The sequence below is a fragment of the Saccharopolyspora griseoalba genome (assembly GCF_042665275.1).
In the GTDB taxonomy this organism is placed as follows: domain Bacteria; phylum Actinomycetota; class Actinomycetes; order Mycobacteriales; family Pseudonocardiaceae; genus Saccharopolyspora; species Saccharopolyspora griseoalba.
Genome location: NZ_JBHTCJ010000004.1, coordinates 200,120 through 427,619, shown reverse-complemented (window position 1 = coordinate 427,619; position 227,500 = coordinate 200,120). Strand labels below are relative to the sequence as shown.

Here is a 227,500-nt window from a genome sequence, read left to right as displayed (position 1 = left end):
CGGTTCTGCTCGGTCAGCGGGCCGGTTCTCGGCCGCGCTCATGGTCAGTCGTCCTTCTTCCAGTAGACCTCGGCCGCTCGTCGGCAGTCCTCCTGGTAGTCCGCGATCGGGCCGTCCTGCGCTTCACCGCTGCGCAGCAGCGCGGCGAGTTCGTTGAGCGTCAAGGGATCCACCCCTCCCCCCGTGCGACGCATCCTTTCAGGTGAAGACCTGTCGCGCGTGTCCGTTTTTCAACTACAGATTGTCGATGATAGCGGGCACGAATGTCCACCGCCCGGACGATCGATCTTGGAAACACGAAGGCCGCGCGTCATCAGACACGCGGCCTTTGGGGGTGGTGGGGTACGGCTGGTCAGCTCTCCGCGGCGCGCTCGAAGGCGGCGCGCGGGTTCTGGATCTGCCCCATCGAGATGACCTCGCGCTTGAACAGGAAGGCGAGCGTCCAGTCGATGATGATCCGCAGCTTCCGGTTGAAGGTGGGCATCCGGCTCACGTGGTAGCTGCGGTGCATGAACCAGGCGATGAAGCCCTTGGCCTTGAAGCCGTAGACGTCGGCGACGCCCTTGTACAGCCCCATGCCGGCCACCGAGCCGGCGTAGGCGTGCCGGTACTCCTTGGTGGGCTTGTCGCGCAGCGAGGACAGGATGTTCTTCGCCAGCTGGTCGGCCTGCCGAACGGCGTGCTGCGCGGACGGCGCGCAGGTGGCGTTCGGGTCCTCCTCCGCCTTGGACAGGTCCGGCACCGCCGAGCAGTCGCCCGCGGTCCACACGCCCGGCAGGCCCTCGGCCTGCAGGTGGGCGCTGGCCTTGACGCGGCCCCGCTCGTCCAGCGGCAGGTCGCTGTTCTTGAGCACGGGGTTGGCCTTCACGCCCGCGTTCCACACCAGGGTGTCGGTGTCGAACTCGGTGCCGTCGGAGAGCACGGCGTGCCCGCCCTCGACCGACTTGAGGAAGGTGTTCAGGTACACCTTGATGCCGCGCTCCTCGAGCGCCTTGACCACGTAGACGCCCATGTTCTCGCTGACCTCGGGCATCACCCGGCCGGCGGCTTCGATGAGCGACCAGGACATGTCGTCCGGGGAGAGGTTCTCGTACTCCTTGCTCGCGTAGCGAGCCATGTCCTCCAGCTCGGCCAGGGCCTCGACACCCGCGAACCCGCCGCCGACGAAGGTGAAGTTGAGCAGCCGCTTGCGCAGCTCCTCGTCGTCGGTGTTGGCCGCGGCGTCCATCTTGGCCAGCACGTGGTTGCGCAGGTAGGTGGCCTCGCCCACGGTCTTGAGCCCGATGCCCTCCTCGGCGAGGCCGGGGATCGGCAGCAGCCGGGAGACGGAGCCCAGCGCCACGACGAGCACGTCGTAGCCCAGCTCCTGGGCACCGGTCTGCGGGTTTTCGACCGTGACCAGCTTCTCGTTGTGCTTGATCTCGGTGACAGACGCGGTGATCACATGGCACCGCTTCAACACTCGTCGCAGTGGCGCTACCACGTGGCGGGGTTCGACCGAACCCGCGGCCGCTTCCGGCAGGAAGGGCTGGTAGGTCATGTGCGGCTGAGGATCGACGACCGTCACGGAGGCTTCCCGGCGCCCCAGCTTCTTCTGCAGCTGAAGTGCCGTGTACATGCCGACGTAACCGCCGCCGAGGATGAGAATCCGCGTGGGATCGGATTTACCAGCCATGACTCTCATGGTCGCACCACGTACCGTGAGCGCGCTGCGCCGACCCCCCTAATTGTGATGCCAGTCGCCAGTGGCGTCGATCACGATCAACGCGTGGTGCACGACCATACGCGCTGCGTACGCATCCGGACCGGATGCGCGTGTCCGGTGACGCCGCAACGACATCACCGTTGGTGTCCTGAGGCTGGTTCGGGTCAGCCTACCGAATGATCACGACATCGCGCCAAGCGCGCGTGGAGATCTCTACCTACCTGCCTGCGCCCCCGGAACGACGTCGGCGAGGGGAAACCTCGCGGGAACACCTCGCGAGATCACCGGCAGGCGACCGCGTCGAACCGCGTGCCGGGCCCCGAACCCGAGCTACCAGATACCGGGGACCAGCCGGTATCGCGTGGTGCGCGCGTACTCGCGATAGCCGTCCAGCTCCTGCGCGAGCAGCGCCTCCTCGTCGCGGATCCGCACCACCAGCGCGACCACGACGGGAACGAGGAACACCAGCCCCCACAGGGAACCGAGCGCGAGCGGCGAGCCGACCACGGCGAGCAGCGCGGTCGAGTACATCGGGTGCCGGACGACCCCGTACATCCCGGTGGAGACGACCTGCTGGCCCGGCTCGACCGCGATGTTGCCCGCCGCGAACCGGTTCTGGAGCACCACCAGCACGGTGAGCACCATTCCGGCGGCCACCAGGACGTCCCCGAGCAGCGCCACCGCAGCGGGCACCGCGGACCAGCCGAACCGGTGATCGAGAACGCTGAGCACCAGCATCACCGGGAAGCACGAGAACAGCACCGCCACGGCGATCCGCTGCGCGGGCCTGCTCTCCCGGCCCGCCCGCTTGCGGCGCTCCAGGGCGGCCGGATCCGCGCGAGCCAGGTGGAAGCTGGGAATCGCGGCCGAGAGCGCGAAGACGGCCAAGAAGACCCACGCCTGCCAGTAGTCGAAGGTCCAGGCGGGCAAGAACACCAGCGCCCCGAGCACCACGAACCCGACGAGGGAGCGGACCACGTCTTTGATCACCGTCGAGGTCTACCACTCCAGGCCACCGATGGACACAGCAACTGACGCGGTCGTCCCGACCTGACCGCCCGCACCGCGCGGGTGACCTAGCCGCGGAGGGTCGATGCGCCGGCGTCGCCGCGGCGATCTCGGAAGCACCTCGCTCGCGTCCGCGATCTTGTCGGTCCCGCGTGCCAGGATTGGCGGCGAAAGCGGTCCGCTGCGAGGAGGCCCCCACCATGTACGGCTACATCGGCTCGCTGAAGGCGAAGCCCGGCCACCGCGACGAGGTCGTGTCCCTGCTGCTGCGCGGCGCCGAGGGACTGCGCGCGCACGGCTGCGAGTCGTACGTGGTGGCCACGTCGAACTCCGACGACGACACGATCTGGGTCACCGAGGTCTGGCAGAGCGAGCAGCACCACGCCGCGTCCCTCGAGCTCCCGGAGACCCGGAAGACCATCGCCGAAGCCATGCCCCTGCTCACCGGCGAGTTCACCAAGCAGGAGACCTCGGTCGCCGGCGGCCTGGGCGTCTAGCGGTTTGGGGGGGTAACCGCACGCCTCGGGGCGTGCGGTTACCCCCAAACCGCTTCACGCGTCCGCCAGGTCCTTCGCGCGGTCGAAGACCTCGCGGAGCATCTGCGGGGTCAGGCGCCCGGTGAAGGTGTTCTGCTGGCTGACGTGGTAGCAGCCGAGGAGGTGGAGCGGGCTCCCGCCGTCGGCGGCTTCGAGCTCGGCGTGGGCGAGGTGGCCGAACTTCGGGCGGGGGCGCGGAACCCGCCAGGTGTCCGCCAGCGCCGGGAGCAGGGCCTGCCAGCCGAAGGCGCCCAGGACCACGACCGCGCGCAGCGTCGGGCGGAGCAGTTCGAGCTCCCGGACCAGCCAGGGGCGGCAGGTGTCGCGCTCGGCCGGGGTGGGCTTGTTGGCCGGTGGGGCGCAGTGCACCGGGGCGGTGATGCGGGTGCGGTGCAGGCGCAGGCCGTCGTGGAGGCCGGTCGCCTCCGGCTGGTTGGCCAGACCGGTCTCGTGCAGCGCCCGGTAGAGCACGTCGCCGGAGCGGTCGCCGGTGAACATGCGGCCGGTGCGGTTGGCGCCGTGCGCGGCCGGGGCGAGGCCGACGACCAGGATCTCGGCGTCCATCGGGCCGAATCCGGGGATCGGCCTGCCCCAGTAGTCCTGGTCGCGGAAGGCGGCGCGCTTGGTGCGGGCGACCTCCTCGCGCCAGGCCACCAGTCGCGGGCAGGCCGTGCAGCGGGTGACCAGCGAGTCGACCTCGGAGGCGCCCGGTGCGGCCGCTGCGGGGTCGGTGATCGGGTCGGTGATCAGTTCGGAGCCGGTGTCCACACCGCAAAACTGGCAGAAAAGCCTTCCGGGGGCACGTAATCTTGCGGCATGGCAGCCAGCGAGGAAACCGACGAGGCAACCCGGCAGACCACCCCCGCGGAGCCGGTCGACGATCTGGTCAGCACGCATCACGCGATCACCGCGGACGGCGCGGAGCTGTCCTACACCGCCACCACCGGGCGGGTCGTGCTGCGCGACGAGGTCTACGCCGACGGCAAGTTCGAGGGGCACAAACCGAAGGCCGAGGTGTTCCTGACCTCCTACGTCGTGGACGCCGCGCCGGGCAGCAACCGGCCGGTGACCTTCGCGTTCAACGGCGGGCCGGGTTCGGCCAGCGTGTGGCTGCACCTCGGGCTGCTCGGCCCGCGGCGGGTCGTCTCCGGCGACGCGGGAGACCTCGCACCGCCGCCCTACGGGCTGGAGGACAACGCCGAAACCCTGCTCAAGCACAGCGATCTGGTGTTCATCGATCCGGTGTCCACCGGGTACTCGCGGGCCGTCGAGGGCGGCAAGCCCGACGAGTTCCACGGCTTCCAGGGCGACATCGAATCCATCGCCGAGGTCATCCGGTTGTGGGTCACCCGCAACGGCCGGTGGATGGCGCCGAAGTACCTGGCCGGCGAGTCCTACGGGACCCTGCGGGCCGCCGCACTTGCCGAGCACCTGCAGTCCCGGCACGGGCTCTACCCGAACGGGCTCATGCTGATCTCCTCGGTGCTGGACATGGGAACCATCCGGTTCACCGAGGGCAACGACCTGCCCTACCCGCTGTACCTGCCGACCTACGCGGCCATCGCGCACCACCACGGCAAGCACGGCGACCGGCCGCTGCGCGAGGTGCTCGACGAGGCCGAGAAGTTCGCCGCCGAGGACTACCCGTGGGCGCTGGCGCGCGGCGCGCGGCTCAGCGCCGAGGAGCGGGCCGACGTCGTGCGGCGGCTGGCCGAGCTCTCCGGGCTCTCCGGGGACTACGTGGACCGGGTCAACCTGCGCATCGAGCACATCCGGTTCTTCACCGAGCTGCTGCGCGACCAGCGTCGGACCGTCGGCCGGATGGACGGGCGGTTCACCGGCTGGGAACCGGACGCGGCGGTGGAGCGCTTCACCGACGACCCGAGCATCTCGGGCATCCGCGGGGCCTACTCCGCGGCGATCAACCACTACCTGCGCGAGGAGCTGGACTACCGCAGCGACCTGCCCTACGAGACGCTGACCGGCCGCGTGCAGCCGTGGTCGTTCGAGGACTTCGAGGGCGCCGCGGTGTCCGTGGTGGACAAGCTGGGCTCGGCGGTGCAGGCGAACCCGCACCTGAAGCTGCACGTCGGCTGCGGGTACACCGACGGCGCGACGCCGTACTTCGCGGCCGAGCACGTGCTGGCGCGGCTGCCGATCCCGGAGGAGCTGCGGGAGAACATCGACGTCCGCTACTACGAGGCCGGGCACATGATGTACGTCCACGAGCCGTCCCGCCTGCAGCAGTCCGCGGACCTGGCGAACTTCGTCACCAGGAGCTGAGCGCGGGGCTCCCCGCCTCTTTTCATCAGAAGTCCCCTGCGAGCGCGGCTCGCAGGGGACTTCTGATGAAAAAGGATTCCTCAGGTCACCACGTGGGGGCGTTCCTCGGCGAAGTGGCAGGCCGAGGGGTGGCCGTTGAGCCGGACCTCCAGCGGGGGCTCCTGCTCGGCGCAGATGTCCTGCGCCTTCCAGCAGCGGGTGCGGAAGCGGCAGCCCGACGGCGGGTTCGCCGGGCTCGGGACATCACCGGTCAGGCGGATGACCTCGCGCTTGCCCCGCAGCTTCGGGTCCGGCACCGGGACCGCCGACAGCAGCGCCTGGGTGTACGGGTGCTGCGGGTGCTCGTAGATCTGCTCGTCGGTGCCGACCTCGACCATCTTGCCCAGGTACATCACCGCCACCCGGTCGGACAGGTGGCGCACCACGCCCAGGTCGTGCGCGATGAAGATGTAGGACAGGTCGAACTCCTGCTGCAGGTCGCCCAGCAGGTTCATCACCTGCGCCTGGATCGACACGTCCAGCGCGGAGACCGGCTCGTCGCACACGATCACCTTCGGCTTGAGCGCCAGCGCGCGGGCGATGCCGATGCGCTGCCGCTGACCGCCGGAGAACTGGTGCGGGTAGCGGTTGATGTGCTCGGGGTTGAGCCCGACCACGTCCAGCAGCTCCTGCACCCGGCGGCGCCGGTCGCCCTTCGGAGCCACGTCGGGGTGGATCTCGAAGGGCTCGCCGACGATGTCGCCGACGGTGCGCCGCGGGTTCAGCGAGGTGTAGGGGTCCTGCAGCACGATCTGCACGTCCCGGCGCAGCTTGCGCAGCTCCGCGCCGCGCAGCTTGAAGATGTCGCGGCCCTCGAACAGCGCCGATCCGCTGGTGGGGTTCTCCAGGCGCATCAGCACCTGGGCCAGCGTCGACTTGCCGCAACCGGACTCGCCCACCACGCCGAGGGTTTCGCCCTTGCCGAGCTCGAAGGACACCCCGTCGACCGCGCGCACGTGACCGACGGTGCGGCGCGGCAGCCCGGCCCGCACCGGGAAGTGCTTGACCAGGTCCTGCACCTGGAGGATCGGCTCAGCCATGATTGATCAACTCCTCCGCGAAGTGGCAGGCGCTGACGCGGCCCCGGCCCAGGTCGTGGTACTCGGGGAACTCCTGCCCGCACTTCTCCACCGCGCGCGGGCAGCGCGGGTGGAACGGGCAGCCCGACGGCACCGCCATCAGGTTCGGCGGCAGGCCCTTGATCGTCTCCAGCTCCTGCCCCTTGAGGTCCAGCCGCGGGATCGACCGCATCAGGCCCTCGGTGTAGGGGTGCCCGGGCTGCTCGTACAGCGAGCCCGCGTCCGCGGACTCCACGATCCGCCCCGCGTACATCACCACGATCCGGTCCGCGACCTCGGCGACCACGCCCAGGTCGTGGGTGATCAGGATGAGCCCCATGCCGCGCTCCCGGCGCAGCTCGTCGAGCAGGTCCATGATCTGGGCCTGCACGGTGACGTCGAGCGCGGTGGTCGGCTCGTCGGCGATGAGCAGCGTCGGGTCCAGCGCCAGCGACATCGCGATCATCGCGCGCTGCCGCATGCCGCCGGAGAACTGGTGGGGGAACTCGCTGACCCGCTGCTTGGCGTTGGGGATCTTGACCTGGTCCAGCAGCTCCACGGCCCCGGCCATGGCCTCCTTGCGGGACATCCCGCGGCGCAGCCGCAGCTGCTCGGCGATCTGGAAGCCGACGGTGTAGACCGGGTTGAGCGCCGAGAGGGCGTCCTGGAAGATCATCGCCATCGACTCGCCGCGCAGTTCGCGCCGCCGCGCCTCGGTGGCCTGCAGGACGTCCTCGCCCTGGAACCGGATGGAACCGCCGGAGATCACCCCGGGCGGCATGTCCAGGATGCCCATCACGGTCTGCGCCGTGACGGACTTGCCCGAGCCCGACTCGCCCAGCACGGCCAGCGTTTCACCGGCGTCGACGTGGTAGTTCACGCCGTTGAGGACCTTCGCGACGCCGTCCCGGGTGCGGAACTCGACGTGCAGGTCCTCGACCTCGAGCAGACGTCGTGCCGAGGCCTCGTCATCAGTTGTGGACAAGACGTTCTCCTACTTCTGCTTCGGGTCGAGCGCGTCGCGGACCGCATCGCCGAGCATCACGAACGCCAGCACCGTGACCACCAGGAACCCGGCCGGGAACAGCAGCAGGTGCGGCGCGATGGTGATGTAGTCGCGCGAGTCGGCGATCATCACGCCCCAGGACACGATGGGATCGCGAAGTCCGATGCCCAGGAACGACAGCGTGGCCTCGGCGCCGATGAAGCCGCCGAGCGCGATGGTCGCGTACACCAGCACCGGGGCGAGGCAGTTCGGCAGCATGTGCCGCACGATGATCCGCGCCGGGCTCGCGCCCAGGGCGCGGGCGGCCTTGACGTAGTCCTGCTGCTTGGCGGTGATCGCCGCGGAGCGCATGATGCGCATGCAGATCGGCCAGGACAGGATCGAGATCGACATGATGACCAGCGCCATGATCTTGGTCCCGTTGGGCACGCCGGTCGCCGGGTTCAGCGTGGTCAAGATGACGATCGCACCCAGCACGAACGGCAGGCCGAGGAAGATCTCGCCGAACCGCGACAGCAGGTTGTCCAGCCACCCGCCGAAGTAGCCCGCGATCAGACCGACCACCGATCCCAGCAGCACCGTCGCGAGGGTCGCGAGCACGCCGACCACGATCGAGGCGCGGGCGCCGTAGATCGTGCGGGCGTAGATGTCGCGCCCCTGGGTGTCGAAGCCGAACCAGCCCTCCGCCGAGGGCTCTTCGCGCATCCGGGACAGGTCCTTGTGGGTGGGATCGATCGAGGTGAACAGCTGCGGGAAGATCGCCATCACGACGAGCACCAGGATGATCGCGGCGGCGATCCAGAACATCGGCCGCCTGCTCAGGTCGCGCCAGGCGTCCCCCCACAGGCCGCGAGGCTTCTCGGCCTTGGCCTGCGCTGGGCTCCCGCCCGCGGGCGCGGGTGCTTCCTGCAGGTCCGGGCCCGCGCCGGACGTCAGGCTGGCGGAGCTTCGGTCAGTCATATCGGATCCTCGGGTCGAGAACCGCGTAGAGAACGTCCACGAGCAGGTTCATCAGCAGGTACACGAGCACCAGCAGGGTCACGATGCCGGTGACCGTGGTGCCCTCCTTGGTCAGGATGGCGTCGTAGACCAGACCACCGATGCCGCGGATGTTGAAGATGCCCTCGGTGACGATGGCACCGCCCATCAGCGCACCGAGGTCGGTGCCCAGGAAGGTGATCACCGGGATCAGCGAGTTGCGCAGCAGGTGCACGCCGACGACCCGCCTCGGCTCCAGGCCCTTGGCCACGGCCGTGCGGACGTAGTCGGCCCGCTTGTTCTCCATCAGGCTGGTCCGGGTCAGCCGGGCCACGTAGGCCATCGACAGGCTGCCCAGCACGAAGCCCGGCACGATCAGCTCGCCCCAGGTGGCCTGCGAGCTGACGCTCGGGCGGATGATCCCCCACTCGGTGCCGAGCCAGACCTGCAGCACGAAACCGGTGACGAACACCGGCAGCGAGATCAGGAACAACGTGGACATCAGCACGAGGTTGTCGGCGAAGCCCTTGTTGCGCAGACCGGTCAGGATTCCCGCGCCGATGCCGATGAGGGCTTCGATGATCAGCGCGACGACCGCCAGACGGATGGTGATCGGGTAGGCGCTGGCCATCAGGTCGCTGACCAGCTGACCGGAGTAGGTCTCCCCGAAGTTGCCCGTCAGCAGCTGTCCCAGGTACTTGAAGTACTGGACGATGACGGGGTCGTCGAGGTTGTACTGCTCGGTCATCTCGGCGATGTAGGCCGGCGGGCAGGGCCGTTCGCCGCAGCGCCCGGCGAACGGATCACCGGGCAACGCCCAGATCAGGGCGTAGATGATGAACGTGGTCCCGATGAACACCGGGATCAGCTGCAGCAGCCGCCGCAGCACGTAGCGTCCCACGTTGTACCTCCTCCAGGACGCAAGCCGGGTCCGGCTCGGATCTTCGAGCCGGACCCGGACTCACGACATCAGGACTTGAGCTTGACGGTCTCCAGGTTGAGCTGGCGGTCGAACGTCACCGTGGCCCCATCCAGCCGGTCGGACCAGCCGACGGCGGCCTTCTGGTTCCACAGCGGGATGGACGGCATGTCCTTGGCCAGGATCTTCTCGGCCTCGAAGTAGAACTTGTTGCCCTCCTGCACGGACGGCGCGCGATCGGCCTTGTCCATGGCGGCGTCGAACTCCGGGCTGCTGTAGCGCATGTAGTTCGACGAAGCGCCGGTGCGGTAGATCTTGCCCAGGAAGGTCTCGGCCGCCGGGTAGTCACCGAGCCAGCCGAAGCGGAACGGGCCGTCGTGGGCGTTCTCGTCGTGCATCTTCAGGAATTCCGAGAAGGTCGGAACCGGGTTGAAGTTGCAGGCGACGCCGAGGTTGTTCGTGATCTGGCCGCAGATGGCCGAGATCCACTCCTTGTGACCGCCGTCCGCGTTCGAGGTGATCGTGATCGGCCCCTTGAAGCCGGACTCGGACAGCAGCTGCTTGGCCTTCTCCGGGTTGAACTCGCACCACTCGCCGCAGGCGCCGGCCTCGTAGCCCGGGACCGCGTCCGCGGGCACCCAGCCGGTCGCCGGGTCGTAGGTCCCGTTGAAGACCCGGTCGGTGATCTGCTTGCGGTCGATCGCCAGCGAGATGGCGTGCCGCACCTTCGGGTCCTGGTACTTCGCTTCGTAGAGCGGCAGCTGCAGGGCGTTGTTGCTCAGGATCGGCTTGACCGCACCGCGGTTGTTGAGGTCGGTCTTCCACTTCTCGTCGACCAGCGCGGACGGCGGCATCTGGTCGATGAAGTCGAGGTTGCCCGAAACCAGGTCCTGGTAGGCGGTCTCGAGCTCGTTGTAGACGCGGAACTCGACGCCCTTGATCTGGGGCTTGTTCTTGCCCGCGTACTTGTCGTAGCTGGACAGCTTGATCAGCTGGTTCGGCTGCCGCTCGTCGAACTTGAACGGGCCGTTGCCGATCGGGCGCTCCTCGAACGCCGCCTTGTCCTTGAAGAACGCCTCGGGCATCGGCGAGAACGCGGTGTAGCCCAGCATCGTCGGGAAGGTGGCGAACGGCGCCTTGAGGGTGACCTCGATCGTGCGGTCGTCGGGCGCCTTGAGCCCGGCCATCGTCTCGGCCGTGGGCTTCGGGGCCTGCTGCGGGCCGTTCTCGCCGTCGGGGTCGGCAGGGCTGACCTCGTCGTAGCCCTGGATGTGCTCGAAGAAGGACGCGGTCGACTGGCCGTTGGGCGCGTAGGCCGCGTAGTTCCACGCACGCACGAAGCTCTGCGAGGTGACCGGGGTTCCGTCGTGGAACGTCCAGCCGTCCTTGAGCTTGATCGTGTAGTGCTGGTTGTCGGTCGTCTCGATCGACTCCGCGACCTCGTTGTACGGCTCACTGGTGTTCTCGTCGTAGCCGACCAGACCGGTGAACATCGCGTCGAGGACGTTGCCGCCGCCGGTCTCGGTGGTGTTCGCCGGAACGAGCGGGTTCTCCGGCTCGGTGGAGTTGACCGTGATGAAGCCGTCCTCGGACGCGCCGCCACCACCGCCGCCGCAGGCGGTGGCGAACACGCCCACCGCGAGCGGGGCCGCGATCCAGGCGGCCAAGCGTCGTTTCCGCATTTTTGCCCTCCCGTTTTCACACGCATGCCCCCGACTGGGAATGCCAGTCCGGAGGCATAACGCACGACGGTGGTTCATTCACCGTCTCGTCAGACGTGCGTAAACATAAGTGAGAACCGCCCCTCGGCAATGCACTGTCACAAAAGCGTCACCTTCTGATTCGATCAAGGAGGGGCGTTCTTTGCAAACGGAACGGGCCGCCCGGACTGTGGGAACTAGCTGATAGACAGCGCAATACCGTCAAGGATGTCGTGCTCACTGACCGTCATCGAGGTCACCTTCGCCCGTTCGGCGAATTCATCCGCCAGAACCTTGACAACCTGAGCGCCCCCGCCGATCACGTCCACTCGCCCCGGGTGCATCGAACCGATCGCGGCGCGCTCGTCGTGCGACATCGCCAAGAGGCGATCGGCAATTTGTTCGACTCTATTCTGGGAAATCTGGGAAAGGTGAATGGCGTGGGGATCGTATTCCGGCAAATCCTGGGCGATCGCCGACAGCGTGGTGACCGTCCCGGCGACGCCCACCCACGTCCGCACCCCGGAGCAGTCCACCCGGGAGAAGGCCTCGTCCAGGACCTGCCGGGCCACCTTCTCCGCTTCGGCGATCTGCTCGGCGGTCGGCGGGTCGTCGCGCAGGCAGCGCTCGGTCAGCCGCACGCATCCGACGTCGGCCGAGTGCGCGGCGGTGATGTCGGCCTGCGCGCCGTCCCAGGTGCCGACCACGACCTCGGTCGAGCCGCCGCCGACGTCGGTGACCGCGAAGGGGCCGTCCTCCGGGTCCAGGTCGCCGACCGCACCGGTGAACGACAGCCGCGCCTCCTCGTCCCCGGTGATGATCTCGGCCTCCACGCCGAGGGTCTCGCGGACCATGCCGAAGAAGTCCTCGCGGTTCTCCGCGTCCCGGGTGGCCGAGGTGGCCACCATGCGCACCCGCTCCACCCCGCGGCGCCGGGCGATCATCGCGTAGTCGACCAGCGCCGCCCTGGTGCGCTCCAGCGCCTCCGGCGCGAGCCGGCCCGCGGCGTCCACGCCCTGGCCGAGCCGGACGATCCGCATCTCGCGGTGCACGTCGCGCAAGTCCTTCCTGCCGTCGTCGTGCACCGTCACATCCGCGACCAGCAGGCGGATCGAGTTCGTCCCGCAGTCGATCGCCGCAACGCGTGACATCCGCGCCCTCCTCGTTCGAGCCAACCGAGCACCGGTCCGGCACCCCGCGGGACCAACGCTAGCGGGCGCTGCCGGACGAGCTCAGCAGGCGCAGCCGAGCCGGGCCGATCACCGCCGCGGCGGGACCGCGCAGCGGCCGTCGTCGGTGAACACCGGCAGCCCCGGGCGCGCCTCGGCCGGATCGGTCGTGCCCGGGGACAGCTCCGCGCCCGGTTCCGGTGGGAGCAGGGCGAACTCGCCGGCTTCCAGCGGGGCGACCTCGCACTCCTCCGGCGGCTCGGGCGGAGCGCCGGGCACGGCGGGTTCGGGCGGTGCCGGCGCGGACGGCCGGGGGTCCGAGGTCCGCGGCGGTTCCGGTGGCCGCGCCGGACGCGGCTCGACCGGCGCGGGCGTCGTGGGCTCGGCGGGGTCGTGCGTGGCGGGCGGTTCCTGGGGAACCGCGGGCGACGCCGGTGCGGGCTCTGGTGCTGGAGCGGGTGTCTGCGCGGGCGCGGGCGCGGGTGCGGACCCGGGCGCGGGTGCGGGCGCGGGTGCGGGCTCCGGTGCCAGCGGGCGCGGCTCCACCGGGGGCAGCGGTTCGGGAGCCCGTGGCGGCGGGTCGGCCGGCAGCGCGAAGGGCTGCGGGTCGGGGATCCGCAGCGGCGGCGGCTCGGGCATCGGCGCCGCCTCCGGCAGCCGGGCGCCGGCCAGCACGTCGTCGACCTCCGGGGCGAGCTCGGCCTGCGTCGGGGTCGCGCCGCGCGCGTAGGCCTCGGCCCACACCAGCACCGTCCGCACGTAGCTCGCCGAGCGGTTGTAGGAGAACACCGCCCCGGCCAGGTTCTCCCGATCGTCCAGCCCGCTGCGGCCCGCGCACAGGTAGCGGGCCGCGGCCGCGGTGGAGTCGTGCACGTTGTGCGGATCGCGCCGCCCGTCGTCGTTGCCGTCGGCCGCGTGCTTGCGCCAGGTCGACGGGATGAACTGCATCGGCCCCACAGCCCGGTCCCACACCGGGTCCCCGTCCAGCCCCCCGGCGTCGGTGTCCGGGAGCGCCGCGACGTCCGGACCGCCGTCCAGCCGGGGCCCCAGGATCGCGCGGGTGGTGTTGCCGTCGACGTCGATCGCGCCGCCGCGCGCGTGCCCGGACTCGATGCGGCCGATGGAGGCCAGCACCGACCAGTGCACCCGGCAGCCGGGATCGTCCTCCGCGGTGCGGCGCGCGGCGCCGAGGTAGGAGGCCAGCACCGGTCCCGGGATGCCCAGGTCCCCGTCGGGGAGCTCCTGCGGCGGCGGGGCCGGCGGATCGCCGAGATCCTCGATCACCCGGGGGCTCAGCCGCGGTGCCTGCGGGAGCGCGCCGCTGGCCCCGAGCTCGCGCGGCTCGGGGGCCGCCGGAGCCACTTGCGGAGCGGGCACCGACGAGCCGCCCAGCAGCAGAGCCGGCAGCACCAGCACCGGTGCCACGGCGGCCACCGCGCCCCGGCTGCGGGACCGCCCGACCGCGGCCCGCCTCCGCATGTCGCGCTTCCTGCGGGTCTTCACTCACCACCCCCGCTCCAGCTGCACCGCACCGGAGTTCTGGATACCGCACGCGCGCGGCGCGTGCCGGGTGATCAGTCCCGTGCTCACCCGCCCGAAGGGGACCGGATTCGGGCGCAACCCCTCTACGCGAGCGCCTCGGTTGCCTAGGCTCCGGGACATGAAGCTCACCGACGAGCAGCACGCGTTCGCCACCCACCAGGTCACCAACCAGCCGCCGCCGCTGGTCGACTTCGATCCGCTGTCCTGCGACCCCGCGCTGGGCTCGGCGCTCACCCGCTACGCCGTCGGCGACCTCACCCCGCTCGCGCTGGAAGCCGGTTCGGCCGAGGCCCGCGAGCACGGCAGGCTCGCCAACGACAACCCGCCCGAGCTGCGCACGCACGACCGCTACGGAAACCGGGTCGACGAGGTCGACTTCCACCCGTCCTGGCACTGGCTGATGTCCCGCGCGATCTCGCACGGACTGCACGCGGCGCCGTGGACCCGCGGTCCGGGCGCGCACCTGCGCCGGGCCGCCGGGTTCTACCTGTGGTCGCAGGTCGAAGCCGGGCACGGCTGCCCGATCTCGATGACCTACGCCTCGGTGCCCGCGCTGCGCTGGTCGCCGGACCTCGCCGCCGAGTTCGAGCCGAAGCTGGCCGCCACCGGGTACGACTTCGGGCTGCGCGCGCCGCAGGACAAGCAGTCCCTGCTGGCCGGGATGTCGATGACCGAGAAGCAGGGCGGCTCGGACGTGCGGGCCAACTCCACCACCGCCGAGCGGCTGGCCGACGGCACCTACCGGCTCGTCGGGCACAAGTGGTTCACCTCGGCGCCGATGAACGACGTGTTCCTCACCCTCGCGCAGACCCGGAGCGGGCTGAGCTGCTTCCTCGTCCCGCGGGTGCTGCCCGACGGCAGCCGCAACGGGATCCGGCTGCAGCGGCTCAAGGACAAGCTGGGCAACAAGTCCAACGCCTCCTCCGAGATCGAGTACGCCGGAGCGATCGGGCACCTCGTCGGCGAGGAGGGGCGCGGGGTCCGCTGCATCATCGAGATGGTGTCGATGACCAGGCTGGACTGCGTGCTGGGCGCGGCGGCCAACATGCGCGGGGCGCTGTCCGAGGCCGCCCACCACGTGCAGCACCGCTCGGCGTTCGGCTCCCGGCTGGCCGACCTGCCGCTGATGCAGCAGGTGCTCGCCGACCTCGCGCTGGAGTCGGAGGCCGCGACCACGCTGGCGATGCGCCTGGCCGCCGCGGTCGAGCAGCGGGAGGACGACCTCCTGCGGCTGGCGCTGCCCGCCACCAAGTACTACGTGTGCAAGCGCGCGCCGGTCGTGGTGGCCGAGGCGCTGGAGTGCCTGGGCGGCAACGGCTACGTCGAGGAGTCCGGGATGCCCCGGCTCTACCGGGAAGCCCCGCTGATGTCGATCTGGGAGGGGTCGGGCAACGTCACCGCGCTGGACCTGCTGCGCGCGCTGCAGAAGCAACCCGGCACCCGCGACGCGCTCCTGGCCGAGCTGGACGCGGCGGCGGGCTGCGACCGGGCCTACGACGCGGCGCTCGCGCGGCTGCGCGCCGAGCTGGCCGCTCCGGCGCAGGAGCGGGCGCGGGGGCTGGCCGAGCTGCTGGTGCTGACCCTGCAGGCGTCGCTGCTGCTGCGGCACTCCCCGGCGCCGGTGGCGGAGGCCTTCATCGCCACCCGGCTGGACACCCCGGGGCGCACCTTCGGCTCGACCCCCGTCCCCGGGGCGAAGACCCTCCTGGACCGCAACGCCCCGGCTCTCTGACCCCTTTTCCATCAGAAGTCCCCGCGTCCTCGGTGAAGGACGCGGGGACTTCTGATGAGAAAAGGGGAGGGATCAGGTGGGGAAGGAGCCCAGGAGGTAGCGGTGCTCCGGCCAGCGCTCGGCGATCAGGGCGATCGCCTCGTCGCCGAAGGGGTTGACGCCCGGGCCCTTGGCCAGGGAGTGCGCGATGTGCACGTGCAGGCACTTCACCCGGTCCGGCATGCCGCCCGCGGTGACCTGGGTGCCCAGGGGTTCCAGCGCGTCGCGCTCGGCGAGGTAGGACTCGTGGGCGCGCTGGTACCGCGCGGCGAGCTCCGCGTCGGCCTCCAGTCGGTCGGCCATCTCCTTCATCAGGCCCTCGGCTTCGAAGGTCGACGCGTGCGCCGTGAGGTCCGGGGCGGTGAGGTAGTACAACGTCGGGAACGGGGTGCCGTCCTCCAGGCGCGGCCAGGTCTGCACGACCGTCGGTTCCCCCGCGTTGTCGCGAGCCGCGATCGCGCGCAGACCGCGGGGCGGGCGCCCCAGCTGCCGCCGGACGGCCTCCCGGTCGGCCTCGCCGACCTGCGCCGAATCCACCGTCAAGATCCCTTCCCCACCACTGAGTGCCACAACCTCGCGTACCACGGGACGCCGTCGTCGTCCGGTTCCTTCGGGGGTGGCGGTGCCGGCTTCTCCGGCACCTCCACGATGTAGGGCGTCTCGCCGGGCTTGACGTAGCCCAACCGCGCCCTGGCCTCCGCCTCGATCTGCTTGGGATCGGAGAGCTCCTCGCGGCGCTGCTCCAGCTCGCGGACCTGCGCCTCCAGCACCTTCTGCTGGTGCTGCTGAGCGGCCAGCTCGTCGCGCTGGCTGAGGTAGGTGCGCAGCGGCACCGCGACGCTGACCGCCATCACGCACACCAGCAGCGCCAGCACCGCCGCGCGCCGGGTGGACGAGAGCTTGAACGCGCCGCCGGTGCTCGACCGGGGCCTGGTGGGCCGCCGCGGCGGCGCCTTCTTCGCGGGCCCGGTGCGGCCGGGCGCATCCCGGCGGGCGCGCACCGACCGGCGCGGCGGCGGGGTGTCCCGCTCGCCGCGCCCACGCGGTTGCGATGCGCGCCCGGCCGGCATGGCTCAGCTCTCCGGGTTGAACCGCGGGAAGGCCAGCTCGCCGGCGTAGCGGGCCGCGTCGCCGAGGCCCTCCTCGATGCGCAGCAGCTGGTTGTACTTGGCCACGCGCTCGCTCCGGGCCGGGGCGCCGGTCTTGATCTGCCCGCAGCCGGTGGCCACCGCCAGGTCGGCGATGGTGGTGTCCTCGGTCTCGCCGGAGCGGTGGCTCATCATCGACTTGTAGCCGCTGGAGGTGGCCAGCTGCACCGCGTCCAAGGTCTCCGAGAGGGTGCCGATCTGGTTGACCTTGACGAGCAGCGCGTTGCCCGCGCCCTTGTGGATGCCGTCCTCCAGGCGCTCCGGGTTGGTGACGAACAGGTCGTCGCCGACCAGCTGCACCTTGCCGCCGATCTCCTGGGTCAGCTTGACCCAGCCGTCCCAGTCGTCCTCGCCCAGCGGGTCCTCGATCGACACCAGCGGGTAGGCCGAGACCAGCTCGCGGTAGTACTCCGCCATCTGGTCCGCGGTGCGCTTGGTGCCCTCGAAGGTGTAGGTACCGGCGTCGGCGAACTCGGTGGCCGCGACGTCCAGGGCCAGCGCGATGTCGCGGCCCGGCTTGTAGCCGGCCTTCTCGATCGCGGTGGTGATCAGGTCCAGGGCCTCGCGGTTGTTGGCCAGGTCCGGGGCGAAGCCGCCCTCGTCGCCCAGGCCGGTGGCCAGGCCCTTGCCCTTGAGCACCGACTTCAACGCGTGGTAGGTCTCCGCACCCCAGCGCAGCGCGTCGGTGAAGGTGTCCGCACCGATCGGCGCGATCATGAACTCCTGGATGTCCACCCCGGTGTCGGCGTGCGCGCCGCCGTTGAGGATGTTCATCATCGGCACCGGCAGCACGTGCGCGTTCGGCCCGCCGACGTAGCGGAACAGCTCCAGCTCCGAGGTCTCCGCGGCGGCCTTGGCCACCGCCAGGGACACGCCCAGCAGCGCGTTGGCGCCCAGCCGGGACTTGCCCGGGGTGCCGTCCAGGTCGACCAGCTTCTGGTCCACGACCCGCTGCTCGGTCGCGTCCAGGCCGGTCAGCTCGGGCCCGATCTCGTCGAGCACGGCCGACACGGCCTTCTCCACGCCCTTGCCGCCGTAGCGGGAGGCGTCGCCGTCGCGCAGTTCGACGGCTTCGTGCTCGCCGGTCGAGGCGCCCGAGGGGACCGCAGCACGCGCCAGCGTGCCGTCCTCCAGCGCCACTTCGACCTCGACGGTGGGGTTACCGCGCGAATCGAGGATCTCGCGGGCACCAACCTGCTCGATGATCGCCACGTGTGCTCCTAACCAGCCCGTGTTCCGTAGGACGCGCCCGGCCCGCGCGGCGTTCCGTAGCGCCGCGAACCAGCCGCCGATCCCGACAACCGACCACGAGCCTAACCGGGCCGCTCCGGGCCGCGCCGCAGACTCGCGATGCCGGTGATCTGTGCCGCTTGACCGATACCGGTGCCCGCGCGGGGGTGGACAGGACGGGCCCGGAGAGGGCACGGGGAGCTGCGCCAAGACCATCCGGTCGGACGTCTCGGAACAGCGTTCCGGGACGTAGCGTTGTCCGGACCATGACGACCGAAGGCACTGTCGAAGCGTTCCGCCGGGCGGAGCAGCTGGTCTCGCAGCGCCGTCCGCTGGAAGCTCTCCGCGTCCTGGAACCCGTCATCTCCGAAGTCGAAGACAAGCCGAGCGTGCAGCTCCTGCTGGGGCGCGCGTACTTCTTCTCCGCCCAGCTGCGGCGCGCCGAGGAGGCCTTCCGCCGCATCCTCGAGTTCGACCCGTCCGACCACTACGCCAGGCTCATCCTGGGCCGGACCCTGCAGCGCCAGGGCCGCTACAACGAAGCTCGCGCCCAGATCCGCCTGGCCACGACCATGCAGCCGCACGACCCCGCCTACCAAGAAGCCCTCAGCGAGATCAACGCCCACATCGCCACCAAGGGCGCCTGACCCACCACGACCCGAACCACCTCCCGATCCGGGCCCCGCACGGCCTCTCGATCCGGGTGCGGAGAAGCATTCTCTTCGGGTGGTGATGCCGAGGGCTCTGCGCGCCGGGTGGAGGCCGGTCACTGGCGGCGGTTGCCCGCCGCCGTGTAGGTCTCGGCCAGGCCGAAGACCTTCTGCGCGTACTCGACCGAGTTGTTGTAGGACATGACGCCCTGCCACCAGCCGGACCCGGTGGACAGGTCGCGCCCGCCCGCGCAGAGGTAGCGCGCGGCCGAGATCGCGGCGTCGTCGAGGTTCTGCGGATCGCCGATGCCGTCGCCGTTGCCGTCGGTCGCCCACTTCTCCCAGGTCGAGGGGATGAACTGCATCGGGCCGACCGCCCGGTCGTGCACCGGATCGCCGTCGAGCGCGCCGCCGTCGGTGTCGGTGATCTCCCGGACCTCCGGCCCGCCGTCCAGCTTGACCCCGATGATCGGCCGCGAGGAGCGCGCGTCCTCGCCCAGCGAGCGGTCGCCGTAGCGGCCGTGGTTGGACTCGATCCGCCCGATGCCGGCCAGCGTGGACCAGGAGATCCGGCAGTCGGGCGAGTGCTGGCGCATCGCCAGGTCGGCGTTGGCGTAGGAGACCAGGGCGCGGGCGGGCACGTCCACGGCCAGCGAGACCTCGTTGGCCCACTGCCGGATCAGGTCGACGCCCGGCGCGGGCTGCTGCGGCGGTCCGACCGGCGGAACCTCCACCGGCGGTGCGGCGACGCCCGGCCGCACCTGCGCGGGCTCGACCTCGGGGATCTCCGGCGGAGCGGCCACCTCGGCCTCGGGCGGCGCGCCGAGGACCGCGATCAGGCCGACTCCGCCGACCAGCGCCGCGAGCAGCGAGACGGCGACCACGAGCCGCCCGAGGGCCGCGAGCACCGTTGGCGAGATCCGAGTCACGCGGGACAGGCTACTTGTCGGTAGCGTCCCGTCACCAGCTATTCGCCGGCTGCTTCGGCCAACTCGCGGCTGTCGCGCCCGTAGCGGTCGGCGTGGTCCAGGACCTGCTGGCCGTAGCTGCGGCTGCGGTTGTACTCCCACAGGGCGGCCCAGAACCGGTCCGGGTCGCGCAGGTCGGCGCCCGAGTCGCAGAGGTAGCGCGCGGCGGTCAGCGCCGCGTCGTCGATGTCCTGCGGGTCGGCGGCCCCGTCGCCGTCGGCGTCGGCCTGGTAGCGGCGCCAGGTCGAGGGGATGAACTGCAGCGGTCCGACCGCGCGGTCCCAGCGTCGGTCGCCGTCGAGCTCCCCGCCGTCGGTGTCGTCGATGCGCTTGACCCCGTCGGAGCCGTCCAGCGGCATGCCGATGATCCGGGGCTCCGGGCGGCCGGTGTCGTCGAGCCGGGCGCCGCCGTGCCTGCCGTGGCTGGACTCCACGGCGCCGATCCCGGCCAGCACCGTCCAGGTCAGCCCGCAGCTCGCCGTGGTGGCGGCCATCTGCTCCTGGGCGTAGCCGTAGGCCTCCAGCGCGGCGTGCGGGATGTTCAGGCCGTCGGACAGCGCCCCGGCCCAGCCCGCCAGCTGCTCCTGCGGGCGCTCCCGCTCGGACAGGGGCGGGCCGCCGCTGAAGAGCTCCACCGCGGGCGGTGCCGCGCCCGGGTCCGGCGGCGCGACCGCGGGCGGGGCTTCGGGCGGGCTGGACACCGGTAACGAGCAGGAGGTCAGCAGCAGCGCGATCGCCGGCAACCAGACCCGGCCGGACCTAGGCATCGGCGAGCAGCTCCCGCCAGTCCTCGGCGGTGAGCTCGGCGGGATCGCGGCCGGTCTCGCGCGCTCGCCGCTCCGCCGCGCGCATCCGCTCGGCGAAGTCCAGCGCCGTGCTGCGGAGCTCGTCCTCCGGATCGACGCCGTCGAGCTTGGCGCGCGCCGCCAGGGCGAACAGCGCGGCACCGGTCGCCGCACCGCTGGGCATCGCGTCGACCGGGACGCCGGCGCGAGCGGCGCGCTGGGTGAGCTTGGCGGCCAGCGCCACCGCGGGCTGCCCGAGCGCGACACCGTCCACGGCCGACTCGCGCTGCTTCTCCCGCTGCTTGAGCTCCTCCCAGCGCACGTGCTGGGTCTCCGAGTCGAGCACGGTCTCGGAGTCGGCGAACACGTGCGGGTGCCGGGACACCAGCTTGCTGACCAGCTCGGCGGCGACCTCGTCGATGCCGAACGGATCCCCGGGGTCCTCGGCGGCCACGCGGGCGTGGAAGAGCACCTGCAGCAGCACGTCGCCGAGCTCCTCGCGCAACGCGGTGCGGTCGCGCTGCGCGATCGCGTCGAGCAGCTCGTAGGCCTCCTCGACCAGGTACTGCCGCAGCGAGTCGTGGTCCTGCTCGGCGTCCCACGGGCAGCCGCCCGGAGAGCGCAGCCGGTCCATCACGGTGACCGCGTCGAGCAGCTCGACCCCGGTCGGCGCGGGAGCACCGACGACCTGCGCCCCCGCGGAGCGCAGTGCCTCGGCCTCGGCGTCCAGGGAGCCGGCGACGAGCACGACCGGTTCGACGGCGGCCTTGTCGACCACGTCCACGGGCTGCTCCGGAACGCCCAGCGCCTGCCGCGCGGCCGGCGCGAGACCGGGCGAGGCGTACACCGCGGCCGCGCCCCGGACCAGCGGCAGCGCCGCCGCGGGCAGGACCTCCCCCAGCCGGTCGTCGACCAGGACGACCGCAGTTCCTTCCGCCACCCTGAACTCGCTCATGAGCCGATTGTCCCAGGCGCGGGATGGCCGGGCGGCCGGCGGCGGTTCGACCGGGAACCGCGTGCCCTCCCGGTCAGCTCTCGCTCGACGGGGCGGTGAGCCGGAACCCGGTGGTCTCGCCCTCGCTGGGCGCCGCGGTCAGGCCGATCGGGTCCCACGCGCCGTAGCGCGGGCTGAGCCGGACGCCCACCCGGTCCGCGGTGAGCCCGAGCAGCTGGCTGCCCAGGCCGTGGAGCGTGGCGTCGTCGGCGGCGCCCGCCCGCGGCGAGGGCTCGGCGACGCGCTCCTGGATCCGCACGATCAGCCACTGCCCCGCGTTGCGCTCGGGCTCGAAGGCCAGCACCGTGCCGGGTTCCGCGCCGAACAGCGGCGTCGCCGCGGCGAGCTTGGGGCTGTCCGCGGCGCGCAACCGCTGACCCGTTCCCGCCGGGGTGCCCGCCGCGGTGTCGCGCTCGATCAGCTCGGTCGCGGCCGCGCCTCCCCTGGCCATCTCCTCGGCCTTGCGCTGCGCGGAGGAGCGCGAGGTGGCCTGGGTGTAGTCGAAGGTCACCGACAGCCCGTCGAAGTAGCGGCGGCCGAGCTCGGTCACCAGCGCTTCGCCGCGCGCGAACTCGCGCACGTTCCCCGGGGTGAAGACCTCGCCCTCGGTCGCGCGCGGCCCGCCCCAGCGGTCGATCATGGCGTCGACTTGCCGCTCGTCGACGCTCAGGTGCTCGCGCTCGGCGACCTCGGCGATCAGCTCCTGGCGCACCAGCTGACCGGCCAGGGCCCGGCCGAGGTCGTCGAGCCCGTCGCGCTCCTCCAGCTGCGAGCGCAGCCGCGGTTCCTTGTCCAGCACCTCGGTGAACCAGGACTTGACCTGGGAGACGGGGATCTTGGTGTCGCCGACGATGGCGGCGGCGCCCACCTGGCTGGGACCGGTGCCGCAACCGACCAGCAACAACCCGGCCGCGGCGATCGATGCGAGCAGGCGCCCGTGGCGCGACAGCGTCGTCCTCACAGCGCGAACCCTCTCACGAAGTCACGCGCAGATGAAGACTCGACACCGTGCGGAGTCGCCTTCCCGCCAGCGGCCGCGCCGAAGCGGCGGCACCGCCGCGCAGGACGACTTCGCCCGCGCCCTACCGGTTGTCGTCCTGGTCCTCGCTGGGCCCGACCTCCAGCTGGAAGTCCTCGCCGTGCCGCTCGGTCCCGGCGATCACCGCCTGCTCCAGCACCTGCGCGCCCTTCTCGCCACGCTGCATCAGCGGATCGCTGCGCAGGTCCTTGAGCAGCGCGACGCACAGCAGCACCATCACGACCGCGAACGGCGCAGAGGCCAGGAAGGTCAGGTTCTGGATGCCGCTGAGCGCGTCCTCGCCGCCGAGCAGCAGCATGATCGCCGCGACCGCACCGGTGGCCGCACCCCAGAAGACCACGATCCAGCGCTTGGGCTCGATCGAGCCGCGCTGCGACAGCGTGCCCATCACCACCGAGGCCGCGTCCGCGCCGGAGACGAAGAAGATCGCCACCAGCACCATCACCAGCACCGTGGTGATCGTCGTCAGCGGCAGCGCGCCGAGCATGTCGAAGGTCTGCGCCTCCTCGCCACCGCTGGCGTAGACGTCGGTGCCGGTGTCCTGCAGCTTGATCGCGCTGCCGCCGAGGATGGCGAACCAGATCACGCTGACCACGCTGGGCACCAGGATCACCCCGGCGACGAACTGGCGGATGGTGCGGCCGCGGCTGATCCGCGCGATGAACATGCCCACGAAGGGCGTCCAGGAGATCCACCAGGCCCAGTAGAAGATCGTCCAGCTGGACAGCCAGTCGATCATCGGCCCGCCACCGGTGGCCCCGGAGCGCGAGGCCATCTCGCCGAAGTCGCTGATGTAGGCGCCCAGCGCGGTCGGCAGCAGGTCCAGCGCGAACACCGTCGGCCCGACCACGAACACGAACACCGCCAGCAGGGCGGCCAGCACCATGTTGATGTTGGACAGCCACTGGATGCCGCGCGCGATGCCGGAAACCGCCGAGACGACGAAGCAGATGGTGAGCACCACGATGATGCCCACCAGCAGCGAGTTCCCGATCGCGCCGATCCAGCCCGCCGACTGCATGCCGCTGCGGATCTGCAGCGTGCCCAGCCCCAGCGAGGCCGCCGAGCCGAACAGCGTCGCGAACAGCGCCAGGACGTCGATGACCTTGCCCAGCGGCCCGTCCGCGCTGCGCTTGCCGATCAGCGGCGTGAACACCGCGCTGATCAGCTGCTTGCGGCCGCGGCGGAAGCTGCAGTAGGCGATGGCCAGGCCCACCACCGCGTAGATCGCCCAGGGGTGCAGCGTCCAGTGGAACAGCGTGGTCGCCATCGCGACCCGGACGGCCTCGTCGGTCATCGGCTGGACCGTGCCCGGCGGCGGACCCACGAAGTGCGCCAGCGGCTCGGACACGCCGAAGAACATCAGGCCGATGCCCATGCCCGCGCTGAACATCATCGCGATCCAGGACACGGTGCGGAACTCCGGGTCCTCGTCGTCCTGCCCCAGCGGGATCGCGCCGTAGCGGCTGGCCGCCAGCCACAGCGCGAAGACCACGAAACCCGTTGCGGCCAGCACGAATCCCCAGCCGACGTTGGTGACCAGCCAGGACAACCCGCCGGAGGCCACCGCGTCCAGCGTGCCGGTGGACAGCACGCCCCAGCCGACGAAGACCACGGTGATCACCGCGGTCACCCCGAACACGACGCGATCGGTGCGCGCCTTGTGCCGCGCGGCGTGCGACTCCTGCGCGACCCCGTCCTTCTCCGCCATGACCCGCAGCTCCCTCGGTTAGGGGTCGAACCGGATCAACGGTCACGCCATCGCCGCACCTGAGCAACAACGCTCCCCCACCCGGGGGAACGTCGGACGCCCTCTTCCATCAAGAGTCCAACCCCTGGGACCACTTCACTTCGCGCGCAGGGGACTTCTGATGAGAAGGCGCCGCGTCCCCGCGCGGTCCCTAGGCCGACACCGGGGTCTTGGTCAGCGTTTCGAGGAACTCCGCGCACCAGGCCAGCAGCGCCTCGTCGCGGAGCTTCGGCGCGCCGATGCGGCCACCGGCCGCGCCCTCGGTGGGGTGCGGAACGGTCACGGTGCGCAGGGCCGGCTTGTAGACCGCCTTCGGGAACAGGCGCTTGAGGCGGACCTGCTTGGAGTCGGCCAGGTCCAACGGGGAGAACCGCAGGCTGGTGCCCTGCAGGGTCACCTCGCGCACGCCCTGCTCGCGGCACTGCTGGCGGAACCGGGCGACCTCGAGCAGCCGCTCCACCGGCTCCGGCAGCGGCCCGTAGCGGTCGGTGAGCTCGGCGCGGACGCCCTCCAGCGCCTCCTCGTCGACCGCCGCGGCGAGCTTGCGGTAGGCCTCCAGGCGCAGCCGCTCGCCGGGCACGTACTCGTGCGGGATGTGCGCGTCCACCGGCAGGTCCACCCGCACGTCGGTGAGCTCCTCCTCGCCCTCGGCGGGCTCGTCGCCCGCCGAGCGCCGGAAGGCCTCGACGGCCTCGCCGACCAGCCGCACGTAGAGGTCGAAGCCCACGCCGGCGATGTGCCCGGACTGCTCGGCGCCCAGGATGTTGCCCGCGCCGCGGATCTCCAGGTCCTTCATCGCCACCGCCATGCCCGCGCCCAGCTCGGAGTTCTGCGCGATGGTGGCCAGCCGGTCGTGCGCGGTGTCGGTCAGCGCCTTCTCCGGCGGGTACAGGAAGTAGGCGTAGCCGCGCTCGCGGGCGCGGCCGACGCGGCCGCGCAGCTGGTGCAGCTGGGCCAGGCCGAGCATGTCCGAGCGGTCCACGATCAGCGTGTTGGCGTTGGAGATGTCCAACCCGGTCTCCACGATCGTGGTGCACACCAGCACGTCGTGCTCGCGCTCCCAGAAGCCCTGGATGATCTTCTCCAGGCGGTCCTCGTTCATCTGCCCGTGCGCGGTGACGATCCGCGCCTCCGGGACGAGCTCGCGCAGCTGGCGCGCGGTCTTCTCGATGTCGTTGACCCGGTTGTGCACGAAGAAGACCTGGCCGTCGCGCAGCAGCTCGCGGCGGATCGCCGCGGCGACCTGCTTGCCGTCGTAGGCGCCGACGTAGGTCAGCACCGGGTGCCGCTCCTCGGGCGGCGTCAGGATCGTCGACATCTCGCGGATGCCGGCCATGCTCATCTCCAGCGTCCGCGGGATCGGCGTGGCCGACATGGTCAGCACGTCGACGTGCGTGCGCAGGGCCTTGATGTGCTCCTTGTGCTCGACGCCGAAGCGCTGCTCCTCGTCCACGATCACCAGGCCGAGGTCCTTGTAGCGGACCCCGGTCTGCAGCAGCCGGTGCGTGCCGATGACGATGTCGACCTCGCCGTCGGCCAGTCCCTTGACGGTCTGCTCGGCCTCCATCGGGTCGGTGAACCGGGACAGGCCCTTGACGGTCACCGGGAACGAGCGCATCCGGTCGGCGAAGGTGTTGAGGTGCTGCTGGGCCAGCAGCGTGGTCGGCACCAGCACGGTCACCTGCTTGCCGTCCTGCACCGCCTTGAACGCCGCGCGCACCGCGATCTCGGTCTTGCCGTAGCCGACGTCGCCGCAGATCACCCGGTCCATCGGCACCGAGCGCTGCATGTCGGTCTTGACCTCGTCGATGGCGGCGAGCTGGTCACCGGTCTCGGTGTAGGGGAAGGCGTCCTCCAGCTCCCGCTGCCAGGGGCTGTCGGCCCCGAAGCCGTGCCCGGGCGAGGACTGCCGCGCGGCGTAGAGCTGCACCAGCTCGGCGGCGATCTCCTTGACCGCCTTGCGCGCCTTGGCCTTGGTGTTCTTCCAGTCCGAGCCGCCCAGCTTGTTCAGCGCCGGGGTCTCGCCGCCGACGTAGCGGCTGACCTCGTCGAGCTGGTCGGTGGGCACGAACAGCCGGTCGCCGGGCTGGCCGCGCTTGCTGGAGGCGTACTCCAGCACCAGGTACTCGCGGGTCGCGCCGCCCACCGAGCGCTGCACCATCTCGACGTACTTGCCGATGCCGTGCTGCTCGTGCACCACGTGGTCACCGGCCTTGAGCGCCAGCGGATCGACCGCGTTGCGCCGCCGCGAGGGCATCTTGCGCATGTCCCTGGTGGAGGTGCCGCCGCGACCGCCGGTGAGGTCGGCCTCGGTGAGCACGACCAGGGAGATCTCCGGCGCGGCGAAGCCGTCCTCGAGCCCGCCGCGCACGACGGTCACCACGCCCGGCGCCGGCTCGCCGGTCAAGCCCTCCTCGGCGTGCGAGGCGGGCAGCTCGGAGTCGCGCAGCTGCTGCACCGCGCGCTGGGCGGTCCCGGAACCGGGCACCACCAGCACCGCGGCCCCGCCCGCCGCGGTGTGCGCGCGCAGGTCGGCGTAGGCGCGGTCGATCTCGCCGCGGTACGCCTCGACCTGCTTGAGGCTCAGCCGGACGACCTCGTCGTCCTCGCCCTCCTCGCTGGTCAGCTGGGTCAGCGACCACCAGGGGAGGCCGATCTCGCGGGTGCGCTCGGCGACCTCGCCGAGACCGCGGTAGGCCGCCGCGCCCAGGTCGATCGGGGCCTTGCCGCCGTCGCCGGCGACCATCCAGGAGGCCTCCAGGAACTCCTGGCCGGTGCGCACCAGGTCGGCGGCGCGGGCGTGCACCTTCTCCGGGTCGGCGAGCACCACGTGGGTGCCCTCCGGCAGCAGGTCGGACAGCAGCTGCATCTCGCCGTCGCACAGCGCCGGGATGAGCGCCTCCATGCCCTCCACCGGCGCGCCCCCGGCGATCTTGCCGAGCATCTCGGCGAGATCGCCGTCGGCCTGGTGCTGCTCGGCGAGCTTGGTGGCGCGCTCTGCCACCTGCTCGGTGATCAGCAGCTCGCGGCAGGCCGGGGCGAACAGGTCGGTGTCGTCGGCCTCCGGCAGCGAGCGCTGGTCGGCCACCGAGAACGGGCGGATCTCGGTGACCTCGTCGCCCCAGAACTCCAGGCGCAGCGGGTGCTCGGCGGTCGGCGGGAAGACGTCCAGGATGCCGCCGCGGACCGCGAACTCGCCGCGCTTCTCGACCATGTCGACGCGGTCGTAGGCCAGCCCGGCCAGGCGCTCGACCAGTTCGGTGAAGTCGTGCTCGTCGCCGACCTCCAACCGCACCGGGACCTGCTCGCCCAGGCCGGGCGCGATCGGCTGGATCAGGCTGCGCACCGTGGTGACCAGCACCCGGATCGGGCCGTGCTGGTGGTCCTCGGGGTGCGCGAGCCTGCGCAGCACCGCCAGCCTGCGGCCGACGGTGTCGGCGCGCGGCGAGAGCCGCTCGTGCGGCAGGGTCTCCCAGGACGGGAACACCTCCACGCCCTCGGCGCCGAGCAGGTCGGAGGTGGCCGCGGCGACCTCCTCGGCCTCGCGGCCGGTGGCGGTCACCAGCAGCACGGGGCGCTGCGCGCCGCCTGCCAGGGCGGCGGCCGCCAGCGGACGCGCGGCGGCCGGGCCCTCCAGCACCAGGCGCGGCCTGCCCGCGGACTCGACGACCCGGCGCAGGGCCGGATCGCGCAGCACGTTGTCGAGCAGTCCGCGCAGGGGACCTGCCTGGCTCATGGAGCAACCTCGCAGCGGAAGAGCGAATGCGGACGCACCCCTGCCCGGGACCACCGCGGCTGGGCGCCCCGTGCGCAGCAGCCGGCCGCGCACGACGGGCACCGGGGTTCGGCCTTCCAGACTACGACTTCGCGATGCGCCGAACACGGCGGCCCGAGCAGGCGCGGGTGTGCGCTCGCGCACGTCGGGTCCGTCCCGGCGACGGGGCGCGTGCTCGGCCCTTTTTCATCGGAGGTCCAGGGCCGCGGCTCTGGACCTCCGATGAAAAAGGGACCGAGCTCCGCAGGTCACTTCGTGGCGAGCTTGGGCTTGTGCTCCAGGTGGGACAGCCCGTTCCAGGCCAGGTTGACCAGGTGGGCGGCCACGTCCTCCTTCTTCGGCTTGCGCGCCTCCAGCCACCACTGGCCGGTCAGCGCGACCATGCCCACCAGCGCCTGGCTGTAGAGCGGGGCGAGCTTCGAGTCGTACCCGCGGGCGCTGAACTGCATGCCGAGGATGTGCTCGACCTGCTTGGCGATGTCGTTGAGCAGGCTGGAGAAGGTGCCGCTGTTGCTGGCCACCGGGGAGTCCCGGACCAGCACGCGGAAGCCGTCGGTGTTGTTGTCCACGTAGTCCAGCAGCGCGCGAGCGGCCTGCTCGAGCAGGTCCCGGGGGTGCCCGGTGCCCAGCGCGGCGACCACCGCGTCCAGCAGGTTGCGCATCTCGCGGTCGACCACGACCGCGTAGACGCCCTCCTTGCCCCCGAAGTGCTCGTAGACGACCGGCTTGGACACGTCCGCGCGGTGCGCGATCTCCTCGATGGAGGTTCCGTCGAAGCCCTTCTCCGCGAACAGCGCGCGGGCCACGTCCAGCAGCTGCAGCCGTCGTTCGGTGCCGGTCATCCGCACTCGGGCGGTTCTGCCGGATGGCCGGGGCTCCCCCGCTTCTGGCGCGTTCTTCGCGCGTCGCCGTGCTCCCACTCGAACCACCCTAAGACGACCGGGCCCGCGCCAGGAGCGCGGACCCGGTGAACCATCGATTTCGTCTTGACAACGTCGACCCCGGCCGACGTCCGCGTCGCGGATCCGGCGGGGCCGACGCCCGGGCCGCCGCGCGCACGACGGCCCGCAGCGGCGAAGCCGCTAGCCCACCCGGGCAACCGGCACCGCCGCTCGGGTTCCGCCACCGGCCCGCCGAGCAGGCGGCGGTCGGAGATCAGCCCTTGTAATCGGTCACCGCGATCCGGGCGAGGCGCTTCTCGTTGGGCCAGCGCACCTTCCAGGCCCAGCCCAGCTTCTCGAAGGCCCAGATGACCCGGGCGGAGATGTCCAGCTGGCCGCGCAGGACGCCGTGGCGGGCGCAGGTCGGGTCGGCGTGGTGCGAGTTGTGCCAGGACTCGCCGAAGGACAGGATCGCCAGCGGCCAGAAGTTGGCCGCCTTGTCCCGGCTCTTGAACGGGCGCTCACCGATCATGTGGCAGATCGAGTTCACCGACCAGGTCACGTGGTGCAGCAGCGAGGCGCGGACCAGACCGGCCCAGAAGAACGCGGTCAGCGCGCCCCACCAGGACCAGCTGATCAGACCGCCGAGCACGCCCGGCAGCACCAGGCTCAGCGCGGTCCACAGCGGGAACAGGTCGTTGACCTTGACCAGCGCCTTGTCCTTGAGCAGGTCGGGGGCGAAGCGGTCCAGGTTGGTCAGGTCGCGCTCGAACAGCCAGCCCATGTGCGCGTGCCAGAAGCCCTTGGCCAGGGCCGCCGGCGAGCTGCCGAAGCGCCACGGCGAGTGCGGGTCGCCCTCGCGGTCGGAGTAGGCGTGGTGCCTGCGGTGGTCGGCCACCCAGAGGATCGCCGGCCCCTGCACGGCCATCATCCCGGAGATCGCCAGCGCGATCCGGACAGCTTTGTTGGCCTTGAAGGAGCCGTGCGTGAAGTAGCGGTGGAATCCGACCGTCACACCCAGCCCGGAGACCACGTAGAACGCGAGGGCCAGACCGATGTCCAGCCAGCCCAGTCCCCACCCCCAGGCGGCGGGCACCGCCAGCAGCAGCGCGGCGAAGGGGACCAGGACGAACACGTACACCGACAGCTGGCCCAGCAACGGGCGCTGTCCCGCGGTCAGCGGTTTCGGCCCGGTCTTCTCGGAGGATGTGCTGAGAGCTTCGGCCTCGGCCACCGGCTCGGTTGCTGCGGTCATGCTCAATACCTCGAATGGCGTTGAGGAGGTGGGAAAAACTGCGGTCCTCGACCAGCGATCACGGCCCCGCAACACCTCCACCCTACGGGACCGTAACCTACGCTAGCGTAAGTAGAACGATGCGGAATCGTCACCCCCCATCGGGGGAAAACCGGCGTGTCGCTCCTTTTCGGGCGTGTCCCACCGGGGCGAGGCTCACCTGATCGGCCGACAGGGGGTTGTGCAACCGGGCTCGTTCGCGTTCCGTCCCACCCGTGTGCCCGACGGAACCACGCCCTCCGCTTCCCCGGAACCGCCGATGCGGTGCTTGAGCCGCCCGCGCGGCCACCGAGATCCGAGATCTGTGACGATGTCGGGCGGGCGGGTCCGCGCGCTCGGCCCTAGCGGTAAGCTCTGGCCGCGGTGCCGGGCCGCGCTGACCGGGGCCGCGGGCGAGCGACGTCCGATCCGCCGTGGTGTAAAGGCAGCACCTCGGATTTTGGTTCCGATGGTCCAGGTTCGAATCCTGGCGGCGGAGCGAGCAGCCCTCTCCGGCCCGGAGCGGTACGCGGCGACGCGGCCCGACCCGGGCTGCCCGGGGGCCTAGGTGAACAGGGGGTGTGCGCCGCTGCGCGACGACGCTGCCGCCATGCGCGAAGAACCGGCGACCACGCTGAGCGAGGTGTCCGACGCGTGGTTGGTCGGACGCGCGCGCGAACTCAACGCAGCCGGACAGCACGGTGAGCCGGCCAGCCAGCGCACCACCGTCCGCGAGGCGGACAGCCTGCTCATGGAGGCGCAGCGGCGGGGCGAGCCGCGGATAGTCGCCCAGCTCCTGCGGCACTGCGCTTCGATGCGGCTGGCCTGCGCCGAGCTGGCCGACGAGGCCGATCCCCTGCTCGAGGAGCTGCTGCACCACACCAAGCGGCACGGGCTGGAGGTCCTCCAGGCCGATGCCCACGCGCTGCGCGGCAAGCGGGCGCTGCTGATCGGCAGCGAGGACAGCGCGCTCACCGAGGTCGCCCAGGGCCTGGCCATGCTCGACGACGAGCTCGCCCCGGACCGCGCCCTGGGCAGGCGCTCGTGGGAGCGGCTGCTGGCCACCTCGCTGATCGACCTGGGCCTGGTGCTGACCCAGCTGGGCGTCTACGAGATGGCCGACGAGGTGATGGCCCGCGCGCACCAGCGGATCCGGGAGAGCGGCGGCCCGCACGAGATCGCGGTGCACCTGATCAACCGCTGCCGGATGCAGCTGGCCTGGGGCCTGCGCCTGGAGCGGGTGGGGCTCGCCGAGGACGCCGCCAACCAGTTCTCCACCGCCGCGGCGATCGCCGTCGCCGTGGAGGCGCCGTGGCGGGAGTCGCTGTTCCCCCGGGTGTCCAACCGCAGCGCCACCGAGCAGATGCCGGTGCTCGGCGCCGCGCACGCGCTGGACGCACCGGGTTCCGAGCACATCCCCAGGCTGGAGCAGCTGCGGCACGTGGATCGCTCGATGCACCCGCGCGAGCAGATCCTGATCGCCATCGCGCTGTCCCGCTGCCTGGTGCGCGCGGACCACCGCGACGAGGCCACCCGGGTGCTCTCCGAGACGCTCAACAACCTGGCCCAGGACACCTCCGAGCAGACCCTGCGCATCTCGCTGGCCAGGGAGTTCGCCAACCTCGCCGAACCGCAGGGCCGGCCGAGGGACTCGCTGCGCACCTACGCGCTGGAGCTGGAGAAGGAGCTCTGGGCGATGCGCGAGACGCGGGTGTCCACGCTGGCCACCCGGCTGGAGAACTCGCGGCTGAACCACAAGCACGACGCGATCACCCGGCAGGCGCACGAGGACCCGCTGACCGGGCTGTCCAACCGCCGCGCGCTCGACGGTCGGCTGGAGACGCTGCTGCACTCGGCGGGCGATCAACCGCTGGCGGTGGCGCTGGTGGACCTGGACGGGTTCAAGGGCGTCAACGACCGCTGCTCGCACGCCGAGGGCGACGACGTGCTGCGCACCGTGGCCCGCACGCTGCGGGACACGCTGCGCACCGACGACTTCCTCGCCCGCTACGGCGGCGACGAGTTCGTGGTGCTGCTGCCCGGCGCGGGCCTGGACTCCGCGGAGGCGGCGCTGACCCGGGCGGTCTCGGCGGTCGACGCGCTGCCGGGTGAGCTATCCCGCGGTGTGACGTTGTCCATCGGCGTGGTGGCGCTGCGCCGCCAGGAGTCCGCGGCCCAGGCGCTGGCGCGGGCGGACGCGGCGATGTACCAGGCCAAGCGCAACGGCGGGAACCGAGTGTCCGCACTCTCCGGAGTTGCCGACACCGAAGAGCATCACCCGACCGAGATCGATCAAGCCGTGTGGATCCCGCCGGACGCCCGGTGGTGACCGTCTCGCGCACCGTGCCCGGAGGGGTTCACCGACGCGGGCAAACTTCGCATTCAGATCACATCACCCCAGCTGGTGGGCGGTTCGCGGCGTCGTGCGCCAGCCGTTCGGCGGTACCATCACGTGCGCCGGGGAAGGCGGCAGGGGCGCGCTCATCGGAGGGCATCATGCCGGTTACCCTTCACCCGCTTGGACGCAACGAGCACGTCGGCCAACGGCGGCCGACCCTCGGATCGGCACCGGCCGAGGAGCCTCTAGAGATCAAGGGAGAGCGCTGATGCTCCAGGGCGAGAACGCCCAGCCCTCCTCCCAACGCGCTGCGGCACACCCCGAACGGGTCAGCACGGTCGTGCTGGCCGCCGGGGAGGGCACCAGGATGCGATCGGCGACACCGAAGGTGCTGCACCCGCTGGCCGGCCGCCCGCTCGTCGAGCACGCGGTGCGCGCCGCCGCGGGCGTCGACCCCGAGCAGCTGGTCGTCGTGCTCGGGCACGGGCGCGAAGCCGTCGGCGAGCACCTGAGCTCGGTCGCCGCCGCGCTGGGCCGCGAGGTCGGCACCGCCGTGCAGGAGGAGCAGCTGGGCACCGGGCACGCCGTGTCCTGCGGGCTGTCCGCCCTGCCCGCCGAGCTGACCGGGACCGTGCTGGTCAGCTACGGCGACGTGCCGCTGCTGGACGCCGAGACGCTGCGCGGCCTGCTCGCCGAGCACACCGGCTCGGGCAACGCGGTGACCGTGCTGTCCGCGGTGGTCGACGACCCCACCGGCTACGGCCGGATGCTGCGCGGCGCAGCGGGCGAGGTCACCGGCATCGTCGAGCAGAAGGACGCCACCGCCGCGCAGGCCGAGATCACCGAGATCAACTCCGGGGTCTACGCCTTCGACGCGGCGGTGCTCACCGACGCGCTGCAGCGGCTGTCCACCGACAACGCGCAGGGCGAGCTCTACCTCACCGACGTCTTGTCCATCGCGCGCGGCGACGGCCGCCCGGTGGGCGCCCTGGTCTGCGCCGACCCGTGGCTGGTCGAGGGCGTCAACGACCGCGTGCAGCTCGCCCGGCTCGGCGCCGAGCTCAACCGCCGGCTGGTGCTGGGCTGGATGCGCGAGGGCGTCACGGTCACCGACCCCGCCTCGGTCTGGCTGGACTGCGATGTGACCCTGGCCCGCGACGTGGTGCTCGAACCCGGCGTGCAGCTGCGCGCGGGCACCTCCGTCGGCGAGGGCGCCGTGATCGGACCGGACAGCACCCTGACCTCCTGCGCGGTGCGCGCGGGCGCGAAGGTGGTCCGCACCCACGGGGAGGGCGCCGAGGTGGGCGAGGGCGCGAGCGCGGGCCCGTTCGCGTACCTGCGGCCGGGCACCTCGCTGGCCGCGAACGGCAAGATCGGCACCTTCGTGGAGACCAAGAACGCGACGATCGGCGAAGGCACCAAGGTCCCGCACCTGAGCTACGTGGGCGACGCGACGATCGGCGAGCAGTCGAACATCGGCGCGGCCACGGTCTTCGTCAACTACGACGGTGTGGCCAAGCACCACACGAAGATCGGATCACACTCCAGGACGGGCGCGGACAACATGTTCGTCGCCCCGGTGGAGATCGGCGACGGCGCCTACACCGCCGCCGGTTCGGTGATCACCCATGATGTCCCGCCGGGGGCGATGGCAGTCGCCCGCGGCAGGCAACGCAACATCGAGGGCTGGGTGGCCAAGCGCCGCCCGGGAACCGCCGCAGACCAGGCCGCCCAGCAGGCCGTGGCCGAGAAACCGACCGATGACGTGCAGACGTCGAACGGGGAGGGACGATGACCGTGAGTGCCATGTCTGCCACGCCGAAGAAGAGCCTCAAGCTCTTCTCCGGTAGCAGTCACCCGGAACTTGCCGAGGAGGTGGCCAAGCAGCTCGACGTGACGGTCACGCCCCAGGCCGCCTACCAGTTCGCCAACGGCGAGATCTTCGTGCGCTACGACGAGTCGGTTCGCGGCTGCGACGCGTTCGTCATCCAGTCGCACTGCGCGCCGCTGAACGACGCCATCATGGAGCAGCTGATCATGGTGGACGCGCTCAAGCGCGCCAGCGCCAAGCGCATCACCGTGGTCATCCCGTTCTACGGCTACGCGCGCCAGGACAAGAAGCACAAGGGCCGCGAGCCGATCTCGGCGAGGCTGATGGCGGACCTGTTCAAGACCGCGGGCGCCGACCGGATCATGGTCGTGGACCTGCACACCGACCAGATCCAGGGCTTCTTCGACGGTCCGGTGGACCACCTGATGGCGCAGAAGGTCCTGGCGAACTACATCGCCGAGAACTACTCCGACGAGCGCATCACCGTGGTCTCGCCGGACTCCGGCCGCGTCCGCGTCGCCGAGAAGTGGGCCGACGACCTCGGCGGCACGCCGCTGGCGTTCATCCACAAGACCCGCGACCCCAGCAAGCCCAACCAGGTGGTCGCCAACCGCGTCGTCGGTGACGTCGAGGGCCGGCTGTGCGTGCTGGTCGACGACATGATCGACACCGGCGGCACGATCACCAAGGCCACCGAGCAGCTGCTCGAGGCCGGCGCCAAGGACGTCATCATCGCCTCCACCCACGCCGTGCTCTCCGGCCCGGCCGTGGAGCGGCTGTCCAACTGCGGCGCCAAGGAGGTCGTGCTGACCAACACGCTGCCGATCCCGGAGGAGCGCCGCTTCCCGAACCTGACGGAGCTCTCCATCGCTCCGCTGGTCGCCGAAGCGATCCACCAGGTCTTCGAGGACGGCTCGGTGACCAGCCTCTTCGACGGCCGCGCGTAACGAGAAGACCATCTCCGCTCAACCTGCGAAGCGTGCGAGCAGCGGAACCCCAGCGGCTCTCCGGACTGCGGGTGCCACTCCTGATGCATGACCGATGCGCGGCGGAGTGGCCGCCCTCGCCGGAGAGCCGCTGAGAACCCGCGGCGGTGCACGTTGCGAGGGTGGGCCGACGGCTGACGCCGTTCAAGGACGAGAACGGCCCTGGTCCGGAGGACCAGGGCCGTTTCTTCGCACCTCAGAGGGTCGTCACGACCTCTTCGTAGGCCAGTCGGGGGAGGCGGTCGAACCAGGCGTTCTCGCCGGGCTTGCCGATGTTGGCCGCCACCAGGACCTTCCGGTCGCCCTCGGGGAAGAACTCGGCGTCGATGCCCGCGGCGTCGAAGCCGGTCATCGGGCCGACGGCCAGGCCCGCGGAGCGGACGCCGAGGAAGAAGTAGCCGATCTGCAGCGTGGCGTTGAGCTTCGCGTTGGACTCGCGGAAGCCGGGGTCGGCGAAGATGTCCTTGGCGTCGGGCTTGATCGGGAAGACCTTCGGCATGTTCTGGTGGAACTCGGTGTCGGCGGCCAGCAGCGCGACCAGCGGGGCCTGCTCGGTCTTGGCCCGGTTGCCCTCCATCAGGTGCGGCAGCAGCCGGGCCCTGGCCTCCTGCGAGCGCAGCAGCACGATCCGCAGCGGCTGCTGGTTCATCGAGGTCGGACCCCACTTGACCAGCTCGTGGACGGCGCGGATCTGCTCGTCGGTGACCGGTTCGTCGCTGAAGGTGTTGGCGGTGCGGGCCTCGCGGAACAGCAGCGCCTGCGCCTCGGCGTCGAGCACCAGCTCGGACTGGGTAGCCGTCATCGTGAATCTCCTGCGGTCGGGGAAGTGCGCGCCGGCGGTGCCGACGCTCCGCCCCAACGATATTGAACGTTCAATGATTCCGACCCCGGGGTGTTGCCGGATTCACGCGCGCGCGAGCCGCCGGGCGGGAGATCTTCACCCGAAGGCCTCCCGCCCGACACCCCACCCCACCAGATGCCGTGCGCGGACGGAGACTTAAACTGTTCGGGTTGCCTCGGCGAGGTCGGGACGTTCGCCCGGCGTGATCGGCGCGGTGGCATGGTGACGACCAACCGGTCCCGGTTCGGCGCACCTATGTCGCGCATGCTCTGCGGTGCCGCTTCTTCTCGGCACCACGCCGCTCACGCCAGTTGCGCGCCCCCACCGCCACAGGCGACCCATCACGTTCCGCCCGACGTCTCAAGGAGTGCACCACCGTGTCCGAGGTACGTATCGCCGTCGAACAGCGCACCGAGTTCGGCAAGGGAGCGGCCCGCCGCACCCGTCGCGCCGGCAAGATCCCCGCGGTCCTCTACGGCCACGGCTCCGACCCGAAGCACCTGTCGCTGCCCACGATCGAGTTCGCCCGCGCGGTCCGCGAGAACGGCCAGAACGCGGTGCTGACCCTCGACGTCGAAGGCGGCAAGAGCGAGCTCGCGCTGACCAAGACGATCACCGCGCACCCGATCAAGAACTACATCGAGCACGTCGACCTGCTGCTGGTCAAGCGCGGCGAGAAGGTCACCGTCTCGGTGCCGGTCCACCTCACCGGTGAGGCCGCCTCCGGCGGCCTGGTCAGCCAGGAGCTCACCGAGGTCGAGGTCGAGGCCGAGGCCCTGCACATCCCGGAGCAGATCGAGCTGTCCATCGACGGCGCCGAGATCGGCACCCAGCTGCACGTCTCCGACATCCCGCTGCCCAAGGGCGTGACCCTGCAGGGCGACCCGGAGGCCATGGTCGTCACCGTCTCCGAGGCCTCGGCCTCGATGGAGGAGCCCGAGGAAGAGGCCGAGGAGGCCGCCGAGGGCGAGGCCTCCGAAGAGGCCTGATCCTCCCCACGTCGGGCGCTTCGCGCGCTGCCCCGCCCGCGGGCGGGGCAGCGCGCAGCGTGCCCTCGAGCAGCAGGAGACTTCGTGAGCACCGAGGACGCGGTTTCGCTGATCGTCGGCCTGGGCAACCCCGGCCCGCGCTACGCGGGCAACCGGCACAACGTCGGCTTCCTGGTGGTCGATGAGCTCGCCGACCGCGTCGGCGGGAAGTTCAAGTCGCACAAGTCCGGTGCCGACGTCGTCGAGGGCCGCCTGTCCGGGGCCCGATCCGTGCTGATCAAGCCCCGCTCCTACATGAACCTCTCCGGCGGGCCGGTCGCCGGTGCGGTCAAGTTCTACAAGACCGCGCCGGAGTCGCTCGTCGTGATCCACGACGAGCTGGACCTGCCCTACGGCACCATCCGGCTCAAGCGCGGCGGCGGCGAGAACGGCCACAACGGCCTGCGGTCGATCACCAAATCCCTCGGCACCCGCGACTACCTGCGGGTCCGCTTCGGCGTCGGCCGCCCGCCCGGGCGGATGGATCCCGCCGACTACGTGCTCAAGGACTTCTCCGGAACCGAGCGCAAGGAGCTGGCGTTCTTCGTCGACCAGTGCGCCGACGCGGTGGAAGCCCTGGTCACCAAGGGACTGGAGCAGGCCCAGAACGAGGTCCACTAGGAGCAGCGGTTCGAGGACTGCTGCGCGCAGCGGGTCCTGAGCGGCTCCGCAGCACTCCGAACAGCTCCTAGCGCGGGATCAGCTCCGCGGTCGCGGCCCGCCGCAGCTTGCCGGACGGGGTCTTGGGCAGCGAGCCCGGCTCCAGCACCACCACTTCCGCCGGCCGCGCGCCGACCGCGTCCACGATCCGCGCCGCGACGTCCTTGCGCAGCTTCTTCACCGCGCCCGCGTCGCCGGCCAGCCGGGATTCCAGCACCACCGCGAAGCGCTCGCGCCTGCTGCCCGCTTCGAGGCGGACCGCGGCGGCGTTGCCGGCGCGGACGCCCTCGACCTCGCACGCGGCCTTCTCGATGTCCACCGGGTATATGTTCCGGCCGCCCATGATGATCACGTCCTTGCGGCGCCCGCAGATCACCACCTGGCCGTCCGCCAGGTAGCCGTCGTCGCCGGTGTCCAGCCAGCCCTCGGCGTCCTGGGTCGCCAGCGGCCCGTCGACGGTCAAGTAGCCCGGGGTGACCGCCTCGCCGCGGATGCGCAGCCTGCCGACCCGGCGCTCGCCCAGCGGCGCGCCGGACTCGTCGGTCACCTCGACCTCCAGACCGGGCAGCGGCCCGCCCAGCAGCGCGAAGCGGCGGGCGTCGGAGCCCTCGGCGGGCCGGGCCTCGCGGTGCTGCTCCAGCGCCGCGGCGTCCACCGAGTCGGTCTCCAGCCCGCGGCCGAGCGGCGCGAAGGACACCGCGAGCGTCGCCTCGGCCATGCCGAAGGCGCAGACCACGCAGCTCGGGTCCATCCCGAAGCGAGCGCCCGCCCCGGTGAACGCCGCGACCGCGTCCGGGTCGATCGGCTCGGCGCCGTTGAGCGTGAAGCGCAGGCTGGACAGGTCGAAGGCGCCGTCCTCGGCGTTGGCCATCCGGCGGCCCACGATCGCGTAGGCGAAGTTCGGTGCGGCGGTCACCGTGGCCCGGTACTTGCTGATCAGCTCGGGCCACAGCAGCGGGCGCGCGAGGAAGTCGCCCGGGGTGACCTTGACGGTCGACATGCCGATGGCCATCGGCACGGTCAGGCAGCCGACCATCCCCATGTCGTGGAACAGCGGCAACCAGGAGACCGCCACGTCCCGCTCCGGGTCCAGCTCGGCCGCGGTGACCATGGCGCGCAGGTTGGCGTGCAGGTTGCGGTGGGTGATCCGAACGGCCTTCGGATCGGCGGTGGAACCGCTGGTGAGCTGCAGCAGCGCGGTGGCGTCCTCGTCGACCTCGACCGGTTCCGCGGGCGGCCCGTCGTGCGCGGCGAGCCCGACGAGATCGCGGTAGGCGATGCCGTTCTCCTCCAGCACCCCGGCCAGCTGCTCGAACGGCGGGCCGAGCAGCACCAGCCGGGCACCGATCATGCACAGCACCCGCAGCGTGTCGGTCGCCCAGTGCCCGAGGTCGGTGCGCGGGGTCGGCTGGTGCAGCATCGTGACGCTGCCACCGCCGAGCCACACCGCCTGCACCGCGGGCGCGATCAGCCCGGGGTCGGCGGCCAGGATCGCCACGGCGCTGCCGGGCGCGAGCTCGTCGCCGAGCCCGCCGGCCATCCGCAGGGCCTGCGCGTGCACCTCGCCCCAGCTGCGGAACCGCGGTTCATCGGGTTCCCCGGTGGTCAAACCGCTCGCCCGCGGCCCGGTGTTCCGCCGGGCAGAAGCGACCAAAGTCTCGCCGAACCGACTCATGTGACGCAGCCTACGACCGCGGATCTCCGCAGGCACGCCTTGAACCCGCCCGGATGGCGGTTTCGCCGGAAACCGCGCTGCGGAGCGGAACCCCTCCGCGCGCCGCTGCGCGGGCTCAGCCGAGCTGGTCGGCCAGCTCCATCCACTGCATCTCCAGGTCCTCCTTCTCCGAGCGGAGGGACTGGAGCTGCGAGTTGAGCTCGGCGAGCCGATCGGGGTCGGTGGCCGCCTCGGCGAGCTTCTCGTGCAGCGCGGCCTCCTGGTCGGCGAGCTTGTCCAGCCTGCGCTCGTAGCGGGCCAGCTCCTTGCGGGCCGCGTGCTCCTCGGCACCGGAGAGCTTGCGCGCGCCGGAGGACGCCGCCCGCTTGGCGTCGTCGGCCTGCGCGCCCGCGCTCGCCTCGGCGGCCAGCAGCGATCGCCGCCGCTGCAGGTACTCGTCGATGCCGCCGGGCAGGTGGGTCAGCCCGCCGTCGCCGAACAGCGCGTAGACCTGGTCGCAGACCCGCTCGGTGAGGTAGCGGTCGTGCGAGACCACGATCAGCGTGCCCGGCCAGCTGTCGAGCAGGTCCTCCAGCTGCTGGAGGGTGTCGATGTCCAGGTCGTTGGTCGGCTCGTCGAGGATGAGCACGTTCGGCTCGGCCATCAGCAGCCGCGCCAGCTGCAGTCGGCGGCGCTCGCCGCCGGAGAGGTCCCCGACCGGGGTCCACTGCCGCCCCTTGCCGAAGCCGAAGCGCTCCCCCAGCTGCGAGGCGCTGAGCTCGTACTTGCCCAGCTGGACGGTCTTGGCGACGTGCTCGATGGCCTCCAGCACCCGCCACTCGCCGGGCAGGTCGTGCAGCTCCTGGGTCAGGTGCGCCATCCGCACGGTCTTGCCCTCGACGCGCTTGCCCGCGTCCGGCTCGCGCTCCCCGGCGAGCAGCTTGAGCAGCGTCGTCTTGCCGGAGCCGTTGACCCCGACCAGGCCGATGCGGTCGCCGGGGCCGATCCGCCAGGTGGTCTCGGACAGCAGCGTGCGGTCGCCGACCCGCAGGTCGACGTCCTCCAGTTCGAGCACGGTCCTGCCCAGCCTGCGCTTGGCGAAGGCGAGCAGCTCGACGCTGTCCCGCGGCTCCGGCACGTCCGAGATCAGCGCCTCGGCGGCCTCCACGCGGTAGCGGGGCTTGGAGGTGCGGGCCTTCGCGCCGCGCTGCAGCCAGGCGAGCTCCTTGCGGGCGAGGTTCTGCCGCTTCTCCTCGGTGGCCTGCGCGATGCGGGCGCGCTCGGCCCGCGCGAAGATCCAGTCGGCGTACCCGCCCTCGTACTGCTCGACCCGGCCGTCGGTGACCTCCCAGGTCCGGTTGCACACCGTGTCCAGGAACCAGCGGTCGTGGGTCACGATCACCAGCGCGCACTTGCGCTCCAGCAGGTGATCGGCCAGCCAGCGGACGCCCTCGACGTCGAGGTGGTTGGTCGGCTCGTCGAGCACCAGCAGGTCCAGGTCGCGCACCAGCGCCGCGGCCAGCGCGACGCGCCGCCGCTCGCCGCCGGAGAAGTTCTCTACCGGGGTGTCCAGGCCCAGCCGGGTCATGCCCAGGCCGGTGAGCACCGAGCGCACCCGCGGATCGGCCGCCCACTCGTGCTCGGCGGTGAAGCCGTGCGGGTCGAGCACCGCGTTGCGCACCGTGGAACCCCGGGCCAGCTCGGTGCGCTGGGTCACCACGGCCATCCGCAGGTCGCGCGCGTGGCTGACCCGCCCGGTGTCGGGCTCCTCGTTGCCGGAGAGGACCTCCAGCAGGGTCGTCTTGCCGCCGCCGTTGAGCCCGACCACCCCGATCCGCTCACCGGCGGAAACGCCGAGCGACGCGCCGTCCAGCAGCGGTCGAACGCCGTAGCTCTTGTGCACCGTTTCCAGGTTGACCAGGTTCACCATCGGGTGTTCGTCTTCTCCATCAACGCGTTTCGGGGGCCGTTGGACGCGGCGCGGGATCTCAGGCGTGGACCTGCGGCGGGGTCGGCCGGTGCGCGGGCTCCTCGGAGACGATCTTGGCTCCGGGGACCGGGCCGTGCGCGACCCGGACGGTGCGGCACACGCCCGCTCCGGAGAGCTCGGCGGCCACCCGCACCGCGGAGTCCGCATCGGTGCACAGGAAGGCGCAGGTGGGTCCGGATCCGGAGACGATGCCCGCCAGCGCGCCCGCCTGCACGCCCGCGCGCAGGGTGCGCCGCAGGACCGGCTTGAGCGACACCGCAGCCGCCTGCAGGTCGTTGCCCAGCAGCAGCGCGAGCTGCCTCGGATCGCCGGAGGCCAGCGCCTCCAGCAGCGGTTCCACCTCGCCGACCCGGTTGGGCGCGTTCTCGTCGCGCAGGCGGTCCAGCTCCCCGTAGACCTCGGGCGTGCTCAGGCCGTCCTTGGCCAGGCCGATCACCCAGTGGAAGGTGTGCCGGGCCAGCACCGGGACGAGCCGCTCACCGCGGCCGGTGCCCAGCGCGGTGCCGCCCTGCAGCGAGAACGGGACGTCGCTGCCGAGCTGCCCGGCGATCTCGCCGAGCTCGTCGCGGCCGATCTCGAGCTTCCACAGCTGGTTGAGCGCCAGCAGCGTCGCGGCCGCGTCGGCGCTGCCGCCCGCCATGCCGCCGGCCACCGGGATGCCCTTGTTGATCGACACCCGCACCCCCGGCTCCTCCGGGTCCTTGCCCGCCCGCTCGGCGAGCAGCCGCACGGCCTTCCAGGCCAGGTTCTCGGGGCCGGCGGGCACCAGGTCGGCGCCCTCGCCCTGCACCTCGATCGCCGACTCCTCGGCGGTCACCACCGTGACGTCGTCGGTGAGCGACAGCGCCTGGAAGACGGTGACCAGCTCGTGGTAGCCGTCCGGACGAGCGTCACCGACCGACAGGTGGAGGTTCACCTTCGCCGGAACGCGAACGGTGATCGGAGTTGGAACCACGGAGAGCACGGTTCCAGCCTACGTGCCCGGCAAGGCGCGCCGTCCACTTACCTGTGCTCCCACCCGGACGTGGCGGCCGAGCGGCTCCCCCTCCCACATCAGAAGTCCCCACGCCTGGGCGTGGGGACTTCTGGTGAAGGAGCGATCAGGCGGCCGGGGTGACGGCCACGCCGCCCCACTTCTGCTGGATGAAGTCCTGCACCTCCGGCGAGCGCAGCAGCTCGGCGAGCTTCTGCACGCGCGGGTCCTCGGCCAGCTGCGGAGTGGTGACCAGCCCGTTGGCGTAGGGGTTGCCCTCGGACTCCTCCACCAGCAGCGGGTCGGTCATCTTGGCCTTGACCGCGTAGTTGCCGTTGACCACCGCGGCGGCGGCGTCGTCGACCGAGCGCGGCAGCTGGTCCGGCGAGAGGTCCTTGAGCTCCAGCTTCTTCGGGTTCTCCGCGATCGCCTCGGACAGCCGGGTGCCCACGCCCGCCTCGGGCTTGAGCTTGATCAACCCGCCCTGCTCCAGCAGCTTCAGACCGCGGAACTGGTTCGCCGGGTCGTTGGGCAGCGTCACGGTCGCCCCGTCGGGGATCTCCTGCGCCGACTCGTGCTGCTTGGAGTACAGCGCCAGCGGCTCCAGGTGCACCGACTGCACCCAGGCGAAGTCGCCGCCGCGCTCGCCGCGGTACTCCTCGAGGTAGGGCTTGTGCTGGAAGTAGTTCGCGTCCAGCTCGCCGTGCGCGAGGGCCTCGTTGGGGCGGATGTAGTCGTCGAACTTCTCGATCTCGATGTCGAGCCCGGCCTTCTCCGCCAGGTTCTCGTCGACGTGCTCCAGGATCTCGCCGTGCGGGGTCGGGCTGACGCCGATCCGCAGCGGCGCGTTGGGGTCCTCGGCGGCGGTCGGGCCGGAGCCGCAGGCGGCCAGCAGCACACCGGCCGAGGCGACCAGCGCGGCAAAGCGCAAACGCATCTCGAAACTTCCTTTCCGGCGCCCGGTTTCGGGCGCGTTGTGGCAACCGCGCGGGTCCTTCTGGGACGCGCGCGCTTCGATCCGGGAGGAGGAGAACTCAGCCGGCCGCTGTGCGCCGGCGATCCACCAGCTTGGCGGCCAGGTCCGTGGCCAGCTGCATCGCGTAGGCCAGCGCGCCGAGCACCACGACCGAGCCGTACAGGATCCGGCTGTCGTTGCTCTGGTAGCCGTCCTGGATCGCGGTGGTGCCCAGGCCCCCGCCGCCGATGGCACCGGCCATCGCGGCGTAGCCGATCAGCGCCACCGCGGTGACGCCGACCGCGCCGACCAGTGCCGCGCGGGCCTCGCCCAGCAGCACCGTCCACACGATCCGCAGCCTGCTCGATCCGGTCGTGATCGCCGCTTCCACCACGGTGAAGCTGACCTCGCGCAACGCGTTCTGGGTCAGCCTGGCGAAGAAGGGCACGGCTCCGATGGTCAGCGGCACGATCACCGCGGTGCTGCCGATCGAGGTCCCGACCAGCAACCGGGTGAACGAGGCCAGCACCACCAGCAGCACCACGAAGGGCACCGAGCGCACCACGTCCACGATCACGCCGAGCACCCGGTACAGCGCCGGTCGCGGGTTCAGCCCGACCGGCGAGGACAGGTGCAGCAGCACGCCGAGCGGCAACCCGCCGGCCACCGCCAGCAGGGTCGACACCAGCACCATGTACAGCGTTTGGAGCGTTGCCTCGCCCAGTAGTTCTCCGACCTCCGACCAGGGGGTCACATCAGTCACGCAGCAGCAACTCCGTCAACGCACACCGGGGCGCGCCGGACATGCGCGTCCCGCTCGATCATCCAATTCAGCGCCGCCTCGGAGCGCTCCCCGGTCAGGCCGATGCGGAACTTGGCGACCGGGGTGTCGCCGAGGCGGGTCAAACCGCCGCCCAGGATCGCCAGGTCGACGCCGAAGCGGTTGCCCGCTTCCGGCAGCAGCGCCCCGACGGCGGCGAAACCGACCAGCACGACCTCGGCGACCACGTCGTGGCCGCCGCCCGCGGCCGGCCGCAGCGGCTCGGCCTGGTCGGTCGCGGGCAGCAGGGTCGACGAGACCTGGCTGCCCGGCTCGGCCACCAGGTCGAGCACCTTGCCGTGCTCGGCCACGCGGCCGTCCTCCAGCACCGCGACGTCGTCGGCGATCTTGCGGACCACCGCCATGTCGTGGGTGACCACCAGGACGGTGACGCCCAGCTCGGACCGCGCGCGGTCCAGGACGGTCAGCACCGAATCGGTGGTGCCCGGGTCCAGCGCGGAGGTCGGCTCGTCGGCCAGCAGCACCGAGGGCTTGGCGGCCAGCGCGCGGGCCACCGCGATGCGCTGGCGCTGCCCGCCGGAGAGCTGGTCGGGGTAGACCGACGCCTTGTCGGTCAGGCCCACCAGGTCCAGCAGCTCGCCGACGCGAGCGCGCCGGTGCGGGCCGCTGATCCCGGCCGCCTCCAGCGGCAGCGCCACGTTGCCCGCGGCGGTGCGCTGGCGGAGCAGCGAATCGCCCTGCGGCACCACGCCGATCTGCTGGCGGGCGGCGCGCAGCGCCCTGCCCTCCAGGGCGACCAGGTCGGTGCCGTCCACCCGGATGGCACCGCTGTCCGGCTTCTCCAGCAGCGCGATGCAGCGCGCCAGAGTCGACTTGCCCGCCCCGCTCGGACCCACCACGCCGCACACGGAGCCGGGGTTGACCTCCATCGAGACGCCGTCGAGGGCGCGCACGGTGGAACCGTTGTGCTGGAAGGACTTGGTCAGGTTCTCAACAGAGATCACGATCTGCTCCACATCAGCTCGCGACGACCGCGCCCGCGTCGCGCGGGCAGCAGGTCAGGGTGAACTTCGAAGGCGTTGACGAGGGGGAGGTTCCGGGTCACATCGCCCGGCGACAGGCCGTGGTGGTGCGCCGCCCGTGGTCGATGACCCGGCGCTGCGTGAGCAGCTCCCGGACGTGGGCGGGCTGCGTGCGCGGTACTCGCGTCCGCTGCGGCACGGCCTGGGAAGGCAGCACGAGCAGTGCGGAGGACGCCCGGGCCCGGTGGTCGCCGGCGGGCAGAGTCGCTAACAGCGCGTTTGAATCCACGATCGCTCCATCGCTCCTGGCGTTAGCACCTGCCCATCGGGTGGTTGCTGCGGCGTCAACAAGCCAGGTCTCTCAGCCGCTCGGGATGGATTTCTCGAATAGTAGACCCCACTGGCGCACCCCTGCGCAAGTTGATAGCGGTCACTATCCGAAGTTTGTTTGTCTTGTCACACACCCAGCGGAGCGGGAATTCCCGGACACAGCGGGGTGTTGGAGCTAACCCTCAGTAGCAAGTTCACTCGAGTTGGCAAGCCACCGGACGGGTGATCAGCGCTGCTTGGCCTCGGCGATGCGGGCGAAGTCCGCGATGGTGAGCTGCTCACCGCGAGCGGTCGGCTCGACACCGGCCGCCCGCAGGTAGTCCTCGGCCAGCGCCGCCGAACCGGCCCAACCGGCCAGCGCGCCGCGCAGCACCTTGCGCCGCTGCGCGAACGCCGCGTCCACGACCCGGAAGACCTCCTCGCGCGGTGCGCTCGAAGGCGGATCCACGCGGTGGAAGGCCACCAACCCGGAGTCCACGTTGGGCACCGGCCAGAACACCTTGCGCGGCACCGGTCCCGCGCGCCGCACGTCGGCGAACCAGCCCGCCTTGGCGCTCGGCACGCCGTAGGTCCGGCTGCCCGGCTCGGCCGACATCCGATCGGCCACTTCGGACTGCACCATCACCAGGCCGTGCCGCAGGCTCGGCAGCTCGGCGAGCAGGTGCAGCACGACCGGCACCGCGACGTTGTAGGGCAGGTTGGCCACCAGGGCCGTCGGCGGCTCGGGGAAGTCCGCGGCGCGCACCCGGAGCGCGTCCGCCTCCAGGACGGTCAGCCGAGCGGCCGAGTTCGGCGCGAACTCGGCGGCGGTGGCGGGCAGCTTGGCCGCCAGCACCGGATCGACCTCCACGGCGATGACCGAGCCGGCCTCCGGCAGCAGGGCCAGCGTCAGCGAGCCGAGCCCCGGGCCGACCTCCAGCACCACGTCGTCCGCGGTGACCTCGGCGGTCGACACGATGCGGCGCACGGTGTTGGGGTCGTGCACGAAGTTCTGGCCGAGCTTCTTCGTCGGCCGGACGTCGAGCTCGGCGGCCAACCGGCGCACATCGCCCGGTCCAAGCAGCTGGTCATCCACGGCTCAAACCCTAGACCGCCCACCACCGGCGTTCTCACCAGGGCGAACAACGAAGGACTCCCATCACCGGACGGAGCGGTCCCCGCCCGCGCGCGAACGGTCCCCGCACGCCGAGCGCGCGGGGACCGTTCGTACGAGGAGGACCGGGAGATCCGGATCAGGTCGGCAGGCCGAGCTTGGAGGCGCAGGCCGGCCAGGCCCCGTAGGAGCCGCCGCGGGCGTCGCGCACCTTCTCCGCGACCGCGATCTGCTGCTCCCGGCTGGCCTGGTGCGGGTACTCGGCGTACTGGTCGCCGCCGTAGGCGTCCCAGGTCTGCTTGTCGAACTGCAGTCCGCCGTAGTAGCCGTTGCCGCTGTTGATCGACCAGTTGCCGGTCGACTCGCACTGGACCAGCTTGTCCCAGACGCCGCTGTTCGGCGGCTCCTTGCCGCCGACGCGGACGACCTTCTCGCGCGCCTGCTTGGTGATCTTCTCGTCGACCACGTCCCGGGAGTCTTCCTCGCCGTTGACCGTGGTGATCCGGGTGAACTGGATCTTCTCGCCGGCCTCGCCCGGGTCGACGACCTTCTCCTCACCCTTGAGCATGTTCTCGTCGACGATCTCCTTGACCGGCGGCTCCACCGGGATGGTGAGGCTGACGACCTTGCTGGAGATCCGGTCGACGTCGATCTGCGCGCCGTCGACGATCTTGGCGTCCCCGCCCGGGGTGATCTTGTCCTGCGGGCCGAGGTCGAGCTTGAGCTCCTTGACGAGCTCGCCGATGTTCGCGGCGTGCGTGGTGAGCTGCTTGGGCTCACCGGCGCCGTCGGTGACGGTGACGTCCTTGAGCGTCCGGACCTTGAGCTCCATGCCGTCTTCCGGCACGGCCGTGGAGCGGTCCGCGGAGATCCACGCGCCCTCGGTGTTGACGTTCAGCGCGCTCAGCGCCTGGCCGACCGTCCCGGAGCGCACCCACTCCTCGCGGACCTCGCCGTCGATGTTGAGCTTCAGCAGCCGGCCGCGGTCGAGCGTGATCTTGTCGCCGTGGCCGACCTCGGCCTGCGGCGACGGGCTCAGCGCGTCGTGCGGACCGACGTTGATGCCCTCGTCCTTGAGCACCTCGCCGACGGTGTCGTCGTAGGTGCTGACGGTCTTCTCCTTGCCGTCCACCTCGACGGTGACCGACTTGTCCATCGCGGCTGCCGCGGCCCCGGAGCCGGTGAGGCTCAGCAGGACGCCCGCGACGGCACCCTTGAGGAAGCGGCGCTTCCAGGCGGTGATGGCCTCGGTCTGGGTCCGCTGGGGCTGCAGCCCGGGCTCCGCCTCGGGCTCGAGCTCGGTGAAGTCCAGCGGGGGGAGGACCACCGTCTCGGCGTTGAGGAGAGCGATGACCTCGTTTACATCGACCTCGGCGGTCGCCAGCATGTCCTCGGCGTCCGGGCCGAGCGCCTCGTAGACGTCGGCCGCGGTGATGTCGAGGGCCCCTGGCGGGAAGCTGGGGTGCTCCTCGGCGTCCCAGGTCTGAGCCTGGCCGTCCGGGGCGTCGAGCAGCCCGACCATGGTGTGCTGCTGGGTCGGCTGCACCGGGGTGAACCAGTCCGTCGACGCGTCGAAGGAATCGGCCCAGTAGCCGTTGTCTTGCTGCGGAGCAAGACCCGAATGACTGGGCTCGCCTCGTCCGTTCACAGGGTCGCTACCTCCCGAAGGCGGAAGTCGCGCTCACGTGCTCCGACCGGAGGCGCGTCGGGCGAGTTCATCGCTCGCTCAACCCCTCTCCGTGCCGCTCGCGCGCGCACAACCTTCGTGCTTCGTGTCTGTATCCGACTCCCGTAAGCCAAGCGCCGTCCTAACCATCGGCGAGCCTCTTTCCGCTCGCTTCCGGTTTCCCCGACGTACACCGGCGAGACTTCCGGGGCGTCCCCCATGACTGGTTGTCATCGGTTACGGCGCCGAGACTCTACCGTGATCCCCATAGGCGGCCAAGCACCGAATTCCAGCGTGTGACCTGGGTTACATCACGTTGCCACACAACCCTGCACGGTCAGTGATCAATACCCGAAAATGCTAGTCCGTTTGGGGGGCAGTTCCGGGCTTCGTTAGCAGCGCCCCCCAGGCGCTTCAGTGACATATCGCACGGGCCGGAGCAGGCGTAACGCGCGCTCAACGGCGATTCGCGCAGGCTGGGCCGGCCACTCAGCGATCCGGCCCGAGCACGCAGCGCGCTCGGGCCGGATCCCCTCCCCTCGCACGGGGGAACCTCGGCACCCCCGTCACGACCGATCAGCTCATCGCGGCAGACCCAGCTCGCGCGCGCAGGCCGGCCAGGCGCCGTAGTCGCCGCGCGCGTCGCGCAGCCGCTCGGCGATGGCGATCTGCTGCGCGCGCGACGCGTGGTGCGGGTAGCTGCTGTACCGGTCACCGCCGTAGGCGTCCCACGTGCTGCGGCTGAACTGCAGTCCGCCGTAGTAGCCGTTGCCGGTGTTGGCGGCCCAGTTGCCGCTCGACTCGCACTCGGCGAGTCGTTCCCACACGGCCGATCGGTCGGTTGCCGCGGCGTTCGGGGCCACCGCGACCGAGGCAGCGGCACTGAGCACGACGGCCGCCGCCAGCGTCCACCTGGTACTTCTCTGAATCCGCAATTCCTCGCCTAACTCCGCAGGTCCGGAGTCGAGGACCTCCGCCGGTTCGGGCCGGTGGAGTTCGGGGTGCCCCCGCTCCGGCTTCCACAATGGACGCTAGGAGCCCTCGCGGAGCGCGCAAGCGGGCGCTGATCGACTGCCTTTACCAGTGTTCGGGCAGTGAGGAGAAGCGGGGTTCGTTCACACCTGGTCGAGCGCGAAGACTCGCTCGGCCGTGGCATTGACCGACACGGCGAGTTCCTCGACCGTCATGCCACGGAGTTCGGCAAGCCCACGAAGGGTGTAATTGGCGCAATATGGCTGGTTCGGCCGTCCCCGGAACGGGTGCGGCGTCAGGAACGGCGCGTCGGTCTCCACCAGGTACTGGCCCTCCGGGACCAGTTCGGCGGCCGCCCGCAGACCCTCGGCGTTCCGGAAGGTCACGGTACCGGCGAAGGAGAGCACGTAGCCCTCCGCCACGCAGGCCTTCGCGAATTCGGCGTCCCCGGAGAAGCAGTGGAAGATCACCTTCTCCGGCGCGCCCTCCTCGTCGAGGATGCGCAGGATGTCCTCGTGCGCCTCGCGGTCGTGGATCATCAGCGGCTTGCCGGTGCGCTTGGCCAGCTCGATGTGCCAGCGGAACGCCTCCTGCTGCGGCTCCGGCGGCGAGTAGTCCCAGTAGTAGTCCAAGCCGGTCTCGCCGACGGCCACCACGCGCGGGTGCGCGGCGAGCTCGGTGAGGACCTCCCGATCGGCGGCGGAGAAGTCCTTGGTTCGGGTCGGGTGCAGGGCGACCGCGGCGAACACCCGGTCGTCCCAGGTCGCGGCCTCGACGGCCCAGCGGGCCGCGGCGATGTCGTCGGCCACGGTGACCACCCGCGCCACGCCCGCGGAGGCCGCGCGGTCGACCAACGCGCGCACGTCCTCGGCGGTCTTCGCGCCGCAGGCGTCCAGGTGCGTGTGCGCGTCGACGAACGGAGCCGGCGTCGGCTCCGGCACCGGCGGCAGCTCGCGCTTCTTGTCGCCCTTGCTCATCGCACTGCTCCCCTGGACATGACCGAGCCGGCCGGGCGGTCCCGGCCGGCTCGGCGCGCTGGACGGTCAGGACTGCTGGATCGGCGCCCATTCCGGGCCGGTCTCGCCGAGCGAGGCGTCGAGCTTGGCGAACAGCGGCTTGGGCTTGTTCAGCGGGCGACCGACCTCGATCTCGGTCGACTCCCACTTGGCCTGCTCGTCGGCGTACTCGCCCATCAGCACCGGGTAGGACCGCTCGGGCGCGTCGAGGTCGTCGACCTCGCGGATCTCCGGCTGCGCGGCCCACACCCCGTCGCCGCCGAGCAGCTCGTGCACCTTCTGCGCCGAGTGCGGCAGGAACGGGGTCAGCAGCGTGTTCGCGTCGGAGACCACCTGCAGCGCGGTGTGCAGCACCGCGTCGCGCCGGTCCGGGTCCTCCTTGAGCTTCCACGGCTCCTGGTCGGACAGGTACTTGTTGGCCGCCGAGACGACCCGCATGGCCTCCTGGGTCGCCTGCTTGAACCGGGAGCGCTGCAGGTGGTCGCCGACGGTGTCGAACGCGCCGCGGGCCATCGCCTTGAGCTCCTCGTCGGCCGGGGCGGGCGAGGTGGGGGCGGGAACCGCGCCGTTGTTCTTGGCCGCCATCGAGATCGAGCGGTTGACCAGGTTGCCCCACTCGTTGGCGAGCTCGAAGTTGGTCCGGCGGACGAACTCGTCCCAGGTGAAGTCCGCGTCCTGGTTCTCCGGACCCGCCACCGAGATGAAGTAGCGCAGGGTGTCCGGGCCGAACTCCTCCAGGAAGTCGCGCACGTAGATCACGGTGCCGCGGGAGGTGGAGAACTTCGACCCGCTCATGGTCAGGAACTCGCTGGAGACGATCTGCTCCGGCAGGTTCAGCTCGCCGTACGGGCCGGGGGTGCCGCCCTTGTCGCCCTGGCCGTTGTGGCCCATCAGCAGCGTCGGCCAGATCTGGGCGTGGAAGGTGATGTTGTCCTTGCCCATGAAGTAGTAGCCGTGCGCGGCCGGGTCGGTCCAGAACTCCTTCCAGGCGTCCGGCTGCCCGATGCGGCGGGCCCACTCGACGCTGGCCGAGAAGTAGCCGATCACCGCGTCGAACCAGACGTAGAAGCGCTTCATCGGCTGGTCGCGCCAGCCGTCCAGCGGGATCGGCACGCCCCAGTCGAGGTCGCGGCTGATCGCGCGCGGGCGCATGTCCTCGACCAGGTTCTGCGCGAACTTGAGCACGTTCGGCCGCCACCCGGTGCGGGTGGACAGCCACTTGCCAAGCGACTCGGTGAACGCGGGCAGGTCCAGGAACAGGTGCTCGGTCTCGACGAACTCCGGGGTCTCGCCGTTGATCCGGGAGACCGGGTTGCGCAGCTCGGCCGGGTCGAGCTGGTTGCCGCAGTTGTCGCACTGGTCGCCGCGCGCGCCGTCGTAACCGCAGATCGGGCAGGTTCCCTCGATGTAGCGGTCGGGCAGCGTGCGGCCGGTGGACGGGCTGATCGCGCCGGTGGTGGTCTTCGGCAGCACGTAGCCGTTGCGGTGCATCGCCAGGAACAGGTCCTGGACCACCTGGTAGTGGTTGCCGGTGGTGGTGCGGGTGAACAGGTCGTAGGACAGGCCGAGGCCCTGCAGGTCCTCGGTGATCACCCGGTTGTACTTGTCGGCGAGCTCGCGGGTGGACAACCCCTCGTTCTCGGCCTGGACCGAGATCGGCGTGCCGTGCTCGTCGGTACCGGACACCATGAGCACCCGGTTGCCGGCCATTCGCTGGTAGCGCGAGAAGACGTCCGAGGGCACACCGAAGCCGGAGACATGGCCGATGTGCCGCGGACCGTTGGCATAGGGCCAGGCCACAGCGGTCAGCACAGAGGCGCTCATGCCTGTCAGCGTAATGCGTCCGCCCACCGGCCCTGCGCGGCGGTGCGCCGAGCGCGGCCCGCGCGCGAGCCGCTCCGAACCGCATCCCGATCACGCCCGTTTCGCCCGAACGGCTTTCGGCGCGACCGCGCGGGTCAGGCGCGGGAGTTGAGCACGGCGTCGTAGAGCTCCTTCTTGCGGACGCCCGCGAGCTCGGCGACCTCGGCGACCGCGTCCTTGAGGCGGACGCCCTCGGCGGCCCGCTGCTCGACCTGCTCCACCAGGGACTCCGGATCGGCGCTCGCGGGCGGCTCGGCACCGGCCAGCACGATGGTGATCTCCCCGCGCACGCCCTCGGCCGCCCACTCGGCCAGCTCGCCGAGGGTGCCGCGCTCGACCTCCTCGTAGGTCTTGGTCAGCTCCCGGCACACAGCGGCGCGCCGCTGCGGGCCCAGCACCTCGGCGGCGTCCGCCAGCGCGTCGGCCAGCCGGTGCGGGGCCTCGAAGAGCACGCTGGTGCGCTCCTCGGCGACCAGCCGGGCGAAGAAGCGCTTGCGCTCGCCGCTCTTGCGCGGCGGGAACCCCTCGAAGCAGAACCGGTCCGAGGGCAGCCCGGACAGCGCCAGCGCGGTGGTCACCGCGGACGGACCCGGCAGGCAGGTCACCGGCAGCCCCTCGCCGATGCACGCCGAGACCAGCCGGTAGCCGGGATCGGACACGCTGGGCATGCCTGCATCGGTGACCAGCAGCACGGTGCGCCCCTCGCGCAGCGCGTCGAGCAGCATCGGGGCGCGCGCGGACTCCACGGCCTCGTAGTAGCTGACCACCTTGCCGGTGATCGCCACGTCCAGCGCGCTCGCCAGGGACTTCACCCGGCGGGTGTCCTCGGCGGCCACCAGCTCGGCCGAGCCGAGGGCGTCGACGAGCCGTTGCGAGGCGTCGCGGGCGTCGCCGAGCGGGGTCGCGGCGAGCAGCAGGGTGCCGGAGTCCATGGCCACGAGCCTAGGCCGCCGGTGGCGGCGGGCGGTGCCCGGTCGGCGGGGGCACCAGCCTTACGATCGGTGTCGTGAGCGCCCCAGTCCGCAACACCGGCGGTTCCGACGAGCTCGTCCAGGTCGGACGCCGCCCAGCGGCCCGGCCACCGGGCGCGACGGATCGGCTGCCCCTGCTGGACGTCTCGATGCCCACCGACCGGATGCGCGGTTGGCTGGTCACCGGGGTGATCGCGCTGGTCGCCGCGCTGGTGCGGTTCTGGAACCTGGGGCAGGCCACCGACGACGGCACCCCGGTGTTCGACGAGAAGCACTACGTCCCGCAGGCCTGGCAGATGCTGCGCAACGGCGGCTACGAGGACAACCCCGGCTACGAGCTGGTGGCGCACCCGCCGGTGGGCAAGCAGATGATCGCCCTCGGCGAGTGGCTGCTGGGCTACAACCCGTGGGGCTGGCGCGTGGTGGCCGCGCTGTGCGGCGCGCTGATGGTGCTGCTGATCGTGCGCATCGCCCGCCGGATGACCCGGTCGACGATGCTCGGCGCGATCGCGGGGATCCTGCTGATCTGCGACGGCCTCAGCCACGTGCAGTCCCGCGTCGGGATGCTGGACATCTTCCAGGCGTTCTTCCTGCTGGCGGCGTTCTCCTGCTTGCTGGTCGACCGCGACCAGGTGCGCGAGCGGATGTGGCACGTGGTCGCCGAGGGCAGGCTCGATCCAGCGGGCTGGGGGCCGCGGCTGGGCTTCCGCTGGTGGCGCTTCGGCGCGGGCCTGCTGATCGGCCTGGCCTGCGCGACGAAGTGGAACGGCATCTACTTCATCATGGCCTTCGGCCTGCTCAGCGTGTTCTGGGACGCGCTGGCCCGGCGCTCGGCCGGGGTGCGGCGGCCGTGGCGCGCCGCGCTGCTGCGCGACACCGCCCCGGCGCTGGGCTCGCTGCTGCTGCTCCCGCTGGTGGTGTACTTCGCGACCTGGACCGGCTGGTTCGCCAGCGAGACGGCCACCGACCGGCACGCGGCGCTGGTCGCCGACGACGTCGGGATGGCCTGGCTGCCGGACGTGTGGCGCTCGCTGCTCTACTACCAGTTCAACGTGCTGGACTTCCACACCAACCTGGTCACGCCGGAGACCCCGCACCCCTGGGAGTCCAAGCCCTGGGCCTGGCCTATGGGCCTGCGCCCGATGCTCTACTACTACGAGTCCGGCGCGGGCGGCTGCGGCCGGGACAGCTGCGTGCGGGCCACGATGCTGCTGGGCACTCCGGCGATGTGGTGGCTGGCCCTGCCGGTGGCCGGCTGGTCGGTGTGGCGCGCGGTCGGCCGCACCGACTGGCGCTACGCCGCGGTGCTGGTGGGCTACTGCGCCGGTTTCCTGCCGTGGTTCATCGAGCTGGACCGGCAGATGTACTTCTTCTACATGACGCCGATCGTGCCGTTCCTGATCCTGGGCATCACGCTGGTGCTCGGCCAGGTGCTGGGCAAGGCCAGCGACCACTTCGAGCGCAGGCGCACCGGGTTGCTGGCGGTGTCGCTGTACCTCGGTCTGGTGGTGGCCAACTTCGCCTGGTTGTGGCCGATCCTCAACGGCGACCCGATCACCTACGAGCACTGGCAGTCCGAGCTCTGGCTCCCCTCCTGGCGCTAGGAACCGCTCTGCTCAGCGCAGGAGGGGGCGGAGCCTCGGCGGCTCCGCCCCCCTAGAGCGGCTGCGGGTCAGGCGAGGGCGGCCAGGGTCTTGCGCAGCGCGGCGACGGCGTCGACGAGCTCGTCCGGACGCGCCGACAGCGGCGGGCGGGCGCGCAGCGAGTCCGGCCCGGACGGCAGGAACAGCGTGCGGTGGCTGTCCCGGGCGATCGCCAGGGCGCGGTCGCGGTCGGCGGGCTCGTGGAAGCTGATCGCGCACATCAGGCCCCGGCCGCGGGGCGAGTGCACCCGCTGCGGGAACTCCGCGGCCAGCTCGCGCAGCTCGGCCAGCAGCAGCTCGCCCATCGCGCGGCTGTGCTCGAAGAGCCCCTCCTCCTCGATCACCTCCAGGATCCGGGTCGCGCGGACCATGTCGGTCAGCGATCCGCCCCAGGTGGAGCTGATCCGGCTGGGCTCGCGGAAGGCGTTGTCGGCGATCTCCAGCACCCGGCGGCCGCCCATCACGCCGCAGACCTGCATCCGCTTGCCGAAGGCGACCAGGTCGGGTTCCAGCCCGAGCGCCTGGTGCGCCCAGGCCTGCCCGGTCAGCGCGCCGGTCTGCACCTCGTCGGCGACGGTGAGCACGTCGTGCTCGCGGCAGAGGTCCTGCACCGCCCGCAGGAACCGGGGCCGCAGGTGCCGGTCGCCGCCCTCGCCCTGGATCGGCTCGTAGACGAAGCAGGCGATCTCGGTTCCGTAGCGGCGCAGCGCGGCGCGGGCGGCGTCCAGCGCGACCTGCTCCTCCGGCAGCAGCTCGGCGACGTCCCAGCGCTCGCCGGGCTCGACGGCCGGGCTGGGGATGCGCGGCCAGTCGAACATCGGGTAGTCGCGGACCTTGTTCGGGTCGGTGTTGGTCAGCGATGTGGTGTAGCCGCTGCGCCCGTGGAAGGCCCGCTCCAGGTGCAGCACCCGGCTGCCGCGCACGGCGACGCCGCGGCGGGCGTTGAGCTTGGTCTTCCAGTCGAAGGCGACCTTGAGCGCGTTCTCCACCGCGAGCGTCCCGCCGTCGATGAAGAACAGCAGCGGCAGCTCGTCGACGCCCACCACGCGGCGGAAGGTGGTGGCGAAGCGGGCCTGCTCGACGGTGGCGAAGTCCGGGTTGGAGGGTTTGACCCGGCCGACGCGCACCAGAGCGGCCTCGAAGTCGGGCGTCCGCAGGCCGGGGTGGCCGTGGCCGAGCGGCGCCGAGCTGAAGTACATCGTCAGGTCGAGGTAGCGCGTGCCGTCGCGCGCGTCGCGCAGTCGGCAGCCGTCGCCCGCGTCGAGATCGGCCACGATGTCCATCAGGTCACCCGTGACCTGCGACTTCAACGTGCTGACGGGGTCGGCGGCGCGCTGGTCGGGTACGGCGGTCGGCTGCTGAACGGTCTCCTGCTGAGCGGTCATGTTTCGGCCTCCCGGCTGCGATGTGCGCGTGCGTCACGCACAACAAGAATTACAGCAGATTCGGCTCCATAAGCAATATGCTTCTTGTGATCGACCGGCCAGCAACAAAATCTTTTTGGCTGGGGCCGGCGGGTGCGGCGTCTTCCGGCGCGGGAGCTCCGGGCGCGCGGTCAGTCGAGGCGGCCGACGCCGCCGAAGAGGTGGACCGGGCGCGGGGTGCGGATGCCGTCGTCCGGCCGCCACAGCGAGCAGGTCACCACGCCCGGCTCCAGCAGCGTCGTGCCCTTGAAGAACTCCTCGATCTCCGCGGCCGTGCGCGGCCGGATCGGGGTGCCGCCGCGCTCGGTGATCTCGCGCATCGCCTCGCGCATCGGCTCCCCGTGGATCTCCGCGGTGGAGTGGGTCAGCACCAGGTAGCTGCCCGGGGCCAGCCCCGCGAGCAGGTCGGCCACGGCCGCGTGCGCCTCGGCGTCGTCCACGACGTGGTTGACCACGCCGAGCAGCATCAGCCCGACCGGCTGGTCGAAGTCCAGCGTGCGCTCGGCCTCGGGCAGGATCTCGTCCGGCCGGCGCAGGTCGGCGTCGAGGTAGTCGGTCCGCCCCTCGGGCGTGCTGGTCAGCAGCGCGCGGGCGTGCGCGAGCACGATCGGGTCGTTGTCGACGTAGACCACGCGGCTCTCCGGCGCGAGCCGCTGCGCGACCTCGTGGGTGTTGTTCGCCGTGGGCAGCCCCGTGCCGACGTCCAGGAACTGCCGCACGCCCCGGTCGACGAGGTGCCGGACCGCGCGCACCAGGAACGCCCGCTCGGCGCGGGCGCCCTCCGGGATGTCCGGGATCTGCGCGGCCGCGGCGTCGCCGGCCTCCCGATCGACCGCGTAGTTGTCCGCGCCGCCCAGCCAGTAGTTCCAGATCCGCGCCGACTGCGGCGTGCTGATGTCGAAGTCGGGCACGTGAACCACTCCTCGCTGGACCGGGCGCTCGGCGATCACACCGTACCGTCGATCTCGGCCGGGAGGGCCCGCGTCGAGGGAGGCCCTCGCGGGCCGGGGTTCACTGCACCGACCAGCCCCCGTCGGTCGGCGCGACCACGCCGTTGAGGTTGACCGCGTCGTCGCTGAGCAGGAAGCAGATCGCGGCCGCCTGCATCTCGGCGGTGGCCACCGGCGGCATCGTGCCCATGAAGGGCCCGGTGCGCCCCATCCCGAACTCGGAGATCTCGGACGGGAGCTGGATCCCGGTGGCCACCCCGCCGGGCGCCACCGCGTTGACCCGAATTCCCCTGTCCCCGTACATGAACGCGGAACTGCGGGTGATCCCCACGATCGCGTGCTTCGCCGCGGTGTAGGCGACCCCGGCGGCGTTGCCGCGCAGCGCGGCCTCGGAGGCGACGTTGACGATCGACCCGCGCCCCGCGGCCAGCATCGCGGGCACGATCGCGCGGGTCAGCCGCATCACCCCGTCGACGTCGATCCGGAAGACCCGCTCCCAGACCTCGTCGGAGATCTCGTGCACCGGGCTGAAGTCGTCCATCACGCCGGCGATGTTGGCCAGCCCGTCGACCCGCTCGCCGGCCCGCTCGGCGACGCGCGCCACGTCGTCGGCGCTGGAGATGTCCCCGACCACCGGTTCGATCCCCGGGACCTCCTCGGCCAGCTCGCCCAGCGCCCCCTCGACGAGGTCGGTGGCGATCACCCGCCCGCCCTCGCGCGCGATCCGCGAAGCGGTGGCCCGCCCGATCCCGGACGCAGCCCCGGTCACCACCACCGACCGCCCGGAGAACCGCCCCTCCGCGATCCGCTCCACCCACTCGCCCACAACGCCCTCCTCAGAAATCTAAGTCGCTTGACTTAACGGTACCGCAGGGCGTTGGAGGCGTCGCAGTTTGGCCGGAAACCGCACCCCCTCTGGGGGTGCGGTTTCCGGCCAAACTGCTAGTGCTCATCGGAGAGGTGTTGGGCTCGGTCGGCCAGTTCGACCTTGCGGACCTTGCCGGTGGTGGTCATCGGGAACTCCTCGACGATCTCGACCAGCGGGACCTTGTAGGTGGCCATCTGCTCGGCCGCCCAGGTGCGCAGCGCCGCGGAGTCAAGGGCGTCGTCGGTCGCGCGGACGAAGGCGACCGGCTGCTGGCCCTTCTCCGGGTGCGAAGCGGCCACCACGGCCACCGAGTGCACCGCGGGATGCCTGCTGAGCAGGATCTCCACCTCCGCAGGGAAGACGCTCATCCCCTTGACCTTGATCAGGTCCTTGTTCCGGCCGAGGTAGTGCAGGTAGCCGTGCTCGTCGATGCGGCCCAGGTCCCCGGTGCGCAACCACCCGTCGCGGAGCTGGCGCGCGGTCGCCTCGGGCTGCTTCCAGTACCCGGTCATGACCGACGGGCTGCGCACGACGATCTCGCCCTCCTCGCCCAGCGGCAGCGGTTCGCCGGTTTCGAAGGACACCACGGCGATGTCGGTCCCCGGCACCGGCAGCCCGCAGAAGACCGGCTCGGCCCGGAGGTCCATGTCGTCCTCGGCCAGCGCGTACGGCGTCGCGTCGAAGGTGTGCGTCTCGGTCATGCCGTAGGCGCCCTCGCGCAGCAGCGAACCGGGACCCACCGCCGCCGACCAGCGGTGGCGGACCTCGGTGTCGAGCTTGCGCACGAACGAGACCGCCATCGGGTCGGTCAGCGAGCTCAGGTCGTGCTCGGCGAAGCGCGGGTGGTCCAGCAGCTCCAGGTAGTTCTCCACGGTGCCGACCGTGGTCGTGGCCCGGTGGCGGTCGATCGCTTCGAGGACCTCGGTCGCGTCCCACCTGGGCAGCAGCACCGAGGTGCCGCCCAGCACCAGCGGTCCGAGCACGCCCAGGTTCTCGCCCGCGATCCAGAAGATCGGGATGTAGCACAGCGCCACGAACCCGCCGTCGGAGCGCTGCTGGGTGGCACCGGCGGTCGAGGCCGCGGTGTAGAGCATGTGGCGCTGGGTGTGCTCGCAGCCCTTCGGCAAGCCCGTCGTGCCGCCGGTGTAGTTCAGCGCGGCCAGCGCGTCGAGGTCGCGCTCCAGCACCGCGGTCGGCGGGTGCGCCGCCGCGTCGGCCCACGGCGACGCAGCCCCGGCCTCGGGCGGGATCTCCGGTGCCGCCAGGTCGTCGCCGCGCAGCGGGTCGGCGGTCACCAGGACTTCCCGCACGGGGGTCTCGTCGCGCACCTGCGCCAGCACCGGGAGCAGCGAATCGGCGGTGATCACCACCTCGGCGCCGCTGTCGCGCAGCTCGTGCGCGAGCTCCGGGCCGCGGAACATCGGGTTGACCGGAACGTGCACCGCCCCGATCCGCAGGGCCGCCGCCATGGCGACGACGAACTGCGGGCAGTTCGGCAGGTGCACGGCGACCCGGTCGCCCGCGCGCACGCCCGCCGAGGAGAGCCACCCGCCGACCCGCTTGATCAGCTCGTCCAGCTCGCGGTAGGTGATCGTTCGCTGCCGGAAGACGATCGCGGGGTGCTCCGGCCGGTGCGCGGCCCAGTGCTCCACGTGCTCCGGGATGGTGATCTCGCCCAGCGGGTGGACGACCTCGTGCGGGGTCCCGGCCGGCCTCGCGCGGGTTTGGCGTGCTCGGAGGTCCTGGAGGTAACGGGTGAGATCCACGCCCACTTCCTTTCGCCGTGCGCGTCACCAGGTGTCGATGAAACCGCGGTGGGTGGTTCGGTCGCCGTTCGTCGTGGCGGTCGTGGTGATCCAGCTCCGGGTGTCGGCCGGGTCGATGACGTCGTCCAGCTCGAAGACGGCAGCGGCGTTGACCGCCTTGCCCTTGTCGTAGGCCTCGGCCAGCAGTTCGTCGAAGCGGGCCCGCCGCTGGTCCGGATCGGCGATCGCCTCCAGCTCGCGGCGGTAGCCGAGGCGCACCGCGCCTTCCAGGCCCATGGCGCCGATTTCGCCCGTCGGCCAGGCCGCCGTCGCCACCGGCGCGCGGAAGTGGCCGCCTGCCATCGCCTGCGCGCCCAGCCCGTAGCCCTTGCGCAGCACCACGCAGAACACCGGCACGCCCAGGTTCGCCCCGGTGACGAACAGGCGGCTGAAATGCCGCACGCCCGCGTCCTTCTCGGCCTCCGGGCCGACCATGAACCCCGGCGTGTCGCACAGCGAGAGCACCGGGAGCCCGTGCGCGTCGCACAGCTGCAGGAAGCGGGCCGTCTTGTCGGCCGCCTCGCTGTCGATCGCGCCGCCGAGGTGCTTCGGGTTGTTCGCGACCAGCCCCATCGGCCTGCCCTCCACCCGGACCAGCGCGGTGATGACCCCGACGCCGAAGTCGCGCCGCAGTTCGAGCACCGACCCGGTGTCGGCCAGTCCGCGCACCACCTCGCGCACGTCGTAGGCGCGCACCCGGTTCTCCGGGATCGCGTGGCGCAGCACCCGCTGATCGGCGCAGTCCCAGTCGTCGCGGTCGCCCTGGAAGTAGGAGAGGTAGGCCTGCGCGACGCGCACCGCCTCGGCCTCGTCGTCCACCAGCACGTCGATGACCCCGTTGGGCGCCTGCGTCGTGACCGGCCCGACCTCCTCCGGGCGGAACGAGCCGAGGCCACCGCCCTCGATCATCGCCGGTCCGGCCATCCCGATGGTCGAGTCGCGGGTGGCGATGATGACGTCGCAGCAGCCGAGCAGCGCGGCGTTCCCGGCGAAGCAGCGCCCCGCGGCGATGCCGATCGTGGGAACCTTCCCGCTGAGCCGCCCCATCGCCGCGAACGTCGTGACGTCCAATCCGGACGCCGAGGTGGTGTCGGTGTCGCCCGGACGACCGCCGCCGCCCTCGGCGAACAGCACGACCGGCATCCGCTGCCGCTCGGCCAGCTCCAGCATCCGGTCGGTCTTGCGGTGGTTGAGCAGCCCCTGGGTCCCGGCGAGCACCGTGTAGTCGTAGGACATCACGACGCACCGGCCGCGCCGGGCCCCGAACAGCTCGCCGTTGACCTCGCCGATGCCGGTGACCATGCCGTCGGCCGGCGTGTTCGCGACCAGGTCCTCCAGCGAGCGGCGCCGCCGCTGCGCGGCGATGGCCAGCGCACCGTACTCGGTGAACGTGCCCGCGTCGCAGAGGTCCTCGACGTTCTCCCGCGCGGTGCGGTGGCCGACCCCGCGGCGCCGCTCGACGGCCTGCGGCCGGGCCGCGTCCAGGCCGATCTCGTGCCGCTCGCGCACCGCGGCCAGGTCCGGCCGGATCTCCTCGAGGTTCACCGGAACCTCCTGCGGCGCGGCCGTTTCCGTCCCGCCGTCGGCCGACAGCCGGATCAGCTCCTCGTCCTCGGCGACGGTTTCCCCTTCCGCGACCCGGATCTCGGACACCGATCCGCTCACCGGCGCGGTCAGCACGTGCTCCATCTTCATCGCCTCGAGCACCACCAGCTGCTGCCCGGCGGCCACCTCGTCGCCCGCGGCGACCTCGACCGAGACCGCGGTTCCGGCGAAGGGCGCGCGCAGCGAGTCCTCGCACCCCGCGGAGCCCTCGTCCGGGACCAGCTCACCGGCGCGGTCCTCGACGAAGGTGGTGGTGAACTTGCCCGCGCGGAACTCCGGGTGGTTGAGCACCGCCCGCAGGAAGGGCAGGTTCGTGTCGACCCCGGCGATCGCGAACTCGCCGAGCGCGGCCTCCGCCTGGGCCGCGGCCGAGGCGAACTCGCCGCGCGGCCGGTGCGCGATCACCTTGGCGAGCAGCGAGTCGAACCGGCCGTCCGCGGCGAAACCGGTGCGACCGTGGGTGTCCACCCGGACGCCCGGCCCGGACGGCGGTTCGAACGTCGTCGCGGTGCCGGTCGCGGGCCTGGCCGAGCCGTCGGCCCCGATCGACTCGGCGTTGACCCTGGCCTGGACGGCGAACCCGCGGGGCTCGGGGACGTCCTGCTGGGACAGCCCGAGCTCGGGCAGCGACGCGCCCCGCGCGACCTCGATCTGCGCGGCGACCAGGTCGATCCCGGTGACCTCCTCGGTGACCGTGTGCTCCACCTGCAGGCGCGGGTTGGCCTCGATGAAGTGGAACGCGCCGGATTCCTCCACCAGGAACTCGAAGGTGCCCAGGCTCGCGTAGTCCGTCGCGCGCGCCAGCGTCAGCGCCGACTCGATCAGGTCCTGCCGAACCTGCCGCGGCACCCCCGGGCTGGGCGCGATCTCGATCAGCTTCTGGTGGCGCCGCTGGATGGTGCACTCGCGGTCCCACAGGTGGATCAGGTCGCCCCGCCCGTCGCCCAGCACTTGCACCTCGACGTGCCGGACGCTGCGGAACAGCTGCTCGACGTAGACCGATCCGTCGCCGAACGCGCGCTCGGCCTCCGACCGGCAGCGCTCGAAGGCCTCCGGCAGCTCCGATTCCTCGAACACCGCGCGGATGCCCCGCCCGCCCCCGCCGGACACCGCCTTGACCACGACGCCGCTGCCCGCTGGCAGGTCGGCGAAGAACGCGCGCGCCTCCTCGACCGTGGTCGCCCGCGAGGTCGCGCGCGGCACCGGAACGCCGTGCCGGCGAGCCAGTTCGCGCGAGCGCACCTTGTCCCCGAACAGCTCCAGCAGCTCCGGCGACGGCCCCGCGAAGACCAGGCCCTCCTTCCCGCAGAGCTCGGCGAATCCGGGGTTCTCGCTGAGGAATCCGTAGCCGGGATGCACCAGCGAGCACCCGGCGCGCCGCCCGATGGCGGCGATCCGCTCGGCGTCCAGGTAGGCCGCGGCGCCCTGCCCGTCCAGCGCGTGCGCCGCGTCCGCGCGCCGCACGTGCGGGGCGTCCCGGTCCTCCGGTGCGTACACGGCGACGGTGCCCAGGCCCAGCCCGGCCGCCGCGCGCTGGATCCGGACCGCGATCTCGCCCCGGTTGGCGATCAGCACGCTGGACATCGGGCCACCTCCTGGTCAGCGCTGACGAGAGCTCCCGCGTGACCGGCGCAACACCACCGCCCACGGCCGGGACATTAGGTTGACGCTGACGTCAATGTCAACGCCGTGCGAGAATGCCCCGCATGGCAGGTGCGACCAAGGGGTGGGCGACCAGGGAGAAGCTGGACCGCAGCGACAGCGCGACCCGGGCCGGGCTGCTGGAAGCGGCGCGCGACGAGTTCGCGCAGCGGGGGTACGCGCGCACCACGATCGCCGGCATCACCGAGCGCGCCGAGGTCGGCCGCGCGACGTTCTACGTCTACTTCGCGTCCAAGGAGGACGTCTTCGCCGTGCTCGCCGCCGAGGTCCGCGACCGCTTCGTGCGCAGCCAGGACCTCTCCGGAGTGGACGCCGACGACCCGCGCGCGGTGGCCGCGGCCACGACCGCCGCCTGCCTGGACGCCTACGCCGAGAACCTCGCGCTGATCACGGTTCTCGAGCACCAGGCGATCACCGACCCGCACATGTACGCGCTGTGGGAGGAGATCCACGACCGTCCCCGCGAGCGCAGCGCCCGCTACGTGGAGCGCCTGGTGCGGCGCGGCCTGGCCAACCCCGCGGCATCGCCCGAGGCCGTGGCCACCGCCGCGGGCGGCATGATCGCCAGCTTCGCGCCCCGCGTGGTCAACGATCCCCGCGCCCGCGACCGAGCGGTCGCCGATCTCACCGAGATGTTCCTGCGCCTGCTGGGCGCCGGCTGACGAGAGGTGCCGGGCGGAACCGACGAGCGGTTCCGCCCGGCACCGGGCGATCGCGGCTTCCTACCGGAAGAGCTCGGCGATCGAGCCGGGCAGCTGCGCCTCGGTGTCGCCGGTCTCGCCTTCCGGAGCCCAGTCGCGCAACGTGGTCAGCACCGCGCGCACCTGCTGCTCGGTCGTCTCGAGATCCGTGGTGGCGATCTCACCGCTGACGCGGTCGAGGAACGCCGCCTTGTCCAGCGCGCGGGCCTGCCCGCCGCGCTGGGACAGCTCGTGCTGCAGTTCCGGCGGGAGCCCCTGCGTCAGGTCGTCGACCTGCCCTCCGCTGACGCTCTCGGCCAGCGTGGTCAGCGCGGCCCGCGACACGCGCGAGGCCTCGTCGGCGGACAGGCCGGTCTTGGACTGCACCTGTTCGACGAACGAACGCATCGTCGAGCTCTCCCAAACCGCTTCCATCGCAGTTCGTCTCCTTCCGCGCCCTCGAGCGCACCGCGCTTCGGCGGTGGAGCTGCGGACGCCGGTGGCGGTAGCGCCGCGGAGCTCGGCCGCGGTGCGGTCAGCTCTTCTTGTCGTCGCCGGTGAAGGCGTCCTTGACCTTGTCGACGGCCTGCTTGAGCTTGCCGCTCGTCTGCTCGGCCTTGCCCTCGGCCTGCCACTGCTCGTTGCCGGTGGCTTCACCGACCTTCTCCTTGGCCTTGCCCTTGAACTCCTCGGCCTTGTTCTCGGGCTTGTCGGTCACGGCCATCCCCTCCTAGGCGTCGAAGACCGGGCTCGGGCTCCGGCGTGCTTTTCCGGGCCCGTTCGCCGCGTACCCGCCGGACCGCCCACCTATGCACCAAACCCCCGATCCAACCCCGACCTCCACCCCCGAACCCCGAATCACCTCCCAATCCGCACCCCGAATCACCTCCCAATCCGCACCCCGAATCACCTCCCAATCCGGGTGCGGAATCACCTCCCAATCGGGGGGTCGAATTCGAGGGTTTTTGCAGGATTGCCCGAACGGGTGAAGCGGGGCTGCGCCGCCTAGCCGGAGGGTGGGGGCTCTGTTGGCGAGAGGGCCCCTCGCGGTTTTTCGCGCGAGGGGCCCTTCTCGGTGGTGGTGGGGGGTCAGCTGGTGGGGACGAGTTCGGCGAGCAGCTCGCGGACCCTGCGGTCGATGTCGTCGCGGATCTCGCGGACCGCTTCGACGCCCTTGCCCGCGGGATCGGTGAGCTCCCAGTCGAGGTAGCGCTTGCCGGGGAAGACCGGGCAGGCGTCGCCGCAGCCCATGGTGATCACCACGTCGGAGGCCTCGACGGCCTCGGTGCTCAGCTTCTTCGGGGCTTCCCGGGAGAGGTCCAGGCCGAGTTCGGCCATCGCCTCGACCACGGCGGGGTTGATCATCTCCGCGGGCGCCGAACCGGCCGAGTGGACGGCGACCGCGCCGCGGGCGTGGTGCTGCAGCAGCGCCGCGGCCATCTGGGAGCGGCCCGCGTTGTGCACGCAGACGAACAGGACTTCGGGGGTGGGCACGTTGATTCCTCCAGCTACCGACTGCTCGGGAACGCGGCGGTGCCGCCGCTTCAGGTGCGGGACTCGGCCGACGCCGCCGACGGGGCGAACCAGCGGCGGGCGGCCAGGGACACGTAGACCAGGGCGACCAGCACCGGCACCTCGATCAGGGGGCCGACGACGCCGGCCAGGGCCTGGCCGCTGGTGACGCCGAAGGTGGCGATCGCGACCGCGATGGCGAGCTCGAAGTTGTTGCCCGCGGCGGTGAACGCCAGCGTCGCCGAGCGCTCGTAGTTCAGCCCGATGGCCTTGCCCAGCGCGAACGAACCGGCCCACATGAGCGCGAAGTAGGCCAGCAGCGGCAGCGCGATGCGCGCGACGTCCAGCGGGTTCGAGGTGATCGCCTCGCCCTGCAGGGCGAACAGGATCACGATGGTGAACAGCAGGCCGTACAGCGCGACCGGGCCGATGCGGGGCAGGAAGCGCGACTCGTACCACTCGCGCCCCTTGGCCCGCTCGCCCAACCTGCGGGTCAGGTAACCGGCCAGCAGCGGGATGCCGAGGAAGATCAGCACGTTCTTGGCGATCTCCCACGCGGAGACCTCCAGCCCCGTGACCGGCAGACCTAGCCACCCGGGCAGCACCGACAGGTAGAACCAGCCGAGCGCGGCGAAGGCGATCACCTGGAACACCGAGTTCAGCGCCACCAGAACCGCGGCCGCCTCGCGATCCCCGCAGGCCAGGTCGTTCCAGATGATGACCATCGCGATGCAGCGCGCCAGGCCGACGATGATCAGCCCGGTGCGGTACTCCGGGAGGTCGGGCAGGAAGACCCACGCCAGCGCGAACATCAGCGCCGGGCCCAGCACCCAGTTCAGCAGGATCGAGGAGGCCATCAGCCGCTTGTCGCCGGTGACGGTGTCCAGCCGGTCGTAGCGGACCTTGGCCAGCACCGGGTACATCATCACCAGCAGGCCCACCGCGATCGGCAGCGAGATCCCGTCGACCTGCACCGAGTCCAATGCCGGCCCCAGGCCCGGGATCCAGCGCCCGGCCAGCAGGCCGAGCAGCATCGCCGCGCCGATCCACACCGGCAGCAGGCGGTCCAAGGTGGACAGCTTCGCCCCGACGGCGTCGGTCCGCGGAGCTTCCGCCAGCTCGCTCATGCGCTCACCACCGCGCCCTCGGCCGGCGCCAGGGCGTCGGAGACCACGCCCAGGGTCTCGGGCTTCACGCGGTAGTAGATCCAGGTCCCGCGCCGCTCGCCCTCGATCACCCCGGCCTCGCGCAGCACCTTGAGGTGGTGCGAGATGGTGGGCCCGGACAGCTCGAAGGCCCCGGTCAGGTCGCACACGCACGCCTCCCCGCCGGCGTGCGAGGCGATCAACGACAGCAGGCGCAGCCGCACGGGCTCACCGATCGCCTTGAACACCCGGGCCAGCTCGCCCGCCCGCTCGGCGCTCAGCGGCTCGCGCATCACGGGCGAGCAGCACAGGTCCGCTTCCCGATCCCCTTGATTCGACATTCTTCTATATTGACATCCGTCGAAAACAGGAGCAAGCTGCAGGGGTCGACTGATTCGACAACCATCTAAACAGGGGGTGTGCGATGTCACGCGCGCAATTGGCCCTGCGGGTCGGCGACCTGGAGAGCTCCATCGCGTTCTACTCGAAGCTCCTCGGCGTCGAGCCGGCCAAGCTGCGGCCCGGTTACGCCAACTTCGCCGTCGCCGAGCCACCGCTCAAGCTCGTGCTCATCGAGGGCGAGGCCGGTCAGGACACCGCGATCGACCACCTCGGGGTCGAGGTCGAGAGCACCGAGCAGGTCGACGCGGCCACCGAGCGGCTCGCGGCGCTGGGCCTGTTCACCGAGACCGAGCAGGACACCACCTGCTGCTACGCCCGCCAGGACAAGGTCTGGGTGCACGGTCCCGGCCGGGAGGCCTGGGAGGTCTACGTCGTCAAGGCCGACTCCGCGATCTTCGGCGCGGAGGCCGAGGACGCGCCGTGCTGCACCACCGCAGCAGCGGAGACGTGATCCAGAACGACGAAAACCCGCCGACGGCTCGTCGGCGGGTTTTCGAGCCAGCGACCGCGTTGCGGTCCCGCGGCGGCGCGGGACCCGCCCAGCGGACAGGGCGATCGGCCGGCTCTCGACCGGTTGTTCCGAAGCGCGGGACCTACGGATCGTCCGCTCGCAGTCGGTCGCCGCGAGTCCAGGAGCGCGGCGGAGATGCCATCAATTCCTCGATCGCGATGGGTTTGCTCAGGTAGTAGCCCTGGACGCGGTCGCAGCCGATGCTTCCGAGGAAGTCGAGTTGTTGAGCGGTTTCGACACCTTCTGCCACGACCTCGAGCCCGATCCCGTGGGCCATGGTGACGACGCTGGTGACGATGATCCGGAGTTCGTCGGACGCACCCAGGTCGGTGATGAACGAACGGTCGATCTTAAGAGTGTCCAGGGGGAGCCGTCGCAGCTGAGCCAGCGAGGAATATCCGGTGCCGAAGTCGTCGATTGCGAGTGACACGTCCAGCTCGCGCAAGGCGTGGAGCACCCGCGCTGCCGCCGTCGGGTCCTGCATGATCGCTTCCTCGGTGATCTCGAGGCACAGCGCCCGGCCGGGCAGGCCCGAATCCGCGAGGGCGCGCTGCACGAGAGCGCGCAGGCCGGGATCGTCGAGCTGGCGCGGCGAGAGGTTCGCGTTGAGCCCCAGGTCGAGCTGGTGCCGCTCGCGTTCGGCGGCGACTTGGCGGGTCGCCGTGCGCAACATGTGCGCGCTGACGGAATTGATCAGGTCGCTTTCCTCCGCCACCGGGATGAATTCGCCGGGTGGGATCGACCCGTGGGCCGGGTGCCGCCACCTCAGCAATCCCTCCACCGCCACCGTGCTGCCGGTGCCCAGATCGACGACGGGCTGGTAGGCCACCCAGAGCTGTTCCTGGTGCACGGCGCGGCGGAGGTCCTGCTCCAGATCCATGTGCCGCTGCACGCGTTTGCGGAGGTCCACGTCGAAGTACGCCGAGCATCCACCACCTCGCGCCTTCGCCTGGTACATGGCCACATCGGCGTCGCGCAGGAGGTCCTGGCCGGTTCGATCATCTCCGGGTTCGGAGACGACCATCCCGATGCTGCCGTTGACGTGGAGCTGCCTGCCGTCCACTCGGATCGGTTCGGCCAGGGCGGCGAGCAGGATCTTGCTTCGTTCGCCGAGGCTGTCGTCATCGATGTCGTCGTGGGCGAGGACCACGAACTCGTCCCCGCCGAGTCGGCCGACCAGGTCATCGGGGGGTGTTGCGCGCACCAGCTGCTGCCCGGCATTGCGCAACACCTCGTCGCCGACCGCGTGCCCGAGGGAGTCGTTGATGATCTTGAAGTTGTCCAGATCCAGGAACAGCACGGCCGTCGACTGCTGGCCCTGCCGGGCGTGCTCGAGGTGCCGGAGCACCAGCGTGCGGTTGGCCAGACCGGTGAGCGGGTCATGAGTAGCCTCGTGCTCCAAGCGGTTCTGGGCGGTCCGGGCCTCGGTGATGTCGGCGAACGACATGACGACCTTGTAGGGAGCACCTGCGGCGGTGTGCAACGCGCGAGTGGTGACCGCCAGCCACACGCTGCGGCCGTCGGCACCCTCAAAGCGGACCACCTCGGCGTTCACCAGATTTCCCGGCCACGGGGGCCGGAGAGTCTCCTCGCTCAGCGCCATCCCTTCTTGGTCGAACAGGCGCCAGGACATGGGTGTAGAACCGACGAGCTCGGACTCGGTCACACCGAGGATGTGGTGGGCAGCGGGGTTGGCCGACTCGATCACGCCCGACGAACTGAGCACGAGGACCCCCTCGCCGAGCGCATCGACCACAGTCGCGAAATCCTGCTCAGCTCGGTGGCGCTCGTCCTTCTCGTGACGAGCCAGCTCCTCCTGCATCTGCGCTGTGCGACGGGTTTCGCTCAGGATCCGCGCGCGCATCGCCTCCACTGCGCGCGCGACTGTCCTCAATTCAGGTGGACCTGCTGCTTGCACGGGGCGATCGAGATCGCCCTCCGACACGTGGTTGACCTGAAACACGAGGGTGCGCAACGGGCGTGTGAGGGAGTTGCGGAGCAGGAGGATCGCCGCTGCCCAGAAGAGGAGACCTACTACGACGAGGCTCCCGTTGAGCCAGATCGCGACGTTGCGGGCCGCATCGGCTTGAGCCGTTTTCGCGGCCGCGATCCCGTCGACTCGCGTGCGCAGCTCGATCAACGCGCTCCGCAGCGCGTTGGCCCGCTGCTCTTCGGACTGCCTCGCCGCGGCCGACAGGGTCGTCGGGCCGGGTTCGCCGCTGCGTGCGATCAGCGGCTCGACGGACTCGCGCCTCCAGGCTGCCGCGATTGCAGCGACCTGGTGCTCCAGCTCCTGCACAACCGGGTCGCTAGCCAGATGACGACGAATGGTTTCCCGGAGTTTGACGGCGTTGTTCTGTTCAGCCTCGTACGCCTCGAGGAAGAAGGGGTCATCGGTCAACAGGAACGCGCGCACGCGGTTCTCCTGTTCGGAATAGGACGTGCTCAAATGAGCGATAGCGTTCTGCGCCGGCACGACCTTGGTGACCAGGTCCGTCGTCGAGTCCACAGCTCGATTTCGCAGAGCGAACATCGCTCCGGCGATCATCGCGGTCACCACGATCAGGACCCCGACGAGCAGGTATATGCGTCCCAGCAGGGGGAATCGCCCTCGCCATCGCACAGCCATCCGACGAGTATGCGAGTTACCACTGCGGGCGACACTTCTGCGCAGGAGGTCGCATCGAGGCGGCTCGGCCGGCTGACGACTCCGCCGCTGGACGGGCGCAGCGCTTTGTCGCGGATCCCGCGGCTCCGTGCCGTCTCCACGGCTGATGCAGGTCGCATCACCACATCATCGCCGGTTGCAAGCTGAAAACGGCCCGCCCCGTGGAGGAGCAAGGCCGCTGACCTGCATAAACAGTTGGTGCGCGATACTGGGATCGAACCAGTGACCTCTACCGTGTCAAGGTAGCGCTCTCCCGCTGAGCTAATCGCGCTTCGCGGCGTCCCGCGTTGCTGCGATCAGTTTAGCGAACGGGCTCGCGGCCACCGGCAAGGGGCCTACGGCGCGCAGTCGCTCCCGGGAACCGGGGCGAGGAACTCCGCGGCGGCCCAGCTCCCCGGGTCGAGCTCCCGGAAGCCCTCGACCACGTTGGGCGTGGCCTCGACCTCCTCGCGGTGGCCGAGACCGCCGATGCGGGTGGCGCTCTCGCTCGGGCCGGAGCGGACGTTGAGGACGTCCGCGGTGACCTCGAACGAGCAGTCCGGGGCGGCGGATCCGCTGCCCTCCTGGTCGTTGCCGATCAGGTAGACCGCCCCGATGAGGCCGGCACCCGCGAGCAGCATCGGTCTGGGAAGTGGAACGGGAAGCACGGCGAACCTCCAGGTCAGGCACGTCGTACCCAGCTATAGCCGGAGCAGTTCGCCGGTGAGAAGCCGCGCCACCCGCTCGGGCCGCTGCTTCAGCTCCCCGTGGGTCGCCCGCCCGAGGGTCGTGCGCGTGCAGTAGTCGCCGAAATCCGCATCGCGTTTCTCCCCGCGCACGGAAATGCCGCGGGCGGATCGCGCGTTGGCCCCCGGCGGAGCCGCACCGGAGCGGGTCCGCCCGGGGTGGTCTAAATCGCACCGCCCGGGGCGGGCGCGGGGCCGGGTGCGTCATCTAATCTCCCGGGACGTCCTTCGACACCGCCCCCGGGTCGCCAACCCGGCCGGGCACCCCGCTACCGTCGTCGACTCCGTCTTGCGGCAGCGCTCGCCGCCGAACTCCTCTCACGCAGAAAATCGCGCCGCGCGGCGTCGTCCCGTGCTGCCCGGCGGCGCCCGAGCACGTCCAGGTGGTGCAAGTGCCGAAGTTCCCAGCTCTCACGCGTCCGGCGTGGCTGTCGCCGAAGGTCGCGCGCACCGAGATCCTCGCCGGGCTCGTAGTCGCGTTCGCACTGGTGCCCTCGGCGATCTCGTTCGCGATCATCGCCGGGCTCGACCCCGCCGTCGGGCTGTTCGCCTCGTTCACGATGGCGGTGGTGACCTCGATCGTCGGCGGGCGCCCCGCGATGATCTCCGGCGCGACCGGGGCGGTCGCGCTGGTCGTCGCGCCGCTGGCCAGGGAGCACGGATTCGGCTACCTGGTCGCCGCGATCATCCTCGGCGGGCTGATCCAGATCGCGCTGGGCGCGCTCGGCGTGGCGCGGCTGATGCGGTTCATCCCGCACAGCGTGATGGTCGGCTTCGTCAACGGGCTGGCCATCATCATCTTCCTCAGCCAGGTCCCCGACCTGGTCGGCGTGCCCTGGCAGGTCTACCCGCTGTTCGCCGCCGGGCTGCTGATCATGGTGCTGTTCCCCAGGATCAGCAAGGTCGTCCCGGCGCCGCTGGTGGCGATCGTGGCGCTGACCGCGTTCACCATCGCCGCGGGCATCTCGGTGCCCACCGTGGGCGACCGGGGCGCGCTGCCGTCCTCGCTGCCCACGCCGGGACTCCCGGAGGTGCCGCTGAGCCCGGCGTCGCTGGTGCTCGTCGCCCCGTACGCGCTGGCCTTCGCCGTGGTCGGGCTGATGGAGTCGCTGATGACGGCCAAGCTGGTCGACGACATCACCGCCACCCCCTCGAACAAGACCCGCGAGTCGGTCGGCCAGGGCGTGGCCAACGTGGTGACCGGCGTGTTCGGCGGCATGGGCGGCTGCGCGATGATCGGTCAGACGATGATCAACGTGCGGGTCTCGGGCGCGCGCTCGCGGCTGTCGACCTTCCTGTCCGGCGTGTTCCTGATGCTGATGTGCATCGCGCTGGGGCCGTGGTTCTCCCGGATCCCGATGGCCGCGCTGGTCGCGGTGATGGTGCTGGTCGCCTTCTGGACCTTCGACTGGAACAGCGTCCGGCCGGAGACGCTCAAGCGGCTGCCCGCCGGGGAGCTCGTCGTGATGGCGCTGACCGTGACCGTGGTGGTGGCCACCGACAACCTGGCCATCGGGGTGCCGGTCGGCATCATCGCGGCGAGCCTGATCTTCGCCCGCAGGGTGGCGAAGTCGGTCGGGGTCACCTCGGTGACCGACCCGGACGGCGAGCACGTGGTCTACGCGGTCACCGGATCGCTGTTCTTCGCCTCCAGCAACGAGCTGGTCGACCGCTTCGACTACGCCGGCGACCCCGGCCACGTCTACATCGACCTCACCGACGCGCACATCTGGGACGCCTCGACGGTGGCCGCGCTGGACTCCGTCAAGTCCAAGTACGCCTCGCTGGGCAAGGCCGTCGAGATCATCGGCCTCAACCAGGACAGCGAGGAGCTGCACCGCAGGTTGACCGGGGCCCTCAGCGAAGCCCACTGAGCCGGGGGCGCGGAACTGCGCGCCAACGCAGAAGCGCCGCTCCCCGCGCGTTCGCGGGGGCGGCGCTTCGCGGTGGGCCGGAAGGTCAGCGCTCGGCCATCTTCTTCTGCAGGTTCTCGTCCAGGCTGGCGAGGAACTCCTCGGTGGTCTGGAAGCCCTGCTCGCCGCCGACCAGCAGCGCCAGGTCCTTGGTCATCTTGCCGCTCTCGACGGTCTCGATGACGACCTTCTCCAGGTCATCGGCGAACCCGATGACCTCGGGGGTGGAGTCCATCCGGCCGCGCGCGGCCAGGCCGCGGGTCCAGGCGAAGATCGACGCGATCGGGTTGGTCGAGGTCGGCTTGCCCTGCTGGTGCTGGCGGTAGTGCCGGGTGACCGTGCCGTGCGCGGCCTCGGCCTCGACCGTGCCGTTGGCGGTCATGAGCACCGAGGTCATCAGACCCAGCGAGCCGAAGCCCTGCGCGACCGTGTCGGACTGCACGTCACCGTCGTAGTTCTTGCAGGCCCACACGTAGCCGCCCTCCCACTTCAGGGCGGTGGCGACCATGTCGTCGATCAGCCGGTGCTCGTAGGTCAGGCCCTTGGCCTCGAACTGGGCCTTGTACTCGTTCTCGTAGATCTCCTCGAACACGTCCTTGAACATGCCGTCGTAGGACTTCAGGATCGTGTTCTTGGTGGACATGTAGACCGGGAAGCCGCGGTCCAGGCCGTACCGGAACGAGGCGTGCGCGAACTCCTCGATGGACTTGCGGTAGTTGTACATGGCCATGGCCACGCCGCCGTCCTCGCCGAACTTCGCCACCTCCATCTCGATCGGCTGGGAGCCGTCTTCCGGGGTGTAGGTGATGGTCACGGTGCCCGGGCCGGGGACCTTGAAGTCGCTGGCCTTGTACTGGTCACCGTGGGCGTGCCTGCCGATGATGATCGGCTTCGTCCAGGTCGGGACGTACCGCGGGATGTTCGAGATGACGATCGGCTCGCGGAAGATGACGCCGCCGAGGATGTTGCGGATGGTCCCGTTCGGGCTCCGCCACATCTTCTTCAGGCCGAACTCGTCGACGCGGGCCTCGTCCGGGGTGATGGTGGCGCACTTGACGCCCACCCCGTGCTTGGCGATGGCGTTGGCCGCGTCCACGGTCACCTGGTCGTCGGTGGCGTCCCGGTGCTCGATGCCCAGGTCGTAGTAGTCGAGGTCGATGTCCAGGTAGGGGTGGATCAGCTTGTCCTTGATGAAGGACCAGATGATCCGGGTCATCTCGTCGCCGTCGAGCTCGGCGACCGTGCCCTGGACCTTGATCTTGCTCATGTGGCGGGGTGCTCCTCTCGCGAGAATGCAAGCGGTACAAGCGTACTGCTATCGGATTCGATTGTGCCTTGCCCCCGTCGCCCACCACCAGAGCGACCGGGGCGCGATACGCCACTATCGACGAATGCGCCGCCCCGCCGTGATCTTCTTCTAAGGTCGAACAGCAGAACGATGATCTCGTCGAGCGACCGCTGCGACGGGCGACCCAGGAGTGAGATGGCAACCGGACCGACGCACGCGATGAGCGGGTTGGCCGCTTGGGCCGCGGTGACCGCCCTGGCCGACACGCACGCGATAGGCCAATTATCCCCGAAGACCTGGGTGGTGGGGGCCACCCTGGCGTCCGGGGCCGCGCTACTGCCCGACATCGACCACCCGAAGTCGACCGTCGCGGCCACCTTCGGCGCCATCTCGCGGGGCGCATCGGCGGCCCTCTCCGGGTTCAGCGGCGTCGTGTACCGGCTGACGCGCACCAAGAAGGACAGCGACCGGGAGGGAACGCACCGCGGCTTCACCCACACCGTGGTCTTCGCGCTGCTGGCCGGGCTCGTGACCACCGCCATCGTGCAGAGCAGCCAGGGCGGGGCCCTCGGCGTGCTGATGTTCTTCTTCGCCGGGCTGGCCGTTCGCGGGATCGCGCACACCTGGAGCGCGAAGTCCGACGCGCTGCTGATCGCGGCGACGTCGTTGCTGCTCACCGTGGCCTGCTGGGCCTGGACCGGGGACCAGCCGACCCAGGCGGCCGCCTTCGGCGTGGCGGTGATGATCGGCTGCGTGGCGCACTTCATCGGCGACGCGATCACCGAGCAGGGCTGCCCGATGCTGTGGCCGGTGCCACTCGGGGGCAAGACCTGGTACCCGGTGGCCCCGCCGAAGAAGCTGCGCATGACCACCGGGGGCACGGTCGAGATGGCGATCATCGGGCCGGGCCTGACGCTGGCCGCGGTGTGCCTGAGCTCGGTGGTGCTGTACCGCATCGGCGCCGCTCCCTGGCTGGCCGGGCTGGACCTGCCTCCCGCTGTGATGTCATGGGTGGAGAACGGCCCGTGAGCGCTCCGCCTACCGGACTAGGGTTTAGACCATTCGCAGCCAAAACAAGACAAACGGAATAAGCCTCCGGTCTACCCGATAAGGTGCAGTTGCGACACCAACGCGGTGTGGCGCGAAGCCCCGGAGGGAAGATGCGAGCTCGAATGCGGATCGCGGCCGCGGCCCTGGCCCTGCCCCTTGCGGCGGGGCTCGCCGCGTGCGGCGAACTCCAAGACGCCCAGCAGGGACTCCAGGACGCCAACCAGCGGATCCAGGACGGGCAGCGCAACCTGGACAACGCCCAGGCCTGCGTGGAAGCCCTCAGCGCGGCGAACTTCATGCCGAACTTCGCCGACCCGCAGCGGGCCCAGCAGGACGCCCAGGTCAAGGTCCGGGAGCTGCAGCAGCTGGCCGAGCGCACCCGGGACGAGGCCCTCAAGCAGGACCTGCTGGACGTGCAGCGTTCGGTGCAGCAGGTGGCCGACGGCAAGATCGACATCGAGGCCAGCGACGACTGGGTCTCCGGGCAGCTCGACAAGTACCAGGCGGTCACCACCACCTGCTCGGAGCAGGCCGGCTGAGACTGCGTGCTGTGTCGTGCGTCACCTAACCTTGGGTCGGAGGTGATGCGCGATGCGAGCAGCCGTGGGTGATCGCCTGCACGTGCACAGCAGGCACATCAACGAGGCGGAGAAGTACGGCGAGATCGTGGAGGTCCTCGGTTCCGATGGCGAACCGCCCTACAAGGTCCGCTACAACGACGGCCACGAAGGACTCGTCTTCCCCGGCAGCGACTGCGTGATCGAACCACCGGCGCCGCGGCAGGGGGACTGATCCCGGAGGCCGGCCGCCCGCGGCCGGCCTCCGGAACTCCTCACCAGCTCCCGGTGAGGATCGATTCCACCTCGGCCCGGAACAGCGGCTCCGGGTCCACTCCCATCCCGGCGAACTGGCCGGTGACCTCCAGGCTGATCATGCCGTGCAGCCGCGACCAGGCGCGGACCGCCTTCTCCAGCACCGGGGCGGGATGCCCGACCCCGCCCCTCCGCTCGCGCCAGGCGAGCAGCTGCCCGCCGAGCGCGCCGGAGCCGCCGCCGGCCGGCGGGCCGGCCTCGGCCAGGACCTCCAGGATCGGCCGGAAGGCGCGGTCGGCGAGCTCGACGGTCTCCTCCGAAGCGCGGAAGCCCGGGACCGGCGTGCCGAAGAGCAGCAGGAAGCGCTGCGGCGCGTCCAGCGCCCAGCCCCGGAAGCCCACCGCCAGCTCGCGGAACCCCTCCTCCGGCGCGCCCGGGCGGTGCTCGTCGGCGAGCCGCTCCAGGGCTTCGGCCAGATCGCGGTAGCCGTCGGCGACCAGCTCGGTCAGCAGCGCGTCGCGGTTGGCGAAGTAGCGGTAGAGCGCGGGGCCGGTGATGCCCATCCGCTTCGCGATCGCGTTCACCGAGATCCCGGCCGCCCCGGACTCGGCCAGCTGCTCCATCGCGACCTGCTTGGCCTCGTTGCGGGTCTGCTCCCGGAAGCGTTCGCGCGGGCTGCGCGGCTCTGCTGACATCGTCCCTCCTTGACGGCACCACGGTAACAGCCTCATATTGACGTTAGAAGTTCTAACTCCTGTTACTGCTTATCATGGAGGTCGTCATGCCGCTCAACGGCACCGAAGTCGTGCTCACCGGGCTCGACGAGGTCCAGCTCCGGCAGGCCGCACCACCCGCGCCCGGGCCGCACGGCGTGCTGGTCCGCACCGAGGCGACCGGCGTGGCCTTCGCCGAGGTGCAGATGCGGCGCGGGCGCTACCCGGCGCAGCCCGCCTTCCCCTTCGTCCCGGGATACGACCTGGTCGGCGAGGTCGTCGCGGTCGGGTCCGCGACCTCCTGGCGGGTCGGGCAGCGAGTGGCGGCGATGCCGCGCACCGGGGCGTGGGCCGAGTACGTCGAGATCCGGGACCGCGACCTGGTCGAGCTCCCCGCCGGGATCGATCCCGCGGAGGCGGTTTCGCTGGTGGTCAACGGGGTCACGGCGCGGCAGCTGCTGCGCGCCTCCGGCGCCGGGAGGGGACGAACCGCGCTGGTGCACGGCGCCGGCGGCGGGATCGGCACGCTGCTGACGCAGCTGGCCGCGGCCGAGGGGATCCGGGTGATCGGAACGGCTTCCGCGCGCAGGCACGCCGCCCTCGCGCACGTGGGAGCCGAGTTGATCGACCACCGCACCGAGGACGTCGCGGCGCGCGTCGCCGAGCTCGCCCCCGACGGGGTGGACGCAGTCTTCGACCCGCTGGGACCGGCGAGCCTGCCCACCTCGTGGCGGCTGCTGGCACCGGGAGGCGTGCTGCTCAGCTACGGCAGCTCGGCCACCCTGCACGACGCCGGCCCGTGGTGGCGGCCGTACGCGAGCATCGTCGGCCTGCTGGCGCGGTGGGAGCTGGCGCGGCTGCTCGGTCGGACCGGGCGGCGCCGCGCGCGGATGTACTACGTGCGGGCCGACGCGCGGTTCCGGGAGGATCTGACCGAGCTCTTCGCGATGGTCCGCGGCGGACGGCTGCGCCCGCTGATCGCCGACCGGCTCGGCCTGCAGGACGCCGAGCGGGCGCTGGACCTGCACCTCTCCGGCGAGCGGACCGGTCGCATCGTGCTGCTGCCCGGTTCCGATCGCGCCGGAGGGCCGAAATGTTAGCTGGTTTGCACCAGCCCGGGCTCCCGGTGCGCGTGCCGCGTCCTTAAGGTGTGTCGCGATGGGGTATCGCGGCTAGGAGGCGGTGAAGTGTTGCAAGACGACCGGGACGCGGGGGCACCGGCCGATCTTTCCGCCGTTTTCGGCGTGGGTTCCGGGCTGCCGGTGGAACTGCCGCCCGGCGAGGTCCTGACCGAGCAGACCGCGCTCGCCGAGGAACCGGCTCCGCTCTGCTGGATCAGCCACGACCCTCCGGAGCCGCGGCTGGTCGCGGCGCTGCGCGGCGGACACCGGCGCAGCGGGCTGTGGCCGCTGCTGCTGTGCGACAGCGACGAGACCTACGGCGAGCGCTGCACCGTCGGCGTGGTGCCGCCCGAACCGCTGGACCACATCGACCGCTGGCGGATCTACGACGTCATGCAGCGGATCTGGGACGGCCTGGTGCAGGCCGACGACGAGCTCGGCCCGGCCTACGACCTGGAAGTGCTCGCCCCCTTCGACTACACCTGCCCGGGGCCGACGCACGCGGGCGCGCTGCTGGCCGACCCGGACGTGCTGGCCAACCAGCAGCTCCCGAAGTTCGTCGACGAGGACACCCGGCTGTCGCTGGTCCCGGTGCAGCGCGGAGCCGACGTGCTCACCGTGCTGGGCTGGTCCGGCGCGGCCAACCACGTCTCCCGCACCGCGGGGCTCTCGGCGATGGTGCGCAGCTGGGAGGAGCGCTTCGGCGCGCGGATCCTGCGACTGGGCCCGGACCGCCTCGACCTCAGCGTCGCGGCGCCCCCGCAGAACCTCGACCACGCCAAGGCCGTGGCCGCGGAGCACTGGACCTTCTGCCCGGACCGGATCCTGCAGGAGACCGGTTCGATCTCCGCCTACGCGCAGGAGATCCGCGGGCGGCGAACCTGGTCCTTCTGGTGGGACTGACCGAACCACCGCTGCGCGCGCGGAGTCCCGGCGGGGCTTCGCGCGCGCGATCAGCCGAACAGGCCCCGGATGGTCATCGCCACGAAGATGATGACCACGCCGAACCCGCCGTAGAGCAGGATGTCCACCGCCCGGCTGCGGATGTTGAGCAGCCCGGTGCGTTCCTGCGGCACGACGGCGCGCAGCACCGCGGCCACCAGCAGCGCCAGGCCGAGCACGACCGTTCCCCGGCGCCAGTGCTGCAGCGCCACCAGCAGGAAGCCGATCATCCCGATCCCCAGGACCAGGCCGAACGGCACGTGGATGGACAGGCGGGACCTGTCCGGCAACCGCTCCATCACGCTCCTGCTCTCCACCGCGCTTCAGTCCGATTCGCGCTCGGCGGCCTCGACGACGTTGCTCAGCAGCATCGCCCTGGTCATCGGCCCGACGCCACCGGGGTTCGGCGAGATGAAGCCCGCGACCTCGCCCACGTCCGGGTGCACGTCACCGGAAAGCCCGTCGTCGGTGCGGGTCACGCCGACGTCCAGCACCGCGGCGCCCGGCTTGACCATTTCCGGGGTGATCAGACCCGGCTTGCCCGCGGCGGCGATCACCACGTCCGCGCGGGAGACCTCGGCGGCCAGGTCCCGGGTACCGGTGTGGCACAGGGTCACCGTGGCGTTCTCGCTGCGGCGGGTCAGCAGCAGACCCATCGGGCGACCCACGGTGATGCCGCGGCCGACGACCGCGACGTGCGCGCCGTCGAGCTCCACGCCGTGCCGGCGCAGCAGCGCGATGATGCCGTTGGGCGTGCACGGCAGCGGACCGTCCTCGCCGAGCACCAGCTTGCCGAGGCTGGCCGGGTGCAGGCCGTCGGCGTCCTTGGCCGGGTCGATGCGCTCCAGCAGCGCGCCGGAGTCCAGGTGGTCCGGCAGCGGCAGCTGCACGATGTAGCCGGTGCAGGCCGGGTCGGCGTTGAGCTCGTCGAGCACCGCCTCCAGCTCGCCCTGGGTGCTGGAGGCCGGCAGGTCCCGGCGGATCGAGTTGATGCCGACCTTGGCGCAGTCGTTGTGCTTGGCGCGCACGTACGAGTGCGAGCCGGGATCGTCGCCGACCAGCACCGTGGCCAGGCCCGGAGCCCTGCCCCGCTCGGCGAGCTCAGCGACCCGCGGCCGCAGCTCCTCGAAGATCGCGTCCTTGGTCGCCCTGCCGTCGAGAATCTTCGCGCTCACAGTCGTTCATCGTGGCAGATCGCCCGCGACGTCGGCGGGGCGGTCCGACGAGCCCACCGCCGCGACCGGCGACGGCGCACCCCGCGTCCGGTGCAGGTGCCAGGCCACCAGCAGGGCGGCCGCCACCGCCAGCCCGGCCAGCACCGCAGCACCGGCGGCGGGCCCGGAGAGGTCCAGCATCGCCCCCACCAGCGGGGAGGACGCCGAGCCGCCGAGCGTCATCGCGGTGCCCGCCCAGCCGAACGCCTCGCCCCTCCGGTGCGCCGGGGTGAGCTCGGCCAGCCTGCTGTTGGAGGCGGCGAAGGTCGGCGCGATGGCGAACCCGCCCGCGAGCAGGATCACCCCGACCAGCAGCGGCGAGCCCGGATCGGACACCGGCGGCAGCACCGGGACCAGCGCGCACATGCCCAGCGCCACCAGCGCCGATCGCCGCCCCAGGCGCGGCTTGCCGGTCAACCCGCCCGCCACCAGGCCGCCGGCCAGCGATCCCACCGCCCACACCGCGGCCAGCAGCCCGGCCAGCTCGGGCTGCCCCCGCTCGCGCGCCCAGCCGACCAGCAGCACGTCGGCGGCGATCAGCGCGCCCGCGATCAGGCAGCAGAAGCCCAGCAGCGAGACGAACCCGGGCAACCGCCACAACCGGGGCCCGCGGCCGGTGACCTCGCCACCGCCCATGCCCCCGCGCAGCCCCGCGCGCCACAGCGCGGCGGCGAAGGCGGTGGTGCCCAGCAGCGCCCACCCGGCGCAGCCCAGCATCGCGACCTTCGGGCCCCAGGCGGCGACGACGAACGCGGCCAGCACCGGGCCGGTGACGAACAGCAGCTCCTGCAGCGTGGCCTCCACCGCGTAGGCCGCCTCGCGGGCCTCGCCGTCGGCCAGCCGCGGCCACATGGCCCGACCCACCTGGCCCAGCGGCGGGCTCATCAACCCCGTGCCCAGCGCGACCGGCACGATCAGCCACCACCGCGCGGGGTCGACCCAGTGCGCGACCGCGGCCATGGCGGTGAAGCCCAGCGCGGCGCCCGCCCCGGTGAGCACCAGGACCTTCGGCGCCGAGCGGCGGTCGATCTGCCGTCCGCGCACCGGACTGGCGATCGCCTGCCCGACCGTCTTGGCCGCCGCAGCGGCGCCACCGGCCGCGTAGGAACCGGTCCAGCCCGCGACCAGGAACGTCAGCACGATGATCTGCGCGGGCTGGTAGAGCCGGGCCGCGAGGCAGGCGGTCAGCACGCTCGGGACGTGCGGGACCGAGGCCAGGAGTCGGTAGGGGCGGAGCACCGGATCACTGTGTCGTTCCACACCGCCGTACCGCCATCGATTTTCGAGGTCGATGACTGATCCAATACACCTGGTGGTGTGATGTTCATACGCCCCGCGAGCGGGCAAGCTCTGGGGCGATAACACCGATCGTGTCCGGACGATCTTGAAAAGCTTGATCAACGAGGCCGGAAGTGCAAACCAGCGCACATGGCCGGACCCGCGTCGAGTAGCGTTTCGACGGGGTGGAGTCGGGTTGCCTCGTCGAGAGGGGGAGGATGTCACCCATGTCGCGTCCGACAGCGATCAGTCCGGAAGAGCAGGAGCAGATCGCCCGCAAGATCGGGGTTCTGCTGTTACAGGGTGCTCCCGAGGACTGGCAGGAGATCACGGTCGAGTACCGCGCCACCGGTGAGTACACCGACCTGCTGGGTGAGATGTCCGCCCAGGACGGCAGTTCGCGCCGGCTCGAACCGCCGGACGAGCTGCGGGAGATCTTCGAGCGCCTGCGCGAGGGCATGTACCGGCCCGACGTGGGCACCTGGCTGAGCGCCCTCTACGTGGTCGAGCGCCCGTCCAGCTACCGCATCGACATCAACTTCGACACCGAACCGCAGTGGCAGCGCTCGCTGCCCCGCGCGGCCTACGTCGACGAGCTGCGCCGCTACCCGCGCGCCGAGGAGAACATCCCGGACTGGATGCGGGAGCGCATCGAGGGCGCCGAGCCCGAGGCCGAGGTCCCGGACTCGCCCGCGGGCGTCTCCGCCGAGCCGGCGGCCGAGCCCGCCGCGGAGCAGGCCGACGGCTTCCGCTTCGCCAACGTCTTCGACGGCGTCGACGACGAGGGCAGGCCGGTGGTCGCCGAGCGCAGGCCGGTCCCGGGCGACGAGGTCTCCGCGCTGCGGCAGTACCTGGAGAGCGCTCCGGTCGTGCTGTCCGCGCGGGAGAACGAGGAAGACCTGCTGGCCTCGGACCGGGACCGCTCGGTGCCGAGCAGCTGGCACACCGACGGCACCTGGGTGTGGGCCGGTGCCGTGGCGTACTACCTGGCGCAGTACGGGCTGCCGCCGGAGACCGCGCTGGTCGACCACGCGCGCAGCCGCGGCTTCCAGCTCGGCGAGGTCGACGACGCGACCCGCGACGCCGTCGTGCGCGAGCTCACCGAGCAGCCCGCCGACGAGGGGCAGGCCGAGGAGCCGCAGCAGGACGACCTGGCGGAGTCCTCCGTCGAGGAGGCCGAGATCGACGAGCAGCTCGCGGACGTGCCCGCTGAAGTTCCCGCGGCCACCGGTTCGCGGCACGTCCTCGACTCCAGCGACGAGGTGCCGGACACCCAGGCGGTGCTGGCCGAGCTGCACGACAGGCTGACCGGCTACCGGGTGGACAGCTCCGAGTACCGGATCGGCAGCACGGCCGAAGGCGCCCGCTGCCTGGTGCAGGACGGCGAGGACTGGGCGGTCGTCGGCGACGGCGAGGACGTGCGCTTCGCGCGCGTCGACCACGCCGCGTCGTTCCTGCTCGGCCGCCTGCTGCTGGACCTCCCGGTGGCCGAGGGCACCGCGGCGTCGGCCGCTCCGGCCGACCCGGTCGTCGAGAGCACCACCGCTCCCGAGCCCGCGGTGGAGGTTCCCGAACCCGCCGCGGAGATCGAGGACGCCGAGCCGACCGCCGCGCAGGACGAGCCCGTCGTTCAGGAGATCGCCGAGCCGCAGAGCCCCGCGGAGCCGGAGCTGCCGCAGCGCGGCGCCCCGCAGGAGCCCGCCGCGGAGCTGCCGCAGCGCTCGGAGCCCGCCTCCGACCTGCCGAAGCGGACTCCGCAGGAGCCCATGCCGAAGCCGTCCTCGTCCGGTCCCTCGACCGGCGGGAACCCGCTGTTCACCGCGAACCAGGAACCGGGTGCCCCGGTGCCCGAGCCGCCGGCGGCCGAGGCCCCGCAGCAGCCGCCGATGGACCGGCCGCTGCCCCCGCAGGCCCCGCCGTCGCCGCCCGCCGGTCAGCCCGCGCAGCCGCCGAACGGCGCCGCGCCGGGTGCCGGTGAGCTGCCCAAGCGCCAGCCGCGCCGGGACAGCGGTGCTCCGGTGCCGCCTCCGGGCGCTCCCGGCGCGCAGGGCGGCCAGCCGCAAGGCGGTCCGGCCCAGGGCGGTCAGGCCCAGGGCGGTCAGGCCCAGCAGGGCGGTCCGGCGCGACCCGCGCCGAACGCCCCTGGCGCGACCGGTCCGAACCGCCAGGGCCCGCCACCCGCGCCGCCGCGTCCGCCGCAGGGCGGCCAGCCGCCCGCGGGCCAGCCGCAGCAGCCGCCGCAGACCCAGGGCCAGCCGGCTCAGCAGGGGCAGCAGATCCAGCCGCTCAACGGCGAGCCCCCGCTGACGCTGTACCGGGACCGGCGGATCGTGATGCTGCAGCCGGGCACCGAGCTGGACCGCTTCGGCGAGCCGAACGGCAACGTGCTCTACACGGCCCGCACGCCGTACACGCACCGGTCGCTGCCGCCGCAGTGGTCGAACCGCGCGTACGTGGCCTACCGGGTGCAGCGCCCGATCCAGGCGCTGCGCGGCACCGCGGTCCCGTGGTTCGAGCAGCCCGGCGGTGGCACGGCTTTCGTGCTCCCCGGCGCGGTTTCGGACCTCCTGGCCGACGGCACGCTGGCGGAGATGCCCGCCAACGAGCGCCCGCCCATGGAGTGATCAGCACGTTCTCGATCGAGAGGGGCCCTGCGAGCTTCGGCCGCAGGGCCCTTCTCGTCCGCGGGGCAGGAACTGCTCGAGCGAGCATCAGGGCTGCGGCGGGCACGCGGCGACGCCGTGGGCGCATCTGGAGCGGAGCCGCTCGGGTCCGCGCCCGCTCAGTCGACGTGCAAGCCGTGCGCCGCGGCGAACGCGAGGGCCTGCGCGGCGTCCACCGTGGCGCCGCGGAGATCGGCCTGCACCAGCGCGTCGGCGTCCAGGCGCGCGTCCCGCAGATCGGTTCCGGTCAGCCGGGCGCCCAGCAGGCGCGCCCCGGTGAAGTCGCACTCGCGCAGGTCGCAATCGCGCAGATCGCACTCGGTGAGGTTGGCCTCGCGGAACCGGGTGCCGCGCAGGTCCACCTCGCGCAGGCTGACCCGTCCCATCCCGACCAGGGTGAGGTCGGTGTCGACGATCCGCACCGAGCGCATCCGGACGTCGACGAAACCGGACCCGAGCAGGGTGCATCCCTCGAAGCGGCTCTTGCCGAACACCGTCCGCTCGAAGGTGCAGGACCGGAACGCGGTGGCGAAGTGCTGCGAACCGTTGAGGTCGGTCCCGGTGAAGGTGCAGTCGGTGAACGAGCAGTGCCGGGTGCTCAACCCGGACAGGTCGGCATCGGTGAAATCGCACCGCTCGAAGGCGCGTCCCGCCCACTCCTGATCGGGCAGGACTGCATCCTGGAAGTCCTCGTCGACCGCGCTCGTCATGCTCGACACCCTGGCACGCCCCACCGACCGCCCCCGGAGGCGACATGCAGATCCACCGGATCATGCCGATCATCCAGTCCGAGGACATCACCGCCACCCGCGACCACTACGTCGAGCTGCTCGGGTTCGAGGTGGTCATGGACATGGACTGGATCGTCACGCTGGTCGCCCCCGGGGACCCGAAGCGCCAGATCAGCGTCATGTCCCAGGACGCCACCGCCCCGATGTGCCCGGACATCTCCATCGAGGTCGACGACGTCGACGCCGCGCACGCCACCGCGGTGGAGCAGGGCCGGGTGATCGTGCACCCGCTGACCGACGAGCCCTGGGGCGTGCGCCGCTTCTTCTGCCTGGATCCCAGCGGCACGGTGCTCAACATCCTGGCCCACGCGGCGTAGCTCGCCCGAAAACCGCTCGCCCGCACCGGTCCACCCCGGCATCCTGCCGGGATGGACCCGATCGCGCTCGCCCACGCCGATCTCGACTTCAACGCGCCGCTGTCCACCGCCAGAGCTGCGGAGCTGGTCGCGTCCCTGGAACCTGCTCCCGGCGCCGAAGCCGTCGATCTCGGCTGCGGGTGGGGAGAGCTGCTGCTGCAGCTGCTCGCCGCGTACCCGCGGGTGCGCGGCGTCGGGGTGGACCTCGACGCCGCGGAGCTGGACCGCGGCAGGCGCAACGCCGAGGCGCGCGGCCTCGCCGACCGGGTCCGGTTCGTCATGGCGGACGCTGCAAGGTGGTCCGGTGCCGCGGAAGCGGTGATCGCGGTCGGCAGCAGCCACGCCTGGGACGGCGCGGATCGGGCGCTGAGCGCGCTGCGCGGTCTGCTGCGCCCGGGCGGGCGGGTGCTGTTCGGCGAGGGGTTCCGGGAGGGACCGCTGCCGCAGCACTTCGACGTGCCGCTGTCGCTGGCCGAGCTCGTGGAGCTGGCCGAGCGCCGGGGGTTCCGGGTGCTGAAGCTGAGCACCGCCAACAGCGACGAGTGGGACGACTTCGAGTCGCGCTGGTGCGGCGCGCTGGAGAAGTGGCTGCTGGCCAACCCGGACGCGCCGGAGCGGTGCGAGGTGCGGGAGCTGGTCGACGAGCACCGCTCGACGTGGCTCCGCGAGGTGCGCGGCGCGCTCGGGTTCGCCTACCTCGTGCTCGCGCGGGAGTCCGGGAGTTCGGCGTGAAGCCCCGGAGGAGGGGGCTTTCAGGCCGAGCTCCTCACGGCACCACCACGACCGGGCGCACCGCCTCGACGACGAGCGTCGCGGGGACGGTGCCCAGCAGGCCGCCCCGGCGACGCGACCGGCCCACCACGATGAGGTCGGCGCGGTACTGCTCGGCGACCTGCTCGAGGCCCACCGCGGGATCGCCCCGGTGGTGGACGAAGTCCCAGTCGATGTCGACCCACGCCAGGTGCGAGACGACCTCGCCGCGGAGTTCCTCGACCAGGCTCTCGGCGGCCTCGCTGGCCACCGCGACCCCCATCGGCGACCAGTAGGCGACCCCGCCCACCGCTTCCACGTAGACCAGCACCAGGCGGGCGCGCTCCCGCCGGGCGAGGCCGGCCGCCCAGGCCGCGGCGTTGAAGCTCGCGGGGCTGCCGTCCATCCCGACGACGATGCCGCCCAGGCCGTCCTTGCCGATCTCGAATCCGCGCTCGGTGCTGCTGTCGTCGTCGACCACGCGGCGATGGTAGTCGGCCGGGCATCGCGGCACTGACGCGCGCGTCGCAGTCGAGACCGAAGTGGTCCGCACCGGCGGAGGTTCCGCTGAGCGCGTCGCCGAGTTAAGTTGCCCGGGTGAACGCCGCACAGCCCCGCTCCGAAGCCGAACGCCGCGCGCTGGATGCCGTCGACATCGACGGGATCGTCTCCGACCTGCGCGAACTCGTCGCCATCCCCAGCGTCGGAGGCACCACGGCCGAGCACGACGCGCAGCAGTGGACCGCCGACCGGCTGGCCTCCCTCGGCCACCGGCTGGATCACTGGCGCTTCGACGTCGACGAGCTGTCCCGGGTCGAGGGCTTCCCCGGACAGGAGGCCGATCGCGACGAGGGCTACGGCCTCGTCGGAACCAGCGGCGAGGGCGATCCCGCGCTGGTGTTCTGCGGGCACACCGACGTGGTCCCGCCCGGCGACCTGGACCGGTGGCCCGACCGCGACCCGTACGCGCTGCGGGTGGCCGACGGGATCGCCGCCGGGCGCGGCACCTGCGACATGAAGGGAGGCGTGGTCGCCTTCCTCGGTGCGCTGCAGGCGCTGCGCACCGCCGGGATCGAGCTGGCCCGCCCGGTGGCCGTGCACGCGGTCATCGGCGAGGAGGACGGCGGAGTCGGCGCGTTCGCCACCCTGCAGCGCGGGCACCGCGGCGAGGCCTGCGTGATCGGCGAGCCGAGCCTCGACACGATCGTGGCGGCCAACGGCGGTTCGCTGACCTTCCGGCTGGAGATCCCCGGCCAGGGAACCCACGGCTCGACCCGCTACCGCGGGGTGAGCGCCCTGGACAAGCTCGCCGAGCTGCTGCCGGTGCTGCGCGAGCTGGAGAGCCGCCGCAACGCCGATCCGGACCCCCTGGTCAAGCACCTGGAGATCCCGTTCCCGCTGTCGGTGGGCATGGCCCGCGTCGGCGACTGGGCGAGCACGGTGCCGGACCTCGCGATCGCCGAGGGCCGCTACGGCGTGCGGCTGGGCGAGCCCGTCGAGGACGCCAAGGCGGAGTTCGCGGCGGCAGTCGCCGACGCCTGCTCGGCAGACCCGTGGTTGGCCGAGCACCCGGTGCGGGTCAGCTGGCCGGGAGGCATGTTCGCCTCCGGCCGCTTCCAGGAGGGGCACCCGCTGCTGTCCCAGACCCGCGACGCGGTGGTGGACGCCGGTGGCGCGGAGCCCGAGGCCGTGGGTGCTCCCTACGGCACCGACCTGCGGCAGTACGCGAGCGCGGGGATCCCAACGCTGCAGTACGGCCCTGGCGACGTCCAGTACGCGCACGCCCACGACGAGCACGTGGCCATCGCGGACCTGGAGCAGTGCGCGCGCACCTACGCCTTGCTGGCCATCCGCCGCTGCGGAGTTCGCTGACCCCCTCAGTGGAAGTCGCGGGACTCGGACGGCACCCGGATGTCCAGCTTCTGGAGCCGGTCGGCGCGCAGGTTGACCACCTCCCCCGCGCGTTCCACCACGCCGCGCACCAGCAGCGCGGCGCTGGTGCGGCCGATCTTGCGGTAGCGGGACCACAGCCCCGGGGAGCAGACGACGTTGACCATGCCGGTCTCGTCCTCGAGGTTGAGGAACGTGATGCCGCCCGCGGTTCCCGGCCGCTGCCGATGCGTCACCGCCCCACCGACCAGCACCCGGGTGCCGTGCTCCACTTCGGACAGCCGGTCGGCCGGGAGCGCCCCCAGCTCGTCGAGCCTGCCGCGCACGAACTGAACCGGGAAGCTGTCCGGGGAAACCCCGGTCGCCCACACATCGGCCGCGGCCAGCTCCACGCCGTCCATGCCCGGCAGCTCCGGCGCCGGGGCCGATGCGGTGGTACCGGGCAAGCGGTCCGGCCGGTCGGCGGCCGCGGCCGCCGCGTTCCACAACGCCGCCCGCCTGGTCAGCCCGAAGCAGTCGAAGGCGCCTCCGGTGGCCAGGGCTTCCATCTGCGGGGCGGTCAGCTGCGCGCGCCGCGCCGCGTCGGCCATGTCGGCGAACGGCCCGTCCGCCGCGCGCGCGTCCACCAGCCGCTCGGCGACCTCCTCGCCGAGGTTGCGCACCGAGGACAACCCGAGCCGCACCGCTCGCCCGCCGGTGCTCTCCGGGTCCGGTTCCAGGTCGGCGTGCACCCGGCTGGCGTTGATGTCGGGGCTGCGCACCCGCACCCCGTGCCTGCGGGCATCGGTTACCAGCGACTGCGGTGAGTAGAAGCCCATCGGCTGGGCCTTGAGCAGCGCCGCGCAGAAGGCGGCCGGGTAGTGGCGCTTGAACCAGGCGCTGGCGAACACCAGCAGCGCGAAGCTCAGCGCGTGGCTCTCCGGGAATCCGTAGTTGGCGAAGGCCAGCATCCGGTGGTAGATCCGCTCGCCCAGCTCCTCGCCGATGCCGTTGGCCGCCATGCCCTCGAACAGCCGCCCCCGGAGCCGCTCCATCCGCTCCGCGGAGCGCTTGGCGCCCATCGCGCGGCGCAGCTCGTCGGCCTCGGCCGGGCTGAACCCGGCGACGTCCACGGCGAGCTGCATCAGCTGCTCCTGGAACAGCGGCACGCCGTACGTCTTCGCCAGAGCGCCGGCCATCAGCGGATGTTCGTAGTCCCAGTCCTCCTCGCCGTTGCGGCGGCGGATGTAGGGGTGCACCGAACCGCCCTGGATCGGGCCTGGCCGGATCAGCGCGACCTCGACCACGAGGTCGTAGAACTCGCGCGGCTTCAGCCGCGGCAGGGTGGCCAGCTGCGCGCGGCTCTCCACCTGGAAGACCCCGACCGCGTCGGCGCGCCGCAGCATCTCGTAGACCTCGGGATCGGTGAGGTCCAGCTCGCCGAGGTCGACCTCGCGGCCGTGGTGCTCGGCGACCATGTCCATCGCGTAGTGCAGCGCGGAGAGCATGCCCAGGCCCAGCAGGTCGAACTTGACCAGACCCACCGCGGCGCAGTCGTCCTTGTCCCACTGCAGCACGGTGCGGCCGGGCATCCGCGCCCACTCCACCGGGCACACCTCGCTGACCGGCTGGTGGCAGATCACCATCCCGCCGGAGTGGATCCCGAGGTGCCGCGGGAAACCCATCAGCTCGTCCGCCAGCTCCCGCACCGGGTCGGGGATCTCGGAGTCCTCGGGCAGCGGACCCCAGTGCTCGATCTCCTTGCTCCAGGCGTCCTGCTGCCCCGGCGAGTAGCCCAGCGCCCTGGCCACGTCGCGCACCGCCGAGCGGGGCCGGTAGCTGATCACGTTGGCCACCTGGGCGGCGTGCGTGCGGCCGTACTTGGCGTAGACGTACTGGATGACCTCCTCGCGCCGGTCGGACTCGATGTCCATGTCGATGTCCGGCGGGCCGTCCCGCTCCGGGGCGAGGAACCGCTCGAACAGCAGCCGGTAGCGCACCGGGTCGGCGTTGGTGATCCGCAGCGCGAAGCACACCGCCGAGTTGGCCGCCGAACCGCGGCCCTGGCACAGGATCCCCTCCCGGCGGCAGAAGTCCACGATGTCGTGCACCACCAGGAAGTAACCGGGGAATTCCAGCTTCTCGATGATCGCCAGCTCGCGCTCGATCTGCCGGTAGGGCTCCGGGTTCTGCAGCGGTGGGCCGTAGCGCTCCAGCGCGCCCAGGTAGGTCAGCTCGCGCAGGTGGGCGGCCTCGGTGTAGCCCGGCGGCACGTCGAACGGCGGGAGCTGCGGGGCGACCAAGCTCAGGTCGAAGGCGCAGGACTTGCCCACCTCGGCGGCGCGCTGCACCGCACCCGGGTAGCGCTCGAAGATCCGCTCCATCTCGGCGCCGGAGCGCAGGTGGCTGCCCGCCCACGCGGGCAACCAGCCGTCCATCTCGTCCAGGCTGCGCCGGGCCCGGATCGCGGCCTGCACGCTCGCCAGCCGCGCCCGGTCCGGCCGTGCCAGGTGCGCCCCGGTGGTGGCCACCACGGGCAGACCCGCGCGATCGGCGAGCTCGGCCAGCGCGTCGTTGCGCGCCGAATCGGTCGGCAGGCCGTGGTCGGTCAGCTCGACCGCGACGTGCTCGCTGCCGAAGAGCCCGACCAGCCGGTCGAGCTCGGCCGCTGCCGCTTCCGCCCCGCCGGCCTCCAGCGCGGCGCGGACCGCGCCCTTGCGGCAGCCGGTGAGCACCTGCCAGTGCCCGTCGGCGGCCTCGGCGAGCTCCTCCAGCCGGTAGACCGGGCGACCCTTCTCCTCCCCGCGCAGCTGGGCGGTGCTGATCGAGCGGCACAGCGAGGCGTAGCCGGCCGGATCGCGGGCGAGCACCAGCAGGTGCGTGCCCTCCGGGTCGGCGACGCCGTTCTGCGAACCGGGCAGCCCCAGGCTCAGCTCGGCGCCGAAGACCGTGCGCACGTCGTGCTCCTTGGCCGCCTCGGCGAAGCGCACCACGCCGTGCAGCCCGTCGTGGTCGGTCAGCGCGACCGCCTCCAGGCCGAGCCGCGCGGCCTCGGCGACCAGCTCCTCGGGGTGGCAGGCGCCGTCGAGGAAGCTGAAGTTGGAGTGGGCGTGCAGCTCGACGTAGGGCACCGTCCCCGGCGGGGACGAACCGGTGCCCCGCGCTCGGTACCGGGCGCGCCGGCGCGTCCACGCGGGACTGTCGTCACCGGTGCCCGGGAACCGCTCGTCGCGCGGCCCGCGCGCGTTCTCCGGCAGCGGCTTGCCGGAGAGGACCCTCTCCAGCTCGGACCAGCTCTGGGGCGGGTTGAACCAACTCATGGAACCAGTGAACTCCCGTTCGAAACACCTTCGCCAGCAATTGAACTCGACTCCACTCGAACGTGTGTTCGCCGAATGGGCAGGTCGCCGGGACCGGCCGGACCCGGCCACCCGCACCGCCGGGCGCGGAGCTCCGCCCGCTCAGCGGTAGACGCCCTGGACCCACCAGTCGCCGCGCTCGTGGATCAGCAGCAGCGCGACTTCGCCCTCCTCGGAGCCGGTTTCGGCCTCCAGGACCACCTGCAACCGGGCCAGCGCGCGCGGGCGAGCCCGCGACTCCGGGGCGGTCCGACCGGCCCCGCGGGCCAGCAGGTCGATCCACCAGCGCTCGGCGACCGGCCAGGGCCCGGCCCAGCCGACCACCGCGCGGGATCGGCCGCCGGAGACCTCGACCCGGCTCGGAGCGCCGGAGAGCGCCCCGCGCTCGGTCAGCCGCACCGGATCGCCCTCCGCATCGCGCACCCCGGCCGGCCACGGCTCGTCGGGAACCACGGTGGGCGAGGGCGCCGGGACCCGCCCCGGCCACGGGGCGTCGTCGGGCAGCGCGGGGCTGCGCTCGTCCCCCCAGGGCACCAGGCGAACCCGGTCGCGCAGGTCCCGCCCACCACCGAGCACCCCGGTCAGCACCGCCTCCGGGCCGAGCATGCCCTGCACCCGGGCGAAGGCCCGCGCCGCCCGGGAAGCCGCCTCGCCGGTGGCCGAGTCGAGCAGGTCCAGCTGCAGCCCGCCGGAACCGACGACCTCCGCGGGCAGCAGGCTCAGCTCGCCGAGCCCGGCGGTGGGGCGCTGCCGATCCCCCCTGCCGCCCAGCCAGCCGTCGAGCTGCCAGCGCACCCGGTCCGCGGTGGCGGCGGGGGTGAGCGGCTCGGCGCAGCGCCAGACGCGGTGCAGCTCCTCGCCGTTGGCGGTGCGCGCCGAGATGCCCAGCCGGGTGCAGGCCAGCCCGCGGGAGTCGAGCTTGGCGTGCAGCTCGTCGGCGAGCGCCTTGGCCGCGAACGCGGCGCGGTCCACCCGGTCCACCGGCGGGTCGAGCTCCTCGGTGACCGCCAGCTCCGGAGGCGGCTGCCGCCGCTCGACCGGCCGCTCCTCCAACCCCCGGGCGGCGCGGTGCGCCAGCAGCGCGCCGCTGCCGAACCGGGTGCTCACCTCCGAGGCCCCCAGCGCGGCGAACTCGCCGAGCGCGCGAATGCCCAAGCGACGCAGCAGATCCACCAGCTCCGCCTGCGCGGAGCGCTTCGGCCCGAGCAGGTCGCCGAGCTGCTCGACCTCCTCGACCGGCAGCGGGGCCAGGAACTCCGCGCTCGCCCCCGGCGGGACGTGCCGGGCGCGGCGGGCGGCCAGGATCGCCGCGAACAGCCCGTCGGCGACGCCGATCCGGCACTCCACCCCGGTCTGCGCGTCGACCTGGTCGAGCAGCCGCTCGGCCGCGAGCTCCTCGCCGCCGAAGTAGCGGGCGGGCCCCCTCGCGGGGACCGCGATCAAACCGGGACGCACAACCTCCACGCCGGGCACGAGCTCCTCGACCGCGCCCACGACCGGCTCGAAGAGCCGGGCGTCGCGGGACGGATCGTGGTCGAACACGACGAGCTCCGGACAGCGGCCCTGCGCCTCGCGGCGGCGCATGCCGCGCCGGACCCCGCTCTCCCTGGCGGTCGCCGAGCAGGCCACCACCCGGTTGGCGAGGAAGACCGCCGCCGGCACCAGGGGCCCCAGCTCGGCCGCCCGGGCGGCGGCGACCACCGGCCAGTCCGGGCACCACAGGACGAGACGACGCGCGGGCACCGCCATCACCCCGCCACCGGGCGCAGGTGCGCCCGCCCCGCCGGGCGGGCCTCGGCGACCGAACCGTCGCGCGCGGGCAGCAGCAGACCGCAGGTGCGCGGCCGGGACGCCGCGCCGCGCCCGCTCGCGTGCACCGCGACGGAGCGTTCCCGCAGGTGACCGTGGCCCTGCCCGAGCCCGCTCCAGGTGGCACCGGTGCAGCGCAGCTGCACCTCCGCGCCCGGCCAGCGGCCGAGCGGCAGCAGCACCGAGCCGCGGTTGCGCGCCCGCGCGGAGAGCCTGCGCGCGTCGGAGTCGGGCAGCCGCCCGGTCCCACCGACCGCGACGAGGTCCACGCCGTCGAGCAGCGCGGCGATCACCCCGGCGGGATCCGAGCCGGGGCGCGGCACCACCGCGAGCCGTTCCAGCTCGACCCCGGCCTCGGCAGCCGCGACCAGGTTGATCCCGGGGAGCCCGACCACGGCTCCCCAGGAGCCGCTCGCCGTCGCCTCGGCCAGCAGCGCGAACAGCAGGGAGACCGAACCGCGCACCGCCACCGTGCTGCCACGGCGCAACCCGGGCCATGGCAGCACGGTGGCCAGTTCCGCCCGCGTGGGCAGCACCCGGCCCGCTCCCGGGACACCACCCGCCTCGACCTCCGGAACGCCCGCGGACACCCCGTCAACCGCGGACATGTCCGGCGCCGAAGACACCATCGCGGACATCGCCACCCTCCCCACGTACGCGAGAACCGCGGTGGGTGCCCGACCCCGGCGCGGGCACCCACCTGCACAGTCCGCCGCGGGGAAGGCAGCGGTGGAGCCGAACGCTGCGCCTGCACCCGGAACACAGCGCCCGCCTCCATCGGAGCGGCCGACCCCGACACCGGCCGTTTCCGATCAATCGAACCTCAGTTCGAACAGGTCCAAGTAAACCCCCACCCCCAGGGGGCCGTCAAGACGCATGACCGAAATGGGTGAACATTCGTTCGAACACGTGCGGTGAGCTGCCCTTTTTCATCAAAAGTCCCCTGCGAGCCCGGAGCTCGCAGGGGACTTTTGATGAGAGGAGAGCCCGCTCAGTGCGCGAAGTGGCGGGTGCCGGTCAGGTAGACCGGGATGCCCGCGGCCTCGGCGGCGGCGATGACCTGCTCGTCGCGGACCGAGCCGCCCGGCTGCACGACCGCGCGCACGCCCGCGTCCAGCAGCACCTGCAGGCCGTCCGGGAACGGGAAGAACGCGTCCGAGGCCGCCACCGAGCCCCCGGCCCGGTCCCCGGCGCGGGAGACCGCCAGGCGGGCCGCGTCGACCCGGTTCACCTGGCCCATGCCCACGCCGACCGTGGCCTGCTGATCGGCCAGCAGGATCGCGTTGGACTTCACCGCGCGGCAGGTGCGCCAGGCGAACTTCAGGTCCGCCAGGGTCTGCTCGTCGGCGGCAGCGCCGGTGGCCAGCGTCCAGTTGGCCGGGTCGTCGCCCTCGGCGTCGATCTCGTCGGAGCCCTGCACCAGCACGCCGCCGGAGATCGCGCGCATCTCCACGCGGCCGGACTTCGGCGGCTGGGCGGTGAGCAGCCGGATGTTCTTCTTCTTGTTCAGCACGTCGACCGCGCCCTCGGCGTAGCCGGGGGCCACCACGACCTCGGTGAAGATCTCCGCGACCTGCTCGGCCATCGCGACGGTGACCTCGCGGTTGGTGGCGATCACGCCGCCGAAGGCGCTGACCGGGTCGCACTCGTGCGCCTTGCGGTGCGCCTCGGCGAGGTCGCCGGCCACGGCGATGCCGCACGGGTTGGCGTGCTTGATGATCGCCACGCACGGCTCGTCGTGGTCGTGCGCCGCGCGCCAGGCGGCGTCGGCGTCGACGTAGTTGTTGTAGGACATCTCCTTGCCGTGCAGCTGCGCGGCGGCGGCCAGACCGGTGGCCTCTCCGCCGGAGACGTACAGCGCGGCCGGCTGGTGCGGGTTCTCGCCGTAGCGCAGCGCCGAGCGGCGCTCCCAGGTCTCCCCGATCCAGCCGGGGAAGGCCGACTCGTCGCCGACCGGGACCTTGCTCATCCAGGACGCCACCGCCACGTCGTAGGACGCGGTGTGCCGGAACGCGGCGGCGGCCAGCTCGACGCGGTCGGCCAGCGTGAAGCCGCCCGCCCGGACCTCCTCCAGGGCCCACTCGTAGCGGCTGGGGTCGACCACGACGGCGACGTTGGCGTGGTTCTTCGCCGAGGCGCGCACCATCGCCGGGCCGCCGATGTCGATCTGCTCGATGACCTCGTCCTGCCCGGCGCCGGAGGCGACCGTCTGCACGAACGGGTAGAGGTTGACCACCAGCAGGTCGAACGGCGCGATCTCCAGCTCCCCGAGCTGCTGGGCGTGGGCGTCCTTGCGCAGGTCGGCCAGCAGACCGGCGTGCACCCGCGGGTGCAGGGTCTTGACCCGGCCGTCGAGCGCCTCCGGGAAGCCGGTGACCTCCTCGACCGGGGTGACCGGGACTCCGGCGTCCGCGATCGCGCGGGCCGTGCCGCCGGTGGAGACGATCTCCACCCCCGCGGCGTGCAGCCCGGTGGCCAGCTCCAGCAGGCCCGACTTGTCCGAGACGCCGATCAGCGCGCGGCGAACCGGGCGCCGCTCCTGCGAGTTCGCGGTCACGGGATACTCACCTTCCGTCCCTGCACGGTCCAACCGTGCAACGCCAGCTGTTCCAGGGTGCCGACCAGCAAACGCCGCTCGACCTCCTTGATCCGCTCGTGGAGGCTCGCTTCGTCGTCGGTGGGCAGCACCTCGACGGCCTCCTGGGCCAGGATCGGCCCGGTGTCCACGCCGGCATCCACCACGAACAGCGTGCAGCCGGTGACGCGGACCCCATAGTCCAGCGCGTCCCGCACCCCGTGCATGCCGGGGAACGCGGGGAGCAGCGCGGGATGGCTGTTGAGGTAGCGCCCGTCGAAGCGGGCCAGGAAGTCGGTGCCGACGAGCTTCATGAACCCGGCGGAGACCACCAGGTCCGGCTCGTGCTCGGCGCAGGCCTCGGTCAGCGCCCGGTCCCACTCCTCGCGGCTGGCGTGGTCGGACACCTTGCGCACGAAGGTCGGGATCCCGGCGCGCTCGGCGCGGGCCAGCCCTTCGATGCCGTCGCGGTCGGCGCCCACCGCCACCACCTGGACCGGGTAGCCGGGGGCGTCGGTGGCGTCGAGCAGGGACTGCAGCAGGGTTCCGGAACCGGACACCAGGACGACCACGCGCGCGGGATCCGCGGTGGTGTGGCGGGCGGACCGCGCGGCGGTGCTCGGCTGCTCGGGCGTACTCGGGTTCAGCGTTCGCTCCTGACATGCCTCGGCACGATCTCCCCCGCAGCGTAAGGCCCGGTGGCGCGACGTGGACCGTCAGGGGCCCGGCGAGTGGCGCAGCACTCACCGCCGATCGGGGTCGGCGGACTGCTCCGCGGAGTCGGCCTCGAACTCCCCGGCCAGCTCAGCGTCCTCCGGCTGGTCGGATTCGCCTCGGGCGACCGGGATCTCGGCGATCAGGTCGGCGAGGTCGGTGTACTCGAAGTCGTCGAACTCGTCCTCGCCGTCCGCGCCGTCCGCGGCGCGTTCGCCGTCCACGGCGTCGCCGTCGTCCGCGCGGTCGTCGACGTCGTCGAACTCCTCGGAGTCCTCCTCGGCGAAGTCGAACTCGTCCTCGCCGCCGAGCCAGATCAGCCCGGCGGCCGGGATCGCCAGCCAGCACAGCGTCGCGACGGCCAGCCCCAGCGGGTGGAACGACACCGCGCGGTCGCCCAGCTGCCCTCCCGCGAGCAGCGCGAGCAGCAGGACCGCGAGGGCGGCCACCGCAGCGGCCACCCCGGCCACCAGGAACCGACGGGAGATCGTGCCGGGCACCCGCCGCACCGCCAGCCCGAGGAACAGGCCGGCCAGCAGCGGGAGCAGCAGCGCGGAGGCCCACCAGACCGCGGGCCCGTCGGCGGGCAGCACGGCCAGCAGCGGCAGGTCCGGGATCTGCCCTCGGGTCTCCCGCAGCGGCTGGATCGCCAGGTCGCCCAGCGAGAAGCCGGTGCCCGCCGCGAAGGACCAGCAGGCCAGGATCGCGTGCGGCAGGTACAGCAGCGACAGCACGGTGGCTCCGATGGAGTCGCCCGCGTGCCCCATCCGCGCCATCGACTCGGCCATCCCGCCCGCCGACAGCACGATCGCGATCAGCAGCACGGCGCTCCCGAGGGCGATCAGCGAGGCCGCGGCCAGCAGTCCGAAGCGCAGCCCGGTCCACACGTCGGCACCGATGCGCTCCCACACCAGGTAGATCAGGCCGCAGCGGTTGGCCACCCCGACGGTGGCGGCGAACGCGGCGGTCAGGCCGCAGCCCAGGAAGGCCTCGACCGGCACCACGCTGAACGGCAGGGGCAGCAGCATCGCGAAGCCCGCGCCGACGAAGCCGTGCGCCAGGCCCATGGCGCCGATCACCGGCCATGCCTGGTCCGGGCGGCGGAGCCGGCAGCGGCGGGCCACCAGCGCGGAGGCGAGCGCGATCAGCAGCACCTCGGCGATCGTGGGCAGCAGCGGCGGCACGCTCAGCGGCGCCCCGGCGATCAGCAGCGGCACCTGGTGCAGCGCGAGCCAACCGGGCAGCGCGGCGGCCAGCAGTGCCAGCGGTCCGGGGGACCCGTCGCTGGCGATGCCCGCGGTCAGGGCCAGCAGAGCGGCGGTGAGCAGGTAGCCGAGCAGCAGCACGCCGCCGACGGCCAGGGTCAGCAGCAGCCTGCGCACGCCGGAACGGCGGTCGTCCGGTTTCCCGACGATGGCTTGGGAGATCGGCTCGAACAGCGGCACGGAGCCGAATGTCGCACCAACACCGTCCCGATCAGCTCACCACACGCCAGCCCGTCCCCCCAACGGGTGGCTTTCCGCGAGGCCGCTAGAAGCCCTGCGGGCCGGCTCCGGGATGCGGCATCTGCCGGGTGCCCTGGGGCCCGCCGCTGCTGTCGGGCTGGTCGGGCTTGCCCGCGGCCTGCGGCCCCGACTGCGGCCCCGACTGCGGTGCCGACTGCGGCGATTCGGGCTGCGGTCCGCCCGGGACCGGAACGCCGTCCGAGGACGGCGGGCGCGCACCCGGCTGCTGGGCCTGCGCCCACGGCGGGTTCGGCGGGCCGGGCTGGCCCGGATGCGCGGGCGGGCCCTGGGCCGGTTGCCCCTGCGGGTTCCAGGCCCCGCCGGGACCGAAGCGCGGTCCACCGGGTCCTCCGGGACCGCGGGGAGCACCGGGCTGCGGCGGCTGCTGCGGCTGGCGCCGAGCTCCCGCGGCCGAGCCGCCGAGGCGGAGGAGGCCGCCGTCGGCCAGCAGCACCGCCAGCACCGCGGCGAGCTGCGCGACCGCCAGCAGCACGAGCACCGCGCCCATGCCGCCCGCGGTGCCGCGGATCAGCTGCTGCAGCATCGCCAGCGCCGCGTAGGCCGCCAGCGGCGCGGCGGCGAACAGGCCGTTGGGCGTGCGCGGGACGAACCGCAGCCCGGCCAGCGCGGCCGCCGCGATCAGCGCGAAGCCCGCGTTGCTGCCCAGCACGACCACCGCGGTCTCGTCGAAGAACCCCAGCAGGTAGCCGACCGCACCGGCCCCGGCCGCCACCAGGGTCAGGATCTCTCTCAGCTCTAAGGAGGGGCGAGCCGAATCCCTCTGCGGTTGCTGCGGATGAGGCGCGGACATCGTTGGATCGGACTCCTCGAGGCCACTCGATCGGGGGGGAGCAAGACCGACGGTACCGAACGATCAGCGCGCGGCGGGCGGCGAACCCGCCGGAAACCGCTTCGGGGCCGGACCCCCGGTGGGAGTCCGGCCCCGAGAAGCGCGTCGGAAGAGCTCAGCCCTTGACGATCTCGCGCATGAGGTTGGCGGTCTCGCTCGGCGTCTTGCCGACCTTGACGCCCGCGGCCTCCAGGGCTTCCTTCTTCGCCGAGGCGGTGCCCGACGAACCGGAGACGATGGCGCCCGCGTGACCCATGGTCTTGCCCTCCGGCGCGGTGAAGCCCGCGACGTAGCCGACCACCGGCTTGGAGATGTTGGCCTTGACGTAGTCGGCCGCGCGCTCCTCGGCGTCGCCGCCGATCTCGCCGATCATCACGATGGCCTCGGTCTCCGGGTCGTCCTCGAAGGCCTGCAGCGCATCGATGTGCGTGGTGCCGATGATCGGGTCACCACCGATGCCGACGCAGGTGGAGAAGCCGATGTCGCGCAGCTCGTACATCATCTGGTAGGTCAGCGTGCCCGACTTGGACACCAGGCCGATCTTGCCCGAGCCGGTGATGTCGGCCGGGATGATGCCCGCGTTGGACTTGCCGGGCGAGATGATGCCCGGGCAGTTCGGCCCGATGATCCGGGTCTTGTTGCCGGTGGCGTTGGCGTGCGCCCAGAAGTAGGCGGAGTCGTGCACCGGGATGCCCTCGGTGATGACCACGGCCAGCCCGATCTCGGCGTCGATGGCCTCGATCACGGCGTCCTTGGCGAACTTCGGCGGCACGAAGACGACCGACACGTCGGCGCCGGTCTCCTTCATGGCCTCCTGGACGCTGCCGTAGACCGCGAGCTCCTTGCCCTCGATCTCGACGGTCTGCCCCGCCTTGCGGGCGTTGACGCCGCCGACGACGTTGGTGCCGGAGCGCAGCATGCGGGCGGTGTGCTTGGTGCCCTCAGAGCCGGTGATGCCCTGAACGATCACCTTGCTGTTCTCGTTGAGGAAGATAGCCATGATCGCCTCACGCCCCCGCAGCCAGCTCGGCGGCCTTGTCGGCCGCGCCGTCCATCGTGTCCACCATGGTGACGACCGGGTGGTTGGCCTCGGCCAGGATGCGGCGCCCCTCCTCTACGTTGTTGCCGTCGAGGCGGACGATCAGCGGCTTGGTGGCCTCGTCACCGAGGATCTCCAGCGCCTGCACGATGCCGTTGGCCACGGCGTCGCAGGCGGTGATGCCGCCGAAGACGTTGACGAACACCGACTTCACGTCCTGGTCGCCCAGGATGACGTCCAGACCGGCGGCCATGACCTCGGCGGAGGCGCCGCCGCCGATGTCGAGGAAGTTCGCCGGCTTCACGCCGCCGTGGTCCTCCCCGGCGTAGGCCACGACGTCCAGAGTGGACATGACCAGACCGGCACCGTTGCCGATGATGCCGACCTCGCCGTCCAGCTTGACGTAGTTGAGGCCCTTGGCCTTGGCCTTGGCCTCCAGCGGGTTCTCCGCTTCCTTGTCGACCAGCTCGGCCTGCTTGTCCTGGCGGAAGGCCGCGTTCTCGTCGAGGGTGACCTTGCCGTCCAGCGCGATGACCTTGCCCTGCGGGTCCTTGACCAGCGGGTTGATCTCGACGAGGGTGGCGTCCTCGGCGACGAAGGTCTCCCAGAGCTGGACGATCACCTCGGCGACCTGGTCGGCGACCTCGGCCGGGAACTTGGCGGCGGCGACGATCTCCTTCGCCTTGGCCAGGTCCACGCCCTCGATCGGGTCGATCGCGATCTTGGCCAGGGCCTCCGGCTTGGTCGCCGCGACCTCCTCGATCTCCATGCCGCCCTCGACCGAGGCCATCGCGAGGAAGTTGCGATTGGTGCGGTCGAGCAGGAAGGAGAAGTAGTACTCCTCGGCGATGTCGGAGGCGGAGGTGACCAGCACCTTGTTGGTGATGTGGCCCTTGATGTCCAGCCCGAGGATGGCCTCGGCCTTGGTCTGGGCCTCATCTGCGTTCTCGGCCAGCTTCACGCCGCCGGCCTTGCCACGGCCCCCGGTCTTGACCTGGGCCTTGATCACTACGGGCCCGCCCAGTTCTTCGGCGGCTGCCTTGGCCCCTTGCGGATCGGTTGCCACGGAGCCGGGCAGCGTCGGCACTCCGTGGGAGGCGAAGAGCTCCTTCGCCTGGTACTCGTACAGGTCCACTCGACTCTCCTGCGACGTCGGTGTCGGACGCGGGTGACGATATCGACCTGCGATGACGCGTGGGGCGGTGCACCTGGTGAACTGCCTCACCTGAGGTAAGCGTCAACCCTGGTCGGCCCGTCCAACACGGGGTTTCACCCCGCTCGGCAGGAGCGATAACGGCGTTCGCGTGACGAACGGAACAGCCGCGCCGTAACGGCGCACCCGGGAATTCTCGATCAGGAGACCGGCCGCCGCACTCACCGAAACGTGTGACGCAGCCGTGCTCAGGACGTCGGCTTCGGCGCGCGGGACGCCGCCGCCGCGGTGCCGAGGAGCACCAGCAGGCAGCCGATGCCGAACCACAGCCCGAGCCCGGGGGCGGACTCCGGCAGCCGGTCGGAGGTCAGCGGGTACTGCACGACGCGCACCGCGACGACCACCGCCGCCCCGCACAGCAGCGCCGCCGCGCGCTGCGGGCGGCACATCGGCGCGAGCACGGTGGCGCCGACCACCGCGGCCATCGCCAGCACCAGGCCCCACGAGGTGGTGCCGAAGGCGGTGAACACGCCCGGCGCCGTGTAGTCCGGCGCGGTCAGCACCGGGAGGCTGAACGCGCCCGCGCCGAGCACCAGGGCAAGCAGCGACGGGCCGAGCACCGAGCGGCGCATGGCCATCTCGGTGAGGTCGACGTCGTCGCGCTCCACCGCGCCGGCGATCGCCGCCAGCACCGCGGCGACGGCCGCGGGCAGCACTGCCAGCCCGGACGCCCAGGCGCCGATCCCGACCTGCGCACCGGCCGCCTGCACCGCGGTGAACACGGCGTCCAGCGAACCGGCCGCGGCCAGCGGCAGCACCACCCAGACCACGGGCAGCACGGGGCGCAGCCGCAGCGCCGCCGAGGGCACCAGCAGCCCGGCGCCGACGACCAGCAGCACCGAGCCCGCGGGCCAGAGCATCCGGGCCGGGTAGGTCGAGGGGTCGCGCAGGCCGAAGGGCATCGACACGTGCGGGGCGATCGCGGCCAGCACCGCGATGGCCCCGGCCACCAGCGCGAACACCCCGGCCAGGGTGAGCAGCCGGGTCAGCGCGGGGAGCCGCAGGTCCTGCGGGTCGGCCTCGGCCGCGGCCCGGCCCGCGGGCACGCCCAGCGCCGCGAGCGCGACCGCGGCGACGAGCATGAGCACCGGGCCCCACTCGAAGCGCAGGTCGTCGAGCACGAGCACGGACACCAGCGGCGGCACGGCCACCGCGGCCAGCCCGGAGGCGACGCCGAACAGCCCACCGCGGGCGATCTCCGGGTCGGCCGACCCGGCCAGCAGTCCCGCACCGCCCGCGGCCGCGATGGCCAGCAGCGCGCTGCCGACCAGCACCGGCAGCGGGCCGTCCAGCGCGGGTTCGGCCACCAGGAAGGGGTCCTCGGAGCGGAAGGGGGCCATCAGCACGCCGATCGCGCCGAGCGCCCCGACGCACAGGACCATGGCCAGCACGCCCTGGCGCTGCGTGCCCGCGCCGCTCTCGTGACCGCTGCGGCGCAGCGCGAACAGACCCGCGAGCAGCACCGCGAGGTGCCCGGTCATCAGCAGCCAGAAGCCCAGCGCGGGGGTGAAGTGCGCGAGCTCGTGCAGCTCCAGCACCTCGGGGCGCGCCGCACCGCCCGGGTCGACGGCGAACTGCAGGTCCGTGCCGACCCGCCCGGGCACCAGCACGGCCGCGCCCACCAGCACCGCGGCACCGGCGGCGGGCTCGCCGCGGCGGATCAGCGCCACCGCGAGCGCGGGCGGGAGCAGGGCGAGCACGAGCAGCAGCGGCCAGGACGGGTAGGCCGCGGGCGCCCCGGGAGCGACCAGACCGGGCAGCGGCCCGAGTCCGGTGAGCAGGGCACCGAGGAAGGCGAGCGCGAGTGCGACGCGGAGTCGCATCGGCGCGGGCTGTGGGTCCGTGGCCGGAGTCGGCGAGTCGGACGGGAGGTCTGGCCGCGCAGTCACCGCGCCGACGCTAGCAACCGCGCGCCGCCGGGCGGACACCACCCGCGCGCGCAGGGGACCCTCCCGACACGCCGGATAACCGCCCGGATGGAGCATTTTCAACGGGCCATCAAGCCGCTCTTGCGGTGTGACTCGCAACACAGATCAGCACTCCGGGGTCTCCTGATCGGTTCCGCGCGGACCGCCCGCTGGGCCGAACGGATTGCCTGGTCACGATCACGAACCCGCAGGTGGCTCCGCTCCGCGACGGTCACCGCGGGTGGCCGCGAGCACTGGGCCGAACGTGCGCGCGCGAGCGCTCCGGACACACCCCGTATTGGTGAAGTGACTGATCGAGATTTGCTCTCGGTGGATCAGCTTCGCTACTGTCCCCCGGTCCGTTGTCACGGTCTGATCACGAAGGCAACCTCGCCGGTTCCCCGACCGGCGCCCCGGAAAACCCCGCTCCGGAAACGTGGTCGGACTCCCCGAGACGGAAGGGCAAGCATTGGCTCACCACCGCTCCCCCGGCGGCGAACGCACCACTCCGGGGCATGTGGAGGCGTCCCCCGACGACCCCTCCAGCAGTAGTCCGGGCAACCGAGCCCAGTCCACCGCGGCGCGGTGGCGCGGCCGCGTGGTCGTCGCCGCGGTCGCCGCGGGCGCATTCGCCGCCGCCGGCCAGTCGCTCGCGGCGGGCGAGGGAAGCGCCTCCCCCGACGAGGACTTCAGCGCCGGAGACGCGGCGGGCTCGCTGAACACCGCGATGGCCGCCGACGAGCAGCAGCAACAGCCGACCCACCAGGGCGTCGGCGGCAGCGCCCCGGCTCCCGCGATGCTCCCGGTCGCCAAGTCGACCGACGTCAGCGACGAGATCGAGAAGATCACCAAGAGCGAGCAGATCAGCGCCGCTCGCGAAGCCGCCCGCAAGGCCGCCGAGGCCGAGGCGATGCGCCCCAAGTACCACCTCCCGGCGCTGGGCAACTTCACCTCCGGGTTCGGTGGCCGCTGGGGCACCACGCACTACGGCATCGACATCGCCAACTCCAAGGGCGCCCCGATCTACTCCGCCGCCGACGGCGTGGTGATCGAGGCGGGCCCGGCCAGCGGCTTCGGCATGTGGGTGCGCGTGCAGCACGACGACGGCTACATCTCCGTCTACGGCCACGTGAACTCGATCCTGGTCAGCGAGGGCGAGCGGGTGAAGGCGGGCGAGGAGATCGCCACGATGGGCAACCGCGGCTTCTCCACCGGCCCGCACCTGCACTTCGAGATCTGGAACTCCAACGGCAAGAAGATCAACCCGTTGCCGTGGATGCGCGAGCACGACATCGATCCGACGAGCTGATCGTCCGAATCGACGAGAGAGCCCCGGAACCTCAAGGCTCCGGGGCTCTCTCGCGCGCGGGCCCGCGACGCCGCGGGATCAGAGCTTGGTCATCGGGACGCTGCCGATGAGCATGAGCTTGACCGTGCCCGCGGCTCCGAAGTCGATGGTCGCCGTTGCCCGCGGGCCCTCGCCCTCGGCCGAGACCACGGTGCCCAGGCCGTACTTGTCGTGGGTGACCTTGTCACCCGCCTCCAGCTTGAGCGCGACGGTGTCCTTCCAGCCCTTGGCCGGCGTCGAGCGCATCCCGCGCTCGGAGACCCGCGCCTGCGCCGAGTCGCCCCCGGTGCGGTCGAAGCCGCCACCCCGGCTGCCCCAGGTGCTGCGGACCTGCGGCGCGGCGCGGTCGGCGGGCTCGACCCGGCGCCAGTCCAGCAGCTCCTCCGGGATCTCGGTGAGGAACCGCGACGCCGGGTTGGTCATCGGCTGGCCCCACGCCGAGCGCATCATCGCGCGCGAGAGGTACAGCCGCTGCTGCGCGCGGGTGATGCACACGTAGGCCAGCCGCCGCTCCTCGGCGAGCTCGGTGGGGTCGCCCAGCGCGCGGTTGTGCGGGAAGACGCCGTCCTCCCAACCGCCGCTGAACACCACGGGGAACTCCAGCCCCTTGGCGCTGTGCAGGGTCATCAGGGTCACCACGCCGTCGCCGGACTCGGGCAGCGAGTCGGCGTCGGCCACCAGGGACACCCGCTCCAGGAAGGCCGACAGCGAGTCGTCGGCGGGCAGGTCGTCGTCGTCCTCCTCGGTGGGCGCGGCGCTGGCGACCACGGCCGCTGCCGAGGGCGAGACCTCCTCGTCGGCAGGCACCTCGGCACCAGCCCTGGCCTCGGTGAACTCGCGGGCGACGGTGATCAGCTCGGTGAGGTTCTCCAACCGGGTGGCGTCCTGCGGATCGTCGCTGGCCTCCAGCTCACCGCGGTAGCCGGTGCGCTCCAGCACCGCGTCCAGGGTCTCGGCCACGTCGTTCTCCGCGGCGATGCCGCGCAGCTCGTCGAGCAGCTCGACGAAGCCGGAGATCGCGTTGCGCGCGCGGGTGTTGAGCATCGGGACCTCGCCCACGGCCGCCCTGCGCAGCGCGGAGCCGAAGGAGATCCGCTCCTGCTCGGCGTGCGCCGCCACCACGGCCTCGGCGCGGTCGCCGATGCCGCGCTTGGGCACGTTGAGGATCCGCCGCAGGCTGACGGTGTCGTCCGGGTTGTCCAGCACCCGCAGGTAGGCAAGCGCGTCGCGCACCTCGCGCCGCTCGTAGAAGCGGACCCCGCCGACGACCCGGTAGGGCAGGCCGAGGCGGATGAACACCTCCTCGAACACGCGCGACTGGTTGTTGGTCCGGTAGAACACCGCGATGTCGTTGAACGTGGCCTCGCCGCGGTCCACCAGCGAGTCGATCTCGCTGGCCACGAACGCGGCCTCGTCGTGCTCGTTGTCGGCGACGTAGCCGACGACGCGCTCGCCCTCGCCGGATTCGCTCCACAGCCGCTTGTCCCGGCGGTTCGGGTTCTGCCGGATCACCGCGTTGGCCGCCGAGAGGATGGTCTGGGTGGAGCGGTAGTTCTGCTCCAGCAGGATCGAGCGGGCCTGCGGGTAGTCCCGCTCGAACTCCTCGATGTTGCGGATCGTGGCCCCGCGGAAGGCGTAGATCGACTGGTCGGCGTCGCCCACCACGCAGAGCTCGGCGGGCGGCACGCCGCTCTCGGTCGTCCCGGTGCCGACCAGCTCGCGCACCAGCACGTACTGCGCGTGGTTGGTGTCCTGGTACTCGTCGACGAGCACGTGCCGGAAGCGGCGGCGGTAGTGCTCCGCCACCGCCGGGTGGTCCTGCAGCAGCTCGACCGTGCGCATGATCAGGTCGTCGAAGTCCATCGCGTTGGAGTCGACGAGCCTGCGCCGGTAGGCGGCGTAGACCTGGGCGACCTTGCGCTCCATGTCGTTGCCGGCCTGCTCCGCGGCCTCCTCGGGCCCGATGAGCTCGTTCTTCAGGTTCGAGATGTGGATGCCCAGCTGCTTGGCCGGGTAGCGCTTGGAGTCCAGGTCCTGCTCGCGGGCGATCATGGTGATCAACCGCTTGGAGTCGTCGGCGTCGTAGATCGAGAAGTTCGACGACAGCCCCAGCGTCTTGGCCTCGCGGCGCAGCACCCGCACGCACATCGAGTGGAAGGTGGAGACCCACATCGCGTTCGCCCGGCGGCCGACCAGGTCGACCACGCGCTCCCTCATCTCGGCCGCGGCCTTGTTGGTGAAGGTGATGGCCATGATCTGGCCGGGGTGGGCCCCGGTGGCCAGCAGGTGGGCGATGCGGCTGGTCAGCACCCTGGTCTTGCCCGATCCCGCACCCGCGACGACCAGCAGCGGCGACCCGCTGTGCGTCACCGCCTCGCGCTGCTGCGGGTTGAGACCGGCCAGCAGGGCCTCCGGATCCGGGCCGGAGCGCGCGGGCGCGTCGGCGTTCGGCTGGTCGCCGTGGAATTCGAGATCGAGTGGGGCGCTCATCGTCCATCCACGTTACCGCCGCCCCCGGACAGTCCCCGAATCGCTCGTTCCCGACCACGTGGTGAGACGCACGGCCCAGGTGGTGGTCCGCCCTCCGGTGCTGTGGCAGACTGGTGTCGTGCTAGCGCAGACCTACGAGTTTTACTACGGGCTCCGGACTCCGGCGCCCGTGGCTGCGTGAGCTCTCAACCACTACGACGCCCCGGAGTCCGCGGACTCGGGGCGTTTCGCGTTCCGGGCCCGCGGAGGGGCCGAAGCCGGAGGAACCCTTCCGATGAACGCCACTGTGGACGGTGACCAACCGCAGCCCGAGCAGCCCTCGACTGAGCAGGCCGCCGCGGAGGCCATCAGCGACTTCCGCGACGAGATCGACTACCTGGACGCCGAGATCCTGCGGCTGATCAAGCGCCGCGCCGAGGTCTCCCGCCAGGTGGGACAGGAGCGCATGGCCGCAGGCGGCCCGCGCATCGTCTACAACCGCGAGATGGACGTCCTGGCCCGCTACCGCGAACTCGGCCCGGAGGGCCGGGAGCTCGCCATGATCCTCCTCCGCCTCGGCCGCGGCCGCCTCGGGCACTAGGCAGTTCGACCCACCCGCGCGTCCGCGGACGCGCGGGTGGGTCGGCGAGGTCAGACCGCGTGGTCCTCGGTGAGGGCTCGGGTCCTGGTCTCCGGCGAGCGCCACACCGCGATGAAGGTGACCACCGCGCACAGCCCCACGTAGATCGAGATCGGCACCGAGGAGCCGAACGCGGCCAGCAGGCCGGTCGCGATGATCGGCGCCAGCGAACCGGCCACGATCGAGGCGAGCTGGTAGCCGATCGAGGCGCCCGAGTAGCGGACCCGGGTGCCGAACAGCTCGGAGAAGTACGCCGCCTGCGGGCCGTACATCGCCCCGTGCAGGATCAGGCCGATGGTGATGGCCACGATCATGACGCCGAAGGACTTCGTGTCCAGCATCGCGAAGAACGCGAACGCCCACAGCCCGGTTCCGACCGTGCCGATCAGGTACACCGGCCGCCGCCCGATGCGGTCGGACAGCGCTCCCCACACCGGGATGCTCGCGAAGTGCACCACCGAGGCGATCAGCGCGGCGTTGAGCGCCATCCCGCGCGGCAGGCCCAGGAACGTGGTCACGTAGGTGAGCACGAACGAGGTCAGCACGTAGTAGACGACGTTCTCGGCGAACCGGGCGCCCATCGCGGTGAGCACCTCGCTGCGGTAGTGGCGCAGCACCTCCAGGATCGGCGGCTTCTGCTCGGCGCCCTCCTCGACGGCCTTGCGCTGGGCGTCCTCGAAGACCGGGGATTCGCTGACGGCCAGCCGCACCCACAGACCGATCAGCACCAGCACGCCGGAGAGCAGGAAGGCGATCCGCCATCCCCAGGCCAGGAAGGCCTCGTCGGACTGCACGGCGGCCAGCAGCGCCAGCACCGCGGTGCCGAACACGTTGCCCAGCGGCACCCCGGCCTGCGGCCAGGACGCCCAGAAGCCGCGGCGCGCGCCGTCGGTGTGCTCGGAGACGATGAGCACCGCACCGCCCCACTCGCCGCCGATGGCGAAGCCCTGGACGACCCGCAGCAGGGTCAGCAGCAGCGGTGCCACCAGGCCCACGGACTGGTAGGTGGGCAGCAGGCCGATCAGGAAGGTCGCCCCGCCCATCAGCAGCAGGCTCAGCACCAGCAGCTTCTTGCGGCCGATCCGGTCGCCGAAGTGGCCGAACACCAGCCCGCCGAGCGGGCGGGCGACGAAGCCGACCGCGTAGGTGACGAACGCCAGCAAGGTGCCCACCAGCGGGTCCTGCGCCGGGAAGTACAGCTTGTTGAACACCAGCGCGGCGGCGGATCCGTAGAGGAAGAAGTCGTACCACTCGACCGTGGTGCCGACGAGGCCCGCCAGCACCACCCGGGCTTTCGACGTGGGACTCGAGACCGACTCGGTGGCCATGCGCAACGTCCTCCTTGACGAAACGTGATGCGGACAAACCTGGGTCAGCCGGCGGTCCAGCCCCCGTCCATGGACAGCGAGGCGCCGGTGATCGAAGCCGTGCCCGGCCCGCACAGCCAGGTGGCCAGCTCGGCCACCTCGGCCGGTTCGACCAGGCGCTTGACCGGGGTGCGCGCGAGCAGCACGTCCTCGATCACCTGCACCTCGGGGACCCGGTGCAGCCGCGCCTGCTCGGCGACCTGCCGCTCGACCAGCGGGGTGCGGGCGAAGCCGGGGCAGATGCAGTTGGAGGTCACCCCGTGCGCGGCGCCCTCGACCGCCACGGTCTTGGAGAACCCCTCCAGGGCGTGCTTGGCGGTGACGTAGCCGCTCTTGTACGGCGAAGCGCGCAGGCCGTGGACCGAGGAGATGTTGATGACCCGCCCCCAGCCCGCCCGGTACATCCCGGGAAGCGCGGATCGGACGATGCGGAACGGCGCCTCGACCATCACCCGCAGGATCTCGGCGAAGGTCTCCGGCGGGAAGTCCTGGACCGGCGCGACGTGCTGGAACCCGGCGTTGTTGACCACCACGTCGGCGCCCGCGCCGAGCTCGCCCGCGGCGTCCAGATCGCCCAGGTCGACCACCTCGTGGTGCGCGCCGAGCCCGGCGGCGACCTCGGCGACCCGCTCGGAGCGGTCGGCCGCGACGACCTCGGCCCCGGTGGCCACCAGGCGTTCCACGACCGCGGCACCGATCCCGCTGGCCGCGCCGGTGACCACGGCCCGCTTGCCCGACAGGTCCGGTGCGGTTCCGCTCATAGCCCGAGAACCTAGGCGTGACCGCGATCTCGATCCAGCCCCGGCGAACAACCGTTTCGTACCAACACCGCTCCGATCCGGACAGGAAGGCTGGACTCAGGGTTTTCCCCCATTCCGGACAGCGGAAGCAGGGGGCAGACTGGGTGCATGGGCATTATCGGCTTGGTGGCTCTTCTGGTGACGCTGGCGGCGGTCGTGGTCGCGGGCGGGCACGCCGCGTACCTCGCGATGCTGAACTCGGCGGCGAGCAAGCGAGCGGGCGGACGACCGGCGGCCGCGTTCGCCAAGAAGCGGCTCCCGATCGCCGGCGTCGGTCTCGGCGTCTCCCTGCTCGCCCTGCTCATCAGCACCGGCGACAGCGCGGGTGCCGACGTGTTCGCCATCCTGCTCGGCGCCGGTGGTGGCGTGGGCTCGCTCAAGGCCCTGCAGTCGACCCAGCAGACCTTCCGCAAGGGCGAGTACTGACCGGAGGGCCGGGCTGCTCCGAACGGAGCAACCCGGTCGCGGCGTTGGGCGCAGCACGATCTAGGCTGTGACCATGGTCACTTTCGCGGGTTCGGGCGCGGCGATGCCGCGCCCGAACCCGCGCAGCGGACTGGCTTCACCCGAAAAGCGGATCAAGACCGCCCGCGCCGCCTCCGATTACCTCCACGCGAACTTCGCCGCGCCGACCGGTGACCGGTCTCGTTCTCCAGGCGCGACGACCACGGGGGGTTGTCGGAGAACCGTCCGCCGGTGCGGCGCGAGCGCGATCGACGAGCAGTGAACTCTCCGCGAGTCGCAGAAAGTCGAGACCTCCGATGCACAGCGGCAGAACCCTCGGCTGGAGCGGCCGGCTCGACTGGCCGCCGCCGAGCCCCGCACCGGTCGCCCAGCGGGCCACCGGCAGGCACCGCCTCGCCGCGAGCACGGCTGCCTGGACACCGGTTCCGCAGCAGCGCAGCGCCCCGCCGGTCGAACCACCGCAGCCGGCGCCGCCGGTCGAACCACCGGAGCCGGCCCCACCGGTCGATCCGCTGATCGACACCGCGGAGGTGGGCGGTCTGCACAAGTTCGACCTCGGCATGGTCCCGGCCTCGGTCACCCCGCCGCGGACCTGGCAGCGCGCCGCGTGGTTCGCCATCGGCTCCTCGGTGGCCGCGCTCGGCGGGCTGCTGTTCGTCAGCGCCATGTTCGCGGGCAGCTCCAGCCGCCTCGAAGGGCTGGAGCTGCCGAGCGCGCCGCGCGGTGACGAGCACCCGCCGCTGCCGGACCCGTACTTCCTCACCGGTGATCCGACCCGCCCGCAGGCCTCCGCGGAGTCCGCCGCGCCGAGCTCGGCAGGACCGGCTCCGCAGATGGTGCTGCCCGAACCGACCACCACCGCCGCCCCGGAGGGCATCAGCGGCGCGCCGGGCACCGACGCGCCCCGGCCGAGCGAGACCGCTCCGCCGAACCGGCCGGCGCCGCCGAACGGCACGACCTCCCCGCCGACGCACGAGCCCCCCGCGCTGCTGCGGCTGACCGACACCGAGGCGATGAAGCGGGCCGGGGAGCGCTACTACTCGGCGATCGCCTCCGGCGACCTGCCCGGCGCCTACGCGATGACCGGCGGCGACCTGCGCGCCGAGGGCTACCGGTCCTTCGCCGAGCGCTACTCGTTCGCCTCGAAGGTCGAGGTGCTGCAGGTCTTCGTCTCGTCCGGCGGCACCGTCCACGAGCTGCGGCTGACCCTGCCGGACGGCTCGCAGCGCGTCGAGCGGCACGCGCTGCGCTACGACACCGCCGGGGAGCGCACCGAGATCATCTCCGACCAGCGGACGTCCTAGGAGCTGCTCGTGGACCGCTGCGCTCGGCGGTGCCCGCAGCAGACCCCGAGCGGCTCCGCCGCATGCCCGAGCAGCGCCCAGCGGCAAGCCGCCGCCGACCAGCACGAGGTGCCCGCGCCGTGGAACCCACCACGCTCACCGACCAGCCCGATCCGCTGCCCCCGGTCCCGCCCGAGCTCCGCGCGCCCGCGGGCGCGCGGCTCGGCGTCCTGCTCGGCGTCCTGCTCGTGATCAGCGCCGCGCTGGCCGGCGCGGTGGTGCTGGCCCGCACCCACGACCAGCCGCGCCCGGTCCCCGCGGCCGAGCCCATCGCCGGGACCCTCGCGCTGCGCCCGGACCTGGTGCGCGACGCGCGCTGGCCGTTCCGGGAAAACGGCGGGTTCGCCCACCCGGACGCCGGGGACGTGGACGTCAGCGGGCCGCCGCTGGACTACGAGCGCATCGCCAACCCCTCCGCGGGCAGCCCGGGCACCGCGCTGAGCCTGGTCGAGGAGTTCTACCGGCGCGCGGCATCGGATCCGGCCGGGGCCACCGAGCTGCTGGCCCCCGAACTGCTGGACGGGCACCGCGAGCGGCTCAGCGCCACGTGGTCGACCGCGGAAGCCGTGCGGCTCCTCCGCGCCGGGGTCGAGCCCGATGGCGCGGTGCGCACCGAGGTCGAGGTCACCTACCCCCGCGGCGAGCGGGTCCGGATGCAGCAGGTGCTGCGGGTGGCCACCGGCGCCGTGCCGCAGATCGTCGGTGCCGAGCTGCGCTCCGCCCGGCACCTGCCCGCAGGCTGAACCGTTCGCACAACGATGCGACAACGACCCGTATCCCCTGGGCTCCCGCCCGGCCCCGGGAGGGCATCGGTACCGTTGGCGACGACCTGCTGACCGGCCGGTCACCAAGCGTGCCGCACCGGATGGATCGCGTGACCACCACCAGCGCAAACGCGGGGGTCGCCAGGCGGCCGGAGGCGCGGGCGGCAGCTGGTCGAAACGACCGGATCCGATCTTTTCGAGTTCGGACCTACGCCGCGAGGCCGTGGGCTAGGCTGCCTTATCGCGGTTCGGGCGCAACCCGCACCGCGTGGTGAACGTGTACATGTCGGGGGGCCGATGCCGGTCCGCCAAATCCGCCGGATGTTCGGCGGGCCGCGATACCGCGGTACCGCTGGGCACCGATAGCAGTACGGGGAGACGTCGGTGAGCGACGAAGGTCGCCTGGTCGCCGGACGCTACCGGGTGCAGCGACGCATCGGCAGTGGCGCGATGGGCGTGGTGTGGGAGTGTGTCGACGAGCGCCTGCACCGCACGGTCGCGGTCAAGCAGCTGCTCCTGCAGCCAGGTCTGGATCCGGGAGAAGCCGAGGAAGCACGGCAGCGGGCGATGCGGGAAGGCAGGATCGCCGCCCGCCTCCAGCACTCCAACGCCATCTCGGTCTACGACGTGGCGGAGGACGAGGGCCAACCGGTGCTGGTCATGGAGTACCTGCCGTCCACGAGCCTGGGCTCGATGATGTCCGAGCACGGCCCGCTGCCGCCCCGCGAGGTGGCGCGCATCGGTGCCCAGGTCGCCGCGGCGCTGGGGGCCGCGCACGCCGCCGGCGTGGTGCACCGGGACATCAAGCCCGGCAACATCCTGCTCGGCGACAACGGTGACGTGAAGATCACCGACTTCGGCATCTCCAGGGCGCAGGGCGACGTGCAGGTCACCAAGACCGGCATGCTCGCGGGCACCCCGGCGTACCTGTCGCCGGACGTGGCGATGGGCCAGGAGCCGACGCCCGCCTCCGACGTGTTCTCCCTCGGCGCCACGCTGTACGCGGCGATCGAGGGCCGCCCGCCGTTCGGGCTCAACGAGAACACCCTCGCGCTGCTGCACGCGGTCGCGGCGGGCAAGGTCGATCCGCCGCAGCAGGCCGGTCCGATGGCCCAGCCGCTGATGGCGATGATGTCCGCCCGCGTCGAGGACCGCCCGGACATGGCGCAGGTCCGCGAGATGCTGCAGGCCGTGGCCGACGGCGGTTCGGTGAACTCGATCCCGACCATGGCCGCCCCGATCCCGCCCGCGCTGGCCCCCGAGCCGGGCCCGGACGACGCGACCGGCGTGATGGGCGCGCAGCAGGGCACCGCGGTCGCCTACTACGAGGACGACCCGTACAGCGAGCAGCCGTACGAGGACGCCACCTCCTACATGGGCGGCGACCCGCGCGCCGACTCCGCGCTCTACGAGGAGCCGCGGCGCAGCAAGCGCCCGCTGGTGATCACCGCGATCGCGCTGGTCGCGCTCGCCGTGATCGCGGTGCTGGTGGCTTCGGCCTTCATGGGCAACGAGGAGGAGCCGCCCGCGCGGCCGGCCCCGTCCCCGCAGATGCCGGTCCCGCCTCCGCCGGAGACCTCCAGCTCGGAGGTGCCGACCACCACGGAGGAAGAGGAGACCACCACCGAGGAGACGACCACCGAGGAGACCACCTCGGAGGTGCCGACGACGACCTCGGAGGAATCCGAGCCGACGACCAGCAGCGTCGAGTCGGAGCCGACGAGCACCGTGAGCGGCTCCGCGTCCAGCGGCACCGCCAGCACCGAGTGACCCGAATTCCCGTGCGACGGCCGGGGTGTCCAGCGCGCGCTGGGCGCCCCGGCCGTCCGCGTTCGCGGGCCCGGGGTGCGGGTGCGGAACCCCCGCCCAGTAACGTGACCCCGTTGGGTGATACCGGCTGTGGGGTCCCGGTCGGTCCTCGCCGCGAAGTGAACAGGCAGTCCGCAAACAGGCGAGCCCTGGCGGGGCGAGCCAGTACCAGGAGACACCGGTGAGCGCCGAAGGTCGTTTGATCGCGGGCCGGTACCGCTTGCAGCAAAAGATCGGCAGCGGCGCCATGGGCGTGGTGTGGCAGGCCATCGACGAGCGCCTGCACCGCACCGTCGCCGTCAAGCAGCTACTGCTCCAGCCCGGTTACACCCCGGAGGAGACCGAGGAGGCCCGGCAGCGCTCGATGCGCGAGGGCCGCATCGCCGCGCGGCTGCAGCACCAGCACGCGATCGCGGTCTTCGACGTGGCCGAGGACGAGGGCCAGCCGGTGCTCATCATGGAGTACCTGCCTTCCACCAGCCTGGCCTCGGTCATCGACGAGCACGGGGTGCAGCCCGCGCTGCGGGTGGCGCACATCGGCGTCCAGGTGGCCGGCGCGCTGGCCGCGGCGCACATGGCCGGCATCGTGCACCGCGACCTCAAGCCCGGCAACATCCTGCTCGGCGAGCAGGACCTGGCCAAGATCACCGACTTCGGCATCTCGCGGGCGATCGGCGACGTGGCCGTCACCAAGAGCGGCATCCTCGCCGGCACCCCCGCCTACCTGGCCCCGGAGGTCGCCCTCGGCCGCGACCCGGCACCGGCCTCGGACGTGTTCTCCCTGGGCTCGACGCTGTACGCGGCGATCGAGGGCGGTCCGCCGTTCGGCACCGACGAGAACGCGATCAGCCTGCTGCACCGGGTGGCGCGCGGCCAGTTCGACCCACCGCGCCAGGCCGGACCGATGACGCCGGCGCTGATGCAGATGCTGCGGCCGGACCCGGTGGATCGGCCGACCATGGCGCAGACCCGCGACCTGCTGCAGGCGGTCGTGGACGGCCGCCAGGTGCCGAACTTCGCGCCCGGCGGCGGCTGGACCCGCCCGGCCCCGCAGGCCGCGCCCGCCCCACCTGCTCCCCCGCCGCCCTCGGGCGGGGGCACGCTGCACGCGCCGCAGGGCGGCATGGGGACCAATCCGTCCCCGCCGACCCGCGTGGGCGCGGCGGCGCCGGCCGCCGCACCGGAGCGCCGCAGGAGCAAGACGGTCGCGCTGTGGTTCGTGGCGATCGCGGTCGCGGCGCTGGTCGGGATCATGGCGGTCAACGCGTTCGGCGCCTCCGGGCAGGACCGGAGCGCACCGCGGCCGTCGACCCCCGCTCCCGCGCCGCCGCCGGCCCCCTCGCCGACGACCACCTCGGCCGCGCCGACGACCAGCGCCGCGGCGACCAGTTCCGCGGAGCCCACCACCTCGAGCAGCGAGCCGACGACCACCAGCAAGGAGAAGCCGACCAAGAAGGACCTGCTCGCCACGGTCGAGAAGTACTACGAGCTGGTGCCCGACGACCTGGACGAGGCCTGGAAGCTGCTCGGCCCGAAGCTGCGCGCCCAGGGCAAGGACGACTACGAGGCGTTCTGGAAGACGATCGACGACGTCGAGATCGTCGGCGACCCGGTGCTCTCCGGCAGCAACGTGGTGGTCAAACTCCAGTTCACCAAGGACGGCAAGAAGATCAAGGAGATGCACGTCCTCGGCATGGCCCAGACCGAGGACGGCGAGGTCGTCATCAACACCGACCGCAGCACCTGAGCGGCCGGGCGGCGGCGGGGCTTCAGGCCGATCCGCTCGCCCGCGCGACCTCCTGGAGCGCGTCGACGAACGCGCGCGCCGCGGGCTGGTCGGCCACCGTCTCGCGGACCGCGGCGTAGATGTGCCGGACCGGCTCGGGCTTGGTCAGCGGGCGGACCCGCACCCCCGGGTGCACCACGTCCAGGCCCAGCTGCGGCAGCAGCGCGATCCCGGTGCCCGCGGCGACGAAGCCCTGCGCGGAGTAGCTGCCGTCGGCCTCGACGGCGACGTGCGGGCTGAACCCCGCGCTGGCGTAGGCGTCGGTGAGCAGCACCGAGCAGATGTCCCCGCTGGTGACGGCGCTGTTGACCCAGGACTCGCCGGACAGGGCGGCGAGCTCGACCCGCTCCTGCGCGATTGCCGGGTGCGATGCGGGCAGCACCACCCGGTAGGGGTCGTCGGCCAGGTGAACCAGCCGCACGCCGCGCCGCTCCGGCACCTCCTCGCCGACGACGATCACCGCGAGGTCGCCCTCCCCCGCCGCGACGTCGTCGAGCAGCTGGGTCTCCTGCATCCGCAGGTCCAGCCGCACGTCCGGGTTCTCGGCCCGGAACCGGGCCACGGCCGGCGGGATGAGCCCGACGGAGGCGGTGTGGAAGAAGCGGACCCGCAACCGTCCGGTGCGACCCGCGGAGATGTCGGCGAGCTCCACCTCGGTGGCGCTGACCAGCGCGGCGATGTCCCCGGCCCGCTCGGCGAGCAGCGAGCCCGCCGGGGTCGGCCGCAGGCCCCTGCCGACCTTCTCCAGCAGCGGCGTTCCGACCTCCCGCTCCAGGGCGGACAGCTGCTGGCTGATCGCCGAGGGCGTGTAGCCGAGGTTGGCCGCCGCCGCGCTCATCGAACCGCTGCTGACCACCGCGCGCAGCACCTGCATCCGTCGCACGTCGAGCATGCCCGCGATGATACAGCTCTGCTTAAAAATCAGTTGACGACAATTCGCTTGTCCTTATCCGAGTCGCGCTCCAGGCTGGATGGCGAGGAGATCACCGGCCTTGGGGAGATGAAGGATGGACCCGTTGAACCGCCTGCGGCGCGGCGCGGTGGCCGCGACCTGGGGCGTCGGCCTCGTGCTGGCGCTCGCGTCCTGGCACCGGGATGCCGTGCTCGCCGCGACGGCGCTCGTGGGCCTGGCCGTCGCGGGCAGCGCGGTGCTCGACCGGCGCGGGAGGCCGCGTCCGAGCGCCGAACCGGACGATCACGCCCGCGAGGCCGTGCTCAACCACCCGATGAAGTGACGGCTCAGGAGGAACGAGCGCTCGGGCGAGGCGCCCTCGCGCGGGGGCGCCTCGCCCGGAAGCGCTCGGCGCTCAGACGAGGCGGCGGTCCGAGGCCCAGCGGGAGAGCTCGTAGCGGTTGGACAGCTGGGTCTTGCGCAGCACGCTGGACACGTGGGTCTCCACCGTCTTGACCGAGATGAACAGCTCGGAGGCGATCTCCTTGTACGCGTAGCCGCGCGCCAGCAGGCGCAGCACCTCGCGTTCCCGCCGGGTGAGCTGGTCGAGCTCCGGGTCGCCGACCGGGGTCGAACCGGGGCCCTCGGAGAAGGCGTCGAGCACGAAGCCGGCCAGGCGCGGGGAGAAGACCGCGTCACCACCGCGCACCCGCACCACGGCGTCCACCAGCTCGCGACCGGAGATGGTCTTGGTGACGTAGCCGCGCGCCCCGCCGCGGATCACCGCGATGACGTCCTCGGCCGCGTCGGAGACCGACAGGGCCAGGAACACCGGTTCGCCCGCGCGGTCCTCGTCGGACTGCGCGCGCACCTGGCGCAGCACCTCGGCACCACCGCCGTCGGGCATGTGCACGTCCAGCAGCACGACCTCCGGGGCGTAGTGCCCGATGCCGGCGACCGCCTCGGCGACCGAACCGGCCTCGCCGACCACCTCGACGTCGTCGGCGGCGGCGAGCTCGGCGCGCACGCCCGAGCGGAACAGCGCGTGGTCGTCGACGAGGAACACCCGCACCGGGTGCGATTCCTCGGTGCTCTCACCGGTCACGACATCCTCCACTCTCCTGGTAGTTCTGCAGCCTACGCCGGATCAGCCCGCGGACCTCGGCATCTCCATGGCCACCTCGGTCCCCGAACCGGGCGAGGTGCGCACCCTGGCCTCGCCGCCGCGGCGGCGCATCCGGCCCCGGATCGAGTCGGCCAAGCCGTGCCGATCATCGGGGACCTCGGACTCCTCGAAGCCCGCCCCGCGATCCCGCACGAAGATCGACACCTGCTCGGGTTCCACCTCCGCGTAGAGGCTGACCTCGCTGACCCCGGCGTGCTTGGCCGCGTTGACCAGCGCCTCGCGCGCCGCGGCGAGCTGGGCGTGCAACCGCTCGTCGAGCTCGCAGTCGCCGACCACGACCTGCTGCACGGTGATCGCGAAGTGGTCCTCGACCTCACCGCAGATCTCGGCCAGCTGCGCCGCGAAGGCCTTCGGCGCGGCCCCCTCCGACTCGATGCCCTCCCGCTGGGCGCCGTACCCGTCCGGCCCGTACAGCCAGGTGCGCAGCTCGCGCTCCTGCCCGCGGGCCAGCCGCCGGACCTCCTTCTCCGCGCCCGCCTGCTTCTGGATCAGCGCGAGCGTCTGCAGCACCGAGTCGTGCAGGTGCGCGGCGATCTCGGCGCGCTCCTGGGAGCGGATCCGGCTGGCCCGCTCGGTGTTGAGATCACCCACCAGGCGGACCCACCACGGCACGGTGAGCACCGCGACGCCGATCAGCGTGGCCCCCGAGGCCAGCAGACCGGTCGGGATGTCCTCGATCGAGGTGGTGCTGCCCACCAGCAGCACCAGGCCCAGCGCCACGAGCGCCGAGCCCGCGGCCACCCGCACCCACGCCCGGTTGCCCCCGGCGAACAGCGTGCCCGCCACCCCCGAGCGGGCGCCCTGCCGCCAGCGCACCCGCTGCGACTCGTCGGCCTCCCGCCACACCAGCACCACGCCGAGCAGCGCCGCGACCAGCGGCGCGGTCACCCAGGCGGGCAGCGCCAGCACGGCACCGATGCCCACCATCGCGCCCGCGCCGAGCAGCAGCACCGCGAAGCCCTGCTGGCGCTCCCGGGCCGTGGCCGTGCGCCCGGAGCCCGGGGACTGTCGCACGAACACCCACAGCAGCGCGTAGGCGAGCAGGCCCGCCCCGCCCCCGAGGCACAGCACCGCGAACGCGATCCGCACCCACAGCACGCGCGTGCCCAGGTGCTCGGCCACGCCCGCGCACACGCCCGCGAGCAGCCGCCCGTCGCGGCTGCGGTGCAGCGGCGGGTAGGACGCTCCGGGAGCGGTCCGCTGCGGCACCGTCGGTCGCTCGGCGACGGGGTCGGTCGTCCGCTCTTCCCAGGGCATCACGTCTTCGATGGTCACACGGTCGAAGTGCGGCGGGCATCAGGGACGACCCCTGACTTTCCGCTCCGAGCGCGGTTCCGGGGCGGTCTCAGGGGCCTCCCGGATACCGGCGGAGGCGGCGGGAACGGATAGTGGTCGCCATGAACAGCACGCAGCAATCCGGTGGTGTCGAAGCCACCCTGCGCGACTTCTGGGCGAGCCGTCCGGTGCGTCCGCGCCGCGGCGGCAAGATCGCCGGGGTCTCCGCCGCGATCGGCGAGCGCTACGGCGTGGACCCGATCCTGATCCGCGTGGCCTTCGTGGTCGGCGCGTTCTACAGCGGAGCGGGGATCACGCTGTACCTGCTGGGCTGGTTGCTGTTCCCGCGGGAGGCCGAGCCGCGCCCCGAGGACACCGCACCGCGCACCGAGCCCGCGCCGACCTGGCTGGCCCTGGTCCTGATCCTGCTGCTGCTCCCCGGCGTGTTCTGGCTGACCGACTCGCTGGCGATCCTCGCGGTGGCCGCCGGTCTGGCGGCGCTGTACGGGCTGCACGTGACCCGCGGCGACCGGCCGCAGGCGCCCACCGCGGCGGCGCCTCCGGTCGAGGCGCCGACCGGGCCGATCGCCGCCGAACCGCCGTCGGAGAACACCTGGGTCTACCCGGGTCCCGAGGCGCGGCGGGAACCGCCGTCCTGGGATCCGCTGGGCGCCGTTCCGCAGGCGTGGGACCTCCCCGAGCCGCCGCCGCAGGACGAACCGGAACCACCTGGTCGCCGCTACCGCTGGTACAACCCGCTCGCGGTGCTGCTCACGCTGGCCTTCGGGCTGCTCGCGGCCGGGGCGTTCACGCCATCGACCGCGCTGGCGGGGATGCTCGGCCTGGCCGGGTTGTTCCTGATCGGCGGCGCCTTCCTGCGGGTCGGGCGGTGGCCGATCCTGCTGGCGGTGCCGCTGGCCGCGCTGGCGATGTTCTTCGCGGTCTTCTCCACCTACCCGCAGCAGGCCACCGACCTCTCGATGGGCGACCTGCGCGCCTCGCCGCAGAGCGCCGAGGAGTTGCAGCGCAACTACGGCCGCGCCGCCGGGATCGTGGACCTGGACCTCGCGGAGCTGCCGGTCGCCGAGGACCAGACCCTGCGCACCGCGGTCGACGTGGGCACCGGGCAGATCCAGGTGCGCGTGCCGCCCGAGGTCGACGTCTGGTCGGTGTGCCGCGCCGATGTCGGCGAGGTCGACTGCCTGGGCGCGACGGCCGACGGGCAGGGGGTGACCCGCACCAGGATGGACGAGGGCGCCGACGGTCCCGGTGGCGGGCGGCTGGAGCTGCACCTGACCGCCGGTGCAGGACGAGTGGAGGTCATCCGTGGCTGACGAGATCGAGCACCGCGCGCAGGGACCGGATCCCGTGCTGCTGACCGCCGGGATCATCGCCGTGGTGCTCAGCACCGTGATCATGTTCGGCCTCGCCACGAGCCTGCAGTGGATCTTCGCCGCGGGCGCGGTCGCCGCGGGCGTGACCATGCTCATCGCCTCGGTGGTGAAGAAGGCGGGGAAGTAGGTCGCCCGGTCCGGGGACGCGCCCTCGCGGGTGGCCCCGGACCGGACCGCCGCGCACCCGCAGAACGTGAAATCGACGTTCTCCGCGCGGTTCTCCGGCAAATTCCCGGAGCAGCTCGTCCGCTCCGGGAACTGGACCGTTCCAAAACTCGCCAACGGCTCCCGCGAGCGCTCGTGACGTCGCGATACTTCCGGCTTGATCGATCCCCTACAGCGCTCCCCCCACGAAGGAGCTGTCATGGCCCGAAATCGCGTGCTAGCCACCGGTGCCGCGCTCGCGCTGCTCTCCTCGCTGCCGCTCGCCCACGCGGCCGCGAGCGCGCCGCAGGAGCACACCCAGCCGAAGGCGGAGACCTTCTTCGACGACTTCTCCGGCGACCAGCTCGACCGCTCGAAGTGGGCGGTCGAGGTGACCGGTGAGAACTTCCAGACGGTCAACAGCGAGAACCAGGCCTACGTCGACTCGCCGGAGACCATCTACATCGACCACGACGACGCCGGAACCGGCGCGCAGAACGGCGCGCTCGCGCTGCACCCGCGCTTCCAGCAGGGCTTCCAGGCACCCGACGGGCAGACCTACGACTTCGTCTCCGGCCGGATCAAGACCGCGGGCAAGGTGGACTTCACCTACGGCGAGTACTCGGCGCGCATCAAGCTCCCGGAGAACGCCACCGCCAGCGGGATGTGGCCGGCCTTCTGGTCGCTGGGCTCCAGCATCGAGAGCGGCACCCCCTGGCCGGACTGCGGCGAGGTCGACGTGATGGAGCACGTCGGCGAGCCGTGGACCAGCTCGGCGATGCACGGACCGGAGTACCACGGCGACACCCCGATCACCCACCGGCAGAACTTCGAGGGCATGGACCCGGCGGGCTGGCACACCTACAGCGTGGACTGGACGCCGGAGGGCTTCACCTTCTACGTCGACGACGTGCAGACCTACCAGGTGAGCAAGGCCGAGTTCGAGCAGAACGGCTGGACCTGGGTCTTCGACGACCCGCAGCACATGATCCTCAACTTCGCGCTGGGCGGGACCTACCCGCAGGGCGTCAACGGCGTGACCGAGCCGTACCTGGGCCTGCCCCAGGAATCGGTGGACGAGGTGAGGGCGGGCAACGCCCGCTTCCTGATCGACTGGGTCCGCGTCGAGCAGTAGCACCGCCTCTTCGCGTCAGAAGTCCCCTGCGAGCGTCGCTCGCAGGGGACTTCTGGCGACGAAGGGCTCACTCCCACTCGATGGTGCCCGGGGGCTTGGACGTGACGTCCAGGGTGACCCGGTTGACGTCGGCGACCTCGTTGGTGATCCGGGTGGAGATGCGCTCCAGCACGTCGTAGGGCAACCGGGTCCAGTCCGCGGTCATCGCGTCCTCGCTGGAGACCGGGCGCAGCACCACCGGGTGCCCGTAGGTGCGGCCGTCGCCCTGCACGCCCACCGAGCGGACGTCGGCCAGCAGCACCACCGGGCACTGCCAGATGTCCCGGTCCAGCCCGGCCGCGGTGAGCTCCTCGCGCGCGATCGAGTCGGCGGCGCGCAGCGTGGACAACCGGTCCGCGGTGACCTCGCCGATGATCCGGATGCCCAGGCCCGGCCCGGGGAAGGGCTGGCGGTGCACGATCGTCTCCGGCAGGCCCAGCTCCAGACCGACCCGGCGGACCTCGTCCTTGAACAGCGCGCGCAGCGGCTCGACGAGCCCGAACTGCAGGTCGTCGGGCAGCCCGCCGACGTTGTGGTGGCTCTTGATGTTGGCCGCGCCGGAGCCGCCGCCGGACTCCACCACGTCCGGGTAGAGCGTGCCCTGCACCAGGAAGTCGATGTGCTCGCCCTCGGCGCCGGCCTCGGCCTGCAGGTCGCGGGCGGCCTGCTCGAAGACCCGGATGAACTCCCGGCCGATGATCTTGCGCTTCTCCTCGGGGTCGGCGACCCCGGACAGCGCGCCCAGGAAGCGGTCGACCGCGTCGATGGTCACCAGGTTGACGCCGGTGGCCGCCACGAAGTCCCGCTCCACCTGCGCGCGCTCGCCGGCGCGCAGCAGGCCGTGGTCGACGAACACGCAGGTCAGCTGGTCACCGATGGCGCGCTGCACGAGCGCGGCGGCGACCGCGGAGTCCACGCCGCCGGACAGGCCGCAGATGGCCCGCCGGTCGCCGATCTGCTCGCGGATCGCGGCCACGGTCTCGTCCACGATGGACGCGGTGGTCCACTGCGGGCGGATGCCCGCGATGTCGTGCAGGAACCGGCGCAGCACCTCCTGGCCGTGCGGCGAGTGCGCCACCTCGGGGTGGTACTGCACGCCGGCCAGCCGCTCGTCCACGTTCTCGTAGGCCGCGACCGGGGTGTCCTTGGTCCCCGCGGTGACGGTGAAGCCCTCCGGGGCCTTGCTCACCGAGTCGCCGTGGCTCATCCACACCGGGTGGTGGCCGGGCAGCTCGGCGTGCAGCTTGCCGCCCTCGCCGCTGATCTCCACCTCGGTGCGGCCGTACTCGCGGGTACCGGTGTGCTCGACGGTGCCGCCGAGCGCGGCGGTCATCGCCTGGAAGCCGTAGCAGATGCCGAACACCGGGACGCCCGCGCGGAACAGCTCCGGATCGACCTGCGGCGCGCCCTCGGCGTAGACGCTGGAGGGGCCGCCGGAGAGCACGATCGCCGCGGGATCGCGGGCGATCATCTCGGCCACCGGGGTGTCGTGCGGCACGACCTCGGAGTAGACCTGCGCCTCGCGGACCCGCCGAGCGATCAGCTGGGCGTACTGGGCGCCGTAGTCGACAACGAGAACAGGGCCCTGGGCACTGTTGGATGCGGAACCGGACACGTGGCCGCCGACCTCCTAGCTTCACCGGTGCGGTGCGGCCATTGTCGCAGGTAACCACGGCCACAACCGCATCACCCCGACCGCGCACCGCCCACTGCCGCCCGACACGCCGACCAACCAGCCACCCCGATCAGGTCCCCCTCGAAAAACCCTCGAACTTCACCCCCGAATGGGAGCCGATTCCAGGCCCCGAATCACCTCCCATTCGGTGTCCCGTTTCCGAGGGTTTTCCGGCGCCCGGAGGGGTGTGCGGGGGGTGGTGGGGGTGAGGAGCTGTTCGAGGATGCGGCGGAGCCGCCGTGTCAGGGAGTGGGGCTCAGCCGGGGCCGCCGCAGGTTCTCCAGCGGCGTCGGGGCGAGGACGCCCCCGACGCCGTGCGGGGCGCCGCATGAGGTGGGACCGCAGGCCGCGGAGCCGCTGGAGGTTCTGCGACCCGCATCGCTGAGCGGAACAGCCCCTCGACAGCCGCTAGACGACGGGGAGCTGGAGGGCTGCCGGGGCCGTCGGGGGGACCGCTGGGGAGTTGGGTTCCACCGGGTTGATGCGCTGGTAGCCAGCGCCCTGCCGCGGCCTGGGGTCCTGCTCGCCCTTGTTCGGCCACATCGAGAAGGCTCGCTCGGCCTGGGCGGTGATGGTCAGCGAGGGGTTCACGCCGAGGTTCGCGCTGACCGCCGAGCCGTCCACGATCGACAGGTCCGGGTGCCCCCACGCGCGGTGATAGGGGTCGATGACCCCGGACTCGGGCCCGTCGCCGATCGCGCAGCCGCCGAGGAAGTGCGCGGTCAGCGGGACGTCGAACAGCTCGCCCCAGGTGCCTCCCGCGATGCCGCCGATCTTCTCGGCGACCATCTCGTTGGCGTCCTCCCCGGCCGGGATGTAGCTCGGGTTCGGCGCGCCGTGCCCCTGCCGCGAGGTCAGGAAGGACTTGCCGAAGAACCGCTTGACCCGCGTGGTCAGCGAGTTGTCCAGGCTCTGCATGACCAGCAGGATCACCGTCCGCTCGCTCCAGTTGCGCACCGAGAGCATCCGCAGGCTCAGCAGCGGGTGGTCCTTGACGAACTTCAGGAACTGCTTGACCCGGGAGCCGTTGCCGCCCTTGGTCGCCGGGACCTGCAGCAGCCCCATCGCGTTGGCGCCCCTGGTGTAGCGCACCGGCTCGATGTGGGTGTCCTCGTCCGGGTGGAACGAGGAGGTGATGGCCACGCCCTGGGAGAAGTCGCGCTCCGGATCGACCCGGTTCATCTGCGAGCCGATGATCGCCTCGGAGTTGGTGCGGGTCAGGTGTCCCAGCCGGTCCGAGAGCCGCAGGTCGCCGCGCTGCTCGCTGCGGTGCAGCAGGTTCTGCGTGCCCCAGGTGCCCGCGGCGACCACGACCTGGTCCGCGCTGAAGATCCGCGCGTCGCGGTCGTGCTTCTTGCCGGTGCGCTTGGTCAGCAGACGCCAGCGGCCGTCCGCGCCCTTGCCCAGCCTGCTGACCGTGGTCAGCGGGAAGATCTCGGCCCCCTCGGCCTCGGCGAGGTAGAGGTAGTTCTTGACCAGCGTGTTCTTCGCCCCCACCCGGCAGCCGGTCATGCAGGCGCCGCACTCGGTGCAGCCGGTGCGGGCCGGCCCGGCGCCGCCGAAGTACGGGTCGACGTCGGTGCGGCCGGGCTCGTTGAAGTACACCCCGATCGGCGTGCGGTGGAAGGTGTCGGCCACGCCCATGTCCGAGGCGACCTGCTTCATGATCACGTCGTGCGGGGTCTCCGAGGGCTGCTCGACCACGCCCAGCATCCGGGTGGCCTGGTCGTAGTACGGCGCGAGCTCGGACTCCCAGTCGGTGATGTGCGCCCACTGCGGGTCGTTGTAGAACGGCTTGAGCGGGCGGTAGAGGGTGTTGGCGTAGTTCAGCGAACCACCGCCGACACCGGAACCGGCCAGGATCAGCACGTTGCGCAGCAGGTGGATCCGCTGGATGCCGAAGCAGCCGAGGGCCGGCGCCCACAGGAACTTCCGGAGGTCCCAGGAGGTCTTGGGCAGCTCGTCGTCGGTGAACCGCCTGCCCGCTTCCAGCACCGCCACGCGGTAGCCCTTCTCGGTCAGCCGCAGCGCCGCCACGCTGCCGCCGAACCCCGAGCCGATGACCACCACGTCGAAGTCGCTACCCGCATCACCACGCTGTGCCATGCGCAACAGCCTAAGGCAAACTACTCGCGAGTAGGAAGGCCTGGAGCGGACACCGCGTACCCGTTACCCGGAGTACGGTGATTCGACCGAGGGGCCGCACCCGCAGCGGAGCGCGGCCCCGTCCGCACCGCTCAGGACCGCAGCTGGAGGCCGACCTTCTGGAACTCCTTGAGGTCGCTGTAGCCGGTCTTGGCCATCGCGCGACGCAGGCCGCCGAAGAGGTTCAGCGTGCCGTAGGGATCGCTGCTGGGGCCGTAGAGCAGCTGCTCCAGGTCGGCGTCCGAGCCGGCGAAGCCGACGATCTCGCTGCGCGGCAGGTTCGGGTGCGCCGCCGCCGAGGTCCAGTAGTAGCCCTGGGCCGGCGCCTCGGAGGACTCCGTCATCGGCTCGCCCAGCATCACGGCGTCCGCACCGCAGGCGATGGCCTTGGCGATGTCGCCGGAGTATCCCAGCGAGCCGTCGGCGATGACGTGCACGTAGCGGCCGCCGGTCTCGTCCAGGTAGTCGCGGCGGGCTGCCGCGGCGTCGGCGATGGCCGTGGCCATCGGCACCCCGATGCCCAGCACCTGCGTGGTGGTCGAGGCGCGGGACTGGCCGAAGCCCACGATCACGCCCGCCGCGCCGGTGCGCATCAGGTGCATCGCCGTGCGGTAGTCGCCGACACCGCCCGCGACCACCGGGATGTCCAGCTCGTTGATAAAGTTCTTCAGGTTCAGCGGCTCGCCGTCGCGCGCCACGTGCTCGGCGGAGATGATCGTGCCCTGCACGAACAGCACCTCGACGCCGGCCTCCAGCAGCAGCGGGGTCAGCTCCTCGGCGTGCTGCGGGCTCACCCGCGCGGCCACGGTCAGCCCGGCGTCCTTGACCTGCTTGAGCGACTCGATCACCAGGTCGCGCTGGATCGGCGCGGCGTGCAGCTCCTGCAGCAGCTTGATCGGCGCCTCGGAGTCGCTGCTCTCCTCGGCGACCCGCACGATCTCGGCGAGCTTGGCCTCGACGTTGGCGTGCCGGGCCCACAGGCCCTCGGCGTTAAGCACGCCGAGCCCGCCCAGCTGGCCGATCCGCACCGCGGTGGCCGGCGAGACGATCGCGTCGGTCGGGTGCGTGACCAGCGGGATGTCGAACTTGTAGGCGTCGAGCTGCCAAGCCAGCGACACGTCCTGGGACGACCGGGTGCGCCGCGATGGGACGATCTCCACGTCGTCCAAGTCGTAGCCCCGCATGGCCGTCCGGCCCATGCCGATCTCAACCTGATCCCGCACCGTATGTCCTCCCTCGCGGCGCCGATGTCCAGCGCAACATTCTCTCCGCAGGTCCCGGGGCTCCGCCGACCGGGGGTGGTTGGCCTTCCCCCTTCCCAGCAGAGGTCCCGCCGCGCGGCGCGCGACGGGACCTCCGGCGGAAGCGGGCGGGCTTACCGCGAGGTGTAGTTCGGGGCCTCGACGGTCATCTGGATGTCGTGCGGGTGGGACTCCTTGAGACCCGCCGCGGTGATGCGCACCAGCTTGGCGTCCTGCATCTCCGGGATGGTGCTCGCACCCGTGTAGCCCATGCCCGAGCGCACGCCGCCGACCAGCTGGTCGACCACCTGGGCCAGCGGGCCGCGGAACGGCACCCGGCCCTCGATGCCCTCGGGAACCAGCTTGTCCTCGGAGAGCACGTCGTCCTGGAAGTAGCGGTCCTTGGAGTAGGACTTGCCCTGACCGCGGGTCTGCATCGCGCCCAGCGAGCCCATGCCCCGGTAGACCTTGAACTGCTTGCCGTTGACCAGCACCAGGTCGCCGGGCGACTCGGCGGTGCCGGCCAGCAAGCTGCCCAGCATCACGCTGCTCGCGCCCGCGGCGATGGCCTTGCCGATGTCGCCGGAGTACTGGATGCCGCCGTCGCCGATGATCGGCACACCCGCCGGGCGGCAGGCCATGCTGGCCTCGTAGATCGCGCTGATCTGCGGCACGCCGACGCCGGCGACCACGCGGGTGGTGCAGATCGAGCCCGGGCCCACGCCGACCTTGACCGCGTCCGCCCCGGCGTCGACCAGCGCCTGCGCGCCCGCGCGGGTGGCCACGTTGCCGCCGATGACGTCGACGGAGTTGCCCAGCTCCTTCTTCAGGGTGGCCACGGTGTCCACCACCGCCCGGGAGTGCCCGTGCGCGGTGTCCACGATCAGCACGTCCACGCCCGCGTCGACCAGCGCCATCGCGCGCTCGTGCGAGTCGGCGCCGACGCCGACCGCCGCGCCGCACAGCAGGCGGCCGTCCGGGTCCTTGGTCGCGTTCGGGTACTGCTCGGTCTTGACGAAGTCCTTCACCGTGATCAGGCCGCGCAGCTTGCCGGCGCCGTCCACGATCGGCAGCTTCTCGATCTTGTTGCGGCGCAGCAGGCCCAGCGCGGCGTCGGCGGTGACCCCGACCTGCGCCGTGATCAGCGGCGCAGCGGTCATCACCTCGCGCACCTTGCGGGTGTAGTCCACCTCGAAGCGCATGTCGCGGTTGGTGATGATGCCGACCAGCGTGCCGTCCGGGTCGGTCACCGGGACACCGGAGATGCGGAACCGGGCGCACAGCGCGTCGACCTCGGCGAGGGTGTCCTCCGGGGAGCAGGTCACCGGATCGGTCACCATGCCCGCCTCGGAGCGCTTCACCACCTCGGCCTGGGCGGCCTGCTCCTCGACCGACAGGTTGCGCTGCAGGATGCCGACACCGCCCTGGCGCGCCATCGCGATCGCCATCCGGGCCTCGGTCACCGTGTCCATCGCCGCCGACAGCAGCGGGATGCGCAGGCGGACGTTTCGGGAGAGCTGGGTCGACGTGTCCACCGAGCTCGGGATCACGTCCGACTCGTCGGGCAGCAGCAGAACGTCATCGAAGGTCAGACCCAGAGTCGCGAACTTCGAAGGGAGACCGGGTGCGGAGAGTTCGCTGGTCATAGCGCGGGATGTGCCCTTCCTTCACGGTGTGGCCCTCAAACCTGCTCAGGATGCGGCCAGCTGGGGGGAAACCACGGCGTGCGCGTCCTGGGTTGGCTGTGCCGGTAGCAACGCGGCGTTGAGTACAGGGATTCCCCGAATGATAGAGACCACAGGTCAGCGCCCACATGCCCCGTCCCAGCAGGGGTGTGCCACACCACGGAGCGTGCAGGCGGGCTCCGCCGCGCCCCGCGCGCGACGAGTTCAACGACACCTCCCCCGAGCGCCCCACAGCGCCGGTGCAGCCGGTACCGTGCGGTTCGTGCCGCAAGATCCGATGCCACCAGACCCGTTCGCGGGCGACCCGGAAGATCCGAGCATGGCACTCGGGGACCACGACGCCGACGACGGGCCGCCGCTCGGCGACGAGGAGCGCGCCGAGCTGCTCGCCGACCTCACCGACCTCGCCGTCTACCAGGCGCTGCTCGAACCCCGGGGCGTCCGGGGGATCGTGGTGGACTGCACGGACTGCGGCGAGTGCCACTACCACGACTGGGAGCTGCTGCGCTCCAGCCTCGCCCAGCTGCTCCACGACGGGAAGATGCGCCCGCACGAGCCGGCCTTCAACCCGGACCCCGGCCACTACGTGACCTGGGAGTACTGCCGCGGCTACGCCGACGGCGTCACGGAGAGCGAAAGCGCCCGCTGAAGCTCCCGGCTCCCGCGCGAAGGCGCGGTCCGAACGCGAAGAAGGGGTTCCCGATCGGATCGGGAACCCCTTCTTCGCGTTCGCGGGCTCACTGCTGGGAGGTGGTCTCCTGCTGACCGCTGCTGCTGCCGTCCTGCGGGAAGAAGCTCCAGCCCGAGGACGAGCTCTCCGAGCTGCTGGTCTCGCTCGGCGAGGTGGTCGGCTCCGTCGGACCGGTGGTGCTCGACGGAGGCGTCGAGCTGCCGGTCGGCGGGACCGGGGGAAGCGGCTGCGAGGGCGACGGCGGCGCGCTCGGCATCTCCGAGGTGCTCGGCGTCGAGCTCGTCGAGGAGGGCTCGCTGTCGTTCTCGCCGATCCGCTTGGTCAGCGAGGCGTGCGCGGCCCTGAGCTCGCTGAGCCCGTGCTCGGCGTCGACCTGGCCCATCCGCTCGCGGGCCGAGCGCAGTGCTTCCTCGGCCGCGGTGAGCCTGCCGTCCTCGACCGCGCCCTCGGCGGTGTTCAGGTCCTCGCGCACGTCGGTCGCGGCCTGGATGGCCTGCGTGCGGTCGGTGTAGAGCACCTTGGCCACGCCCCACAGCATGTCGCCGGGCTGCGCGTCGCGAGCGGCCACGCCGACGCCGGTGAAGGTGATCATCAGAACCGCGGCTGCGGTGGCCACCGGGACGAGGTGCCTGCGGCGCAGCCCGCGCCGCGGCCGCTTGCCCTCGGCGATCGCCGTAGCGGCGGTGTCAACGTTCACCAGATCACCGATCGGCGCGGCGTCCACGTCCTGGCGCCACGCGACCAGCAGTTCTTCGACGCTCGGACCGGAATCGCCGGTGAGAGCGGACACGTCGGGGTCGGTGCCGCCGAGCGCGTCCAGCAGGGCATCGTCGTCCTGCAACGTCGTGAGGTCGATCGGCTCGTCGTCGAACTCGGCCGCGCCGACCTCTCCCTCGTCGGCGGCCTCGGTGCGCTGCCGGAAGGCGAGCACCTCGGCGCCGGACCCAGCGCCGGCGTCGTCCTGCGGAGCCGCTGACTCGGCAGAGCCGGATTCCCGGTGCTTGTCGATCAGTTCCGTTCCCTCGTCTGCGGGCGCCGCTCCGGGATCCGCGTCCCGTTCGTCGCCATTGGTCGAACGGTCCTGGTGCAGCCCGGACTCGATCGGGTCGCCTCCTCGCTGCTCCCCTTCGGGCCCTTTCCGCTCAGCCATTCAGACCACCTCCTCCGCGGACAGCGTCTTGCGCAGCCGGGCCAGCGCGCGGTGTTGCGCCACGCGCACGGCGCCCGGCGTCGAGCCGACCGCTTCGGCGGTTTCCTCCGCCGACAGCCCGACCACCACCCGGAGCAGCAGGATCTCCCGCTGCTTGTCCGGGAGGACGCGAAGCAATTGCGCCATCCTGCCCGAGAGCTCACCCTGCATCGCCCGCTGCTCGGGTCCCGCCTCGGATTCCGGAGTGTCCGGGACGTCCGCGACGGGATCTGAGCGGTTGCGAGCCGAAGCACGGTGCGCATCAGCCACTTTGTGCGAGGCGATGCCGTACACGAACGCCAGGAACGGACGACCCTGGTCCTTGTAAGTGGGCAGCGCGGTCAGCACCGCGAGGCACACTTCCTGGGCCACGTCGTCCGCGCTCGCGAACGACCGTTCGTTTCGTCCGACCCTGGCGCGGCAGTACCGCACCACCAAAGGACGGATTTCGGCCAGCAAGCGCTCAATCGACTGACGATCGCCGTCGACGGCGGCGCTTACAAGAGCGTCCAGCCCGTCCCCCACATTGGTCATCGCAGACAGCAGCCCTGGTGTTACGCGTTCAAGCGATTCGGATTTGCCCGGCGAAACTCGCGTGCACCGCACGCTGCGCCGTGGCCACCGTACCGGGCACGGGGCGCTCGCAGAACAGGGAGTGGGAAGCGCGGGTGGAGGTCGTCACGCATCCACATCTACCAGAAGCCGGAGCCGAAGGTGTTCGCCCTGGACAACACGATCTCGCCAGGGCCGGCGCGCGGAGCTCCGCAGCTCTCGCGCGAGCCGCCCGGGAACGGCTCCGTCGGTGATTTGTCGGGGTTTTCGCGATTCCGGACGCGAAAACCCCGGCGCCGGCGAAACTATGGCTCGCGTCACACACCCGGGGTGATGCGTGACGCGAGCCTCAGTCGCCCGGTGACGTCAGCTCGCGGGGAGTCAACGTTTGAGCCGAGCGCCGGCGTCCCCCAGCGACGGCGCGCTCCGGCTCGCGGGTTCGATCGTCAGGCGACCAGACCGCGGCGGAACCCGTGCGCCACGGCCTGAGCACGGTCCCGAACGCCCAGCTTGCGGAAGAGCCGGCGCGCGTGAGTCTTGACCGTGTCCTCGGAGAGGTAGAGCTCGCGGCCGATCTGGCCGTTGCTCTTGCCCTGGCTCATGCCCCGCAGCACCTGGAGCTCGCGCTCGGTCAGCTGCACGCCCGGGTCGGACGGCTGCCGCGGAGCGGGCACCGAGGTGCTGGCCAGGGTGTGGGCCAGCGCGGCGACCAGTTCGGGGCGGGACGCGTCCCAGCGGAGGTAACCGCGGGCACCACCGGCGATGGCGGCAGCGATGCTGGCCGCGTCGTCCGGTGCACCGAACACGATCACGTTCGCTTGCGGGTGGGCCGAGACGAGCCGCCGGGTGGCCTCCACGCCGTTGGGCACCGCTCGCTGGGTACCGACCAGCACGACGTCCACGGACTGCCGCGAGAAGCGGGCCAACAGCTCGTCACCATGTGCGACGCAATCAATCCGGCTCACTCCCGGGACAGCTGACATCACACGAGTGAGCCCTTCCCGGACGCTACGTCGGTCATCGCAGATCAAGACCGTCGTCACGGGAACTCCTTCCTGCAGGCGAGTGACGTTCCATCTCCCCTATCGGACGCACAGAGCGGAACCTTGACACGATCCGGTGCTAAATCCGCACAGAAAGCTGTTCAAGTACACACGTGAGAGGTCTTCACTAGTTCGGAGCAACCGCTTGCGGCTACCCCGAGGAATCAACCGGGCGGGCCTCATACCTGCGATATTCACCCGATCGCACACCTCTCGCGGGAGACTTCGCCCGTCCGATCGACCATCCGGGCGACGGCTTCCAAGCCCTTATGTGATTTAGGTCACACATGCTCAATCTAGCCGAGCACGGTCTCCGACACCCGCGAGACGGCCGCCTCCAGCGAGCCGAGCCGTTCGGCGTGCCCCGGCAGCGCCTCGGCCGACCACCCGGCGCCGGCCACGAACGCGCGCGCCCGCTGGCGGGTGATCGGAATGTCGTCCAGGACGCGCGGAGCGGCGTAGTGCGGCTGCTCCGCCCACAGCACCACCGCCGCGGGCGCTGAGCGGCGCACAGCGGCAGCCAGGCCCTCGCGCGGCAGGGCCGCGCCGTAGAGGCGGTGCCCCACCCGGTTGACCGCCAGCGCGGCCGCCAGCGCCACCAGCTCGAGCCCCTGGGCCTCGCCGGGCACCGGGGCCAGCACCACCGGGCGCGGGTTGATCGGTGCGGGCGCGGTGGCGATCACCGAGCGCAGCGCCGTCGAGGCGCAGTCGGCGAGCAGCTGCAACACCTCCACCCCGGTCCCGGAGCGCTGACGGCGCTCGCCGACCGCGCGGAGCACCGGCTGCAGCATCTCCTGCCAGGTGGCCACCACCCCTTCGGACTCCAGCGCCTCGATCAGCAGCTGCTGCGCCGAGTAGGAGTCCAGCGCGAGCGCCGCGCGCCCCAGGCCGCGGGTGCGCGGCCCGGCGCCGGTGAGCTTGAGGCCGCGGCCACCGGTGCTCGACCCGGCGAACTTGAGCTCGTCGTCGCTGCCGTCCAGCACGCCGGACAGCAGCACGGGCTCGTCCCCACCGGTCACGCTCTCCGCCTCGGCCGACTTCGCCGACGAGGACGGGGCCGCCGACACGGTGCGGGCGTAGCGGGCGGCCTCCATCGGGGAAGCGCCGCGCAGCAGCGCCCGCTGCATCTGCTCCAGGCGGGCGATGTCGTCCGGCCCGTAGCGCCGGTGCCTGCCGCTGGTGTGGCCGCTGGGACCCAACCCGTAGCGGCGGTCCCAGGTGCGCAGCGTCGCCGGTGCCACGCCGAGCCGGCGCGCCACCGCCGCGACGCTGAGTCGCGGCTCCTCGTCGGAGCCCTCAGCGCCGCCCGAGAACTCCTCCGACCCCGGCTCCGATGCGTCGATCGGGAGCGGGGGCTCCACCTCTCGGGCTGATTCCGGCCGCGTCGTCACGCGGGACATATTCCGGTCCACGCACGCGGAGAGCAAGCCGTTGGCACTTCGATCACCCGAAACCAAAAGATCACTCCAACGATGAACAGCTTGTGACGCGAAAAGGGTTGAACAAGTTTTGACTCGGTTCTACGGTCGGATCATGCGAGGCTACGGCAGTCCCGTCGTAGCGAGGGAGGGGATCCACCGGTAGGAGGTGGTTGTCGCAATGGCAGACACTCGACGGCTTCCAGGCCCGAACGCGGACATCTGGGATTGGCAGATCCGGGGTTCGTGCCGGGGCATGGACAGCGCGTACTTCTTTCACCCGGACGGCGAGCGCGGCCCGGCACGAGCCAGGCGGGAGGCGAAGGCCAAGGAGGTGTGCCAGCACTGCCCGGTGCTCGCGCAGTGCCGGACGCACGCTCTGGCGGTTCAGGAGCCCTACGGCATCTGGGGCGGGCTGTCCGAATCGGAACGCGAAGTGATCATCAAGGCGCGCAAGCGCCAGCAGCTGGCGGTCGCGGCCAGCTGACCTGCGACGACCGCCGAGAGCGGCCGGTCTCCGGGCGCGGATGATTCGAGGGGCGTCATCCGAACCCCGGCGAGGAGACGAAGTGGGGAGAAAGAGATCGGGGCGGCACCCGCGCGGGTGCCGCCCCGATCTTCGTCGTTCGACCGGTCAGTGACCGTGGCCGTGACCGTGCCCGTGGCCGGATTCCTCGGCCTTCTCGGCCGGCTTGTCCACCACGGCGGACTCGGTGGTGAGCACCATCCGGGCGATGGACGCGGCGTTGGAGACCGCGGAGCGGGTCACCTTCAGCGGGTCCACCACACCGGCGGCGAGCAGGTCGCCGTACTCACCGGTGGCGGCGTTGTAGCCGGAGCCCCAGTCCAGGTCGCGGACCTTGGAGACCACGACCGCGCCCTCCTGGCCCGCGTTGTTGGCGATCCAGAACAGCGGGGCCTCCAGCGCGCGGCGCACCAGCTGCACACCGGTGGCCTCGTCGCCGGACAGGCCGAGGTTGCCCTCCAGGGACTTGGCGGCGTGGATCAGCGCGGAACCACCGCCGGGCACGCTGCCCTCCTCGGCGGCCGCCTTGGCGGCGGACTGGGCGTCCTCGATCCGGGACTTGCGCTCCTTGAGCTCGGTCTCGGTGGCCGCACCGACCTTGATCACCGCGACGCCGCCGGCCAGCTTGGCCAGCCGCTCCTGCAGCTTCTCGCGGTCCCAGTCGGAGTCGGTGGCCTCGATCTCCTTGCGCAGCTGCGCGGCGCGGTCGGAGACGTCCTCGGCCTTGCCCTTGCCGTCCACCACGGTGGTGTTGTCCTTGGTGACGGTGATCCGGCGCGCCGAGCCCAGCACCTCCTCGCCGACCTCGGAGAGCTTCAGGCCCAGCTCCGGCGCGATGACCTGAGCACCCGTGACCACGGCCAGGTCGTCCATGAACGCCTTGCGGCGGTCGCCGAAGTACGGGGCCTTGACCGCGGCGACCTTGAAGGTCTTGCGGACGGCGTTGACCGCCAGGGTGGACAGCGCCTCGCCCTCGACGTCCTCGGCCACGATCAGCAGCGGCTTGCCGTTCTGCGCGATCTTCTCCAGCAGCGGGAGCATCTCCTGCAGGTTGGAGATCTTCTCCCGGTGCAGCAGGATCTGCGCGTCCTCCAGGACGGCTTCCTGGCGCTCGGCGTCGGTGACGAAGTGCGGGGAGATGAAGCCCTTGTCGAACTGCACGCCCTCGGTGACGTCCAGCTCGGTGGCCAGCGTCGAGGACTCCTCGATGGTGATGACGCCGTCCTCGCCGACCCTCTCCATCGCCTCGGCGATCAGATCGCCGATGGCCTCGTCGCGCGAGGACACGGTGGCGATCTGGGCGATGTTGTCGCGGCCCTTGACCGGGGTGGCGTTGCCCTTCAGCGCCTCCACCACGGCATCCGCGGCGGCGGTGACGCCCTTGTTCAGCGCCGCCGGGTTCGCGCCGGCGGCCAGGTTGCGCAGGCCCTCCTTGACCAGCGACTGGGCCAGCACGGTGGCGGTGGTGGTGCCGTCACCGGCGACGTCGTTGGTCTTGGTCGCGACGCTCTTGGCGAGCTGCGCGCCCAGGTTCTCGAACGGGTCCTCCAGCTCGATCTCGCGAGCGATGGTGACGCCGTCGTTGGTGATCTGCGGTCCGCCGAACTGCTTGTCCAGGACGACGTGCCGGCCACGCGGACCGAGCGTGACCTTCACCGCGTCGGCGAGCTGGTTCACGCCGCTCTCGAGCGCGCGGCGCGATTCCTCGTCGAAGGTGATCTGCTTAGCCATGTTTCCAACAGCCCTTCAATGCGTGCCTGATCTGCGCGGGTTCTCACGCCGACATGCGACCGCCCCGGAGGTCCCGCGGTCGGGACCGCCGGGGCGGCACTTGCGCACGTGATGCGGAAGTCGTCAGTTGACGACGGCCAGCACGTCGCGGGCGGAGAGGATCAGGTACTCCTCGCCGTTGTACTTGACCTCGGTGCCGCCGTACTTCGAGTAGATGACGACGTCGCCTTCGTTCACATCCACCGGGATGCGGTTGCCCTTCTCGTCGATTCGACCCGGGCCGACTGCCAGGACCTTGCCCTCCTGGGGCTTTTCCTTGGCGGTGTCCGGGATAACGATGCCGGACGCAGTCGTCGTCTCGGCCTCGCTCGCCTGGACGACGATCTTGTCCTCAAGCGGCTTGATGCTCGCCACGGTGATGACCTCCACCTTCTGGGGCCTTCGAAGCGTTGGCTGGGAATCGACGGCTCCGTGGCTCCCCGCCGTCGCGGGTGCCGGGGCGCTCCGGCGCCGTTCTGCTAGCACTCTACCCAGGCGAGTGCCAACGCTCAACAACCACCCGCATCACTCGAACGCAGGATTGCTCGATTCGACCCGTCCGTCCACCTCGGAGGCGGGGCGCCGGACCGCCCGACCCCGGCCGGACGAGTCGCGGGATGCCGCCGATCTCGCGATTTCACCCGGGCGAGTCACACCCGCCGGCGCGGCCGCCGCACCCCGCGTCGACCCGGTGTCGATCACCCGCCCCGCGCTCACCTGCGGCGTCGTGAACGATGATCAGCGCAGCGTGATCATCGCAGGTAGATCGGCATGCGGTAAATCTCACCAAAGCCCCGAGGTGGTTCACACCGGCCCCATCCGGTGCCATAGGTTGCTGCCCATGCCAGCCCGCTCCAAGCCCGCGAGCCGTCCGTGGGAACGCCGCCCCCGCCCAGCGCGTCCCCCGGGCCCCTCCGGACCCCCGACCCGCTCCTCCTGGCGCCCCAAGTAACCAACCCCCGCTCTCCCCGAATCCCCTCCCGATCGACAACCCGAATCCCCTCCCAATCCGCTCACCGAATCCCCTCCCAGCCCGCGGCCCGAACGGCATGCCAGCCGGGATCGCGGCTGGGAGGGCTTCCCGGCTTCGCCCGAGCAGGTGGTGCCGTCAGGGGTCGCGGCGGCCCGTCGAGTTGACCTTGGGGTGGGCGATCGCCTCGCGCCTGGCAGACTTCGGGTCGTGCGTTTGGTTTCGGTGGCGATCGGGGTGCTGGCCGTCGCGCTCCTGCCGCCCTTCGGATGGGTCCTGACCCGCAGCGCCGGGCGGATCCGCACCGCCTCCGACGTGCCGCCCACCGACGTGGCGCTGGTGCTCGGCGCCGGGGTGCGCTGGGACGGGCTCCCCAGCCGCATCCTGCAGGGGCGGCTGAACGTCGCGCTGCAGCTCTTCCGAACGGGCGGGGTTCGCCGGATCGTCGTCAGCGGTTCACCGGAGTCCCGCGGCCACAGCGAGCCCGCCGTGATGCGGCACTACCTGCTCGACCGGGGCGTGCCGGAACGGGCGATCGTGCTCGACGAGTCGGGCGTGGACACCTGGTCGTCCTGCCGGGCCGCCGCGCAGGACTTCGGGCTCGACGCGCTCACGGTGGTCAGCACCCGCTTCCACCTGCGGCGCGCGATCGCGCTGTGCCGCCGCCGCGGCATCGACGCCTACGGCGTGGGGCACGACGCCGCGGCCGACGGCCTGCGCAGGGTCAACGCCCGCGCCACCCGCCGCGAGCTGCTGGCCACCGTCAAGGCCTTCTGGCTGCCCCGGTAGGGCATTTCCGCATCAGAAGTCCCCGAGCGCACGAGGACTTCTGATGAGAGGAGGGCGCGATCACCGCACGACGATGGTGTCCACCGGCAGACCCGGGTTCGCCGGCATGTCCAGGGGCGAGGGCTTGGCGTCGGCGCGCAGCACGTGCGCGCCGAGCGCGGCGATCATCGCGCCGTTGTCGGTGCACAGCCGGGGCCGCGGCACCCGCAGCTCGATCCCGGCCTCCGCGCAGCGCTCCCTGGCCAGCGCGGACAGCCGCGAGTTGGCCGCCACGCCGCCGGAGATCACCAGGGTGCCCACCTCCAGGTCGAGCGCGGCGCGGACCGCCTTGGCGGTGAGCACGTCGGCCACCGCCTCCTGGAAGGACGCGCACACGTCGGGCACCGAGATCTCCCGGCCCGCGCGCTGCTCGGTCTCCACGTAGCGGGCGACGGCGGTCTTCAGCCCGGAGAAGGAGAAGTCGTACTTCGCATCGCGCGGCCCGGTGAGCCCGCGCGGGAAGGCGATCGCGTTCGGGTCGCCGAGCTTGGCCTGCTTGTCGATCGGCGGCCCGCCGGGGTACGGCAGGTCGAGGATGCGCGCGACCTTGTCGTAGGCCTCCCCCGCCGCGTCGTCGATCGTGGTGCCGATCTCGGTGATCTTCTCGCCGACGCCCTCGACCAGCAGCAGCTGGCTGTGGCCGCCGGAGACGAGCAGCGCCAGGCAGCGCTCCGGCAGCGGGCCGTGCTCCAGGGTGTCCACCGCGACGTGCCCGCCGAGGTGGTTGACCCCGTAGAGCGGGACGTCCAGCGCGCTGGCGTAGGCCTTGGCCGAGGCGACGCCGACCATCAGCGCACCGGCCAGTCCCGGCCCCGCGGTCACCGCGACGGCGTCCACATCGGACAGGGCGAGGCCGGATTCGTCCAGCGCCCGCCGCATCGTCGGCGCCATCGCGGTCAGGTGCGCGCGGCTGGCGATCTCCGGCACCACGCCGCCGAACCGGGCGTGCTCGTCCACGCTGGACGCGACGGCGTCGGCCAGCAGCTCGACCCGGCCGTCGTCGGACAGCCGGACGAAGCCGACACCGGTTTCGTCGCAGGAACTCTCGATTCCGAGAACAATCCGATCGGTCATGACTGCTCCTGAGCGGGCCTGCGCATGGTGTGCGCGTCGGCACCGGACGGCTGGTAGTAGCGCTTGCGCAGGCCGACGACGTCGAAGCCGTGCTTGCGGTACATCTCGATGGCGCGCTCGTTGTCGGTGCGCACCTCGAGGAAGGTGGTCGCCCGCTGCTCGTCGGCGCGGGCCAGCAGCCTGCCCAGCAGCTGCTTGCCCACGCCGCGCCCCTGGAAGGCCGGGTCGACGGCGATGGTGTGCACCTCGGCCTCCGCGTGCGGCGGACGGCCGTTGACCGCCAGGCCCGCGTAGCCGATCAGGCGCTCGCCGAGGTAGGCGCCGAAGTAGTGGTGCCCGTGGTCGAGCTCGGACCGGAAGGCGTGCTCGGACCACGGGTCGTCGCCGGGGAAGAGCGCCTGCTCCAGCTCGACGCACCGGCGCACGTCGCTGCGGCGCAGCTTGAGCACCTGCACCTCGGTGGCCTCGGCGGTCACGTCGATCCCCCGGTGAGCACGGTCTTGCGCTTGCCGGGCTCGGCGGCGTCCGGCCTGCGCAGGTAGAGCGGGACCAGCGGTTCCGGGTCGGCGTCGAGGTCGGCCGCGGCCACCAGCCCGGCGGGCGTGGGGTAGCGCGGTTCGATCACCCGCAGCCCCAGCGACTCGGCGAGCTCCCCGGCCGCGACCTCGTAGCCGCCGGTGGGGACGTCGGCGGGCTTGGCCACGTGCGGGCCGTCGATCCGGGTGGCGCCGTCGTAGGCGGCCCAGAAGGCCTCCTTGCGGCGCGCGTCGGTGGCCACCAGCAGCGGGCCGTCGGCGTCCGCGGCGGCGGCGATCGCGTCCGAGCTGACGACCGGGTGCACCGGGATGCCCCTGGCCTGGCCGAGGGCGGTCGCGGTGGCCAGGCCGACGCGCAGGCCGGTGAACGGGCCGGGGCCGATCCCGGCCACGATCGCGCCGACGTCGGCGAAGGTGCGTCCGGTCTCGGTGAGCAGGTCGAGCACCTGCGGCATCAGCAGTTCGCCGTGCGCGCGGGGGTTGACCGCGACGCGCTCGGCGAGCACGCGAGACCGCCCGCCGTCGGTGGTGACCAGCCCGGCCGTGACCGCGGGGGTCGAGGTGTCCAGCGCAATGACGAGCACGGTTACTCAGAGTACGTCAGCGCTGGTCACGAGTATTACGCGGGCTGGTCGACGCGGCAGGTGCCGTTGCCTCTTTTCATCAGAAGTCCCCCTGAGCACGGAGCGCTCAGGGGGACTTCTGATGAAAAGAGGCCTTCCCGTTCCCGCTACACGCCGGCCTGCTGCTGAGCGCGGGTGACGGCCATGACGTGCTCCATCAGGGTCGTCAGCAGCTCCTTGTTGGAGTCGCGCCTGCGCGCGTCGCAGAGCAGGACCGGGGTGTGGTCGTCGAGGTCGAGGGCCTGGCGGACCTCGTCGGTGTTGTAGATCTGCGAACCGTTGAAGCAGTTGACCCCGACGATGAACGGCAGCCCGCGCTGCTCGAAGTAGTCGATCGCCGCGAAGCAGCTGTCCAGCCGCCGGGTGTCGGCGAGCACGATCGCACCGAGCGCCCCGTTGGCCAGCTCGTTCCACATGAACCAGAACCGCTCCTGGCCCGGCGTGCCGAACAGGTAGAGCACCAGGTCCGAGCTCAGCGTGATGCGGCCGAAGTCGAACGCGACGGTGGTGGTGGACTTCTTCTCCACGCCGCTGAGGTCGTCGACGCCCTCGCTGGCCTCGGTCAGGGTCTCCTCGGTGCGCAGCGGGACGATCTCGCTGACCGACCCGACCAGCGTGGTCTTGCCGACGCCGAACCCACCGGCGACGAGGATCTTCGCGGCGACCGCGCTGACGGAAACTTGCTCAGAGTTTGCGGATCCCATCCAGCACCTTCTGCATCATGTCGAGATTCAGGCCGCCCGCCGGGGACGAATCCGGCCCGAAGACCACGTACTCCCGCTCGATCAGGTCACTGATCAGAATCTTCACCACGCCCAGCGGAAGATCGGCCTTCGCGCTGACCTCGGCGATCGAGACCGGTGTCGGACACGCCTCCAGCACCCGCCGGTAGTTCGGCGAGAGCCCGCGCGCGTTCGGCGGCACCGGCTGGCGCGCCACCACGAGGGTGACCAGGTTCAGCTCGTAGCTCGTGGCACGAGTACGCCCGCGGGTCATGGCGTACGGGCGCACCACCGGTCCCGCGTCCTCGTCGAACCATCCTCGGCCGCTGGACATGGCGCTCACACGTCAGCGGCGCTTCGGGGCGCGGAGCTGAGGTAGTTGCCGACCCGGGTGACCATCCGGTTCGCCTCGAAGGCGATCATGCCGAGGTCGGAGTCCGCCGAGGCCAGCAGCGCCAAGCAGGCCCCTTCGCTGGCCGCGGTGACCATCAGGAAGCAGTTCGCCATCTCCACGACGGTCTGGTAGACCTCGCCGCCCTCGAAGTGCAGCGACGCCCCCTTCGACAGGCTCTGGAACCCGGAAGCGACCGCGGCCAGGTGCTCGGCGTCGGACTGCGCGAGGTCCCTGGTCCGCCCGAGCAGCAGACCGTCGGAGGACAGCAGCGCGGCCTTGTCCACTCCCGCCAGTCGTTGCGCGAGATCGTTGAGCAGCCAGTCAACTTCCTTGCTGTAAGCCTTGAGCGTCATGCCTCGTTTCCTCCTGGCCGCGCAGTCCGACCGGTGTCGTCGCTGCGCGCTCGCTTGGTGCCCGATTGGAAGGCGGTCATGTTGTTGCGGAACCGGTCCGGCGTGCTCGGCGGTCCGCTTTCGGCAGCCGGTTTGCCGGTGGTCTCGGCGTTGCCTCCCTGGTCGAGCTGCGCACGTAGCGGGGCGGCGAGGTTCGCCTTCTGTCCGCGCTTGCGCTGCGGCAGCGGTGGCTTTTCCACCGATCCCGCGGGGGCCAGTCCGTCGCTGGCGACGGCCCCGGCCTTCTTCGGCGTCCCGTTCCAGTCGGGTTCCGGGGGTGCGCCGGAAGTGCTCTTCTTCGGCCGGTCTTCCGCCGGCACGTTGGGCAGCTGGGTGGACAGCCCCGGCACCTGCTGCGGCGGGCGCGGGCCCTGCGCCGACCGCTGCTGCTGCGGCTGCTGGTTCGGCTGCGCCGGCCGCGGCTGCGGGACCGACGGCTGCTGCCCCCGCGGCTTGGCCGGCAGGTCGGGCATCTGGCCCACCGGGTTGTGCGGGGTGATCGGGCTGTCCGGGCCGATCGGGTCCGGCGACTCGTCCGGGTCGAGCCTGCCGGTGAGCTGCCGCTTGCGCGGCACGCTGAGGCGCTCGGTCTCGCCGGGAACGGCGGGCAGCTGCCCGGTGTCCGCGTCGCGGTCCGAGCGGTCGGTCTGCGGACCGCGCTCGGCGACCACGTAGTTCGGGATCATCACCACCGCGCGCACCCCGCCGTAGGCGGACTCGCGGAGCGTGACCCGCAGTTCGTGGCGGGAGGCCAGCCGCGCCACCACGAACAGGCCCATGCGGGCCTCCTCGGACAGCGCCATCACCGAGAAGTCCGGCGGGTCGACGAGCATCCGGTTGAGCTCGTCGAGCTTGTCCTGCTCCAGGCCGATGCCCTGGTCCTCGACCTCGACGATGACGCCCTTGCCGACCACGTTGCCGCGCACCTCGACGTGCGACTCCGGCGGGGAGAACGAGGTGGCGTTGTCCACCAGCTCGGCCAGCAGGTGCACCAGGTCGGCCACCGCGCGCCCCTGCACCGAGACGTCGGGCACCGAACCGATGTCCACCCGGGCGTAGAGCTCGGTCTCGGCCACCGCGCCCTGCACGACGTCGTGCAGGGGGACCGGGTTGCGCCACTGGCGGCCCGGGCGCTGCCCGCCGAGGATGATCAGGTTCTCGGCGTTGCGGCGGGACTGGGTGGCCAGGTGGTCGAGCTGGAAGAGCAGCTCCAGCTGGTCGGGGTCCTCCAGCTTGCGCTCGGCCTTGTCCAGCACCTGCAGCTGCCGGTGCACCATGACCTGGCTGCGGTGCGCGATGTTGAGGAACACCGACCGGACGCCCTGCCGGGTCTCGGCCTCCTGCACGGTCGCGCTGATCGCCGCCATCTGCGCCTTGTTGAAAGCCCTTGCGACCTGGCCGATCTCGTCCCGGCCGAAGTCCAACCAGGACACCTCGTGCTCGATGTCGACCTGCTTGCCGTCCCGCAGGCGGGCGACCACGCTGGGCATCTCGCGCTCGGCCAGCGCCAGGGTCTCCCGGCGCAGCCGGGTCAGCCGCCGCACCACCAGCTGGGAGAGGCGCAGCGCGACCAGGAAGACCACGATCGCGATGAGCACGATGATCGAGCCGGTGATCGCCGAGGCGCCCATCGTCTCGGCGGCGACGGTCTCCCCGAGCGAGACGGCGTAGCCGTAGTGCGACGTGGACAGCGCGTTGAGCTCCTGGGCGAGGTCGTGCGAGGCGCTGATCCAGTCGTCGGTGCTGACCGGGACCGTGATGACCTCGCCCGCGGCGGCCTTGCCGCCGGCGACCTCCATGGCGTCCTGCACCGCGTCGACCCGCTTCCAGGCCGAGCGCTTCTGCAGGGCCTCGTACTCCTGCTGCTCCTGCGGGGTCATTCGCGGGGTCAGCGAGTTGAGGTTGTCGTGGAAGGCGCCGATCTGGTGGGCGTACTCGTGGTACTGGGTGGGCGTCATGCCCACCGAGGTGCGGCCCAGCGCCAGCGCGTGCCCGCGGGCCATCGCGTCGGCGGCGTCGAGCAGGTCGGAGGAGACGCCGGACTCGTAGGAGACCTGCGCATCCGGGGCGTACCGGATGTAGGTCCGGAAGCTCATGTTGTAGGCGTCGATGAGCTCGTTGTAGAAGTTGTAGACCGGGTCCAGCTCCGCGGGTCCGGTGTCGACCTGCTGGCGGACCTCGCGCAGCGCGCCCATCTGGGTGCGGAACTCGTCGAACTCCTCGCGCGCCTCGTCCGGCACCGCGCTGGCGAACTCGTCGACGACCGTCCTCATCTCGTCGACCGAGCGATCGGTGTCGGCGCGGGCGTCGTCCAGCGCCGCGCGGTCGCTGCGACCGCTGAGGTAGACCAGGGTCAGCTGGCGCTCGTCCTGGACGTCGGACAGGAACCGCGCCGAGGGCTCCTTGGCGTCGGCGAGCTTGCTGACGAAGCTGTGCACGCTCAGGCCCTGGTAGACCAGGTAGCCGGACAGGCCGACGCCCACCAGCAGCGCCGCGATGCTCGGCACGAGCGCGATGACGAGTAGCCGCGACTGGATGCTGCCGGAGGCGAAGAGGCGTTTCAGCGTTGACATGGACCTCGTCTCACACCTTCTCCGTTGGTTGGCCCGCGGTCAGGAATTCGGTTCCGATCCCGCAATCTTGAAACGTTCCAGGATCGGTGAGATGCGTCGAAAAAATCCGCAGAGACGCCTGCGTGCCAGATGCCGCAGCAGCCTAGGACCGCACCCATACGCGGTCAACGTGATAAGGATCCATCGACTCGATTGTTATATACGCTGGTCGAGCTGTGTCGGCGGGAACGTTAGCAGACCGCACTGTGCGGGTTTTATTCGCATTCCCCATGTCCGAATCCGACTCGGCCGCGAAACCTTTCGATGAAGGTCACCCGGTGTTCACCCTGCCCGAACGCCCGCATCTCTAGGCCGAACGGAGTAGTCAAAACGCTTCCGTTGGGGCGATTCAGGCAACTGCCTACCCTCGGGTAGGCTCTCGCCGCGATGACCGGAGAAACCCGGTCTGCCCGACTTTCACGCACGGAATTCCCCGACGCAGAGGAAGCGAACTAGGCCCGGATAGTTACCTTCCAACACTTCTGGTCACCAGAGATCAGAAGCGCCGACGAATGTCGCCACGCGCTTTGCCGCGGTGACCAGATTGTTTCATCGCTGCGCGATGCCGCCCCTCATCGCGCGGGCCTTTCGCGCCCCGCTGAGCCGGGTGAGTTTTGTGTTGACCTGTTTGGTTACGTCGGCACGCCTTTTTCCGCTCGGTGAATGGGTTCCGGTCGGCAATGGGTCTGCCGATGCGAGAGGAGTTCTGGATGGTTCACCCCGTCACCGACGCAGCGGAAGAATCCGCTCCGCCCTCCGGGCTGCGTCGGCGTCGATTCCTGGCCTACCTGGCCGCGGCCCCGACGCTGACCATCGCGACCCGGTTCGCGATGGAAGGGGAGGCCGCGGCCGCCCCCGGCCCGGTCTCCGCGCAGCTGCCGCTTCCCCCGGTCTCCGAGATCGCCGACTTCGGCGACGTGATGGTGCTGGCCACCACGCCCACCACCGCGCTGATGAAGCTGGAGTTCACCAGCGACAACAAGGTGCTCTTCGAGCTGCCGCGGCTGGAGGTCGGGCAAGGCCTCAACACCTCGGTGGCGATGATCATCGCCGAGGAGCTGGGCGCCCGGGTCGACGACATCGCGGTCAAGCTCTCCGACGCCCGCCCTGAGCTCGTCTGGAACCAGTTCACCGCGGGCTCGACCTCGATCCGCACGCTGTGGAACCCGTTGCGCCACATGGCCGCCGCCGGTCGGGCGAGGCTGATCACCGCCGCCGCGCAGAAGTGGGGCGTCCCGGCCGACAAGCTCACCGCGCAGGGCACCGGGATCGTCGGACCCGGCGGGCGCAAGGCGACCTTCGGCGAGCTGGCGGGTGCGGCGGCCAAGGTGCTGGCCCCGGCGGTCTCCTCGACCCCGAAGGACGCCTCGGCCTTCGAGGTGGTCGGCAAGGGCCGCGGGCGCAACGACGCCAGGGCCATCGTCACCGGTGAGGCCCAGTACGTCTCGGACATCAAGATCCCGGGCGCGCTGGTGGCCGTGGTGGTCCGCCCGCCGACGCTGGACGGCGAGGTCGAGTCCTTCGACGACTCCGCCGCGCGCAGCATGCCCGGCTTCCAGACCGTCGCCGAGGTCCCCACCGGCGTCGCGGTCGTCGCGGACTACACCTGGCAGGCCATGGAGGCGGCCAAGAAGCTCCAGGTGACCTGGAAGCAGGGCCCGCTGGCCGGCCAGTCCGATTCGGACGTCAAGTCCCAATTGGCGGAGATGACCGGAACTCTCGGCGACACGCTGGGAGACAGCGCCGAGGACGGCGAGATCGACGAGTCCTTCGACTTCGCCTTCGTCAGCCACGCACCGATGGAGATCAACTACGCGGTGGCCGACGTCTCCGGCGGGCAGGCCGAGATCTGGACGCCCGCGCAGTCCCCGGTCGCCGCGCAGAAGGACATCGCCGCGGCCATCGGGATGCCGCTGACCTCGGTGAAGGTCAACGTCACCCGCGCGGGCGGCTCGTTCGGCCGGCACCTGTTCCACGACGCCGCGATCGAGGCCGCGCAGGTCTCCCAGGCCGTCGGCAAGCCGATCAAGCTGTTCTGGACCCGCAACGACGACACCCGGCACGGCCGGATGCGGCCCGCCTCGCACCACCGCATCCGCGCCTCGGCGCGCGGCGGCTCGGTGCAGTCCTGGGCGCACAAGATGTCCACGGTGCAGGTGGACTTCACCCACGGCCTCGGCGACCTGCTGACCTCCTCGGTGGTCCAGGCCGAGGTCGGCAAGCTGCCGGCCAGCCAGCTGTACTTCAACCTCACCCAGGCGGTGCCCTACGACTTCGGGGTCACCACCATCTCGCTGAACGACCTGCAGCTCGACGGCGTGCACACCGGCAGCTGGCGCTCGGTGCACTCGGCGACCTTCCGCACCGCCGAGGAGCTCGTCGTCGACGAGCTCGCCGACCAGGCCGGGGTCGATCGCGCGCAGTTCCGGATGGACAACCTCAAGAGCGACCGGGCCAAGACCGTGCTCCGCAAGGTCATGGAGAACGGCGACTGGGGCAGCTCCACCGGCGAGGGCAAGGCGCAGGGCATCTGCGTGCACGAGGAGTACCGCTCGGTGGCGGCCTGCCTGGTCGAGGTCGACGCTAGCGACCCGGAGAACCCGCGGGTGACCAAGGCGCGAGTGGTGGCCGACGTCGGCCAGCCGATCAACCCGCGCGGCGTCGAGGCGCAGCTGCAGGGCGGTCTGGTCGACGCGATCTCCACCGTGCTGCGGGCGAGCATCCACATCGACGACGGCGCGGTCCGCGAGGGCAGCTACGGCGACTTCCTCTGGGCCCGGCAGCGGCACACGCCGCGCGACCTCGGCATCGAGGTCATGCCCGCGACCACCGGCGACCCGGGTGGTGTCGGCGAGCTCGGGGTGCCGGTCGCCGCGGGCGCGATCGCCACCGCCTACGCCAAGGCCACCGGTACCCGGCCGCGCAGTTTCCCGGTCAACCACTGAGCTCTTCGCCTCGAAGGAGTTAGCTGCTTTGCCTTCCTACCAACTGACCGTCAACGGCGAGGACGTCGAGGTCGACGCGCCGGAGGACATGCCCCTGCTGTGGGTGCTGCGGGACAAGCTGCGCATCACGGGGCCGAAGTACGGCTGCGGCGTCGGGGTCTGCCGGGCCTGCACCTGCCTGCAGGACGACGAGGAAGTCCAGACCTGCATGGTCAAGATCCAGGACGCCGAGGGCACCGAGGTCACCACCATCGAGGGGCTGGCCGACGGAGACGAGCTGCACCCGGTGCAGCAGGCCTGGCTGGACAACGACGTCGCGCAGTGCGGCTTCTGCCAGCCCGGGCAGATCATGACGGCGGTGGCCCTGCTCAACGAGAAGAGCGAACCCACCGACGAGGAAATCGATAAGATCGAGAACGTCTGCCGGTGCGGCACCTACGGCCGCATCCGGCAGGCCATCAAGCAGGCCGCGGAGAACACCAACTCCGGCTGGTTCTGGTAAGCGGGTTTCCCGCGGGTTCCGGGTCGGCACCCGCGGGTCCTCCGGATGGTGGCCGGGCCGTCGGGGGCCCGGCCACCGCTGCGCGAGCAGCATCCACAGCGGACGAAGTTTGATGAGGGCATGACACTTCGAAGCAACATCCGTCGCAGCAGCTCCGTCGTGGCGGCCGTGGCCGCCTGCGCGGCGTTGGCCGGTTGCGGCGGTGGAACCGACGACCAGCCCACGCAGCAGCCCGCTCCGCACGAGGCCGGGCAGCACGAGCAGGCCGGGCAGCACGAGTCCATGAACATGGGCGACCCCACCCTGCCGCGGGCGGACACGATCGAGGGCGCGAACCTGCGCACCGGCGAGCTCAAGCTCCTGCCGACGCGGCCGCCGGGCCTGGACGGCGCCAAGGGCACCGCGTTCCTGGCCACGCACCAGGGCGGCACCACCGTGACGGTGGAGATGACCGGTCTCAAGCCCGGCAGCAAGTACAAGTCGCACCTGCACGCCAAGCCCTGCTCGCAGGAGAACGGCGGCGGCCACTTCCAGTTCGACCCGAACGGCGCGGAGACCCCGCCGAACGAGGTCCACCTGGTCTTCACCGCCGACGCCCAGGGCAAGGCGATGACCACGGCGAACAACGACCGGCCCGCGGACGCGAAGTCCCTGGTGGTGCACCCGGCCGAGTTCTCCGACAACCGAGTCGCATGCGCCGACTTCTGAGCACCACCCTCGGCACGGCCTTGACCGCGCTGCTGGTGCTCCCCGGGCACGCCCAGGCGCACAGCGGGCTGAGCCGGGCGGACCCCGGTCCGGGCGAGACCGCCCAGGCCGGGGTCGACCGGATCGAGATGGACTTCGCCGGCGATCTCGCGGGCTCGGCGAAGGTGGAGGTTCGCGACTCGGCGGGCACGAACCTGGTCAGCGGCTCGCCGGACGTGTCGGGCAACCACCTCTCGGTCCGGATGGAGCCGCTGAAGCAGGGGCTCCACACGGTGAAGTACACGATCACCTTCGACGACGGGCACACCACCGGCGGCGGCTACTACCTCAACGTGGCCCCGGCGCCCAGGGGCGCCGAGGGCGCCTCCCTGATGCCGTGGTTCTACGCGGTCGGCGGAGGCGTGATCGCCGTCCTGCTGGGCACGATCATCGCCCTGCTGCTGCGCCGCCCGTCCGAGGAGTAGCGCGGGGGCGGTGCCCTTCTTCCGCCAGGTGTGCCCTCCCGCGCGTGATGGGACTTCTGGTGGGAGAAGGGCACCGCGCCCCCGCCGCTCAGAGGTGGAGCTTGGCGATGTCGCGGCCGAGCGTGGTGAGCAGGGAGGCCGCTTCGGTCATGCAGCGCTGGGGGTCCTGCTCCAGGGCGCTCAGGGCGTGCACGGAGCCGAAGCCCGCCTCGGCGAGGCGCGCCTCGGGCAGGTCGCAGACACCGGCCACGGCCACCGCGGGCACGCCGGCCGCGACGGCGCGGGCGGCGACTCCCGCGGGCCCCTTGCCGTGCAGCGTCTGCTCGTCGATCGAGCCCTCGCCGGTGATGACCAGCCCGGCGCCGTCGAGCTGCTCGTCGAAGCCCACCAGTTCGAGGACGATGTCCACGCCGGGACGCATGGTCGCGCCCATCGCGGCCAGCGCCGCGTACCCGACGCCGCCCGCCGCGCCCGCTCCGGGCTGCTCGGCCACGTCGCGGCCACCGGCGGCCAGCATCGCCCGGGAGAACGCGCCCAGCGCCTCGTCGAGCAGCCGCACCTGCTCCGGGGTCGCGCCCTTCTGCGGGCCGTAGACGTGCGCGGCGCCGCGCTCGCCGAGCAGCGGGTTGTCCACATCGGACGCGAGGACGAGCTCCACTTCGGACAGCCGGGGGTCCAGGCCCGACAGGTCGACCTCGGCGACCCGCGCGAGCGGTCCGCCACCGGGCGCGATCGGGTGGCCGAGCTCGTCGAGCATCCGAGCGCCGAGCACGGTGAGCATCCCGGCACCGCCATCGGTGCAGGCGCTGCCCCCGACGCCCAGCACGATCCGCCGCACGCCCGCGTCCAGCGCGGCCAGCACCGCCTCGCCGGTGCCGTCGCTGGAGGCCGCCATCGGTTCGAGCTCGTCGTCGGGGTCCATCGCCGAGAGACCGGAGGCCGAGGCGAGCTCGACCACCGCGGTCTCGCCGTCGACCGCGATCGCGGTGTCCGCGGGATCCCCGACCGGCCCGCTCACGCGCAGCGGGATGCGGGAGAAGCCGGCGGCCAGCGCCACCTCGACGGTCCCGTCGCCGCCGTCGGCCATCGGGGCCTGCCGGATCTCGACGTCGGGCCGCTCGGCGCGGATCCCGGCGGCCACCGCCTCGGCGACCTCGGGCGCGGTCAGCGAGCCCTTGAACTTGTCCGGCGCGATCAGTACGGGACCAGGCAACGCGTTCTCTCCTACGTGGCGAATGGTTTTTCGGATCTCGTCCTGCGAGGCGGTGCGAGCAGCCGGACCCGGCGTGCCGCGCGGCTGCCGGGGCAGCCGCGCGCACCTCCGCGCTACGAGTTCGAAGACGGGTGCTGAAACTCTTATCCACCGGAAGACCCGGGGTCAACGGGTTCACCAAGACTCGTGAGGGCGCAACGGATACGGTTTGTCCTCAGGAGGTGGCGCCGATGATCCTGCACGCCGAGTTCACCACAGAACCCTTCGAGGGAGAAGGAGAACCGCCGGAGCACGCGGCGGTCGCTCGCGACTGCCTCACCGAGGCCGGCCTGGAACCGGACTTCGGTCCGCTGGGCACCGCCATCACCGCCGAACGAGAGGCGCTGCTGCCCGCGCTGGCCGAGGTCCTGGACCGGGCCCTGGACGCGGGCGCCACCCGGATCACGCTGCAGGTGACCGCCGATGACCGACGATCCTGAGATGCACCCGCTGGCCGAGGCGATCGCCCCGCTGCTGGAGCGGATCGGCGCCACCGCCGTGCCGCTGGAGCAGCGGCGGCCGACCGACATCGTGCTCGACTGGGAGGGCGCGCCCGCGGTGGCGGTGCGGGTGCCCGACGAGGAGCTCACCAGCGCGCTGGACCGGCTGATCCGCGCCGTGGAGACCGAGCTGGGCGGCAACCTGCCGGACCTGCCGCGCGCGGACAAGCAGAAGGCGGTCCGGCTGCTGGAGGAGCGCGGCGCGTTCAGCATGCGGAAGTCCGTCGAAACGGTCGCCAAGGCGCTGGGCGTTTCGCGCTTCACCGTCTACAACTACCTCAACAGGGACAACTCCTGACCAGGTAGTTTCAACAAAGTGTTGACACCCCTCGGGTCCGGTCGTAGCTTCTGTCACACCGAACGCCACGCCGGGGAGGCCCGATGCCCGACCTCAACACCCTCTCCCACGACGAGCTCGTCAGCAGGCTTCTGACCTGCTTGAACGTGCCGCGTTGGGCGGAGGACATCGCCGCAGCCCGTCCCTTCGCCACCTCCGACGAGGCGCTGCGGGCGGCCGAGAAGGCCGCGCCGGAGCTCACCACCGAGGAGATCCATCGCGCCCTCACCGCGCACCCGCGCATCGGCGAGCGCGCGCGGGGCGCGGACCAGGACGCGGAGTTCTCCCGCAGCGAGCAGGCCGGTGTCGGCGACGAACTCGCCGAGCAGCTGCGCACCGCCAACGCCGAGTACGAACGCCGGTTCGGGCACGTCTACCTGGTGTGCGCCTCCGGGCGCAGCGGCGCGGAGCTGCTGGAGATCCTGCGTTCCCGGCTGGACAACGACCCCGAAGCGGAACTGGGCATCGTCGCGGCGGAACTCCGCAAGATCGCCCGGCTCCGCCTGGAGAAGGTGATCGACGAATGAGCGCCGTGACCACCCACGTCCTCGACGCCGCGCGCGGCAAGCCCGCCGAGGGCATCGCGGTCCGGTTGGAGACCGCCGGGGGGACCGAGCTGGCCCAGGGCGTGACCAACGCCGACGGCCGCATCGGCGACCTGGGCCCCGATCACCTCGACGCAGGTGACTACCGGCTGACCTTCGCCACCGGCGAGTACTTCGCCGCGCAGCGGGTGGACACCTTCTACCCCGAAGTCTCGATCACCTTCCGCATCGCCGACCCCGCTCAGCACCACCACGTCCCGCTGCTGCTGAGCCCGTTCGCCTACTCCACCTACCGAGGGAGCTGAAATGGGCATCGTCATGGGCCCGAACCAGTACGGCAAGGCCGAGGTCCACCTGGTCGCGGTCGACCGGAGCACGCCGCGGCACTCGATCAAGGACCTCACCGTGAGCAGCGCGCTGCGGGGCGATCTCGACGCCGCGCACCTCACCGGTGACAACAGCAACGTGCTGCCGACCGACACGCAGAAGAACACCGCGTTCGCCTTCGCCAAGAAGCACGGCGTGGGCGAGATCGAGGACTTCGCGCTGCGCCTGGGCAGGCACTTCACCTCCACCGCCGAGGGCATCGACGGCGCCCGGATCCTCGTCGAGGAGGCCGGCTGGCAGCGGATCCCGGTCGACGGCGAGGGCCACGACCACTCCTTCAGCCGCACCGGCGAGGAGAAGCGCACCACCGCGGTGACCATCGACGGCGACCGGGCGCACGTGGTCTCCGGGCTCAAGGACCTGGTGGTGCTCAAGTCCACCGGCTCCGAGTTCTGGGGCTATCCCAAGGACGAGTACACCACGCTGCCGGAGACCGACGACCGGATCCTGGCCACCGCGGTCAGCGCCCGCTGGCGCTACCGGCACACCGACGTCGACTGGGGCAAGAGCTTCGAGGACATCCGCGCCTCGCTGATGCAGGCCTTCGCCACCACGCACAGCCTCGCGCTGCAGCAGAGCCTCTACGCGATGGGCAAGGCGGCGCTGGAGTCGCACCCCGAGCTCGCCGAGGTCCGGCTGTCGCTGCCGAACAAGCACCACTTCCTGGTGGACCTGTCCTACTGCGGCCTGGAGAACGACAACGAGGTCTTCTACGCCGCCGACCGCCCGTACGGCCTGATCGAGGGCACCGTCAAGCGCGACGACGTCGAGGACGAGCCCATGGCCTGGTACACCACGCCGGAGTTCTGACCCCTGGGGGTCGGGGCGGGAGCGACGGAGCTCCCGCCCCGACGGAATCGGGATCCTCCACATTGCACGGTTTCCCACACGAAACATGTTGGGAACACGTTAAAAACACAATCCAAAAGACGAGTGGCGAAAGTGGTCTAAGACAGAACCCGCCTGGCGACAACATTGGAGTTGGCTATGGCAGCCCAGACCGACCACCAAACCGTCCACCCGGTGGACGAAGTCCTCCCGCCGACTCGAATGCTCGCCTACGGCGTGCAGCACGTCGCCGCGATGTACGCGGGCGTCGTCGCGCCGCCGCTGATCGTCGGCGAAGCAATCGGCCTCTCCCCCCTCAATCTCACCCTTCTCATCGGCGCCAGCCTGTTCACCGCGGGCTTGGCGACCATCCTGCAATCGCTGGGCGTTTGGAAGATCGGTGCCCGGCTGCCGTTCGTCAACGGCGTCACCTTCGGGTCAGTCGCCCCCATCCTGGCCATCGTCGCCCAGCAGAGCGGCGGGAACCCGCTGTCCGTGGTCTACGGATCGGTGCTGATCGCAGGCCTGCTGGCCTTCGTCGCAGCGCCCTACTTCTCCCGCCTGGTGCGGTTCTTCCCCCCGGTGGTCAACGGCACCGTGATCACGCTGATCGGGCTGTCGCTGATGCCGGTGGCGATCAAGTGGATCGCCGGTCAGGACTCCGAAGCACCGGACTACGCGGCGACCGGCAAGATCGTCGTCGGCGCGCTCACGTTCGTGCTGGTGCTGCTGCTCAACCGCTTCCTGCGCGGCTTCTGGAACCGGATCGCGCTGCTCATCGGCCTGCTCGGCGGCACCCTGCTCGCGCTGCCCTTCGGGCTGGTGGACACCTCCACCTTCGGCTCCGCCCCGGTGTTCAACCTGCCGGTGCCCTTCGAGCTCGGCGCGCCCTCGTTCAGCATCACCGCCACCATCTCCATCTGCATCGTGATGCTGGTGGCGATGATGGAGTCGACGGCGGACATGATCGCGCTCGGCGAGATCGTCGACCGCCCCGCCGACGAGAAGACCATCGCGGCGGGTCTGCGCGCCGACGGCGCGGGCAGCGCGATCTCGGCGGTCTTCGGCGGCTTCACCTGCTCGGCGTTCGCGCAGAACATCGGCCTGGTCGCGCTGACCAGGGTGCGCAGCCGCTACGTGGTCGCCGCGGGCGGCGGCGTGCTGGTGGTGCTCGGCCTCTTCCCGATCGCCGGAGCCGTGGTCTCGCTGGTCCCGCAGCCCGTGCTCGGCGGCGCCGCGCTGGTGCTGTTCGGCTCGGTGGCCACCAGCGGGGTGCGCACGCTGAGCAACTGCGACCTCGGGGACGCGCGCAACTCGCTGATCGTGGCCGGCGCGCTGGGCATCGGGCTGATCCCGGTGGTGGCACCCGAGTTCTACGAGGGCTTCCCGGAGTCCCTGCGCACCGTCCTGGACTCGGGCATCAGCACCGGCTGCATCGCCGCGCTCGCGCTGAACCTCCTGTTCCACGCCCGCAAGACGGAAACGTCCTAGTTCCACGGTCTCGGCGTCACCGAATCGCAATCTCGAACCGTTCGCGCTGCGCCATGCGATGGAACTTCGCTCGGCGAACGGCCGCTGCGACTGTTGTGCGGGAAACCACATCCGGTCCAGCTCGTTGATCCGGTCGGATGCCAACCGTTGGGAGACGCAATGCGGATGCGGACCCTGATCACGACGAGCGTGATCGGATTAGGACTGCTGGCTTCGCAAGCCACCGCCACCGCCGCAGGCGGTGACCCGCTCAGCGACAAGCAGTGGGGCCTCGCGCAGATCCACGCCCCCGAGGCGTGGGCGAGCAGCACCGGCGCCGGTGAAGTCATCGCAGTGGTGGACACCGGTGTCGACCTCGGTCACCCGGAGTTCGCGGGCAAGCTCGTCCCGGGAGCCACGTTCGCCTGCGGCGGGGGCCCCGCGCCCTGCGGCGACGGCGACTGGCGGGGTGCCGACGGCGTCGGGCAGGAGCCCGACGTGCACGGCACCCACGTCGCGGGGATCGCGGCGGCCAGCACCGGCAACGGCACCGGCATCGCCGGTGTCGCGCCGGACGCGCGGATCATGCCGATCAAGGCGCTGGAGAACGGTTCGGGATCGTTCGACGACATCGGGGCGGGCATCCGCTACGCCGCCGACCACGGTGCGAACGTGATCAACCTCAGCGTCGGAGCCCTTCCCGGGACCCAGCTGCTCACGCTGCTGGGCCAGGAATCGGCCGCCAAGGACGCCATCGCCTACGCCCGCGAGCGCGGTGTGGTCGTGGTGGCCTCGGCGGGCAACGAGACCTCGCCGCTGTGCGACACCCCGGCGTGGGAGGAGGGCGCGCTGTGCGTGGCCGCCACCGACGCCAACGAGATGCACGCCGTGTACTCCAACCTCGGGGTTTCGCCGGACGCCAAGGCCGTCTCGGCACCCGGCGGGTCCTCGCTGGGCGACTGCGACGCCGACGTGTGGTCCGCCGTGCCGCGCGGCACGGGCTCCCCGGAGTGCGGCCAGGGCGATTACGACGCGCTGGCCGGGACCTCGATGGCCGCCCCGCAGGTGGCGGGCGTCGCCGCGCTGCTCGGCGCGCAGGGCCGCGACGCCGACGGCGTCGAGCGGGCGCTGATGGACACCGCGCGAACCCCGATCCTCGGGACGCGCGGGATGTTCGACCCGATCTACGGGTACGGCGTCGTCGACGCCGCGGCTGCCGCGACCCAGCCGCTGTGAACCGGGACGCCGCGGGCGGGAGCGGTTTTCGACCGCTCCCGCCCGCGGTGTTCGGCCGTTGGTCCGAAACCGCTCGACCGCACGCGCGAATCCGGGAACAATGACGTCGTCCCCTCGACATGACAACGCCGTCCCAGGAGTGTGCGTGCGATGGATCTGTCCAAGCTCTTCAAGATGGTGACCCCGGCCAAGCACCATTCCCACGACCGCTCCGGCTCCGGCGGTCGCCGGCGTCGGCACGACTCCAGCAGCGGCGGGCACTACCGGCGCAAGCGATCGAGCAGCGGCGGGCACCACCGGCGCAAGCGCAGCGACAGCTGATCGTGAACGAGCAACGCGCGGCGCTGATCGAGTCCGCCAGCTCCTACTACTCGGACCAGCCCGAGCAGACCTGGGGACCGCCCGGGCCGGTGCTCGCACCGGGGGAAGCGCTGGCGCCCGGCTACCGGGTGGTGGCGCACCTGCGCCGGGGCGGGCGGCTGGACGTCTACGACGTGTGGAGCGAGCAGCGGTCCTGCCGCTGCATCGCCAAGACACTCCGCCCCGAGCGCGCCGCCGACGAGCGCGCGGTCTGCTGGCTGCGCAACGAGGGCGTGCTGCTGACCCAGCTGGCGCACCCGCACCTGGTGCGCGGCTACGAGATCGTGCGCAACGACAACCCGGACCGCCCGGTGGTGATCACCGAGACGCTGCCCGGGTGCACGCTGGGCTACCTGATCGCCGAGCACGGCACGCTGCCGCCGGTCGACGCCGCGGTGCTGGGCATGCAGCTGTGCTCGGTGCTGACCTACCTGCACCGGCACAACTGGGTGCACCTGGACGTCAAACCGTCCAATGTGGTCGAAGCGGGTGGCCGGGCGGTGCTGCTGGACCTGAGCCTGGTCTGCCGCATCGGCGAGCGCAGCACGGCGGGCACCTTCGACTACCTGTCCCCGGAGCAGGCCACGGGCGAGCGGATGACCCCGGCCGCCGACGTCTGGGGCCTGGGCGTGACGCTCTACGAGGCGTTGTCCGGCACCACCCCGTGGGCCGAGGCGTCGCACCGGGAACGCACCAGCGGCGGCAGCCGCCACTACCCGCAGCGCCACGACCCGGCCGCCCCGCTGGGCACCTGCTGCGACCTGCCCGAGGTCCTGGCGACCCTGGTCGACTCCTGCCTGGAGCCCGACCCGGCATCCCGCCCGACCGTCGACGAGGTCTCCGCCCGGCTCGCCGACTGGTCCGGCCTCGACCCGGCCACGGTCGGCACCTGACCCAACGCACCCCCACCCCGATCGATCCCCGAGAACCCTCGGATTCGCACCCCCGAAAAGCATGCCAATCGGTACCCCGAAAAGCATGCCAATCGGGGGCCCGAATGGGAGGCCAATCGGGGTGGGGTGAGTGGAGGCGTCGTCGGGGTTGGGCGGGTCAGTCGCGGCGGCGGAGGGCGATCGCGCAGCCGATGGCGACCACGGCCAGGGCCAGCTGCCCGCCCCGGACGATGCGGTTGACGTTCACCGCCGGGTGCCAGGCCACCGCGCCGCCGGCGGAGATCGAGAACGCCCCGGTGGGCTCGGCGTTGAGCCCGAAACCGCCGCCGAGGCCCTCCTCGGCGTTGCCGCCTCCGCCCCCGCCGCCGCGGACCCTGGCGACCGGCAGCAGCGTGGTCCCGCCCTGCTGCACCGGCTCGCCGAAGACCTCGCGCTCGCCGAGCTTGCTCGCGAGCCGTTCCGCCACGTCGTGCTGCTCGTCCATGCTCATCCCTCCATCGCTCCTCGCCCAGTGTGCATCGCGCAGCGGGACGAGGAGCGATGATCAGGCGAGCTAGAAGGTCACGACCTGGCGCATGGCCCGGCCGGAGGCCAGTTCGTCCATGGCCCGGTTGATCTCGTCGAGGGCGACCCTGCCGGAGACCAGCTGGTCGACCGGGAGCTTGCCCGCGCGGTAGAGCTCGGCGTACTCCGGGATGTCGGCGCTGGGCAGGCCCGAACCGAGGAACGAGCCGATGATCGTGCGGGTTTCGCTCACCAGGGCCAGCGGCGAGATCGCGCTGCGGGCCTCCGGGGACGGCAGGCCGACCGAGACCGTGCGGCCCGCAGGGGCGGTGATCTCGACGGCGGTCTCGAAGGCCTTCCCGTTGCCGCTGGCGTCGATGACCACCGCCGACTTGTGCCCCGCCGAGACCGCCTCGTCCGGGCTGAGCGCGCCGGTGGCGCCGAGCTCGCGACCCCGGGTCCGCTTGGCCTCCAGCGGGTCGACCACGGTGACGCTGCCCGCGCCGAGGGCCTTGGCGACCAGCACCGCCGCCATGCCGACCCCGCCGACGCCGACCACCGCGACGTCCTCGCCCGGCTGCAGCGCGGCCGCGTTCTTCACCGCACCGCCGCCGGTGAGCACCGCGCAGCCGAGCAGCGCGCCGATCTCCGGCGGGATGTCGTCGTCGACCGGGACCATCGAGTGCCGGTCGACAACGGCGTGGGTGGCGAACCCGGAGACGCCGCAGTGGTGGTGCACCTCCTGGCCGCTCCAGCTGAGCCTGCGCGCGCCGGAGAGCAGGGTGCCCGCGCCGTTGGCGGCCCAACCGGGCGTGCACAGCCGCTTCCCGCCCGTCCGGCAGGCCTCGCACTCCTCGCAGCGGGGCACGAAGAACAGCACGACCCGCTGCCCCTCGGCGACGTCGGTGACGCCCGGCCCGACCTTCTCGATGCGCCCGCAGGCCTCGTGGCCGAGCAGCATCGGCGTCGGCCGCACCCGGTTGCCGTCCACGACGGACAGGTCCGAGTGGCACACCCCGGCGGCCTCCAGGCGCACCAGCGCCTCGCCGGGGCCCGGCTCGCCGAGATCGAGCTCGGTCACCGCGATCGGCTCCGTCGATTCCCAAGGACCAGGCCTGCCGCATTCCTGCAGCACAGCACCCCGGATCCGCATGTTCGCCCTCCTTCTTCGACGGCTCCCATCCCCGCACGCCGAACCTCGGAGCGCAAGGGAGGTCCCGCCGCGTCCGGGCCCGCCCGAGCGAAGAAGTCCCTGCGCACCGAGGCGCGCAGGGACTTCTCGGTCATCGGCGCCGCGCCGTCACAACCGCCCGAGCGAGCGGAGCTCGGATTCGGCCAGCCCGGTCATCGCCTTGACCTCCTCGGCGTCGGTGGCCCCGTTGTCCAGGGCCCGGACGAACGAGGCCGCCAGAGCCCGAGCGGTGGCCGGCTCGTCGAGCACCGCCCCGCCCGACGACGAGGTGTAGGCCGCCAGCCGCGCGGCCTCGGCCGGGGCGGAGTCGCGGAAGGCCGCGAACACCGCCGCGTACCGGGTGACCAGCTGCGCGGGGTGCAGGTCCCAGCTCTGGTAGAAGCCGTGCTCCAGGGACCGGCGGACCAGCTGGTAGTGCGTCCGCCAGCCGTGCTCGACCTGCTCGCCCACCGGCAGCACGTTGGTCGAGCCGTCGGAGAGGAAGACCCCGGTGCCCGCGGCGGCGACCTGCATCGCGTGCCGCGCGAAGTCGCAGGCCCGGTGCGCGAGGTGCTGGTGCGCGGCGGTCAGCCCGCAGGAGGCGGTGTAGTCGTAGGTGCCGAAGTGCAGCCCGCTGACCCGGCCGGCCCCGGCCGCCAGGAAGCGGGGCAGCGCGAAGCGGCCTTCGGTGTCCACGATGGACTGAGTGGTCTCCACCTGGATCTCGAAGCGCAGCGAGCCCCCGGCGAGCCCGAACCGGCGCTCGGCCAGCGCGAGGACCTCGACGAAGACCTCGACCTGCGCGACGTCGACGACCTTCGGGAAGGTCAGCACCAGCCCCTGGGGCAGCTCGCCGCACCGCGCGAGCAGCGCGGTCAGGAACACGTCGAGGGTGCGCACCGAGCGGGCGCGCAGCTGCGCGGTGTCGAAGGACTTCACCCGCAGCCCGAAGCACGCCGGGGCGGCGCCGTCGCGCAACCAGTCCGCCACGACCCCGGCGGTGCGCTCGGCGTCGGCGTCCTCGACGGCATCGGGATCGGCCGCCCCGGCTGGCGCGAGGTAACCGTCCTCGAAATCGATCCGCAGGTCCTCCACCGGCGCGGAGGTCAGCTTCGCGCGCACCCGCGGGTGCACGGCCTCGGCGATCTCACCGGGGATCTCCAGCACCGCGGCGAGCGCCGCGGGCGTGGCGGCGTGCGAGTCCAGCGCGGCGAGCGCCGCGGATCCCCACTCGTCCAGCACCCCGGAGCCGACCTTGTCCGCGGGCACGTAGCAGGTGTGCACCGGCTGCCGCACCGGCCGCGCGCCCGGGTACCTGCTCGCCATCTTCTCGTCCACACCGGACAGACGGCTCAGCAGGCGGTTGACTTCGGCGTGATCCAACGAGGTTTCGGCCACTTCGAACTCCCCTCAACGCGAAAACGGGGGTGCCGGCGGAAGAACCGGCACCCCCGAACGGACCGCTCAGTCGATCTGAGCGTATGCGGGCAGGGTCAGGAAGTCGACGAAGTCGTCGGCCACCGCGACCTGCTCGAACAGCTCCACTGCCTGCGAGAGGTTCTCGGTCGGGAACCCGGTCTCGCTGCGCAGGGACTTCTCCACGTCGGCCAGCGTCTCGCGCACCAGGTCCAGGGTGACCTGCTGACCGTTGGACAGGGTGACGTCGTTGTGCAGCCACTGCCAGATCTGCGAGCGCGAGATCTCGGCGGTGGCGGCGTCCTCCATCAGGTTGTGGATCGCGGCCGCGCCGTTGCCGCCCAGCCACGAGGTGATGTAGCGGACGCCGACGTCCACCGCACCGCGCAGGCCGTCGAGGGTCTTCTCCCCCGGCGTCTCGGAGACGGCCAGCAGCTGGTCGGCCGTGACGTCGACGTCCTCGCGCTTGCGGTCGATCTGGTTCGGCTTGTCACCGAGGACCGCGTCGAACTCCTCGAAGCAGATCGGCACCAGGCCGGGGTGGGCGACCCAGGAGCCGTCGAAGCCGTCGCCGGCCTCGCGCTTCTTGTCCGCGTGGACCTTCTCCATCGCCGCGGCGTTGGAGTCGTCCTTGGTCGGGATGAACGCGGCCATGCCGCCGATGGCGAACGCACCGCGCTTGTGGCAGGTGCGCACCAGCAGCTCGGTGTAGGCGCGCATGAACGGCGCGGTCATGGTCACCGAGTTGCGGTCCGGCAGGATGTACTGGTCGGAGTCGCGGAAGGTCTTGATGACGCTGAACAGGTAGTCCCAGCGACCGGCGTTGAGACCCGCGGAGTGGTCGCGCAGCTCGTAGAGGATCTCCTCCATCTCGAACGCGGCCGGGTAGGTCTCGATCAGCACGGTGGCGCGCACCGAGCCGTGCGGGACGCCGAGCTCCTTCTGGGCGTGGGTGAACACGTCGTTCCACAGCCGCGCCTCGAGGTGGCTCTCCATCTTCGGCAGGTAGAAGTACGGGCCGCTGCCGCGGTTGATGAGCTCCTGGGCGTTGTGGAAGAAGTGCAGGCCGAAGTCGACCAGCGCGGCCACGACCGGCTCGCCGTCGACGAGGACGTGCTTCTCGTCGAAGTGCCAGCCGCGCGGGCGCACCAGCGGCACCGCGTGCGTGACGTCGTCGCGCAGGGTGTAGGACTTGCCCTCCGGGGTGTGCAGCTCGATCTGCTTGCGCACCAGGTCGTAGAGGTTGACCTGGCCGCCGACGACGTTCTCCCAGTGCGGGGTGTTGGCGTCCTCGAGGTCGGCCAGCCAGACCTTCGCGCCCGAGTTCAGCGCGTTGATGGCCATCTTGCGGTCGGTCGGACCGGTGATCTCCACGCGGCGGTCGGCGATGTCGGCGGGCGGCTGCGCGACCTGCCAGTCACCCTCGCGGACGTGCTTGGTCTCCTCGAGGAAGTCGAGCCGGCCGTTGCGCGCGGCCTCGGCGCGACGCTGCGCGCGCCGCTCGAGCAGCTCATCGCGCCGACCGCCGAAGGCGCGCTGCAGCCCGGCCACGAACTCCAGCGCCTCGGCGGTGAGGATCTCGTCCCCGCGCTCGACGGCGCCCCCGAGGACCTGCACCCCTGCCGTTTCGGACATGAATCGTCCACCTCTTTCTGCTGCCGGATCTAAGGCGGTGGCTGATGACTCACCCTGCCGCGCTGCCCTGGACCGCGCAGCGGAAGAGCTCGCGGCGGCGCGATGAACATCTCCATGAAATTCTGCATCGTGGATGTTAGTTTCCACATTGCGTTCGAGGCAACATGAGCTTGAACACCGAAGCCGGACTAAACTTCGGCTGATGCCGGGAGAGGGAGCCACTATGACCACGAGCCCACAGCGCGCGGGCGGTGGCGTGCAATCGGTCGAGCGCACCTTCGAGCTCCTCGAGCTGATGGCCGACTCCGGCGGCGAGGTGGCGCTGTCCGACCTGGCCGAGAAGTCCGGTCTTCCGCTGCCGACGATCCACCGGATCATCCGGACCCTGGTCAACAACGGCTACGCCCGCCAGCAGCCCTCGCGCCGGTACGCGCTGGGGCCGCGGCTGATCCGGCTGGGCGAGACCGCCAGCCGGGCCCTCGGTTCCTGGGCCAGGCCGTACCTGGCCGAGCTGACCGAGGTCACCGGGGAGTCGGCGAACATGGCGGTGCTCGACGGCGAGCAGATCGTCTACGTCGCCCAGGCCCCGTCGCCGCACTCGATGCGGATGTTCACCGAGGTGGGCCGCCGGGTGGACGCGCACGCGACCGCGGTCGGCAAGGCCGTGCTGGCCACCATGCCCACCGACGAGGTCACGCAGGTGCTCTCGCGCACCACGATGTCGCCCCAGACCGAGAACACCATCACCTCCGTCGAGGAGATGCACGCCGAGCTCGAACGCATCCGCGCCCGCGGCTACGCCATCGACGACGGCGAGCAGGAGGTCGGCGTGCGCTGCTTCGCGGTCGCGGTGCCGGGTGCCCCGGCGGGGGCGGCGATCTCCATCTCGGGGCCGGAGGGGCGGATGACCCGCATCGCCACCGACGAGGTCATCCCGCTGATGCAACGCCTGGCCAGCAACCTCGCCGCCGAGCTCAGCGCCTAGCGGTTCGGCCTGAGACCCCGCGCCCGGGGAACGTGCGGTTTCAGGCCAGACCGCGCTCGATCCGCTCGCCCCAGCCCGAGCCGTGGGGCTCCAGGGTCAGCTCCCGAACGTCGTCCTCCCGGCGGCGCAGCCGGATCAGCAGGTAGTCCTCGGCCAGGCGCTCGGCCAGCCCCTCGCCCCACTCCACGACCACCGCGGCCTCGGTGTCCAGGTCGGTGTCCAGGTCGAGGTCGTCGATCTCCTCCAGACCGCCGAGCCGGTAGGCGTCTACGTGCACCAGCGCGGGGACCCCGCCCGAATCCGGGTGGTGCACCCGGGCGATCACGAAGGTCGGCGAGGTGATCGGCGCCGAGATCCCCATGCCGCGGGCGATGCCGCGGGTCACCACGGTCTTGCCCGCGCCGAGCGGCCCGTCCAGCAGGATCAGGTCGCCCGCGCGCAGCACCGCGCCCAGACGGCGGCCGAACTCCAGGGTGTCGTCCTCGGCGGGCAGCTCGACGGTCCTCAGCGCAGCGCTCAACTCCCGGTTCCCTTCTGCGGCTTGGATCGGTACGCGCGGCGCAGCAGCGCCTCCAGCTCCCCGGTGACCAGGTCGGGCCGCTCCATCATCACCGGGTGGCCGGCGCCCTCGACCTTGACCAGCCGCGCGTCCGGAAGGGCCTCGGCGATGACCTCGGCGTGCGGCGAGAACGGGGTGAGCTTGTCGGCGTCGCCGCTGAGCACCAGCACCTCGCAGGTGCGCAGCGCCGCCAGCGCTTCCTTGCGGTCGTGCATGGCCAGCGTCTCCAGGAAGTCGGTGACCACCTCCACCGACGTGGAGCCGATCATCTCGGCCATCAGGTCCACCACGTTGCGCGGTGTCTTGCGGTCGCCGAAGGACACCGCGCGGATGACCGACCAGGCCAGCCGGTCGCCGATCTTGCGGGTCCACTCGACCAGGCCGGGCTGCAGGTCCGACAGGATGGCCAGACCGCGCGGCACCGGGTTCGCCCGGGACAACCACGGCCGGGGCAGCCCGGAGGCGCCGACGGCGCCGGCCGACGTGCCCAGCAGCGCCACACCGCGCACCCGGTCGCGGAACAGCTCCGGCCGCTGCTCGGCCAGGGCCATGATCGTCATGCCGCCCATCGAGTGCCCGACCAGCACGATCGGGCCGCGCGGGGCGGCGGCGCGCAGCACGGCGTCCAAGTCGTGGCCGAGCTGCTCGATGGTCGAGGTCTTCTTGCTGGAATGCCCGGATTCGCCGTGGCTGCGGTGGTCGAAGAAGACCAGCCGCAGCCTCGGCTTGGTCACCGCGGGGAGGTCGCGCCGCTGGAAGTGCCAGCCGCGCGAGTTCAGGGTGAAGCCGTGCACGAACACCACGGTCAGGTCCGGCTTTCCGCCGTCGGCGGGCAGGACCTCCTGCACCGCGAGCGGGACGCCGTCGTCGGCGGCGACCGTGGACTGGCGGTCCGGGCGCAGTCTGCCCAGCGGTTCGATGTCCTCGTCCTTGCGGGCGCCGCTCCTCGTGCTGTGCGCGGCCACGCCGACGGCGGCGCCGGTGATCGCCGCACCGACCGCCCCGCTGGTCCAGGCCAGCACCTGCCACACCGGTTTCACGTCGTCTCCGTTCGGCTCGGGCAGCAGAACGTCAAGATCGTCACATCGCGCGCCACCCCGCGCACAGCACTGTGTCGGCACCCACTCATCGCGCACCCACCACCGTGCGGGTGACGCGCGGCCGGTACATCCCGGTGACGATCTCGTAGTGGATCGTGCCGAGCTGCTCCGCCCACTCCGCCGCGGTGGGTTCGCCCAGGTCACCGGGGCCGAACAGGACGACCTCGGAACCTTCGGCGACGGCGTCCTGGCCGGTGTCCACCACCAGCTGGTCCATGCACACCCGGCCGACCACCGGTCGGCGCTTCCCCGCCAGCCACACCTGCATCCGGCCGGAGAGCGACCGCGGCACGCCATCGGCGTAGCCGACCGGGACCAGGGCCAGGTTGGTGGGCTGCCCGGCGGTCCAGGTGTGCCCGTAGGAGACGCTCTCGCCCGCCTCGACCCGCTTGGTCAGGGCCACCGACGAGCGGAAGGTCATCGCCGGGACCAGCCCGTGGTCGCCGGCTTGCGGGACCGGATCCAGCCCGTAGACCGCGATGCCCGGGCGGACGAGGTCGAAGTGCAGGTCGGGCCGGGTGAGCGTGGCGGCCGAGTTCGCCAGGTGCCGGATCGGGTCGAGCCCGGCGGCGCGTGCCTGCTCGTAGGCGCGCGCGAAGCGCTCGGCCTGCTGGTCGATCGAGGGGTGCCCGAGCTCGTCGGCGCACGCCAGGTGCGACCAGACGGCCTCGACCCGGATCCAGCCCTCCGCCTCGGCCTTCGCCGCGGCCTCGACCAGCGCGGGCCACAGCTCGGCGGGGCAGCCGCTGCGGGACAGCCCGGTGTCGGCCTTGAGGTGCACCGTCGCGGTCCGGCCCAGCTTGGCCGCGGCGTCGACGATGCGGGCCAGCGTGGCCTGCGAGGACGCCGAGAGCTCGACGTCGGCCCGGATCGCCGGGACGAACTCGTCGCTCTCCGCGAACAGCCAGCACAGGACGGGCGCGGTGATCCCGGCTTCGCGCAGCTGCAGGGCCTCCTCCACGGCGGCCACGCCCAACCGCTCGGCACCGGCCGACAGCGCGGCCCGCGCCACCTCGGGCGCGCCGTGGCCGTAGCCGTCGGACTTGACCACCACCATCGTGGCCGCGCCGGACGCCCTGGCCCGGCCCGCGAGCACACCAACGTTGTGGCGGATCGCGTCGACGTCAATCCGCAGGTCGGCGCGGTACACGTGCTGGTCACTCATGGCAGGGCAATAGTCGCACACCTGAAATTCCCCCTCACCGCCCACGTCGGCCCGGGGAACGCGATGTACCCCGTGCTCAGCGGCCTGGCGCGACGACGTCGCCCGGCCGGGTGAGCTCCGCGGCCGAGTCGCGCACGGTGCGGATCGCCGCGGGCACCGCGGCCAGCAGCGCCGAAGCCCCGATCGGTGCTCCCGACACGGCCGCGCTGCCGTCCGCCTTGGCGCCGTGCGCTGCGACTTCGGCCGCCAGGGAGTGCACGTGGGCGGCCTGCCCGCAGGCCAGCAGCGGGTCGACCCCGGCGGCGAGCAGCGCGCCGATCAGCCCGGTGAGCACATCACCCGAACCGGCGGTGGCCGGCCAGGCGTGCCGCGCGTCGTTGACCAGCACCCGCCCGTCCGGCGCGGCGATGACCGTGGTGTTGCCCTTGAGCAGCAGGTGCACGTCGAAGCGGGCGGCGACCTCGCGCGCCGCCGCCACCCGGTCGGCGCCGGGCTCGGCGCCGACCAGCCGGGCGAACTCGCCCGCGTGCGGGGTCAGCACCAGCGGCGCGTCCGGGTCGCGGGAGTCCCACAGCGCCTCGTCGGCGGCCAGCAGGGTGATCGAGTCGGCGTCGGCGCACACCGGGCGGCCCGACTCCAGGACGTGGGCCAGCACCTCGCGCCCGCTGGCACCGGTGCCGATGCCGGGGCCCACCGCCCACGCCTGCACCCGTCCCGCGTCGCCGACCGAACCGGTGGCCACGGTCTCCGGCCAGCGCCCGCGCACCGCGTCGGCTGCCGGGCCCGCGTAGCGGACCATGCCCGCGGTGGCCTGCACCGCGGCACCGGTGGCCAGCACCGCCGCGCCCGGGTAGGTGGCCGAACCGGCCGCGACCCCGACCACTCCGGTGGAGTACTTGTCGTCGTCCGGGCCCGGCACCGGCCAACCCGCACCCACGTCGGCGGCCTCCAGCAACCGCAGCTCGGGCTCCGGCAGCTCGTCGTCCAGGCCGATGTCGACCACCTCGACCGAGCCCGAGCGCACCGCGCCCGCGCCGAGCACGTGGCAGGGCTTGAGCCCGCCGAAGGTGACCGTCAGGTCAGCCGAGACCGCCGGCCCGTCCACCGCACCGGTCACCGGATCCACGCCGCTGGGCAGGTCGACCGCCACGATCGGGGCCTCCACCCGGTGCACCAGCTCGGCCGCGACGGGCCGCAGCGCGCCGCGCGCGGACAGGCCGACGATGCCGTCGATCACCGCGTCGGCGCGCTCCAACGCGTCCGCGGCCTCCGCGCCGATGCCGGAGGTGTCCGGGTTGGGGCCGTCGGCGAGCACCGCCCGGCCGCCCGCCCGCCGCAACCCGGCGAGCCCCGCCGAGTGCGCCTTGTCCGGGGAGAGCAGCACGGCGGTGACGCCGATGCCGCGTCGGCGCAGGAACGCCCCGGCCCACAGCGCGTCGCCCCCGTTGTTGCCCGCCCCGACCAGCAGCGCGACCCGGCGGCCCGCGACGCCACCGGTCGATTCGCGCAGCAGCCGCGCGGTCTCGGTGGCCACGCCCCAGGCGGCCCGGCGCATCACGGCGGGTTCCGGCACCCGGGCGAACAACCGCTGCTCGGCGTCCCGAACCTGCTCAGGCGTCCAAGCACCCAACATCCCGACTCCATCGACGAAGAACTCGGCGCACAGTCTGCCCGCAACGCCCTCGCCGCGCGTGGAGGCAGGCCCGTTCCTTCTCATCGAGAGTCCCCGAGCGCTGCGGGGGACTTTCGATGAAAAGAGGAACGGGCCGCACGCGTGCGCTCCCCCGGGGAAGGGGTTCACTCCACGGTGACGCTCTTGGCGAGGTTGCGCGGCTTGTCGACGTCGTAGCCGCGAGCGCGGGCGATCTCGGCGGCCAGCACCTGCAGCGGGATCGTGGAGACCAGCGGCTGCATCAGCGTCGGCACCGCGGGGATCCGGACCAGCTCGTCGGCGAAGGGAACGACCTCCTCGTCGCCCTCCTCGGCGATCACCACGGTGCGCGCCCCGCGGGCCTGGATCTCGCGGATGTTGGACACCATCTTGGCGTGCAGCTGCGCCCGCCCGACCGGCGAGGGCATGACCACCACGACCGGCAGCCCGTCCTCGATCAGCGCGATCGGCCCGTGCTTGAGCTCGCCGGCGGCGAAGCCCTCGGCGTGCATGTAGGCGAGCTCCTTGAGCTTGAGCGCGCCCTCCAGCGCCACCGGGTAGCCGACGTGGCGACCGAGGAAGAGCACCGCCTTGGAATCGGCGATCTCCCGCCCCAGCTCGCGCACCTGGTCCACCGTGGACAGGGTCTGCCGCACCGCGTCGGGCAGCGCGGCCAGCTCGCCGAACTCGCGGGCGACCTCGTCGGCGTACTTGGTGCCGCGCGCCTGCGCCAGGGCCAGGCCCACCAGGTAGTTCGCCGCGACCTGGGCGAGGAAGGTCTTGGTGGCCGCGACCCCGATCTCCGGCCCGGCGTGGGTGTAGAGCACCGCGTCGGACTCGCGCGGGATCTGCGCGCCGTTGGTGTTGCAGATGGCCAGCACCCGCGCGCGCTGGGTGCGCGCGTGCCGCACGGCCTCCAGGGTGTCGGCGGTCTCGCCGGACTGCGAGATCGCCACGACCAGGGTGTCCCTGCCGAGCACCGGGTCGCGGTAGCGGAACTCGCTGGCGAGCTCGACCTCCACCGGGATCCGGCACCAGTGCTCGATGGCGTACTTGGCCAGCAGCCCGGAGTGGTATGCGGTGCCGCAGGCCACGACGAAGACCTTGTCCACGTCGCGCAGGTCCTGCTCGGTCAGCCGCAGCTCGTCGAGCACCACCTGACCGCCGGTGAAGTGCCCGCGCAGCGTGTCGACCAGGGCCTCGGGCTGCTCCTCGATCTCCTTGAGCATGAAGTAGTCGTGGCCGCCCTTCTCGGCGGCCGACAGGTCCCAGTCCACCCGGAAGGGCTTGGCCTCGACGTCCACCGCGTCGAAGTCGGTGACCCGGTAGCCGTCGCGGGTGATGGTCACGACCTGGTCCTGGCCGAGCTCCACCGCGTCCCGGGTGTGCTCGATGAACGCCGCCACGTCCGAGGCCACGAAGTGCTCGCCCTCGCCGACGCCCACGACCAGCGGGGACGACCGGCGGGCGGCCACGATCGCGTCCGGCTCGTCGGCGTGCGTGACGACCAGGGTGAACGCGCCCTCCAGGCGCCGCGCCACGGCGCACACGCTGGCGGTCAGATCACCGGCCGTGGCGCCCGAGGCGTAGGCCGCCGAGACCAGGTGCGCGGCGGTCTCGGTGTCGGTCTCGCTGGCCATCTCCACGCCGGCCGCCTCCAGCTCGGCGCGCAGCGCGGCGAAGTTCTCGATGATGCCGTTGTGCACCACCGCGACCTTGCCCGCGGCGTCCCGGTGCGGGTGCGCGTTGCGGTCGTTCGGCGCGCCGTGGGTGGCCCAGCGGGTGTGCCCCATGCCACCGTGCCCCTCGAACCGGGACGAACCGTCCTCGGCGAGCTTCTTCTCCAGGTTCGACAGCGCACCGGCCGCGCGCTCCACAGCGAGGCGGCCCGCGCCGTCGAGCAGCGCCACGCCCGCCGAGTCGTAACCCCGGTACTCCAGCCGCCGGAGTCCGCCGAGCACGACGTCCAGCGCCTGGCGATGTCCTACGTAACCAACGATCCCGCACACGCGGCCCAGCGTAGCTAGTCGCGTTGGCCGGAATCGGGCGGGCGTCGGCAACGACACGCACCTGCTCACCGCGCGCGCACGCGCGAGTCCGATACCGTGTCGACCATGGCGCGCACTGCCAAGAAGGCTCCCTCCGCGAAACACGCGCTCGCCGAACTGTCCCGCCGCGGACCGCACGACGTGCTGCACGGCGACATGTCCCTGGTGGGACTGCCCGGCATCGTCTGCACGCCGCGCAAGGGCCTGGGCCTGCCCGCGATCGCCTTCGGCCACGGCTGGATGCAGCCCGCCGACCGGTACCTGAACCTGATGCGGCACCTGGCCTCCTGGGGCGTCGTCGTGGTCGCCCCCGGCACCCAGCGCGGCCCGCTCGCCTCGCACCGCCTGTTCGCGGGCGACCTGCGCACCGCCCTGGACATCGCGGTCGGCGTCCGGCTCGGCGAGGGCGAGATCAGCGTGGACGAGAAGAAGCTCGGCATCGCCGGCCACGCCATGGGCGGCGGCTGCGCGGTGCAGGCCGCCGCCGAGGACTCCCGCATCCGCGCCGTGGCCACCCTGGCCCCCGCCGAGACCCACCCGTCGGCCTTCGAGGCGGCGAGCCGGGTCGCGGTCCCCGGCCTGCACCTGGCCGCCGAGAACGACCTGCTCGCCCCGCCGGTGGCCAACGCGGAACCCCTCGCGCGGGCGTGGGGCGGCCCGGTGCAGCTGCGCACCGTCAAGAAGGCCACCCACCTGGGCTTCACCGAGGGCACCCACTGGACCCAGCTGCTGCTGCACGGCAAACCCGAGCACGCCACGCAGCGCACCGCCAAAGCCCTGCTGACGGCGTTCTTCCTGCGCGCGCTGACCAAGGACCACCGGGGCGACTCGCTGCTCGACGACGCGTTCAAGGGCAACACCATCGACAAGCTCCACACCCACGGAGACCTGGCGGCCTAGCAGTTCGGGCGGGAACCGCGCGCCCAGGACGCGGTTCCCGGCCGGGCCGCGCCAACTCACCCGAACCCGGCACGAAGCGGCGACCTCGTGCGACACAATTCGCGACCATGAGCTCCCCCAACAGCCCTACGGCGGCCAGCCGCAACACCCCGTGCACCCGCAGGCGGGCTACCCGCAGCAGACCGGATATCCGCAGCCGACGAGTTGTCCACAGGCTTATCCCCAGCAAGCGCAGCGGTGGTCCCACCCCCAGCACGGCTATCCACAGGGGCCGGGGAGTCCGAACAAGCCCCTGATCATGACCACCTCCGTCCTGAACATCGCGGCCGGCGGGTTCCTAGGCTAATCAGGATGGTCCTCGCGCTGGAGGAGCGAGGACCGCTCCGGCGAGGCGTTCATCCTGGCCGCGACCATCATCAAGTTCCTCGCGCACCTGCTCATGTTCGGCGCCGCGGCCCTGCTGATCACCGGCGCGATCCAGCTCTTCCGCTCGCGGCGCTGTTCACCTTGCTCGGCGGACGATCGCCGCCGCGACGGAGCCGCGGGGTTCATCGGCGGCTGCGTATGGAAAGCGCTCTACGCCAATCGGTTTCCCAGTACCTGAATCCGCCATCGCTGGGCGACTACCTGACCGCTCTCGGCGACATCACGGCGGCCATCCTGCTCGTCGACCTGACCCCGCGTCCTAGGCCTGATTCCAGGGCTCAAACGCGGTCTGCGCTGACGGCGCGGGTTCCGCGCGCAGCGAGAACTGCGGCCGGTTGCCACGCACCCGATCACGTCGAACCGCCTACGCAGCGGCGAGCGAGTGCGACACAATTCCCGACCATGAGCTCCCCGCAGCAGCCCTACGGCGGCCAGCCGCAGTACCCCGGGCAACCCCAGCAGCCCGCCTACCCGCAGCAACCGCCCCAGGGCTACCCCCAGCAGGGATACCCGCAGCAAGCCGGATACCCGCCGCAGCAGATGGCGTATCCGCAGGCTTACCCACCGCAGGGACACCAGTGGGCCTACCCGCAGCAGGGCTATCCCCAGGGGCCGGGAGCGCCTAACAAACCCCTGCTCATGACCACTGCCACGCTGAACGTGGGCGTTGCCCTGTTCCTCGGCATCGTGGGAATCCTCCTCGCGGTGACCGAGGGCGAGGAGGCCACCGGGGAGGACGTCATCCTCCCCGCGAGCATCACCCAGTTCGTCGCGTACTTGATCATGCTCACCTCGGCCGGCCTGTTGATCTTCGCGGCGACGCGGCTGTACCGCGAGTTCCGACAGGGCGCGCTGCTGACCTGGCTCGGCGGCGCAGTGGGCATCGCGGGAATCGTCCTGGACTTCGTCGGCAGTTCGATCTGGCTCGTGATGTTCTCGAAGAACTCCGAGCACCTCCCGGACCCCGCGTTCGCCGATTTCCTGGACAAGGTCCGCGATATCTCGTGGTTCATGCTCGTAGCCGCGCTCGTACCGCTCGTCCTGGGCCTCCTCCCGGCGTTGAAGCGCGGCCTGCGTTGATCCTGGAAGAACGCCCGCCCCTCGCGGGGGCGGGCGTTCTTCGAGGATCACCTCAACCAGGTCTGGTTCTCGTAGTCCTCATCGTCATCGAACGCTGGCCGCTGCCGACGCGGTGCCGGCTTCGGCGGGGACGGCGGCTTCGGAGCGGCCGCCGGGGACTGCTCCGGCTGCTGGTTGCGCCGACCGAAGCGGCCCACTTGGACCTGCCAGCGCGGATCTGGAGCGGGCTGTTCAGCAACTTGCCCGGCGGTCCCCGCGGACGGTCCCGGCGCCTGCGGCATTTCGGCCGCTTGCGGAGCCGTCTCCGCGGGCTTGGCCATCGGGTAGTTCTCGATCAGGTCCTGGTACTCCAGCGCCACCTCGTCCTGAGGCTCTTCGTCGTCCTCACCGTTGACCTGGATCTCGTTGTTGCGGATCGCGTCCTGCGCCCGCTTGTCGATCAGCTCGCGGACCCGCCCCTCGATTTTCTGGACCTTCTCGGTGAACTGCTTGTTCGCTTCGTTCGCCTTCTCGCTTGCCTCGGCCGAGCGCTGCGCGTTCTCGCTGATGCCCCGAGCCGCGGTGCTGCTCGTCTCCTCGAACCGCCGCCGGGCCGCGAGCACCGCTTCGCTAGGCGAGTCCCCCGTCGTCGTCATTCAGCAATCACCGTTCCTGGTCCTCGCCCAGCACCGAGCGGAAGCGCACGTTGGACGCCTCCACCCCGTCGTCGAACAGCTGCCCCTCGGTGCGCCAGGGGCTGTCGTTGGTGCGCTCCTGGTCGCCTCCCTGACCTTGGCCGGCGCCGCCCATCATGCCGCCGCCCATCATGCCGCCACCCATGGCGGAGCTGGACTGGCCCTGCTGCCCGCCACCAGCGGACGGGTCGCCGCCCAGCGAGGACATGCCGGTCGATCCGGTGCTCTGCGGAGCGTCGCCGCCGCCCAACGAGGACAGGCCCGAAGAGCCCGTCTGACCACCGGGTTTCTGGTCGTCGTCCGGCCCGAAGAGGCTCCCGCTCGCGCTGCCGAAGGAGTTCTGCACGCCCTCGCCCGAGGTGAAGGTGTTCGCCCCCGAAGCCTGCGGAGCCGTCATCGCCGGTTCGCCCGGCGCCGGAGCACCGGAGACGTCCGCCGCGGGCATCGTGGAAACCCCCGGCACCGGCCCGGCCGCGGGGGCAGCCGCGGGCGCGCTCGCGAAGTCGCCGGAGATCGCCTCGCCCGCCGGCACCGAGCCGGCCGCGGGCGCCGGCGCTTCCGGAGGCGCGGGAGGTTCCGGGGCCAGCGATGGCGGTGCTTCTCCGGGCACCGGACCACCGCTGACGTTGGCCTCCGGGGGCAACGTCCCCGGGCCGCCGCCCGGGGCGGGCGGTTGCGGGTCGTCGCCGAAGTCCACCGTCTGGTTCAGCGGCGGCTGGCCACCGCCGTTGTCGACGTTGACCTTGATCGCGCCGCCCTCGCCCTGCTCCAGGGTGATGGTGCGGTCGCCTTCGTGGATAACCGCGGTGCCGTCCGGTCCGGGCTGCACCGGAATGGGCTGCGGGCCCATCGGCCGCTGGCTGCCCGCGAGCGGATCCGCACCGGGCTGGCCCGGAGCGGGTTGGCCGGGCGCGGGCTGACCGGGGACCGGCTGGCCGGGCACCTGCCCGGGCTCGCCCCCGGCGAAGTCGACGGCGTAGGTCTTGGGCTGCCCGTCGGGACCGACCAGTTCGACCTGCGTCTTCCCGTCCGGACCCGGTTCCTGCAGGGTGACGGCGTCCTTGCCCTCGCCGAGGGTGACCTTCTCGCCTTCCTGCCCGGGCGCACCCGGGCCTCCGGGCGCTCCAGGACCGCCCGGTGCGGGCATCTCCGGCGGCTTGGGCATCTCCGGGGTCTCCGGCGGCTTCGGCATGTCCGGCGTCGATGCGCCACCCCCGCCGCCGGCACCAGCACCACCACCGGAACCCGCACCAGCACCGACGCCATCACCGGAACCCGCACCACCGCTCGGGCCGCCCCCAGCGCCCTGCTGACCACCGCCCCCCTGCTGCCCGTCAGGGCCCTGCTTGCCCGGGTTGTAGTCCTTCTTTCCACCCGGATTCTTGAAGGGATCTTCCTCGACCTTCCCGAGATGGTCGGTCAAGGTCTTCCAGTGCTCGTTGACGGCCTCTTTCGCCTTGTCGCAGATGCCGATGATCGACTTGTGCTTGGCCTCGAAGTCTGGCGCGAACGTGGTCGACAGCCACTGAATCGCCTGCTGCACGACCTTGTTCCTGAAGTTCTCATCTTCGAGGCAACCGTCGTCCACCTCGATCCCGAAGTAGCCGCAGACCTCGACCAGCTGGTCGTCACTCGGGTTGTTGACTCCTACATCCACGATGTTGCGAATTTGCTGCGATGTCCGACCACCAACGGTATTGCGGTCTGGCACCGCGTCCAGCACACCTGTCGCCTTGTCGACGCACGCCTTGGACACCCGGTGAGTGGCGTCCTTGATGATCTGCGACGTGTCCCCGAGATAGTCACCGACCGTGGAGGCGCCGGTACTGATATCAGCGAAGTTCTGCTGTGAGGCGTCGGAAGCAGCACCAGTCCAGCCACCCCAGACCGCCTTCATCCGGTCGGCCATCTTGCGGCTCTGTTCGCGCTGCTTCTCGGCCGCGTCGCTCAGCTCGTCAGCGTCGACCTTGAAGTTCGCGAAGTTGATATCGCGCTGTTCGTCGTAACGCTTCTGAACAGCGTGCTTGGTGAAGCCGCCCTTCGGCTCGTTCTGCCTGATGTGACCCGGCAACTCCTTGTAGAGAGGAGCGAAGTTCTCGAAGTAGGCGAGGGCCGGCTCGCCCTTGTCGAGGATCTCGTTCGAGTTCGAGCAGCCAGTGCCTCCGTCACCCGCCTTGCGCGTGATGTCCTGAAGGTCGCCCTTGTTGCCCTTGAGGGCTTTCGCGTACTTGCTCTCGTCGCCCCCCGCTTGCTTCGCGGCGTCGTACGAGTCCCGAATGTCGTTGTCTTCGGAAGCTTCGTAGGTCTTGTCGTAATCGACCTTGAACTTCTTCTCGTAACTCTCTAATTCCTCGTTGAACTTGTCGGGAGCCGCCCCGGGGTCATCGGAACCGTTGTCCTCCGCGCGAACGCGCTCCAACCCCTCGTACCGCGCGCGGTCGTCCCGCATGTTGAGGAGCATGTCCCGCTTGTGCTCTCGCGGCACATTCGGGTCGTCCAACACCTTCTTGACGTCAGGCCACGACGGGTACTCCCGGTTCGGATCGCTCACTGCTGACCACCCGCCTGGTTCACCTTGGCAGCGTTCCCGGCGTCTTCCCACTCGTACCCGCGTGCGGCGCCGTTGAGGTTGTCCGCGAAGTCATCAGTGATCTTGGCGTTGTTGTCGATAGCCTTGGAGATCTTCTTGAGGCCCTCGAAATACGGCTCAGCGGCCTGCTTGTGCTCGCGTCCGAAGTCGTTCTTCCCCAGCTTCGACGACTCGACCTTGTTCTTCAGGTCTCCGATCGCCTGCGAACATCCCTTGATCGATGTCGCGGCCGACGCGAGTTCGCCAGTATTGGCACCCAGCCCGCTCACCGTGATCTCCCCTCCGCCATCTACAACCAGCCGCACCGTGCCCGCGACCGATGCAGATCGGACGGGCTCGGCCCCCTGCTCGGTTCCACATCTTGTCAGGATGTTCGCCGCAAAATGGCCGTTTCGACCAGGTGCTTGCAGTCGCGAACGGGCGCGTCAGCGGGGCGGGTACTGCCCGAAGCCCTGCTGCGGCGGGTACTGCTGCGGGGGTTGCTGCTGGAAGCCCTGCGGGGGCTGGGGCTGCTGCCACTGCTGCGGCTGGCCCCACTGCTGCTGCGGTTGCGAGGGCTGCTGTCCCCACTGCGGCTGACCGAAGCCCTGCTGGTGGGAGCTGGCCCGCCTCTTCCCGAAGACCAGGTAGCCGACGCCGAAACCGATCGCCCCACCCAGGACCAGCCCGATCAGCACGGGGAACAGATTCAACAAACCTCAACAACCCTCGTCGTTCGCGGACGCGCGCGTTCGCACCCAGCAGCATGCCAGGTGCGGGGAAGCGCGGAGCTCGGGCCCGGATCAGCCGAGGAGTTCCACGATGCCGTTGGGGGTGGCGAGCACGACGGCCACGAACGCCGCCACGAGCATGCACACCAGCGGGACGATCAGGACCATCAGCAGGTCACCGGGGAACTTCATGGTGGAGTCATGCCCTGGATCGGCGGTTCACCAAACGACTGCGGCCCTCGTGAACCGCGTTGACGGCCTTCAGACCCGTGATCATCACGGCCGAGAGCGCGACGATCCCGACAACGAGCCCGATGGCGACGAGCCCGACCAGCATGGCGACAGCGATGGCACCCATGTGAGCAGGCTCTCATAGAAACGCGTTCTATGGAGACTCAGATCACAAATGATCACCGAACGGCTGATACGATTTTTGCCAGTTGGTCCGCGGTGTCCTGCGCGTGCCGCTCATCGGCGGCCTCCACCATCACCCGAACGAGGTTCTCGGTACCCGACGGACGGAGCAGCACCCGGCCGGTCTCGCCGAGCTGCGCCTCGGCTTCGGCGACCGCCGAGGTGACCGATTCGGCGGCCACGGCGGTGGCCTTGTCCGCCACCCGGACGTTGACCAGGACCTGGGGAAGCCTGCGCATGACCTTGGCCAGCGAGTCCAGGCCGGTGCCGGTCTCGGCGACCCGGCCCATCAGGCGCAGCGCGGTGAGCAGGCCGTCGCCGGTGGTCGCGTGCCCGGGAAGCACGACGTGGCCGGACTGCTCGCCGCCCAGCGAGAAACCACCCGCGCGCAGCTCCTCGAGCACGTAGCGGTCGCCCACCTTGGTGGTCCGCAGCGACACACCGTGCTCGCGCATCGCCAGGTGCAGGCCGAGGTTGGTCATCACAGTGGCGACCAGCGTGTTCTCCACCAGCTCGCCGGACTCCACCATGGCCAGCGCGAGCACCGCCATGATCTGGTCGCCGTCGACGACCGCGCCGGTGGAGTCCACCGCCAGGCAGCGGTCGGCGTCGCCGTCGTGGGCGATGCCCAGGTCGGCACCGTGCTCGACCACGGCCGCCTGGAGGCCTTCGAGGTGGGTGGAGCCGACTCCGTCGTTGATGTTGATGCCGTCCGGCTCGGCGTTGATGGCGATGACCTGCGCACCCGCGCGCCGGTAGGCGTCCGGAGCGGCGATCGAGGCCGCGCCGTTGGCGCAGTCGACCACGACCTTGAGGCCTTCCAGCGACTGCGGAGCGGCGGTCAGCAGGTGGTCGACGTAGCGGCGCTCGGCGTCCTCGGCATCGCGGACGCGGCCGACGTGGATGCCGGTCGGGCGGTCGACCTGCTCGGTCAGCCGGGTCTCGATCTCGTCCTCGACGGCGTCGGGCAGCTTGTGCCCGCCCGCGGTGAACAGCTTGATCCCGTTGTCCGGCATCGGGTTGTGCGACGCGGAGATCATCACGCCGATGTCCGCGCCGAGGTCGTTGACCAGGTGCGCCACGGCGGGCGTGGGCAGCACGCCCACCCGCAGCACGTCGGCGCCCGCGGAGGTGAGCCCGGCCACCACGGCGGCCTCCAGCATCTCGCCGCTGGCCCGCGGGTCGCGGCCCACCAGGGCCACCCGCCGGCGCGAATCGTCCCGGTCGTAGAGGACGCGAGCCGCGGCCGCGCTGACCTGCATCGCCAGTTCCGGGGTCAGATCGCCGTTGGCCAATCCGCGCACGCCGTCGGTGCCGAACAACCTAGCCATCAGCTGAAAGTCCTCCTCAAATCACCGCGACGGGTTCGCGGACAAGCCTCGCACAGACGTCCGGGGGTCACGCGCGCCAGGCACCCGGTGGGGTACATCCCGCATACAACGACTGCGGGAGCAGCCCCGCCCCGGACTGAGGACGGACGCTGCTCCCGCAGGTGTTGCTCGATGAGGCTCGCGTCAGCGCTTGCTGTACTGCGGGGCCTTGCGGGCCTTCTTGAGGCCGTACTTCTTGCGCTCCTTCTCCCGGGAGTCGCGGGAGAGCAGGCCGGCCTTCTTCAGCGCCGGGCGGTCGTCGTTGTCGTACGCCGACAGTGCGCGGGCGATGGCCATGCGCAGGGCGCCGGCCTGGCCGGACGGCCCGCCGCCGCGCAGGGTGCCCAGCACGTCGAAGCTCTCCAGGCGCTCGACCGTGGTCAGCGGCTCCTTGACGACCTGCTGGTGCACCTTGTTCGGGAAGTAGTCCTCGAGGGACTTGCCGTTGAGCTTGAAGCTACCGCTGCCCGGAACCAGCCGGACGCGGGCAACGGCCTCCTTGCGGCGGCCAACGGTCTGCACCGGGCGGCCGGAGGGCACCGGCACCGGGGCCGGAGCAACGGCCTCGGCGACCTCGGTGGTCTCGACGGTCTCTTCCGGAGCAGCGGTCTCCTCGGCAGCGGTCACTGCCTCTTCCTGCTGGAATTCGTCAGTCACTTCTGGACCTTCGCCTTAATCTCGAACGGCTGCGGGTTCTGGGCCTGGTGCGGGTGCTCCGGACCGGCGTAGACCTTGAGCTTCTTGCCCATGGCGCGGCCGAGCTTGTTCTTCGGGAGCATTCCCTTGATCGCCTTCTCGAGCAGCCGCTCGGGGTGCGAGTCGAGCACCTGGCCGAAGGACTGCTTGCGCAGACCACCGGGGTAGCCGCTGTGCCGGTACTGGAACGCCTGGTCGCGCTTGTTACCGGTGAGGGCCACCTTGTCGGCGTTGATGATGACGACGAAGTCACCGGTGTCGACGTGCGGCGCGTAGGTCGGCTTGTGCTTGCCGCGCAGCAGCGTCGCGGCCTGAGTTGCCAACCGGCCGAGCACCACATCCTCGGCGTCGATCACATGCCAGGCGCGGGTCACCTCGCCGGGCTTCGGGCTGTACGTGCGCACGGGTCTACCTCGTCGTCGTTCGCGTCGGAATCGTCAGTGCGGAGCCCGTCTCGATCACGCCGGTCGGTCCGTGGTCCATTCCCATCGAACCGGCACGTCCGTCAGCACCGCCGCCCGGAACTCGCTCGCTCGAAGCGGGCCGTTCCCGTGGCGCGGGCTGCGACCGCGCACCGCACAACAAAAAATGAGGGTACTTGGTGGCTTCTTGCCCGGTCAAAACGGGTCCTCGGTAGCGGGTCGAGACGCATGACCTGGCAATCGCCGGAACTACTATAGCAATACCGCGACCAACACCTCGGCCGCCCCGTCGGACCGCGTCCGACCACGCACGACGGAGATCGTTGCGGGCGGGGAAACAACCGTGGCCCCGGCGGTGAAACCGGGGCCACGACCGAGCCGATCGCTCGGGCAGAGCGAAGTGAGCTCAGCCACCGAAGCGGCCGGCGTTCTTCTTCTCACCCGCCTGGAAGGCCTCGTTGGCCGCGCCCACGGCCATGCCCATCTTCGCGGCGGTCTCCTGCATCTTGGCGGCCTCGGCGTCCCACTCGGCCTGGGCCTGCTGGTAGGACTGCACGGCCTCGCCCTCCCAGGTGGAGACCAGGCGCTGGATCTTGCTCTCCAGGTCGTCCAGCTCGGCCTGGATCTTCTGGGCCGCCTGCTGCAGGTCATCCGAAGCCTGCTGCAGCTCCGCGAAGTTGACGTTGATCTCGCTCATTTGCCTATCCCCTCGAAAGCGTGTCGATCAAGAAAGTGGAGTCCGCGAACCGCGTGCTGCGATCTCGGAAGGTCAGCCGTCCAGCATGCTGGTGATCTTGGAGATCTCCTGGGCCTGCTCCTCCTGGGTCGCGGCGTAGTCGCGGCCCGAGGACTGCACGTTCTGACCGAGCTCGTCCAGCTTCTGGATGATCTTCTTGCCGCTCTCCTGGTACTGCTCCATCAGCCGGCGGAAGACGTCGGCCGCCTGGCCCTTCCAGTTCTGCGCCGGGCCCTCGAGCTGGCCGTGCAGCTGGTTCAGCGCCTGCTCGACGGCGTTGCGAGCCTCTTCGATGTCGGTCGAAGCCTGCTGGATCGCCTCAACGTCAGCACCCATTCCAGCCATCGGTGGATGACCCCCTTCAAACACTCGGTATCAAGTCCGGATGAACCTGCGACGCAGACATTGCCACGTCCGGTTCCACCTTGTCCCAGCTTTTCGGGCAAGCCGTTGCGGTTGTAAACGACGAAACGGAAACGCGCTGGTCAGAATGCGATTCGCAGTTGCGAAAAGTCCGGTTCGGCGAGCTCGATCACCGTTCGCGATCGCGATCTCCAATACCTCCGGCCAGTTTTCGGTCCGCAGTGGACTGTCGAAGAGCGCCGTCGCGAAGCCCGGTCCTCGGTGTGACGCAAGACAATTCCGCGGCGCGCTCAGTCGCCGATTCGCAGCGAGGAGACGACCTGCTCGCAGGCGCGAACGACCTCGTCCTTGCCCGCCGGCGAGTACTTGCAACCCACGCTCACCTTGAACCGACCTTCGTAGAGCGTGTACCACTCCACGAGCGCGCCCGGCAGGTTCTCCCGGTAGTAGACGACGTTGCGGCCGGCGAAGCTGGTGGAGGGCATGAACGAGCTGAACCGCTCGCCGTTGCCGACGCTGTCCAGGTACTCGCCGTGCAGCTGCTGGACCGCGCGGCTGCGGTCGCTGTCGGTGTCGAAGTCCAGCCGCCCCTCCTCGACGGCCACCAGCGAGCCCTGCGCGCCGCGGACCGGGGCGATGAAGGTCTGCATCTTCTGCGGATCGCCATCGCCGGTGGGCTTCCAGCCCCCGGGATGAGCGAAGCCGTAGTCGTAGGCGTCGATCCGCCCGGCGGGCTGCTCCGGCTCGGCCTGCGGGACGTTTCCGCTGGTGAGCAACAGCGTCGCGGCCGCCCCGAGGGCGAGCACCAGGGCCACCGCACCGCCGACCAGCCAGGGCCTCTTGCGCTTCCCGGACTTGCGCAGCGGGTTATCCCGCGCGGGCTTGGTCGGCTCGTCGTCGAGCACCACGGTGCGCTGCCGGGGCAGCGCCTCGGCAGCCCCGGGCGCAGGCAGCGAGCGCACGGTGGTGCCCGCCCACGTGCCCGCGGGCGCGAGCCCGCCGCGTTCCGGATCGAGGCGCACCGCCCGCAGCGCGCCCCTGGCGACCACGGTCTCCGGCTGGTCGAGGGTGGTGGGCACCACCCCGGTGCGCTCGTGGATCAGGCGCGACACCAGCGGGATCCGGCTGGAACCGCCGACCAGGAACACCCCGGCCAGCCGGTCTCGCGGCACCTGCCCGGCGCGCAGCGTGGCGGGCACCAGGTCGGCCGCGGCCGCCAGCGGTGCGGCGACGAGCTTCTCCAGGTCGGCGCGGGTGAGGTGCGCGTCGGAGAACGGCGGCGGCATCGGCACGTCGGTGTAGGCGTGCCGGGAGAGGGTTTCCTTGGCCCCGCGCACGTCCTGGCGCAGCACGCGGCGACGCCGCCGATCGGCCATCTCGCGGCCGGCTACCAGCTTGCGCCAGGCGTCCGGGTCGGTGCCGCCCACCAGGCGGCCGACGTGGTCGAGCAGCACCTGGTCGATGTCGGCGCCGCCGAAGTCCGGCTTGCCGCGCGTGGCCAGCACCTGGAACGCGGCGCCCTGCTTGCGCACGACGCTGGCGTCGACGGTCCCGCCGCCCAGGTCGAGCACCGCAAGCGCCCCGCCGTCGGGCAGCCCGTGCCCGGCGGAGTGGAACACCGCGGCGGCGACCGGCTCGGCGACCAGCACGATCTCCTTGCCCAGCCCGAGCGCGGCCTGGCGGAGCTCACCGGTGCGCACCGAACCCCAGTCGGCGGGGTGGGTCAGCACCAGCAGATCGACGGCGGCGCCCCCGGCGAACCGGCGGGCCTCGCCGACCGCGCGCTGCAGCACGGCGCGGATGACCTCGCCGACCTTGAACACGCTGCCGCCGAGCAGCAGCTCGCCCTCGTCGATGCGGCGCTTGGGGTGCGGCTCGAAGCGGGACGGGTCCACCGCGGCCTGCCGCTCGGCCTCGTGCCCGACGAACAGCGTCCCGTCGGCGGCGGCGAACACCGCGGAAGGCACCAGCGGCTGACCGTCGATGACGACGACCTGCGGCTCGGCGCCTCCGACGGACACGACCGTGCAAGTGCTCGACGTGCCGAAGTCGATCGAGACGTGCAGGGACACCCAGTACTCCTAACCGCCTGACCCCCTGACAGGCAGCCTAGAGGGTAGGCGCCCGACCCGACCAGCAGCGACACCCAGCCGGGCGGAACCTCGCGGCGCGCGCCGTCCGCGGGAGAAATCCGCTGGTGAGCCCGGCCGTCCGGGAGAGCCCGGCGGGGCTCCCGGACCGGCTTCCGCGGAATTCACCTCGGCGGAAGGGCTTTCGAGCCGCGGCGCACCCGCCGCGTTCGGACCGCTCAACCGGAGCGGACTTCGGCGACCCGGTCCTGCAGGGCTCGGACCAGGTCCTGGGCGTTCAGGCCGGACAGGACCAGCTCCCGGCCCGTTCGGACGAGGCCGTAGCGACCGTCCGGTTCGGCGACGTCGAACCACTTGAGCACCGAGGAGCGGTGCGTTCGGCCGCTGCGATCGCGGAGGTTCGCGGTGAACTGGCCGTCCCGGTAGTGGTCCACCTCGGTGAACGCGCGGAGCTCCTCGACCGGGGTCTTCTCGCGCTCGACGGTCGGCTCCGCCGCGTCCTCGGCCGCAGCGGGTTCCGGCCGCTCCAGGTCGGCGAGCGGAACCGCCAGGCGCGGGCGTTCACCGGGCGGCGCGGGCGGCAGGCCCTGGATCGCGGCCGCGCCCACCGAGGTGCGCGGGTGCGTGGTGATGCGCAGATCACCGCCGCGGAACCCGGACTCGCCGGGTTGCTGGACGATCAGCAGCGCACCGTCCTCGGTGGCCACCGACAGCAGCCGGCACGGCGAATCGGTGACGTCGTCGACCAGGTACAAGCCCTCGATCCACAACCCCGGGTTCGCGATTCGGCTCAGCAGATCGGCGAACCGCGGGTTCAGCCCCGCCGGGACGAGCAGGCCCGCCGCGGCCATCTCGGGCTCGGCGCGCTGCCGGAGAGCCGAGCGCTCGTCGCGCGTCTCACCGTGCGAGCGCACGGCGAGCGGGAAGGGGTGCTCGCCGAACCCGCCGATCTCCCAGCACAGGTCGAACCACAGCGGTGGCAGCAGCCATCGCTCGGACAAGAATCCTCCTGCTCGTTCCCCGGAGGACGGCCGCGCGGCCTCCGGCCACTTCACTCAGCAGAGTGATCACGAGCGTGGAGAGTACAAGGCTCGCGGGCCGCGTGCGGCCCACCTTCCGCGGGCGAACCGCGCACTTCGGGCGGACCGCCCCATCTCGGGCCAGGTGAAGGGGGTTCGGCCGATCGCCGCACCTGTCCGGGCGTGCGGCGATCGGCCGAACCGCCGCCGTCAGCCGCGCAGGCTGTTCACGAAGACTTCCCACTGCCGGCGCGAGAAGGTCAGCACGGGCCCGCCGCGATCCTTCGAGTCCCGGACCTCGACCCGATCGCCCTTCACGGAAACTTCAACGCAGTCGTGCCCAGCGCCGCAGAACGAAGCCGTCTTCCAGCGAACCAAAGCGTCGGTCATGTCGTCTCGCTCTCGTACTGCTGCACGTACGAGTTCAGTATCCCGCGAGACGCTGCGCCGAGAAGAGGCCTGCTGCCCCACGCGAACAGCAACCAGCACCTCGCAGCGCGGTGGGGTTCGCGGTTCGGCCCGAACGGCCTACGGAAGGCGGCCTTCGATCGGGACCGCGATGTCCCAGGCCGTCTTGCACGCCGAGTAGTCGTCGGACTTCGTGCCCGGGTGGTAGTCCACCCGCACGTTCAGCGAGCCGGAGCCGACGACGAGCGCCTGGTTGCACCTGCTGCGCCCGATCTGGTCGGCCATGATCAGCTTGAGCGCCTTGTGCTTGCCCAGCCCGTTCTCCTGGAACAGGCCGACCTCCTCGCGGCGGTCCTGCCAGTACTCCAGGTTCCGCCCCTCGTGCACCGCGATGGTCAGCTCGTACTCCGGGTGCGCGAACCGGCAGCCGGGGCCCGCGCCGTCGTCCGCCGGCTGCCCCGGCCCGACCACTCCGTAGGGCAGCAGGTCGGCCTCGCTCATCACCAGGCACGGATCGACCCCGGCGAGCGATCCCGGTGGCTGGAAGTCCTCCGAGGTCCCCGCGCAGCTGGTGAACACGGCGGCGACCGCGGCGAGGACAGCCGCCGCGGCCGTGATGCGAATCCATTGCACGCCCCAAGCCTGCCAAGAAAACAGCGCGGTGTCGCCGCCGCAACACCGCCCGCGCGCCACCCCGCACGGTAGAACCGCCCCTCGGCCAGGGCCGAGGGGCGGTTCTACCGATTCGATCACTCCGCGCGGATCACTCCGGCGGGATGAACGCGGTCTGGATCAGCTGCGGCCCGCCGCGCAGGCTCCGGCTGACCAGCGTCCCCCGTCCGGGCGGCAGCGGGCGCGACTTGATGTTGGCGACCAGCTGGCCGTCGTCCTTGTTCGCGCTCATCGCCAGACCCGGCGCCGAGGTCTCCCGCATCTTGCCGATCAACGGCTCGAACAGGGCGCGACCCGCACCACCGGAGTTGCGGGCCAGCACCACGTGCAGACCCACGTCCGCCGCCTGCGGGATGAACTCCGCCAGCGGGGCCAGCGGGTTGTTGCCCTGCGGGGCTACCAGCTCGTAGTCGTCGACCACCACGAACAGCTCCGGGCCCTTCCACCAGGACCGGTTCTTGAGCTGCTCCTGGGTGACGTCCGGGCCGGGCAGCCGCTTCTTCAGCGAGCCGACCACGTCGTTGATGTTGGACTTGAGCTGGTCGGCGCTGACCGAGTACTCCAGCAGGTGCCCGGTGTTGAGGAACCCGAGCATCGAGCGCCGGTAGTCGACCAGCAGGATCAGCGCTTCCTTCGGCGTGTACCGCTCGGTGATGCCGCGGACGATGTTGCGCAGCAGCGCGGTCTTCCCGGACTCCCGCTCGCCGAACGCGTAGAAGTTCGGCTCGGCCTTGAAGTCCAGGTAGACCGGGTGCAGCCCGTCCTCGTTGATGCCGATGGGCACCAGCTTCGGGTGCGGCTGCTGCTCGGGCCGCGGCAGCTGGTTGTGCGGCAGCATCTCCGGCAGCAGGCGCACCTGCGGTGCCGGCTGGCCCTGCCAGGAGCTCTTGACCCGGTTGACCAGGTCGGCGACGCCGTCGGAGACGTCGTCGTTGTAGAGCTCCCAGCCCATCCGGGCCGGGCGCCGCTCGGCCTCGGCGGCCTCGGCCTCGACGCCCACCCGATCGCCGATGTTCTCCGAGTCCACGCGCGGCAGCGCGGTCAGGAAGTGCAGCGCCGAGTCGTGCATGCCGCGGCCGGGACGACCGGTCGGCACCTTCTGCGCGGCCTTGCGCGGCATCTCCGTCTCGCCCGGGTCACCGAGCCGCAGCTCGATGCGGGTCTGCAGCAGGTCCTTCATCGCCGGGCGGATCTCCGCCCACCGGGTCGCGGTGACGAACACGTGCACGCCGAAGCCCAGGCCGTTGGCCGCCAGGTTCAGCACGTCCTGCTCGAGGGACTCGAACTCCTCGCGGAAGGTCCGCCAGCCGTCCACGATCAGGAACAGGTCGCCGTAGGGGTCGTCCTCGAACTCACCGCGCCGCTTGCGGTTGCGGTAGTCGTTCATGCCCTCGACGCCGTGCTGCTGGAAACGCGCCTCCCGCTCGGAGAGCACCGCCTTGAGCTCGGCGACGGTGCGCCGCACCGTGTCCGGGTCGCGGCGGGAACCGTAGGCGCCGACGTGCGGCAGCCCGCGCAGCGCGTTGATCGAACCACCGCCGAGGTCGACGCAGTAGAACTGCACCTCCTGCGGCGTGTGGGTCAGCGCCATCGCGGCGATCATCGCGCGCACCGCGTTCGACTTGCCGGCACCGACACCGCCCACGATCGCGCCGTGACCGCCCTGCCCGGACACGTCCAGCACGAACGGGTCCTGGCGCTGGTTGTAGGGCACGTCGATCAGGCCGATCGGCACCTGCAGCCGGCCGCTGCCCGCGTAGCCGGCCGCGGTGTAGCCGCGGTCGTCGGTCTGCTGCAGCGGCGGCAGCAGGCTGTCCAGGGTCGGCGGGGTGTCCAGCGGCGGCAGCCACACCTGGTGGGCCGGCGGGCCCTGGCCGTGCACCTTGTTGATGACGACCTGGAAGTCGGTCGGACGGAGCTCGTCCTCCTCTTCCTTGGGCTTCTCCTCGACGACCTCCGGCTGCTCCGGCTCCGGCGGCTTCTCCACGAAGTCCGGGATGAACAGCTTCGGCATCTTCTCGCCGGTCACCGGCGCCGGCCCACCGCCCATGACCGGGCGGCGACCGCTGGTCTGGTGCAGGTGGCCGGAGACGAACGCGGCGCGGAACCGGTCCATGCCCTCGGGGTGCTTGATGTAGCCGTGACCACCCGTGGCGGGCAGGTCGGCCGCGTCCGGCACGCCGATGGCCGCGCGGGACTCCGCGGCGTTGAAGGTCTTCAGACCGATCCGGTAGGACAGGTGCGAGTCCAGGCCGCGCAGCTTTCCCTCCTCCAGCCGCTGGCTGGCCAGCAGCAGGTGGACCTGCAGCGAACGACCCAGGCGGCCGATCATGGTGAACAGCTCGGCGAACTCCGGCTGCTGGGACAGCAGCTCGGAGAACTCGTCGATGACCACGAACAGCGCGGGCAGCGGCTCCTGGCAGTTCTCGTCGCCGGCCTCGCCCATCTTGCGGTAGTCCCAGACGTTCTTCGCGCCCGCCTTGTTCAGGACCTCCTGGCGGCGGTTCATCTCGCCGGCCAGCGCGTCCTGCATCCGGTCGATCAGCGAGCCGTCGCCCTCCAGGTTGGAGATGTTGGCCGACACGTGCGGCGCCGGGTCGAACCCGTTGAACGTGGCACCGCCCTTGAAGTCGACCAGCACGAAGTTGAGCATCGACGAGGAGTGCGTGGCCAGCAGGCCCAGCACGATCGTGCGCAGGAACTCGGACTTGCCGGAACCGGTCGCACCGATGCACAGGCCGTGCGGGCCCATACCGCCCGAGGCGGTCTCCTTGATGTCCAGGTGGACGATCTCGCCCTGCTCGCCCGGGCCGATCGCGACCCGGTAGAGGTCGTCGCGGGAGCGCGGGCGCCAGGCCTCGTTGAGGTCGAAGGTGACCACGTCGCCGGCCAGGCCCAGCTGCTCGACGTAGTTCAGCGGGGTGGTCAGCGGCTCGTACTCGCCCGAATCGGAGTCGGCCGACTGGCCCGCGGCCATCCGCCAGGGCGCCAGCTGGCGGGACAGCGCGGTGGCCTCCTCCATGGTCAGCGAGTCCGGTTTGCCGAACCACTCCACGCCGGAACCGCCGCGGGCGCCGATCCGGTCGCCCTCGACGACCATCCGCATGCCGCGCCGGGCGGTGAGCGGGCCCAGCACGTCGGAGAGGTCGATCATCGTCACGCCGGCCAGGCCGCCCTCGACGTAGAGCGCCTCCTCCCGGCTGATCTCCGCGTCGTCGAGGATGATCACGATGTGCGGCTGTCCCTCCGGCGGGGCCGCGTTGCGCTGGAAGCGCGGGCGCTCGGCCAGCTGCTCGCCCAGCATCGCCTCCAGGTTGGCCAGCGAACCGGACATCAGGCGCATCTGGCCGATGCCGTCGGTCTCGGTGGGGTGCTGCGCGTGCGGCAGCCACTTGATCCACTCCCACTCCTGGCGCGCGCGACCGCTGGAGGCGACCGCGATCACCACGTCCTCGGGGGTGTGGAAGGTGGCCAGCTGGCAGACCATCGCGCGCGCCAGGGCGCGCACCTGCTCGCGGTCGCCCTGCAGGCCGACCGCGGCGAAACCGCGCAGCGAGGTCGCGATCGGCAGGTCGGCCACCAGCGAGTGCGCGCGCACGAAGCGGCGCAGCGCCAACGTGGTGATCGGCTCCAGCTCGTCGACCGGCCCGGTCTGCGGCGGCACCAGGCGGGTTTCCAGGCGCTGCGAACCGCGCCCCACCCGCACCTGGCAGAAGTCGTTGTCGTTGGGTCGGCGCTCCCACATGCGGCGGCTGCCCGCCGCCATCGACCACAGCGACTGCGGGTCCGGGTGGACCCACTCGCGGGCCAGCCGCTGCTCGTCAGCGGCTTCGCGAGCGCGCTCGCGCATCTGGCCGAGGTACCGCAGGTAGTCCTTGCGGTCCTCGTTCATCTCGGCCTTCTTCTGCGACCCGTCCCGACCGCCGCCCGCCATCATCCCGAATGTTGAGATGAGCATCATCATCGGCATCATCATCATCATCGGGTTGTTCCTGGCCCGCGTGAGCATGAAGGCCATCATTCCCAGCGAGGCCACGATCATGACCGCGGGAAGCAGCTTCTGGACCACGTTGCCCGGGACCGTGCGCGGGATCTCCGGCGGCGGCTCGAGGTGCACCTCCCCACCTGGAGGCCGGGGCGCGGCCAGGCGCGGCGGGCGCTTGAACTGCAGCGTGCTCACCGGACGCAACAACCTTTCCGTGTCATCGGACGCGAACGGGCGCCATTCTTCACGGTCAGTCCGCATCGGACGGCGGGGTGCCGCTCGACGTGACCAACCAGATACGAAGCAGTTGGCACGAGTTCCACCAAACCCGTCACCTGTCGACGGTCGGTGTGGCCATACTAGGGGCGCTCTCCGACCGGGCGGGTGGGTTTCGCAAAGAAATCCGGCCTTGGTTGGATCGAGCCCGCGACAGGTGAAGGCAACATGACTTTGAGGAAGTAGGGGGCCCAAGTGGCGACCGGGACCACGGTGTTCAGCCGCGTGACGGTGGTGGCGCCTCAAACGCGTATCGACTTGGCGCTGCCTTCCGACGTATCGGTGGCGGACCTGCTGCCGATGCTGCTGGAACACGCGCGCGAGCAGTCCCCCGACGGCGGTTCGCGGCACGGCGGCTGGGTCCTGGCGCAGCTCGGCGAGAGCCACCCGCTCGACCCCAGCCAATCGCTGTCCGCGCAGGGCGTGGTCGACGGCGACATGCTGCAGCTGCGCCGCCGCTCGGACGACCCGCCGCCGCCGCTGTACGACGACGTCGTCGACGCGCTGGCCGAGGCCGAGCCGGGCAGCTACCGGCCCTGGACCAAGGAGACCGCCGCCCGGGTCGGGCACGTGGCCGGCTCGCTGGCGATGATCGGCGCGGCCGCCGCCATCGGGCTCGCCGGACCCGCCGGGATGCTGCACCCGCAGAACGTGCAGGGCACCACCGCCGTCGCCTACCAGCTGATCGCCGCGGTGACCGCGCTGGTCGTGGCCATCTTCGCCACCGGTGTCGGCTCGATCGTCACCCGCGCCTACGCCGCGCCCACCACCGGCACCGTGATCGCCGCCGCGGGCGGGCTGCCGATGGCCTTCGTCGGCGGCTTCAACGTCGTGCCGGGCAACAGCCTCGAACCGCGGTTGCTGCTGGGCAGCGCACTGGTGCTGATCTTCGCCTCGATCGCGATCATGGTGATCGGCGCGGGCATCGTGACCTTCATCGCCGCCGCCACCGCAGGGGCCTTCGGCACGCTGGCCTTCCTCGTCGCGACCCTCGTCCCGCACGCCGACGCGGCCGGGGTGGCCGCCGGCGCCGCCGCCGTGGCGCTGGCCGGCATCTCGCTGCTGCCGCGGATCACCATCCAGCTGGCCCGGCTGCCGCTGCCGCACGTGCCCGGCAGCTCCGAGGACCTCAAGGAGGACAGCGGATTCCCGGACTACCGGGAGATCGAGAAGCAGACCGGGCTGGCGCACCAGTACATGACCGGCCTGATCATCGGCTGCGGCGTGGTCGCCGCGCTCGGCGCGATCACCGCAGCCGCCGCCAGCCCGATCTGGGGCGCGGCGTTCGCCGTGGTCGTGGCCGCGGTGCTGCTGCTGCGCGGGCGCAACTACGCCAACGGCAGCCAGGCGCTGGCCCTGCTGTTCAGCGGCCTGATCGCCTCCGGCGGGATCGCGCTGGGGCTGCTCTACGAGGTCGCCGACGACCCGATCTCGGTGGCCTACGTCTTCCCGCCGCTGCTGGTGCTGGGCATGCTCGCCATCATCTTCGGCGTGGTGTTCCCGAACCGCCGGTTCTCGCCGGTGCAGCGGCGGATGGTCGACATCCTCGAGGCCGTGCTGATCGCCCTCGTGCTGCCGCTGGCACTCGCCGCGATGGACCTCTACATGGCCATTCGCGACCTCAACCTCAACTTCTGAGGGGCGTTGATGAGCTTCAAGCGTGTTGGGGCCATGGGCGCCGCGGTGGGCGTCCTCGCCCTCGGCGGCCCGACGGCCCCGGCGTTCGCCCAGACCGTCGGGCCGCCGGAGCTGAACCCGGCGGTGACGACCGGTAGCGCCCTGGACACCTTCGACTACCCGCAGAAGCAGGCCTGCATGGGCAGCAGCGGTGGCGGGGCGATCGAGGAGAAGCCCTGGAGCCAGCAGGTCCTGGGCATCGACCGGCTGCACGCGCAGGGACTCACCGGGGCCGGCATGACCGCCGCCGTGATCGACACCGGGGTCAACCACCACCCGCGCCTCGCCAACGTGCAGGACGGGCAGAGCAGCATCAACGACGGCCGCGGCGCGCAGGACTGCGACGGCCACGGCACCATCGTCGCCGGCATCATCGCCGCGCAACCCGACCCCACCGGCCAGGACGCCTACGTGGGCATGGCTCCGGACGCCAGGGTCCTGTCCATCCGGCAGTCCTCCAGCCTGTTCCAGGACCAGCAGACGAACAAGACCATCGGCAACACCGAGACGATGGCACAGGCCATCAACTCCGCGGTGGACGAGGGCGCCTCGGTCATCAACATCTCGCAGTCGTCCTGCCAGTCGATCGCCGAGGCGTCGAGCTACGGCAACAGCGGCAACCAGATGCTGCACAACGCGGTGCGGCGGGCCTACGACGCCGACGTCGTGGTCGTCGCGGCCGCCGGCAACGTCGGCGGGCAGTGCCAGAAGAACCCCACCGGCAACCCCACGACCGCGGTGCTTCCCGCCTGGTTCGACGACTACGTGCTGACCGTGTCCTCGACCAACCGGCAGGGCGCTCCCTCCGAGTTCGACGTGCCCGGCCCGTGGGTGGACGTGGCCGCGCCGGGCGAAGGCCTCATCGCGCTCGACCCGGGCGTGGGCGGCAGCGGACTGGCCACCCAGGTCGCCGAGGGCCAGAACGGGCAGATGGGCCCGATCCAGGGCACCAGCTTCGCCGCCCCGTACGTGTCCGGGCTGGTGCTGCTGATCAAGCAGAAGCACCCGACGCTGAGCGCCGAGGAGATCATGGAGCGGATCAAGACCACCGCTCTGCACCCCGGCGGGCGCGACGGCAACAACGACATCGTCGGCTACGGGATGATCGACCCCGAGGCGGCGCTGGCCGACGTCGTCCCCGCCGAGCACGGCAAGCAACCGCCGCCGAAGGGCGAGACCCACCTCGCCGCCGACGCGCTGCAGCGCAAGGACCTCCCGGCGATCGTCGTGGCCATCGGCGGCGCCGGCGCGGGCATCGCGGCGATCGTCTTCACCGCCTTCCTCATCAACGCGGTCCGCAACGTCCGAGCCCGAACCCACACCAACTCGGAGGAGTAGTCGCAGTTTGGCCTGAAACCGCACGCCCCTCGGGCGTGGGGTTTCAGGCCAAACTGCTTCGGGTGCGGACGGCATCTGCGATGTCGTGAACCGCCGTTGCCGACGGGTCCGCCAGAACCGCGCTGGTGACGACGAACACCAGCCAGCCGTTGGCACGCAACCACCGCCTGCGTCGCTCGTCGCGTTCGAATTGGACCGCGTCGGCGTGCCAAGCGCCCTCGTACTCGGCGAGGACCTTCGCCTCCTCGAAACCGAGATCACCACGCAGCGGAGTCCCGTGCTCGCCGGGAATCTCAAGCTGCGGCACGGGTTTGAGCCCTTCCCGGACCAGCCGCACGCGGAGCACGGACTCGGGAATCGACTCCGCGCGCCCGTCGAGCAGCTGGAAAGCCCGACGCGCCTGGACGATTCCGTCGTCGTGCCGTCCGGCGAGAAATCGTCCGAGACCTTCTTCGGTGATGACTCCGGCGTGCAGCAGCGCGTCCACGTAGGCGACCCCGCGCTCCAGCGGATGCCTCGCGAGCAGGTCGAGAGCGGTGCGCTCCGGCGTCGCGAGCTGGATTCCCGACCACGGCGCGTACTCGAAGGGCCTCCTGCGCAAGCCCCAGGCGCGGATCCCGTGGGTCCGCTTGCATCCCGAGGTCAGGACTTCGACCGGATCGGTCGACAGAGCGAGCGGCACGCCGCGCAGCGTCGCCGCCGACCGCCCGGTGATCACGGCGCCCTCGGGCAGCACCAGAGCCGCGGCGCGACAGCGCAACTCGTGCGTGAGCGCGGTCCGATGCGTCCGGTAGACGCCCTGGATCACCCGATGGCACGGGGCTTTCCTCAGGTCGCTGTCGGTGAAGCCCGCTTGCAGGACCTCGCGGCGCGTGAACAGACCGCTCGTCCGGTTCCTGGCGAACGCGTTGATCGTCCTCATGCGACGCAGTTTGCGGAGCGGAGAGCCCCAGCGGAAGCACTGCCCGCGAATCTGCGGAGAACCGCGCGCACTGTGGATGACCCGCGCCACCCGCGCGGGTGGGGATCTCGCAGTTTGGCCCAAAGCTGCACCCCGAGCGGGGTGCAGCTTTGGGCCAAACTGCGAGATCTCCGCGGGTTAGTCGCCTCGGCGGATTGGGCCCAGGATTTCCTTCTCCTGCTGGTTGGTGACCAGGCGGATCATGGACCAGGTCATGTTGCCCAGGGCGATGACCTGGTCGTCCTGGAGCTGGGTGAGCGGCTGGACCTGGTGGTTGCGCAGGCTCCAGATGCGCTGGGCGAGCTGGGCCTGGTTGAGCGGGAGCCGCTGCAGCAGCACCAGGTCGGCGGTGTTGGCCGCGTTGCCGCTGCTGACCTGCGGGTGCAGGTAGGGCAGCACGTACATGGTGGTCTGCCAGGCCGCGCGGGGCGGGAACAGCTCCTGCGGGACGGCGCCCCCGTCGTGGATCACCAGCAGCGGGGTGTCCTCCGAGGAGCGCGGCAGGTCGAACGGCGCCAGTCGGCGGATCTGCACCAGCGGCACCGGCTTGCCGTCCGGCGTCTGCCCGGCAGCGCGCTCCAGCACCTTCCACGCGGCCGGGCGGCCGGTGGCGACGATGACCCACGCGCCGGTGGCCATCGCGCGCAGCGCCAGCTGGCGCGCCAGGTACAGGCCGCCGACGGTGACCATCCTGGTCGGCATGTTGCGCAGCAGCGACGCCGCCTGCGCCTCGCCCTGCGCGTCCGACCCGATGATCACGCCGCCGCGGTCGCCGGACGGGCTGATCGCGTCCAGCGTCTCGGGGGTGACCAGGAATTCCGGTGCGACGCCCTGGTTTCCGGGCACGTCGATCGTTCTGCTTCGGCTCATGCCGCACCTCCGAGCGGCAGGGTCGCCGCCAAACCTGCCAGCTGCGAACCGCGCAGCGGCGTCAGCGTCATCCCGAGACGGTTGCTGATGGCCTTCAACCGGGCATCGGCGGTGTCGAGCTCGTTGGGCGTGCGGGCGCTGACCCGCACCAACCCGCGCAGCCCGACCTCGCCGTCCTCGCCGACCGGCGAGATGGACAGCGCGATGCTGGTGGACAGCGCGCGAATTCCGGTGAGCGCGTTGAGGCTGTCGTTCATCTGGTTCGGCCAGGAGGTGATCGCGTAGCTGGAGTGGCCCACCTGGCCGGCGGTCACGCCGTCCCAGCGCTCCTTGAGCGCGACGGGGCGCTGGGTGCCGAGCACGCCGTGCAGCTCCGCCGAGGAGATCCCGGCCTGCAGCAGCTCGTCCGGGTCCAGCGGGCGCGAGGTGATGCCCTGCTGCTCCAGCGCGTTGCGCACGCGCGAGAGCGCGCCCAGCAGCGCGCGCTGCGCGCCCAGCACGCCGCCACCGCGCTCGCCGATGGCCTTGGCGCAGCGCTGCGGGTCCAGCCGCACCGCGATCCAGGTGGTGCGGCGGGCCGCGGCCGGGAGCCTGCCCAGCACCTCCAGGTAGGAGTTCAGCGCCGGGGAGTTCGACGGCAGCGCCGCGCTGCCCGGGTAGCAGTGCCAGATCGGCTGGATCGCGTCCAGCACGACACCGCGGTCCTCCAGGCAGGGCACCAGCACGCCCAGCGGCAGGTTCGGCGCGTTGTCCACCGGGTTGAGCAGCGAAGGGGTCGGCTCGACCATCAGCACAGCGGTCCACTTGCCGTTGTGCCAGGACATCCCGACCGGATTGCGGTCGTGGTCCTGGGTCCGCGCGATCACCAGGTCCTCGACGACCAGCCGCAGCAGCGCCACCCGATGGTTCTCGTCCGGGCCGATGATGCCGTCGCCGTCCTTGTCCTCGGCGGGCTCGGCGGCGTCGACGCTGGCCGGATCGGACACCCGCGTGTGGTTGCGGCCGCGGTACTCCAGCACCAGGCCGAACCACTGGGTGAACCAGCGGCCGCGCCGCCGCAGCAGCGCGATGATCAGCGCCAGCAGGGCGATTCCGCCCGCGATGGACCACATGACCGGGTCCCGCGGGTTGATCAGGAAAACGCCGGCGCCGATCCCCAGACCGACCTCGACGAGCACGATGTTGGCCGCCGGGATGCCACCGAGCGTCACGCCGTTGATCCGCCTGCGTCGCGCGCGGATTCGCGTGCGTGGCGGGTTGGCGGGCCCGGGGGCCTTCGGCTGAGCCGGGTCTTGTGTGGGCACGGACACCGTTCGGTCTCTCCCCCTCGCAGGTTAAGTGCGGCGCAGAACGATCCGGGTGCTAGCCGCGTGAAGAGAATACTGAGCGAGTCCCTCGAACCGCACCCATTCGGCATAACTCAGCGACTATCCTGCGAGACCGTACCTCGGACGGGAGAGCTGTAGGCGAAGAATGGCATCAACACCCACAACGAAGTCACAGGTCCAGGCCTATCGGTTCGTGCTTCGCCGCATGGAGTCGGCGCTGGTGCGCAAGGACGCCGTGATGCTCCACGACCCGATGGGCTCGCACAAGCGGGCAACGGGCGCGGGAGCTGCTCTGGCCGCCATCGGTGTGATCGGGTTCCTGGTCTGGGGCCTGTTCGGCGGCAAGGGCACGGTTCCGGAACCGGGCAACATCGTCATCGCCAAGGAGAGCGGCAGCGTCTTCGTCGTCACATCCGACGACCGCGCGCAGAAGCGGCTCATCCCGATGCTGAACATGGCCTCGGCCAAGCTGCTGGTCATGGCGCAGGGCGGGCAGCAGGGCAGCGGCTCGGTGCCGACCACCACGGTTAAGGAGGCCGCGCTCGCGGACTTCCCTCGCGGCCCGGTGACCGGCATGGTCAACGCCCCGACCTACCTGCCCAGCGCGGACAACCCCGCGGAGCCCTCGTGGGCGATCTGCGACGTCGGCGACGTGGCCAACGTCAGCGACTCGCGCGTGGAGGAGGCCACCGAGGTCAAGACCACGGTCATCGGCGGCGACGGGAACCACGGCGCCGAGCTCGCGCCGAACCGGTCGCTGTTCGTCGAGGACCAGAGCTCCGGTGAGGAGTACCTCATCTACCGGGTGCAGGACCTCAGCGGCAACCGGCAGCACACCCACGCGGTGAAGTCGAAGATCAGCGACGACGCCGAGACCGTGCGCGACATCTACGGCCTCAACAGCGCCACCCCGCGCACCATCACCACCAACATGCTCAACGCCATCCCGACCGTGCCGGACCTGCAGGTCCCGGACATCGAGGGCGGCCAGCTCGACTACATGTCCCGCTACCAGGCCGGCGACGTGGTCAAGCGCACCGTGCCGGGCGAGCAGGACCAGTACTTCGCGCTGATGCCCAGCGGCAAGCTGGAGATCAACGCCGGTGCCGCGGCGGTGCTGCACGCCGCCAAGAGCAACAGCGGTGCGATCCCCAACGCCACCGGTGCCATCACCGACGCCCCGGACGCCAGCGGCAGCGACCAGCTCGACCTGTCGTACTTCCCGATGGAGGTGCCCAAGCCCACGACCTTCCAGCAGGCCGACACCTCCTGCTTGAGCTGGAAGAACATCAACGGCGCGCACAACATCACGGTGACGGTCAACCAGGGCAGCCCGGCGGTCAAGCCGGCCGTGAAGCTGGCGCAGGCCGACGACACCGGCCCGAAGGTCGACTACTACTACGCCCCGGCGGGCAAGTCCGCGGTGGTGCGCGGCACCTCCAACGAGGCCGGCGCGAGCAGCGGTCCGATCTTCCTGGTCTCCGACCAGGGCGTGCAGTACGGCATCAAGGACGCCGCCACCGCGCAGGGCCTCGGCGTGATCGGCAACGCCCGCGATCTCAAGGCGGGCCCGTCCTGGCTGATGCGGGTGCTGCCCGGCGGGGACTTCCTCGACCCGGCGAACGCGAGCATGACCTACGACTCGGTGCCGGTCGGCGCCGGTGGGGTCAACCGCCCGCCGAAGAGCGACAACCCGCAGGCCGGGGCCGCCGCGGGCAGCTGATCGGTCCGATTCAGGCGGAACCGAACCGCCTGGTCCGCACGTCCGAGGAATGAGCGAACCGCCCGCAGCCGGGGTTGGCTGCGGGCGGTTCGTCGTTTCACCGGGACAACCTGGAGGTGCTTGGCGATGCGGGGAATCCGGGTCGACCTCGACCGGCTCGCGGACTACGCGCGGCAGGTCCGCGCGGCGGGCGAGGACATCGCCGCGACCGCGGACCGCGACGTGCACGTGGCGCCGGAGGCGTTCGGCGAGCTGGGGCGCGGAGCGGCCGACTCGTACGAGCGGCTGCGCGCGGCGCTGCTGGAGCGGCGCGATCGCGCGGCCGAAGCGCTGACCGAGGCGGGCGACGGGCTGCGCGCGGTCGTCGACTTCCACGCCGGCGACGACGCCGGGAACCTGCGCGGACAGGAGGTCTGACGATGACGCGGGAACACCACGAGCTCACCGAGGACCTCGCCGCGCTGACGCGGGCGGCCGACGCGCTGGAGGTGTCGCACGCGATCCCGTCCGATGCCGAGCAGCTGCTCGGGCGGCAGCACGACCTGCGCACCGCCGCCGAGAGCTGGCGCGAGCTCGCCGATTCCGCGGAGCAGGCCTCGGGCGAGCTCTCCGGCAAGCTCGGCGGCATCGACGCGGCGTGGGACGGCGAGGACGCGGACGCCTTCCTCGCGCACGCGCGCGAGCTCGGGTCGTCCGGCAACGAGCTGGCCGACGCCATGCGCGCGCTGGCCGAGGCGCTGGAGCACACCGCCGAAGCGCTGCGGGTGCAGACCCGCGACCTGCGGGAGCTGGTGGCCGACGCGGTCGAGGAGGTGCGCGAGGCCGACCCCGAGCGGGCCCGCGAGCGGCTGCTGGAGCTCACCGAGCCGGTGAACGACGTGCTCGACGCGGTCCGGGCGTCCTACCGCGAGCTGGCCCACCGCTGCGACGAGCTCGGCGGCGAGCCGCAGGCACCGGCCGACTCGCCCGCGGCACCACCGGGATCGGGCGCACCGACCTCTGGAACCCCGGCCGCCCCGGGAACCTCGATCGCCCCGGAAGCCCCCGCCGCTCCCGGTGGGGAGCAGCCCGTGGCGCCCGGTGGGACTTCGAGCGCGGCCGAGCCGTCCGAGGGCGACGGGGCTGCCGCCGCGGCCGGCGGTGTTGCCGGGGCCGCCGTGGGCGCCGCCGGGGCCGGTGTCGCCGGGGGCATGATGCCGATGGGCATGATGGGCGGGATGCTCGGCCGCCAGGGCGCCCGAGCGCAGGAGCGCAGCAACGAGTCGCGGATCAAGAACGATCCCGAGGAGCTGTTCGGCGCTCCGCCGGACGCCGCGCCCGCGGTGTTCGGCGAACCCGAGGAGGACTCGCCGGATCCCGCGCCGAAGATCGAGGTGCCCTCGACGCTGCAGCCCGGAGAGCCCAAGCCCTCCATCGAGGACACCCTCAGCCCGAAGAACTGACCGGGCAGGCCCCGCCTCAGGCGCTGCCGAGGTCGCGCACCGCTCGCGCCTGGTCGGCTCGGGTGGCCAGCTGCTCGGCCGGCGGGTAGTCGATGGCCTGGAGGGTCAGGCCGTGCGGCGGGGCCACGGCCGTGGTGCGGACCTCGGAGCTCAGCAGCTCCTGGGGCCAGTCCGCTCGCCTGCGGCCATCGCCGACCATCAGCAGCGTGCCCACCAGGCTGCGCACCATCGAGTGGCAGAAGGCGTCGGCCGAGACCTCGGCGACGATCAGGTGCTCGGCCTCCCGGGTCCAGGTGAACGACTGCAGCTCGCGGATCGTGGTGGCGCCCTCGCGCGGCTTGCAGTACGCCGCGAAGTCGTTGAGCCCCAGCAGTTCCCGGGCCGCGGCGTTGAGCGCGCCGGTGTCCAGCGGCCGGTTCCAGGCCAGGGTGTCCCTGCGGCGCAGCGGATCCACGCCCCACGGGGCGTCGGAGACCTGGTAGCGGTAGTGGCGGCGCAGCGCCGAGAAGCGCGCGTCGAAGCCCGCCGGCGCCCGCTCCGCGCCGCGCACCCGGACGTCCGGCGGCAGGATCCGGTTCCAGCGGTGCACCATCCGGTCCAGATCCGGGATGCCTTCGGAATCGACCCGCAGGCGGCCCGGTTGCGCCGGGTCCAGCGGCTCCACGTCGAAGTGCACGACCTGTCCCGCCGCGTGCACGCCGGAGTCCGTGCGGCCGGCCACCACGACCGAGCGCGGCACCCGCCTGCCCGGCGGCTGCTTGGCCAGGGCGTCCTCGAAAAGGCCCTGCACCGTGCGCTGGCCGGGCTGCTTGGCCCAGCCGGCGAAGTCCGTGCCGTCGTAGGACAGCTCGGCGCGCACGCGAACGAGCCCGCCCTCCCCAGCGGGAGCAGCGGGCTCGTTCACGACTTCACCGGCCAAGATCAGGACTCGTCGTCCTTCTTCTCGGCAGCGTTGTCCGCAGCGGCGGTGTCCTCCGCGGTCGCCTCGGCGGCCTCGGTGGTCTCCTCCGCGGCCTCGTCGGCCTCGGGCTCCTCGGCCTTCGGCTCGTCCTTGGCGAACTTGGTGCCGCGAGCGGCCTCCGCCTCGGCGGTGGCGGTCTTCTCCTCCACCAGCGCGACGACGGCCATCTTCGCGTTGTCACCCTTGCGCGGCATCGTCTTGACGATGCGGGTGTAACCGCCGTTGCGGTCGGCGAAGAACGGACCGATCTCCTCGAAGAGCTTGTGCACGACGTCCTTGTCGCGGATGGTCTTCATGACCTCGCGACGGTTGTGCAGGTCGCCCTTCTTGGCCTTGGTGATCAGCCGCTCGGCGATCGGCCGCAGCCGCTTCGCCTTCGCCTCGGTGGTGGTGATCCGACCGTGCTCGAACAGCGAGGTGGCCAGGTTGGCCAGGATCAGCCGCTCGTGCGACGGGGACCCGCCGAGACGCGGACCCTTGGTCGGGGTGGGCATCGGTTGCTCCTCTCAAGGGCGCGCCGGTGAACCCCGGACGCGCAACACAGCTACAGCTGCTCTGTCTCCGCGTAGTCCTGACCGTCGTCGAAGCCGTTGTCCTCGACCGAGCCGAACGAACCCAGGGTGGTCTCCTCGCCGTCCTCGTCGGCGGACCAGCCCTCGGCCGGGTACTCGGCCGCCGCGGCCGACGGGTCGAACCCGGGCGGGCTGTCCTTGAGGGCGAGCCCCAGCCCGGCCAGCTTCATCTTGACCTCGTCGATGGACTTCGCACCGAAGTTGCGAATGTCCAGCAGGTCGGCCTCGCTGCGCGAAACCAGCTCGCCGACGGTGTGAATGCCCTCCCGCTTGAGGCAGTTGTAGGAGCGCACCGTCAGGTCGAGGTCCTCGATCGGCATCGCGTAGGCCGCGATGGTGTCGGCCTCCGCCGGCGACGGGCCGATCTCGATGCCCTCGGCATCGACGTTGAGCTCGCGGGCGAGCCCGAACAGCTCGACGAGGGTCCGGCCGGCCGACGCCACCGCATCGCGCGGGGTGATGGACGGCTTGGTCTCCACGTCGAGGACCAGCTTGTCGAAGTCGGTGCGCTGCTCGACACGAGTCGCCTCGACCTTGTAGGTCACCTTCAGGACGGGCGAGTAGATCGAGTCGACCGGGATCCGGCCGATCTCGGCGCCGGCCTGCTTGTTCTGCATCGCAGGGACGTAGCCACGACCACGCTCGACGACGAGCTCGATCTCCAGCTTGCCCTTCGCGTTCAGCGTGGCGATGTGCAGATCCGGGTTGTGCACGGTCACACCGGCGGGCGGCACGATGTCCGCCGCGGTGACCTCACCGGGGCCCTGCTTGCGCAGGTACATCGTGACCGGCTCGTCCTCCTCGGAGGACACGACCAGTTCCTTGATGTTGAGGATGACGTCGGTGACGTCCTCCTTCACGCCCTGGATCGTGGTGAACTCGTGCAGCACACCGTCGATGCGCAGGCTGGTGACCGCCGCCCCCGGGATCGAGGAGAGCAGGGTACGACGCAGCGAGTTGCCGAGGGTGTAGCCGAAGCCCGGCTCCAGCGGTTCGATGACGAACCGGGAACGGGTCTCCGACACCGCCTCCTCGGACAGCGTGGGTCGCTGGGAGATGAGCACTTCGTAATCCTTTCCTCACGGCGCCCGCTATTTGACGCCGATGGAACGGCATGCCCGCTCGAAGCGGGCCGGTGACGGATTCCTGCACCGCCACCGTGGGCTGCGACCGCCGGCGACCGCGTCGGGCCGCCGGCGGAACGCGTCACTTCGAGTAGAGCTCGACGATGAGCTGCTCGGTGACCGGGGTGTCGATCTGCGCGCGCTCCGGGAGCTGGTGCACCAGGATCCGCAGGTTCGAGGGCACGACCTGGAGCCAGGCCGGGACGGGCCGCTCGCCCAGGGTCTCCTTGGCGATCAGGAACGGCGTCGTGCCCAGCGACTTCGGCTTGACGTCGATGATGTCCCACTTCGAGACCTGGAAGCTGGGGACGTTCACCCGCTTGCCGTTGACCGTGAAGTGGCCGTGGCTGACGAGCTGACGCGCCATCCGGCGGGTGCGGGCCAGGCCGGCGCGGTACACGACGTTGTCCAGCCGGCTCTCCAGCAGCTGCAGCAGGTTCTCACCCGTCTTGCCGGAGCGGCGGTTGGCTTCCTCGTAGTACGCGCGGAACTGGCGCTCGAGCACGCCGTAGGTGTACCGGGCCTTCTGCTTCTCCTGGAGCTGCAGCAGGTACTCGGTTTCCTTGATGCGCGCGCGACCGTGCTGCCCCGGCGGGTACGGGCGACGCTCGAATGCCTGGTCGCCGCCGACGAGGTCGACCTTCAGCCGGCGGGACTTGCGGGTCGCGGGACCGGTGTAACGAGCCATTGGTGTTGTCTACTCCTTCCCGCGGCTCAGACCCGACGACGCTTCGGCGGGCGGCAGCCGTTGTGCGGCTGCGGGGTGACGTCCTGGATGGTGCCCACCTCGAGGCCGGCGGCCTGCAGCGAGCGGATCGCCGTCTCCCGGCCCGAGCCCGGGCCCTTGACGAAGACGTCGACCTTCTTCATGCCGTGCTCGGCGGCCTTGCGGGCCGCGTTCTCGGCGGCCATCTGCGCGGCGAACGGGGTGGATTTGCGGGAGCCCTTGAACCCGACGTGGCCCGCGGAGGCCCAGCTGATCGCCGCACCCGTGGGGTCGGTGATCGAAACGATGGTGTTGTTGAACGTGCTCTTGATGTGAGCCTGCCCGTGGGCGACGTTCTTCTTCTCCTTGCGCCGCACCTTCTTCACGGCGCCAGCGCGAGACTTGGGTGGCATAGCTTCAGGTGTCTCCTAGTGAGGCTTACTTCCGTCCGGCCTTCTTCTTGCCGGCGACCGTCTTCTTCGGCCCCTTGCGGGTACGGGCGTTGGTCTTGGTCCGCTGCCCGTTCAGCGGCAGGTGCTTGCGGTGCCGCAGGCCGTCGTAGCAGCCGATCTCGATCTTCCGGCGGATGTCGGCCTGAACCTCACGGCGGAGGTCACCCTCGACCCGGTAGTTCTCCTCGATGTAGTCGCGCAGCTTGGTCAGCTGGTCGTCATCGAGGTCGCGCGGCTTGAGGTCGGCCGAGATCCCGGTGCCGGAGAGGATCTCCTTGGCCCGGGTCCGACCGACTCCGTAGATGTAGGTGAGCGCGATCTCCATGCGCTTCTCGCGCGGGAGGTCGACTCCAACGAGCCGTGCCATGTCGGCTCCTTCTCCTTCACTCGGTCCAGGTCTGCTCCCGCACCGCCCCCGCACGTGCGTGCGGAGCCCCGGCCTGGCCCGGGGGTCTCACCGGTTCACGTTCGAACCGGCAGGCTGCGGGAGTTCTTCTCATCGCTGTGCGCTGCTGCGACCCAAGTGGTCCGCGCTCAGCCCTGGCGCTGCTTGTGCCGGGCGTTGTCGCAGATCACCAGGACTCGTCCGTGACGACGAATGACCTGGCACTTGTCGCAGATCTTCTTCACACTCGGTTGGACCTTCACGGTCGTGCTCTCCTGCTCGGACGCGTGTCCGGGTCGCCCCGGACACCGTGGAGGTCACTTGTAGCGGTAGACGATGCGCCCACGGGAAAGGTCGTACGGCGAGAGCTCCACCACGACCCGGTCCTCGGGCAGGATGCGGATGTAGTGCTGACGCATCTTGCCACTGATGTGTGCGAGGACCTTGTGGCCGTTTTCCAACTCGACACGGAACATCGCGTTGGGAAGCGGCTCGATCACTCGACCCTCGACCTCAATGGCCCCGTCCTTCTTGCCCATGTCCTCCGCGTTTCGTGACGGTGACGGTTTGCGGGATCTCGCGACCCCTGCCGCGGACGCCGGAGGACCCGGCGACCACGACCGGCACACGTCCGGCCCGGCACGAAATACCGATGTTCATCCGCAGCGGATAGGCTGGAAAGAGCCACCCGGACGGATCACCCAGGCACAACGAACCGGCGCCACTCGTGCGCCGATATTCCATAGTACGCGGAGCCCATTGGCCGCTCCACATCGGGGCAGCTCAAGCGGCGTCCGAGCACGCTCGGCGACGGGGCGAGCACCGTCCGGTCGTCTTGATCGGTCATCTCGCACGCCTGTGCGGCGGCTTGCGGAGGTGTTCGCCCCCTCACTAGTTTCGATCACACGCTCGACAGCGCGGTCGAGGACGTTCACCACCGGGGAGCAGACGAGGAGCAGCGTGACACGTTCCACCGCATCGCGGCTCGCGGAGGCCGCCCAGTCGGCCGTGGGCAGGCTCGACGAGTACCGCACCTTCCTGCACAGCGCGCTGCTGCACCCCCGCGAGGTGGGTGCCGCGACGCCGACCACCTCCGCGGTGGCCGCCACCGTCGGGCAGGTCGTGCCCACCACCGGCGCCCCGGTGGTGGTCGAGCTCGGCCCCGGCACCGGTTCGCTCAGCGACGGCATCCACGCCCGGCTGCCCGAGGGCGCCCGGCACGTCGGCATCGAGCTGGGCGGCGAGCTGGTCGAGCACCTGCGCACCCGCAAGCCCTGGCTGGAGGTCGTGCACGGCGACGCGGGCGACCTGTCCGCGCTGCTGGACAAGCTGCACATCGACGCCCCCGACGCGATCATCAGCAGCATCCCGTGGTCGCTGCTGCCGCCGGACGCCCAGGAGCACACCCTCCGGCAGGCCGCCGAGGCGCTGCCGCCGCACGGGGTGTTCACCGCGCTCACCTACCTGCCCGCGGAGCGCAGCGCCGGCGGGCGGCACTTCCGCGAACTGCTGGAGAGCACCTTCGACGAGGTCCTCACCACCACGACCTGGCGCTGCGTGCCGCCGATCCTGCACTACATCTGCCGCAGACCGCTCGTCTGACCTGGGCGGCAACCCCCTCAGCTGAGGGGGTTGCCAGGCGCGACGTTCGGGGTATCCCCGGCGAAAGCCCTTTATCACCTGCACGGATGCTGCTGCGCGGGCCGGATCGCGGACCAGTTACGGTCAGCCCGTCAGTCCGGAGGGCAGGGAGAAGCCGTGAGCAAGTCGCAGGAATACCTGACGTTCGTGCACCGGGCGGTGCGTTCGCCGTCCACGGTGGGAGCGGTGCTGCCCACCTCGCGGTACGTGGCGACCGCGGTCGCCGACCTGGTGCCGGCGCAGGAACCCTGCACGGTGCTCGAACTGGGTCCGGGAACGGGTGCGCTCAGCGGACCGCTGCACCGCCGGATCGCGCCGGGCTCGCGCCACCTCGCCCTGGAGATCGACCCCCAGCTGGTGAACTACCTGCGGGAGACCAAGCCCTGGCTGGAGGTCGTCCAGGGCGACGCGCACCACCTGCGCAAGATCCTCGCCGACCTGGGCATCGACCGGGTCGACGCGGTGATCAGCAGCATCCCGTGGACCCTGCTCCCCCCGGACCGGCAGCGCGCCCTGCTCGCCGAGGCCGCCTCGATGATGACCGACTCCGCCGTGTTCACCACGGTCACCTACCTGACGACGCTGTGGCGGGAGCAGACCAAGGCCTTCGTCAGCGCCCTGGAGGACACCTTCGACGAGGTCCTCCCGCGCAGCGCCGTGTGGCGCAACGTGCCGCCGGCCCGCATCTACGCCTGCCGCCGCCCGAAGAGCTGACCGGGCGGTCGCGCCGGGAACCGCGCGGGCTGGCCGCACGCCCCGGCGGGACCGTCATTCGGCCTTGGTCAGGACCCAGGGGCCGTCTTCGGTGATGGCCACCGTGTGCTCCCAGTGCGCAGCGCGCGAGCCGTCCGCGGTGACCACGGTCCACGCGTCGTCGAGCTCCTCGGTGTCGGCCGCGCCCAGGGTGAGCATCGGCTCCACCGCGATGGCCATGCCGACCCGCAGCTTCGGGCCCCGGCCCGGCTTGCCGAGGTTGGGCAGGAACGGCTCCATGTGCATCTGGGTGCCGATGCCGTGGCCGCCGTACTCGGCGATGATGCCGTAGTCCCGGCCGTCGGCGGCGGCAGCGGCCAGCGCCGCCTGCTCGACCGCGTGCGAGATGTCGGTGAGCTTGTTGCCCGCGCGCACCTGCTCGATGCCCGCCCACATCGAGGCCTCGGTTGCCGCCGACAGCGCCCGGTCGGCCGCGCTGACCTCGCCGATGGCCAGGGTCACCGCGGAGTCGCCGTGCCAACCGTCCAGGATCGCGCCGCAGTCCACCGACAGCAGGTCGCCCTCGGCGAGGACCTCCTGGCGCGAGGGGATGCCGTGCACGACCCGCTCGTTGACCGAGGCGCAGATGGAGGCCGGGAACCCGTGGTAGCCCTTGAACGAGGGCACCGCGCCCGCGTCGCGGATGACCTGCTCGGCCACCGCGTCCAGCTCGCCGGTGCTCGCGCCCGGCACCGCCTTCTCGGCCACCGCGGCCAGCGCCCGAGCCACGACCAGACCGGAGGCGCGCATCGCCTCGATCTCACCGCGCGACTTGAGCTCGATGCCCTTCCCCCGACGCAACACGGCACTCACCTTCGAAAGTATTTCGCGGTACGGCCGGGTCCCGCCCGGCACTGAACAAAAGTACCGGCCGGCCACCGAAGTGACCGGCCGGACGCGCACCTCACGCCTGGTTGCGCAGCGCTTCCATCGCGCGGGAGCTGATCTCCTCGACGCTGCCGACCGCGTCGATCTTGATGATCTTGCCCTGGTAGTACTCCAGCAGCGGCGCGGTCTCCGACTGGTAGACCGCCAGCCTGCGCCGGATGACGTCCTCGGTGTCGTCCGAGCGGCCGCGCTCGAGCATGCGCTTGACCAGCTCCTCCTCCGGGACGTCGAACTGCATGACGGCGGTGAGCTCCATGCCCTTCTCGCCGAGCATTCCGCTGAGCACGTCGGCCTGCGCGGTGTTGCGAGGGTAGCCGTCGAGCAGGAAGCCCTTGGCCGCGTCGTCGTCATCGAGGCGGTCGCGCACCATCTCGTTGGTGACCTCGTCCGGCACCAGTTCACCGGCATCCATGTAGCTCTTGGCCTTCTGCCCCAGAGCCGTCTGGTTGCCGATGTTCGCGCGGAACAGATCGCCGGTGGAGATGTGCGGCACGCCGAGCTTCTCGCTCAGCACCGCCGCCTGGGTGCCCTTGCCCGCACCGGGCGGACCGACGAGAACCAATCGCACCAAGGGTCTGCCTCCGAATCATCGCCATCGCGCGCCACTTGCTGACGAGCTGCGCACCACCCGTCCTCCCGGCCAGCGCGGTCAATTCAGACTACGCATGGGCTACGCCCGGGTGAACACGGCCGTACGGTACCGGTTACACACGCCACTCCGGGTGTGCCGCAGGGCACACCCGGAGTGCTCGAGTTTACCGGAGGAAGCCCTCGTACTTGCGCTGAGTGAGCTGACTCTCGATTTGCTTCACGGTGTCCAGGCCGACGTTGACCATGATCAGCACCGCCGTGCCGCCGAACGGGAAGTTCTGGTTCCCGCCCTGACCGCCGGTCAGGCCCAGGAAGAACATCGGCAGGATCGCCACGATGCCCAGGTACAACGAGCCGGGCAGGGTGATCCGGGAGAGCACGTAGCTGAGGTACTCGGCGGTCGGCCGCCCCGGGCGGATGCCCGGGATGAAGCCGCCGAACTTCTTCATGTCGTCCGCCCGCTCCTCCGGGTTGAACGTGATCGACACGTAGAAGTAGGCGAAGAAGATGATCAGCAGCATGTACAGCAGGATGTGCACCCAGCTGGACGGATCGACGATGTAGGTCTGCAGGAACCGCGACCACCAGGTGTCGTTCTGCCCGGCCAGCTGGCCGATCAGCTGAGGCAGGTACAGCAGCGAGGAGCCGAAGATGACCGGGATGACGCCCGCCTGGTTGACCTTCAGCGGCAGGTAGGTCGAGGTCCCGCCGTACATCCGGCGGCCGATCATGCGCTTGGCGTACTGCACCGGGATCCGGCGCTGGGCCTGCTCGATGAACACCACCGTCGCGATGATCGCGACCGCGAAGACGCAGACCATGGCGAAGACCAGGCCGCCGTGGCTCTTGAGGATGTTGCCGCCCTCGGCGGGGATCCGGGAAGCGATCGAGACGAAGATCAGCAGCGACATGCCGTTGCCGATCCCGCGCTCGGTGATCAGCTCACCCATCCACATCAGGATCGCCGCACCGGCGGTCATGACCACAACGATGGTGATCAGGTTCAGCACCGAGTCGTCCGGGATCGGCGAGACCGTGCAGCCCTGGAACAGCTGTCCCCGAACCGCCAGCGCCACGATGCCGGTGCCCTGCAGGATCGCCAGCGCGATGGTCAGGTACCGGGTGTACTGGGTCAGCTTGGCCTGGCCGGACTGGCCTTCCTTCTTCAGCTGCTCGAAGCGCGGGATGACCACCTGCAGCAGCTGGATGATGATGCTCGCGGTGATGTAGGGCATGATGCCCAGCGACAACACCGACAACTGCAGCAGCGCACCGCCGCTGAAGAGCGTGAGCAGCGAGTAGACGCTTTCGGAGCCGCTGCCTTGGATCTGCTGGATGCACTGCTGGATGTTGGGGTAGCTCACGCCGGGCGACGGGATCGTCGCGCCCACGCGGTAGAGCACCACCATTCCCAGAGTGAACAGGATCTTGCGGCGCAGGTCCGGCGTTGCCAGAGCCGAGCGGAAGGCGCCGAGCACGCGAACCTCCTGTACGCGAGCCGGTCGGAACCGGCCGGGAAGACATCGGCCGGCTTCCATCAGCCGGCGCGGCGGGAAACTCCAGTAGCGGTGCCGCCCCTCCCCGAGCGGGGAAGCCACGGCACTACTGCGCGACTTTAGCAGGCGGGAAACCGGATACGGACAGCGACCGATCCTTCACGACGATCAACGTTTCGCAACGTCCGACCAAGCTGCGGCAACCGCGCACGAGCGAACGCGGTTGCCGTTTTTCCCACGCTGACCTGCGACTCCGCCGCCCCGCGCGGGTCGAACCCGCCAGCGGCGCGGCGATGCGGGATCAGCCGCAGTTCGCCTGCTGCTCCTCCTCGGTCATCGGGCGCGTCGACTGCGTGACGGTGCCGCCCTGATCGTCGGCCGGACCGTAGGCCTCGAAGCCGTTCACGTACCAGATGTAGTGGTCGTGGAACTCGTCCGGGAAGTGCATTTCGTAGCTGCCCTTGACCTTCTGCATCTTCGCGCCGTGGTAGACCCGCCCGACCTCGCCCGGCCGGACCTCGATGAAGGTGGTCTGCGACTCCGTGTGCTCGGAGCGCCACGCGTGGCCGTAGGTGGCCTCGAAGGTCACCTTGAACACCTCGCCGAAGCCCGCCGACATGGACATGCCGACGCTGTTGCTCTCCGCGGTGCCGTCCGACCAGGAGACGTTCATCAGCTGCTGCCGATCCGTGCAGTTGTAGACCGGCGCGCCGACCGGCTCGGAGGTGTTCTGGTAGTGCTCCGGCTCGCCCTCCGGGTGGAACTCGCAGACGTCGGTGCCGTTGTCGCACTTCTCCAGCAGCTCGCGAACGGTCGGCTCGTCCGCGGCGGACGCGGGCGGGGCCAGCAGCAAGACGGCCCCGAGCGCCGACGCGCAGGTCGCGGCGATGCGCTTCATCGCGGGAGTCCTCTCGGTCGTCACGGGCAGGCGTCCAGTTCTTCCCGGGTCATGTCCCGCGCGTGCTGGCTGACCGCCGACGACGGTTCCGGAGCCGGGCCGGTTACCTCGAAGTCGTGCACGTACCAGATGTAGTGGTCGTGGAACTCGTCCGGGAAGTGCAGCTCGTAGGTCCCGCGGACGCGCTGCATCTGCGCCGCCCGCTCCACCCAGCCGACCTGGTGCGAACCGGTCGTGACGAAGGTCGTCTGCGACTCGGTGTGCGACTCCTCCCAGGTGTGCTCGTAGTTCTGCTCGTAGGAGACCGCGAAGACCTTGCCGAAGCCGGCTTCGGTGGTCATCGACAAGCCGACGCTGTTGCTCTGCGACGTGGTGTCCGACCAGGCGACCGAGGACCGCTGGGGGCCCGGGGTGCAGTTGTAGACCGGGTCGCCGACCTGCTCGGCGTCGGCGGTGAAGTACTCCGGCTCGCCCTCCGGGTGGAACTCGCAGACGTCGGTGCCGTTGTCGCACTTCTCCAGCAGCTCGCGGACGGTGGGTCCGTCGTCGGCGGTGGCGGTTCCGGTCGCGGGCAGGATCATCGCGCCGGCCACGCTCGCCGAGGCGAGCAGGGCGCGGACGGGTCGGGTGCGCATGTTCCGCTCCTTCAGCTCAGGCCGACCGACTCGGTGCGGTCGTTCATGAGGTCACCGACGTGGGAGGTGTTCTCCTTGAACGGCCCGTCCCGATCACCGCCGAGGTCGGGCTCGGGGTACAGCCAGATCCAGCAGTTGCCCCACGGCTGCACCGAGGTCACGACGTCCTTCCAGCCGTCGGGCAGGTTGATCTGGAAGTTGACGACGCCGTCCTTCTCGCACAGCTCGGAGCCGTAGACGGTGAAGCTGCCGCCGCTGAAGTTCTCGCCGTCGAACAACGTCGCCTGGATGACGTCGCCGCCGGCCGCGCGCGACCGCGACTGGTGGGTCGCCTCCGCGAAGCTGCCGTAGCACTTGGTCGCGCCGGTGCTGTAGAAGAAGCTGCAGTGCCGCGGCGGCTTCGGCGCCGCGGCGGACGTGCTCGCCATGGCCGTGCCCGGGATCGCCGCGGCCAGCAGGGCGACGATCGCCAACACGGCGCCCCGCCCCTCGTGCCGTACTCGCATGTGCCGTCGCTCCTCTGCGTTCCTCCAGTTCACGCCGCCCCAGGTGGGGCGGCCCGGATGAATCTAGGAACGGCGGGACGACCGCGACACAGACGAAGGCGGGCAAATGGTGCAGACCTTTGCCTGAAACCTCCCGGAGCAGGGTGCTCGACCGGCCGGATGCGCGGGAGCTGGGCTCAGCGGGGGGATCCGGGAAACCTGGAAAAAACCAGGTCAGCCATGCAATGAACACTAGCGGAAAGCGGTGAACCGGTCACGTGGTCCGGGCCGTGCACGATCGGTTCAGCCCGGGATCCGGGCGCGCGGATCCCGGGCCGCGAAAGACCGAGGGCCGGCCTACCCGATGGGTAGACCGGCCCTCGTGGTGCGAAGCTCTCGCCTCAGCGCTCCAGCTTGGTGGCCGAGCCGCCTGCGGCGGTGATCTTCTCCTGGGCGGAGCCGGTGAACGCGTGCGCGCTCACGTCCAGCTTGACGCCCTCGAGGTCCCCGTCGCCGAGGATCTTCACCAGCTCGTTCTTCTTGACCAGGCCCTTGGCGACCAGCTCGTCGATGCCGACGGTGCCGCCCTCCGGGAACGCCTCGGCCAGCTTGCCGATGTTCACACCCTGGTACTCGGTGCGGAAGCGGTTCTTGAAGCCGCGGAGCTTCGGGAGCCGCATCTGGATCGGCATCTGCCCACCCTCGAAACGAGGGGAGACGGTCTTGCGGGCCTTGGTGCCCTTGGTACCGCGGCCGGCGGTCTTGCCCTTGGAGCCCTCACCGCGGCCGACGCGGATCTTGTCCTTGTTGGAACCAGGGGCCGGACGCAGGTCGTGCAGTTTGATGACCATGTCAGTCGACCTCCTCGACCGTCACCAGGTGGGAAACGGTCTTGATCATGCCGCGGACGTTGGAGTCATCCGGACGCGTCACGGACTGACGGATCTTGCGGAGCCCCAGGGTGCGCATGGTGTCGCGCTGGTTCTGACGAGTGCCGACCAGACCACGCACCTGGGTGATCTTCAGCTGAGCCATGTCGATCAGACCCCCGTCCCGGCAGCGCGCGCACGCAGCATGAACGCCGGAGCGACGTCCTCCAGCGGCAGGCCGCGGCGAGCCGCGACCTCCTCCGGCCGCTGCAGCTGCTTCAGCGCATCGACCGTGGCGTGCACGATGTTGATCGGGTTGTCCGAGCCCAGCGACTTGCTCAGCACGTCGTGGACGCCGGCGCACTCCAGCACCGCGCGCACCGGGCCACCGGCGATGACACCGGTACCGGCGCTGGCCGGGCGCAGCAGGACGATGCCCGCGGCGTCCTCGCCCTGAGCCGGGTGCGTGATGGTGCCGCCCAGGCGCGGGACGCGGAAGAAGTTCTTCTTCGCCTCCTCGACGCCCTTGGCGATCGCGGCCGGAACTTCCTTGGCCTTGCCGTAGCCGACACCGACCATGCCGTCACCGTCGCCGACGACGACCAGGGCGGTGAAGCTGAAGCGCCGACCACCCTTGACGACCTTCGCGACGCGGTTGATGGTCACAACACGCTCGAACTGCGGGGTCTTTTCTTGGGCCGCCCCGCCACGGCCGCCGTCGCGGCGGTCCCGGCGGTCCTTGCCGCCGGACTCCCCGCCTTCACGCCGAGTGCGTCCAGGCATCAGGCGTCCCTTCCGTTCTCGTTCTTGCGCACTTGTCAGAACTCCAGACCGCCGTCACGGGCGGCGTCGGCCAGCGCGGCCACCCGACCGTGGTAGGCGTTACCGCCGCGATCGAACACGACCTTGTCGATGCCGGCGTCCTTGGCGCGAGCGGCGACGAGCTCGCCGACCTTGGTCGACATGGCCTTCTTGTCGCCCTCGAAGCCCCGCAGGTCCTGCTCCAGGCTGGTGGCCGAGACCAGGGTGTGGCCCTTGGTGTCGTCGATGACCTGCGCGGTGATGTTGCGCAGCGACCGGGTGACGACCAGACGCGGGCGCTCGGCGGTGCCGACGATCTTCTTCCGGATGCGCGTGTGCCGCTTGGCCCGGGCAAGCCGACGCTGGGTCGAGATGTCCTTGCCAACCGGCGTGCGCTTGGTAGCTGTCTCGCTCATGGTCACTTACCCGTCTTTCCGACCTTGCGGCGGATGTTCTCACCCGCGTACCGGACACCCTTGCCCTTGTACGGGTCGGGCTTGCGCAGCTTGCGGATCCTGGCGGCGATCTCGCCGACCAGCTGCTTGTCGACGCCCTTGACCGAGAGCTTGGTCGGGCCGTCGACCGCGAACTCGATGCCTTCCGGGGGCTCGATCACGATGGGGTGGCTGTAGCCGAGGTTGAACTCGAGGTTCGCGCCCTTCTGCAGCACTCGGTAACCGACGCCCTGGATCTCCAGGTCCTTCTGGAAGCCCTTGCTGACGCCGATCACCATGTTGTTGACCAAGGTGCGGGTCAGGCCGTGCAGCGAGCGGGACTCCCGCTCGTCGTCCGGGCGCTTGACCAGCACCGCGCCGTCCTCGTCCTTCTCGACGACGATCGGCTCGGACACCCGGTGCTCGAGAGCGCCCTTGGGGCCCTTCACGCTCACCGCCTGGCCGTCGATAGCCACCTCGACGCCGGAGGGGACGGTGATCGGCAGCTTTCCGATGCGCGACATAGCCGCTCCTCCTCCCTTACCAGACGTAGGCGAGGACTTCCCCGCCCACGCCGTCCTTCATGGCCTGCCGGTCGGTCCGCAGACCGCCGGAGGTCGAGATGATCGCGACGCCCAGACCGCCCAGCACCTTGGGAAGGTTGTCGGACTTGGCGTAGACCCGCAGACCGGGCTTGGAGACCCGGCGCAGGCCCGCGATGCTCCGCTCGCGGTTCGGGCCGTACTTGAGCTCGACGACGAGCTGCTTGCCCTTCTCGCCCTCTTCGGTGCGGGAACCGGACACGTAGCCCTCCCGCTTGAGGACCTCGGCGATGTTCGCCTTCAGCTTGGAGTGCGGCATCACGACCTCGTCGTGGTATGCCGAGTTCCCGTTCCGCAGACGTGTCAGCATGTCTGCGATCGGATCGGTCATCGTCATGACCTGCTCTACCTTTCTCGTCTGGTTCCGATGAGCCCCGACCACGTCCCACCCGGCGGGTGAGCGTCTGGACTCTGGCCTGGACGAAGTTCGGGGTCACCTGCCCGTCCGGCAGGGCCCTCAACCATTACGCGTTCTCAAGTACGGCGTTCGCCGCGGAGCGCGGGCATCAGCCCTGGTAACGCCTGCCGAGGGTACCGGCACGTCCGGATCCACCGGACAGCCGGGGCGCCCTCGGCAGGCGGAACGTCACCAGGAGGACTTGCTCACGCCGGGCAGCTCGCCGGCGTGGGCCATGTCGCGGAAGCACACCCGGCACAGCCCGAACTTGCGGAACACCGAACGCGGACGCCCGCACTTCTGGCAGCGGGTGTAGCCGCGAACCTTGAACTTCGGCTTCTGGGCCGCCTTGTGAACCAGCGCCTTCTTCGCCATCGCTCAGTTCTCCTTGAACGGGAAGCCCAGGTGCTTCAGCAGCGCCCGGCCCTCGTCATCGTTGGTCGCCGTGGTAACCACGGTGATGTCCATGCCGCGCGGCCGGTCGATCGAGTCGGGGTCGATCTCGTGGAACATCGACTGCTCGTTGAGGCCGAAGGTGTAGTTGCCCCGGCCGTCGAACTGCTTGCCCGACAGACCGCGGAAGTCGCGGATGCGCGGCAGCGAGATGGTGACCAGGCGGTCCAGGAACTCCCACATCCGGTCGCCGCGCAGGGTGACCCGCGCGCCGATCGGCATGCCCTCGCGCAGCTTGAACTGCGCGATGGACTTGCGGGCCCGGCGGACCTCGGGCTTCTGACCGGTGATGGCGGCGAGGTCGCGAACGGCGCCCTCGATCAGCTTGCTGTCCCGCGCGGCGTCGCCGACACCCATGTTGACCACGACCTTGACCAGGCCGGGCACCTGCATCACGTTGGAGTACTCGTACTCCTCGTTCAGCGCCTGGCGGATCTCCTCGCGGTAGCGGGTCTTGAGCCGGGGGACGATCTTCTCAGTCGTGGTCATGATCAGATGTCCTTACCGTTGCGACGCGAGATGCGAACCTTCTTGCCGTCCTCACCGATGCGGTAGCCGACGCGGGTCGGCTTGCCGTCGGAGTCCACGACCATCACATTGCTCACGTGGATCGGGGCTTCCTGCGTCACGATGCCGCCGGACTGCGCACCGCGCTCGCTCTGCGAGACCTTGGTGTGCTTCTTGATCCGGTTGACACCCTCGACCAGGACGCGGTTCTGCTGCGGCATGGCCTGGATGACCTTGCCCTTGGCACCCTTGTCCTTACCGGAGACGACGACGACCGTGTCGCCCTTCTTGATCTTCATGATCACAACACCTCCGGCGCGAGCGAGATGATCTTCATGAACTTCTTGTCGCGCAGCTCGCGGGCAACCGGTCCGAAGATCCGGGTACCGCGCGGCTCGCCGGTCGGGCGGACCAGAACGGCGGCGTTCTCATCGAACCGGATGTACGAACCGTCCGGACGACGCCTTTCCTTCTTCTGCCGGACGATGACGGCCTTGACCACATCGCCCTTCTTGATTCCGGCACCCGGGATGGCTTCCTTGACGGTCGCCGTGATGATGTCCCCGAGGCCCGCGTAACGACGCCCCGACCCACCGAGGACACGGATCGTGAGGATCTCCTTGGCCCCGGTGTTGTCGGCGACGCGAAGTCGCGACTCCTGCTGGATCACTTGATGACTCCTGACCCTAAGTGCCCGAACCTCGTGCCCGGGCACACTCTGGCGCGCCAAATTGCCGACCTGACGCGCGCGGTCAACTTCCGGCACGCGAACCGGCCGGACCGCTGAACTCCCCGGAGGAAGAACGCCGCGACCGGCCGGCTGTGCAACGTGCTCGACGGATGCGGGAAGAACCCGCACCCCGCAGGACGGCATGAGCGAAGAACATTGTCGCCCACGCCGCTCTGCCGAAGTTACTTGGCCTTCTCCACGACCTCGACCAGCCGCCAGCGCTTGTCGGCCGACAGCGGACGGGTCTCCATCAGCAGCACCCGGTCGCCGACACCGGCCGTGTTGGCCTCGTCGTGCGCCTTGACCTTGGTGGTCTGCCGCATGACCTTGCCGTAGAGGGCGTGCTTCTTGCGGTCCTCGAGGGAGACCACGATCGTCTTGTTCATCTTGTCCGAGACGACGTAGCCCTCGCGCACCTTGCGGCGGTTGCGCTCCTCCACGCCCTGTCCTTTCTCACTCATGCCGCGCCCTCCTCAGCGCCTTCGGGGGAAACCGTCAGGCCCAGTTCGCGCTCGCGCATGATGGTGTAGATCCGGGCGATGTCCTGCCGGACGGTGCGCAGTCGCCGGTTGTTCTGCAGCTGACCAGTGGCCATCTGGAAGCGGAGGTTGAACAGCTCCTCCTTCGCCTCCTTCAGCCGCTGCACGAGCTCCTCGTTGTTCAGCTCGCGGAGCTCGGATGCGGTGACACCCGCTGCCATCAGAAGTCACCACCCTCGCGGGACACGATCTTGCACTTCATCGGGAGCTTGTGCGCCGCGCGAGTCAGCGCCTCGATCGCCGTCTTCTCGTTCGGGAAGGTCAGCTCGAACATGATCCGTCCGGGCTTGACGTTGGCGACCCAGGACTCCGGCGAACCCTTACCGGAACCCTGACGGGTTTCGGCCGGCTTCTTGGTGATCGGGCGGTCCGGGAAGATGTTGATCCAGACCTTGCCGCCACGCTTGACGTGCCGGTTGATCGCGATACGGGCCGACTCGATCTGCCGGTTGGTGACGTAGCCGTGCTCGATCGCCTGAATGCCGTACTCGCCGAAACTGATCCGGGTGCCACCCTTGGCGAAGCCCTTACGCTTCGGCGCGTGGCTCTTGCGCCACTTCACCCTGCGTGGGACGAGCACGTCTCAGCCCTCCGTCTTCTCTTCAGCCGCAGCAGCCTGCGGCTGCTCGCCCTCCGCGGCCTTGTCGGCCTTGGCGGACTTGTCAGCTGCAGCGCGGTCGCCACCGCCACGACGACGGCCACCGCGGTCGCCGCGGCCGCCGCGGTTGTCCCGGTCGCCACCGCCGCGCGGCGGGCGGACCTCGGACTCCTGCTGCTTCTGCTTCAGGCCACCGACCAGCTCGCCCTTGTAGATCCAGACCTTGACGCCGATGCGCCCGAAGGTGGTCTTGGCCTCGAAGAAGCCGTAGTCGATGTCCGCGCGCAGCGTGTGCAGCGGCACGCGCCCCTCGCGGTAGAACTCCGAGCGGGACATCTCAGCGCCGCCCAGACGGCCCGAGCACTGCACCCGGATGCCCTTGACCTGCGGCGAGCGCATGGCCGACTGGATGGCCTTGCGCATCGCGCGCCGGAAGGACACGCGGTTGGACAGCTGCTCGGCCACGCCCTGCGCGACCAGCTGGGCGTCCGCCTCGGAGTTCTTGACCTCGAGGATGTTCAGCTGAACCTGCTTGCCGGTCAGCTTCTCCAGCGAACCGCGGATGCGGTCCGCCTCGGCACCGCGACGGCCGATGACGATGCCCGGCCGGGCGGTGTGAATGTCCACCCGGACGCGCTCGCGAGTGCGCTCGATCTCCACCTTGGAGATACCCGCGCGCTCCATACCGCGAGACAGCTGCCGGCGGATCTTGACGTCCTCCGCGACGTACTCCGAGTACTGCTTGTCGGCGTACCAGCGGGACTTCCAGTCCGTGGTGATGCCGAGTCGGAAGCCGTGCGGGTTGATCTTCTGACCCACTACCGGGCACTCCCCTTCTGGCTCTTTCGGGACTTGGCCGCCGCCTTGGGACGCGACTCGACCTCGACCGTGATGTGACTGGTCCGCTTGCGGATCCGGTACGCACGGCCCTGCGCGCGCGGCTGGAACCGCTTCAGCGTCGGCCCCTCGTCGACGTACGCGTGGCGCACGACCAGCGTCTCGGGGTCGAGAGAGAGGTTGTTCTCGGCGTTGGCCATCGCGCTGGCGAGCACCTTCGACACCGGACCGCTGGCGGTCTGCGGCGCGAACTGGAGCACGGCCAGGGCATCGGCGGCACTCCGGCCCTTGATGAGATCGACCACGCGGCGCGCCTTCATCGGCGACACGCGGACGAACCGGGCCCGTGCCACTGCGTGCGGGAATTCCTCCGCAGCAGTGGAGTCGGAACGGGCTGTCATCCTGCTACCCCTTGCTCTTACTCGTTCGTGTCACAGACCCGCTCAGCGGCGCCGCGACTTCCGGTCTTCCTTGACGTGGCCCTTGAAGGTGCGGGTCGGGGCGAACTCGCCCAGCTTGTGCCCGACCATGGCCTCGGTGATGAACACCGGAACGTGCTTACGGCCGTCGTGCACCGCGAAGGTGTGGCCCAGCATGTCCGGGATGATCGTCGACCGGCGGGACCAGGTCTTGATCACGGTCTTCTTGCCCGATTCGTTAAGCGCGTCCACCTTCTTGAGCAGGTGGTCGTCCACGAACGGGCCCTTCTTCAGGCTGCGTGGCATGTTTGCTTACCTCCCTGCTCAGCGCTTCTTGCCGGTGCGACGGCGGCGGACGATGAGCTTGTCACTCGGCTTGCGGAGGCGGGTACGACCCTCCGGCCGACCCTTCGGGTTCACCGGGTGGCGACCACCGGAAGTCTTGCCTTCACCACCACCGTGCGGGTGGTCCACCGGGTTCATGACGACACCGCGGACGGTCGGGCGCTTGCCCTTCCACCGCATGCGGCCGGCCTTGCCCCAGTTGACGTTGGCGTGCTCCGAGTTGCCGACCTCGCCGACGGTGGCCCGGCACCGCGCGTCCACGTTGCGGATCTCGCCCGAGGGCATCCGCAGCTGGGCGTACGGACCGTCCTTGGCCACCAGCTGCACCCGGGCACCGGCCGAGCGAGCGATCTTCGCGCCCTGACCGGGGCGGAGCTCGATCGCGTGGATCACGGTACCGGTGGGGATGTTGCGCAGCGGGAGGTTGTTGCCCGGCTTGATGTCGGCCCGAGCACCGGCCTCGACCGTGTTGCCCTGCTGCACACCGTTCGGCGCGATGATGTAGCGCTTCTCGCCGTCGGCGTAGTGCAGCAGCGCGATCCGGGCGCTGCGGTTCGGGTCGTACTCGATGTGCGCGACCTTGGCCGGCACACCGTCCTTGTCGTTGCGGCGGAAGTCGATCACGCGGTAAGCCCGCTTGTGACCGCCACCCTTGTGCCGCGTGGTGATCTTGCCCTGCGCGTTCCGCCCCGCCTTGCGGTTCAGCGGACGCACCAGCGACTTCTCCGGCTCCGTCCGGGTGATCTCGGCGAAGTCGGACACGCTAGAGCCACGACGTCCCGGCGTCGTCGGCTTGTGCTTGCGAATGCCCATCGTTAAAGCAACCTCGTCCTAATCAGCACCGTCAGGCGGCCGGTCCACCGAAGATGTCGATCGACTTGCTCTCCGGAGAGAGCGTGACGATCGCGCGCTTGGTGTTCTTGCGCTTGCCGTACCCGGTGCGGGTGCGCTTGCGCTTGCCCTCGCGGTTGATCGTGTTCACGCCGGAGACCTTCACGTCGAAGATCTTCTCGACAGCGATCTTGATCTCGGTCTTGTTCGAGCGCGGGTCCACGAGGAAGGTGTACTGGCCCTGCTCCTGCAGGCCGTAGCTCTTCTCGGAGATCACCGGCGCAATGATGATGTCTCGGGGGTCGGCGCTCACTGCTCAGCCTCCTCAGCGGAAGAAGCGGCGGCCTTGACCGACCGGCCCTTGGCCGGCCCGGCGACGAAGCGCTCGAACGCAGCCTTGGAGAACACCACGTCGTCGCTGTTGAGCACGTCGTAGGTGTTGAGCTGACCCGGGTCGATCAGGTGCACGTTCTGCAGGTTCCGCAGGCTCAACCACGAGTTCTCCTCCTCGTGGCGGTCGAGCACCACCAGAACCTTCTTGGCCTCGGTCCAGTTCCGCAGCGCGGTCTTCGCCGACTTGGTGGACGGGCTCTCGCCCTCGACCACGCCGGTGACCACGTGCAGCTGGCCGGCGCGAACCCGGTCGGAGAGGGCACCGCGCAGGGCGGCGACCTTCATCTTCTTCGGGGTCCGCTGGGTGTAGTCCCGCGACTGCGGCCCGTGGACGGTGCCACCGCCGACGAACTGGGGCGCACGGGTCGAACCCTGACGGGCGTTACCGGTGCCCTTCTGGCGGTACGGCTTCTTCGAGCCGCCGGAGACCTGACCGCGGGTCTTGGTGGCGTGGGTGCCCTGGCGCGCGGCGGCCAGCTGGGCCACCACGACCTGGTGCATCAGCGCCACGTTCGCCTGCGCGTCGAAGATCTCGGCGGGCAGCTCGACGGTGCCGTCGGTCTTGCCGTCCGGGGTACGGACATCGAGCGTCAGGCTCATCACGCACCACCCTTCGCCTTAGCCGGGCTCTTGACCAGGACCAGGCCGCCCTTGGGGCCGGGCACCGCGCCCTTGATCAGCAGCAGGCCGGTCTCGTTCTCGACCTTGTGCACCTTCAGGTTCTGCGTGGTCACGCGGTTCTTGCCCATGCGGCCGGCCATCTTCATGCCCTTGAACACGCGGCCCGGGGTGGCGCAGCCACCGATCGAACCCGGCTTGCGGTGCACCGCCTGAGCACCGTGGCTCATCGGCTGACGGTGGAAACCGTGCCGCTTGATGGTGCCCGCGAAGCCCTTGCCCTTGCTGGTGCCGACCACGTCGACCACCGCGCCGGCCTCGAACAGCTCAGCGCTGATCTCCTGGCCGACCTCGTATTCGCCGGCGTCCGCGGTGCGCAGCTCGACCAGGTTGCGGCGCGGGGTGACGCCGGCCTTGGTGAACTGGCCGGACTCCGGCTTGTTCACCTTGCGCGGGTCGATGGCGCCGTACGCCAGCTGCACGGCCGAGTAGCCGTCCTTCTCAGGGGTCCGAATCTGGGTGACCACGTTCGGCCCGGTCTGCACGACCGTCACCGGGACGACCCGGTTCTTGTCGTCGAAGACCTGGGTCATGCCGAGCTTGGTGCCCAGAATCCCCTTGATCTGCCTGTCAGACATTGGTCTCGTTCTCTCCAGCTACTCCGTCGCCGCTTACTGGATGTTCACGTCGACGCTGGCCGGCAGGTCGATGCGCATGAGCGCGTCGACCGTCTTCGGCGTCGGTTCGAGGATGTCGATGAGCCGCTTGTGCGTCCGCATCTCGAAGTGCTCCCGCGAGTCCTTGTACTTGTGCGGGGAGCGGATGACGCAGTAGACGTTCTTCTCCGTGGGCAGCGGCACCGGCCCAACGACCCGAGCGCCGGTGCGCGTCACGGTCTCGACGATCTTGCGTGCGGACGCGTCGATCGCCTCGTGGTCGTAGGCCTTGAGCCGGATGCGGATCTTCTGTCCCGCCATGGTGGCTTGCCGTTCCTCTAGTCTCGTGCCGCGGTTAGGTCAGTGCGGGTGCGGACGCACCTCACTGGTGCCCCTCGCGGCCCTCAGCGTGGTGTCGTCCCCGATTCGGGAGCCGTCACAGCTCTGTCGTCCGCCCCTGTTCAGGTTTGTCGATGCCCGGTACACGCGGTCGGGCGTGTCGGCCACTGGCCGCAGACCGGTCCCCTTCGAACGTCGCCGATGGGGTGGACCCGGAGGTCCGTACACCTTCTTGTGCCCCGCTCTCCCCGGCCTGAGCCGGGGGCGTTCCCGAATTCCGTGAGAGCGAATCCCGGAGCGCCGAACAAGGGCGCGAATATCGCACCAGAACCGCCGGATCGATCGAACGCCGCGTTGCCGCGGCTCATCGATCCCGCTGCTCTGCGCGAGCAACCCATACAGGATGACACACCGCCATGTGCCAGCCCAAATCGGGGGTCGCCTCGCGGGACCGAAGTCACCGCAAGACAGCGGAAGGCCCGCCTCCCCGGAAGGAGGCGGGCCTTCCGTCACGTCACTTGTTGATCTTGGTGACGCGACCGGCGCCGACGGTGCGGCCACCCTCGCGGATCGCGAAGCGGAGGCCCTCGTCCATGGCGATGGGCTGGATCAGCTGGACGGACATCTCGGTGTTGTCGCCCGGCATGACCATCTCGGTGCCCTCCGGCAGCGTCACAACACCGGTGACGTCAGTGGTCCGGAAGTAGAACTGCGGACGGTAGTTGTTGAAGAACGGCGTGTGCCGGCCACCCTCGTCCTTGGACAGGATGTAGACCTGCGCCTCGAACTCGGTGTGCGGGGTGGTGGTGCCCGGCTTCACAACGACCATGCCGCGCTCGACCTCTTCGCGCTTGACACCGCGGATCAGCAGACCCACGTTGTCGCCCGCCTGGCCCTCGTCGAGCAGCTTGCGGAACATCTCGACACCGGTGACGGTGGTCTTGATCGGCTTCTCCTTGATGCCGACCATCTCGACCTCCTCGTTCACCTTGATGACACCGCGCTCGATGCGACCGGTGATCACGGTGCCGCGGCCGGTGATCGAGAAGACGTCCTCGACCGGCATCAGGAACGCCTGGTCGGTGGCACGCACCGGGTCCGGGATGTTCTCGTCGCAGGCCTGCATGAGCTCGACGATCTTCTGGCCCCACTCGGCGTCGCCCTCCAGCGCCTTCAGCGCGGAAACGCGAACGACCGGAGCGTCGTCGCCCGGGAACTCCTGCTCGGACAGCAGCTCGCGGACCTCCATCTCGACGAGCTCGAGGATCTCCTCGTCGTCGACCATGTCGGCCTTGTTCAGCGCAACCAGGATGTACGGCACGCCGACCTGACGGGCGAGCAGCACGTGCTCGCGGGTCTGCGGCATCGGACCGTCGGTCGCGGCGACCACCAGGATCGCACCGTCCATCTGGGCGGCACCGGTGATCATGTTCTTCACGTAGTCGGCGTGACCCGGGGCGTCAACGTGGGCGTAGTGCCGCGCCTCGGTCTGGTACTCGACGTGCGCGATCTGAATCGTGATGCCGCGCTCTTTTTCCTCCGGCGCCTTGTCGATCTCGTCGAACGGCGTGAAGGGGTTCAGCTCCGGGAAATTGTCGTGCAGAACCTTGGTGATGGCCGCGGTGAGCGTGGTCTTGCCGTGGTCAACGTGACCGATGGTCCCGATGTTGACGTGCGGCTTGTCCCTCTCGAACTTCGCCTTCGCCACTGGATTGTCCTCCTGGACTTGTTAACTTTCCGCCGTACGACTTGTTGTGCCAGGCGGAGTCCTGTCGGGTAGGTGACGGGCGGACCGGATCCACTTCGGACCGGCCCGCTCGCCGCCGTATTGGAGGGGATTGCTCCCCGGTCGCCTTCGCGAGGCGTCGCCTCGATGATGGGGGCCGGCGAACCGGCGCCCATCAGCGGGTCACTCGCCCGTTGCCTTGGCGATGATCTCCTTAGCCACGTTGGCCGGAACCTCGGCGTAGGAGTCGAACACCATCGAGTAGTTGGCGCGCCCCTGGGTCTTGGACCGCAGGTCGCCGACGTACCCGAACATCTCGGACAGCGGCACGAGAGCCTTGACGACGCGGGTACCGCTGCGCTCCTCCATGGCCTGGACCTGGCCACGGCGGGAGTTCAGGTCGCCGATGACCTCGCCCATGTAGTCCTCGGGCGTGGTCACCTCGACCGCCATCATGGGCTCGAGCAGCGCGGGGGAAGCCTTCGCCGAGGCCTCCTTCATCGCCATCGAACCCGCGACCTTGAACGCCATCTCCGACGAGTCGACCTCGTGGTACTGGCCGTCCAGCAGGGTCATCTTCACGCCGACCATCGGGTAGCCGGCCAGCACGCCGTACTGCATGGCGTCCTGCGCACCCTCGTCCACCGACGGGATGTACTCCCGCGGGATTCGACCACCGGTGACCTGGTTGTCGAACTCGTAGGACGGCGAGTCGGCAGTCTGCTCGATCGGGTCGAGCCGAACGATCACGCGCGCGAACTGACCGGAACCACCGGTCTGCTTCTTGTGCGTGTACTCGTACTTCTCGATCGACTTGCGAATCGTCTCGCGGTAGGCCACCTGCGGCTTACCGATGTTCGCCTCGACCTTGAAGTCGGTCTTCATGCGGTTGACCAGCACCTCGAGGTGCAGCTCACCCATGCCCTTGATGATGGTCTGACCGGTCTCGTCGTCCAGGTTGACCTGGAACGTCGGGTCCTCCTCGGCGAGCTTCTGGATCGCCGTGGAGAGCTTCTCCTGGTCGGCCTTCGTCTTGGGCTCGATGGCCACCTCGATGACCGGCTCGGGGAAGGTCATCGACTCGAGGACGATCTGGTTCTGCGAGTCGCAGAGCGTGTCGCCGGTCGTGGTCTCCTTGAGACCGATCACCGCGTAGATGTGGCCGGCCTGGATCTCCTCGACCGGGTTCTCCTTGTTGGAGTGCATCTGGAACATCTTCCCGATGCGCTCCTTGCGGCCCTTGGTCGAGTTGACGATCTGCGCACCCGAGGAGACCTTGCCGGAGTAGACCCGGATGTAGGTCAGCTTGCCGAAGAACGGGTGCACCGCGACCTTGGAGACCAGCGCGGAGAAGGGCTCCTCGGTGGAGGGCTTGCGCTCGGCCGGGGTCTCGCCGTCCGGCAGGGTGCCCTGCACGGCCGGGACGTCCAGCGGCGACGGCAGGTAGCTGACGACAGCGTCGAGCATGGGCTGCACGCCCTTGTTCTTGAACGCGGTGCCGCACAGCACCGGGAAGGCCTCCCGGTCCAGGGTCAGCTTCCGGATGCCCTCGCGGATCTGCTCCTCGGTCAGCTCCTCGCCGCCGAAGTAGGCCTCCATGAGCTCTTCCGAGGACTCGGCGACGGACTCGACGAGCTGCTCGCGGTACTTCGCGGCGGTCTCGGCGAGGTCGGCCGGGATGTCCTCGATCGCGTACTCGGTGCCCTTGGCGACGTCGCCGCGCCAGGTCAGAGCCTTCATCTGGACCAGGTCGACGACGCCCTCGAAGTCGGACTCCGAGCCGATCGGCAGCTGGAGGACCAGCGGCTTGGCGTTCAGCCGCTCCTCGATCGTCTTGACCGAGAAGTAGAAGTCGGCGCCCAGCTTGTCCATCTTGTTGATGAAGCAGATGCGCGGGACCTCGTACTTGTCGGCCTGCCGCCAGACCTGCTCGGACTGCGGCTCAACGCCCTCCTTGCCGTCGAACACCGCGACGGCGCCGTCGAGGACGCGCAGCGAGCGCTCCACCTCGACGGTGAAGTCGACGTGGCCGGGCGTGTCGATGATGTTGATCTGGGTGTCGCCCCAGAAGGTGGTGGTGGCAGCCGAGGTAATGGTGATACCCCGCTTCTGCTCCTCCTCCATCCAGTCCATCGTCGCGGCGCCGTCGTGCACTTCGCCGATCTTGTAGTTGATCCCCGTGTAATAGAGGACCCGCTCCGTCGTGGTGGTCTTGCCCGCATCGATGTGGGCCATGATGCCGATGTTGCGGACCTTGGTGAGGTCCGTCAGCACGTCGCGTGCCACGAGTTCGTTCCCCGTTCCCTAACAGCAGGTGCTAGTCCTGTGACAGGTGCAAGCTGTCGAATTCGGTGCGCAGGCGGGCAAGACCCACCCGACGTCACCAGCGGTAGTGCGCGAAGGCCTTGTTGGACTCCGCCATCTTGTGCGTGTCTTCGCGCTTCTTGACGCTCGCGCCGAGACCGTTGCTCGCGTCCAGCAGCTCGTTCATCAGGCGCTCGACCATGGTCTTCTCGCGGCGCTGCCGGGAGTAGGTGACCAGCCAGCGCAGCGCGAGGGTGGTGGACCGGCCGGCCCGCACCTCGATCGGCACCTGGTAGGTCGCGCCACCGACGCGGCGGCTGCGGACCTCCAGGCTCGGCTTGACGTTGTCCAGAGCACGCTTGAGCGTGACGACCGGGTCGGTGCCGGTCTTCTCCCGGCAGCCTTCCAGGGCCGCGTAGACGATCCGCTCGGCCAGCGAGCGCTTGCCGTCCACGAGGACCTTGTTCACCAGCTGCGTGACCAGCGGCGAGCCGTACACGGGGTCAGCGTGCAGCGGCCGCTTGGGGGCCGGACCCTTGCGGGGCATCAGCTCTTCTCCTTCTTCGCGCCGTAGCGGCTGCGAGCCTGCTTACGGTTCTTCACACCCTGGGTGTCAGCGGAACCGCGGATGATCTTGTAGCGCACGCCCGGGAGGTCCTTCACACGGCCGCCACGAACGAGCACGATCGAGTGCTCCTGCAGGTTGTGGCCCTCGCCCGGGATGTAGGCGGTCACCTCGATGCCGCTGGTCAGCTTCACACGAGCGACCTTGCGCAGCGCCGAGTTGGGCTTCTTCGGGGTGGTCGTGTACACGCGGGTGCACACACCACGCCGCTGCGGGCTCCCCTTGAGCGCCGCGGTCGTGGTCTTCGCGACCTTGTCCTGGCGGCCCTTACGGACCAGCTGCTGGATGGTGGGCATGGACCGGCTTTCTGTCAGCGTTCGCGTCTTCTGGGTACTCGACCAAGCAGCCGCTCGTTCGAGCTTCGGCGTGCCCTGGCGTCGAGCACCTCTCAGGCACTGTGTTTCGGGACTCCTCCGCACCACGAGGTCGGGCGTGTCGGCCTCTACCTCGCCTCACGGCCCCGGCGTGACCCCGAAAAAGGGAACGACCCAGAGGGTTCTGGAGGAGTTCCACACATCCTCGGCGCTGCCGCGGCCGCCCGAAGCTGGACAGCCACGTCATGCACGGGCATGCGGATCGACCCGATAGGTGTCGGGTCCGATAAGCAAAGATACCTGCCCCGTTCTCAGAGGGTCAAAACGGGGTCCCCCTTGACCTGCTCGATCACCCGGCGGCAACCACGGCGCCGCTGCTGAGGTGCGAGCTCGCGTCATCCTTCGAGAGCCACTGTACCCAGACGGGCAAGAGCTCCGGGACGCCGAGATCCGCACCACACCTCCGGCCGCCGTCCCGCAACGGCCGGCGAGCGGGTCCGATCCGCCCGTTTCCCGGTTCACACCTCGGCGAGCCAGCCGTCCTCGACCAGACCGGTCAGCCGGTTCGGCAGCACGTAGGCGGTGCCGCCGCCCACCTGGCCGTTGGCCGGGAGCGCCTGGCCGGCGATGACCTCGAAGGGGCGCACGACCCGGTAGCGGTGGTACTCGCCCGGGGGCCTCCCCGAAGGGAGACCGCGCTGCGGGATCGTGGTGCCGGCCACGTAGGCGGTGTTCATCGACGGATCGCCGAAGCGGTCGATCTCGGCGCCCTCGGGCAGGACGGCCATCGTCCTGTTCTCGTAGGCCGACAGCGGCGGGTCCTCCGGGAACGGCAGCCACGGGCACTCGAACTCGCCCAGCACGTCGCCCTGCGGGCGCTGGTAGCGCTCGCGGTGCATGGTCATCGCGCCGACCAGGTAGGCGGCAGCGCTCGGCTCGTCGGGGAACTCGGCGCGCTGGACGACCTCGCCGCGCAGCACCCGGGCGACCTGCCACCAGCCCCGCTCGTCGCGGGTCTTGGTCCAGAAGTCCTCCTCCTGCTGCGACTCGTAGAACCGGGCCCCGATGCCCTGCTCGGCGAGCGCCACCACGGACCGCTTGTGCAGCTCCGCCCGGTCGTGCGGCAGCAACGACTCCGGCTCCGCGCCGAGCACCAGCGCCTTGGCCTGCGCCTGCGCGTGGTCGCTGACCCGCTTCGGCGGCTGGTAGCCCCGGGTCCGGATGTGGTCGAGGAAGGCCCGCGGCGGGGCGACGTCGTGCTCGCGCAGGTAGTAGGCCATCGACACCGGCCAGACGAAGGCTCCGTCGGTGTGGAAGGCCTTGGGCACCTCGGGCGGACGCGCGGGGTCGAGCGCGTCGGCGTCCGCCCCGTTGGCCGACAGCAGGATCTCGCCGCCCAGCAGGTAGTTGATCACCTGCTGCTTCTCGGCGAACGGGAGCGCGGGCCGGAACACCTGCGGTCCGGGCTCGTCGAAGAGCGGCGCCATCGCGATCCGGCCGCCGCTCGGTTCCGCGCGGTGCTCGACGAAGTGCTCCCAGGCGGCGGCCAGCAGCCACTCCGGCGCCTCGACGCGCGGGAAGTACCGCAGCTCGTCGAAGTGGTGGCGCTGGTCGGCGCCGTCCCACCGGGGCTGCTCGAAGGTGGTGCGGAAGTCGAGCTCCGGACCGGTCACCGCGAACGCGGCGCGGGTGAAGGCGCCGGTCCCGGGCAGGTAGCAGACCGCGCGCAGCCGCTCGAACTGGCGCACGACCTCGTCGGTGGGCCGCCAGGGCTCGCCGCCGACCGAGCCGGCGACCTCCAGCCGGGTGCCCAGCGCGGTGCAGGTGAGCTCGGCGTCACCGGCCGGGAGCAGCTCGCCCAGCTGCTGGACGAGCCGTTCGCGCTGGCCGCTGCGGTCCGGCGTGCTTCCGAAGCCGGCCCGCTCCGGGAACCGCGGGCCCACCGGCCGCGGTTCCTCCTCCCGGACGACGACGTTCTCCCCCGGGGTCACCGGTTCTCCTCGTGCTCTTCGTGCCGCGCCACCCCGTTGAGGCGGCGCGGGGCCGGCTTGGGCTGCGGGAACTCGGCGGCCATCGCGGGCTCGCGGCTGCGGACCGGGTAGCGCTCGGCCCAGTCGGAGTCCGAGGGCGGTTCGATGGCGGCCTGGCCCGGCTGGAACCCGCCGCGGCCGAACTCGGCCACGCAGTCCAGGGCCATCTGCTCGATGACGTCGCGCAGCTCCAGCTCGGCCAGCCAGTCCAGCGGCAGCGCACCCACGCCGCGCAGGGCGCCGACGATGTTGCCGCAGATCGCGCCGGTGGAGTCGCTGTCGCCGTCGTGGTGCACGGCCACGCGCAGCGCCAGCTCGGCGTCCTCGCCGCCGACCAGCGCCGCGCACACCGCGATGGCCAGGGCCTGCTCGCCGACCCAGCCGCCGCCGAGCACCTCGGCCAGCCGCTGCGGCGTGGGCACGCCCTCCTCGGCGAGCTGAACCGCTGCCTTGACCACGGCCGAGGTCTCCTCGCCGCCCTCCCAGGTCTCCAGCACCTGCAGCGCCAACCACACGCCGTCGTCGAGGCTCCGGCCGAGCAGCGCCTGCTGGACGATCACCGCCAGCGCGCCCGCCGAGTGATAACCGGCCGGGTGGCTGTGCGTGATGGCCGCGGTGCGGGCGCCCAGCTCGAAGGCCTCGGCGGGGTCGGTGGAGCACAGCGCGGCCGGTGCCGCGCGCATCACGCCGCCGCACCCCTTCGAGTCGTTGATCCGCTCGGTGAGCGAGCCGGCCGGGTGCCCGTCGCCGAAGCGGGTCAGCGCGCGGAAGATCGTCTTACCCGGCGCGCGGGTCTTGAACAGCCCCGGCACCTCGACCAGCCAGCCGTCCGGTGCCGGGTGGTCGGTGCGGAACGGCCCGACCGCCGCGTCCCACTCGACGCCCTGGGTGTGCAGCCAGCGCTGGTAGGCCAGCTGGACGTGCGGGATCGGATCGGCGTCCCCGCCGCTCCGCGCGGCCACGCTGGCCCGGATCAGCCCCTCGGCGGTGAACAGGGTCATCTGGGTGTCGTCGGTGATCGCCCCGTGCGCGCCGTAGGCCTCGCGCAGCCCGCGCGGGCCCTGCGGGCCGAACCGCTCGGTGATCTGCTCGGCGGTGACGAACTCCAGGTCCGAACCGTAGGCGTCGCCCAGCCCGCCGCCGAGGAAGCAGCCGAGCACCCGCTCGGTCAGCGAGGGCGCGGCGTCCCCGGGACCGTCGGCCACGGCGTGCCCGCCGCGCGGGACCGCCGGGGCCCGCTCGGCCGCGCGCGACCCCGGATCAGCTGCCCGGCCGGGGAAGAACGCCTGGTCAGCGAGGCCCTTCTCAGCGACGTCCGGGCCCGGGGAGCGCGCGGGCTCGACTCCGGTCGCGTCCGCTCCGACCACCTCGGACTCGGCCGTCTCGGCTGCCTCGGGCTCGGTGGTCCCGGGCTCAGCTGCCTCGGTCGTGGCGGTGCCAGCGGAACCCTGCTCGTCCTCGTCGGGGGTTTCGGACAGCTCGGTGGGTTCCGGTGCGAACGCGGGCAGGCCCGAGGCGAGCGCCGGCTCGGGTTCCAGGTCGACCCGCGGGCCGTCCTCGTCCCCCGGCTCCGGCTCGTCGGCGTCGGCCGCGAAGGCCCGCTCCGGATCGGATTCCCAGCCGAAGCGCGGGTCGGCGGATTCGCGCTTCGGCGCGCTGTCCACGTCGTCGCTGCTCGACGGCGCGCCGATACCGCTGACGTCGACCACGGGGACCTCGATGTCCACCGGGGACCGGCGCGGCAGCGGCTGCTCCTCGGCCTGCTCGGGCTCGATCTCTTCCGCCTGCTCCTCCGGTTCGGGATCGACCGGCGCGGCATCGGTGGGCGGTTCCGGTGCGGGTTCGGCGACCGGTTCCGGTTCGAGATCGACCAGCGGGGTGTCCGGCACCGGCTCGGCTTCCGGCTCGGGCTCGGGCTCCGGTTCCGGCTCCTGTTCGAGATCGACCAGCGGCGTGTCCGGCACCGGCTCCGGCTCAGGCTCCGGTTCCGGCTCAGCAGCAGGCTCCGGCTCCAAATCCACCAACGGCGTATCCGGCACCGGCTCCGGCTCAGGCTCCGGTTCCGGCTCAGCAGCAGGCTCCGGCTCCAAATCCACCAACGGCGTATCCGGCACCGGCTCCGGCTCAGGCTCGGGATCCGGCTCAGCAGCAGGCTCCGGCTCCAAATCCACCAACGGCGTATCCGGCACCGGCTCCGGCTCAGGCTCGGGATCCGGCTCAGCAGCAGGCTCCGGCTCCAAATCCACCAACGGCGTATCCGGCACC

The 227,500-nt window shown here is 71.2% G+C and carries 215 protein-coding genes, 2 tRNA genes, 1 pseudogene and 1 riboswitch (1 of these 219 only partly in view); of the genes and pseudogenes, 60 read left to right on the top strand and 158 right to left on the bottom strand.

The window, feature by feature from the left end; translation table 11 throughout:
* From ACFQRI_RS10845 to ACFQRI_RS10835, 3 genes are all read right to left on the bottom strand, one after another.
* On the bottom strand, positions 1–42 hold the 5' portion of the coding sequence (locus tag ACFQRI_RS10845) for an ATP-grasp domain-containing protein (RefSeq protein ID WP_380667237.1). It extends 1,092 nt beyond the left edge of the window; the window shows 42 of its 1,134 coding nt (coding positions 1–42); its start codon is at positions 40–42; its stop codon lies off the left edge, out of view.
* Between the two features lie 310 nt (positions 43–352).
* Positions 353–1,675 carry an NAD(P)/FAD-dependent oxidoreductase gene (locus tag ACFQRI_RS10840; protein ID WP_380667235.1) on the bottom strand — a complete coding sequence of 441 codons (1,323 nt, stop codon included), beginning with the start codon at positions 1,673–1,675 and terminating at the stop codon, positions 353–355.
* Between the two features lie 360 nt (positions 1,676–2,035).
* Complete coding sequence (locus tag ACFQRI_RS10835; RefSeq protein WP_380667233.1) at positions 2,036–2,695, bottom strand: methyltransferase family protein; 660 nt, start codon at positions 2,693–2,695, stop codon at positions 2,036–2,038.
* A 218-nt stretch (positions 2,696–2,913) separates the two neighbouring features.
* Here ACFQRI_RS10835 and ACFQRI_RS10830 point away from each other — a divergent pair, with 218 nt between their 5' ends.
* The gene (locus tag ACFQRI_RS10830; RefSeq protein WP_380667231.1) at positions 2,914–3,210 is read left to right on the top strand and encodes a putative quinol monooxygenase; all 297 of its coding nucleotides are present in this window, start codon (positions 2,914–2,916) and stop codon (positions 3,208–3,210) included.
* Positions 3,211–3,264: 54 nt separating this feature from the next.
* Here the strand turns inward: ACFQRI_RS10830 and ACFQRI_RS10825 are convergent, their stop codons facing one another.
* Entirely contained in the window at positions 3,265–3,984 is a 720-nt protein-coding gene (locus ACFQRI_RS10825; protein ID WP_380667334.1) for a uracil-DNA glycosylase, read from the bottom strand.
* Between the two features lie 81 nt (positions 3,985–4,065).
* On the opposite strand from ACFQRI_RS10825, the gene ACFQRI_RS10820 reads away from it, so the two are divergent.
* On the top strand, positions 4,066–5,532 hold the full coding sequence (locus ACFQRI_RS10820) for a S10 family peptidase (protein ID WP_380667229.1): 1,467 nt from the start codon (positions 4,066–4,068) through the stop codon (positions 5,530–5,532).
* An 80-nt stretch (positions 5,533–5,612) separates the two neighbouring features.
* Here ACFQRI_RS10820 and ACFQRI_RS10815 read toward each other — a convergent pair whose 3' ends face one another.
* From ACFQRI_RS10815 to ACFQRI_RS10785, 7 genes are all read right to left on the bottom strand, one after another.
* Entirely contained in the window at positions 5,613–6,611 is a 999-nt protein-coding gene (locus ACFQRI_RS10815) for an ABC transporter ATP-binding protein (RefSeq protein ID WP_380667227.1), read from the bottom strand.
* Positions 6,604–7,614, bottom strand: a complete 1,011-nt coding sequence (locus tag ACFQRI_RS10810; protein ID WP_380667225.1) for an ABC transporter ATP-binding protein — start codon at positions 7,612–7,614, stop codon at positions 6,604–6,606. The genes ACFQRI_RS10815 and ACFQRI_RS10810 overlap by 8 nt, the downstream gene beginning before the upstream one ends.
* A gap of 9 nt (positions 7,615–7,623) precedes the next feature.
* Positions 7,624–8,595 (bottom strand): ABC transporter permease, encoded by a 972-nt coding sequence (locus tag ACFQRI_RS10805; protein WP_380667223.1) that lies wholly within the window; start codon positions 8,593–8,595, stop codon positions 7,624–7,626.
* Positions 8,588–9,514, bottom strand: a complete 927-nt coding sequence (locus tag ACFQRI_RS10800) for an ABC transporter permease (RefSeq protein ID WP_380667221.1) — start codon at positions 9,512–9,514, stop codon at positions 8,588–8,590. Before ACFQRI_RS10800 ends, ACFQRI_RS10805 begins: the two co-directional genes overlap by 8 nt.
* 68 nt (positions 9,515–9,582) lie before the next feature.
* On the bottom strand, positions 9,583–11,214 hold the full coding sequence (locus tag ACFQRI_RS10795) for a peptide ABC transporter substrate-binding protein (protein WP_380667219.1): 1,632 nt from the start codon (positions 11,212–11,214) through the stop codon (positions 9,583–9,585).
* Positions 11,215–11,429: 215 nt separating this feature from the next.
* Complete coding sequence (locus ACFQRI_RS10790) at positions 11,430–12,383, bottom strand: Ppx/GppA phosphatase family protein (RefSeq protein WP_380667217.1); 954 nt, start codon at positions 12,381–12,383, stop codon at positions 11,430–11,432.
* Positions 12,384–12,491: 108 nt separating this feature from the next.
* Positions 12,492–13,880: a lytic transglycosylase domain-containing protein gene (locus tag ACFQRI_RS10785; protein WP_380667215.1), complete on the bottom strand. Its 1,389-nt coding sequence runs from the start codon at positions 13,878–13,880 to the stop codon at positions 12,492–12,494.
* Between the two features lie 181 nt (positions 13,881–14,061).
* On the opposite strand from ACFQRI_RS10785, the gene ACFQRI_RS10780 reads away from it, so the two are divergent.
* The gene (locus tag ACFQRI_RS10780) at positions 14,062–15,675 is read left to right on the top strand and encodes an acyl-CoA dehydrogenase family protein (RefSeq protein ID WP_380667213.1); all 1,614 of its coding nucleotides are present in this window, start codon (positions 14,062–14,064) and stop codon (positions 15,673–15,675) included.
* A 72-nt stretch (positions 15,676–15,747) separates the two neighbouring features.
* Here ACFQRI_RS10780 and ACFQRI_RS10775 read toward each other — a convergent pair whose 3' ends face one another.
* From ACFQRI_RS10775 to eno, 3 genes are read right to left on the bottom strand one after another with little or no spacing between them, the layout of a single operon-like run.
* Positions 15,748–16,251 (bottom strand): DUF501 domain-containing protein, encoded by a 504-nt coding sequence (locus ACFQRI_RS10775; RefSeq protein WP_380667211.1) that lies wholly within the window; start codon positions 16,249–16,251, stop codon positions 15,748–15,750.
* 2 nt (positions 16,252–16,253) lie between these two features.
* The gene (locus ACFQRI_RS10770; protein WP_380667209.1) at positions 16,254–16,784 is read right to left on the bottom strand and encodes an FtsB family cell division protein; all 531 of its coding nucleotides are present in this window, start codon (positions 16,782–16,784) and stop codon (positions 16,254–16,256) included.
* 3 nt (positions 16,785–16,787) lie between these two features.
* A complete protein-coding gene (eno, locus tag ACFQRI_RS10765; protein ID WP_380667207.1) occupies positions 16,788–18,074 on the bottom strand; it encodes a phosphopyruvate hydratase in 1,287 nt (428 codons plus the stop codon).
* A 284-nt stretch (positions 18,075–18,358) separates the two neighbouring features.
* Between eno and ACFQRI_RS10760 the strand changes: the two genes are divergently transcribed.
* Entirely contained in the window at positions 18,359–18,739 is a 381-nt protein-coding gene (locus tag ACFQRI_RS10760) for a tetratricopeptide repeat protein (protein WP_380667205.1), read from the top strand.
* A 119-nt stretch (positions 18,740–18,858) separates the two neighbouring features.
* On the opposite strand, the gene ACFQRI_RS10755 is transcribed toward ACFQRI_RS10760, so the two are convergent.
* From ACFQRI_RS10755 to ACFQRI_RS10720, 8 genes are all read right to left on the bottom strand, one after another.
* The gene (locus ACFQRI_RS10755) at positions 18,859–19,671 is read right to left on the bottom strand and encodes a lytic transglycosylase domain-containing protein (RefSeq protein ID WP_417750617.1); all 813 of its coding nucleotides are present in this window, start codon (positions 19,669–19,671) and stop codon (positions 18,859–18,861) included.
* 38 nt (positions 19,672–19,709) lie between these two features.
* On the bottom strand, positions 19,710–20,477 hold the full coding sequence (locus ACFQRI_RS10750; protein WP_380667203.1) for a lytic murein transglycosylase: 768 nt from the start codon (positions 20,475–20,477) through the stop codon (positions 19,710–19,712).
* Positions 20,470–21,450 carry a nucleoside triphosphate pyrophosphohydrolase gene (locus ACFQRI_RS10745; protein WP_380667201.1) on the bottom strand — a complete coding sequence of 327 codons (981 nt, stop codon included), beginning with the start codon at positions 21,448–21,450 and terminating at the stop codon, positions 20,470–20,472. Before ACFQRI_RS10745 ends, ACFQRI_RS10750 begins: the two co-directional genes overlap by 8 nt.
* 73 nt (positions 21,451–21,523) lie before the next feature.
* Positions 21,524–22,450: a SurA N-terminal domain-containing protein gene (locus ACFQRI_RS10740; RefSeq protein WP_380667199.1), complete on the bottom strand. Its 927-nt coding sequence runs from the start codon at positions 22,448–22,450 to the stop codon at positions 21,524–21,526.
* Between the two features lie 121 nt (positions 22,451–22,571).
* Positions 22,572–24,239, bottom strand: a complete 1,668-nt coding sequence (locus ACFQRI_RS10735; protein ID WP_380667197.1) for a BCCT family transporter — start codon at positions 24,237–24,239, stop codon at positions 22,572–22,574.
* A 190-nt stretch (positions 24,240–24,429) separates the two neighbouring features.
* Positions 24,430–28,014, bottom strand: a complete 3,585-nt coding sequence (gene mfd, locus ACFQRI_RS10730; protein ID WP_380667195.1) for a transcription-repair coupling factor — start codon at positions 28,012–28,014, stop codon at positions 24,430–24,432.
* 287 nt (positions 28,015–28,301) lie between these two features.
* Positions 28,302–28,895, bottom strand: coding sequence for a TetR family transcriptional regulator (locus ACFQRI_RS10725; RefSeq protein WP_380667193.1), 594 nt, complete (start codon positions 28,893–28,895; stop codon positions 28,302–28,304).
* A gap of 313 nt (positions 28,896–29,208) precedes the next feature.
* On the bottom strand, positions 29,209–30,189 hold the full coding sequence (locus tag ACFQRI_RS10720; protein ID WP_380667191.1) for an acyl-CoA desaturase: 981 nt from the start codon (positions 30,187–30,189) through the stop codon (positions 29,209–29,211).
* Between the two features lie 446 nt (positions 30,190–30,635).
* On the opposite strand from ACFQRI_RS10720, the gene ACFQRI_RS10715 reads away from it, so the two are divergent.
* The 4 genes from ACFQRI_RS10715 to ACFQRI_RS10700 all read left to right on the top strand — a co-directional run bounded on the left by ACFQRI_RS10715 (position 30,636) and on the right by ACFQRI_RS10700 (position 35,323).
* Positions 30,636–30,706, top strand: a tRNA-Gln gene (locus tag ACFQRI_RS10715).
* 111 nt (positions 30,707–30,817) lie between these two features.
* Entirely contained in the window at positions 30,818–32,536 is a 1,719-nt protein-coding gene (locus ACFQRI_RS10710; protein WP_380667189.1) for a GGDEF domain-containing protein, read from the top strand.
* A gap of 277 nt (positions 32,537–32,813) precedes the next feature.
* Positions 32,814–34,340, top strand: a complete 1,527-nt coding sequence (gene glmU, locus ACFQRI_RS10705) for a bifunctional UDP-N-acetylglucosamine diphosphorylase/glucosamine-1-phosphate N-acetyltransferase GlmU (protein WP_380667187.1) — start codon at positions 32,814–32,816, stop codon at positions 34,338–34,340.
* Between the two features lie 11 nt (positions 34,341–34,351).
* Positions 34,352–35,323 (top strand): ribose-phosphate diphosphokinase, encoded by a 972-nt coding sequence (locus ACFQRI_RS10700; RefSeq protein WP_380667185.1) that lies wholly within the window; start codon positions 34,352–34,354, stop codon positions 35,321–35,323.
* Positions 35,324–35,558: 235 nt separating this feature from the next.
* On the opposite strand, the gene ACFQRI_RS10695 is transcribed toward ACFQRI_RS10700, so the two are convergent.
* Positions 35,559–36,164, bottom strand: a complete 606-nt coding sequence (locus tag ACFQRI_RS10695; protein ID WP_380667183.1) for a malonic semialdehyde reductase — start codon at positions 36,162–36,164, stop codon at positions 35,559–35,561.
* A 416-nt stretch (positions 36,165–36,580) separates the two neighbouring features.
* Here ACFQRI_RS10695 and ACFQRI_RS10690 point away from each other — a divergent pair, with 416 nt between their 5' ends.
* Both ACFQRI_RS10690 and pth read left to right on the top strand, forming a co-directional pair.
* Complete coding sequence (locus ACFQRI_RS10690) at positions 36,581–37,192, top strand: 50S ribosomal protein L25/general stress protein Ctc (protein ID WP_380667181.1); 612 nt, start codon at positions 36,581–36,583, stop codon at positions 37,190–37,192.
* 84 nt (positions 37,193–37,276) lie between these two features.
* Positions 37,277–37,852 carry an aminoacyl-tRNA hydrolase gene (pth, locus tag ACFQRI_RS10685; protein ID WP_380667179.1) on the top strand — a complete coding sequence of 192 codons (576 nt, stop codon included), beginning with the start codon at positions 37,277–37,279 and terminating at the stop codon, positions 37,850–37,852.
* Between the two features lie 67 nt (positions 37,853–37,919).
* Here the strand turns inward: pth and ACFQRI_RS10680 are convergent, their stop codons facing one another.
* The 13 genes and pseudogenes from ACFQRI_RS10680 to rsmI form a co-directional block, all read right to left on the bottom strand.
* Positions 37,920–39,566 carry a fatty acyl-AMP ligase gene (locus ACFQRI_RS10680; RefSeq protein ID WP_380667177.1) on the bottom strand — a complete coding sequence of 549 codons (1,647 nt, stop codon included), beginning with the start codon at positions 39,564–39,566 and terminating at the stop codon, positions 37,920–37,922.
* Between the two features lie 115 nt (positions 39,567–39,681).
* Entirely contained in the window at positions 39,682–41,475 is a 1,794-nt protein-coding gene (locus tag ACFQRI_RS10675) for an ABC-F family ATP-binding cassette domain-containing protein (RefSeq protein WP_380667175.1), read from the bottom strand.
* A gap of 58 nt (positions 41,476–41,533) precedes the next feature.
* Complete coding sequence (locus ACFQRI_RS10670) at positions 41,534–42,490, bottom strand: 4-(cytidine 5'-diphospho)-2-C-methyl-D-erythritol kinase (protein ID WP_380667330.1); 957 nt, start codon at positions 42,488–42,490, stop codon at positions 41,534–41,536.
* Between the two features lie 145 nt (positions 42,491–42,635).
* Positions 42,636–43,445 (bottom strand): MetQ/NlpA family ABC transporter substrate-binding protein, encoded by an 810-nt coding sequence (locus tag ACFQRI_RS10665; protein ID WP_380667173.1) that lies wholly within the window; start codon positions 43,443–43,445, stop codon positions 42,636–42,638.
* A gap of 97 nt (positions 43,446–43,542) precedes the next feature.
* On the bottom strand, positions 43,543–44,226 hold the full coding sequence (locus tag ACFQRI_RS10660; protein ID WP_380667171.1) for a methionine ABC transporter permease: 684 nt from the start codon (positions 44,224–44,226) through the stop codon (positions 43,543–43,545).
* Positions 44,223–45,248, bottom strand: coding sequence for a methionine ABC transporter ATP-binding protein (locus tag ACFQRI_RS10655; RefSeq protein WP_380667169.1), 1,026 nt, complete (start codon positions 45,246–45,248; stop codon positions 44,223–44,225). The genes ACFQRI_RS10660 and ACFQRI_RS10655 overlap by 4 nt, the downstream gene beginning before the upstream one ends.
* A gap of 97 nt (positions 45,249–45,345) precedes the next feature.
* The gene (locus tag ACFQRI_RS10650; RefSeq protein ID WP_380667167.1) at positions 45,346–45,555 is read right to left on the bottom strand and encodes a hypothetical protein; all 210 of its coding nucleotides are present in this window, start codon (positions 45,553–45,555) and stop codon (positions 45,346–45,348) included.
* 4 nt (positions 45,556–45,559) lie between these two features.
* A riboswitch (SAM riboswitch) is annotated at positions 45,560–45,647 on the bottom strand.
* 175 nt (positions 45,648–45,822) lie between these two features.
* Positions 45,823–46,671, bottom strand: a complete 849-nt coding sequence (gene rsmA, locus ACFQRI_RS10645) for a 16S rRNA (adenine(1518)-N(6)/adenine(1519)-N(6))-dimethyltransferase RsmA (protein ID WP_380667165.1) — start codon at positions 46,669–46,671, stop codon at positions 45,823–45,825.
* A 157-nt stretch (positions 46,672–46,828) separates the two neighbouring features.
* The gene (locus ACFQRI_RS10640) at positions 46,829–48,337 is read right to left on the bottom strand and encodes a transglycosylase family protein (RefSeq protein ID WP_380667163.1); all 1,509 of its coding nucleotides are present in this window, start codon (positions 48,335–48,337) and stop codon (positions 46,829–46,831) included.
* A 599-nt stretch (positions 48,338–48,936) separates the two neighbouring features.
* Positions 48,937–49,179: pseudogene (locus tag ACFQRI_RS10635) on the bottom strand (transglycosylase family protein); the annotation flags it as partial.
* 291 nt (positions 49,180–49,470) lie between these two features.
* Positions 49,471–50,304, bottom strand: coding sequence for a TatD family hydrolase (locus ACFQRI_RS10630; RefSeq protein ID WP_380667161.1), 834 nt, complete (start codon positions 50,302–50,304; stop codon positions 49,471–49,473).
* A gap of 66 nt (positions 50,305–50,370) precedes the next feature.
* Positions 50,371–52,167, bottom strand: a complete 1,797-nt coding sequence (gene metG, locus ACFQRI_RS10625; RefSeq protein ID WP_380667158.1) for a methionine--tRNA ligase — start codon at positions 52,165–52,167, stop codon at positions 50,371–50,373.
* A 134-nt stretch (positions 52,168–52,301) separates the two neighbouring features.
* Entirely contained in the window at positions 52,302–53,138 is an 837-nt protein-coding gene (rsmI, locus tag ACFQRI_RS10620) for a 16S rRNA (cytidine(1402)-2'-O)-methyltransferase (RefSeq protein WP_380667156.1), read from the bottom strand.
* A 188-nt stretch (positions 53,139–53,326) separates the two neighbouring features.
* On the opposite strand from rsmI, the gene ACFQRI_RS10615 reads away from it, so the two are divergent.
* Positions 53,327–54,781: a dolichyl-phosphate-mannose--protein mannosyltransferase gene (locus ACFQRI_RS10615; protein ID WP_380667328.1), complete on the top strand. Its 1,455-nt coding sequence runs from the start codon at positions 53,327–53,329 to the stop codon at positions 54,779–54,781.
* A gap of 68 nt (positions 54,782–54,849) precedes the next feature.
* On the opposite strand, the gene lat is transcribed toward ACFQRI_RS10615, so the two are convergent.
* The 5 genes from lat to ACFQRI_RS10590 all read right to left on the bottom strand — a co-directional run bounded on the left by lat (position 54,850) and on the right by ACFQRI_RS10590 (position 63,056).
* A complete protein-coding gene (gene lat, locus ACFQRI_RS10610; protein ID WP_380667154.1) occupies positions 54,850–56,205 on the bottom strand; it encodes an L-lysine 6-transaminase in 1,356 nt (451 codons plus the stop codon).
* 170 nt (positions 56,206–56,375) lie between these two features.
* The gene (locus ACFQRI_RS10605) at positions 56,376–57,155 is read right to left on the bottom strand and encodes an SAM-dependent methyltransferase (RefSeq protein ID WP_380667152.1); all 780 of its coding nucleotides are present in this window, start codon (positions 57,153–57,155) and stop codon (positions 56,376–56,378) included.
* A gap of 100 nt (positions 57,156–57,255) precedes the next feature.
* Positions 57,256–58,020, bottom strand: coding sequence for an SDR family NAD(P)-dependent oxidoreductase (locus tag ACFQRI_RS10600; protein ID WP_380667150.1), 765 nt, complete (start codon positions 58,018–58,020; stop codon positions 57,256–57,258).
* A gap of 116 nt (positions 58,021–58,136) precedes the next feature.
* Entirely contained in the window at positions 58,137–59,828 is a 1,692-nt protein-coding gene (locus ACFQRI_RS10595; protein ID WP_380667148.1) for an AMP-binding protein, read from the bottom strand.
* A gap of 24 nt (positions 59,829–59,852) precedes the next feature.
* Positions 59,853–63,056, bottom strand: coding sequence for a carboxyl transferase domain-containing protein (locus ACFQRI_RS10590; protein ID WP_380667146.1), 3,204 nt, complete (start codon positions 63,054–63,056; stop codon positions 59,853–59,855).
* A 122-nt stretch (positions 63,057–63,178) separates the two neighbouring features.
* Here ACFQRI_RS10590 and ACFQRI_RS10585 point away from each other — a divergent pair, with 122 nt between their 5' ends.
* Complete coding sequence (locus ACFQRI_RS10585; protein ID WP_380667144.1) at positions 63,179–63,796, top strand: TetR/AcrR family transcriptional regulator; 618 nt, start codon at positions 63,179–63,181, stop codon at positions 63,794–63,796.
* 60 nt (positions 63,797–63,856) lie between these two features.
* Here the strand turns inward: ACFQRI_RS10585 and ACFQRI_RS10580 are convergent, their stop codons facing one another.
* From ACFQRI_RS10580 to ACFQRI_RS10560, 5 genes are all read right to left on the bottom strand, one after another.
* Positions 63,857–64,249, bottom strand: a complete 393-nt coding sequence (locus tag ACFQRI_RS10580) for a DUF2267 domain-containing protein (RefSeq protein ID WP_380667142.1) — start codon at positions 64,247–64,249, stop codon at positions 63,857–63,859.
* 100 nt (positions 64,250–64,349) lie between these two features.
* The gene (locus tag ACFQRI_RS10575) at positions 64,350–64,532 is read right to left on the bottom strand and encodes a CsbD family protein (protein ID WP_465269718.1); all 183 of its coding nucleotides are present in this window, start codon (positions 64,530–64,532) and stop codon (positions 64,350–64,352) included.
* Positions 64,533–64,903: 371 nt separating this feature from the next.
* On the bottom strand, positions 64,904–65,254 hold the full coding sequence (locus tag ACFQRI_RS10570; RefSeq protein WP_380667326.1) for an arsenate reductase/protein-tyrosine-phosphatase family protein: 351 nt from the start codon (positions 65,252–65,254) through the stop codon (positions 64,904–64,906).
* A gap of 104 nt (positions 65,255–65,358) precedes the next feature.
* Entirely contained in the window at positions 65,359–66,453 is a 1,095-nt protein-coding gene (arsB, locus tag ACFQRI_RS10565) for an ACR3 family arsenite efflux transporter (RefSeq protein ID WP_380667138.1), read from the bottom strand.
* The gene (locus tag ACFQRI_RS10560; RefSeq protein WP_380667136.1) at positions 66,450–66,812 is read right to left on the bottom strand and encodes an ArsR/SmtB family transcription factor; all 363 of its coding nucleotides are present in this window, start codon (positions 66,810–66,812) and stop codon (positions 66,450–66,452) included. The genes arsB and ACFQRI_RS10560 overlap by 4 nt, the downstream gene beginning before the upstream one ends.
* An 83-nt stretch (positions 66,813–66,895) precedes the next feature.
* Here ACFQRI_RS10560 and ACFQRI_RS10555 point away from each other — a divergent pair, with 83 nt between their 5' ends.
* Entirely contained in the window at positions 66,896–67,324 is a 429-nt protein-coding gene (locus tag ACFQRI_RS10555; protein ID WP_380667134.1) for an ArsI/CadI family heavy metal resistance metalloenzyme, read from the top strand.
* 142 nt (positions 67,325–67,466) lie between these two features.
* On the opposite strand, the gene ACFQRI_RS10550 is transcribed toward ACFQRI_RS10555, so the two are convergent.
* From ACFQRI_RS10550 to ACFQRI_RS10540, 3 genes are all read right to left on the bottom strand, one after another.
* Entirely contained in the window at positions 67,467–69,932 is a 2,466-nt protein-coding gene (locus ACFQRI_RS10550) for an EAL domain-containing protein (protein ID WP_380667324.1), read from the bottom strand.
* A gap of 316 nt (positions 69,933–70,248) precedes the next feature.
* Positions 70,249–70,323: transfer RNA gene (locus ACFQRI_RS10545), tRNA-Val, on the bottom strand.
* A 64-nt stretch (positions 70,324–70,387) separates the two neighbouring features.
* The gene (locus ACFQRI_RS10540; protein WP_380667132.1) at positions 70,388–70,672 is read right to left on the bottom strand and encodes an SH3 domain-containing protein; all 285 of its coding nucleotides are present in this window, start codon (positions 70,670–70,672) and stop codon (positions 70,388–70,390) included.
* 497 nt (positions 70,673–71,169) lie between these two features.
* Here ACFQRI_RS10540 and ACFQRI_RS10535 point away from each other — a divergent pair, with 497 nt between their 5' ends.
* Positions 71,170–72,651, top strand: coding sequence for a SulP family inorganic anion transporter (locus ACFQRI_RS10535; RefSeq protein ID WP_380667130.1), 1,482 nt, complete (start codon positions 71,170–71,172; stop codon positions 72,649–72,651).
* Positions 72,652–72,736: 85 nt separating this feature from the next.
* Here the strand turns inward: ACFQRI_RS10535 and ACFQRI_RS10530 are convergent, their stop codons facing one another.
* Complete coding sequence (locus ACFQRI_RS10530; protein WP_380667128.1) at positions 72,737–73,957, bottom strand: NADP-dependent isocitrate dehydrogenase; 1,221 nt, start codon at positions 73,955–73,957, stop codon at positions 72,737–72,739.
* Between the two features lie 216 nt (positions 73,958–74,173).
* On the opposite strand from ACFQRI_RS10530, the gene ACFQRI_RS10525 reads away from it, so the two are divergent.
* The 3 genes from ACFQRI_RS10525 to ACFQRI_RS10515 all read left to right on the top strand — a co-directional run bounded on the left by ACFQRI_RS10525 (position 74,174) and on the right by ACFQRI_RS10515 (position 75,820).
* Positions 74,174–75,007: a metal-dependent hydrolase gene (locus tag ACFQRI_RS10525; protein WP_380667126.1), complete on the top strand. Its 834-nt coding sequence runs from the start codon at positions 74,174–74,176 to the stop codon at positions 75,005–75,007.
* Between the two features lie 131 nt (positions 75,008–75,138).
* Positions 75,139–75,567 carry a hypothetical protein gene (locus ACFQRI_RS10520; RefSeq protein WP_380667124.1) on the top strand — a complete coding sequence of 143 codons (429 nt, stop codon included), beginning with the start codon at positions 75,139–75,141 and terminating at the stop codon, positions 75,565–75,567.
* A 52-nt stretch (positions 75,568–75,619) separates the two neighbouring features.
* Positions 75,620–75,820: a DUF1918 domain-containing protein gene (locus ACFQRI_RS10515; protein ID WP_380667122.1), complete on the top strand. Its 201-nt coding sequence runs from the start codon at positions 75,620–75,622 to the stop codon at positions 75,818–75,820.
* Positions 75,821–75,860: 40 nt separating this feature from the next.
* On the opposite strand, the gene ACFQRI_RS10510 is transcribed toward ACFQRI_RS10515, so the two are convergent.
* Positions 75,861–76,535, bottom strand: a complete 675-nt coding sequence (locus ACFQRI_RS10510; RefSeq protein WP_380667120.1) for a TetR/AcrR family transcriptional regulator — start codon at positions 76,533–76,535, stop codon at positions 75,861–75,863.
* 86 nt (positions 76,536–76,621) lie between these two features.
* On the opposite strand from ACFQRI_RS10510, the gene ACFQRI_RS10505 reads away from it, so the two are divergent.
* A complete protein-coding gene (locus ACFQRI_RS10505) occupies positions 76,622–77,653 on the top strand; it encodes a medium chain dehydrogenase/reductase family protein (protein WP_380667118.1) in 1,032 nt (343 codons plus the stop codon).
* 87 nt (positions 77,654–77,740) lie between these two features.
* Positions 77,741–78,577 (top strand): DUF4253 domain-containing protein, encoded by an 837-nt coding sequence (locus tag ACFQRI_RS10500; RefSeq protein ID WP_380667116.1) that lies wholly within the window; start codon positions 77,741–77,743, stop codon positions 78,575–78,577.
* Between the two features lie 50 nt (positions 78,578–78,627).
* Here the strand turns inward: ACFQRI_RS10500 and ACFQRI_RS10495 are convergent, their stop codons facing one another.
* Genes ACFQRI_RS10495 through ACFQRI_RS10485 form a run of 3 tightly spaced genes read right to left on the bottom strand, consistent with a single transcriptional unit; the run spans position 78,628 to position 81,069 of the window.
* Positions 78,628–78,915 (bottom strand): DUF3017 domain-containing protein, encoded by a 288-nt coding sequence (locus ACFQRI_RS10495; protein ID WP_380667114.1) that lies wholly within the window; start codon positions 78,913–78,915, stop codon positions 78,628–78,630.
* 24 nt (positions 78,916–78,939) lie between these two features.
* Positions 78,940–79,791, bottom strand: coding sequence for a bifunctional methylenetetrahydrofolate dehydrogenase/methenyltetrahydrofolate cyclohydrolase (locus ACFQRI_RS10490; RefSeq protein WP_380667112.1), 852 nt, complete (start codon positions 79,789–79,791; stop codon positions 78,940–78,942).
* 6 nt (positions 79,792–79,797) lie between these two features.
* Positions 79,798–81,069 (bottom strand): MFS transporter, encoded by a 1,272-nt coding sequence (locus ACFQRI_RS10485; protein WP_380667110.1) that lies wholly within the window; start codon positions 81,067–81,069, stop codon positions 79,798–79,800.
* Between the two features lie 266 nt (positions 81,070–81,335).
* On the opposite strand from ACFQRI_RS10485, the gene ACFQRI_RS10480 reads away from it, so the two are divergent.
* Positions 81,336–83,732: a glycohydrolase toxin TNT-related protein gene (locus tag ACFQRI_RS10480; protein ID WP_380667108.1), complete on the top strand. Its 2,397-nt coding sequence runs from the start codon at positions 81,336–81,338 to the stop codon at positions 83,730–83,732.
* Positions 83,733–83,890: 158 nt separating this feature from the next.
* Here ACFQRI_RS10480 and ACFQRI_RS10475 read toward each other — a convergent pair whose 3' ends face one another.
* Positions 83,891–84,481, bottom strand: coding sequence for a pentapeptide repeat-containing protein (locus ACFQRI_RS10475; protein ID WP_380667106.1), 591 nt, complete (start codon positions 84,479–84,481; stop codon positions 83,891–83,893).
* Between the two features lie 44 nt (positions 84,482–84,525).
* Between ACFQRI_RS10475 and ACFQRI_RS10470 the strand changes: the two genes are divergently transcribed.
* The gene (locus tag ACFQRI_RS10470; protein ID WP_380667104.1) at positions 84,526–84,879 is read left to right on the top strand and encodes a VOC family protein; all 354 of its coding nucleotides are present in this window, start codon (positions 84,526–84,528) and stop codon (positions 84,877–84,879) included.
* Between the two features lie 51 nt (positions 84,880–84,930).
* The gene (locus ACFQRI_RS10465; protein WP_380667102.1) at positions 84,931–85,650 is read left to right on the top strand and encodes an SAM-dependent methyltransferase; all 720 of its coding nucleotides are present in this window, start codon (positions 84,931–84,933) and stop codon (positions 85,648–85,650) included.
* A 34-nt stretch (positions 85,651–85,684) separates the two neighbouring features.
* On the opposite strand, the gene ACFQRI_RS10460 is transcribed toward ACFQRI_RS10465, so the two are convergent.
* Positions 85,685–86,149, bottom strand: coding sequence for a universal stress protein (locus ACFQRI_RS10460; protein WP_380667100.1), 465 nt, complete (start codon positions 86,147–86,149; stop codon positions 85,685–85,687).
* Between the two features lie 116 nt (positions 86,150–86,265).
* Here ACFQRI_RS10460 and ACFQRI_RS10455 point away from each other — a divergent pair, with 116 nt between their 5' ends.
* Positions 86,266–87,540: an ArgE/DapE family deacylase gene (locus ACFQRI_RS10455; RefSeq protein WP_380667098.1), complete on the top strand. Its 1,275-nt coding sequence runs from the start codon at positions 86,266–86,268 to the stop codon at positions 87,538–87,540.
* 5 nt (positions 87,541–87,545) lie between these two features.
* Here the strand turns inward: ACFQRI_RS10455 and ACFQRI_RS10450 are convergent, their stop codons facing one another.
* The 10 genes from ACFQRI_RS10450 to ACFQRI_RS10405 form a co-directional block, all read right to left on the bottom strand.
* Positions 87,546–90,857: an error-prone DNA polymerase gene (locus ACFQRI_RS10450; protein ID WP_380667096.1), complete on the bottom strand. Its 3,312-nt coding sequence runs from the start codon at positions 90,855–90,857 to the stop codon at positions 87,546–87,548.
* 141 nt (positions 90,858–90,998) lie between these two features.
* A complete protein-coding gene (locus ACFQRI_RS10445) occupies positions 90,999–92,645 on the bottom strand; it encodes a DNA polymerase Y family protein (RefSeq protein ID WP_380667094.1) in 1,647 nt (548 codons plus the stop codon).
* A complete protein-coding gene (locus ACFQRI_RS10440) occupies positions 92,645–93,343 on the bottom strand; it encodes a hypothetical protein (RefSeq protein ID WP_380667092.1) in 699 nt (232 codons plus the stop codon). Before ACFQRI_RS10440 ends, ACFQRI_RS10445 begins: the two co-directional genes overlap by 1 nt.
* A 353-nt stretch (positions 93,344–93,696) precedes the next feature.
* The gene (gene purH, locus ACFQRI_RS10435) at positions 93,697–95,262 is read right to left on the bottom strand and encodes a bifunctional phosphoribosylaminoimidazolecarboxamide formyltransferase/IMP cyclohydrolase (protein WP_380667090.1); all 1,566 of its coding nucleotides are present in this window, start codon (positions 95,260–95,262) and stop codon (positions 93,697–93,699) included.
* Entirely contained in the window at positions 95,259–95,852 is a 594-nt protein-coding gene (gene purN, locus ACFQRI_RS10430; protein ID WP_380667088.1) for a phosphoribosylglycinamide formyltransferase, read from the bottom strand. The genes purH and purN overlap by 4 nt, the downstream gene beginning before the upstream one ends.
* Positions 95,853–96,023: 171 nt before the next feature.
* Positions 96,024–97,439 carry a cell division protein PerM gene (locus ACFQRI_RS10425; protein ID WP_380667086.1) on the bottom strand — a complete coding sequence of 472 codons (1,416 nt, stop codon included), beginning with the start codon at positions 97,437–97,439 and terminating at the stop codon, positions 96,024–96,026.
* An 85-nt stretch (positions 97,440–97,524) separates the two neighbouring features.
* A complete protein-coding gene (locus ACFQRI_RS10420; RefSeq protein ID WP_380667084.1) occupies positions 97,525–98,310 on the bottom strand; it encodes a DUF5336 domain-containing protein in 786 nt (261 codons plus the stop codon).
* A 154-nt stretch (positions 98,311–98,464) separates the two neighbouring features.
* Positions 98,465–99,349: a succinate--CoA ligase subunit alpha gene (gene sucD / locus ACFQRI_RS10415; RefSeq protein WP_380667082.1), complete on the bottom strand. Its 885-nt coding sequence runs from the start codon at positions 99,347–99,349 to the stop codon at positions 98,465–98,467.
* A 7-nt stretch (positions 99,350–99,356) separates the two neighbouring features.
* Positions 99,357–100,523, bottom strand: coding sequence for an ADP-forming succinate--CoA ligase subunit beta (sucC, locus tag ACFQRI_RS10410; protein ID WP_380667080.1), 1,167 nt, complete (start codon positions 100,521–100,523; stop codon positions 99,357–99,359).
* Positions 100,524–100,789: 266 nt separating this feature from the next.
* A complete protein-coding gene (locus ACFQRI_RS10405) occupies positions 100,790–102,424 on the bottom strand; it encodes a hypothetical protein (protein ID WP_380667078.1) in 1,635 nt (544 codons plus the stop codon).
* 601 nt (positions 102,425–103,025) lie between these two features.
* Here ACFQRI_RS10405 and ACFQRI_RS10400 point away from each other — a divergent pair.
* On the top strand, positions 103,026–103,817 hold the full coding sequence (locus ACFQRI_RS10400; protein WP_380667076.1) for a M23 family metallopeptidase: 792 nt from the start codon (positions 103,026–103,028) through the stop codon (positions 103,815–103,817).
* A 78-nt stretch (positions 103,818–103,895) separates the two neighbouring features.
* Here ACFQRI_RS10400 and ACFQRI_RS10395 read toward each other — a convergent pair whose 3' ends face one another.
* A complete protein-coding gene (locus ACFQRI_RS10395; protein ID WP_380667074.1) occupies positions 103,896–106,346 on the bottom strand; it encodes a UvrD-helicase domain-containing protein in 2,451 nt (816 codons plus the stop codon).
* A 274-nt stretch (positions 106,347–106,620) separates the two neighbouring features.
* Between ACFQRI_RS10395 and ACFQRI_RS10390 the strand changes: the two genes are divergently transcribed.
* Positions 106,621–106,926, top strand: coding sequence for a chorismate mutase (locus ACFQRI_RS10390; protein ID WP_380667072.1), 306 nt, complete (start codon positions 106,621–106,623; stop codon positions 106,924–106,926).
* A 50-nt stretch (positions 106,927–106,976) separates the two neighbouring features.
* On the opposite strand, the gene ACFQRI_RS10385 is transcribed toward ACFQRI_RS10390, so the two are convergent.
* Both ACFQRI_RS10385 and ACFQRI_RS10380 read right to left on the bottom strand, forming a co-directional pair.
* Positions 106,977–108,293 carry an MFS transporter gene (locus ACFQRI_RS10385; protein ID WP_380667070.1) on the bottom strand — a complete coding sequence of 439 codons (1,317 nt, stop codon included), beginning with the start codon at positions 108,291–108,293 and terminating at the stop codon, positions 106,977–106,979.
* Between the two features lie 44 nt (positions 108,294–108,337).
* Positions 108,338–109,093, bottom strand: a complete 756-nt coding sequence (locus ACFQRI_RS10380) for a 3-hydroxybutyrate dehydrogenase (RefSeq protein ID WP_380667068.1) — start codon at positions 109,091–109,093, stop codon at positions 108,338–108,340.
* Positions 109,094–109,258: 165 nt separating this feature from the next.
* Between ACFQRI_RS10380 and ACFQRI_RS10375 the strand changes: the two genes are divergently transcribed.
* From ACFQRI_RS10375 to ACFQRI_RS10355, 5 genes are all read left to right on the top strand, one after another.
* Entirely contained in the window at positions 109,259–109,558 is a 300-nt protein-coding gene (locus tag ACFQRI_RS10375) for a hypothetical protein (protein ID WP_380667066.1), read from the top strand.
* Positions 109,559–109,893: 335 nt separating this feature from the next.
* Positions 109,894–110,901 carry a hypothetical protein gene (locus ACFQRI_RS10370; protein ID WP_380667064.1) on the top strand — a complete coding sequence of 336 codons (1,008 nt, stop codon included), beginning with the start codon at positions 109,894–109,896 and terminating at the stop codon, positions 110,899–110,901.
* A gap of 119 nt (positions 110,902–111,020) precedes the next feature.
* A complete protein-coding gene (locus ACFQRI_RS10365) occupies positions 111,021–111,683 on the top strand; it encodes a hypothetical protein (RefSeq protein ID WP_380667062.1) in 663 nt (220 codons plus the stop codon).
* 405 nt (positions 111,684–112,088) lie between these two features.
* Positions 112,089–113,474, top strand: coding sequence for a serine/threonine-protein kinase (locus ACFQRI_RS10360; RefSeq protein ID WP_380667060.1), 1,386 nt, complete (start codon positions 112,089–112,091; stop codon positions 113,472–113,474).
* 220 nt (positions 113,475–113,694) lie between these two features.
* A complete protein-coding gene (locus tag ACFQRI_RS10355; RefSeq protein ID WP_380667058.1) occupies positions 113,695–115,260 on the top strand; it encodes a serine/threonine-protein kinase in 1,566 nt (521 codons plus the stop codon).
* Between the two features lie 22 nt (positions 115,261–115,282).
* Here the strand turns inward: ACFQRI_RS10355 and ACFQRI_RS10350 are convergent, their stop codons facing one another.
* On the bottom strand, positions 115,283–116,191 hold the full coding sequence (locus ACFQRI_RS10350; protein ID WP_380667056.1) for a LysR family transcriptional regulator: 909 nt from the start codon (positions 116,189–116,191) through the stop codon (positions 115,283–115,285).
* A gap of 115 nt (positions 116,192–116,306) precedes the next feature.
* Here ACFQRI_RS10350 and ACFQRI_RS10345 point away from each other — a divergent pair, with 115 nt between their 5' ends.
* Entirely contained in the window at positions 116,307–116,534 is a 228-nt protein-coding gene (locus tag ACFQRI_RS10345) for a hypothetical protein (RefSeq protein WP_380667054.1), read from the top strand.
* A 72-nt stretch (positions 116,535–116,606) separates the two neighbouring features.
* Here ACFQRI_RS10345 and ACFQRI_RS10340 read toward each other — a convergent pair whose 3' ends face one another.
* Positions 116,607–117,296, bottom strand: coding sequence for a response regulator (locus ACFQRI_RS10340; protein WP_380667052.1), 690 nt, complete (start codon positions 117,294–117,296; stop codon positions 116,607–116,609).
* 42 nt (positions 117,297–117,338) lie between these two features.
* Positions 117,339–118,634 carry a PspC domain-containing protein gene (locus ACFQRI_RS10335; protein ID WP_380667322.1) on the bottom strand — a complete coding sequence of 432 codons (1,296 nt, stop codon included), beginning with the start codon at positions 118,632–118,634 and terminating at the stop codon, positions 117,339–117,341.
* 140 nt (positions 118,635–118,774) lie between these two features.
* Here ACFQRI_RS10335 and ACFQRI_RS10330 point away from each other — a divergent pair, with 140 nt between their 5' ends.
* From ACFQRI_RS10330 to ACFQRI_RS10320, 3 genes are all read left to right on the top strand, one after another.
* A complete protein-coding gene (locus tag ACFQRI_RS10330; RefSeq protein WP_380667050.1) occupies positions 118,775–119,986 on the top strand; it encodes a PspC domain-containing protein in 1,212 nt (403 codons plus the stop codon).
* On the top strand, positions 119,979–120,173 hold the full coding sequence (locus ACFQRI_RS10325) for a hypothetical protein (RefSeq protein WP_380667048.1): 195 nt from the start codon (positions 119,979–119,981) through the stop codon (positions 120,171–120,173). Before ACFQRI_RS10330 ends, ACFQRI_RS10325 begins: the two co-directional genes overlap by 8 nt.
* Positions 120,174–120,410: 237 nt before the next feature.
* Positions 120,411–121,325 carry a glycoside hydrolase family 16 protein gene (locus ACFQRI_RS10320; RefSeq protein WP_380667046.1) on the top strand — a complete coding sequence of 305 codons (915 nt, stop codon included), beginning with the start codon at positions 120,411–120,413 and terminating at the stop codon, positions 121,323–121,325.
* Between the two features lie 67 nt (positions 121,326–121,392).
* Here the strand turns inward: ACFQRI_RS10320 and guaA are convergent, their stop codons facing one another.
* The 4 genes from guaA to guaB all read right to left on the bottom strand — a co-directional run bounded on the left by guaA (position 121,393) and on the right by guaB (position 128,071).
* Positions 121,393–122,979 (bottom strand): glutamine-hydrolyzing GMP synthase, encoded by a 1,587-nt coding sequence (gene guaA / locus ACFQRI_RS10315; protein ID WP_380667044.1) that lies wholly within the window; start codon positions 122,977–122,979, stop codon positions 121,393–121,395.
* Between the two features lie 468 nt (positions 122,980–123,447).
* On the bottom strand, positions 123,448–125,145 hold the full coding sequence (locus tag ACFQRI_RS10310) for a GMC family oxidoreductase N-terminal domain-containing protein (protein ID WP_380667042.1): 1,698 nt from the start codon (positions 125,143–125,145) through the stop codon (positions 123,448–123,450).
* Between the two features lie 131 nt (positions 125,146–125,276).
* Entirely contained in the window at positions 125,277–126,407 is a 1,131-nt protein-coding gene (locus tag ACFQRI_RS10305; RefSeq protein ID WP_380667040.1) for a GuaB3 family IMP dehydrogenase-related protein, read from the bottom strand.
* Between the two features lie 152 nt (positions 126,408–126,559).
* Positions 126,560–128,071: an IMP dehydrogenase gene (guaB, locus tag ACFQRI_RS10300; protein WP_380667038.1), complete on the bottom strand. Its 1,512-nt coding sequence runs from the start codon at positions 128,069–128,071 to the stop codon at positions 126,560–126,562.
* A 316-nt stretch (positions 128,072–128,387) separates the two neighbouring features.
* On the opposite strand from guaB, the gene ACFQRI_RS10295 reads away from it, so the two are divergent.
* Positions 128,388–128,759, top strand: a complete 372-nt coding sequence (locus ACFQRI_RS10295) for a DUF5319 domain-containing protein (RefSeq protein ID WP_380667320.1) — start codon at positions 128,388–128,390, stop codon at positions 128,757–128,759.
* Between the two features lie 88 nt (positions 128,760–128,847).
* On the opposite strand, the gene ACFQRI_RS10290 is transcribed toward ACFQRI_RS10295, so the two are convergent.
* From ACFQRI_RS10290 to ACFQRI_RS10275, 4 genes are all read right to left on the bottom strand, one after another.
* Positions 128,848–129,951: an anti-sigma-D factor RsdA gene (locus ACFQRI_RS10290; RefSeq protein ID WP_380667036.1), complete on the bottom strand. Its 1,104-nt coding sequence runs from the start codon at positions 129,949–129,951 to the stop codon at positions 128,848–128,850.
* Positions 129,952–130,524 carry a sigma-70 family RNA polymerase sigma factor gene (locus ACFQRI_RS10285; protein WP_380667033.1) on the bottom strand — a complete coding sequence of 191 codons (573 nt, stop codon included), beginning with the start codon at positions 130,522–130,524 and terminating at the stop codon, positions 129,952–129,954. It lies immediately after the preceding gene.
* Positions 130,525–130,988: 464 nt separating this feature from the next.
* Positions 130,989–131,585 (bottom strand): response regulator transcription factor, encoded by a 597-nt coding sequence (locus ACFQRI_RS10280; RefSeq protein ID WP_344125513.1) that lies wholly within the window; start codon positions 131,583–131,585, stop codon positions 130,989–130,991.
* A gap of 296 nt (positions 131,586–131,881) precedes the next feature.
* Positions 131,882–132,844: a MerR family transcriptional regulator gene (locus ACFQRI_RS10275; RefSeq protein ID WP_380667031.1), complete on the bottom strand. Its 963-nt coding sequence runs from the start codon at positions 132,842–132,844 to the stop codon at positions 131,882–131,884.
* Between the two features lie 340 nt (positions 132,845–133,184).
* On the opposite strand from ACFQRI_RS10275, the gene ACFQRI_RS10270 reads away from it, so the two are divergent.
* Positions 133,185–133,490, top strand: coding sequence for a WhiB family transcriptional regulator (locus tag ACFQRI_RS10270; RefSeq protein WP_093414062.1), 306 nt, complete (start codon positions 133,185–133,187; stop codon positions 133,488–133,490).
* 147 nt (positions 133,491–133,637) lie between these two features.
* Here ACFQRI_RS10270 and groL read toward each other — a convergent pair whose 3' ends face one another.
* Both groL and groES read right to left on the bottom strand, forming a co-directional pair.
* Complete coding sequence (groL, locus tag ACFQRI_RS10265; protein ID WP_380667028.1) at positions 133,638–135,260, bottom strand: chaperonin GroEL; 1,623 nt, start codon at positions 135,258–135,260, stop codon at positions 133,638–133,640.
* 123 nt (positions 135,261–135,383) lie between these two features.
* The gene (groES, locus tag ACFQRI_RS10260; RefSeq protein ID WP_380667026.1) at positions 135,384–135,674 is read right to left on the bottom strand and encodes a co-chaperone GroES; all 291 of its coding nucleotides are present in this window, start codon (positions 135,672–135,674) and stop codon (positions 135,384–135,386) included.
* Between the two features lie 805 nt (positions 135,675–136,479).
* Between groES and ACFQRI_RS10255 the strand changes: the two genes are divergently transcribed.
* Entirely contained in the window at positions 136,480–137,058 is a 579-nt protein-coding gene (locus tag ACFQRI_RS10255; protein WP_380667024.1) for a SanA/YdcF family protein, read from the top strand.
* Between the two features lie 60 nt (positions 137,059–137,118).
* On the opposite strand, the gene tsaD is transcribed toward ACFQRI_RS10255, so the two are convergent.
* From tsaD to ACFQRI_RS10220, 7 genes are all read right to left on the bottom strand, one after another.
* Entirely contained in the window at positions 137,119–138,171 is a 1,053-nt protein-coding gene (gene tsaD, locus ACFQRI_RS10250) for a tRNA (adenosine(37)-N6)-threonylcarbamoyltransferase complex transferase subunit TsaD (protein ID WP_380667022.1), read from the bottom strand.
* Entirely contained in the window at positions 138,168–138,626 is a 459-nt protein-coding gene (rimI, locus tag ACFQRI_RS10245; protein ID WP_380667318.1) for a ribosomal protein S18-alanine N-acetyltransferase, read from the bottom strand. Before rimI ends, tsaD begins: the two co-directional genes overlap by 4 nt.
* Before the next feature lie 17 nt (positions 138,627–138,643).
* A complete protein-coding gene (gene tsaB, locus ACFQRI_RS10240; RefSeq protein WP_380667020.1) occupies positions 138,644–139,291 on the bottom strand; it encodes a tRNA (adenosine(37)-N6)-threonylcarbamoyltransferase complex dimerization subunit type 1 TsaB in 648 nt (215 codons plus the stop codon).
* 146 nt (positions 139,292–139,437) lie between these two features.
* Positions 139,438–140,034: a GTP-binding protein gene (locus ACFQRI_RS10235; protein ID WP_380667018.1), complete on the bottom strand. Its 597-nt coding sequence runs from the start codon at positions 140,032–140,034 to the stop codon at positions 139,438–139,440.
* Positions 140,015–140,344 carry a DUF742 domain-containing protein gene (locus ACFQRI_RS10230; protein ID WP_380667016.1) on the bottom strand — a complete coding sequence of 110 codons (330 nt, stop codon included), beginning with the start codon at positions 140,342–140,344 and terminating at the stop codon, positions 140,015–140,017. The genes ACFQRI_RS10235 and ACFQRI_RS10230 overlap by 20 nt, the downstream gene beginning before the upstream one ends.
* Before the next feature lie 47 nt (positions 140,345–140,391).
* Positions 140,392–140,799, bottom strand: coding sequence for a roadblock/LC7 domain-containing protein (locus tag ACFQRI_RS10225; protein ID WP_380667014.1), 408 nt, complete (start codon positions 140,797–140,799; stop codon positions 140,392–140,394).
* Positions 140,796–143,411 carry a sensor histidine kinase gene (locus tag ACFQRI_RS10220; RefSeq protein ID WP_380667012.1) on the bottom strand — a complete coding sequence of 872 codons (2,616 nt, stop codon included), beginning with the start codon at positions 143,409–143,411 and terminating at the stop codon, positions 140,796–140,798. The genes ACFQRI_RS10225 and ACFQRI_RS10220 overlap by 4 nt, the downstream gene beginning before the upstream one ends.
* Positions 143,412–144,160: 749 nt before the next feature.
* Between ACFQRI_RS10220 and ACFQRI_RS10215 the strand changes: the two genes are divergently transcribed.
* The 4 genes from ACFQRI_RS10215 to ACFQRI_RS10200 all read left to right on the top strand — a co-directional run bounded on the left by ACFQRI_RS10215 (position 144,161) and on the right by ACFQRI_RS10200 (position 148,069).
* A complete protein-coding gene (locus ACFQRI_RS10215; RefSeq protein WP_380667010.1) occupies positions 144,161–146,395 on the top strand; it encodes a xanthine dehydrogenase family protein molybdopterin-binding subunit in 2,235 nt (744 codons plus the stop codon).
* A 28-nt stretch (positions 146,396–146,423) separates the two neighbouring features.
* Entirely contained in the window at positions 146,424–146,897 is a 474-nt protein-coding gene (locus tag ACFQRI_RS10210) for a (2Fe-2S)-binding protein (protein WP_380667008.1), read from the top strand.
* A gap of 120 nt (positions 146,898–147,017) precedes the next feature.
* Positions 147,018–147,605, top strand: coding sequence for a hypothetical protein (locus ACFQRI_RS10205; RefSeq protein ID WP_380667006.1), 588 nt, complete (start codon positions 147,018–147,020; stop codon positions 147,603–147,605).
* Positions 147,590–148,069: a copper resistance CopC family protein gene (locus tag ACFQRI_RS10200; RefSeq protein WP_380667004.1), complete on the top strand. Its 480-nt coding sequence runs from the start codon at positions 147,590–147,592 to the stop codon at positions 148,067–148,069. The genes ACFQRI_RS10205 and ACFQRI_RS10200 overlap by 16 nt, the downstream gene beginning before the upstream one ends.
* 88 nt (positions 148,070–148,157) lie before the next feature.
* Here the strand turns inward: ACFQRI_RS10200 and ACFQRI_RS10195 are convergent, their stop codons facing one another.
* On the bottom strand, positions 148,158–149,282 hold the full coding sequence (locus tag ACFQRI_RS10195; RefSeq protein ID WP_380667002.1) for a glycerate kinase: 1,125 nt from the start codon (positions 149,280–149,282) through the stop codon (positions 148,158–148,160).
* Positions 149,283–149,512: 230 nt separating this feature from the next.
* Here ACFQRI_RS10195 and ACFQRI_RS10190 point away from each other — a divergent pair, with 230 nt between their 5' ends.
* The 9 genes from ACFQRI_RS10190 (at position 149,513) to ACFQRI_RS10150 (ending at position 155,877) form a co-directional block, all read left to right on the top strand.
* Complete coding sequence (locus ACFQRI_RS10190) at positions 149,513–149,761, top strand: thiamine-binding protein (protein ID WP_380667000.1); 249 nt, start codon at positions 149,513–149,515, stop codon at positions 149,759–149,761.
* Positions 149,745–150,119 carry a helix-turn-helix domain-containing protein gene (locus tag ACFQRI_RS10185; RefSeq protein ID WP_380666998.1) on the top strand — a complete coding sequence of 125 codons (375 nt, stop codon included), beginning with the start codon at positions 149,745–149,747 and terminating at the stop codon, positions 150,117–150,119. The genes ACFQRI_RS10190 and ACFQRI_RS10185 overlap by 17 nt, the downstream gene beginning before the upstream one ends.
* An 83-nt stretch (positions 150,120–150,202) precedes the next feature.
* Complete coding sequence (gene uraD, locus ACFQRI_RS10180; protein ID WP_380666996.1) at positions 150,203–150,685, top strand: 2-oxo-4-hydroxy-4-carboxy-5-ureidoimidazoline decarboxylase; 483 nt, start codon at positions 150,203–150,205, stop codon at positions 150,683–150,685.
* Complete coding sequence (gene uraH, locus ACFQRI_RS10175; protein ID WP_380666994.1) at positions 150,682–151,008, top strand: hydroxyisourate hydrolase; 327 nt, start codon at positions 150,682–150,684, stop codon at positions 151,006–151,008. The genes uraD and uraH overlap by 4 nt, the downstream gene beginning before the upstream one ends.
* A gap of 1 nt (position 151,009) precedes the next feature.
* Positions 151,010–151,900: a factor-independent urate hydroxylase gene (gene pucL / locus ACFQRI_RS10170; protein WP_380666992.1), complete on the top strand. Its 891-nt coding sequence runs from the start codon at positions 151,010–151,012 to the stop codon at positions 151,898–151,900.
* 177 nt (positions 151,901–152,077) lie between these two features.
* Positions 152,078–153,409, top strand: a complete 1,332-nt coding sequence (locus tag ACFQRI_RS10165) for a nucleobase:cation symporter-2 family protein (RefSeq protein WP_380666990.1) — start codon at positions 152,078–152,080, stop codon at positions 153,407–153,409.
* Between the two features lie 159 nt (positions 153,410–153,568).
* Positions 153,569–154,624 carry a S8 family serine peptidase gene (locus tag ACFQRI_RS10160; protein ID WP_380666988.1) on the top strand — a complete coding sequence of 352 codons (1,056 nt, stop codon included), beginning with the start codon at positions 153,569–153,571 and terminating at the stop codon, positions 154,622–154,624.
* A 150-nt stretch (positions 154,625–154,774) separates the two neighbouring features.
* Positions 154,775–154,945: a hypothetical protein gene (locus ACFQRI_RS10155; protein ID WP_380666986.1), complete on the top strand. Its 171-nt coding sequence runs from the start codon at positions 154,775–154,777 to the stop codon at positions 154,943–154,945.
* A 2-nt stretch (positions 154,946–154,947) separates the two neighbouring features.
* A complete protein-coding gene (locus tag ACFQRI_RS10150; protein ID WP_380666984.1) occupies positions 154,948–155,877 on the top strand; it encodes a serine/threonine-protein kinase in 930 nt (309 codons plus the stop codon).
* Positions 155,878–156,034: 157 nt separating this feature from the next.
* Here ACFQRI_RS10150 and ACFQRI_RS10145 read toward each other — a convergent pair whose 3' ends face one another.
* From ACFQRI_RS10145 to aceB, 4 genes are all read right to left on the bottom strand, one after another.
* Positions 156,035–156,367: a hypothetical protein gene (locus ACFQRI_RS10145; RefSeq protein WP_380666982.1), complete on the bottom strand. Its 333-nt coding sequence runs from the start codon at positions 156,365–156,367 to the stop codon at positions 156,035–156,037.
* Between the two features lie 63 nt (positions 156,368–156,430).
* On the bottom strand, positions 156,431–157,462 hold the full coding sequence (locus ACFQRI_RS10140) for an alcohol dehydrogenase catalytic domain-containing protein (protein ID WP_380666980.1): 1,032 nt from the start codon (positions 157,460–157,462) through the stop codon (positions 156,431–156,433).
* A 219-nt stretch (positions 157,463–157,681) separates the two neighbouring features.
* Complete coding sequence (locus ACFQRI_RS10135; RefSeq protein ID WP_380666978.1) at positions 157,682–158,950, bottom strand: DUF6986 family protein; 1,269 nt, start codon at positions 158,948–158,950, stop codon at positions 157,682–157,684.
* Between the two features lie 66 nt (positions 158,951–159,016).
* Entirely contained in the window at positions 159,017–160,603 is a 1,587-nt protein-coding gene (gene aceB, locus ACFQRI_RS10130; protein ID WP_380666976.1) for a malate synthase A, read from the bottom strand.
* 223 nt (positions 160,604–160,826) lie between these two features.
* Between aceB and ACFQRI_RS10125 the strand changes: the two genes are divergently transcribed.
* A complete protein-coding gene (locus tag ACFQRI_RS10125) occupies positions 160,827–161,588 on the top strand; it encodes an IclR family transcriptional regulator (protein WP_380666974.1) in 762 nt (253 codons plus the stop codon).
* A 40-nt stretch (positions 161,589–161,628) separates the two neighbouring features.
* On the opposite strand, the gene tsaE is transcribed toward ACFQRI_RS10125, so the two are convergent.
* From tsaE to glmS, 5 genes are all read right to left on the bottom strand, one after another.
* Positions 161,629–162,108, bottom strand: a complete 480-nt coding sequence (gene tsaE / locus ACFQRI_RS10120) for a tRNA (adenosine(37)-N6)-threonylcarbamoyltransferase complex ATPase subunit type 1 TsaE (RefSeq protein WP_380666972.1) — start codon at positions 162,106–162,108, stop codon at positions 161,629–161,631.
* Positions 162,105–163,187 (bottom strand): alpha/beta fold hydrolase, encoded by a 1,083-nt coding sequence (locus ACFQRI_RS10115; RefSeq protein ID WP_380666970.1) that lies wholly within the window; start codon positions 163,185–163,187, stop codon positions 162,105–162,107. Before ACFQRI_RS10115 ends, tsaE begins: the two co-directional genes overlap by 4 nt.
* An 85-nt stretch (positions 163,188–163,272) precedes the next feature.
* On the bottom strand, positions 163,273–164,412 hold the full coding sequence (alr, locus tag ACFQRI_RS10110) for an alanine racemase (RefSeq protein ID WP_380666968.1): 1,140 nt from the start codon (positions 164,410–164,412) through the stop codon (positions 163,273–163,275).
* Positions 164,413–164,488: 76 nt separating this feature from the next.
* Complete coding sequence (locus tag ACFQRI_RS10105) at positions 164,489–166,045, bottom strand: NAD(P)H-hydrate dehydratase (protein WP_380666966.1); 1,557 nt, start codon at positions 166,043–166,045, stop codon at positions 164,489–164,491.
* A 164-nt stretch (positions 166,046–166,209) separates the two neighbouring features.
* Positions 166,210–168,072: a glutamine--fructose-6-phosphate transaminase (isomerizing) gene (glmS, locus tag ACFQRI_RS10100; RefSeq protein ID WP_380666964.1), complete on the bottom strand. Its 1,863-nt coding sequence runs from the start codon at positions 168,070–168,072 to the stop codon at positions 166,210–166,212.
* Positions 168,073–168,177: 105 nt separating this feature from the next.
* On the opposite strand from glmS, the gene ACFQRI_RS10095 reads away from it, so the two are divergent.
* Positions 168,178–169,011, top strand: coding sequence for a dienelactone hydrolase family protein (locus ACFQRI_RS10095; RefSeq protein ID WP_380666962.1), 834 nt, complete (start codon positions 168,178–168,180; stop codon positions 169,009–169,011).
* A gap of 828 nt (positions 169,012–169,839) precedes the next feature.
* Positions 169,840–170,517: a hypothetical protein gene (locus ACFQRI_RS10090; RefSeq protein WP_380666960.1), complete on the top strand. Its 678-nt coding sequence runs from the start codon at positions 169,840–169,842 to the stop codon at positions 170,515–170,517.
* Between the two features lie 47 nt (positions 170,518–170,564).
* Here ACFQRI_RS10090 and ACFQRI_RS10085 read toward each other — a convergent pair whose 3' ends face one another.
* The 15 genes from ACFQRI_RS10085 to eccCa form a co-directional block, all read right to left on the bottom strand.
* On the bottom strand, positions 170,565–171,119 hold the full coding sequence (locus ACFQRI_RS10085) for a hypothetical protein (protein ID WP_380666958.1): 555 nt from the start codon (positions 171,117–171,119) through the stop codon (positions 170,565–170,567).
* A 40-nt stretch (positions 171,120–171,159) separates the two neighbouring features.
* Positions 171,160–173,742: a WXG100 family type VII secretion target gene (locus tag ACFQRI_RS10080; protein ID WP_380666956.1), complete on the bottom strand. Its 2,583-nt coding sequence runs from the start codon at positions 173,740–173,742 to the stop codon at positions 171,160–171,162.
* Complete coding sequence (locus ACFQRI_RS10075; RefSeq protein ID WP_380666954.1) at positions 173,739–174,050, bottom strand: hypothetical protein; 312 nt, start codon at positions 174,048–174,050, stop codon at positions 173,739–173,741. Before ACFQRI_RS10075 ends, ACFQRI_RS10080 begins: the two co-directional genes overlap by 4 nt.
* Positions 174,051–174,206: 156 nt before the next feature.
* Positions 174,207–174,473 carry a hypothetical protein gene (locus ACFQRI_RS10070; protein WP_380666952.1) on the bottom strand — a complete coding sequence of 89 codons (267 nt, stop codon included), beginning with the start codon at positions 174,471–174,473 and terminating at the stop codon, positions 174,207–174,209.
* Between the two features lie 217 nt (positions 174,474–174,690).
* Positions 174,691–174,849 (bottom strand): hypothetical protein, encoded by a 159-nt coding sequence (locus tag ACFQRI_RS10065; RefSeq protein WP_380666950.1) that lies wholly within the window; start codon positions 174,847–174,849, stop codon positions 174,691–174,693.
* A 52-nt stretch (positions 174,850–174,901) separates the two neighbouring features.
* Positions 174,902–176,236 carry a phosphoglucosamine mutase gene (gene glmM / locus ACFQRI_RS10060; protein ID WP_380666948.1) on the bottom strand — a complete coding sequence of 445 codons (1,335 nt, stop codon included), beginning with the start codon at positions 176,234–176,236 and terminating at the stop codon, positions 174,902–174,904.
* Positions 176,237–176,419: 183 nt separating this feature from the next.
* Positions 176,420–176,902 carry a 30S ribosomal protein S9 gene (gene rpsI / locus ACFQRI_RS10055; RefSeq protein ID WP_380667316.1) on the bottom strand — a complete coding sequence of 161 codons (483 nt, stop codon included), beginning with the start codon at positions 176,900–176,902 and terminating at the stop codon, positions 176,420–176,422.
* A 26-nt stretch (positions 176,903–176,928) separates the two neighbouring features.
* Positions 176,929–177,375, bottom strand: a complete 447-nt coding sequence (gene rplM / locus ACFQRI_RS10050) for a 50S ribosomal protein L13 (protein ID WP_380666946.1) — start codon at positions 177,373–177,375, stop codon at positions 176,929–176,931.
* Between the two features lie 424 nt (positions 177,376–177,799).
* Positions 177,800–178,090 (bottom strand): WXG100 family type VII secretion target, encoded by a 291-nt coding sequence (locus ACFQRI_RS10045; protein ID WP_380666944.1) that lies wholly within the window; start codon positions 178,088–178,090, stop codon positions 177,800–177,802.
* A 72-nt stretch (positions 178,091–178,162) separates the two neighbouring features.
* The gene (locus ACFQRI_RS10040) at positions 178,163–178,465 is read right to left on the bottom strand and encodes a WXG100 family type VII secretion target (protein ID WP_380666942.1); all 303 of its coding nucleotides are present in this window, start codon (positions 178,463–178,465) and stop codon (positions 178,163–178,165) included.
* Between the two features lie 317 nt (positions 178,466–178,782).
* Entirely contained in the window at positions 178,783–180,564 is a 1,782-nt protein-coding gene (locus tag ACFQRI_RS10035) for a type VII secretion-associated protein (RefSeq protein ID WP_380666940.1), read from the bottom strand.
* Between the two features lie 236 nt (positions 180,565–180,800).
* On the bottom strand, positions 180,801–181,583 hold the full coding sequence (locus ACFQRI_RS10030) for an ESX secretion-associated protein EspG (protein WP_380666938.1): 783 nt from the start codon (positions 181,581–181,583) through the stop codon (positions 180,801–180,803).
* Positions 181,584–181,811: 228 nt separating this feature from the next.
* On the bottom strand, positions 181,812–181,991 hold the full coding sequence (locus ACFQRI_RS10025; protein WP_380666936.1) for a DUF397 domain-containing protein: 180 nt from the start codon (positions 181,989–181,991) through the stop codon (positions 181,812–181,814).
* Between the two features lie 138 nt (positions 181,992–182,129).
* Positions 182,130–182,642 carry a hypothetical protein gene (locus ACFQRI_RS10020; protein ID WP_380666934.1) on the bottom strand — a complete coding sequence of 171 codons (513 nt, stop codon included), beginning with the start codon at positions 182,640–182,642 and terminating at the stop codon, positions 182,130–182,132.
* 130 nt (positions 182,643–182,772) lie between these two features.
* A complete protein-coding gene (gene eccCa, locus ACFQRI_RS10015) occupies positions 182,773–186,861 on the bottom strand; it encodes a type VII secretion protein EccCa (protein ID WP_380666932.1) in 4,089 nt (1,362 codons plus the stop codon).
* Positions 186,862–187,137: 276 nt separating this feature from the next.
* On the opposite strand from eccCa, the gene eccD reads away from it, so the two are divergent.
* Together eccD and mycP are read left to right on the top strand one after the other, a co-directional pair.
* A complete protein-coding gene (eccD, locus tag ACFQRI_RS10010; RefSeq protein ID WP_380666929.1) occupies positions 187,138–188,580 on the top strand; it encodes a type VII secretion integral membrane protein EccD in 1,443 nt (480 codons plus the stop codon).
* A 9-nt stretch (positions 188,581–188,589) separates the two neighbouring features.
* Complete coding sequence (gene mycP, locus ACFQRI_RS10005) at positions 188,590–189,957, top strand: type VII secretion-associated serine protease mycosin (RefSeq protein ID WP_380666927.1); 1,368 nt, start codon at positions 188,590–188,592, stop codon at positions 189,955–189,957.
* Positions 189,958–190,000: 43 nt separating this feature from the next.
* On the opposite strand, the gene ACFQRI_RS10000 is transcribed toward mycP, so the two are convergent.
* The 3 genes from ACFQRI_RS10000 to eccE form a co-directional block, all read right to left on the bottom strand.
* The gene (locus ACFQRI_RS10000) at positions 190,001–190,879 is read right to left on the bottom strand and encodes a hypothetical protein (protein WP_380666925.1); all 879 of its coding nucleotides are present in this window, start codon (positions 190,877–190,879) and stop codon (positions 190,001–190,003) included.
* Positions 190,880–191,056: 177 nt separating this feature from the next.
* Entirely contained in the window at positions 191,057–191,788 is a 732-nt protein-coding gene (locus tag ACFQRI_RS09995; protein WP_380666923.1) for a hypothetical protein, read from the bottom strand.
* A complete protein-coding gene (gene eccE / locus ACFQRI_RS09990) occupies positions 191,785–192,999 on the bottom strand; it encodes a type VII secretion protein EccE (protein ID WP_380666921.1) in 1,215 nt (404 codons plus the stop codon). Before eccE ends, ACFQRI_RS09995 begins: the two co-directional genes overlap by 4 nt.
* Positions 193,000–193,261: 262 nt before the next feature.
* Here eccE and eccB point away from each other — a divergent pair, with 262 nt between their 5' ends.
* The 3 genes from eccB to ACFQRI_RS09975 all read left to right on the top strand — a co-directional run bounded on the left by eccB (position 193,262) and on the right by ACFQRI_RS09975 (position 196,281).
* Positions 193,262–194,839: a type VII secretion protein EccB gene (gene eccB, locus ACFQRI_RS09985; protein WP_380666919.1), complete on the top strand. Its 1,578-nt coding sequence runs from the start codon at positions 193,262–193,264 to the stop codon at positions 194,837–194,839.
* A 126-nt stretch (positions 194,840–194,965) separates the two neighbouring features.
* The gene (locus ACFQRI_RS09980) at positions 194,966–195,256 is read left to right on the top strand and encodes a hypothetical protein (RefSeq protein ID WP_380666917.1); all 291 of its coding nucleotides are present in this window, start codon (positions 194,966–194,968) and stop codon (positions 195,254–195,256) included.
* A gap of 2 nt (positions 195,257–195,258) precedes the next feature.
* Positions 195,259–196,281 carry a WXG100 family type VII secretion target gene (locus ACFQRI_RS09975; protein WP_380666915.1) on the top strand — a complete coding sequence of 341 codons (1,023 nt, stop codon included), beginning with the start codon at positions 195,259–195,261 and terminating at the stop codon, positions 196,279–196,281.
* A gap of 16 nt (positions 196,282–196,297) precedes the next feature.
* Here the strand turns inward: ACFQRI_RS09975 and truA are convergent, their stop codons facing one another.
* From truA to infA, 8 genes are all read right to left on the bottom strand, one after another.
* Positions 196,298–197,185, bottom strand: coding sequence for a tRNA pseudouridine(38-40) synthase TruA (gene truA, locus ACFQRI_RS09970; protein WP_380666913.1), 888 nt, complete (start codon positions 197,183–197,185; stop codon positions 196,298–196,300).
* 17 nt (positions 197,186–197,202) lie between these two features.
* Complete coding sequence (rplQ, locus tag ACFQRI_RS09965) at positions 197,203–197,736, bottom strand: 50S ribosomal protein L17 (protein ID WP_380666911.1); 534 nt, start codon at positions 197,734–197,736, stop codon at positions 197,203–197,205.
* A gap of 50 nt (positions 197,737–197,786) precedes the next feature.
* The gene (locus tag ACFQRI_RS09960; RefSeq protein WP_380666909.1) at positions 197,787–198,878 is read right to left on the bottom strand and encodes a DNA-directed RNA polymerase subunit alpha; all 1,092 of its coding nucleotides are present in this window, start codon (positions 198,876–198,878) and stop codon (positions 197,787–197,789) included.
* A gap of 142 nt (positions 198,879–199,020) precedes the next feature.
* Positions 199,021–199,626, bottom strand: coding sequence for a 30S ribosomal protein S4 (gene rpsD, locus ACFQRI_RS09955; protein ID WP_380666907.1), 606 nt, complete (start codon positions 199,624–199,626; stop codon positions 199,021–199,023).
* A gap of 26 nt (positions 199,627–199,652) precedes the next feature.
* Positions 199,653–200,057 (bottom strand): 30S ribosomal protein S11, encoded by a 405-nt coding sequence (gene rpsK / locus ACFQRI_RS09950; protein ID WP_380666905.1) that lies wholly within the window; start codon positions 200,055–200,057, stop codon positions 199,653–199,655.
* 25 nt (positions 200,058–200,082) lie between these two features.
* Entirely contained in the window at positions 200,083–200,463 is a 381-nt protein-coding gene (gene rpsM, locus ACFQRI_RS09945) for a 30S ribosomal protein S13 (RefSeq protein WP_380666903.1), read from the bottom strand.
* A gap of 167 nt (positions 200,464–200,630) precedes the next feature.
* Positions 200,631–200,744, bottom strand: coding sequence for a 50S ribosomal protein L36 (gene rpmJ / locus ACFQRI_RS09940; protein WP_093414693.1), 114 nt, complete (start codon positions 200,742–200,744; stop codon positions 200,631–200,633).
* Between the two features lie 54 nt (positions 200,745–200,798).
* Positions 200,799–201,020, bottom strand: coding sequence for a translation initiation factor IF-1 (gene infA, locus ACFQRI_RS09935; RefSeq protein WP_009948665.1), 222 nt, complete (start codon positions 201,018–201,020; stop codon positions 200,799–200,801).
* 421 nt (positions 201,021–201,441) lie between these two features.
* On the opposite strand from infA, the gene ACFQRI_RS09930 reads away from it, so the two are divergent.
* Positions 201,442–202,083: a class I SAM-dependent methyltransferase gene (locus tag ACFQRI_RS09930; protein WP_380666900.1), complete on the top strand. Its 642-nt coding sequence runs from the start codon at positions 201,442–201,444 to the stop codon at positions 202,081–202,083.
* A 156-nt stretch (positions 202,084–202,239) separates the two neighbouring features.
* Complete coding sequence (locus tag ACFQRI_RS09925; RefSeq protein ID WP_380666898.1) at positions 202,240–202,836, top strand: class I SAM-dependent methyltransferase; 597 nt, start codon at positions 202,240–202,242, stop codon at positions 202,834–202,836.
* 54 nt (positions 202,837–202,890) lie between these two features.
* On the opposite strand, the gene map is transcribed toward ACFQRI_RS09925, so the two are convergent.
* The 33 genes from map to ACFQRI_RS09760 all read right to left on the bottom strand — a co-directional run bounded on the left by map (position 202,891) and on the right by ACFQRI_RS09760 (position 227,199).
* Complete coding sequence (gene map / locus ACFQRI_RS09920) at positions 202,891–203,679, bottom strand: type I methionyl aminopeptidase (protein WP_380666896.1); 789 nt, start codon at positions 203,677–203,679, stop codon at positions 202,891–202,893.
* Positions 203,680–203,779: 100 nt separating this feature from the next.
* Positions 203,780–204,334 (bottom strand): adenylate kinase, encoded by a 555-nt coding sequence (locus ACFQRI_RS09915; RefSeq protein WP_380666894.1) that lies wholly within the window; start codon positions 204,332–204,334, stop codon positions 203,780–203,782.
* A 184-nt stretch (positions 204,335–204,518) separates the two neighbouring features.
* Positions 204,519–205,832: a preprotein translocase subunit SecY gene (gene secY / locus ACFQRI_RS09910; RefSeq protein ID WP_380666892.1), complete on the bottom strand. Its 1,314-nt coding sequence runs from the start codon at positions 205,830–205,832 to the stop codon at positions 204,519–204,521.
* 319 nt (positions 205,833–206,151) lie between these two features.
* Positions 206,152–206,748, bottom strand: a complete 597-nt coding sequence (locus tag ACFQRI_RS09905; RefSeq protein WP_380666890.1) for a hypothetical protein — start codon at positions 206,746–206,748, stop codon at positions 206,152–206,154.
* Between the two features lie 20 nt (positions 206,749–206,768).
* The gene (locus ACFQRI_RS09900) at positions 206,769–207,383 is read right to left on the bottom strand and encodes a hypothetical protein (protein ID WP_380666888.1); all 615 of its coding nucleotides are present in this window, start codon (positions 207,381–207,383) and stop codon (positions 206,769–206,771) included.
* 11 nt (positions 207,384–207,394) lie between these two features.
* A complete protein-coding gene (locus tag ACFQRI_RS09895; protein ID WP_380666886.1) occupies positions 207,395–207,889 on the bottom strand; it encodes a hypothetical protein in 495 nt (164 codons plus the stop codon).
* A 380-nt stretch (positions 207,890–208,269) separates the two neighbouring features.
* Complete coding sequence (rplO, locus tag ACFQRI_RS09890) at positions 208,270–208,719, bottom strand: 50S ribosomal protein L15 (protein ID WP_380666884.1); 450 nt, start codon at positions 208,717–208,719, stop codon at positions 208,270–208,272.
* A 1-nt stretch (position 208,720) separates the two neighbouring features.
* Complete coding sequence (gene rpmD, locus ACFQRI_RS09885) at positions 208,721–208,903, bottom strand: 50S ribosomal protein L30 (protein ID WP_380666882.1); 183 nt, start codon at positions 208,901–208,903, stop codon at positions 208,721–208,723.
* A 5-nt stretch (positions 208,904–208,908) separates the two neighbouring features.
* The gene (gene rpsE, locus ACFQRI_RS09880; protein WP_380666880.1) at positions 208,909–209,520 is read right to left on the bottom strand and encodes a 30S ribosomal protein S5; all 612 of its coding nucleotides are present in this window, start codon (positions 209,518–209,520) and stop codon (positions 208,909–208,911) included.
* 35 nt (positions 209,521–209,555) lie between these two features.
* Positions 209,556–209,954 (bottom strand): 50S ribosomal protein L18, encoded by a 399-nt coding sequence (rplR, locus tag ACFQRI_RS09875; RefSeq protein ID WP_380666878.1) that lies wholly within the window; start codon positions 209,952–209,954, stop codon positions 209,556–209,558.
* 2 nt (positions 209,955–209,956) lie between these two features.
* Positions 209,957–210,496 (bottom strand): 50S ribosomal protein L6, encoded by a 540-nt coding sequence (gene rplF / locus ACFQRI_RS09870; RefSeq protein ID WP_380666876.1) that lies wholly within the window; start codon positions 210,494–210,496, stop codon positions 209,957–209,959.
* Positions 210,497–210,512: 16 nt separating this feature from the next.
* Entirely contained in the window at positions 210,513–210,911 is a 399-nt protein-coding gene (rpsH, locus tag ACFQRI_RS09865) for a 30S ribosomal protein S8 (RefSeq protein WP_380666874.1), read from the bottom strand.
* A 249-nt stretch (positions 210,912–211,160) separates the two neighbouring features.
* Positions 211,161–211,346, bottom strand: a complete 186-nt coding sequence (locus ACFQRI_RS09860) for a type Z 30S ribosomal protein S14 (protein WP_380666872.1) — start codon at positions 211,344–211,346, stop codon at positions 211,161–211,163.
* A gap of 3 nt (positions 211,347–211,349) precedes the next feature.
* On the bottom strand, positions 211,350–211,913 hold the full coding sequence (gene rplE, locus ACFQRI_RS09855; protein ID WP_380666870.1) for a 50S ribosomal protein L5: 564 nt from the start codon (positions 211,911–211,913) through the stop codon (positions 211,350–211,352).
* Positions 211,914–211,915: 2 nt separating this feature from the next.
* Positions 211,916–212,230 carry a 50S ribosomal protein L24 gene (gene rplX, locus ACFQRI_RS09850; RefSeq protein ID WP_380666868.1) on the bottom strand — a complete coding sequence of 105 codons (315 nt, stop codon included), beginning with the start codon at positions 212,228–212,230 and terminating at the stop codon, positions 211,916–211,918.
* A 2-nt stretch (positions 212,231–212,232) separates the two neighbouring features.
* Positions 212,233–212,601 carry a 50S ribosomal protein L14 gene (rplN, locus tag ACFQRI_RS09845; protein WP_380666866.1) on the bottom strand — a complete coding sequence of 123 codons (369 nt, stop codon included), beginning with the start codon at positions 212,599–212,601 and terminating at the stop codon, positions 212,233–212,235.
* A 242-nt stretch (positions 212,602–212,843) separates the two neighbouring features.
* Entirely contained in the window at positions 212,844–213,122 is a 279-nt protein-coding gene (gene rpsQ / locus ACFQRI_RS09840) for a 30S ribosomal protein S17 (RefSeq protein WP_380666864.1), read from the bottom strand.
* Positions 213,119–213,361 (bottom strand): 50S ribosomal protein L29, encoded by a 243-nt coding sequence (gene rpmC / locus ACFQRI_RS09835; RefSeq protein ID WP_380666862.1) that lies wholly within the window; start codon positions 213,359–213,361, stop codon positions 213,119–213,121. The genes rpsQ and rpmC overlap by 4 nt, the downstream gene beginning before the upstream one ends.
* Entirely contained in the window at positions 213,361–213,780 is a 420-nt protein-coding gene (gene rplP / locus ACFQRI_RS09830) for a 50S ribosomal protein L16 (protein ID WP_380666860.1), read from the bottom strand. The genes rpmC and rplP overlap by 1 nt, the downstream gene beginning before the upstream one ends.
* 3 nt (positions 213,781–213,783) lie before the next feature.
* Positions 213,784–214,617: a 30S ribosomal protein S3 gene (gene rpsC, locus ACFQRI_RS09825; RefSeq protein WP_380666858.1), complete on the bottom strand. Its 834-nt coding sequence runs from the start codon at positions 214,615–214,617 to the stop codon at positions 213,784–213,786.
* Positions 214,617–215,036 (bottom strand): 50S ribosomal protein L22, encoded by a 420-nt coding sequence (rplV, locus tag ACFQRI_RS09820; protein WP_380666856.1) that lies wholly within the window; start codon positions 215,034–215,036, stop codon positions 214,617–214,619. Before rplV ends, rpsC begins: the two co-directional genes overlap by 1 nt.
* Before the next feature lie 42 nt (positions 215,037–215,078).
* On the bottom strand, positions 215,079–215,360 hold the full coding sequence (gene rpsS, locus ACFQRI_RS09815; RefSeq protein WP_263249838.1) for a 30S ribosomal protein S19: 282 nt from the start codon (positions 215,358–215,360) through the stop codon (positions 215,079–215,081).
* 18 nt (positions 215,361–215,378) lie between these two features.
* Complete coding sequence (gene rplB, locus ACFQRI_RS09810) at positions 215,379–216,212, bottom strand: 50S ribosomal protein L2 (RefSeq protein ID WP_380666852.1); 834 nt, start codon at positions 216,210–216,212, stop codon at positions 215,379–215,381.
* Between the two features lie 31 nt (positions 216,213–216,243).
* Positions 216,244–216,543: a 50S ribosomal protein L23 gene (gene rplW, locus ACFQRI_RS09805; protein ID WP_380666849.1), complete on the bottom strand. Its 300-nt coding sequence runs from the start codon at positions 216,541–216,543 to the stop codon at positions 216,244–216,246.
* Positions 216,540–217,223, bottom strand: coding sequence for a 50S ribosomal protein L4 (gene rplD, locus ACFQRI_RS09800; RefSeq protein ID WP_380666846.1), 684 nt, complete (start codon positions 217,221–217,223; stop codon positions 216,540–216,542). The genes rplW and rplD overlap by 4 nt, the downstream gene beginning before the upstream one ends.
* Complete coding sequence (gene rplC / locus ACFQRI_RS09795; RefSeq protein ID WP_380666844.1) at positions 217,223–217,879, bottom strand: 50S ribosomal protein L3; 657 nt, start codon at positions 217,877–217,879, stop codon at positions 217,223–217,225. Before rplC ends, rplD begins: the two co-directional genes overlap by 1 nt.
* Before the next feature lie 33 nt (positions 217,880–217,912).
* Positions 217,913–218,218 carry a 30S ribosomal protein S10 gene (gene rpsJ, locus ACFQRI_RS09790; protein ID WP_009948626.1) on the bottom strand — a complete coding sequence of 102 codons (306 nt, stop codon included), beginning with the start codon at positions 218,216–218,218 and terminating at the stop codon, positions 217,913–217,915.
* Positions 218,219–218,750: 532 nt separating this feature from the next.
* Positions 218,751–219,944 carry an elongation factor Tu gene (gene tuf / locus ACFQRI_RS09785; RefSeq protein WP_380666842.1) on the bottom strand — a complete coding sequence of 398 codons (1,194 nt, stop codon included), beginning with the start codon at positions 219,942–219,944 and terminating at the stop codon, positions 218,751–218,753.
* A gap of 201 nt (positions 219,945–220,145) precedes the next feature.
* Entirely contained in the window at positions 220,146–222,248 is a 2,103-nt protein-coding gene (gene fusA / locus ACFQRI_RS09780) for an elongation factor G (RefSeq protein WP_380666840.1), read from the bottom strand.
* A 94-nt stretch (positions 222,249–222,342) separates the two neighbouring features.
* Complete coding sequence (gene rpsG / locus ACFQRI_RS09775) at positions 222,343–222,813, bottom strand: 30S ribosomal protein S7 (protein WP_380666838.1); 471 nt, start codon at positions 222,811–222,813, stop codon at positions 222,343–222,345.
* A complete protein-coding gene (rpsL, locus tag ACFQRI_RS09770; RefSeq protein WP_380666836.1) occupies positions 222,813–223,187 on the bottom strand; it encodes a 30S ribosomal protein S12 in 375 nt (124 codons plus the stop codon). The genes rpsG and rpsL overlap by 1 nt, the downstream gene beginning before the upstream one ends.
* Before the next feature lie 536 nt (positions 223,188–223,723).
* The gene (locus tag ACFQRI_RS09765; RefSeq protein ID WP_380666834.1) at positions 223,724–225,196 is read right to left on the bottom strand and encodes a TNT domain-containing protein; all 1,473 of its coding nucleotides are present in this window, start codon (positions 225,194–225,196) and stop codon (positions 223,724–223,726) included.
* Positions 225,193–227,199: an ADP-ribosylglycohydrolase family protein gene (locus tag ACFQRI_RS09760; RefSeq protein ID WP_380666832.1), complete on the bottom strand. Its 2,007-nt coding sequence runs from the start codon at positions 227,197–227,199 to the stop codon at positions 225,193–225,195. Before ACFQRI_RS09760 ends, ACFQRI_RS09765 begins: the two co-directional genes overlap by 4 nt.
* Positions 227,200–227,500: the final 301 nt, after the last annotated feature.

Bases quoted from the DNA above. Each gene is read 5' to 3' on its own strand.
- ACFQRI_RS10840 (WP_380667235.1), bottom strand. From the start codon at position 1,675: ATGGCTGGTAAATCCGATCCCACGCGGATTCTCATCCTCGGCGGCGGT.
- ACFQRI_RS10830 (WP_380667231.1), top strand. From the start codon at position 2,914: ATGTACGGCTACATCGGCTCGCTGAAGGCGAAGCCCGGCCACCGCGAC.
- ACFQRI_RS10820 (WP_380667229.1), top strand. From the start codon at position 4,066: ATGGCAGCCAGCGAGGAAACCGACGAGGCAACCCGGCAGACCACCCCC.
- ACFQRI_RS10815 (WP_380667227.1), bottom strand. From the start codon at position 6,611: ATGGCTGAGCCGATCCTCCAGGTGCAGGACCTGGTCAAGCACTTCCCG.
- ACFQRI_RS10805 (WP_380667223.1), bottom strand. From the start codon at position 8,595: ATGACTGACCGAAGCTCCGCCAGCCTGACGTCCGGCGCGGGCCCGGAC.
- ACFQRI_RS10795 (WP_380667219.1), bottom strand. From the start codon at position 11,214: ATGCGGAAACGACGCTTGGCCGCCTGGATCGCGGCCCCGCTCGCGGTG.
- ACFQRI_RS10790 (WP_380667217.1), bottom strand. From the start codon at position 12,383: ATGTCACGCGTTGCGGCGATCGACTGCGGGACGAACTCGATCCGCCTG.
- ACFQRI_RS10785 (WP_380667215.1), bottom strand. From the start codon at position 13,880: ATGCGGAGGCGGGCCGCGGTCGGGCGGTCCCGCAGCCGGGGCGCGGTG.
- ACFQRI_RS10780 (WP_380667213.1), top strand. From the start codon at position 14,062: ATGAAGCTCACCGACGAGCAGCACGCGTTCGCCACCCACCAGGTCACC.
- ACFQRI_RS10770 (WP_380667209.1), bottom strand. From the start codon at position 16,784: ATGCCGGCCGGGCGCGCATCGCAACCGCGTGGGCGCGGCGAGCGGGAC.
- ACFQRI_RS10760 (WP_380667205.1), top strand. From the start codon at position 18,359: ATGACGACCGAAGGCACTGTCGAAGCGTTCCGCCGGGCGGAGCAGCTG.
- ACFQRI_RS10750 (WP_380667203.1), bottom strand. From the start codon at position 20,477: ATGCCTAGGTCCGGCCGGGTCTGGTTGCCGGCGATCGCGCTGCTGCTG.
- ACFQRI_RS10745 (WP_380667201.1), bottom strand. From the start codon at position 21,450: ATGAGCGAGTTCAGGGTGGCGGAAGGAACTGCGGTCGTCCTGGTCGAC.
- ACFQRI_RS10735 (WP_380667197.1), bottom strand. From the start codon at position 24,239: ATGGCGGAGAAGGACGGGGTCGCGCAGGAGTCGCACGCCGCGCGGCAC.
- mfd (WP_380667195.1), bottom strand. From the start codon at position 28,014: ATGAGCCAGGCAGGTCCCCTGCGCGGACTGCTCGACAACGTGCTGCGC.
- ACFQRI_RS10725 (WP_380667193.1), bottom strand. From the start codon at position 28,895: ATGACCGGCACCGAACGACGGCTGCAGCTGCTGGACGTGGCCCGCGCG.
- ACFQRI_RS10720 (WP_380667191.1), bottom strand. From the start codon at position 30,189: ATGACCGCAGCAACCGAGCCGGTGGCCGAGGCCGAAGCTCTCAGCACA.
- ACFQRI_RS10710 (WP_380667189.1), top strand. From the start codon at position 30,818: ATGCGCGAAGAACCGGCGACCACGCTGAGCGAGGTGTCCGACGCGTGG.
- glmU (WP_380667187.1), top strand. From the start codon at position 32,814: ATGCTCCAGGGCGAGAACGCCCAGCCCTCCTCCCAACGCGCTGCGGCA.
- ACFQRI_RS10700 (WP_380667185.1), top strand. From the start codon at position 34,352: ATGTCTGCCACGCCGAAGAAGAGCCTCAAGCTCTTCTCCGGTAGCAGT.
- ACFQRI_RS10695 (WP_380667183.1), bottom strand. From the start codon at position 36,164: ATGACGGCTACCCAGTCCGAGCTGGTGCTCGACGCCGAGGCGCAGGCG.
- ACFQRI_RS10680 (WP_380667177.1), bottom strand. From the start codon at position 39,566: ATGAGTCGGTTCGGCGAGACTTTGGTCGCTTCTGCCCGGCGGAACACC.
- ACFQRI_RS10675 (WP_380667175.1), bottom strand. From the start codon at position 41,475: ATGGTGAACCTGGTCAACCTGGAAACGGTGCACAAGAGCTACGGCGTT.
- ACFQRI_RS10665 (WP_380667173.1), bottom strand. From the start codon at position 43,445: ATGCGTTTGCGCTTTGCCGCGCTGGTCGCCTCGGCCGGTGTGCTGCTG.
- ACFQRI_RS10630 (WP_380667161.1), bottom strand. From the start codon at position 50,304: ATGAGCAAGGGCGACAAGAAGCGCGAGCTGCCGCCGGTGCCGGAGCCG.
- metG (WP_380667158.1), bottom strand. From the start codon at position 52,167: ATGAGCGCCTCTGTGCTGACCGCTGTGGCCTGGCCCTATGCCAACGGT.
- rsmI (WP_380667156.1), bottom strand. From the start codon at position 53,138: ATGGACTCCGGCACCCTGCTGCTCGCCGCGACCCCGCTCGGCGACGCC.
- ACFQRI_RS10615 (WP_380667328.1), top strand. From the start codon at position 53,327: ATGCCCACCGACCGGATGCGCGGTTGGCTGGTCACCGGGGTGATCGCG.
- lat (WP_380667154.1), bottom strand. From the start codon at position 56,205: ATGACCGCTCAGCAGGAGACCGTTCAGCAGCCGACCGCCGTACCCGAC.
- ACFQRI_RS10590 (WP_380667146.1), bottom strand. From the start codon at position 63,056: ATGTCCAGCGTGCTGATCGCCAACCGGGGCGAGATCGCGGTCCGGATC.
- ACFQRI_RS10585 (WP_380667144.1), top strand. From the start codon at position 63,179: ATGGCAGGTGCGACCAAGGGGTGGGCGACCAGGGAGAAGCTGGACCGC.
- ACFQRI_RS10580 (WP_380667142.1), bottom strand. From the start codon at position 64,249: ATGGAAGCGGTTTGGGAGAGCTCGACGATGCGTTCGTTCGTCGAACAG.
- ACFQRI_RS10570 (WP_380667326.1), bottom strand. From the start codon at position 65,254: ATGGCCGCGGCGCTGCTGCAGCACCACGCCCGCGGCGCGGTCGCCGTC.
- arsB (WP_380667138.1), bottom strand. From the start codon at position 66,453: ATGAGCGAGCTGGCGGAAGCTCCGCGGACCGACGCCGTCGGGGCGAAG.
- ACFQRI_RS10560 (WP_380667136.1), bottom strand. From the start codon at position 66,812: ATGTCGAATCAAGGGGATCGGGAAGCGGACCTGTGCTGCTCGCCCGTG.
- ACFQRI_RS10555 (WP_380667134.1), top strand. From the start codon at position 66,896: ATGTCACGCGCGCAATTGGCCCTGCGGGTCGGCGACCTGGAGAGCTCC.
- ACFQRI_RS10550 (WP_380667324.1), bottom strand. From the start codon at position 69,932: ATGATCGCCGGAGCGATGTTCGCTCTGCGAAATCGAGCTGTGGACTCG.
- ACFQRI_RS10540 (WP_380667132.1), bottom strand. From the start codon at position 70,672: ATGCTGCTCGCGGGTGCCGGCCTCATCGGGGCGGTCTACCTGATCGGC.
- ACFQRI_RS10530 (WP_380667128.1), bottom strand. From the start codon at position 73,957: ATGAGCAAGATCAAGGTCCAGGGCACGGTCGCCGAGCTCGACGGCGAC.
- ACFQRI_RS10525 (WP_380667126.1), top strand. From the start codon at position 74,174: ATGGCAACCGGACCGACGCACGCGATGAGCGGGTTGGCCGCTTGGGCC.
- ACFQRI_RS10520 (WP_380667124.1), top strand. From the start codon at position 75,139: ATGCGAGCTCGAATGCGGATCGCGGCCGCGGCCCTGGCCCTGCCCCTT.
- ACFQRI_RS10515 (WP_380667122.1), top strand. From the start codon at position 75,620: ATGCGAGCAGCCGTGGGTGATCGCCTGCACGTGCACAGCAGGCACATC.
- ACFQRI_RS10510 (WP_380667120.1), bottom strand. From the start codon at position 76,535: ATGTCAGCAGAGCCGCGCAGCCCGCGCGAACGCTTCCGGGAGCAGACC.
- ACFQRI_RS10505 (WP_380667118.1), top strand. From the start codon at position 76,622: ATGCCGCTCAACGGCACCGAAGTCGTGCTCACCGGGCTCGACGAGGTC.
- ACFQRI_RS10495 (WP_380667114.1), bottom strand. From the start codon at position 78,915: ATGGAGCGGTTGCCGGACAGGTCCCGCCTGTCCATCCACGTGCCGTTC.
- ACFQRI_RS10480 (WP_380667108.1), top strand. From the start codon at position 81,336: ATGTCGCGTCCGACAGCGATCAGTCCGGAAGAGCAGGAGCAGATCGCC.
- ACFQRI_RS10475 (WP_380667106.1), bottom strand. From the start codon at position 84,481: ATGACGAGCGCGGTCGACGAGGACTTCCAGGATGCAGTCCTGCCCGAT.
- ACFQRI_RS10470 (WP_380667104.1), top strand. From the start codon at position 84,526: ATGCAGATCCACCGGATCATGCCGATCATCCAGTCCGAGGACATCACC.
- ACFQRI_RS10465 (WP_380667102.1), top strand. From the start codon at position 84,931: ATGGACCCGATCGCGCTCGCCCACGCCGATCTCGACTTCAACGCGCCG.
- ACFQRI_RS10450 (WP_380667096.1), bottom strand. From the start codon at position 90,857: ATGAGTTGGTTCAACCCGCCCCAGAGCTGGTCCGAGCTGGAGAGGGTC.
- ACFQRI_RS10445 (WP_380667094.1), bottom strand. From the start codon at position 92,645: ATGGCGGTGCCCGCGCGTCGTCTCGTCCTGTGGTGCCCGGACTGGCCG.
- ACFQRI_RS10440 (WP_380667092.1), bottom strand. From the start codon at position 93,343: ATGTCCGCGATGGTGTCTTCGGCGCCGGACATGTCCGCGGTTGACGGG.
- ACFQRI_RS10420 (WP_380667084.1), bottom strand. From the start codon at position 98,310: ATGTCCGCGCCTCATCCGCAGCAACCGCAGAGGGATTCGGCTCGCCCC.
- sucD (WP_380667082.1), bottom strand. From the start codon at position 99,349: ATGGCTATCTTCCTCAACGAGAACAGCAAGGTGATCGTTCAGGGCATC.
- ACFQRI_RS10405 (WP_380667078.1), bottom strand. From the start codon at position 102,424: ATGCGACTCCGCGTCGCACTCGCGCTCGCCTTCCTCGGTGCCCTGCTC.
- ACFQRI_RS10395 (WP_380667074.1), bottom strand. From the start codon at position 106,346: ATGAGCGCCCCACTCGATCTCGAATTCCACGGCGACCAGCCGAACGCC.
- ACFQRI_RS10390 (WP_380667072.1), top strand. From the start codon at position 106,621: ATGAACGCCACTGTGGACGGTGACCAACCGCAGCCCGAGCAGCCCTCG.
- ACFQRI_RS10385 (WP_380667070.1), bottom strand. From the start codon at position 108,293: ATGGCCACCGAGTCGGTCTCGAGTCCCACGTCGAAAGCCCGGGTGGTG.
- ACFQRI_RS10380 (WP_380667068.1), bottom strand. From the start codon at position 109,093: ATGAGCGGAACCGCACCGGACCTGTCGGGCAAGCGGGCCGTGGTCACC.
- ACFQRI_RS10370 (WP_380667064.1), top strand. From the start codon at position 109,894: ATGCACAGCGGCAGAACCCTCGGCTGGAGCGGCCGGCTCGACTGGCCG.
- ACFQRI_RS10350 (WP_380667056.1), bottom strand. From the start codon at position 116,191: ATGCTCGACGTGCGACGGATGCAGGTGCTGCGCGCGGTGGTCAGCAGC.
- ACFQRI_RS10345 (WP_380667054.1), top strand. From the start codon at position 116,307: ATGGACCCGTTGAACCGCCTGCGGCGCGGCGCGGTGGCCGCGACCTGG.
- ACFQRI_RS10335 (WP_380667322.1), bottom strand. From the start codon at position 118,634: ATGCCCTGGGAAGAGCGGACGACCGACCCCGTCGCCGAGCGACCGACG.
- ACFQRI_RS10330 (WP_380667050.1), top strand. From the start codon at position 118,775: ATGAACAGCACGCAGCAATCCGGTGGTGTCGAAGCCACCCTGCGCGAC.
- ACFQRI_RS10320 (WP_380667046.1), top strand. From the start codon at position 120,411: ATGGCCCGAAATCGCGTGCTAGCCACCGGTGCCGCGCTCGCGCTGCTC.
- ACFQRI_RS10310 (WP_380667042.1), bottom strand. From the start codon at position 125,145: ATGGCACAGCGTGGTGATGCGGGTAGCGACTTCGACGTGGTGGTCATC.
- guaB (WP_380667038.1), bottom strand. From the start codon at position 128,071: ATGACCAGCGAACTCTCCGCACCCGGTCTCCCTTCGAAGTTCGCGACT.
- ACFQRI_RS10295 (WP_380667320.1), top strand. From the start codon at position 128,388: ATGCCACCAGACCCGTTCGCGGGCGACCCGGAAGATCCGAGCATGGCA.
- ACFQRI_RS10290 (WP_380667036.1), bottom strand. From the start codon at position 129,951: ATGGCTGAGCGGAAAGGGCCCGAAGGGGAGCAGCGAGGAGGCGACCCG.
- ACFQRI_RS10285 (WP_380667033.1), bottom strand. From the start codon at position 130,524: ATGACCAATGTGGGGGACGGGCTGGACGCTCTTGTAAGCGCCGCCGTC.
- ACFQRI_RS10270 (WP_093414062.1), top strand. From the start codon at position 133,185: ATGGCAGACACTCGACGGCTTCCAGGCCCGAACGCGGACATCTGGGAT.
- groL (WP_380667028.1), bottom strand. From the start codon at position 135,260: ATGGCTAAGCAGATCACCTTCGACGAGGAATCGCGCCGCGCGCTCGAG.
- tsaD (WP_380667022.1), bottom strand. From the start codon at position 138,171: ATGACCGATCGGATTGTTCTCGGAATCGAGAGTTCCTGCGACGAAACC.
- ACFQRI_RS10235 (WP_380667018.1), bottom strand. From the start codon at position 140,034: ATGGGATCCGCAAACTCTGAGCAAGTTTCCGTCAGCGCGGTCGCCGCG.
- ACFQRI_RS10225 (WP_380667014.1), bottom strand. From the start codon at position 140,799: ATGACGCTCAAGGCTTACAGCAAGGAAGTTGACTGGCTGCTCAACGAT.
- ACFQRI_RS10220 (WP_380667012.1), bottom strand. From the start codon at position 143,411: ATGTCAACGCTGAAACGCCTCTTCGCCTCCGGCAGCATCCAGTCGCGG.
- ACFQRI_RS10215 (WP_380667010.1), top strand. From the start codon at position 144,161: ATGGTTCACCCCGTCACCGACGCAGCGGAAGAATCCGCTCCGCCCTCC.
- ACFQRI_RS10205 (WP_380667006.1), top strand. From the start codon at position 147,018: ATGACACTTCGAAGCAACATCCGTCGCAGCAGCTCCGTCGTGGCGGCC.
- ACFQRI_RS10200 (WP_380667004.1), top strand. From the start codon at position 147,590: ATGCGCCGACTTCTGAGCACCACCCTCGGCACGGCCTTGACCGCGCTG.
- ACFQRI_RS10190 (WP_380667000.1), top strand. From the start codon at position 149,513: ATGATCCTGCACGCCGAGTTCACCACAGAACCCTTCGAGGGAGAAGGA.
- ACFQRI_RS10185 (WP_380666998.1), top strand. From the start codon at position 149,745: ATGACCGACGATCCTGAGATGCACCCGCTGGCCGAGGCGATCGCCCCG.
- uraD (WP_380666996.1), top strand. From the start codon at position 150,203: ATGCCCGACCTCAACACCCTCTCCCACGACGAGCTCGTCAGCAGGCTT.
- uraH (WP_380666994.1), top strand. From the start codon at position 150,682: ATGAGCGCCGTGACCACCCACGTCCTCGACGCCGCGCGCGGCAAGCCC.
- pucL (WP_380666992.1), top strand. From the start codon at position 151,010: ATGGGCATCGTCATGGGCCCGAACCAGTACGGCAAGGCCGAGGTCCAC.
- ACFQRI_RS10165 (WP_380666990.1), top strand. From the start codon at position 152,078: ATGGCAGCCCAGACCGACCACCAAACCGTCCACCCGGTGGACGAAGTC.
- ACFQRI_RS10160 (WP_380666988.1), top strand. From the start codon at position 153,569: ATGCGGATGCGGACCCTGATCACGACGAGCGTGATCGGATTAGGACTG.
- ACFQRI_RS10155 (WP_380666986.1), top strand. From the start codon at position 154,775: ATGGATCTGTCCAAGCTCTTCAAGATGGTGACCCCGGCCAAGCACCAT.
- ACFQRI_RS10145 (WP_380666982.1), bottom strand. From the start codon at position 156,367: ATGAGCATGGACGAGCAGCACGACGTGGCGGAACGGCTCGCGAGCAAG.
- aceB (WP_380666976.1), bottom strand. From the start codon at position 160,603: ATGTCCGAAACGGCAGGGGTGCAGGTCCTCGGGGGCGCCGTCGAGCGC.
- ACFQRI_RS10125 (WP_380666974.1), top strand. From the start codon at position 160,827: ATGACCACGAGCCCACAGCGCGCGGGCGGTGGCGTGCAATCGGTCGAG.
- alr (WP_380666968.1), bottom strand. From the start codon at position 164,412: ATGAGTGACCAGCACGTGTACCGCGCCGACCTGCGGATTGACGTCGAC.
- ACFQRI_RS10105 (WP_380666966.1), bottom strand. From the start codon at position 166,045: ATGTTGGGTGCTTGGACGCCTGAGCAGGTTCGGGACGCCGAGCAGCGG.
- ACFQRI_RS10095 (WP_380666962.1), top strand. From the start codon at position 168,178: ATGGCGCGCACTGCCAAGAAGGCTCCCTCCGCGAAACACGCGCTCGCC.
- ACFQRI_RS10090 (WP_380666960.1), top strand. From the start codon at position 169,840: ATGAGCTCCCCGCAGCAGCCCTACGGCGGCCAGCCGCAGTACCCCGGG.
- ACFQRI_RS10065 (WP_380666950.1), bottom strand. From the start codon at position 174,849: ATGGGTGCCATCGCTGTCGCCATGCTGGTCGGGCTCGTCGCCATCGGG.
- glmM (WP_380666948.1), bottom strand. From the start codon at position 176,236: ATGGCTAGGTTGTTCGGCACCGACGGCGTGCGCGGATTGGCCAACGGC.
- ACFQRI_RS10045 (WP_380666944.1), bottom strand. From the start codon at position 178,090: ATGAGCGAGATCAACGTCAACTTCGCGGAGCTGCAGCAGGCTTCGGAT.
- ACFQRI_RS10040 (WP_380666942.1), bottom strand. From the start codon at position 178,465: ATGGGTGCTGACGTTGAGGCGATCCAGCAGGCTTCGACCGACATCGAA.
- ACFQRI_RS10025 (WP_380666936.1), bottom strand. From the start codon at position 181,991: ATGACCGACGCTTTGGTTCGCTGGAAGACGGCTTCGTTCTGCGGCGCT.
- mycP (WP_380666927.1), top strand. From the start codon at position 188,590: ATGAGCTTCAAGCGTGTTGGGGCCATGGGCGCCGCGGTGGGCGTCCTC.
- ACFQRI_RS10000 (WP_380666925.1), bottom strand. From the start codon at position 190,879: ATGAGGACGATCAACGCGTTCGCCAGGAACCGGACGAGCGGTCTGTTC.
- ACFQRI_RS09995 (WP_380666923.1), bottom strand. From the start codon at position 191,788: ATGAGCCGAAGCAGAACGATCGACGTGCCCGGAAACCAGGGCGTCGCA.
- eccB (WP_380666919.1), top strand. From the start codon at position 193,262: ATGGCATCAACACCCACAACGAAGTCACAGGTCCAGGCCTATCGGTTC.
- ACFQRI_RS09980 (WP_380666917.1), top strand. From the start codon at position 194,966: ATGCGGGGAATCCGGGTCGACCTCGACCGGCTCGCGGACTACGCGCGG.
- ACFQRI_RS09975 (WP_380666915.1), top strand. From the start codon at position 195,259: ATGACGCGGGAACACCACGAGCTCACCGAGGACCTCGCCGCGCTGACG.
- rplQ (WP_380666911.1), bottom strand. From the start codon at position 197,736: ATGCCCACCCCGACCAAGGGTCCGCGTCTCGGCGGGTCCCCGTCGCAC.
- rpsD (WP_380666907.1), bottom strand. From the start codon at position 199,626: ATGGCTCGTTACACCGGTCCCGCGACCCGCAAGTCCCGCCGGCTGAAG.
- rpsK (WP_380666905.1), bottom strand. From the start codon at position 200,057: ATGCCACCCAAGTCTCGCGCTGGCGCCGTGAAGAAGGTGCGGCGCAAG.
- rpsM (WP_380666903.1), bottom strand. From the start codon at position 200,463: ATGGCACGGCTCGTTGGAGTCGACCTCCCGCGCGAGAAGCGCATGGAG.
- infA (WP_009948665.1), bottom strand. From the start codon at position 201,020: ATGGGCAAGAAGGACGGGGCCATTGAGGTCGAGGGTCGAGTGATCGAG.
- ACFQRI_RS09905 (WP_380666890.1), bottom strand. From the start codon at position 206,748: ATGAAGCGCATCGCCGCGACCTGCGCGTCGGCGCTCGGGGCCGTCTTG.
- ACFQRI_RS09900 (WP_380666888.1), bottom strand. From the start codon at position 207,383: ATGCGCACCCGACCCGTCCGCGCCCTGCTCGCCTCGGCGAGCGTGGCC.
- ACFQRI_RS09895 (WP_380666886.1), bottom strand. From the start codon at position 207,889: ATGCGAGTACGGCACGAGGGGCGGGGCGCCGTGTTGGCGATCGTCGCC.
- rplO (WP_380666884.1), bottom strand. From the start codon at position 208,719: ATGGTCATCAAACTGCACGACCTGCGTCCGGCCCCTGGTTCCAACAAG.
- rpmD (WP_380666882.1), bottom strand. From the start codon at position 208,903: ATGGCTCAGCTGAAGATCACCCAGGTGCGTGGTCTGGTCGGCACTCGT.
- rpsE (WP_380666880.1), bottom strand. From the start codon at position 209,520: ATGCCTGGACGCACTCGGCGTGAAGGCGGGGAGTCCGGCGGCAAGGAC.
- rplR (WP_380666878.1), bottom strand. From the start codon at position 209,954: ATGAGCGAGACAGCTACCAAGCGCACGCCGGTTGGCAAGGACATCTCG.
- rplF (WP_380666876.1), bottom strand. From the start codon at position 210,496: ATGTCGCGCATCGGAAAGCTGCCGATCACCGTCCCCTCCGGCGTCGAG.
- rpsH (WP_380666874.1), bottom strand. From the start codon at position 210,911: ATGACGATGACCGATCCGATCGCAGACATGCTGACACGTCTGCGGAAC.
- ACFQRI_RS09860 (WP_380666872.1), bottom strand. From the start codon at position 211,346: ATGGCGAAGAAGGCGCTGGTTCACAAGGCGGCCCAGAAGCCGAAGTTC.
- rplE (WP_380666870.1), bottom strand. From the start codon at position 211,913: ATGACCACGACTGAGAAGATCGTCCCCCGGCTCAAGACCCGCTACCGC.
- rplX (WP_380666868.1), bottom strand. From the start codon at position 212,230: ATGAAGATCAAGAAGGGCGACACGGTCGTCGTCGTCTCCGGTAAGGAC.
- rpsQ (WP_380666864.1), bottom strand. From the start codon at position 213,122: ATGAGTGAGAAAGGACAGGGCGTGGAGGAGCGCAACCGCCGCAAGGTG.
- rpmC (WP_380666862.1), bottom strand. From the start codon at position 213,361: ATGGCAGCGGGTGTCACCGCATCCGAGCTCCGCGAGCTGAACAACGAG.
- rplV (WP_380666856.1), bottom strand. From the start codon at position 215,036: ATGACAGCCCGTTCCGACTCCACTGCTGCGGAGGAATTCCCGCACGCA.
- rpsS (WP_263249838.1), bottom strand. From the start codon at position 215,360: ATGCCACGCAGCCTGAAGAAGGGCCCGTTCGTGGACGACCACCTGCTC.
- rplB (WP_380666852.1), bottom strand. From the start codon at position 216,212: ATGGGCATTCGCAAGCACAAGCCGACGACGCCGGGACGTCGTGGCTCT.
- rplD (WP_380666846.1), bottom strand. From the start codon at position 217,223: ATGAGCCTGACGCTCGATGTCCGTACCCCGGACGGCAAGACCGACGGC.
- rplC (WP_380666844.1), bottom strand. From the start codon at position 217,879: ATGTCTGACAGGCAGATCAAGGGGATTCTGGGCACCAAGCTCGGCATG.
- rpsJ (WP_009948626.1), bottom strand. From the start codon at position 218,218: ATGGCGGGACAGAAGATCCGCATCCGGCTCAAGGCCTACGACCACGAG.
- rpsG (WP_380666838.1), bottom strand. From the start codon at position 222,813: ATGCCCCGCAAGGGTCCGGCCCCCAAGCGGCCGCTGCACGCTGACCCC.
- rpsL (WP_380666836.1), bottom strand. From the start codon at position 223,187: ATGCCCACCATCCAGCAGCTGGTCCGTAAGGGCCGCCAGGACAAGGTC.